The organism is Flavobacterium sp. SORGH_AS_0622 (assembly GCF_030818825.1).
Lineage (GTDB): Bacteria > Bacteroidota > Bacteroidia > Flavobacteriales > Flavobacteriaceae > Flavobacterium.
Genome location: NZ_JAUTAX010000001.1, coordinates 922,744 through 1,153,429, shown reverse-complemented (window position 1 = coordinate 1,153,429; position 230,686 = coordinate 922,744). Strand labels below are relative to the sequence as shown.

The following is a 230,686-nucleotide window of genomic DNA, read 5'->3' as shown; positions in this document are numbered from 1 at the left end:
TCTTAAAAGAAAAGAGATTGACGGAAAAAATATTGCAATAAGTGTCATAATCCTTTGATTTTTATATTGGTCGTAGTTAATAAAATTTGTTACTTAATACTTTTAGAAAATCTTAAAAATCAATTTAATAAGTGTTTATTTTTTTTATGATTTTCTGTAGCGTCTCTACCGCTATATCCTTATCACGGTCTTCAGCGTTATAGGATTTACTTCGGACGGATTTATATGAAAGCTCTTTCTTAAAAGGTGTGGATAAGTATGGGATAATCATCCTGAAGAAATAATTCATTGATCGGGCTTTAACAATCCTTGACTCATCCGCCGCTCTCAGAATTAATGCGAGCTGATCGGCTGACAGGTCGCATTCAATTTTAGAATCCTTGTCCGCATTTTGAGTGTCTTCACTGATACCATGAACATCTGCTTTTATTAATAATTCAAGTTTTCTCTCCAGAAAATAAATTTCCAGCTCGAACCATTTTCCTACCTCAGCTTTTATGTTATTCCTGCTGGGATCAAAGGACATATTTTCGTTTGAATAAATCTGCACAAACTCCTTCTGATAGAAAAGAAGCCTAGTAATTCTGTATGGAATCGACTGTTCGTCATCAATCTCATTATTTATATGCTCGATGATGTAATTGGCATATTCTGAGCTGTTAAAATTCTTTTCAATAAGAAGTTTATCAATATTTGAAAAGATATTTATATCAGTACTCTTATCGATATTTTTAATAGCGGTTAAAAGTTCCTTTTGATACAACAGCTGGCGATATGTAATCTTTCTTCCAGAGAATCTTTCAAGGAGTTGAGATAGATTTTTGACAACAATTTCTAATACTCTACCATGTAATCCTGTATAAGCATTTGCTGAAAGTTTTTTTAGCTTTAATTCCAATTCACTTCTTGAAAGCATCAAATAAGTAATCGGCACCCTTTCATCAAGTCCTAGAAAATCTGAAAACCGGCTTTCAATAACTAAAAGCAATTCTTCCAGCTTGGCCTGGAATATTTGATAAAGAGAGGATGCTTGTGAGTTATCTATAATATTCGATTTTTGATATTCTATTATGATGTCTAATAAATATATCACCGTCGAATGATACTTTCTTACCTGCAGCCTTACTTCTCTTTTTCTTCGAAGTAGAAATATTTCTCGTTTCAAATAGTTTTGAATGTTCTTTGATTCTTTTTCAATATGCTCGGACAGTATTGTAAAGTCCTGCTTAGACAAACTTTCAGCTATCTGATTTTCAGGAGCTAATTTCTGTGAAATGATTAGATCAAACCATTCTAAAGGATATATTTTGTTCATTGTATTACTGTTTTAGTTAACAAATAATCCAACAAATACTAGTGTGTTTTGAATTTTTCCGCTGCATTTAAACGATACTGTGATGGGGAGATAGAGGAATGTTTCTTAAAAAAAACACTGAAACTGTTGGCGCTAGGAAACTCTAATTCATCCGCAATTTCTGCAATTGTTATAGTTAGATCATCGAGTAAAATTTCCGCTTCCGTAATTATAGTTTGAACAATTAGTCTTTTTATCGATTTACCTGTTATTTGTTTTACAACTTTATTTAAATGGCCGGGCGTTACATAGAGCGCGCCAGCGTAGAATTTTGCATCATGCTGCTTTTTATAATGAATTGACAATATAGTAAAAAAGCGCATAATTAAATTTTCCTTTTGGGTAATTTGCTGGATATGTTCTGGTGTGTATTTATTGTATATAAGCCGAAGTTCATATAGTAAAAGGGTAAAACCAATTTTCTGAAGATCCAAATCCTGAGAGCCATTCTGCGCATCTTTGTTTACAAAATAAATCAGCTTGAAGATCAGTGATAGAACTAAAAATTCTTTCTCCTCAAGTCCAATCTTAACAGCTTTTAATCCTATAACGAAATAAAAAGATTCTATTAGCTCTTTTTTCATTCCGTTTCTAATTGCATAATCAGTGCTGAAAGAAATAAGATACAACTGTACTTTACCATGAACTTCTATCAAACTACAATACGAGTTGCGCGGTATTACCAGCAAATCTCTCTCTTTCATTTCTTGCGTTATATCTTCTAGTTGAATATTAAATTTTCCAGATTTTAGGAGAAGTAGCGAGAAGTTAGGTACGATGAATGCTTCCGAAATGTTTGTCATCACTTCATATTTTTTTATAAAGTGAATCGCCAATCCTGAAATTGGAAGCTTATCAAGATCTAGGTTTATCAAATCTCTAATCATAACTTAAGTTTGAAAAGTTCTATAAAATCAAATTTGTATTCATGATCTATCATCAAAAATCATTTCCATTATCGTAAATGCTATGAAGTATAGATTTGAAAGACTTGTTATAAAAAACAAATAAGCCAGCAATCTTGGATCCGTGGTTCTGTTTTCTCCATCGAATACATAGCCCACTATTTCATCATAACTAAAAAGTGTCATGATGAAATAAAGGCTAACTATATTTAAAAGAATGAGGCCTGTATAAAACATTTTTCTGCGTTTCACTTTCTTGAATCGATTAGATAAAATAATTAGTTCACTATATTTTGCAATTGTGCAATTATGGAAACGATTGTACTGACGTAGCCAGAAACTGGAGCTGTCTTTTTGTGTCCAACCGAAGTCTCCCAATCCCTATCCTTACGCTCTGCTTCAGCATACAAAGCATAACTTGTAATGGTTGAAACTGTAAGGATCGTTTCTTTTTCTTCATCGTTTATCACTGTGCTCGAAATAATTGTTGAGTCAAATGCAAGTATATAGTCGCGAATTTCTGTATACTCAAGATTTTGCTGTTCAATTAAGTATTCAATAAATGAAATAAGCTGCGATTTGCTCTGGGAAGTGATTAGGCTATTGTTTACTATTTCAAGCAGCTTAATCGACGGATTACTCAGAATTGCAGCAATTTCTTCCGTAGTGTAGCCGAGATCCTGTGATTTATGCGACAACTTATTTTTATTGAAGTCAGTCAAAAAAGAAATAAGGGTGTGTATTTCATCAATAGATTGAGGCTTTTGGTTATCTACGTAAAATTCCTGCATGGCCTCGTAATACCTTTTCCCTTTTTGATCATAAGGATTTTTAGGATTTAAAGGAAAAGCAATATCCTCAACAGAGTTACCTTGTTCATATTTAGTAGTGCCCGATACTGTTAAATCTGATTCATTTGAACAGGCAGATAAAATCAATAATAATAAACTGCATAATAATAAATTTTTCATGATATGAGTGTTTGAACGTGAATGAGAATTTTTATTTCTCAGTTCATTTCATCCGGATAAGCAGAACTTTTATCTGGCACCTTGCCTGATATTTTGCTTGTGAATTCGAAGCAAATCTATTGGCATAAAAATTATCCGACAACACAATGCTTGTGGCTTTTCCGAAAATAGCCTATGGATTTTCGGAAAATCCATAGGCTATTTTATAAAACAGAACATTGTTTATCAGTGCATTATGTAAAATTTATATTACTTTTATGTCAATCTATCGTAAAGTGATCATGTCTCTTGTTATAGTTTGAAATAAGGGTAGAGCATAGAGCATTTTATCTCAAAACCCAAATCTCATGAATTACAAAACTTCCTTTTTACTATTGCTTTGTTCTTTAAATTTGCTTTACTCCCAAAGAAAAATATTTAAAATCCCGGATTCCCTTAAACATAAATCCTACAGCTATCTTGATGACAGAATTTATGAACTTCGAGGAGACAGTTCTAGTGCATCAGTATATTTATATAGTTATTTAGCTAAGGCAAAAAGAGAAAATAATTGGAAAGAAATTTTAAATGGATACCAAAGCATATTGCATGAGTCCCCATCAAAATTGCGCTTAATTTACGCAGATAGTATGATTTATGCAGCTAAGATTTCAAAACAAAATGACTTAATTGGTTCGGCATATCTTTCAAAAGGGATTGCATATTATTGGAAAAATGATATTCAGCATGCATTAGACAACTTTATTACTGCTAACCAATACATATCCCAAACTAATGATAGTTACCTAATTTATAAAGTAAAATATAACATTGCCAACATCAAGGTATATTTAGGTTTCTATGACGAGGCAATATCCCTGCTTTCCGAAACGACCGCTCATTTTAAAAATCAAGACGAAAGACCTTATTTAAACTCCCTGCATTTATTAGGTTTATGTTATAATAGGATTGGCAACTATGGTCATTGTACTGAAACAAATAATCTGGGCATAGCTGAAAGTGAACGATTGCAAAAGTTGGAAATGAAACCTTACTTCATACATTCCGAAGGAGTAAATCATTTTTTTGAGAATAATTATCATATCGCTATTGAAAATCTTAAAGAAGCCTTGAAGATTATTGGAAAGAGCACAGACTCCGGAACAATTGCCATAGCGAATTTCTATATAGGAAAAAGTTTCTGGCAACTAAAGAAATATGATCAGGCGGTTGGATTCTTTAAAAATGTAGACAGTATATATAATAAAACCGGGTACATTGACCCATATCTACGCGAGACATACGAATTATTAATTAAATATTACAAGACTAAAAATGATTTAAATGCACAACTATATTCGATAGATCAGTTGCTGAAAGCAGACAATTATCTAAATGAAAGTTATAAATACCTTGTCACAAGGATACATAAAGAATACGACACAAGCGAACTAATACATCAAAAGGATGAAATTAATGCTCAGTTCATGCGGGAGAAACAGCATGTTACTATGTTCATAGTTGCGGTGGTAATTCTATTTACAACATCGTTTGTTTTAACTTATAAATATTTTCGAAATCGCCGGTTTTATAAAAAGAAGTTCGATGAACTAATGGTTCAGCTAAATAATGATCATTCAAATATATCAAAAAATAAAACGAACAAAGAACCGATTTTAGACATAAGCCCTGAAACTGCAGCGACGATTCTCAGGCAGCTTGAAAAATTTGAAAAGGACAGGAAGTTTTTAGAAAAAGACTTAACATTGTCTAAGATTGCGGGTATGTTCAATTCTAATCCAAAGTATTTATCAACCATTATAAGTTACTATAGAGAAAAAACTTTTAGCAAATACATTAATGATCTTAAGATCGATTACTTAATTTCATTATTAAAAACAGATAAAAAAATTCGGAAATATTCCAATGGAGCTTTAGCTGATATTGCTGGATTTAGCAGTACACAAAGATTTGCTCATGCCTTTCTAGCTAGAACAGAAATGCCAACTTCTTTTTTTATCGAGGAAATCAAAAAGAATAATTAGCGAAAACATTCTACTTTGATTTATAAATTTAGACAAATTAATATATTTGCCAACTTAATTTAAAAATTGTAGTATGAAAGATTTAGTAGCGAAGATACACGCAGAGATTGAAAATTTTAAAACAGAATCTGAATCGTTATCAGAAAAAGGAGTAAAAGCAGCTGGAGCAAGAGCTCGAAAATCTTCATTGGAAATTGAAAAACTTTTAAAAGAGTTTAGAAAAGTTTCTATCGAGGAGTCTAAGAAATAAATAAACAATTTGAATCCCATTAAATTAATGGGATTTTTTATTTTTTAGTCTTTTTAATAAAATCGTCATTTATCCTTCCTGCATACTTACTTTCGATTGATGTAAAAAATTCTGATAATTTTATTTTTTTATAAAAACACATTATTGCTAAAGTTGACATTGGTATACGGTAACCGTCGTTTTCTCTAATCTTTCTTAAAACATGTGGGTGAATACCAAGCTCTTGGCTTTGGGACAAATTTGATTTGTCTTCTAAAATCCATTCGTCATTAATAAAATTGCATACTAACTTATCTAGCAAAAAAACTTTTGCTAGCTCTTCTTTCGTAGTTGAATTGCTATTTATACTTGACTTCTCCGACATATTAACAAATAAAAAAATTATTCTTCATTTTTATTAGCACGATAGTGCCAGTTTTACTTTTTTTTGTTATATTTGTAACTGAATCCATATATTTGCGATACTTCATTAAAATATTTGAAGCATTCGCTTTGAATCCCGACTTATAAAACTGGTAATTTTTGCACACGGGATGATAAGTAAGATGCTCACGTCATTGGCGTGGGCTCACTTATTTCGTGTGCGGGTATACCAGTACCTTTAAGTCGATTTAAGCTGAGTTCCATGCCATTTTTTTACCAAACTCAGTAATTCATAGCACTTCTTTCAAATTTTGAGTTAGTTCGCCATTGTATAATTTTAAACAAAAACTAACAAACTATTGAGAAAACAACACTTCATTTATGTCATTAAGTTAGTTACTTAATGCATAAAAAATGGTTCCCTGCTGCAGCGACCAAACTAGAGCAGAGAACCTTAGCTAATCAAACTTCTATTTAACTAACCAATCCAATATTATGAATTATTTTTCATTTTACAAGGATGGAAAAGCACTTTATTGCCTAATTTTTACGGCAATTCTGTTCACTTTTTCGTCTTCGTTTGCCGTAAATTCTTCACGGCATTTTACTCTTATTTGTCAACAACATCGCGTACAAGGAATAGTAACGGACGGAAATTTTCCACTTCCGGGAGTTACAATTGTCGTAAAAGGCAATAAAAATGGCGCCATTACCGATTACAATGGACAATTCAATATTTCGGCTAGTCCCGATGATACTCTTTTCGTATCTCTTATAGGATTCAAAACTAAGGTAGTACCTGTAAATAATAGAGTTGAAATCAACATTAAACTGGAGTATGATACTACAACATTACAGGAGGTCCGGGTAAATGCTGGTTATTATTCCGTAAAGGAAAGAGACCGAACGGGGAGTATTGCCCGGATTACCTCAAAGGATATAGAAACCCAGCCTGTTGCAAACGTTCTGGGAACAATGCAGGGACGGATGGCAGGAGTAAACATCACCCAGAACACAGGAATGCCGGGCGGCGGGTTTTCAATTCAAATTAGGGGACAAAACAGTCTTAGATACGATGGCAATGACCCCCTTTATATTATTGACGGAGTGCCCTACTCTTCCCAAAGTGTCGGCAGCGGCTACACGTCCACAAACATGCCATCCCAAAACAGTCCGCTGAACAGCATCAATCCATCGGATATAGAATCCATAGAAGTATTGAAGGATGCAGATGCCACTTCAATTTATGGCTCGCGTGGCGCCAACGGAGTTGTATTAATTACAACCAAAAAAGGAAAATCCGGCCGGACATCCTTTTCTGCCCAATACGATTATGGTCTTGGACGTGTCACCAGATATAAAGATGTGCTTTCTACACCTGATTATCTCGCCATGCGTAGAGAAGCTTTCGCAAATGACTATGTGACCAGCTATCCTGCCTGGGCTTATGATGTAAACGGAGCTTGGGACCAGAACAGAGATACAGACTGGCAGAAAGAACTTATTGGAGGAACCTCCGAGTATACCCACATACAGACATCACTTTCCGGTGGTTCGCAGCAGACCCGATTTCTTTTAGGAGGAAATTATCATAGAGAAACGACAGTATTCCCGGGAAGTTTTGATTACGTGAAGTCAGGCGGCCATCTCAGCCTTAATCACGAATCACAGGATAAAAAATTCAGCCTTGCATTCTCGGCGCTTTATAGTGTGCAGTTTAGTACGCTTCCTTCCTCCGATTTAAGCACGACCGCAGCTATGCTTCCTCCCAATGCTCCTGCCCTGTATGATGCATCAGGAAACCTCAACTGGGAAAACAATACCTTTGACAATCCGCTGGCCACACTTGAGGGAAAGACCAAAGGAGACACTAATGATATAATAGTAAATGCACTGCTTTCCTATGACATAGCCGCAGGATTCAGCATTAGGAGCAGTTTTGGATATACAAATCTGAATCAGCAGCAGCATAACCTCCAACCATCTACATTGTATAATCCCGCATACGGACTGACTAGTAGCTTCTCTTCTGTTTTTACCAACAATATAAACAGGAATTCATGGATTGCAGAGCCACAGTTGGTATGGAAGAACAATTTTGGAAAAGCTGCGTTGGAAGCCCTAGTGGGAACTACTTTCCAGCAGCTGAAAGGTGATAATCTAGTGAGCTATGCGATGGGATTTTCTAACAACCATCTTTTGGAAAATGCCGCATCCGCCTCAAGAACAGGAGTATTAAACAGCGATGAAAACCTCTATAGATATAATTCTATTTTTACAAGGATAAACTTTAACTGGGAAGGCAAATATATAGTTAACATCACTGGCAGACGCGATGGCTCCAGCCGTTTTGGTCCGGGCAGACAGTTTGCCGACTTTGGTGCCGCTGGAATGGCATGGGTATTTAGTGAGGAAGAAACCATTAAGGAAAAACTTTCTTTTCTAAGCTTTGGAAAATTCCGCGCCAGTTATGGCACAAGCGGCAGTGATCAAATTGGCGACTACCAGTATCTGGATAGCTATGGATCATCGGGTTATAATTATCAGGGAATTTCAGGCATTCAGCCTAACAGACTTTTTAACCCCAATTTTGGGTGGGAGGTAAACAAAAAACTTGAAGCAGCAATTGAAACCGGCTTTTTTAAAGATAGACTTTTTCTGACAGCCATATGGTTTAGGAATCGTTCTTCAAACCAATTGATAGGAATACCGCTTCCCGGCACAACCGGTTTTCAGTCGATACAAGCTAATCTCAATGCTGTGGTACAGAATCAAGGGTTTGAAATTACCCTGAGAACTCTAAATTTCAAAAACAGTGTATTTAGTTGGATTACAAATTTCAACTTTACCAGTGCCAGAAATCAATTGATATCTTTTCCCGGACTTGAAGGTTCAACCTACACAAACCAGTATGTTATTGGACAGCCTCTGAATATTCAAAAAGTTTACCATTATACAGGTCTTGATCCATTAACGGGAGTTTACCAATTTGAAGATGTAAACGGCGACGATGTACTGAATCCCGCAGATGATAAACAAACCATAAAAAATCTGAATCCGAAATTTTATGGCGGACTCCAGAATACATTTCAGTACAGAAATCTTGAGTTTGATTTTCTGTTTCAGTTTGTCAGACAGGAAAACTTTAATGAGAATTCAGGAAATCCAATGCCGGGCACAATGTATAACCAGCCCTCAGGAGTCCTCTCCCATTGGGAGAATCCCGGAGATGCAGGCCCGTATCAGGGGTACAGCGACAGTAATGGCAACCGAAGCGTGGCCAACAGCAGATTACTACAGAGTGATGCCGCAATTAGCGATGCTTCTTTTGTTCGTTTAAAAAACATTTCGCTCTCTTACAGCCTTCCCAATGAATGGACAAAAAAACTGACCTGCAGGCTGAGCCTGCAGGGGCAGAATGTGCTCACTTTTACCAAATACAAAGGAATAGATCCTGAATTTAAGAATACAGGATACCTGCCACCTCTGCGTATTTACACAACTAGTATTCAGATAACTTTTTAATCCTACCCAAGATGAAAACAATAAATTCAAAAAAAATCCGTCTTGTAATGGTTGCTGCCTATGCAGGTCTGATTGTATCATGCACTAACTTCACAGACATAGATCTTCCGAAGTCTCAGCTTTCCTCTGAATCGGTATTTGAAGATAAAGGAACAGCTGATGCGGCCATGACAAATATTTATTCACAAATAAGAGAAAACGGACTGCTAACAGGGAACAGGGCCGGACTCTCTGCTCTGCTGGGACTGTACACCGATGAACAGCAATTTTACGGGCTTTCGGGCACGCCTCAGTCCAATTTTTATAATAACACGCTCTTTGCGTCCGGTACAGAGATTGCGGACCTATGGAACAGCAGTTATAATCAGATTTATGGTGCCAATGCAGTCCTTGAAGGAGTTGCCGGATCAGCATCTTTAAGCGCTACTGATAAGAGACAGCTTACCGGCGAAGCACTTTTTGTTAGGGCAATAATTCATTTTTATCTAGTGAACTCTTTTGGACCTGTACCCTTTATAAACAGTACAAATTACAAAACAAACAGCATCGTTTCACGAATGCCTGAAACCGAGGTTTATGGTCTGATAAAAAAAGATCTTGAGGACGCTGTCGGACTTCTTACTGCTGACTACATCGGTAGCGACCGGGTGCGCCCCAATAAATTTGCCGCTAAGGCGCTACTGTCAAGGATATGCCTTTACATGGAACTTTGGGAGGAATCGTCAGATAATGCTTCCGCTGTCATAAACCAGTCCGATTTGTACAAATGGCCTCAGTCAAATGAAGGCATTTTTTTAAAAGAAAGCGCCTCAACAATATGGCAGCTGATGCCGTCCTCGGCAGGTTCCAACACTTACGAAGGGAATAACTTTATTTTCCTTCAGGGTCCGCCTCCCAACGCGGCTGTTACATCGGAATTGATAAACGCATTTAGTGATGCTGATCTTCGTAAAAAGAATTGGCTTAAATCAGTCACAGACGGAACCTCAACATGGTATCATGCCAATAAATATAAACAGCAATCTGCTACCCCATCATCTGTAGAATACTCAATAGTGCTTAGGACGGCAGAACAATACCTGATCAGGGCTGAAAGCCGTGCGCATTCCGGCGACCTTATCGGTGCAAAAGAAGATCTGAATAAAATCAGAAATCTTGCCGGACTTGCAAATACTTCTGCGGAAACGGCGCAGCAATTAATTGACGCCGTACTGGAGGAACGCCGTCTTGAATTATTTTCAGAATTCGGTCATCGCTTTTTTGACCTTAAAAGAACTGGCAGGCTCGATGGCGTTCTTTCTCAGAAAAAACCTAAGTGGAAAACTAGCTGCAGAGTACTACCTCTTCCTCAATCTGAACTATTGCTAAATCCAAATCTTACCCAGAATGACGAATATTAATATCTTAAATAAAATTTGCTTTTGCAGGATTGCCTGTTTCATTTTTTGGTTAGTAATCTGTCCCCGTGCAACGGGGCAGGCTAACCAAAAACGTATGATTACATTTGATGATTACAAATTATGGAGTTTTCTTACTACTGATAAAATATCGGAATTTGGTAACTGGACAAGTTACAGATTGCGATATGGCTATCAGCAGACCGATACGCTTTTTGTACAGCACACTTTGAATCATAAAAAAAAAGCCTTTCCGCTCGGCAGAGAAGGCAGTTTTAACGGAGAACTTGATTTTGCCTGTATTTCTAAGGATACACTAAGGCTGATGGATCTTAAAACTCAGAAAATTTTAAAGAGAGATATGGCCGTTAGCTTTAAGTTTTCAAAAAATCAGAAATTTGTTGCTATCATTTTTAAGTCCTCTGATCAGAAATTTTCTCTGGAGGTCTTAGACAGAACAGGTAAAAGTCTCTTTACTGGATCACAAATCACTAGCTATGTTTTTGATCCTTCCTTAAATGGGGTTTTTTATGCAACTGAAGATAATAACAAATATGGCATTTCGATGCTTCTTTTTAAGGAATCTGTTGTCTGTAAACAGATTACTAAAAATCATTCAAATTCTTTTCAGAACCTGATATGGAAGGAAGAGTCTGTTGCATTTATTGAAAACAAGCCCGAAAATCCTTTGCTTTACAATTTCGAAATAAAAAAAGATAGGCTCAGCAGACTAGATCCCGATAGTACGCAAGGTTTTCCTGCCGGCATGAAAATTTCCAGTGAAATATACAGAAACCCTATCCCATCTCTGGATGGATCAAAGGTGTTCTTCTGGCTCAAAGAACCCCTTGCTGAGTCTCAGGAAAACAACTCAAATGGAGTGCAGATTTGGAATGCAAAAGATAAGCTTCTTACTGATTTTAAAAAATATATGCCATTTCCCAAGTGGGTGGACAAAATGGCGGTGTGGGATGTTAAAAACAGCAGCGTACGCCAAATAACCACACAGGAACTATCTGGCGGTTTTCTGAGCGCCGATTACAAGAATGTTTTTATTTATGACCCTTTTGCATATGAACCGCAGACCAGACAGAACTGTCCGTATGATTTATACGCCTTGGATCTAAAAGATGGAAAAAAGGAGCTTGTTACTGCGCATTATTTTCCAGACACTGCACCCGAAGGGTCACCTGACGGGAAGCACCTGTGCTATGCAAAAGAAGGACAGTGGTGGATTTACGATGTAGTCCGAAAAAAGAGTACATGTCTGACCTCTAGCTTATCAAGTTCATTCTTTATAGAAGACCTTGATATGCCCGCAGAAGAAGCTTATCATGGTCTTGCAGGCTGGACAAAAAATAATGAAGTGATACTGTACGACAGATTTGATATCTGGCTCATTTCGTTTGACGGTAAAGTAACTACGAGGCTGACTAAAGGAAGAGAAATGCAGAAGAAATACAGAATTAAAACTTTTGATGATAAAATGTATTACGATAGCACACATTACAGAAAATATCTGTTTGATCTCAGTCAAGGATTTCTAATTACATCGTCCAATGGAGAGACTGGGGAAACAGGTCTGGCCTACTGGGATCAGCAGTCAGGTCTTAAAGAATATGTGTGGGTCAACCGAAAGATTACGCAGGTTATTAAAGCTGAAAAGAAAAACGTATATATATATATCGACCAAAATTTTGTAAACGCTCCCAGACTAATGCTTTATAACAGAAAAGCCAAAGAAATATTTCAAAGCAACTCCCAGCAGAAGCATTTTTTATGGGGCAGAAATGAACGTATAGATTATACAGTCTACGACAAAAAAGTAAAAGGTATTTTGTTCTACCCCGCAGGGTATGAAAAAGGAAAAAAATATCCTATGGTCCTTCATGTTTATGAAAGCCAGTATTCATTTCTAAATGACTATCAAAATCCGTCTTTATTATTAGGGGCAGGATTCAATGTCACAAATTATAACGCTCAGGGTTACTTTGTTTTGCTACCAGACATTGTTTATAATTTTGGAGACTTACGCAAATCTGTCACAAAAAGCGTACTCTCTGCGGTAGATGCCGCAGTTGCAAAGGGAGATATTGAATCTGATAAAATAGGAATTGTCGGACATTCCTTCGGAGGCTATGAAACCAATCTCATAATTACACAAACTGGTAGATTTGCCGCAGCTGTTGCGGGTGCCGCATGTAGTGATCTGGTAAGTACTTATCTATATGTCGGCCCTTCATTCAGAAGACCTGATTTCTTTAGAACTGAAAATCATCAGCTGAGAATAGGCAAATCATTGTACCAAGATATGTCTGCTTATCTGCACAACTCTCCGGTACTAATGGCAGAAAAAATAACAACGCCACTTTTAGGATGGACTGGTGAAGAAGATAAGACGGTTTTTTCTATGCAAAGCATGGAATTTTATCTTGCGATGAGACGACTCAATAAGGAACACACTCTGTTGGTTTATCCTCAGGAAGGACATGAATTATATGGCAAAGAAAACCAGATCGATTTGAATGTCCGCATCATGCAGTGGTTCGATTACTACCTGAAAAACGGCAGAAAACAAGAGTGGATGCAGAGCGATTTTAATCGTTGATCAGATTAAATATACCGCCGCCTATCAATATAGGCGGCGGCACTATTTTTCCGCTTCGTTAATTCGGAGTATTTCTTTTAAGCGGAACATTACAACTTGCACCATCAGAATATAATTGCGTTACTCCATCTGGGGCTTTACAATCATAACCTTGTAACTCATTACAGTTCTGTACAGCAATACATTGAAAAGGATTGTTAATACGCTTATAACCCATCTGAGTTACAGATTTCGAACTTTTACCTAACGAACTAGTGCTGGCGGCACTTGCAAGTCCAAAGGCGATTACTGCTATCGGCAGTACGGTTTTTAAAACATTTGATTTCATAATAATAGTATTTAATAATTAGTGATCTACTCTTTTTTACAGGTTTTCGATCAAAACCCTGCTACTGGCCAGTAGATTGTCTGTATGTGTTGTTTTTATATTTGGAGATAATCTGCGAATCGATCTTATAACAGTCTATTTTATTGCCAATCAAAACATAAATCTTATCGTTATAAACTATAAAACTTTTCATTTTATGGCCTTCAAAATTCTGAATTGTGAAACTTAGTAGATAGCTTTTCGCCTCGAAGTCATAAACATCTATAATACTAGACCGCTTCCACATTCTGTCATCTTCATATTTGCCGGGAACTGCAGAGTTTACAAAGAGTAAATTTTTATATACACTAGAGCTTTTATTTACAAACTGCGGTGGACTTGAAAACTGTCTCTGCTGGTGTTTTGTATCTTTAGCAATATTTAATTTAGCCTGCGTTATAGTATCGATTGTAGTGCCTCTTGATGTAATTTTTAAATTTCTATCCGCAATGGTAAATTGATTTCGATACGCATACAGATAGATTATTTTATCAATCCCTTCACTATAAAGAAGCTGTCCATCCGTATCAAATACACCGTCAAATTGCTTTTGAAGGATTTCTGGGTTTAAGATGGTTCTACCTTGCTTCCCAATACTTATTACACCTAGGATTTTGTCACCTGTCGTTTTACTATAAGTCTCCACTGCGATTGCTGCCGAATCTAGGGCTAATGCAGTTCCAAAATATTCACCATTACTGTGGATAAGTACAGCTTTCCAGTCGCTGGTTTTTCCCCTGAAAACACATGGAACAGTACCATCGGTCACAAAAAAAAACGGACTTCGTACGCTTATTTTAACACCTCTGAACGGAAGATCTTTGCGATTTAAATCTATCATTTTTGAATTGATATTAATTAAATCTGTATTTAATGTCGTTACCATTAGAGGTGCTGTTATATTTCCCAAGTATATATGTAAACTGTCGACTCCCGCAAAGTAGAAAGAGTTCAATTTTAGATCTAAAGACGTTTCCTTACTAACGGGAGAATGCGGAAAACGTCTGGTGAGTTTATTATAGTAATGAATAACATTTTCAGAAAGCATAAACAATACTGATACTACGCAAAAACTGCTTATTGTTATGAGAGATAATAATCTAATGAGCCTTCTTTTTTTCATAAAATGAAATTTCATTTTGATACTTTCATTGTAAAGCAGAACTCCCAAAAATCCAAGAATTACAAATACCAGATTAAAAATCAGATGCGATTTCCAGTCAAGCTTTTCCAGAACACCGCCACAGGAACAGGGCACAAATGAGGTATAATGTAGAATTATAAAAATATACGCAGTAAACATTACCATTATTCCATAGGCCAAGAAAAGACCTATTTGCCTGTACTTTGGAACTACCAACAGAATGCAAATTATAAATTCTACTAAAGGAACCATCACAGCGAACCAATCTGCAAAAGCACTTAACAGAGGGGACTGTCCCAATTCGATTCTGAAATGTTGAAAATCCAGCAGCTTACTTGTAGCCGCATATACAAACAGCAACACAAAAAGCATACAAATAGATTCGATGATGATATTCCGTATTTGAGGTTTGATATACATAATAATTAAATAAGATGAAACAAAAACGATCACAAAATCTAAACAAATGTAAATCAGAAATTTCATGCGCAACATGTCAAAAACAAGCCAATAAGTTTCCAAAACGGGCAATTTTATCTAAGAACGTTTTTATAATAGAAATGCTTTATAAATGCATAGCATCCATAAAGCATTTTCACATTCTTATTAATAAAATTATTCTCAACCTGGCTGGCTGAAACTTAAAAGTTTGTTATTTAGTTCCACCAGACCGGCTTTCTGTAGACATTCCTGTGACAAGTTTTTAAGCTCTTCAAATCCTTCTGCTGTAATGTTTCCAAGAAGGCTCGATTCTTCCTTTTCAACCAATAGTCCCTTCTCGATTAAATGACTCAACAGTAATACATTTTTACGTGAAATCTTCAAATCCATTCTCACCATTTCATTCATGCCAGGGATACTTAGGATAGTATCAAATACCATGGCTGCAACATTTTTCTCACTCATAATTTCACCGTTTTAAATTAATAATCAACATGATAAAGATAGAAATACACCTTCAGAGTTTGATAAGTATAATATACTTGTCATAGGCTTATTCCAATCTTGTTAGTTAACTTCGTTTAGGTTTACCAGTTTTTTTTAAATGTTTACCAGAATTCAAAAGTGGATTTTATCATTAAACGTTTTGAAAACTTTCAAAAAAGCTGAAAGCCTGCTGTTTTATTTGCAGTCGGCCAGATGTCCGGTTGTATCACAACCGATATCTGGCTGCCCATTCGCTCGGAACTCGCTGGCAGAGATTTTTTAGGATTTGAAACTGTGTTAGAAATGAAAAGGATACAAAATGAAAGAGAAAAACACCAACCGGACCAGATGGATTCATCTGCGTTTGACACCTGATGAAATGAAACTATTACAAACTGAATTTGAAAAATCCCTCTGCCCAAAACTAAGTGATTATGCCCGAAAAAATCTGCTTGGAAAACCTATTGTTTTAAAGTATCGTAATCAGTCCGTCGATGATTTGGTCTTAGAAATATCAAGGCTGAGAACAGAACTCAATGCCATTGGAAATAATTATAACCAGTCAGTAAAAAAACTTCACTCACTGCAGCAAAATTCTGAATTTCAAAACTGGATTCTGTCATCACTGGAAGATAAAAACAAGTTGTTTGAATCCATTGAATCCATCAAAATATCCATGCTCAAACTCATTGAAAAATGGTTGCCGTAATTAATACAGGACAGTCAGTACGCCGCGTTTTTCATTATAATGAAAGCAAGGTGTCTGAAGGTGCAGCACAATGTATCGGTGCTGAAAATTATCCCGCCGACCATGATAAAATGACCTCAGCATTTAAAGTAAATCAACTGGTCAGTCAGCTTGAATTAAACGAAAACGTGAAACGGGGAAGTGTGCATATTTCGCTCAATTTTCATCCTTCGGAAAAAGACCTGAACGCTCAAAAATTAATGGATATTGCCCAAAATTATATGTCCGAAATCGGATTTGGAGAGCAGCCTTATTTAGTATATCAGCATTTCGATGCGGCACATCCGCACATTCACATAGTTACAATAAAAGTAAAGTCGGACGGTAAAAGAATTGATATGCAGAATATCGGCAGAAATCAGTCTGAAGCAGCAAGGATAAAAATTGAAAAAGATTTTAATCTTATAAAGGCGCAGGGCAGAGAAAAAGAAATATACAATGAGCTCAAACCTATTGATACAGTTGGCATACAATATGGTAAAATACAGTCAAAAAAAGCTGTTTCAAGGGTGCTTGATTTTGTACTGGACAATTATCAGTTTAAAAGTCTTGCACAGCTCAATGCGGTGCTTAATCTTTATAATGTTTCTGCTGGTCGAGGTTCGGAAAAATCAAGAACATTTAAAGCAGGCGGACTTATTTACCGGATATTGAACAGCGATGGAAAATATACTGGGGTACCGATTAAAGCAAGTGATTTTTACAACGAACCCACGCTTAAATTTCTGGAGAAAAAGTTTGAAGAAAATAAACTAAAAAATTCCAGACCCGGTACCCGTATTAAAAATGTCATCAGGAATATTTTCCATGATAATAAACCTGACCTGTCCCAGCTGGAATCTGAATTGGATAAGATGGGGATCTCTATGGTAAAACGCCTCTCAGCCGAAGGATTTTTATACGGTCTTACCTATGTTGACCATATTACAAAACATGTCTGCAACGGAAGTGAGCTTGGAAAAGAATTCTCTGCTGCAGCAATCTCAAAGAATTGCAGTGTTACAGAAAATGAAATTAAAAACAAATCGCTTTCTCCCGAAATAAAAACACTTTTGGAAATACAGGAAATACTCGACTTAAAGAAAATTTCTGGAACTGATCTGCAGGAGCTCATACAAATACTCACTGAAAAAGAATTTTACTCCGGTCATATCCCGAAAGAATTCAAAAGAAAAAAGAAAAACAGAAAAAGGAAAGGTCTTTCCAATAATTAATCAATTAAATTTTACAGTTATGAACACAGGGGAAAATGAACAGGCACTGAGAAAAATTTTAGACATGACGCGCCTAATCGGCATCATACTTTTAGGAATTCATTTTTATTATTACGGCTATCAGGTTTGTAGGCAGATTGGTCTTGTGTCACAATTCAGCGATAAAATCCTTGAAAATATTTATAAAGCGGGATTATTCAGTTTTTTTCACAAATCAAAGCTGCTAGCACTCCTATTTGTTTTTATATCTCTGTTGGGGGCAAAAGGAAGAAAAGACGAAAAACTAAAACTGAAAACGGCCCTGATATTTCTCATTGCAGGAATGTTTTTTTATTTTGCCAGCTGGTTTATTTTGCAGGTCCAGTACAATTTACAAATTGTTTTTCTGCTCTATGTAGTAACAACATCTTTGGGATTGCTTTTTATCATTACTGCAGGCACATTATTGACAAGAATTATAAGGAGAAGTTTAAACTCGCGTGATATCTTCAACAAGGAAAATGAGACCTTTCCTCAGGAGGAAAGACTTCTTGAGAATGAGTATTCCGTTAATCTTCCTGCCCGATATTATCTTCGCGATAAGATCCGAAAAAACTGGATTAATATCATAAATCCTTTTAGGGGAATTCTGGTCTGCGGGTCACCTGGATCGGGGAAATCTTATTTTGTTATACGTCACATCATTACCCAGCATATCGCTAAGGGCTTTAGTATGTTTGTTTATGATTTTAAGTATGATGACCTGACCAAAATCGTGTACAATACCTATCTAAAATACCGACATTTGTATAAAATAATGCCGCAGTTTTATGTCATTAATTTTGACGATCTAACCCGCACCCACAGGTGCAATCCGCTCGACCCCACTTCCATGACAGACATTACCGATGCAGCAGAATCTGCCCGGACAATTCTCCTGGGGCTTAACCGAGAATGGATCAAAAAACAGGGCGACTTTTTCGTTGAGTCCCCAATTAATTTTCTCACTGCAGTAATCTGGTATCTCAGAAAATTCAACGAGGGTGAATTCTGTACCCTGCCCCATGTAATTGAACTCATGCAGCTGGATTATAAAATTCTTTTTACTTTACTGCGTTCTGAAAAAGAAATTGAAGTGCTGATCAATCCATTTGTCAGTGCATTTTTAAATAATGCATCAGAGCAGCTTGAGGGACAGATCGCATCTGCTAAAATTTCAATGGCAAGGCTTTCTTCTCCCCAGCTCTATTATGTGCTTTCCGGAAATGATTTTACCCTTGACATAAACAATCCTGATGCTCCTAAAATTGTCTGCATGGGAAATAATCCGCAGAAAATCCAAACCTACGGGGCAGTCCTTTCACTCTATATCAGCAGGCTTATAAAGCTGGCAAATCGGAAAGATAAGCTTAAAAGCAGTCTTATTTTTGATGAATTTCCGACTGTTTATTTAAACAATATCGACAGTCTTATTGCTACTGCCCGGAGCAATAAGGTAAGTACAACTTTAGGTATACAGGACCTAAGCCAGCTCAAAAAGGATTACGGCCGTGAGCAGGCAGACGTGATTATGAACATTACTGGAAATATTGTCTCAGGACAGGTTACCGGAGATACTGCTAAACAGCTCTCCGAGCGTTTCGGAAAAATAATGCAGGACCGCGAAAGTCTTTCTATTAACAGTTCCGATACCTCGATAAGCCGTTCCAGACAATTGGAATCCGCAGTGCCGGCATCAAAAATAGCATCACTGAGTTCAGGGGAATTTGTAGGCATGACTGCCGATAATCCTGACTGTAAAATTGAGCTTAAGACATTCCACTGCGAGGTTTTAAACGACCATAATGCTCTTAGGCAGGAAATGGACAACTACAAGGAAATTGAACCAATCCGTAATCTGGACAATGCACAGGTGAACAGGAATTATACCATGATCAGAGAGGAAATCCATGAACTTTCTGAATGTGAAATGGACCGTATTTCCGAGAGCCGCCATCTGAAACATCTCATTATTAAGAAGAAAAATTAAACAGCTTACACGTAGTATTTTGATTTCCTTTTTAAATATCTGGACTGTCGGAAGAAGTTTTTTTTTATTGAAGTCCAAGGATTTCAATAGTTCTATCATCCCTTTCTCCATCATAGTATTTCTTAAGCACATGTAAAAAACAGGGAGATGCATTGGGCAGAAGGCTGAATAAAGTCATACAGGATCTCAGTTTTCTTTCGTCCGGTCTTCCCATAATTGCAAGTGCGCTTTTGTTATCGATCTCTAGCAGTGCATTTGTAATCTCAACAAGCCTTTTTCCCAGCACGGGATGATCGTAATACTGCTGTGCTTCATGAAGGTTCTCAATACCATAAAATATATTGTAATCCGTAAAACCCAGCCCTTTTATCTGCGGAAATATAAACCACATCCAATGTGACTGTTTGTTACCATTCTGGATTTCTTTAAGCGCATCATCATACGTTTTATTCTGGGCTTCAATGAATCGGTTAAGGTCGTACATAATTCATAAAAATTTTAAATGTTAAGAGATTTTTTAGTCCATATAAATTTACATCAATTAATTCAAAAATTACTTTTTAGCAGCAAAGCAATTTTTTAAAGTATCATGTTCTTCTATTGCTGAAACTTTGCTCAAAAAATGATTTTAAATTAATTTTGCCTTATGAATCCGGAAGAAATTAAACGATACTTTGAAAGCAGTCCCCCGCCTTTGCAGGTTGACTGGAAGCCATGGGCCAAAATCACAGACTCGCAGCTTTTCCTAAAAAGCTGTTACACAGGAATACGCACCTTTAATGGGCCGCTAGACATGTGCCCGGCATGGTGGCATCTGAGAGACTTTTATATCCTTATGAAAAAAACAGCCCAGCAGGATGCCGTGCAGAAAACAGAAGAAGCTGCCGCCGGACAGTCTGCTGAAAAAGCTCCTGCACAAACTGAATCACCTCATAAGCTATAAGTATTTTACTCAAAAAAAAAAGCCCTGCAAATATGATGCACGGCTTTTTTTGAATTCTAAATTTATTTTTATTTCAAGTAAGGAAAAACTGCTTTTTATTCCAGGAGGCATTCCACTCCAATGTGAGGATTTCTGCAAGAAGACTTTTAAGTCCATGAAATGTACTGGGCTTAACGGCGTAAAAATCGGCTCCTAATTCAAAAGAGAGCTCAACATTTTCAATATTGCTGCTTGTTGAAAGCATAATTATTTTCATCTGTTTCAAAGGATCTTCTGCATTTCGTATTTCTTCAAGACATTCAAAACCGCTTTTACCGGGCATATTAATATCAAGAAATACAATTTCTGGAATTTCTAACTGGGGACTGTACAGGCAGTCTAAAAGCTTCTGCCCGTCTTCGGACTGTTGCACTTTAATGGGCAGATTGAGCTCAGTGACCGCATCCATAAAAAGCATTCTGTCGTCCTCATCATCATCTGCGTGAAAAATAATCTTATGAGAATTCTTTTGTTGTAACATAGCTTAGAAATTTATGCAGTTACAGAAGACTAGAATCTAAAAATCTGCAAAAGCTTTTTATAAATATACAAGCACTTGAAAATCGATAAACAATCGAATTATATCCGTGGAGCAATTGATAGCTTACAAATATACGCAAATTACTTACAAGATAGTCATTAATTTTATATTTAACATAAATATGACAAAAGGATAAGTGAATTTAACTGCGGAATTTTCACTCCTTATAAACATATACTGACTTCACTCTTTTCAAAAAAAATCTCATTTAAATTGACGATGCGTAAATTCTGAATAATCATTTTTGGCTGTAAAAAAATGCTTTTCAAATCCCCTGCAAAATAAGGATTTTAGAATTTTGTTACTATTTATAACATTATATATTTTAAAAATGTTATTATCTGTTACTAATTTTGATGGGTATAAACGGGTAGAAATTATGACAAGGGCAATTGTACACATCGACATGAACACGTTTTTCGTTTCCTGCGAAAGACTCACCAATTCTGAACTTAACGGTATTCCGCTGATCATAGGCGGTGGAGAAAGAGGGGTTGTGGCTTCGTGTTCCTACGAGGCCAGAAAATTCGGCGTGCGGTCCGCCATGCCCATTCACATGGCCATGAAATTGTGCCCGCAGGCCAAAATCATGAAAGGCGACATGGAATTGTATTCCAGGCTTTCCCACGACATTACTGAGATAATCCAGGAAAAAGCGCCCGTAGTAGAAAAGGCTAGTATTGACGAGTTTTATCTCGACATCACCGGAATGGACAAATTTTACGGCAGCTACAAATGGACCAATGAGCTGGCGCAGCGTATCACAAAAGAAACAGGACTGCCCCTCACCTTTGCACTTTCAATAAACAAAACGGTATCCAAAATAGGGACAGGTGAAGGAAAGCAGAAACAGAACCTTGAAATCCCGGAGCATCTGGTGCAGTCTTTTTTAAATCCGCTTTCGATCCGCAAAATCCCGATGGTCGGCGAACAGACCTTCCAGCTGCTCTCAAGGATTGGGATCCGCACCATCCGCACACTTGCAGAAATGCCCGCTGACGTGCTGATGCAGATGATCGGAAAAAACGGAATTGAACTCTGGAAAAAGGCTAACGGCATTGACAACAATCCCGTTGAACCTTACACGGAGCGGAAATCCATTTCCACCGAACATACTTTCTCCCAAGATACCATTGACATCCCTAAACTCAACAGGGTGCTTTTGGGAATGGTTGAAAAACTCGCTTTTCAGCTGCGTTCGGAAGAGTGGCTGACCTCAACGGTCACGGTTAAAATCAGGTATGCCAACTTTGATACCGAAACCAAACAGTGCCGGGTACAGTACACCTCAGCGGATCACATACTGACTAAGACAGTTCAGGAACTCTTTGATAAACTCTACCAGCGCCGAATGCGCCTGCGCCTTATCGGTATACGTTTCAGCGGACTGGTCAGGGGCACCTATCAGATTGATCTTTTTCAGGATACAGAAGAAATGCTTGCCCTCTATCAGGCAATGGACCGCATGAAAAGCCGGTACGGCTTTGATGCGGTAATGCGGTGCGCAGGCGCATCTTTCAAGCCCAACACTAAAAATGAAATCCTAAAACGTAAACCCTGAGAAGCCATGTATCTCAACTGCCACTCTTTTCATTCCCTGCGTTATGGAACCATACCGCTGGACGAGCTCGTGCCCCAGGCTGCAGCCTGCGGGGTCACCGCGATGGCACTTACCGATATTAACACGGTAACAGGAATTTACGATTTTATTAAGCAGTGCAGCAAGGCAGGCATCAAACCTATTGTAGGGATGGAATTCCGCTCGGAATTTCAGCTTCGCTATATAGGGCTTGCCCAAAACGCCACCGGGCTCGCCCAGATGAACCGATTTTTGACAGCACATAATTTTGAAAAGAAACCGCTTCCTGAAACGGCGCCTTTTTTTTCGGATGTTTTCGTAATCTACCCTATGGAGAATGCGCCTGATGAGCTGCGCCATAATGAATACATAGGAATCCGTCCCGACCAGCTGCAGAAGCTGGTGCTCTCCCAATGGAGAAAGCGCACTGCAGATATGGTTATCCTTCAGCCGGTTACTTTCCGTACCAAAAAGGAATACAACCTTCATCGCATCCTGCGCGCTATTGACCGTAATGTAATCCTCTCCCGACTGGAAACCGGGGATACCTGCAGCACTTGCGATAAGATGATGCCGCTTGATGAGCTTTTGGAATTTTACAAAGAATATCCACAGATCATCCAAAATACGCAGAAAATTATTGATTCCTGTAATTTTAGCTATGATTTCCAGACACCCAAAAATAAAAAATACTACACCAATAACAGAAAAAGCGATATCGACCTTCTTACCTCTCTGGCTAAACAGGGACTTGTATGGCGCTACGGTGTAAAAAACATTCGGGCAAGGGAGAGAATGGAAAAAGAACTCAAGGTAATAAGCCAGCTGGAATTCAGCGGCTACTTTCTGATTACGTGGGATATCATCCGTTTCAGCAACAGCCAGGGTTTTCTGCATATCGGCAGGGGAAGCGGCGCCAACAGCATTGTGGCCTACTGTCTGGGCATAACAGATATCTGTCCTTTGGAACTGGATTTATATTTTGAACGTTTTTTAAATGAAAACCGCAAAAGCCCGCCCGATTTTGATATCGACTGGAGCTGGAAGGAACGCGATGTTATTCTGGAATATATCTTTAACCGTTATACTTATGAACATGTGGCCTTTTGCGGCACCAATGTCGAATTCAAATACCGTTCTATTTTCAGGGAAGTCGGAAAAGTATTCGGCCTTCCTAAAGAGGAACTCGATATGCTTGCTAAAAATCCGATGAAATTCCATGAGTCAAATTCAATTGTAAAATTCGTGCAGGAATACGGTATGATGCTGGAGAAATATCCCAACCAGAGAAGCATGCATTCCTGCGGCATTTTGATTTCTGAAGAGCCTATCACTAATTACACGCCCCTTGAAATGCCTCCAAAGGGATTTCCAATTGCGCTCTTTGACATGCACGTGGCAGAAGATATCGGCTTTGAAAAATTTGACATTTTGAGCCAGCGCGGCATCGGACATATCGATGAGAGCGTAAAACTGATCGAAAAAAACAGGGGGATACGTATCAACATTCGTGATACTTCATTATCAAAAAATGAAGCTGCCGCTAATTCCTATCTGGCACAGGGAAAAACAATTGGCTGTTTCTACATTGAGAGCCCTGCCATGCGCGGACTGCTCAGAAGGTTAAAATGCGACAACTATAAAACTCTTGTTGCGGCCTCCTCTATAATTCGCCCTGGTGTGGCACAGTCCGGTATGATGAAGGAATACATATTCCGCCATAATCATCCGTCAAAATTTGAATACTTCCACCCGGTGTTTCAGCAGCAGCTTGGGGAGACCTACGGCATTATGGTTTATCAGGAGGATGTCATTAAAATTGCCCTTCACTACGGCGGGCTTCCAGCTGCAGACGGCGACATTCTCCGCCGTGCTATGTCAGGAAAAGGGAGATCTAAAGCTGCACTGCAGAAAGTGAAAGAGAATTTCTTTGCCTGCTGTGAAAAGAAAGGACATCCGCGCCAGCTCAGCGAGGAAATATACCGCCAGATAGAATCCTTTGCCGGTTACTCCTTCTGTAAGGCGCACTCTGCTTCCTATGCGGTTGAAAGCTACCAGAGCCTTTACTTAAAGGTCCACTACCCTATAGAATTCATGGTGGCGGTAATCAACAACCAAGGAGGTTTTTACAGGCTGGAAATATATGTGCATGAGGCAAGGATGGCAGGGGCGGTAATCCATAATCCATGCGTGAACAAAAGTACTTTTGAGACCACCCTTTATGGAAATGATGTATATCTTGGTTTTATGCACCTGATGAGCCTGGACTCAAAAATGGCACAGTTTATAGAATCTGAACGCAGCAGAAATGGGGATTTTATCTCCCTGGAAGACTTTATTAACCGAATTCCCATGGGAATTGAAAGCGTAAAGATCCTGATTTTCATCGGTGCATTCCGCTTTACCGGAAAAACTAAAAACCAGCTGCTGGTAATTGCAAGCCTGCTTTTAAATAATTTCAAGCCGGAGAACAGGACACCGATGCTGCTGCAGGAACCGGTAAAAGAATATAAACTCCCTACACTTGAAAGGTCATTATTTGAAGATGCATTTGATGAAATCGAGCTTCTGAGCTTCCCTATTTCCTGTACGGTCTTTGATCTGCTCCAAACAAAACACCGCGGGGATGTAAAAGTACGCGACCTTCCGTCCTGCCATAAAAAACAGGTTCGGATGCTCGCCTATTTGATTTCCACCAAACAGGTCCCGACAAAAAAAGGCAATATGTATTTCGGCACCTGGATCGATAATGAGGGGGCATATTTTGACACGGCTCATTTTCCTGACTCGCTTGTGCAGTACCCATTTAAAGGCGGAGGCTGTTACCTGCTGCTTGGGACAGTGGAAATTGATTACCATTTTCCAACCATTACCATTCATAAAATGGCAAAAATGCCGTTTATTCCCGATCCCCGCTATATGGATTCCAAAGACCAGTACAGGACACAGGAGCTTATCCGCGAAGATGTCAGCACGACCGAAAGGCTTCCCTATCCTCAGGAGCATGAAATCAATCTGCCAAGACATAAAATGAAGATATGATAACTTTATAACATTTACAGCCTGCTGCAATATAGCGCTTTAACTTATATTTTCTTAAATTTGATGGAAAGGCGCAGAAGCACAGCTTAAAAAAGCTGCCTATTTTAAAACCGAACATCTTACAGAACTAAATTATATCTTATGTGTTATTATACCCAGCAGATGTCAACGATAGACCAGGTAAAAAAAAGATTTCATATCGAAATTGATAACGAGGAAACTTTCCTGCAGACAGATTTCATAAATGGTTTTGCCTATCCCAACCTGCCCGTGATACTGGATATCAGGCCAGATCTTGTCACCACGAACTATACTTGGGGATTTCTTCCCTCATGGGCTAAAGATAAGGACTTTCGAAAAAACACGCTCAACGCAAGGATTGAGACTATTGATGAGAAAGCTTCCTTTAAGGACAGCACCGAGAAACGCTGCCTGATAATTGCAACTGCCTATTACGAGTGGCGCTGGCATGATGAGAAGGGAAAATCCAAACAGAAGTACCAGATCAATTCGCAGGACGAGGAAATCTTTACTTTTGCCGGCCTTTACAATACATGGACGGAACCCTCGACCGGTCAGGAATTCAATACCTACACCATGCTTACTACAGAAGCAAACGAGGTAATGCAGTATGTGCATAACCATAAAAAAAGGATGCCGATCCTTCTGAACAAAAATGACGAAGCATCCTGGCTTGACCATTCAGTGGCTGTCTCTGAATTTGCCTATCCTTATGAGGCTAAAATAATTGCATTGGAATCAAATTAAGCATATATGCAGCACGATATAGATTATTTCAAAGGACTTAGCAATCAGGAAATCCACGAGCGGTTTAAAAAAGAGCTGTACTCGAAAACCGAATTTTTACAATACAATGATCCGGATGATTTTTTCGATCCCGAGCAGGAATACGGCGATCATATAACACGGTGCATTGAAAATGAAAAACAGTTTATAAAAGAAATAATCAGCAATTCAGCCGCCCAAAACGGCGTGATACTGAGCAGAGAAGAAATTGAAACAATCAGCAGGATTAAAAGAGAGCAGCTATACAGTGAAGCCGGAACATTGATTGATGATTATATAGAGCAGGTCTCAGTAACTTATATTGATCCTGTGCGCGAATGCGATCACAAATATCTGCTGCAGCGCTGGCTGTGCAAAGGCCTGAAATATATGCGCTCGCTGATCAGATAATACCGCTTTAATTCGCAGTCTGAATATTGGGCATCTTTATCAAAAATCATGAAAGCTCTGCCTCAAACATTTAATATTTTAGATAATTTTTTTAGATTTTCTCCCTGTCATCTTATAAGTATATTGTAATGTCTTTTTCGTCTCTTCGGATTTCAGCACGGCATTCTGTAAGCATATTCAAAGCAAGCGTCTCCACCTGCAATTCGTCCAGCCCTTCATATACAATGGGATGTTCCGTATCGAAATGGATATCTATAAAGGTAAGGCCTCGGCTGACTGCTTCCATATCGTCGCTTATGATATCACAGTGATTGTCGATTTCCCGCCCAAAATATTCTAACTGCGTCAGCCCACGGTTGAAATAAGTGCGGCAACAAAATCACTTGAAATACTTTCGGGCAGTACAGTTTTCGCTGCCGATAAAACCATAGTATGCTGTTCCATGAGATTGTTTTTTTTTGTTCAACACTCTAATTTACAAATTATTAAATAAATTTTCTAGAAAACTTTAAGCCAATTTCATTTTAAAAGCAATCACCTTCTTTTTATTAGCGATGTGATTATTCCGGCGCATGATAATTAAATAACATCTTAAAATAGTCCTGTAAGCACATTGCACCTTATCTGCTTAATTTTAAGATGATTAATTATAAAATACTAACATCATGGAAAATAGAAATAATTTCAGTGCTGAAGAACTGCAGAAGTGCCCATATCATCAAATGCTCAGCGCACAGCAGAAGGAGGGCGAAAATCAGAATGAAAATACAGGGGACTGGGGAGATATCGATGAAAGCGACCAGGATGGCACCAGCCCTCACCGCAATGAAAAAAACAGCGGTAATCCATCAGATGCAGGCTCGGGCAAAAACACAAACACCTGACCGGTGATGAAATAAATTATTAATTCTAAAATCAAATGACCATGAGCGACGATTTAAACAAAAAAGGACAGCAGGACCGGTCACGCATTAATATGAACGAGGATCACGAGATAGCCTACTGGACAGAAAAATTCAATGTCAGCAGGGAAGAACTGCAGAGAGCAGTTGACCAGGCAGGAAATTCTGCCGATGCTGTTGCGCAGGTGCTGCGCTCGAAATAGCACAAGCCTGTACTTTATACAAATCCCCGTCATATGCCACATATGCAACGGGGATTTTTTGTCTTTTGCTTCCAATGAGCGGCAGCGTTACATATCGCAGCTGGCTTCACATTTTATTTATTATTCAAAACAATGAAAATGGCAAAGAAAAAAACTTCAAATGGCAGTCAGGAACTGAAAGCACTTCTGCAGGCCGGCACGCCCGCTGCAATGCTCGCAGGTATAAAGCCCATGCTGGCCACACTGGTAAATGAGCCCTTCGATGATCCCCTTTGGATTTATGAGGTAAAATGGGACGGATACCGCTCGATCGCCTATATCAATAAGGGAGAGGTTTCACTTTCCTCCCGCAACAATAAACCTTTTACCGACAAATATTATCCAGTCACAAACGCATTACAGCACTGGAAAAAAAATGCTGTACTGGATGGGGAAATTCTGGTAATCCAGGAGGACGGAAAAGCAGATTTCAGCGCGCTTCAGAACTGGCGCAGCGAAGCGGACGGGCACCTGGTTTTTTACGTTTTTGATATTCTGTGGTACAACGGAATCAACCTTATGGATTTGGAACTCTCCCAGCGCCAGCTTATCCTAAAACAGATAATCCCAAGTGTTGACGACAGGATCCGCCTGAGCCAGCCTTTCAGCGGCGGGATAGACTTCTTTGAGACTGCCTCAAAAATGGGGCTTGAAGGCATTATGGCCAAAAGGAAAGATTCCCTCTACAGCCCTGACAGCCGAAACAAACAGTGGCTTAAAATCAAGGCAAACAAAAGACAGGAAGTCGTTATTGCAGGATATACCAAAAATGATTCTTCTTCCAAGCTTTTCAGTTCGCTCCTCCTGGGTGTTTATCAAAATGGACAGCTGGTCTATACGGGCAAAGTCGGGACCGGATTTACCGATAAAATGCAGCGTGAAATGATGGATCAGTTCAAACCGCTTGTAACCAAAACAATTCCCTTCGCATCAGAGCCGGATATAAACAAGCCGTCACGTTTCCGTCCCAACCCTCCGCATGCCCAGGCAGTCTGGCTCAAGCCCGTTTTGGTCTGCGAGGTCAGCTTTGCAGAAATCACCTCTGACGGGGTTTTCCGCCACCCTTCTTTTGAAGGCATGCGAAGCGATAAAAAAGCAGGTGATGTCGTACTTGAAAAAGAAGACTCGGCTTCATCCATCGTTAAAGATGCTAAAACCGGCAGGAAGAAGTCCGTCTCCTCGCCTCTTACGGCGCCCGGGAAATCCGCGCGCGGCACTCTGCTGAATCCGTCAGAGGAAACGCAGACCAAGAAAATTAAAGGCCATAATCTCACCTTTTCCCACTTAAGCAAAATCTATTGGCCAGAGGACGGTTTCACCAAACGTGACATGTTCAACTATTATTATCAGGCCGCAGAATTCATCCTGCCCTATCTCAAAGACCGTCCTTTGTCGCTGAACCGCTTTCCCGGCGGTATCCACGGCAAAAGTTTCTACCAGAAAGATGTCAAAGGAAAAGCTCCCGAATGGGCAGATACTTTTCCCTACACCACAAGTGACGGGGAAAGCAAGGAATTCCTTGTCGGGGACGATGAAAAGACACTTTTGTATATGGCATCGCTCGGCTGCATTGAAATGAACCCATGGTTCAGCCGCGTGCAGCATCCCGACAATCCTGATTACTGCGTCATTGACCTTGATCCGGACCAAAATACTTTCGAACAGGTCATCGAAGCTGCCTGCGAGGTTAAAAATGTACTCGATGCGCTGGAAATCACTGGCTATGTGAAGACATCCGGCTCAACGGGAATTCACATTTATATCCCGCTGGGCGCCAAATACAGCTACGACCAGTCGCAGATGTTCGGCAAAATGATCGTATCGATCGTTCATTCACAGCTTGCGGATTTCACAAGCCTGGAACGCCAGATTAAAAACCGCAACGGAAAGATGTACCTTGATTTTCTGCAGAACCGTCCGGGTGCCACTATCGCATGCCCCTATTCGCTTCGTCCTAAACCGGGAGCCACGGTATCCATGCCCCTGCACTGGGAAGAGGTTAAAAATGGACTGGCAATGAAAGATTTCACCATCGAGAATTCCATCGCCCGCATGAGATCCGAAGGCGACATTTTCAAAGGATCGCTCAAAAAAGGAATTGATATGAAAAAAGCGGTGGCAAAAGCCCAGAGCATCTTTTTTTGAATTTTCGTATTTTGAAATTCAAACAGATAAAAATGCATTTTAATAAATAAAAAATTTAATTATGACCACAGCCTATTTTCTTACCGGATCATTTAATGGCCATGACAATGATTTTGAGCTCAAAGTTACCGTTGCAAAATTGGAATCCTCGGGACAGCCGGATACGTATCAGGCTGTGCTGACCGATCTTGCTGACACCAGTAAATATCTCTGGGCCACTTCGCAGCCAACATTTTTAAAGTGCCTTGATGCAATGGAAGAATTTTTTGCCGACAATTTTATAGTACTTTACAGCAAGATACTCACCTCGGCAGAACGTGACCCGCTGATCGACAAGGAACTGGAAGGGTTTATTTTAAACCATCTGGAATATTAGCAGCTTAGTGGCGACCGACCATTTCCCGCAGCTGGCTGTTCACTATTCAAATTTTTAAGCCGGTTGGATGTAAAATATAATCTTCCGGTTCAACAGGTCCGTGGAAATTTAAGGTCATGAACTAACTCCTGCAAAATAATAAATCAGTCCAGTATGCCTTTTCCAAATATCTTCTCTATTTGGAATATATAGCTGTTCAATATCGGCGTTGACAGGAAAAATCGGCTCACTGCCGCAGCTTTTGCATCGGTTTTTTGATTGTCAAATGACCGTTCCAGCAGCGCCGTGTAATCCCGAAGCTGGTCTTCATCCAATATGCTGCGCAGCTCCCTTTCGGTATTCACATAGGATTTGAGCATCGGAAAATCATTGTTATTGTCCTCTTCATATCGGTCAAGACCTGCTTTTACTGCATCAAATTCACTTCTGAACAGCAGCAGAACCTCAGCCATATTATGCCCGTAAAAGATATTGGGTACCAGTCCTGCTTTATAATTTGCATAATGCTCCTGAGAGGACATCGGATTCTCGAGATACTGTTCAAAGGTCTGTATTCGAAATATATAATCTGTTTCAAAGATATTGCGGTCCTGATAATCAATATTCATATGCTTGGCATTTAATGTTATATATAAAAATAGCGAATTTTTTATTTGCATTCAACTATTAATTTCGTTCCTTTCAACTTGCAGTTGGCGGTAAAAAATCGCTGTAGTTTCTTAAGATTTAATGCTTAAATTTGTGTAAGCGGCGCAAAGTGCATTGAGGCTTGATGCTAAATATTTTTGATTATGACTGATCCTATTTTAGAAAATTTAAACCCAAAACAGCTTCAGGCGGTTAAAACCACTGAAGGGTACGTACGCGTTATTGCAGGTGCAGGATCCGGAAAAACAAAAGCCCTTACCTCGCGCTTTGCCTATATTGTGGACAGGCTCGGCATCAATTCTTCCAATATCCTGTGCGTGACCTTTACCAACAAGGCTGCGCAGGAGATGAAAAAACGTGTAAAGGCACTTATCGGCGATCTTTACGATGTGAGTTTCATCACGACCTATCACGGTTTTTGCGTGAGATTTCTGCGTGAGGAAATTAACAAGATTCATTACCCGAAAAATTTTATCATACTAGATGCCGAAGATCAGAAGACCATCTTGAGGGATGTGTTCACCGAACTTGACATCAATTCCAAAAACCTGACTTTCAAGCAGGTCCTGCGTTTTATCTCCAAACAGAAAAGCACCTCGGATTATCTTGGATATATGATTGAAAATAAAACTTTTGTTCCCGATGAAAAGGACTCGCTTTCCAGTCAGGTGTATCAAAAGTACCTCGACAAACAAAAACGCAATTATGCGCTGGACTTCGATGATCTCATCCATTTCACAGCATTCATTTTGGATAGCAATCCTGACGTTCTTTTAAAATGGCAGGAAATGCTGCATTATATACAGGTCGATGAGGCGCAGGACAGTTCCGACAGCCAGTTCCATTTGGTTGAAATGCTGTCTCGAGTGCACCAGAATCTTTTCCTTGTCGGGGATCCCGACCAGACAATCTATGAGTGGCGCGGTGCAAAACCCGAGTATCTTGTAGAATTTGACCAGATGTTTCCGGAAGCCCAGACGATAATTATGAACCAGAATTACCGATCCACGCCCAACATCCTGAAAGTCGGCAACCACATCATTAAAAATAATAAGATCAGGGTGGATAAGGATATGGTGACTGAAAATCCCGAAGGGGTTGAAGTGGTCCATTTCCATGGTAAAAATGATTTTGAGGAAACCCTTTGGGTGGCAGCGGAGATTAAGGAAATATTAAAATCTGAAGATGCCTCCTATTCAGATATTACGATACTTTACCGTTCGAACCATCTTTCCCGAAATATAGAACAGGCGCTGATTAAGGATAGCATTCCCTATATAATCTTTGGGGGCGTTCGCTTTTTTGAACGTAAAGAAATCAAGGATGTTCTCTCTTTCCTAAGGCTTATTGTGCAGGGAGATAATTTTTCGTTCCTGCGTATGTTCAACCATCCTACGAGAGGACTTGGAAAAAAATTTCTCGAAAGGCTCAGCCTTTTGGCAGGCGAACAGAACCTGTCCCTGCTTCAGGCACTGGAAAACAATCTACAGGATAAAGAACTCAATAAAAAAGGCGCTGTAGATTTTCTAAGTCTTGTTGCCGAACTGAAAAAAAGATGCTGAAAATAATTCTATCTCCGACCTTGTTAAAATTATACTCGATAAGAGCGGACTCTCAGAGCTTTACCGAAGAGACGGGGATGAAGATAGGCTTGAAAATATAAAAGAGCTGGTCAGCTCAATGCTTCTTCTGGAAAAGGAAAACAATGGGCCTGTAAATATTATCGAATACCTGCAGGAAGTATCGCTCTATACTGATCTTGACAAGGATACCGAGAATCAGGATAAGGTACGCCTGATGACCATTCATATCTCCAAGGGACTCGAATTCCCTTATGTATTCCTGTGCGGCTTTACCGAAGGGGTTCTGCCAAGCGCACTTTCGATCAAAGAAAGAAGAAAACGCGCCATTGAGGAAGAAAGAAGGCTGATGTATGTGGCGGTAACACGTGCGGAGAAAAGATTTTACATTACCGACTCCGAAGGCTTTAATTTCACAACAGGCCTGAACAAATACCCGTCAAGGTTTCTATTTGAAATCAAAGAGGAATTTTATGTCCGTAAAGGGAAACTCTCAGCCGAGATCATGCAGACCGCAAAATCTGCCGCAGCGGCAAAAACCTCAGAAGATACTGCTTTCACAGTCGGAGATCTGGTCATGCACCCCGTATGGAATAAAGGAAAGATACAGAATGTGGACAAGGAAAAAAACCAGTATATGGTCCACTTTTTTGAAATGGGAAAAGAAAAGCCGATTGATTTTGCTTTTCGTTTTCTGACAGCTGGCTCTGAGGAGCAGGAGGATTCTTCACCTGCAGAAATTGTAAGCCTGCAGGAAAGCCTGAAAACGGCTCCGGATCCTTTTAAGGATGAGCAGCAATCCAGCGCTGAACCAGATGATGTCTTCAAAAACCAAGAGCGTCCTGACATATTTGATGAAGACAACGAAAAAACCAATTCAGAAAAAAAATGGTATAAGCCGTGGAAATAAGCACCCGCTTTTTCCACTAACTATTTTCCTTGGGGATCATTATCATTTTTCAGAATCCGCCTGGTTCTCCATACCGTCTATAATTTTGCCCACCTCGGTCTCGGTAGCCTTAAGTCTGCCCTGGCAGAAAGCGATAAGCTCCGATGCCCTTTTTACTTTAGCGGCCAGTTCATCAACTGAAATGGTTTCATTTTCTATTTCTTTGGAAATCGCCGTGAGCTCATTCCATGCGTTTTCATAGGTCAGTGTCTCTTCCATCGTAGGATCTTTTATTTGTAACAGTCGTTTTGAGTATGCTGTCGTAAAGGATGACTTCTATTTGATCTCCTTCTTTTATCTGTTCTGTACTGCTGGTAATTTTCCCTTTGGCTTTCACAACAGCATAACCTTTTCTAAGGATATTCTGCGGTGACATCATTCTGATGCTTTTCTGCATATGATTCAGATTCAGGGTACTGGTTTTCAGGTATCCGGCTGTAAAGACTTTGAGGTTTGCTGCCATAAAAAACATTTCATTACGGCGGCGCTCAATAAGGTTTTGTGAAAGGCTCGCGTTTCTCTGCCAAGTTAAGGCAAGCTGCTGTTTCTTCTCATGAAGGATGTCTTTCACGTAACCCGCCAGTCTTTGCCTCATATCATAAAGTTGGTCTTTGTGCTGTGCCAGCAGCGCAGTTGAATTGCGTGAAATATTCTTTTTAAGCAATTCCAGCTCTTTGTATTGGTTTAAGAACAGCTGTTGTGACTTAATCACGATATGCTGCTGGAGCGAAAGCAGAGCCAGTTCAAATTTCCTGTTATGGGCAATAATAAATTCAGCTGCCTTAGTTGGTGTTTTGGTGTTTGTGTGCGCCATCATATCTGTAATGCTTACATTTTTCTGGTGCCCAATCCCGGTGATAACAGGAATTGGAAACTTAGCTACCGCCCTTCCAATACTGTAATTGTCAAAAATCAGAAAGTCGGACTGCGCCCCGCCTCCCCTTGTAATGACCACGGCATCGTACTTAATGCCGCTGTTATAAACTTCGATGAGTTTATTCAAAAAAAGTTTCGCATTGTTGTCTCCCTGCACTATGGTATAATAATCATCAATCTGAAAGACATAACCAAAATCATTGTGCTGCAGGGTATGGCGAAAATCCTCATTTCCCGCCGAATTGCTTGCTGATATAACGGCAACCCTTTGGATCACAACCGGGAGTTTCAGTCGGCTGTTCAGGGTGGAATATCCCTCAGAGGTCTTAATGATAAAATCATTTTCAGCCTCCAGTCTTTTAAGAGTTGCATTGCGCTGCTGTTCCAATATACCGAGAGTGAAATTAACGTCTATGTCCAGCACATTAACAGAGAGTCCATACAGCGGATGGTAGTCCACACTGACCTTTACAAGCACATGCAGGTTGTTGGTAAAACGCTGTCCTGTCTTCTTTTCAAAATCTGACAGATGAATTGCTCCCTCGCCCCAGGCTTTGCCCATAATTTTAGCTGTTATGGCACTGTTCTTTTCTCCTTTCTCCACCAGCTCAAAGTAATGGATTTTTTTATCTGTCTTAAAGCTGTGACTGGTCACATCGGCCACCACCCAAAAGGTTTGTCCCTTGAAACGGTCACTTATTGCCTGATGTATCTGATAGTTAAGCTGAGAGAGTGTGATAAAATTTTCCGGTCCCATAGTCATCCGCAGCGGGCAGCTGCTCTTCTGAAATTTTTCTTGAAAAGCTAAGATACGATTTTCCCTGATAAAATAATAAATTTCCTGATTACCGATTCTCGTTGACTATTTTACCACTTGCATTATATAATTCCGCATAACCTTGGCTGTCAACCCCACAGAACTGCAGATCGCTGAGACTCAATTTTAATTTTCATTCGAAACGGGCTAAAAGGGCAGCCAAGATAGTGTCCCCCGGACGCTGCATGCGCATAACGGCTTTGTTTCCCTCCGCCGCCCTTCGGGACTTATAGCACTCCGCATCCTCAAGCGGTCCACTTGATTCTTGCTTTCTTTTTTCCCGTTTTTTCTTTTGAAAATAATTTTTGGGAGAGGGAGAAAGAGACTTGAAAATTTTACTCACTTAAATTTTAGAATCATGGAAATCATTGGACGACTTACTAAAGATGCCGTAGTGGCAAAAGTAAACACAGAAAAACAGGTGGTTAATTTCTCAATCGCCGTAAACGACAGCTACAAGCCTAAAAACAGTACCGAGATCAAAAAAATTGTAACCTACATCGACTGCTCGTACTGGCTTTCTACAGGCGTGGCGCAGTATCTTAAAAAAGGAACTGCCGTGGAGCTGTTCGGACGAATCGGTCTGAATGTCTACATCGGTAATGACTCGCAGGCGCACGGAAGCCTGACTTTTCACACCTCAAACATCAAGATTATAGCCTTTGTCAGCGATAATGCCTCAGCACCTGCGCAGGATAAAGCAGTTTCAAAACAGGATGAAAAAGGCCCCGACGACCTGCCGTTCTAAACTCGGAATTTAAATGTATAAGCCTAAAAAATTATTAGTTATGCACGCCTTTTCAAAATCAATATACGCCGAATATCCTGTAAGCAGGGTATTCAATGAAATCATTCTTTCAGATTTAGAATCTTATGACGGGACTAAAAAGCAGCAGCTCAAATCCTTTTTGGAGGATTTGCAGAGGATGGGCTGCATCAGCGGAATGATTGGAGATTTTATCTATCACGCCGACTGTAAAAATTTCTATATCAGACATCTTGATGATTTGGAAAATATCAGAGAAGAAATAGAGGAATCACTTGGCGAAGCGGTTAAAAACCGCCACCGTCTGCCCCATTACACTTTTGTGTGCTGGTTATGCTTCGAGGAATACTGTTTTGACATCTACAGAAGCACTTTTGAGAAATAGCTATAACCTTAAAACATCCATTATGAAAGGTTCAGAAAAATTCAAAACAAGGATAGAGGACTTCCTGAAAGAGAAATCCCAGTCGGATACCGCTTTTGCAACCATGCTTTTAAAGGCTTCAAAAAATTTGGAAAACTGCCTTAAATACATCATCTCCGAAGTAATGAAAACAGGCGAATGCGCCTTTGACGACAGCGAGATTTTCGACATGGCAGTCGCCTATTACACCGATGATACTATCGGAAATATCCCTGAAATCAAATGCAGAGTGACAACAAATCAGCCTAAGAGGCTGATTTGTTCTCCGCTCCCGCCCCTATTGCAGAAAATGCCAGACAGGTTATTCCCGATGCACCTGTTCCTGTAAAAGACATTTCGTTGCAAAAGACCGCTAAACAGGCACAGACAACCCTAACGCTTTTTGACCTATGACACCTAAAACAATCATCGAAAAACAGATTACAGCACTGAGTGCTTCACTTGCACCCGTGCCTGTCCAAGTTGCTGCATGGGCGGAAAAATCCATTTTTTTAAAATGGGGCGTATTGTCAAGGGGTAAATTTCACTGTCTTGACTGCTGTCACGCGTGGAAGCCTCAATGCACTACACCTGAATGTCAGGACTATATCAAATGCTCGGCTTGCCGTGGAAAACTTAAGATGCAGCCTTACAACAAAACGCATTTCACGGAAATTGAATACTCAGCGGTTTTGGACACGGCAGGAGATTTTCAGCTTGTGCGCATCATCTGTTCCCACAAGCAGATGAAGAAAGGTTTTGCACCGACCTATTTTCATAAGGAGGTTATGCAGCATTGGATTAATCCCAAAGGAGAAGTGCGCACAATGTCGCTTTCTGTCAATGTTTTTTCTCAGGCTTACGACCAGTGGAAATATTATTCTCCCCTTGAGATACGCCCAAAGGATTTTCAGAAGTGTGCTAAATACCGCATTGCCCCTTACAGGGTTTATCCAAAACTTAAAATTATCAGCTCCCTTAGACGAAACGGATTTAAAACATCACTGCACAATATCGCACCGCAGATGCTTTTTTCTGCACTATTGAAAGATTCCCTAGCGGAAACCCTCTTGAAATCTTCACAGATTTCAATGCTGACCTACTATCTGACTTCTTCTGAGCAGCATCTAAAACAGAATTGGCAGGCTGTAAAAACCTGCCTTAAAAACAAATATATCATTTCAGATTATAAGATTTGGGAGGATTATATCAGCCTTTTAAGATGGTTTAAAAAAGACCTCAGCTGTGCTTTATACGTCTGTCCCGACAATCTGCGCGAAACTCATGACAGGCTTGTTGTTAAAAAAAGAGCCATTCAGCGCCGAAAATACCTGATTGAGATGCGCTCGGAAATACTCGAAGCTCAGAGCGTTTATGCCGAGGAAAAAAAGGACTTTTTAGGACTTTGTTTTTCTGAAAAAAACCTGACTGTCTCTGTAATTGAAACTGTGCAGGATTTTATAGAAGAGGGAGATAACCTGCATCACTGCGTGTTTACAAACGAGTATTACAAGAAGAAAAACTCGCTTATACTTTCAGCTAAAGTAGACAGCCAGTCCGTTGAAACTATTGAGCTGTCTCTTAAAAACATGGAAATTATACAGTGCAGAGGACTTAAAAATAATGCTTCCAAGCACCATAAGCAGATACTCAATCTGATGAGCAGAAACTTGTATCAGATTAAGGAACGGATTAAGAAAAGAACAGTTAGTTAATTCTTTGAAGCCGGCTCTAAGCCGGCTTTATATTTTTGGCCGAGCAGACACCTATAGGCAAGTGAAGTTGTTTATGATTATTAGCTTTTTCACTGTAATTTCAAAAAGTAGGATAGTTTAAAACAAGCCTGCAAAGCAGTGAGGATGTATATATCTGATAAAATATCAAACAAGAATATTTTTTTCATATATTTAGCTATATAAAAATTAGTATACTATATGCCTGAGAAATCTACTGACTTTTTCAATTTAATCTTAAGAATTTTGTCTGAAAACCATGCTGGAAGTTTTTCATTAGAAGAACTAACAAAGCAAGTTTTCGCCAATTTAGGAAATTATCGTAATATAGATATTGAAGAAAATTTCGACGAACGTCAGAAGCAATCCTTAATTTTAGATCATTTAATAAAACTGGATGACCTTGGTCTGGTGTTTTTAAATCCCGAAACTGACAAAAGTTCTATAAGCAACAGGACAAATTAAAGCCGCTGCAGCGCAGCGCAATAGTATATTTTAATGACCTTGTCCATAAGAACCTCGCGCTTTCAGATTGGGAATAATTTTTCCGTCTCCAAAATTTATTCAGTACTATATTCAAAGGTGCCTTACTGATAGATTAAAAATGCTGACACTTAAAAATCTCACCCGGCACAAATAAATTTAAAGTACACTTTTTTGAAGTTATTAATTCAACAATTAGAGATTACCTAGTATTTGCAAGTTCTTCAAAAAAATACTAGGCGGAACCATTGTATCCGCTATTAAAAAAATGAAAATTAAAACCAATATAAAAAATAATCATTGTTTGATTTTACTTCGAAAAGACTTAAAAAATACAGGCGCACACTATTATTATTGACAAGTATTAGCAATTGGATAAGCAACAGACTATAAAAATTTAAATAGCAGTAGATAACTTTTTTCTAGAATCAGACTGTAATTCCCTTGGGAGAGCTAGCTCGATTATTGCAAAATTTTGACAGCTTATAGTTAATAAATTATAAAGTAATATGAATTAATCAGAGTCTTGCAACGGCATACGGAAATAATTCAATTCTTTTACCTTCCTCAATTGGTTTAACTTTGCTTACAAGCTTGCCTTCCAGTTTTTTTGCAAATTCCTGATTTAAAGTATTGTTCTCAATTTTAGGACGTTTTCCATTTGTTAATTTCGAAAACTCATCAATTTTTCCGACAATCTCTCTTAGGTTGCCGTCGCCAATAACATTGAAATATCGACTGGCTAGCTCAACCTGTAGTTGAACAGTGCTTGAATTTGTAATCACTCCCTTTAGAACTGGATAACTTATTATGTCGACTTTATTAACCACAAGAAAATTACTGAGCTTGGAGAGTAATACCACATCTGACATTAACAGCTCTTCTCGGGTTTTTTTAAATATTTTTGTTTTCTGCGAGCCAGTGAATGATTTAGAATCTAATATTTGGGCAATAAGTCCGCTGTCTATTGAATAATTCTCAAAGTCTTTTACCCATTGAGCAGCATGAACTTCCAAAAGTAAAATTAGAAGATCGTTAAATTTTTCTTTTATAAATAGATAATTCTGTTGTGTTAATCTCAAGCGCTCAGCTTTTATCATTGATTTCATCTTATTGTTGCCTATTTGCTCAAAAATTAGGGCATTTCCGTAGTTATAAGGAAGACTCGCTGATAACTTATTAAAACTCTCATCAGAAATACTGCTTTTTATTAAGTCCCTTTGAAAATTAGCCCTAAGAGTTTCATCTGAATATCTAAAATGACCCTGTTGAGATAAGACGACGCAGTTTTCCTTCATATTTAAGTAGTCACCTAGAGTCTCATCTATTGCTTTAGAATTTTTATAATAAGCCAGCACGTTTTTCCATAAAATAGCAGTTTTTCCATAATGAAGTAAAGACGCCTGTACATCAGGATCTGTAATTCGAGAAAGATCATCAATCACAAATCTACCGAATTCTATAAGACTAAAACGTGCGTCATTATTTTCCTTATTTAGCAGGGTGCATAAACTATCCTGGGATTCATTGGAATTATTTTCTAATTTTAAAAATACGTTTTCAATATACAGGTCTAGATTCTGTTCTATATACTTTATCAGCGCAGATCTGCCGGAGCTCTTCACTGACGTATAATTCTCAGTCCGCAGTTTTCCAGTATCAATGCCGTTCTGGTTAAAATTTGCAATAAAAAACTCAATCATTTCAATATTCACAGCATAGAGGCTGTTATCGTATATAAATTCAAGCAGCTCCTTGTGCTGTTCTGCGTATTTTAAATTTTCAAATCTGATCTTATTTTTTTTTATATATTCTTTAAATGGTTCCATAACAGCTCCATCACTGTAAAAGCAACTTAAATGCTCCATTGATGCAATATACAGCTGCAGGCTTCCATCTTTATCAATTGCAGTGATCAAGGACTGATCAAGATATTGAAAAATACGCCCCAAATACAATTCGATTTTCTCAGGGGAAGAATTAGACTTGACAGCGATATAATTCCACATACTGTCCCAGCGCTCAGCTATGGACCTGAAAAAAGCCGTTTTATTTTCGTCATCCGCGTGGTTCATATACTCATCCATAAAGACTTCCGACTCGGAACCTTCTTTACTAATGATCCCGATAACCTGATTAAGCCTTCCTAATTTTTTATTCTCAATTAAATAATCGGTCAGCGATAAATTTAAAATTGCCGCATTGCTGAAGTTTTCGGGCTTTATTCTCTTAAATAAACTTTTTACTTCTTTTAGTGCATGGCCGTACGGGAGTGCCTTTTCACTTGGAAGAAGACTCAGTAAAAAATCATTATCTTCCTTGGCAATGCTGCCCGGATGGAAATGGGAGATGTAATGATTGTAATCTTCGTTTATATAGCCGCCCCTAAGCAGGTAATTTACGAGTTTTATATTGTTCAAATGTTCGTATCCTGCTGAATGCTTTGCAAAATACGCTGCCGAATTGCCGGCATCCAAAACTTCAAACAGCTTTTTCGTATTAAGCTCCCTGTGTTTGGATTTAGTTTCCTCAAGCTCAGCTCTTAAGCTACTTTGAATTTCCGTCTGCTGGTTTAAAATAATCTGCAGTCTGGTTTTATAAGTTAGCCGCCCGACTGCTTTTTCAATATCGGTAAAGGATATGGAAGCATTTGTAACTCCGGAATATGCAGTATAGTAATACTGTATATTATTCTGCTGCCTGAAGCGCTCAAAAGGCTCCTCTTTCAGAACCTCTTTAAAATCCACCTTCTTATGGTCGAGATGAAATGCGAAAACAGCCTGTTCGTTCTTAGAGATATTGAGCTCGCAGAACTTTAAAACATAAACCATCCGCAGCTCGCTGATATCTTTTATTTTTTCGGTTTTAGCCTTTTCAATTGTAGCGGTGAGATCGCTGATCTTTTTATCAAAATCCTGAATCTTTTCAGTGGTTAGTTCCTTGGCATTTTCAATTACATTGTAGACATATCCGTCGTTTTGGTTGAGCTTTTCAAAATCTGTGGGTTCAATATTTTTGTAGATCATCATCGCCAGCAGATTATTGTAATTTTCAAGCTGGCCTCCTATAATGCTTTTATAAATCTGGAACTCATTAAATATTGATTTGATTGTACGGTAATCATTTAAATATAGGCTCACATCATCAATAAAATCCTTTGACAGCTTTTTGCCCAATAAGTCTATTTTCAATTTCGCGAGTAATTTCGAACTCGAACTTGTATAATTGATAACCGGTATGACCGGAATGATGAAATCAAAAAACTTAGCTCTCTCATTTTCCTTAAAAATGTCATCGCAGACTGCGTAGATAAAAGTTACTTTTCTTCTTTTCTTAATAGGTTCATAATTATTGATTAGACTATTAATTTCTCTCAGCTTGATAAAAATTTCTGTTTTATTGAAACGGTCAAGGTCTTGGAAAAAAATAATTTCAACAGGGTTTCTTTCAAAAAAATATAAAATCTCGTCAATTTCATTTTCAAAATTGACCGTCTTGCTGTCCTGATTATTGTCAAAATCCACATCCTTAATCTTAAATTTAGACAGCTTGAAATTCAAAATAAAACTCATCAACCTGTAGATCAGCACAAAACTGTAAGACGCGAAATAAAGTCCGTACAGGGTGCTCAAAATGGCAGAATGATAATCCAGATGTAGTGTCTCTTTCAGGACGTCAAAAATATCGATTTTTATAAAGTACGCCGCTGAGCAGAGCCACAATACAAAAAATAATGTCTTTAGCTTAATGCCTTTTAGGTTTTCAATTCTTTTAAATCTGGATTCGGGAATCCGGCTGTGCTCCACACTGTAAAACAGTTGTTTTAGGATATTGTGCTCAATTTTTTCAGTATCAAGTGTTTTCTCATCAAATGTTGCCAGTGAGATATTCAGGCACTTGAATTGCCTGTATTTGTTTTCAAAAGTTTTAAGAATGGTGCTTTTTCCGCTGCCCATCGGACCTGTTAGTGCCAGATTTAATATCACGGGATTGTCAATTGCATATTTGATCCTTACGCTGTGCTTGTCCTCATCCGCTGTTAAAACGACCGGGCCGAAATCCTCAAGCTGGTCGGGATTATCGATCACGGCTTTTCCATTAATCATCGATAGTTCCCGTGAAAGGTACCTGATAATACCCAGAAGGATATTATTTAAGATTTCAGCCGCTTTCAATTTAATTTTTTCCTTTATTTTAAATTTCTTTTTTTCCAGAGTAGTTTGATCCATAACAATCATAATTCCAATTAAAATTCTTTTTAAACCTCTAATATCTATCCCAATATTTTTTCACAAGCCGCCTTCTACCTGCTTCTAATTTACTTTCAGATTACCTCATCTCTAAATGCACGTTCTCCAGCTACATGATTCGTACAGCGGTACCTCCCTCATTTTCTTCTGCCTGATAGCTGCGCTGCTATAGGCCGAATTTTTATTTCCAAAGCGCAATGATTAAATGCTGCATTTTATTTTTCTTTCCATGTCTGTCCAATCAGACGGATGTCTTCAAAAGCCGTATTTGAAGTATTAGATTCAGATTCTGTACCATCGTAGACGAAATCATCCGCTGTTAAAATTTCTTCCAAATTAGCCTCTTCACTGTCAGCAATGTCAAATCCATCAAATTCATAATCATCACCGCTGTCATCTTGGAAATTAAAACTGCTGATATTAAAACTTTCTTTTCTTGGCGGCCCCAGATTTCTTCTTCCCTGAAGCGATACGCCTTTCTTTTATGATTGGATTTAACGTTTAAACGATAAATGCTGAAGTTCTTTCTCCTGATCTGGGCCTTCCAGAATTCTTTCGATCCAGGACTGGAATGCACGCTGTCCGATAATACTCTGTAATCTAATTCATAAATTAAAATCTCAAACAAATAGGTGAGATAACCTCTGTGTCCAATTTTTGAATAGGTGCCCGTAATTTCAAAATACTCACTTTCATTATAACTCGTAAAAACGCCATTAACGCATGAAAGAAGGTCTCTCTGGTTCTTGTCCACCAGTTTAAGCGACAGCCCATCGGTAGAGATTCTTACCTCCTCGTAGGTACGCTAATGTATTTTTTTGGTACGTAGTCATCAAAAAATTTACCATGAGACTGCTGCTGAATATAATCAATTTCAATATCTTCTGCTTTTGTAATTGCCGGCATCGATTCTCCTAGTCTTTAAAAAGATTTAACTAATTATATTCTGGCTTTAATAGACTGCTTTATAATTCCTACAATACTACGAAAAAATAAAATAACCGGCCATCACATAATCTGATTTATTGAAGCGAAAATAGCATAGCCTTTTTATTTACAGTGGTAAAAGAATGCCGCCTTAAGACCTAGAGAAAAACATCATTAAGTTATCCAACATCAACACTTCTCGACATGGCCTGCACTGTTTTCTGTAAAGACACCCTCCAAAAAAAAATCCCGAGTGTGATCTTCGTGGTTCGGGATTCAGATGCCGATATTTGACTTAGTGAGGCTGCCGAAGACGTATAAAACGCAGCAGTTCGACCTAGGATACCGTCTGTACAGCGATATTTTGGAAACGGAAAGATCACTTAGAAAATATGAACAAAACTATATTCAAGCATTTTATGATCATCTGGCTGCAAATATCAGCTATCAGAAAGCAATTGGCAATTTTGATGTAAATGGTATAAGCGTCGATAACAATTAGGCAGGAGAAATTCGATGGAAAAAACTTTAGACATTATTATCTAAAGTTTTTTCAATTTAGTTACCTGTGAACAGATAACTCTTCAATAAAAATTAATGATAATAAGTTTTTTGCATACTTACTTTTTTACAGCTGGCACTTTAACGCTGTTTACAAAAGAATACTTTATTAACGATGCCGTATCCCCCCCTTTATCATTCCAGACACATTGATCAGACTGCCAATATAAAAAATGAATCTTAGCTAACCCATTTTGAGTCTTCTTTGTAAAGTACTCACCTTTTCCTGTGCATAACGCCACCCAGTCATCTTTTTCAACTTCGATATCTGGAAAGATAAAAATGTGACGAAACTCATTTGAAACCTTTTCGGCCGAATCGAATGTTCGATCTACTACTGCATAGCCTTTAAGAGAAGTTTTCGCCCCAACCATAAGCCACACAAATTCTTCCTGCGGTTTTATACCATTTGCTACGCTGTGTAAAAGTATACTCATATTATAAGTTTTAAAGTTACTACTAGAATAAACTATCAAATATCCAACTCTACTCCAAATATTATCCAAGTACTTTTACGTGATTTTCTGTCTAAGTAAAAAACAGGTTCAATCCATCAAATTATTAAATGTTCAAAATCATAAATTTCGCACACATTTACATTTTTGATCCATGTAATTTTTTAATTTTATGTTTTTTAAACAAATGAGAGAAATAAACTGGAATATATTTAAGACGAAATTTAACGAACGTGAATCCACAGCTTTCGAAAGTCTCTCGTATCAACTATTTTGTGATGAACATGATCAGCCATGCGGAATATTTAGATTTAAAAATCAGACAGGAATTGAAACAGAACCTATTGCTTCAAAAGGTAAAATAATTGGCTTTCAAGCAAAATACTATGACGTCAGATTAGCAGATAAAAAGGCAGATATTATAGACTCCTTAAAAAAGGCAAAAGGAAAAAACAAAGAACTTAGTATTCTTTATATTTATTTAAACAAAGAATTTTCAGAGAGTTCTGATCCTGCTCAGAAGGATCCAAAGTATAAAATAGAGATCGAAGCTGAAGCTGCCAAAATACAGGTGTCAATCATCTGGAAGGTACCAAGTCATTTTGAAATACAGCTTGCAGATATTAAGAATCAGCATATTGCTGATTATTATTTTTCCAATGGCCCGACGATTTTTAATTTTTTAAACGGAATTTCCAGCCACACGGAAACCATTTTGTTTGCTATTCAAAACGACATAAAATTCAACAATGAAAAAATTCATATTGACAGAACTTCACTAATCAATGAAATAAAAAGTCTTCAGAAAGATATAATCATAATTAATGGTGAAGGAGGCTGCGGAAAAACGGCACTTGTTAAAGATATCTATACACAATTAAAGGATCATACTCCATTTTATGTTTTTAAAGCTGTAGAATTTGATGTCCCGAATATCCAAAATATTTTTAGTCAGTACGGAGGTAACACATTTGATGAGTTTCTGCAAATTCACAAAAATGACCTTCACAAAATAATTGTAATAGATTCCGCCGAAGGTCTTTCTGATATTAATAATCGTGAAATTTTCAAACAGTTTCTGTCAGCTCTGCTTAAGGATTCGTGGCAGATTATATTCACAACTCGAAATAATTATCTTGAGGACCTAAGATTCCAGTTTATTGACGTCTACAGAGTACCTTTTCAGTCGTTTATTATTGAAAAACCAACTGTTGTAGAACTAACGGATCTATCCGAAAAGTATCATTTTAAATTACCGGACGATCATTCACTGCGTGAGCTATTAAGAAATCTTTTCTACTTGGATGAATACTTAACCAATTATGAACAATTTAATTCATCGACAAATTTACAGCGTTTCAAAAACATTCTCTGGAATAAAAAGATTCAGAACTCAGCTTTTAAAAGCGGCAATACTCATATAAGAAGAGAAAATTGCTTTATAGAAATTGCCAGAGAAAGAGTCAGCAAAGGGAAGTTTTTTGTGCAGCTGGAACACTCTTCGGAAGAAATCCTTGCTCTTTTGCAGCAGGACGAAATAATTAAATATGACAGTAATAATTACGGCTATTTCATAACTCATGATATATATGAAGAATGGGCTTTGGAAGTTTACATCGACAGAGCATTTAACAGTTGCGAAAAATATGCTGATTTTTTTACTGCAATCGGCAGTTCACTGGCTATCCGAAGATCATTCAGACGATGGCTTCAAAATAAAATACTTGAAAGCAGTACTGAAATAGAACAATTTATAAATCAAGCTCTTGCCAGTTCCGATATTGATTCTTACTGGAAAGACGAAGTCTTTATTGCTCTTCTTCTTTCGGAAGATACTGATTTTTTTTTCGAAAAAGTACGGGACATGCTTTTTGAACACAATTTTTTCTACTTAAAGAGAATCGTATTTCTTCTGCGAATTGCTTGCAAAGAGCTTGACGAAACCCACAACAAACTATATGAAAATGAAGACATCAAATATGTTTTCACAAAACCAAAAGGTAGCGGCTGGGAGAGTATAGTATCACTGATTTTCAAAAATCTGTCATGTTTTAACGAAGAAAATGTAAAATTCTTTATCCCTATTCTAAAAGAATGGAGCAGTAAAAATCCTATTGGCAAAACAACTAGGATAGCGGGATTAATTTCGATTGAAATCTATCGAAAAATTGAAACTGATGAAGAATTTAAGCACACCAATCTAGAGAAAGATCTTGTCAGCATAATTCTTAACACTTCATTGGAAATTAGAGAAGAACTTGAAACGATTATTGTAGAGATCTTAGGTTCCGACACTACAAAAAGAGATGCCCCTTACTATGAACTTGTTAATTCAGTATTAAACGCACAGTATGAAAACTTCATTTTTGTTAGAAGTCTTCCTAAAGAGGTAATAAGTCTAGCCCGAAAATTTTGGATTGATGAAAACAAAGCCAACGCCGCGTATCCCTATCACAGCCCGATTGGAGATGAAGAGTATTTTGGACTAAACCGCACCCTGCAGATACAATATAGTCCTGCCAGCGCATTCCAAACACCTATATTATATCTTTTGGAACGGGATTTCGGAGCAACTTTAGATTTTATTATTGAACTAATGAACAAAGTAACTTCTTACTATGAAAAATCAAAATTCAAAGAGAATCTTACAGAAATTCTTCTGCCTATTTCAGAAAATAAACATCAGGCACAGCTAATAAGCAGTGACTTTTGGGGAATGCTTAGCGGTTCAGGTCATTCACCCGAAGTATTACAATCTGTGCATATGGCTCTTGAAAAGTTTCTCTTGGAAAAAACACCAGATACGGAAGAATCTGTAATTGAAAGCTGGCTGCTTTACATTTTGGAGAAGTCTCGATCTGCTTCCCTAACTGCAGTAGTGGCGAGCATAATAAAAGCAAACACAGATAAGTTTTTTAATATTGCAAAGATTCTATTCTCCTCGCCAGAAATCTTAATGCATGATCGTATTGCCAGCTCTGAGTATCAACGCGCTAATTTTGGTCTATTCGGAAAAGGCTGGAATAATGAGTATAAGTATTACGAGGATGAACGAGATCAGGCTGCAAAGCAACCCCATAGAAAAACTACACTTGAATGGATGATGATCAATTACCAATTTTTCCGCTATTCCAGTACACCGAGTGAAGTAGCTGATGAACGACTGAAAGCAATTCAGGAAATTATAGATGATTTATACGATAGATATCCCGAAAAAGCCAATTCTTCGAGTTATTACATGTCGTTGAGATTGCTGATTGCCCAGCTTGACAGGAGAAAAATGTCTCCTATTATTGAGGAAAAAGAGGATAAACTTTTAATTAATTTTAATCCTGAAATTGCTTCTGATTTGAAAGAGCACAGTGAGGAAGCTTTAAGTTCCATAGAAGATTTTTCAAGATATATTGGTTTAAAATTATGGGCAAACAACAAATTTGATAAACGCACGAATGTTTCCAACCCTGAGAAATACAACAATTCTCCCGGCTTGGCTTTAACAGAAGTTAAAGAGCTAATAAATAATCTAAATGCAGATCCTGAGAAAAGACTAATATCTTTCAACCACGAAGTGCCCGCTTTTGTTTGTGCCGCACTTCTAAAAGATTTTTCTGAGCAGTTCGAGGAAGATGACCTCATGTTTTGCGCTGATGTAGTTTTGCAGTATGGCACTCAACATTTTAATCCTGATTATGATTATCAGATTTCTGATGGGGTTGAAGTTGCCATCAGCGCCCTTCCCGCACTTGCAAAACTCTTTCCCGATAGACTTCCATCTGTCAAGGTAATTCTACTTCTTACATTATTTGACAGTAATTCGATTGGAGCATACAAAAGAATTTGTGATTATGCCATCGAAACAATTTATGCAGGAATGCTTACATATCATGGCGAAACCAACGAAGAATTTATAAAGGCCTTTTTAAAATTTAAACCGCTTTTTGAGGAACTTAAAGAAAAGAGCCCGAAGAACTGGAATACACGCGATAACACAATTGAAAAATTTCATAAAAAATATGAAAAGCAATTGATGGACTTTGGAGAAGGAATAGAAACTGCTGAAAAAATTAAAATAGAAGAAGATTCTTTAGAAAATCTGGAAATAGTTTTTAAGCTAATTCCAGTTGATACCAAAAATATGGTTCTCATTGAAATGGGAAAAAATATATTGAGTTTAGCAGCAAAAACGCTTCTTGTAAAGAATAGAGATTACGACTTTAATTACTCATTTAGACATAATTTCTTAAGAAGATGCGCTTATTTTTTGCTTTATAGAGAAGTACAAGCAATTAAAGAATTCGCCGAACCCTTTGTAAAAAATTTAAATGACAGCCAGGAATCAGTGTATTTTCTGGAGGAAATAATCATTGTCCAGGATCAGATCAATAAATATGAAGAATTTTGGAAGCTATGGCTGCTGTTTTACGACGTAATTATTAATTTTTATCGAAATGGTCGCGGCCACTATCGTGAAGAATTAATCCGAACATATATGCTTGCCGGAAATAATTGGAATAATGTAAAGGAATGGCATAGCTTAAAAGAACGTAATAAGCAGTTCTATCAAAAATTAACAGTTGATATAGGGAGTTCAAGTGCCGCACTGTATTCAATTTCCAAAATTTTAAATGGAATTGCAAGCAATTTCCTGGATGAAGGCATTCAATGGGTTAGTGAAATTATTGCACAGCAAAAGACAGAGTATGATTCCCGATATGGCAGCAATACGGTTTTTTATTTAGAAAATCTTGTAAGGATTTTTGTATACTTAAATCGAGAAAAAGTAAAGAAAGATATTAAAATAAAGAAACAGATACTTACAATTCTTAACTATTTAATTGAGAGGACATCAGTAAATGCCTATTTAATCAGAGAAGACATTCTTTAAGAAACTTAAAAAAACTTAAAATGAGAGCCTTTCAGATCAATACGAAAGGCTCTCTTGTAAAAATAAATAAATAATGATAATAATATACCCAGGTTACCACTTTAATTCTTAAGACAGTAATGCCTATCAATAAAAAGACTTTACTGCAACTACTGAAACCAGAACAATAAAAATTCTTTTTTTCGTGTTTTGAGGATGTATATTTGCCTAAGAAATGATTTCTGCTATTGATTATTGTTTAATTATATATAAAAACTATAACTTTAAACAAAGATATCATGAAAACACTTTCAAATAACATTCAAGAAAGTTTTAATCCTGTCCAAGAAGAATAACAAACAGTTATAGAGAATCAAATTGACAACGTAGAAGAAGTTGTGAATGAAGATGAATTTGTAGAAAAATAAAAACCATCTGAATAAGTTTACTCGTAAAACATTCTTAAGGATGTGTTTATTAACCGAACAATGATGTTAAGATATTTGTCGACAGTTTTAATTAATTTACAGATTAACCTAAATTTGTTCATTCTTTAAGAGTAAAATTCTAATGTTCATTTCTTTAGATTAATTAAAAAGTAAGAAAAATCTTCAAGTATTATTACCTTTTAACATTTCTCAGCAATTAATAATTATACTAGGATTTTAATCAGACAAGTAAATCATTAAAATTTTAAAAATAGTACTGTTAGTGAAACTTAAATTAAATTTAAGCCTTATTTTAATGATTCGATTTGAATTTATAAAAATTCCATTTAATCAAAAGATGGATATTATGTAAAATTTTATAGAAATTTTATGTAAGTAGTGTGCACATACATTATATATTTGTACTTAAAATGTACGATAACAAGTTAGTAATGTCATTTGCTTATGATAAATATATTTATATATTTGACGAATCATTTATAAATGGTTTAGAAAATATTGAGTAAAATTACCATAATTCTTATATGACGACTAACCAAAGACCTACTAGCAAGCCTAAGGTCCCTGTCAAAAATCCCCCAAGCCGAATTTCAAATTGGTCGGGTGCTTTTAGGGATGTTTTGGTTGCATCATTAAATAAAGGACAATTTCCAGTAGCGTTTGTTTTAATTATTCTCGGAATAATATTCTGGCGTATGCCCGAAAAGGAATTGTCAGTTTTTGTTTTTAATTTATTAGATAGATTTGAAAATAATTACATTCTTGGCTGGTTCTTTTTCTTAGTATCACTTTTCGGATGGTACTTTCACAATCGATATGTAGTAAAAGTTCATCGTATTGAAATGGAGAGGAATACAAGTGAGAAAGTTGATCTCCAAAACAAGCTTTTAGAAATAGCAAAAAAATAAAAATTATGGAAACAATTGTATTTATAGTCCTAACTATTGTGAGTTTACATTTTTTATACGAGTCTGTCATATTACCATCCTTAACTCTTAAAATTAAATATAAATTTAGTAAATTAAAGGATGAAGTTATAATGATGGCAATTGACAAAAAAATTAGCCAAGAAGAAGCCAATTATGTTTTGCATCGAATAGATATATCATCCAGAAATATGCAATACATGACTTTGTCAACTTTACTTCATACTCAAAGTTTTATTAGTAAAAATCCAGATTTTAAAAAACACGGGGCTTCGCAAAATAAAATTAAAAATGAGCGTTTAAAAAATATTAAAGTTATCTGTGCAAAATATTTGTTTAAGGCACTTATATATAATTCTTTAATGTGGGCAATTTATATAATTCCAATATGTATAGTATTTTTTGCTTATGGAAGAATTAAAAGAACATCTAAAAGTCTAATAGAAAGATTAAATACAACTCCAGAAAAAGACTTTGATAGAGTAATACACGGTGGAGAATATTGTCCAATCTAAAAGATTAGAAAGCATTAAATTAAATACATTTTGTAATTATATATAAATGGGAATACTAACAAAAAACGAATTAGGAAAAATTCCAACTCGTGAATTTTTACGAATCAAAGGAAGGAAATTAACCATTAAAGCTACTGTTATTAGTGGTAAAGATGGCGAACATTTCATTTCAATAATTCCTTCACTAATGATTAGTGGATATGGTAGTACTGAAGAAGAAGCGGATTGCTCACTTGATGAAAATGTAGAAACTTTTTGTGAAGATTTCTTAAAATTAGATAGAATAAATCAAGAAGCAGAATTAAGAAAACTAGGTTTTTCGCAATTTAAGTATCAAAGGAAAAACTTTTCAAAATTATATGTAGATGAAAATGGATTATTACAAGGTCTTGAAAATCCAGTAATCAAGCAATATGAAGTTGCTTGTTAATTTTCAAGTTATAGATGGGTAATAATAGACCGGTAAAAACCAAACATTGGGTAGCATTTTTAAAAGCTCACGGATGCAATTATATAAGAACGAAAGCTTCACATGACCAATACAGATGCCCAAACTGTATTAGAACAATAACTCATCGAGAAAAAGATAAAGAAATTCCTGCCCTGCATTTACATACAAATCTCTTCACTATGGGACTATCTATGGATTATATGTATAATTGGATAGAAGAGAATTGTTAAGTCTAAAATAAAAATCCCGCTCTAGTAAGCGGGATTTTTATTTTAATAGCTCTTACTTGTACTACTATTAAATGACGAGAGTTTATAAGATTTTGTGACCTCTGTAGTTGATACCTTATCATTATAATATTCCAAAAAATCACGTTTATCTTCCAAGATCAGGGCGCTCTATAAGCGCCCTATTTTTTTTAAAAAAAATATCCTTTCGCAATATCGGTCTTTTATTTTTTTTTTACTACTTTTACAGCACGCTGACATCGGAAGCGTGCCGCCCATTACTGCAAAGCTGTATCAGCACCGAATACTTTTAAAATCATTGCGAAACTAACTACCCGTTTCTAAGGATGGTTGATGGGCGACATTTTTTGGCGGGACTTAATTTCACAATGAAAAAGAATGTCACAGGCCATACAGACAAGCACTTGAAACGTCAGGCTAAAAAAATCAAAAAAGAACAGAATATTACCCACACGCAGGCTTTGGAAATCGCAGCCAGCGAAGCCGGATTTACCAATTTCAAAAATTTTCAGAACAGTCTGAAGAAGAACAGCTTTTCAAAAAAAGGAAAAGAATCCGCCGGCCAGACTTCGCATGAGATATCTCGGCCTTCGTTTTCAAAAATGTTGGACCCGTATCGAAATCTTCTGGTAGCTGGAGTAAATCATCTCCTTCAAACAAAGCTGATTACATTGGAGGATTCCAGTTCACATGGTAAGAGGGATAATGAGGGACACGTGTTTACCGAAATTTTCGGATTTCCATCAGTTGTAAGATGGCGTGATGCCGGCTTTGGGGAACTTGAAATTTCTGTATGGTGGAAATACGACCACAGCAGACATCCGCATGCAGAGCTCGAAGGTAATAGCCGTGAGAATTTCAACACCACTACTCCTCTTGCGCGTAAAGAACTTTATAAAAATTTTGTCGGAGTAACAGTCAGCGGCTGGCTGGAGAGAAAAGAAGGAAAACACATAATGGGAAAAGACAGAGAAAAACTTGTTGGAATCTATACACGTAAGGGAGAAAAAGCAGCACTGGATAGAATGCCGTCTCAGCTTCCTCTAGGATTTGAAGCACAGGGAAAATTTTATATTTAAAAATTCCCATTGAAAACTATATAAAAAGCCTGCATTTTGCTGGCTTTTAAATTATCTGCATATGCAAACATATTGTGGACTTCGAGAAAAGGATATTAACCTCACTTAAAATTAAGGTTTTATTCGCATATCAAAGCTTTTGATAATCGCGGAAAATTCTAATAAATCGCAAACTAAAAAATTTGAAATAGATTCAAATCTAACAGCTATGGCTGCTCAAAAGCACTCATCGTAACACTTTCAGCAAAAGCTCAAAATGAATCAATCCATAGAAAAACATCGATAAATAGGTTTCGAACAATCTAAATTTGAAAATTGCAATTTCTACCGATTTTAAAAAATGTTTGTGTAAAGAAATTGATTAAAATTTCGAAGTACACTTTTTTTTTGTACCTGCTCTTATATAACATATGAAGTGCAGTATTTATTAGGAGTCGTAATAATTAAAAGCAGAACCTCTTCATCCGCAACAAATAAATTTTAAATATATCGAAATTGCTAAAAAATGAACGCTGAGACTTTCGTGCGACAAATATGGCACATCATTTTGTAGACTTCATACCTTATTTCACACAAAATGCTAAGACGAATTTTAAAAATCCTCACTAATCTGAAATTTAGATTTTAAAAAAAATAATTAAGGGTGCAAAAAATGCACCCTCATCTTTGTCTCCATTTTTCGTTAGCATATCCACCATGCAGAATACTGTACACTCAAGAGTAGATTTTTCAATATTATCCGTAATGAAAGCAAACCAATATTATTTTTACCAGAGTCGATTGGCTCAAAACATTTTTAATAATTTTTCTTGAATTCTTTAATCAAAAAAGTATCTGACAGAAAACCCAAAAACTTATTAAAATATAAGCTAAAATCTGTAATCTAATTTTAAGAGAATATATCTGGGTAGAATCCTGTACTCTGTTTTTGATACAAACACATCACTTATGTACGACTGCCTGAATACCTTTGTATCAAGTAAGTTATTTGCAGATAAGGAAAAAACAGCTTTATTTCCGCTTAACTTATAATTGGCTTTAATATCTATAAAATAATACCTGCTATTCTGAGCTGATAAATTCCCAAAATAGTATCTCTCTGCTTGAAAATCGGCATTAAATTTTTTCGAAAAACTAAAGAGAATATCGCAGAATGAAAGATTATCTTTAGTTTTATTAACAATTGACGTCGTAATTTCGTTGACGGTCCATTTGGTTCCCAAATGATAATTTAAAAATCCCTTAAAATTAGACCGCAATTCAATTCCGGGAACGAGGACTTTTGACTTTACCTCTCTTAATTCACTCCCGTTAACTATGTTTTTATAATTACTGACAGAGTAATTTGCATCAATTTTTAAATTTGAGGAAATACTGTTAAAAAAATAACTTAAATCAGCATCAGCCCTTACCATTGACCTATCATTTATAATGATTTTTTCCAGTTTAGAATATGAAGGCTGAATTAAAGCGTTTGTAGAATAGAAATCAAAGTTTTTATAATAATATAAAGAGGCGTTTGAAGAGAATCTGCTTTCCCAATTTCCCAATCCGTATTTTACATACAGAACATTGGAATCAAGTTGATTGAAATTACCCGTTCCTTTTTGAAAGGTTTTAAAATTGGTGAGCACATATCCGTCATAAACATCCAAAATTTTTGCATTTGTGGTGTTATATGAATAGGAAGCACTGATTTTATTATTCTTATCAATCTGCCAGCTTACAATCAATGAGGGATTCAGGTAAAATCGGTCGCTTTTTTTAGAATCATACGTACCCGCTAAACCAGCGAATATCTGGTGCAACTCTAACTTTCCTTCGATACTAAGCCTTTTAAAAAAATAGTTATATTTCGATTTCAAATACAGATCCTGCACCCCGTACTTTATATCATTAGAATAGCCTTCAGGGGAAACTATAGTGGTGTTATCCTCTAAAAACTGCAAAGCCGAATTGAAATAATCAATCCTGTTTTCATATCCTACTTTAAATTCAGCCAAATTGCCTCTTTCTTTTTTATCAAATATATGAGCATCGAAACCAAAATACTTCATTTTATCGTTGCTATCCTGAGTTAAATTATTTGCCGAAACACCATCCGGAAGCAAGTCCTGAAAAAGAAATACATTATTGAAATAATCTTGAGGAGTCTTTTCAGATATATACCTGCCGGTAAAAATTAAAACTTTATTATTTCTAAATTTATTAGTGTAAACAGTTTTTAAATCACTGAGATTCCTATTTTCATCAAGTGTTTCTTTTGATTTCTCGTCATTAAAAGTCAAATTTGTTTTTGTATTTGCAACTTCAGAGCTGTATTTCGCTACAAGTTCAAATGACTCATTGTTTGAGATATCATAATTAAAATTGATTTTCCCAAAACCAACGTTAATCTTCTTTCTTAAAAAGTAATCTTCAAAATTGATAAAGTTGGTTTCACCAAAATGATAGTGGTCTATGGTACTTCTATAAAAATTATTCTCATCTGAATTGAAAAAACCAATTACCTTTAATTTTATTTTCGGTGAAATGGTGAATATGGAATTTAATGATGCTAATTCAGCATTATTAAAATTTGTTCTCTCGCTTCTTAAATTAGGTTTTGAGGAATTCAGCGTAAGTAATGATTCCGAATTCTCATAATCGCCGATACTGCTGATATCATCAGTACTGGAAGGGCGTATAATATGGTTTATATCTCCTACGGCATCTACCCCAACATTATTAAGATTGCCTATTAAATAGAACTTCGCTTTTTTACCAAATGACATCACATTGGTTCTAACATCATATCTGTTTTCAGAGACCACGCCATAACCTAAGCTCATATTACCAAACCATTGAGCTTTTATGTCATCCTTTAAGGTAAGATTTAAAGCTACTTTATCACTATTCTCTATATTTTTCAGCAGCCTGTTATTAGAATATCTTTTGTAAATCTCGATCTTATCAACTGCTGAAGCATTCATGTTTTTGGTAAGCATTTTATAGCCATGCTCAAAAAAATCATCACCTTCTATCATTACCTTTTCAACTTCTTTATTGCCGACTTTAATGGTTCCGTTTTCTGATATATTAAGCCCCGGTATCTTTCTTAGTAGATCTTCCACCACTGTTTCATTACCCTGTGCGAATGCTTTGGCATTGATTGTAATGGTATCACTTTTGACTCCAATTGCTTTTTCAGATTTAATTACAACTTCATCCAGAAAGGTTGTTTCATCGTACAGAATTGCATTTTGAGTATATTTTTCTCCAGCACTGATTGACAATTTAAACAAGGTTGCTTTATACGAAATTGCTGTGAAGTTTATTTCATATATGCCTGACTGTTGAACATCTAAAACATAACGTCCATCCTTACGAGTATGGGTAAACGCAGCAATAGAATTGCCACCCTGTAATTTAATAAATACATTGGCAAATGAAATCGGTAGCGAATCTTTATCTCGTACTATTCCCGATATCGAGGTTTGAGAATTTAGAAAATTAATTGTCAAAATATTAAACAACAACAAAAATCTAAAAATGCTGCATTTTATATTCAAGCTGTCTATTTATTTTTCTTTTCGGTTTCCCAGTCATACACTAACTCTACGCTGGTTCTAATATCTGTTCCCTTCTCCATAGTTGATCCGCGGGGCATTACTTTCATAATTCGCGCGTACATGATCTGCTTTTGATTTTCAATCTCCTCAACAAATCCTTTCAGAGTTATATCTTTAGCATTCTGTTTTTCTAAAACATTTAAATCCACACCAGTCGCAGAAGGGTAAGAAATTTTTGACACAGTCCAATGATAATTATTTGCTGTATCACTTATTTCAAGAATAAGCCCCGGAAGGCCGTAGAATTTCCAAGGACCAAAAGGTACAGCAATAAAAGGTGCATACCAAGCGACATAGCTACGCCCTCTGAAGTTTAAAAGTGCTTTGCTGCAAATAAATGCATCTATTTTCTTGACCTCGCCATCATTTGAAAGTTTCCACTTCATTTCAGGAAGCTGCTCTGTTATTTTATAATTTTTATTTTTTATATTATCGATTGATATCACTTTGTCGTTAACCAGATCTACTGATTCATACGTGTCAAGTTCCTTTTCGGTAATATTAATTGAATTAGTGTTTTCATCTGTCTGAATCCCAGCTTTAGAATTGTTTGCTAAAGTTCTTGAAATGGATAAACTCTTTGTACAAACCGTCAATACTTTCTTTTGAATAAAGTTTCCTGTAGAGACATTTAAAGTGTATTCAACTGCTATATTTTTAACCTGTCCTTTTACTGACAGTACAAAAAACAAAAATATTGCAAAACCTAAATTTTTCATCTATTTATTTTTTTAAATACGATTTAGCAGTACTTCTAAATCGTATTTTTTTGTTCCACCTAATAATTCTCTAAAGCTTAAGGGTTAGTCTCTTCTTCTGTAAAGCGAACAGGTGGTTCTCCATTAGGATCCTCAGGGAAAGCTGGAAGTTCAACCACTTCTGTTGCTTGCAAAACATCTAAAAGCTCTTGCAGCATTTGCTGGCAGCCACTTAGAGTGTTAACATTAGGAAAGCTCCAAGTATTAGAATAGCTTCCGTGACTGTCGTGCCAAGCGATGTAAACCGTACATCCATAAGTGATGGCATAACCATTTTCAAAATACTGAATTTCAGAACTATTAGCATCAGATATCTTTCTGTTCCCCAAAGATTCATTGGCAAAAAGACCAGTAGCTAACATTGATAGTGACAATGTAAATAATAATTTTTTCATAAAAAAGGTTCTAATTAATAAATAGAAAATTTCGACTCTTCAAATACATTCAACAGCGCTATTGAACATTTCTGAGTCAGAAATTACAGACCAAATAAACAATAATTTCTTTTTTCATAAAATGTGCAAATCACATATCCATAAAAAAATTAACAAAAATTATATCACATAAGTGAGTATATAAATGAGTTACTGTCCTCTATAGTTTTATACAGCATTTCGGCTAAGATTTAATTTAAACTATTACACTATTTGATAATATGAAATTGAATAAAATGATAAAGTTGCTCAGGTTGGAAAAAAAATTATCTCAAAGTTTTATTGCACACGAGTTAGGAGTGGAACAATCGCAGTATTGCAGAAGAGAAAAAGGCGAAATCAACTTCTCGCCTGAAGAAATAAAAAAAATTGCCAAAATTTTGGAGACAAATATTGCAGTTTTATTTAACGAGGGCCTAAATTATAGTGGGGAAATATCATCAGACAATATTTTAAGATTCGTTACTGTTCCTGAAAAACTTATTCATGAATATGAAAAAATCATTAAACAGAAAGATGATTTAATAAAAGAACTAAGACAGAAAAATAAAGGTTCTGTCGCATCTAGTATTTAATTCAAAGGGAAATCAACGATCTCAAAATTATGCAGCCAATTTACAAAATGATTTAAACATGCTTATCCCTGGCTTAAGCATCTGATTTTTTCTCAACATATGTACAACTTCCATTCCACCCAAGGTTCTCTTGGCAGATTCAAAACTTTTGAATCCCAAACTATTTTGTATTCTCCACTTAATAAAACGATGATCCTGTTCAACTATATTGTTGAGATATTTACATTGTCGAATCTTTATATTCGAAAAGGAGCGTTTGTTATAAACTCTTATTGCACTGGTGTTCGAGCCACTTTTGTCTATATTTATTACCCTTGGCCGGCAGTTATTATGGATCGCCTTAATTAGAAAAGACTGAGCACTCATCCTCTGCCTTCTTCTGGTCAGAAGAAAATCTACTGTGTTACCTGATTTATCAACAGCCCGATATAAATAACACCAAATACCTTTAACTTTTATATAGGTTTCATCCATCCTCCAGCTCACTCCTACTCTATTCTTTCTCTTTTTCATCTCAGACTCAATCATGGGAGTAAATTTAAATACCCAGCGCTGAATTGTCGAATGATCCACTTGTATCCCACGCATTTTCATTATTTCCTCGACATCCCTATAACTCAATGTAAATCTCAATTTGAAATAGACTGCCTGAAGAATGATAGCTTTGGGGTAACAATAACGTTTGGTATTCATTTAAAAGTTTTTTTAATCCAAAGATAAAAAGTTATATTTTACATGCGACAGAATCTTTTTATGTTATTTATTAAAAGTAAACGTTTTTTTAATACGCAAAAAGCTATTGCTTATCTTGAATTAAAGTGAATCATTAAAGCAATTTATATCTAATCTGCATTTTTCTATTTATATTTTTCGGGTCTACATCACAACGTAAATAAAAAATAGATAAAACAGGCTGTAAAAAACATACGAATTTTCCTAAATTATCATTTACTGTAATTTCTAATGGACGCAGTTTAAAGTATAACAGATTTCCTCAATTAAAAAAGGCTATTACGACAGAACGTATATTATCTAATCGACGGCCAGATGAATGAAACTTACAAAAAAACTAAAGAATTGAGAAGTTCAGAAAGTTTTTAAAAGTAACGGCGTCCGTTTCATAATACTTTTTACCTTTCTGACTTTCATCATCTTCATATTCCATGTCCATACTATAAGAATTGGCATCGTATAGGTAAAATTGTACAAGGTTTTTTGCTTTAAAATAATAGATGTTCAAACCTAATTTATGTTCAAAAAAATCTCGATGATTTGAATTCTCTTTAATATTAGAAGCAAGATCTTTTGATATAGTTCTGTCGTTAAAAGTTTGGGTATTGATAAACATCAGAATTCCCTCGTATAATATCCTAACTGTTGTTTTATTAAGATAATCAGGAGTTAACTTGTATGCTTTAGCTAGTTCTGCCTTAGATACCACATAGTATTTACAACTAACTTTATTATTCCAGCCTTTTTGAATTGAACTATAGGTGTAAAAGCCATCTCTGTATTTTTTAATTATAATCGCGTATGTGCTATCAACTATTTTTACATCTTTTATCTCAATTGAAATAAAATTATCAGTACCTAAACCGTACGACTCATAGTTACCTAAAAGCTTCTGATTCTCACCTAGATCCTGTGGTATTTTATTTTTTCCACTTATCCATTGTCCAGAAGAGTTTTTTAACCAACCGGTAGCTAATATTAATGCGCTACTTTTTTTTGTTATTATTGGCAACGCGTCATCCATTCGATTTTGAGCATTGATGGTTACTACAACTAATGTAAAAATTAAAAATAGATTTAGTTTCATAAGATACTTCTGGGTATTATAAATTTGTTGTTATTAAAAAAGATAGGTAATTATTTTGTCGAAGTGCGGGTTTTAATAAGATTAAAAAAATATATCGGTTGCGAACCAATCTGAATTAGAATTATTGACTGTTATTACTGTCGACGTCAATTCACAAGCAAAATACGGAAAAATTATTATCGGTCAATTACGGAAAACCATAAGAAACAAATTAATGATTATTATAATTATTTCGAGCACGTATTTATACTGAATTTCACATTTCAAAAATCTATCTAACAAAACTGTAGGTCGATTTATAAAAACCGGGCTTAATTCTTTCCTCACACAAAAAACTAAAGTGAATTTGCGATGTTTCTCAAGTTTCTGTTTCGTGTCAAAATCGTCGTACAGAACTTTTTGCAAAATTAAGAACTCAGCAAAATCAGTACTGTCAAGATTAGTTTCGAATCTTGAGCGATCACAACCTCATATAATTTTTTATATTATTTTGTATCTTTGTAGTTAAATGCGATCAAAGAAAACCTGTATAAACTTTCAATTATTTCCTCTCCGTCCGCATCTGAAACATCTGCAAATCCTTCGCATTTTCTAAATTCCTCTAAAGTTAATCTAACATTACCCACAGTAATTTCTGCTTTGGGGTAAACCGTCTTTTGCAATTTTGACATTTCATTTTTCTTGTTAGATTTCATATGTTAATGCATTTTAAATTTCTATATAAATATTCTTTTTACCATCCTAAACAATCAATAGCAACTTCCCAATAGAACTTTTTTAAGGCAGAATCATTTTATATTTTCCATATTGTCGATTTGTTTAATCGCTGTTGCTGAAATAATATTTCAAAAAATTGTATTATTGTATTAAATAGGATTTTATGAAAAAACAATTACCAATCGTATTTTTTCTATTATTATCAGCAATCTGCAGCGCAGAGGAAAATAAAGGTATTAACCCAAATAAAACAATTTCACATTCTGCCGCTCCAGATACTAAAAGAGATACAATTAGTGCTGCTATTAAAACAGCCCCACTGCTTGCTACGCATAATCCAAAGAAAACCACTGAAATAATACTGCTCAAAGAGCCAGCAAATGGGACAGATTGGGCCAAGTATATTTTACCTATTGTCACTCTCTTTTTAGGAATTGCAATTAACAGATTAATCGACTGGATAAACAAGAGAAGTGCCACTATAAGAAGTGGTGAACGATGGGTTGTTGAACTTAGGATTACAGAAGTTCTTATAAAGCAGCAAATGACAGATCTAATTGAATTTAAAGACCGTTTAAGCCTTACAGAGCTATCCATGCCTGAAATAAAGGCAATGACAAATGTGAAAGGCGACGTCTTTAAATCATTAGACAAAAATGAACTTACAAAATTTATTGAAATAAATAACTCAAAACCACAATACAAACGAATATTCTTTAGTAAGGCAGAAAAAGAAAAAGCCTACGGCGACGTGATAAACATATCAAATTATACCCATGGCCATATTGCAATAATGGAGCATCAATTTAATCTGATTGGTGAAAAATTCAATTCATATACGAAAAGCACATCGGAACATGTTCAGTCTTTCAATCAGCATCTGCAGGAATTTCTGGCAGAATATGGAATGTATAATCTTAATTACGAAAAGGAAGGTGTAAATATTTTTACAGATGAAAGGACAGGTCCATTAGGTGTTCTATATGCTTCGCAAATTGCTCCTTACATGAAGGCCGGCAGATATAATCCATTTAAGTTACGAGATGATTTTTTTGTACCGGCTATAACGCACCTGGCACATTTTCGATTCGAACAAAGCACTCTTCCACTTGCCAAGTGCATTACTGCCTGCTTAAATGATATTGCTGGTATTGAAATCGCAGTTGTTCACATGACTAAAAATATAAATGTTATTTTGGAGCGCTATACAGAATTATTAGACTCCTTACCTAAATTAATCACTGAAATAGTTGGAAATAAAAAGTAGTATGAAAAAAAAAATGAAAAAGTTTAGATTAAATGTTATTATATCCTATCCTAAAGATGTAAACATCTATAGCTATCGGAACCCAATACATGATATATTGACGAACTTTGCATGGCTCTATAATCTTGAATACAGCATTGATCCCAGCACTAAATTATTTACTCATCTAATTGAGGCAGATTCATATTATGCGGATCCGGATATCATATATTTTCGTTCTACAGGGGAATCAGCTATTGAGTTAAAAGCTTTTCAAAAATTAATTAAGGATGTATTTACATACAATCCAAAAATGGGAGGAGTTGAAGTAGGCTACCAGCTGCAAAAGGTTCTAAAAAACTATCCATTTCCCCTTAGTTATATAAAACCTTTAAATTACCCTTATTTAGAAGTATTTGAGAACGGCAGAGGAAATATTATGATACCTGAAGCAGAATTGCATCAGCTCATTGATCTAACAGAAGAAAAGAGTACAAATTGCTGATTTATCATAATTTTGATTAATATCATTGTCCAAACCGCCAATCTACACCACAGGAAATGTTGTGTTGACTTATCGTGCTTTGGCTATATATTTTTTTCGCAAAAAAAACGAAATGCACTAGAATTTCGCAATTATGACTTTCATGTCAGAATCAATGGAAATCATTTTCTGCAAAAGTAAAAACTCAGCAAAATCAAGCATTGCCGAAATAAGTATCAAATAATTAAATTGGAAAATTTTAAAATACCCAAACTTTTATAAAGTTTAAAAGATTTTATTTTATCTGCACTGTAAATCAGGTATAAATACGTATTTGCAAAAATTATTTTTACAATATATTGTGCCAAATAACCTAAACTTAGAAAAATGAAAGGCAAAGTATCTTTTTTTAATACCCAAAAAGGATTTGGCAAAATTAATACCACAGAAGAACCCAGCAGAGAGGTATTCATACATTTTTCTCAGATTCATAGTGAAGCTAAAATCTTGTTAGAAAATGAAGTTGTTGAATTTGAAATCGAAAAAAGCTCCAAAGGTGTTTCAGCGAAAAATTTTAATTAGACTTAATGACAGACGCATTGGCACAATCGAACAATTTGATTTGGGATATGGTTTCATAAAGACCACAACAAATGATGAGAAATACTTCATCCATCATAGTGATGTTTTAGGCACCGGCTTTAAGAAAATAGAGATTGGCTTTGAGGTTGAATTTCTGCCAAGTATTTCAGATAAAGGGCTGCAAGCGAAGGAAATTGTATTAAGAGACACTCGAACAGCATTTCAAAAATTTGCAACTTTTGAAGATTGGGCATCTTCCATTAATGACCTCGCGACAATTCACGCCCAGCAAGAGGACGGCAACTGGGATTACATAAATAACAAGACTGGTGAATTTCCTGTTTTAGAAAGTTACATAACTTATACATTTTTAAGACTTCAGAAAGAAGGTAAAATAAAATACGCATCTAAGAATGAAAAAGGTATCGAGTTAAAATTTGCCTGCATAAATACAGGATTAGCGACAATTAAGCAGGAAGAAATTTTTGCATATTTCGAACACAAAGATAATTTTACCAATATCAGACAAAATGATGGGTACCTAAAACAGCCTTCATGGATTTTTAAATGTTTTGATAGGGAAAGTAATCGTCTAATGAATAATTTTGCTCAAAAGCCTGAATTGGCTAATTATTTTCAGAATGCGGCGGAATTAATATATGATTCAGCCAAAAGATTAATCCCTGATTATGAACATATAATTGACGACAGAGAGAAAAGATTTCCAAAAGAGTTCCGTGACCTAAGTAAACCTCAGCAGGTAGAAAGGGTAAAAAGTTCAATAGAATCTGCTTTGACAAGAATTAGAAGAAATTACAAAACTGCGATACCTCAATATTATTCTGATTCGATACAGCTTTTACTTCCATTATGTATTACGACTGCAGAAAATGCAGATGTTGCGCTTGTAGTTGCTAACGAAGGAGAAGTATATAGGGCTAATACTATTTTGCCCTTAGATTGGGCTTATAATAATGCCCGATTACTTGCAAAACCTGATAGAGAGTGGCTAAATCCATAATTAATAATTAAAAATTCTTTGCCAGCCATCTTAATTTAAAATGCTAAAATATATTTTTAAATAAAACAATGTGGTTGCCTGGTAAAATCCGGCGAAATTAATGTTATTATAGACCACTGGGATGACAGGATATTGCTCAAAGTCATTTTTTATGCCTTAAAATTGAAAAGCAAAATTACATTTCATAGACGCTGCTGGAGCTAGGTTTGAGTTTACTGCTCTACACAGACACAGCATTTAAATTTGCGTCGTACCACTATAATTTGCTTATAACTGTTTTATAATTTTAATGAAGTATTAATATTTATCCAATATGTAACTGCTGTCTTTTTTACTCCGTCGTTTGGCGTTTTAAATGGGTTTGGAATAGGCCAGACTTTTGGAGATTTCGTTGTTACATCATAAACCATGTATATGTAATAATTTTCACTTACCTCTGCCACTTGCAGCTCATTTGAAGAAAGGAAAAAGTTAGCATCACCCTTCTCGCCTGTAGTGGCTTTAACTTCAATGTACCTTTTTCTTCCATCAAGTTCGTAGGAAAGAATATCGTAGCCATAAGAATCGGATTTTAAAGATACTCTGTCAATTAGCTCAACTAAATCCATCCTGCCGCCCTCCCTCAATCTTTTAGCCTCTAAATCCATTACAATCTTTTCACCTCGATCACCCAGCTTTCTAAGTCTTCTCCCCTCTGCTTCATAATTTTTCTTCCCTTTTATCTTTACTTTTTTCCCAGGTGCAATTGGCAGAGAGAAATTCGATGGCATTATTCCCAATTCAATAAAGGATGCTTCTGGATTTGAAGGAAATTGAGGGTCAAGATAGTCTTGAAGTATTGCTGAATCTTCATTTTCATTAGTTTTAGTAAAAGGTCGGCCTGGATATTCAGTGTATAAAAAATCTGCAAAAATATCAACTGGCCAATGACGCATTATTAAATCTTTATTTTTAAACTCAAGTAATGCATTACGCTTAAAAACTGCGTCTTGCTTAATTAGCAGTTTATTATCCAAATCCAGTTTAATTAAAAAGTAATTCAAGTGTTCCGGCGAAAAAACATTAAGGTAAATATCTGGAAAGTAAGTGCTGAGAATCTTACCTTTAAACATAGGCGAAAGATGATTTCTAGCAATTGCGTTAAAATCCTGAACAGCACCAGAATCCAGAAGTTCCAAAATCTTTGTACGAACATTTTCAAACGCGGCTGCATGGTTATTTCCATATTTTTTTGCAAAACGATATTTAATTTCACTATCAGATTTTATCTTTCCATAATAAACCCCAAATTTAAAGGCATTAGCACCGATTATACGTCCAAGACCGTCCAGCTCTCTCTCAATGGTGTAGCAGAAATTATAACTTCCCGGTACGGGAGGCCTGCCAAGGACAAACTCATCTATCTGCATAGCATGGATACGGCTGTACTTAAAATACTTGATAAATTGAGATCGAATTTTATGGAGATTTTCTCTTTCCTCAATTATTCGGTCGATTCTTTTTAAATATCTTACCTGGGCTTGTCTTAAATCATCTAAATTCATCGATTGATCTTTATGGTTTTTACAAACTTACAATTTTTGGACTTCATGGTTCTCTTCGCAAAAATTTTAATAGGAATTTGCAAAAAATCTTTCTGGCTGAACTCTGGAACACTACTTTTTAAATAACCAAAAATTAAGCAAAATCAAAATCTGCAGATTTAGGTCCGAATGTTATGGATAGAACTGCAAAATATGTTAGCTGCCCTGTTGATCTACCCGTTTAGATTATAATCTTATGTTGAACACCCCATTGCTCTGCTTGAGCATTTTTCTCAAATCCGCATAATGAATTTCTTTTATTTCATTTAATTGAAGCCGAAAACTCTCTGCCAAATCCGGTTCGATAGGCTTCATATAATTGATCCATCCTTCCAAATAATTTTCCAAGTGGCTAATTAGTGAGTTAGTGCTGCTTTTCTCTATATCTTCGCTAAAACCATTTAATCTGCAGATATGTGAATGAAATCCAAACTTCTTTATGTAATAAAGGTGCTGCCTGATTCGCTTCTTTACTGCTTTGGGAATTCGCGGGTATGATTGATCACTTATGGAAAGTCCGGTGACATACAGATTTTGTCCGCGCTTGAACCTTTGTGTTTTCTTAGTGTTAAGCTTAAAATTGTAATTATTTAAAATTGAAGAAATTTCATGAACAGGTGGCAGAATGCCGTTTCCTGAAATACTTATGTCATCGGCATATCTTGTATAAGCGGCATCATAGTGCGAACATAGTTTTTGAATTTCAATATCCATTGCATCACATACAATATTGGCAACAACTGGGCTTGTTGGAAATCCTTGAACAACCTTATCATCTAAAGTACAGATTTTTGCAAGGTCTGCCGCAATAGACTCCATAAAGCCAAGAGATAAAAATGCCTCCTCAACAGAATCTATTTCTATAGATTCGAAAAAGTTCTTAATGTCCAGCTTCAATAAAAATTGGTTTCCCAGATGTGCAGATGCGTTGGATCTTGTATTTCTCCCATTTATAAATCCGTGAACATATTCATTTGGGGTATAAATTAATTTAAGATTGAAATTCAGTACTTTAAGAATATCTTTTGTGAACTGCTGAAAGGACTTGTAAATAATTCTATAACCTAATTTTTTATTCTTTTTCGGTATATAGAATCTCTGGAAATCTGTTCTGTTTTGATCTTCCGAAAATTTAGGAATAGCATTAAGAGAACCAAGGTCACTGAAATCAATTACGTAGCGAGCACCATGGACAAACTTGCTGAGATTCTCTGGTGTAGTTCTTAGATAGGAACTCAGCATTTCAAAATTTTCTATTTCTGATGGATTATACATATAAAGAGTTGCTCTGTTTAGTAAGGTGAACTAGTGATCTAATTTTAAGCGAATACGACTCGTACTCAAGTAATTTACTGTTGCGAGCAACTCAATATTTGTAAACATCAATTCGTTTGTTTTTATCAAAAAAATGATCTTTATCCATTTTATATATTAATGCAATTTTAGGCTCTATAATTGTAAAATTATCTAAAATTCGAGCCTGCAGGTTTTCTTTTTCGAAAATCTGGACAAAGATATGATTAATATAATCGATCACTGAGAGATTTACATCAGATTTATCATGGACATCTACAGTGCATTTGATATTTGATGCAAACTTTTCATCAATCCTCCTGCAGATATCTTTTACAACACCTTCAACATTTGCAAGCCATTTTTTAGGTTTACCGCCGTATTCTTCAAAAATAATTATGTTGTTGTCATTTCTAGTCTTGGTTAATCTGTCACAAAGCAATTTAGAAATGCAGGCATTGTAAATTTCTGTAGAGGACATGTTTTCTTTCATTTTTCTAAATAAATCTGAATCCTTTTTCAGCATTAGTACGTAGCATCTGATATTCAGCACTGCAACTAGGTTATAAAATCTAGATTTTATGTCCGGATGATTAACACATGCATGAAATCCTTTCTGCTTAATGAGCTCTCTGCGCTCAATTGCGAAAATTGGAGCATTTAGAATATCTTTATACAATTTTTCTACAGCAGATCTGACCTCTTCAGGGGTGTCGGTTTTGTAACAGCTCAATATAAAAAATTTGGAATTGTTATCAATTGCTCCCGATTCATCTATATAATAATATGAAGTGCTGATCATATTTCCGAAATAATAAATTGCAGTGCAATTAAGTAAATTAAAAATTTACATCCTACAGGTATTAATACTCTTTATTTTAAAAATTATAGATCAAATCCTAACAATGATAATTTTTAAGAAGTACTGCTTTAAAAACAGTAAAATATTCGTCTTATATTTTTTGATGCAAAATCTTTACAGGCCTGATGATTTTATTCATTGATTTTAAAAATCACTGATGCATCTGTTTGATCAGAATTACATGGAAAAGTCTTCACAAGTTTAAACTTTCATCTTCATCAGAATAAACTATTTTTTCTCGTAAAAGTATAATAAAGAAAGACCTGGAGGCAGTCAGGAGATTATCTATTAATATTTTGTCAGCAATGACAAATGAAATATGGTCATTGGAATTTAAAGAACGGGCTTCCACTTCAAGCGACGGACAGCTCCTTATAAAATTAACTAAACTATGATCGCTTATTTTTACCCTTCCCTCCTGATGGACAATTTTATTTCTGAGACCTTTACAATGCTTTATGTACTGCCAATGCACGTTTAGGTCGTCAAAACTTACAGCAGCAATTCTCTTTAAATAATCTTTACATTTTTCCAGATCATCTGTCCCTTTCATATCATCAATTCTAAAGAGCTGTCTTTTATGATTGCCAAAATGATCGCATATCTTCTTGAGCTCCGATTCAATGACAGAGATTGTCTGAGTTAAAAAAGATGCCCTAAAATTATGGGGAAACAATCGTGCAATTTCATGATGCCTCTCCGAATAAAAATCTATTAAATGCAGATAATATGCATCTGAATTTTCGTCGGCCTTTTTGGATTCAGCCTCAATGTCTGATTCATTAAAATCTTTTTCAACCTGCTGCTTCTGTTTTTCTAAAAAGCTTTCTATCAGATTCTGATAATTGTTTAAGTCATTGAAAATCATGTCAATTCCAAACAAGTGCAGTTCATTATAATTTAAACCTTTCATCCACAGACTATTTTGATATAATTTCTTTTAACATTAAGTGTTTCATCTGCTCGACTTCAATGTCAACATCAGCAATATTAAAAATTTCAAATACTGTCCCGCCTCTGCTTGAAACATACTCCTTGAACAGGTTTATCTGCTGAAATAGGGATTCCATCCATGCTGGATCAGCAATAGAATCGTAGTATTTTCGTCCAAGGACGCCCGATTCTTCCCTAAAAACAAGTTCACTTTCAAGCATGTATCTGTTAAATACTTTATAAATCGACAAGTCAATATTGACAAGCTTGGTAAACTCCATACGGCTGTTTTCGCTTAACCTCTCGCGCAATTTGTCTATCGAATGCCCGATACTTTTAATCTCTTTATAGGTTGTTTTACTGTCCAGATTACTTTCTAAAAAAATTAAAGATTTTAGAGAGCATTCCAGCGCAAAAAGAAGATCAACCAGCAATTTGCTTCTTAATCCGGTGTGGCTCGCACTTTCTTTTAAGTTCTGATATCGGTTCAAATAATCAGCTGCATCATTTAAAAATAGATCTGACAAACGGTTATTTAAATTCATTTTTTGTACTGTTAGATGGTTATACATTAGGTAAAAAATAGAAACAGCAGTGAATTTTAAAAAACTTCAAGATTAAACTTTACATCCTATTGCTTTTTCCTGCCTTTCGTATTCCAAAGATAGCATTGCCACTGCGCAGTAATTCTGCGCAGATAAAATATATCTGTCATCCATATTTCTGCTGCTCTTCGCAGCCCTTGAATTTGCCGCTTTTCTTAAATAATTACGCCGGCTGAAACTTTTTTATGCCAGGATCAGGTTTATTTTTTCCAAAAGCATTGGGAACCTTTCGTCGACTACATATCGGCTAATGTGCATGGACAGCAATTCATCACTCTGTTTATGATTAATTAGTTTTGTCAGCTCTTCTCTCAAAAAATCCCTTACTTCCGCATCCGACTCTGATATTTCCTGAACTATGGTAGTTCTGTTGTCCAGAAAATAGATTATATCTTCAAAATCAGGACTGGCATAGTAATCCTCGTGTCCGCGATCATTGAATGCTTCAAATTTAGTTGCCAGAAAATATGGAGGCGGCAGGATTCTTATTTCCAATCCATTTTCCAGTACTACTTCCTGAAGATTTTTAAAACCTGGCCTGTACCAGCGGTTTGACGGCCCCATCGCACTGTCATCTGCAGGCATTATGTCAATAGCAATTCCCTTATACTGATAGCTGACGATAGATTTGCCCTGAGGATCCGGATAAAATTCCAAGTCGGATAATCTTTCCTGCATGGCTGCCCATTCGCTGAAATTGGCTAAATTTATAGTCATATCGATATCTTTGGTAGGTCTTACTTCGTCCGCTGCGGGATCATCCGTATATAAACTGATAACAGCCCCGCCAATAAATACCACCCGTTCCCTTAATTCCTGTAGTCCTGCAGCTACCTCTCCAACCACTCCTAAATTGATCTGCTTGTTTATCATAAAATTCTTTTTCTTAATTCTTCTTTTGCTATTTCCCTTTCTCTTGTCCTTCCCACCCGCAGACTGTCCACTAAAGAGGCTAATTCGTAGAAAGCAAAATCCCTTAGAGCAGCGTCCACTACTGTCGGATACAGAGGCTCAATTGCCTGTCCCCTTATGTTGCCTCTTGCATAAGGCCAGACATAAACCTCATCTGCATTGATATGTTCGTTTATGGGAGCTGCGGAATGTGCAGTTGCAATCCCCCTTACAACGGGTCCCGGTTGCTGAGGAAAAACGTACCTCAATCCGTAAAATAAAAATTCGGTAAAAGCCATTCTGTTCACTTTTTTCTTTGAGCTGTCAATAAGCAGGGCATACTTACACCTGTTTAATGACTGGCTGATTTCCGATTGGCTCATATATAGCTCGAGAGCTAATGTGTCCTGAAACCATTCTCTGTTTTCTAAAGCTATTATCTTTAGTAATATTACTATATCCTGAGGCTTTAAATTAGTTTTTGTTGTTGACATATTTAAAAATATTTCATATCGCAATATGCAATATTACAAATTTGTCCACTAAAAAACAATAATTTACAGCAACAATTACTTAATATATTTCATATCGCAATATGCGATATGAAATATATTTATTCTGTAATTCAACAGAAGTTGAGCTAGAATTAAAGCAGGATGCTTACGACAGTAAGAGGCAGAAAAATCCCCGCAGAACAGTAAGATACCATCTTAAGCTATTCAAAATACAGATATAGAAGTTTTGTAGCAAAATCATGGCACATCATTTTTTTAAAAAGAAAAACTCAGCAAATTAAGGCTTGTGGAGTTTAGGTTCGAATGGTATGTAGGTTTTAATTCAAATGCCTATAATCATTAGGTGTACCCCCAACTTTCAATTTAAATAACCTTGTAAAATGTTGTGGATACTTAAAACCCAGTTCCGTCGCCATGTCATTTATCGTCTGGATATACAAACATTTACTGGAGAATCAGAAAAGAATATTATAATAAATTGAAATCTATTTTTTTGTTTAACAAAATATTTTGCATTCACAAAGAATTCCCATGAATCATAAAATAAAAATTTTGAAATAGATTGAAATCATCAAAACTCTAATTACGCAAAACCCCCATAATAATGTTCTAAAGATACCTTCAAAATACATCAATTGACAAATAAATATCAATTTCAAATTTTGAAAGCTCTGGAAATTCCATAATTTTTTTGTATATTTATGCTGTTTTTAACCTATATTTGACTTGAGAAATTGGTTAAGATTTCGAGGTACACTTTTTTACTGTGCCGACTCTTAAATAGCATACGAAGCCTAGTATTTACTAGGGGTTTAATACATCGAGGAGGAACCTCTTTCTCCGCCAGATGGAGTTTCAGAAGAAATTCTAAAAGTCAAATCCTTTAAATCTTACGATTTAAAGGATTTTTTTTATTGCTTTTAATAGAAAATATACTGTTTTCACAGAACCGACAAAACTTTTACAAAGGCAACCTAAGAAGCTTTAAAACAACTGTAAAATAAAAACGGATGAGTAATTGACTCATCCGTTTTTATTTTTAATCACAAAGAAAACTGACTGCTCCTAATAAGGCTGCAACTTCATTGTCATTTGAAATGGAAACCTCAATTTTAAAACCAGATTCCTGAATTATTTTATTAAAGGAATGCAAAAACAAATCGCTTGCATTGGCTATTTTTCCACCAATAATAATATGATCTGCTGTAAAGTTGGCAATCCATGGAATTGCGACTGTTGCTAAGTCCTCTCCCATTCTTTCAAATACTTGAATTGCCTGCTTATCTCCATTTTTCGCTAGATTGTAAAGTTCTAAACCATTATTAAGATCGCTACCACTTAATGATTTGTAATGTGATAAAAGACCTCTAACTGAAACATAATCTTCTGCAATTCCATCTTTATAAGATAGATTGTATATTTCGCCATCAGCGGGAACAGAATTACCCGAACTTATTGATGCTCCTTTGTCAATAAAACAAGCTCCTAATCCTGTGCCTAATGTTACAGCCATTACTTTTTTAGAAAGATTTTCCTGTTGTTTAAAAACTTCTCCTTTTCCAAAACAAACAGCGTCATTTTCAAAAAGAATTGGAAAATCTGCAGGAAAATCTAGAGTTTTTAAAAGCAATTCTCGAATGTTTAATCCGTAAAAATGTTCGTATTTAGACTGATCTTTAATCCAGCAAATTCCATTTTTATAATCAAATGGTCCAGGCATGCAAATTGCAATTCCGATAATATTTTTAATCTTAGAATTTTCTATTGCAGTGCTAATTACTTTTTTCCAGATACCCATAACCTCATCTGCAGGTCTATTCGAATCAAAAGATTCTTTACAGAGCGAAAAATCAAGAACTTTCATTTCTGCTTTATCAATAACCGCAGCTGTAATGTGCGTTCCTCCTATATCCAGCCCAATGGCGTATGATGTATTCATTTTTAATTCTTTAGCTTTAGTACTAGATATTTTTGTCTTTTAAAATTTGAGGGTAATGAATACTGGTATGTACAATCATTTCGCCAAATAATGTATTCGCCCAAGCAAACCATTTACGAGTAAACTTGTTTACATCGTCTTTATGAAATGATTCGTGCATAAATCCAGTATCGGCATTTGTTTGTATTAAATTGCTGATGCAGTTTTTTATTTCTTTTTCGTCTACACTTGTAATGGCTCTCAAAACAATACTCATTGGCCAAATCGTATCTACTCCTGTGTGCGGACCACCAATACCTTCTCCTGCTTTTCCTTTATAAAAAAATGGATTATTCTCAGACAGTACTACTTTTCTTGTATTCAGATATAAAGGATCATTTGGAGCAATAGCACCTAAATACGGCAATGATAATAATGACGGTACATTGGCATCGTCCATCATGTGGAAACTGCCGTATCCGTTTACTTCAAAAGCTATAATTTTTCCGAATTTTGGGTGATTGATAATTCCGTGTTCATTAAGACCCTTCTGAACCTCATCTCTTAATTTTGTGACTTTCGCAACTAAATCATTATCCTTTAAGGCTGGAAGAGAGAAAATTTCAATTAGATAGCCCAATATTTCAATCGCAAACATATTACTCGGAATCAGATAACCGAATAAAGTAGAATCGTCGCTTGGCCTGAAAGTTGAAACTATTAATCCGCAAGGTTTTACAGGATAACCATAACCTCCTAACGGAACGCCGTCTGTTGCCCACGCCGTCTGACGCTGAAAACTATAAGGTCCGCCTTTGCCATCCATTCGCTGCTGTTCTTTAAAAGTCTGCAGGATTAAAAGCATCGCTTCTTTCCATTTTGCATCAAACAAACTGATGTCTCCTGTTGCTTTCCAATATCCATGCGCTAATCGAACGGGATAACACAAACTGTCAATTTCCCATTTTCTTTCATGAATTCCGGGCTGCATTTTAGTAAGGTCATTTTTCCACTCGCTTTCTTTTGTAAAATCTTTATAAAAGGCATTTGCATACGGATCCAAAAGAATGCATTTCGCTTGACGATTAATTACTCCTTTTACCAGTTCTGCCAGTTTTGGATCTTCTTTTACAAACGGAATATACGGCCAGATCTGCGCTGTACTGTCTCTTAACCACATGGCATCAATATCTCCTGTAATTACGTAGGTATCTGGCTTTCCATCGATAATTTCAAAATCGACAGTAGTATCTAAAGTGTTTGGAAAACAGTTTTCAAATATCCATGCCAGTTCTGGATTGGCAATTTGTTTTTTAATGCGCACGATAGCGGCTTCAATTGCTTTACTCGTAAATTTTCTTTCGGCAACGGGAGGCCTTTTTGAAACAAAATCTTTTAGTGGAAACTGAAAAGTATCTGAATTAAATCCGAAAGCTTCTGTCTGAAGTGCCAGTAATCCTGCTGAAAAAATGCCTGCATTTCTTATAAATTTTCTACGTGACTGCATATATTTTTATTTTGAAGTTGAATAAGAATATGGGAATGCTTCTTTTGTTGTACCTCTTTTAAAATTTGGAGAATTGATCATATCAAAATTTAATTCTCCTCCTTTTAATACATCAAAATGATTGATATAATTTTTAAAATAAAGAGCATTATTCCATTTTAATTCGTTTACATATTTGTTAGTTTCTGAATTATTAGGCGCATTGATAATAAACTGCTTTCCGTTTTCTAACTGTAAAGTTGTTTTCTTAAACAAAGGCGCTCCCAAAACATATTCTTCTGTTCCTGGACAAACTGGATAGAATCCCATGGCTGAGAAAATATACCAAGCAGAAGTTTGTCCGTTATCTTCATCTCCGCAATAACCATCTGGAGTAGGCTTGTATAAACGATTCATGACTTCTCTTGACCAATATTGTGTTTTCCAAGGCTCTCCTGCATAATTGTACAAATAAATCATGTGCTGAATTGGCTGGTTTCCATGAGCATATTGTCCCATATTCATAATTTGCATTTCGCGAATTTCATGAATAACGGCTCCATAATAACTGTCATCAAAAACGGGAGGCATTGTAAATACTGCATCTAATTTCGCTGTGAAATTTTTCTCTCCTCCCATTAAATCAATCAAGCCCTGAATATCATGAAAAACACTCCAACTGTAATGCCAGCTGTTTCCTTCAGTAAAGGCATCTCCCCATTTAAACGGATTAAAATTACGGGGGAAACTTCCGTCTTTATTTCGTCCGCTCATTAATCCAATTTCCGAATTGTAGAGTTTTTTATAATTCAGCATTCGTTTTTCAAAAATGCTGATTTCCTTTTTCGGGCGATTTAATGCTTTTGCCAATTTCCAAATCGCAAAATCATCATAGGCATATTCAAGTGTTCTAGCCGCATTTTCATTAATCTTCACGTCATACGGAACATACCCAAGAGTATTGTAATATTGAACTCCTTTTCTGCCCACAGCATCCATTGGCCCTTCATTATTGGCTCCGTGCAGCAAAGCTTCGTATAAAGTATTGATATCATAGCCGCGTAATCCTTTCATGTAAGCATCTGAAACTACAGAAGCAGAATTATTTCCTACCATTACATTTCTAAAACCTGGGCTTGACCATTCTGGAAGAAATCCGCCTTCTTTATAATCGTTTATTAAACCTTCCTGCATTTCTTTGTTTATAGAAGGATAAACGAGATTTAACAGAGGATATAAAGCACGGAAAGTATCCCAAAATCCCGTTCCCGCATACATATAGCCTTGCAACACTTTTCCGTTGTATGGACTGTAGTGCACAATTTTTCCGTCTTTATCAATTTCATATTGTTTTTGAGGAAAACAAACTGTACGGTATAAACAAGAATAAAAAGTCTTTAACTGATCGGTATTATTATCTTCTACAGCAATTTTCCCTAGAACTTTATTCCATTCGGCCTTAGATTGCGAAACTGTTTCTTCAAAAGTCGATGTACCTAATTCGTTTTTTAGGTTCAATTCTGCCTGTTCTGGACTTATAAAAGAAGATGCTATTCTAACATTTACTTTTTCTCCTTTATTAGTTTTAAATCCGATAACTGCTCCTACATGATTTCCTTGAGCTTCTATTTTATCAGCGGTTAAATCTTTATCCAACCAAGTCAAATTACTTTCAAACTTTTTATCAAATTCTAATACAAAATAGTTCTTGAAATTTTGTGGAACCCCACCGCTATTTCGTGTTGTATAACCTATTATTTTATTCTCTGATGGAATTATTTTGATATAAGACCCCTTATCAAATGCATCGATCACAATAGAAGATTTTTCATTTTCGGGAAATGTAATCTGAAAATGTGCTGCTCTTTCTGTTGTTGTAATTTCGGTCGTAACGTCATGATCGGCCAAATAAACGCTGTAATAATACGGTTTTGAAACCTCAGCTTTATGGCTAAACCAGCTTGCTCTTTCGTCTTCGGCGAAAGCCAATTTACCCGTAACTGGCATAATCGAAAACTGACCGTAATCGTTCATCCAAGGCGAAGGCTGATGCGTCTGTTTAAATCCTCTAATTTTTTCTGCTGTATATGTATAAGCCCATCCATCGCCCATTTTGCCCGTTTGAGGAGTCCAGAAATTCATTCCCCACGGCCTGCAGATGGCGGGATACGTATTTCCGTTCGAAAGATTATGTAATGATTGTGTTCCCATTAATGGGTTTACATATTCTACAGGATCTAAAGCTTTTACCTGCGCGTTTAAAAAAAGACAGGATTGTAATATTCCTAAAAAAATTAAACTCTTTATTTTCATTTTTTTTTTTGCTTTATGCTTTAAGCCATAAGCTTTAAGCTTTTAATCTTTGTCTAAATACCTGCAAGGTTTTGAAAATCTCGCAGGAGCGTTGCTGAAAAATCTAAAATCTAAAATCAGAAATCTTAAATTATTGAGGCCTATCTTCTTTCTTAATCCCAAAAGTTGATGACGGTTTACTTCCCATAAATAATCTCAATTCTCCTCCCTTTACGATCATCTCTTGTGTGATATATGATTTTGTATATGGTTTTCCGTTATATTCTGCTTTTTGGATGTAGATGTTTGAAACACTGTTATTAACCGCATTTATTGTAAATGAAATGCCTTTTTTATGATGAATTACAGCACTGTTTACTAACGGACTTCCCAGAACATAAATTCCGTTTGCAGGATTAACCGAATAGAATCCCATAGAAGATAAAATATACCAAGCCGACATTTGTCCTAAATCTTCGTTCCCACACAATCCGTCTGGTTTTACAGAATAAAATTTATCGTCGATTTCACGAATTAATTTCGCTGTTTTCCAAGGCTGTCCAGCATAAGCGTACAAATACGGAATATGATGATTTGGTTCATTTCCATGAGCATACTGACCTATTAAACCGCTAATATCCGGCGAAACATCCTCACCTTCTACTTTATCTGTCAGTAAGAAAAGTGAATCTAGTTTTGCAATAAATTTATCTTCACTGCCAAATAAATCAATTAAACCGTACGGATCTTGCGGAACCAGCCAAGTGTACTGCCACGCATTTCCTTCGACATAATCGTCTTTTCGATGTGCTGAAGAAAGCGGATTAAACGGTGTCCTCCAATTTCCATTGCTCAATTTACCGCGCATAAAAGTGGTTTCTTTATCAAAATACAGTTTGTATAAATTGGCTCTTTTGGTAAAATAAGTATAATCGTCTGTTTTGTTTAAAGCTTTTGCCATCAAAGCAATACAATAATCATCGATAGCATATTCTAAAGCATTCCCTACAGATTCCAGCATTTTATCGGCAGGAATATATTCTAATCTCTGAACATAATCCATTCCGTCACGCGTTTGCATTGCCGTTTTTTTGATGGCTTCATAGGCTAAATTGACATCGTAATCTCGATATCCTTTTAAATAAGCATCGACGATAACGGCAATAGAATGATTTCCATTCATTGTATTGGTTTCGTTACCCATTAAATGCCAGACTGGCAATCTGCCCTGCTGTTGATAAATCGCTAAAAACGACTTTACAATATCATTGATTTTTTCAGGCTGTGTAATGGTGTATAATGGATGCAGTCCACGGTAAGTATCCCAAAGTGAAAAAGTGGTGTAGTTGGTAAAATTGGCTTTTTCATATACTTTTTTGTCTGTTCCTCTATAATCTCCATTAGCATCGTTAAAAATACAAGGGGCAAACATGGTGTGGTACAATGAAGTATAAAAAACTTTCATTGTTTTCTCGTCTCCTTTTATCTGAATTTTATTAAGTTCCTTGTTCCATTTTGAATCTGCCAGTTTTACAATAGCTTCAAAATCCCAATCAGGAATTTCTGCTTTTATATTGGCAGATGCATTTTCTGCACTTACTGGAGAAATTCCGACTTTTACCAGAATTTGTTTGTTTTTTAAAGTTTTAAAATCTAAAACCGCTTTTATTTTTAAGCCTTCTCCTTGCGTTCCTCTTATCACAGCTGTACTGTCATAAACCATCATATTGGTGATTGGTTCAGAAAATTCCATTGCAAAATAAATACGCTGATCTGAAGCCCAGCCTGCAGAATAGCGATATCCTTCAATTTTGGTTTCGCTTATTTTTTTGATGAAAGTTTTTACGGGTCTGTCCCAGCCAATTCCGTCCGCCAGATCAATTAAAATATGTGAATCGTTTGTGTTTTCGAAAGTATATTTATGAAAACCAACTCTTTCGCTGGCTGTTAATTCGGCCTTGACCTTATATTTATCCAATAAAACGCTGTAATATCCTGGTTTAGTCACTTCGTTTTTATGAGAGAAATAAGAGCCGTAACCGTTTATCATATCTTCTTTTGTCCCTTTTGTCAAACCTACTTTTCCGCTGACAGGAAGCACCAAAATATCATTTAAATCGCCAATTCCAGTTCCGCTTAAATGCGTGTGTGTGAAACCCAAAATGGTATTACTGGCATAATTGTAACCGCTGCACCAGTCCCATCCTTCAAAAATATTTACCGGACCTAACTGCACCGCTCCAAAAGGAACATTTGCACCTACAAATACGTGACCATGACCCGCCGAACCAATAAGCGGATCTACATATTTTGTATAATTTATATCGGTTTGTTTTCCTTTTTTTTGCTGTGAAATTGCCGGATTAGCAAAAAATAAATTTAATGCCAAGACACCGCTTAATAGTATTCTCATATTTTATTTTTTAATTCTGTGTGTTAGACGCAATACAGTGCGTCTCTACGAAACCTTTGTCCCTTTGTCCCTTTGTATCTCTGAACCTTTGAACCTCTATTTATATCTTTCCAAAACCTCAAACAAAGAATAAATTTTAATTTCTGGTTTTGTTATTTTCCCTTCAAACGAAATTGTTTTTTTCTTCTCCTGATTTTAAATCAAAATAATTATCGCTCCATTTTCCATTATATCCTTTCATCGAAATGCAAACGTATTTTGCCATTTTCTGAGCTTTTATGATTATGTTATTTCCTTTTATTTCCCAGCTGATTTTTGGATCTTCCAGTTGCAAATCTTTCGGATGTGTAAAATCAGTTTCTGGTTTTATGTCATCTCTGTACGCTTCCTTAATAGCATACCAGGCTGCTTTTGGCTGTCGGTTATTATAATCAGTAATACTCCAGCTTGCTACTGGCCAGCAATCATTTAACTGCCAAACTAAAGTTCCCATATTGTAAGGCGCTTTCGAACGATGAATTCCAACAATATTTTTGATTGAATAATAATGCAGACACTGACTCAAATAGGCATAATCTTCCAAGTTCATCTTTTTTATTTTAGTGGCATCGATGAAATATTTACCTAAATAGGAATCTAATTTCTCAAAACCTTTGCCCGCTTTTAAATGTACTTTTAGTATATCTGAATATAAATGAAGGTCTTCTGGAGAAGTAAAACTTTCAATTGAAGCATAATTCGGTAAAGACAGCATTCCGTATTCGCTCACAAAACGTCCTGTTTTTTTCTGAACGGCTTCAATATCCTCCAATCCCCACCAAATTCCCCAATAGTGGCTGTCTCCTTCGGTTACACTTTTTGCTTTTGACCAATGATGTAAAGGCGACGAACTTAAATACGGACGTTTACCATCGACTTCTTTTACCCATTTCGGAATACTGTCATGAAATAAACGTGTATAATCTTTCCACAAACGGATTGAATCTTGTTTTGAAATTTTGAAACTTTTCATCCAGCCCCAATTTTTAAAGGCTTCATCAGATTCGTTGTTACCGCACCATAAAACGATGCTAGGATGATGGCGAAGTCGTTTTACCTGATACTGAACTTCTTTTTTTACATTATCAAAAAAGGCGTCATCTCCAGGAACCATTGTACCAGCGAACATAAAATCCTGCCAGACATTTATTCCGTATTTATCGCATAAATCGTAGAAGTAATCGTCTTCATAAATGCCTCCGCCCCAAACGCGAAGCATGTTCATATTGGCTTCTTTGGCAGATAAAACTATTTTTTCATATTCTTTTTTATTTACTCTAGAAAGAAAAGCGTCTGATGGAATATAATTGGCTCCTTTCATGTAAACTGGCTTTCCATCAATTTTAAAATAGAAAGATCTACCCAAACTATCTGGCTCTTGTATTAATTCAATCTTTCGATTTAAAACATAAGGTTTCTCAGGATTTTTTTTGTCATAAGATTCCAATCTTGGCGTTTTCCAGATTCCGCAAGTTGTAAATTTTGGTCCCCAATCCCAGCCAAAATGGTATTGTGCTTTGCGAATATAAGCACGCGGATTGTCTGGAATTACAAATGGATAATCTTTTTTAGCCAGCGAATCAACCACATTTTGTGCCGATTGAAATACGATTCGTAAGTCGTTACTTCCTGATTTCAAGACTTTTTTAACGTCAACTCGCCATTGACGAAACATATTATCCGCTTTTAAAACCAGCTGATTGTTTACATAAACAGATGCATAAGTATCTAATCCGTCAAAAACTAAATCTGTGTTTTTCTTTTTCAGCATATTTGCTGTGACCTGAAAAGTGGTTTCGTATTCCCAGTTTTTGCGTTCTATCCATTGCAGTTTTTTTTCGTTATCTCTGTAAAACGGATCTGGTATTAATTTACTGTTAAGCAAATCTGTATGAATTTCTCCTGGCACATGGGCTGGATACCATTTTTGTGTTTTTTCTTCACGGTATTTCCAATTATTTTTTAGATCAATATGCTGCGCAAAGGCAATTGATGTAAAAACTGCCATACACGAACACAATAGCCAATGAAGTCTTTTTTGATAGTTCATTTTACTGAGTAATATTTTATACCTTCTAAAATTACTAAAAAAGGTAAGTAATCTGGTTTTTTTGGCAGTTTTAGAGAAGGAAAGAACTGACCGCAGCATTCCTTCTCTTTAGAATTTATTCTTTGTTAGTAACTCTAAAATACAACTAGAAATATCTTCTTTACCACTGCCTTATACTATATTTTTGATTTTGATATGGTTCGTTTTTAAATTCAAAAAACTGAAATACACTTTAGGTATAGTTTTGAAATTTTTTAAAAACAGAAACTAAATCCATCTTTTTCAGCATAAACTATATTTGTTGTATGCGAAAAAAAAGCATTTGAATCTGTAAAATAACTTTTCAATACTTACACTTTCAGACGAATCAATTTTGATGATTTAAAAATAAGCCGGGCATGCTCAGTACCCGACTTATCTTAACTAACCAACCTAATTTAAAAATTATTTATCCCACCAGATTCTTGTGGTCATTAAATCTAAACCTTGACGTTGAATTGCTTCTTTATAATTAGCCTCGTTTGTAATAAGTTCTGACTGATCATAAATTAATCTTCTTGGAATTGTCCCTTTTGTTTCTCCAGTTGGATCATTAACAGGAACTAATACAGGATAACCCGTTCTTCTGTATTCTGAAAATGCTTCAAAACCATTAAACAGTAAAACAATCCATTTTTGAGTGATAATCTGTTCGATTTTTTCTGCTTCTGTTCCTGAAGCTTTAAAAGGATATGTCGTAATGTAAGTATTGTATTCTGCTGGTGAAACTGCTGGTACCTTATCTCCAAAAATGGTTAAGATATTCATAGCCGCTCTCACTCCATTTTCGTAATAAGTTTGAGCCGATCCGCCAACGTTCCATCCTTTTACCGCAGCTTCAGCCAATAAAAACTGAACCTCAGCATAAGACATAATCAATGTTGGAGCATCTAAACGCAATACTGTTGAAGTATTTGGATCTGAGAAAAGTTTTTTATCTCCTCCCGGAAATTCTTTTGCATCATTTGCCAAACCTTGCTGACTTGCAGGATTATTATCTCCTGTAGCTTCTAGTTTTGCATAAATTCTTAAACGAGGATCGTTTGTATTTTTCAATAAATCGATGAATGTTTTACTGAATTTAATGTTCGATTCTCCTCCGTTCAAATCGTTTCTCACCCAAGAAGAGGTGATTGGATTGGTTTTAACTCCAGCAGGACCTGCATCGTGTTTTAGAACCAAACTGTCATCATTTGAAGTAAAAACGCCTTTAGAATACGCTTTTTCTACAAATTCTTTTGCTTTTGCAGGATTTACTTTAGACAAACGCATTGCTACTCTTAACATTAAAGAGTTTGCCAATTTCTTCCATCTTGCAACATCACTTTGGTAATACAAATCGGCATTTCCAACAAAAGGTTTTCCAGCATCTAATGCAGTTCCAGCTTCATCTAATTCTTTTAAAAGATCGTTGTAAATAGCTTCTTGTGTATCATATTTCGGAGAAAAAACGTTTCCGTTGTATCCTTTTCCTGCTTCAAAATAAGGAACTTCACCGTAAGTATCTGTTAGTTTTTGGAACAAGAAAACTTTCATAATTCTACAGGCCTGAATCATATTTGAATTCTCTGGCGTGTTCTCGACTACAGATAATAACTGGAAAATCTGATTTAATCCTTTTCCGTAAGTTTCACCAAAAAGAGCAGCCGAATATTCCGAAGAATACGTGTATTTTGAGCCTGGCCCTCCAAGTGAAGAAAATTGCTGTACAATTTGTGCTGCGTACAAGTTATTTCCTCTTGTGTTAGAGAAATCTTGTCCGTCTACATAAATCTCTGCAAGTGTAAACATTGATTTTACCGCTGGATCTGTTAAAGCATTTGGATTCTTATTCATTTCTTCGAATCCTTTATCGCATGAAGCTAATGTCATAGCACTAACAATTGCGACACAAAATATTTTGATATATCTATTTTTCATCTTTTTTAGTATTAGAATTTGACATTAAGGGCAAAACCATAGTTTCTTGTCAAAGGCATAGAAGCTCTCTCCATACCTTGAGCATTACTGTTTGAATAGTTTGACTCTGGATCGATATTTGGAACTTTGTCATAAATGGTCCATAAATTATGAGCTGAAAATGCTAAACTAACAGACTGGAATGGCGTTCTTTTTAAATATTCTTTTGGGAAATTATAAGCAAATGAAATTGCTCTAAGCTTCACAAAGTCAGCATCGTAAACAAAGTTTGATGTTACATCACTATAGCTTCTCCAGTAATCGTATGCCGAAACCGTGGTGTTTACAGGGTTTCCGTTAACATCTGTTCCGCTTACTGCAACTCCAGTTTCACGACCAGGAAGTGTAATTTCAGATAATCCGTAACGTGTTCCTAACTGATTGGTAGCAGAATAGATTTCTCCTCCAAATTTAGCATCAACAAAAACAGAAAGAGTAAAATTTTTATATGAAAAATCATTTGAAAGTCCCATAGATGTTGGCGCAACACCTTGTCCCGCAATGATTAAATTTCCTCTTAAGAATTTTCCATTTGTATCTAACACAATGTTACCATTTGCATCTCTTAAATAATCGTACGCTTTAATAACTCCAAAAGGCTGTCCTTTTTCTAAAACTACATTAGCTCTTCCGTCTCTGTTTCCTTCTAATGTTTTGGTTGTGATTTTATCAGAGAGATTTAAAACTTCACTATCGTTGTAAGCAAAATTATAACCTACGTTCCAAGAGAAATTTTCAGTCTTAACTGCTTTTACATTAATAGCAAACTCCACCCCTTTGTTTAGAATTTCTCCAACATTAATTTTTGTAGTTCTATATCCTGAAGCTTGAGAAACATCGGCATCTGTAATATCATTTGTTGTTTTCTTGCTGTAGAATGTTAAGTCTGTACTTACTCTGTTGTTGAAAAACGTGTTTTCAAAACCAAATTCGATTGTACTTACGTTATACGGTTTTAAAGTTCTATTCGGAATTGTTTCTCCATTTACACCCAAAATTGGCTGACCTAATGAATCTGTTTGTCCGTCTGGCGTAGTATAAGTCAATGCCAAAGCGTAAGCATCTGGTAATGCTCCTCCAACGTTACCCCAGCCTGCTCTAATTTTACCATACGAAATCCACTCAGGAAGACCTATAACTTCAGAATAAATAAAACTTGAACTTACAGAAGGATAAAAAGTGCTGTTATTTGCAGGATCTAAAGTGGAGAACCAATCCTCACGGCCTGTTAAACTTAAGAATAAGAAATCTTTGTATCCAATATCTGCTGAATAGAAAAGAGAGTTTACTTCACTTTCAGAAAATAATTTTTCAGTTTTATCTGGCTGTGTATTTCCGTAGAAATATTTGAACGGAACAATAAAGTTATTTCCTTTCATTTTAATACCGCTGTATCTATTATGCTGACGGTTTGCACCAATAAAGGCATCCAATGAAAGGTCTTTAGCAATATCTCCTTTGTAGCCTAAAAAACCAGAAGCATTTACTTCAGAACGCGTTTCAATTCTGTTTTCAATAGATCCTCCTGGGTTGTAATTTATTCCAGTAGGCTCAATTTCAGTATATTCATAATTGATATCATCAATACCAATAACAGCTTTAGCATAAATTTTATCTGTAATGTTATAATTTACTTTTGCAGAACCAATAAAACGCTTTCTAAGATCGTCATTTAAAGGAGATTTCGTAGCAAAATATGGGTTTGTATGATATACATTGGCTCCTAAAAAGTCTTCTTCACCACCGTTTGCATCATAAGGATTGCTTATCCATCTGATATCTGTTCCTGGAGTCATGAAAGTCGTTGGGAAAGATGGGTTTCTTGGTGAATCATTTAAGTATGGACGATTATGACTTTTCTCCGAAATATACTGAGCATTACTCTCTATGCTTATTTTTTTATTTGGAGCCGAATTTAAACTCAAAGCCACGTTGTTTCTTCCAAAAGTAGTTTCTGGCAAAATAGATTCGTCTTTAGTATTTCCAAAAGATAATCTAAAGTTTGTTGATTCATTTCCTCCAGAAATTGCTAAAGTATTACTGAAAGAATATCCTGTTCTGTAGAAATTCTCCACATTATCTTTTCCGTAAGCTTGATAAGGTCTAGTTTTACCGTCAAGAGATAATGAAGGTGTTCCGTCATATTTATCTCCCCATGCAAAATAGTACGAATCTCTAAGTTCTTGTAAATTGGTAAATCTAGTTGGAACACCGCTTGCATTTGGAGCTCCGGCACCATATTGATCTTGCCATTTTAAAAGGCTAGCAGGTGTATTGAAAGTAGAATTTGTACTGAAGTCTACACCAATTCCTGATCCGTTTTTACCTTTTTTAGTTGTAATTAAGATAACACCATTTGATCCTCTGTACCCATAAAGCGCAGAAGCGGCACTACCTTTTAAGACAGACATCGAAGCAATATCATCTGGATTGAAAGAAGACATACCATCACCTTTATCGGCACCACCCCACATTCCAGCATTTCCCTGCTGAGTATTGTCAATCGGAATTCCATCTACAACATATAAAGGCTGGTTAAGTCCAGACGCAGAAGTTGCTCCACGAATTACAACACGGCTCGAACCAGAAGGTCCTGTAACTGGTGCAGAAACGTTTACTCCGGCAATTTTACCTTGAAGTGCATTTCCTAAGTTAATTTCTTTATTTTTTGTCAGGTCCTCGCCTTTTAATTCTCCTACGGCATAACCTAGACTTTTCTTTTGTTTTTTAACTCCGAATGAAGTTACTACAACATCTTTTAATTCCTGTGTGTTTTCAATTAATACAACAGAAACTCTGCTTTCGTTTTCCTGAAGTACCACCTGTTTTGACTGAAATCCCATCGAGGATACATTAAGAGTAACTTTCCCTTCAGGAACATTCATTTTAAAACGCCCTTCGGCATCTGTAACAGCACTAAATGGCTTTCCTTGAACTTCAATTGACGCAGCAACAACTCCCTTGTTTTCTGCATCTGTAACTATGCCGGTTATTAATCGATTTTGCGCGGCAGCACTTAAACTGCTAAGCAATATCACTCCTAACACTGCTAATATTCGTCTCATAAGCTTTTTGTTTTGGTTATTGGTTTTGACTCGTTTTGTTGATTTGTGTTTGTTTTTAAATAATTAATAAAAAATTGTACTCTGTTTGCAATATCATAATAAACAGCTGTTTAAGGCTGCAGTTGATTTTTAGTTTTTTACTAAATCGTTTTAGCAAAATGATTAAAAAAAAGTCCTCACCTTTTTTTAAATTTTTTAAACCGATTCTCTTACGATCAAAGTTCCTTTCTCGAGAACCTTTTCTATTTTGAAATCATCAAAGTTTGTCATCTGATTCATTAAGAGCTGAATTGATTTTACCGCTATATCCTCTATTGGCTGCGCAATAACAGTTATTGTTGGTGTATGAAGTTTGAAACTGTCGTGATCATCGAAACTGATAACCGAAATGTCTTCTGGAATTTTGTATTTTAAAAGCCTAAAAGCCTGAAGTCCTGCTAGTCCGAGGTAATTTGCTAAAAACAGAACTGCATCTATCTCTTTATTTTTATTAAAAAAGTCTATGATTGCTTCAATTCTGCTTTGTTCACTAGCATGGTAATCTAGATGCAGCGTATAATTCTCGTTGTAAATACCTTCTTCTTTTAACGCTTCAACATATCCCTTTTCTCTCAGCTTCATCTGGATCATACCAGATTTATTATTAACGACAGCTATATTTTTGCGTCCCTTGTTCATCAAGAATTTAGCAGCCGAGTAAGATCCTTCGTAGTTATCCATTACAACATGACTTACTTTTTGATTGGCAAAATACCTATCAATTAGTACAACTGGTTTCTGTAATTTTAAAAGATGACTGATTGTTTTCTCTAAATTTCGGGTTGGAGTAATAATAAACCCTTCTACATTGGCTTGCAAAAGACTTTCTATCAATTCTTCCGAACGATTATTATCATCTCCTGTACTGCAGTAAAAAACCCTGTAATCAATATTTTTGGCTTCGTCTTCAATAACTCTTGCCAGATCTGCAAAAAACTGGTTCGATATATCTTCAACAATAAGTCCGATTGATCTTGTTTTTCCTGTTCGCAAACTGCTGGCGATCATGCTTGGTTTGTAGTGCAGTTTTTGCGCCACATCCTGAACTTTTTTGATTACAGTGGGGCTGATAGCCATTTTTTCGCCTTTGCCGTTGATAACAAAAGACACAGTAGAAATCGAAACTTCTGCCTGTTTCGCAATATCTCTAATTGTAATCTTTTTCATCGGGTAATAGATTTATATTTGAATATTTTAGTACATCGCAAATATATGTAAGCAAAACTTACAAAAACGTTTTAGTAAAATTTTTTTTCAACAAATCTCTTTTTTAAGCTTAAAATTAAATAGAATATTCAGTAAATACTATATTTTACCAAGTTATTGTCATTCTGACTTTTAATGTAGATTTTATGAATTTTATACAGATTTAATCTAATTTGGATAAGATTGTTGTCCATTTTTAAACTTAAATATTCTAAAAAAAAAGGCTCAAAATTTCTAAAATATGAAGAGTATTTCATTTTTAGAAAAAGCAAACTTCAAAAGAAAAGCCTTTGAACATTATTTTAGTTCAAAGGCTTTTTTTCATTTATAATCAAAACTTACATCATGGTATTAATCCTAATACTTGCTTTTATAAGTGCCAATGCAGAGATTTTAGAAATATGAATATCTTTAGGCTGGTGATGGGAATTCTGACTTACCAATTTTACAAAATCAGATCCTTGTTCTGATTTTTGAACATATTTTACAGTAATATATTCTTCCCAATCATTCAGCTTTACACTTAAAAGATACATTTCTCCAAAAAAGATATTTTCAAATTCAGTTTCTTTATACAAAATAATATCACCAGACTTCAATAAAGGATACATACTATCTCCAGTTACAGAAATTGCTCCGTCACATTTTGGAAGATTCGGAATTTTTATGGTATCCAGAATTCTTTGCGGTTCACCACTGCTAAACAATTCCCTTAAACCCGCTACTGCTTCCAAATCATATAATGGTATCTCCTGACTAACATGCGTGGGATCAACTGTTTTTCTATCATTATTCATAATCATTACACTTGTATTTTCTTCCTTAATCATTGGCCCATTCCCTGTTAAAAGCCACTCAGAATTAATCTCTGGATAGTAGTGTAATATTTTACACGCTTTGTCAGTTCCCATATTACTGCTATTATCCAAAAACTTATTGGAAAACCCTAAATCATTACAAAATTTATACTTACTAATCCCTTTATAATCAAGATATTCTCTCATTCTTTCCGTTGAACCCATAAAAAGATGTATTTTTTTACGTTAAAAATTTGGTTTAATGTATTATTTTACATTATATTTGCAAAGTAAAGAAAAATAAATTTTAAAAACAACAGAAACGTTAACAAATTTACATTTCAAATAATACACAAACAAACCTTAAATACTAAATAAATAACTGATTAATAATAAATTACAATACAGTTAAATAGTTCAAAAACAGCACACAAACCACTACGGGCAATAGGAATAAAACTACGAATTAAATGTATTATTAATCACTAATTAAAAAATAAATATTAATTTTTTACTCAAATCAATAAAAATGGAAACAAATCAAATCAAGGAAAAAATTCAAGAGCTGGAGCATTGGCTGATTGAAAATCCGAACAGCTCCGAGAGAGCTTTAATAGAATCTGACATTAAAAAATTACGAACCTTATTAGAAAAAAATCATGAGTAGAAATCAAATCGAAGCAAGAATTGCACAATTGTATCTGGCACTTCAATATTGTTCAGAGCGAAACAAAACTTTCACGGCAGGTGAAAGAATATGTATTAATCAAGAACGTTTTCAATGGATGCATATTCTAGATAATGAAGCAGCTTCTCCCCGCCCAGTTTCACGAACCATTGAAAATAAACTAAAAGAGGTTTGGAGACTTTGTGCTCTCTATAATTTTAAACCTTATTACAGCGATCCTTTTCAAGAAGAAATTTTATTACAAAACTAAAAGTCAATTTATTATGAACACTCCTTCTACAAACACTATCAGCCAGACTATGGACTTAACTCAATTTTCAGCACAAGAACTAAAAGAAGCCTTAAATAGAATCGAAAATAAAAAAAATGAAGAGAGAGATGCTTATAAAAAACTGGTTGCCGAAACGATTCCAAAAGCACTTTCCAGATTACAGGAAACTTCTGAAATGATGCAAAATGCTAAAACTGAAACTTTCAGGCTGTTTGAAACTATTTTGGATTTAAAGAATCAGGTTTATGGTTTTAAAGAAAAACAAATGTCTCATACCTTCTCAAATGATAAAGAAGAAATTACGATTGGGTATCGCATTAACGAAGGCTGGGATGATACTGTAACTATTGGAATTGAAAAAGTACAGAATTACATTTCATCGCTTTCTACTAGCAAAGAAACAGCATCATTAGTAAAAATTGTTTTTAACCTCTTAAAAAAGGATGCTAAAGGAAATCTAAAAGGTTCACGAGTTCTGGAACTTCAGAAACTAACAAAAGAATTTAATAATGAAGAATTTACAGATGGTGTTGAAATTATCGCTTCGTCTTTTAAGCCTGTTCGTTCAAGCTGGTTTATTGAGGCAAGCCGAATTGACGAAAATGGCGTAAGAACGAATATTCCGCTATCGATGTCTTCTGTAGATTTTTTACAAGGCTATGCTTTTGATTTCTTTAACCAGCAAAACAACCAAAACCATGCAGCTTAATCACGACATTTATCTATCACTGCTATTAACTATCCTGTTAATTCTAACCAACTTAAAACCTATACTTTTATTTAGAGAATGGTTTTATTTCAAATTAAAAACAACTTTTAAACAATACATGAATGAGCGTAAAAATAAAGCCAATTACAGATCACGAAAGCTACAAAGTAAACGAACATACGATCTTTAAAGACGGACTCGGAAACTGGAATTGCAATAATGACTTATCAAAAAAAGAACGTCTGGCTTTTAATAAGTACGAAAGTATTCTAATCAAAAATCCGAGATTCAAAAAACACACAACAGCCACTTATAAAGGCTAAAACGATCTTCAAACCTGCAGCCGAAAAAAGCAGGTAAATAAAAATGGTTCCTGTTTCTTCTTCTTTCTGAAGAGAACCAGGAACCGACAAACGGGCGATTTCTGCCCTTATAATAAACAGCCAAAACGCATTCTTTCTATTGGAATCCAAACCTAAAAAGGTTTTGGAAACAGGATTGTCATGCGAAGTTTGCTGACCTAAATTGTTAAATAAATCTTTAACAAATACAACCTCAGAACGAGGTTCAATATAAAATGGCATCGGGAAGTAAAAACCATTTACTGAATAGGATCAAATGGTTTGGCTGTCTTAAATATGATGTCTTTATAATTCAAACTATTAACTCTTTTAAACTTCGTTCTTCTTATAACTTTTTCTTTTTTCTATCATTCAAAATACTATCTCTCATGCCTATATCCTCAAACAGAAGTCTCGGAATTCAAAAAAATAAATTAATGCGTTACAAACTCATTAAAGAACTGTATCAAAAACACAAAACGGAAGATATTCCAACTACTGTTGTGTGGCGTAAATACGTCTATCCAGTTTATCCAATTTCCAGAACTACTTTGTACGAAATTCTCTGTACACCTATCACTTCTGAACTAAAAAAAATCGAAGAACTTATGAGCAATCAGGAAAGGTCTTCTTAATTCATATTAAAGAAAAAAATCATTCTTTATTTATCTTCAAAAGCATCCTTATTGTGATGCAAAGATGAAGCATTTACTTCATCTAAAACGACTTCTGTTCGCTTTCCTTACAACTCTGTAAAGCCCTAGAATACAAATGTTCGCAGACCTTGCATTTGTTTTTTTCAGGGCTTTTTTCACCCAATCTTTGCAATCTCAAAAGGAAACAACCGCGCTCAAAAACTAGAAAAATTTCTAGTTAAGCTTCCTCTCTAAAACAACGCTAAAGTTGTTTTTGAACAAATCATTTTTAAACCCAACATTCAACATCAAATGGAACAGTTTCTATACCCCTCGCTAACGGCTTTTTTTGCCGCTTTTATTACCTGGTTTTTCTCTATGCGAAAATCACTGGCACAAGATCGTGCCGCCGAACTCGACAACGCCGTAAGTGCCGTAAAATATTACCGTGATCTTCTCGACGACATTACTGCGAGACTTACAGCCGCAACAGAAACCATTAAAAAAATGGAAATACAGCACAAAGAACTAATGCTCATAAACCAGCAACTGGTTGACGAATTACAAAAATTTAAACAGCTTAACGGAAAAACATCATGACACTTGCCCAAAAAACTTTAGAAATCGCCACCGCTCAAATTGGTGTCGAAGAAATGCCAAGAAACAGTAACGCAGGCCCCGAGGTCGAAATTTATTTAAGAAGCGTCGGACTTGGTAAAGGATATGCCTGGTGCATGGCTTTTATCTACTGGTGCGCACAGAAAGCTTCTCTTCAGATTAACGAAAAAAATCCTTTAAAGAAAACGGGAGGCGTCTTGGATCAATACAATTCGAGACCTCTTTTGATAAAAAAGACACCTCAGCCCGGAGACGTATTTATCATGGATTTTAATAATGGTACTGGCCACGCCGGATTTGTCGAAAAGATTGCTGGAAATACAATTTATACCATTGAAGGAAACACCAACGATTCTGGCGGAAGAGAAGGCTATAAAGTAGCCAGAAGAAAACGCGATATAAAAAGTATTAAAGGCTTTTTACGAATCTAAAAACAAAATTTTTAAACCAATCTTAATTATGAATAAAAAACCACAATGTCTTGTTTTTTCTCTTTTCATCATTCTTCTCATGATTTCATGCCGAAGCCCGAAGCCTGTTCAAAATGAAAATAAAATTCAGACGATAACGATTACTGAAACCTTTCATGATACTGTTTTTAAAATTGCAAAAGACAGCAGTTCTTACAACGCATTACTGGAATGTCTTAACGGAAAAGTAGTTCTTAAAAATGTTATTCAAGCCGAACCAGGGCGTACATTAAAAAGCCCAAAGGTTCGCCTTGATAACAATAAACTCCAAGTCGACTGCAACCTTAAAGAACAGGAACTCTATGCACATTGGAAATCGAAGCAAGTAAAAGATGTCCAAGAGAAAACGATCACCATTACCAAGTTTACCAATCATCTCACTTTTTGGCAGAAAGCCCAGATTTGGCTAGGGAGATTACTGCTTCTTGTACTGCTTTTTTTGATTGGAAGATTCATCTCCAAAATTTACAAACCTGAATGGTTTAAATAAAAACTTTTAAAACTATACGCAAAATATGTCCGCACAATCTCATTTTTTTATAGAGTCAGGAGGATTTCCGCAGCAACAGGAGGCTCAAGGCTTTGGGCCAAAGTCTGAAACTGTTTTCAACCTGACTTCTCGATTTACTTTAGGAGCTCCCAAAAAAGCCTTTTCAATCTGTAAAGGAGTTGTTTTAGTTCAGCCTCAAAGTGGCAATAATGAAAAAGTAAATCTTATTCTCCGCCCTTACAAACAACCATTCCCAGGATTAAACATTAAATATTTTGTCTATAGAGGTTTGAGAAAAAGTGATTTTTTCACTTCTGGTAATCAGCCATTAGTTATTAGTAATGATGGAGCAGTTTCAGATTTAATTTATAATATCAATATCAATTTTAAAGCATTCTATGATGGAAATGCTTCAATTGAAAAACCTTCTTTTAAAGCTGAGTTTATTGGTTATGAGGAACCTCTAACCGATCTCGATCAAAATGATCTTACTCTACTATTATCAACTCCATTATCTGATTTCTTTTTTAAAGAATCGAAATTTGAAACGAAAAATAATACTCAAGAAGAACAGCATCCATTCGAACTTCCACTAATTGATAGTGGTAAAACGTTAGGTAATTTTGCTGAAGGCGAATGCGGAATTGATGTCGTCTTAAATTATGGCGATTACAAACATGATTTCGACAATTCTGAGTTTGATTTCGATTTGGAATACGCGCGTAAACCTTTTGCAGAAATTGTCACAAACGGTTCTACCGATTTTGAGAAAAAACTTCAGCGCGAGCAAAGTACTCAATTTATTGATATTGCTGCTTTTTATGGTTTACATACAGCCGATGGCACTGTAACAGTAGATAATTCTGGAACCAAAACAAAGAAAACAGGAAATGCCATTTACAACGATGTTATTAACAAGTTTGCAACCAAAAACAATTGGTACATCTACATTCAAAGTGATCGTACGCGCAGCTATGATTTTTACGGAAACTATAAAATTGGTGAAGGTCTAGAAAACCTAAAAACAGGATTATTAGAAAATCCTGTAACTAAAGAAGTTCCTATGGCAGCCGTAACGTATGGCAAATTAGGCTGGCCAGTTTTGGTTAACACCCAACAACAAGCCAATACAATTACCACAAATAATTTATATCTGCAATTTCCAACAGATAACAATAACAACACCGCTTTTTATGGGCAAATTGCCAATATAGCCAATACTCAAAAAGACACTTTTATTAATGCTGACGGATTAAAATTACCTCCTGATGAAGAAGGCAATTACGCAGATTTTACCTCAACCTTTCAAATGACAACTCCTGCTGTGGCAGGCAAAAATATTGCTTCGCTTAGCATTTTAATTTATCAAGGAAAAGTAAATATGTATACTGATCCGCAAGTAGTACCAGATGAAGAAGGGGCTCCTATAATTACATATCGAAAGGCAAACTTTTTTGATAATGTTTTTAATTTGATAAATGCCAGCCCATTATTGAATTTAGAAGGTGATAACAGTTATTCTAGAATGACTTCTGAAAAGCTCAATCTTATCAATGAGTTTTACGATAAAAAACAACAGGGAATTTCGATTGTACAAACTCTTACAGTAAATGATGTTATTGAAACTGGAATTGAAGAGATACCTCCTCTTGAACGTGTAACGTATATTACAGAAGCTGTAGATGTCATGAACAATGCTGTTTCTGCAACCGGAAGCACAACTTCAACAACTTATACATCTTCTTCAGCTGGTGGTGCTGTTGGCAAAAGCAAAACATACCAACTGCCAGATCCTTACTATTACAGTTTAAAACTATTTACAGATAGCACTGAAACTATTACGGGACTAGAACTAAAAACTTTGGATGACTCTACTCCTAACAAAATTATTCTGGGACTAACTAAAGATGAAAATGCATCAATAAAAGCTCTAATTACCGAAGGCAAAAAGAATCCTCGCTTGTTTTTAATGGATCTTTTTGAAGATGAGAATGAGTTCATTTCTCCAGAAAATATCGAATATCAGAAATATAAAGTTGCTATTGTGTCTGAAGATGCTGATGGGAATAATAAGCTGGAAGAACCTGTTAATTCTGTTTTTGTTTATTCCATTGATAGGAGATATCATTTTAGTAAGGAGTATAGTAAATATGTAAAAGAAGATTTAAGAAAAGAATTAATGTTAGACCTTGATTTATCTTTATGATGGAAGAAGCAGCAATATTAAAATCGGGAGAAGTTGTCAAATTAACCGGATTAATTAACCCAAAATTCACCATTTATGGCTTTTTAAATTCATTTGAAACTGTCATTAATGGAGTAACAAAAAAATTTAAAGAAACAGTAAAAGAAGACTTTAGAGATGATGATCTTTTCGGTCAAATAGATAAAGATGTAATTGGTGGATTTTATGAAGAAGATTTTTTTCTGGAATATCTTATAGATAAAAATAAGCTTAGCAAATTAAAAGATCATAAATATCCTTTTAAAGCAGCGTCAACTGACGACCAAATAATTGTAAAAAAATTAAAAGTTTCAAGTCCATATACTGATTTCTGTAAAATCGAAACTTATAAATGGGCTTATCAACCAAATGTTCCAATTGTAGATTACGGAACTTGGCAGATTAAAATTCCAAACGGGATTGCACCAGATCCTCTAGAAGGAGTAAATGTTCAATTATTGAGTACTGCGATGCAATTTTATTCTGACAAAATCAGAAGGTTTGTAACACCAGTGAATACAAATAATAAACAAGAAAAAGCACTTTTAATTGCCAAAATTGCAATTCTTATTAATTCTATAATAAAAGATTTATTTTCACAATTTTTAACCGAACCTGAATTTCAAACATATCTAAGTCATCAATCTCTTGAGTGGACCGATAGTCCAATATTTGTCAATCCTACTGTAGAAGTATTAGAAGATTATTTAGGGAACTTACGTTCTTATTACAAAAGTTTTTATGCAAACCAAATTTTAGTTAAAAATGCTTCTACAAAAGATAAGCTTTATTGGTTAGCAACAGTATTATCTGCCGAAGCTTTAGCTACTGTTCCTGCTATTGATAAATTTGATTTGCTCTATAATTTAAGTAAACAAAATGTCAAATTAACAGAACGTAATAATGGTGAGTCATTAGTGTTAAAAATTATTGAATCATTTACTTTTCAATCCGTTTCTTCAGCTGATAGAAACGACTTATTAAAGGATTTGGTTAATTTTCATAACTACATTACATTACAAGGAGGTAAAGGTCCAAGATCTGTAGAGTCTAAAACCACACTCTTTGAAATACTCTATAGAGATATTGACGATGATAGATATTCCAGATATACATTTGGATTATGGAATTCATATAATAATAGAATGAAATTTATCATACTATTATACAAAATATGGTTTAGTTCAACATATAACCCTATATATCCCGATCCTTCTTACACTAAACAACGCAATGCTTGTGGCGTATATGAAGAATCTGAATATATGAAATTAAAAAATAATCCAGACCCAACTAACAGTATAAAAGTTCCTAAATACTATAATGATACTACTACTCCACCTTTTATTATTTATGAAAGTGTTACAGGTTATCGCAATGGGGCAAAAATTGAAACTGTAACCAATTATAGCTATAAAATGGTTGGCAAATCAATTGAAGTATATGAATCTAAAATTGAATCAAGAAAAGGATATCAAGATCATTATTCAGATCCAATACTTTATGGAACTTACGAATTTCTACAACCCATAACAGTTATGGGGGTCAAACCTGATTTAGATTTAGTTGAAACGTTAGCAGATTATAAGGACGGTGAAAGCTTAGGAGATCAAAAAATTCACACAATACCAGCATTCCTATTATTTTATCTGGAAGATTACAGCAGCTTAAAAAAAATCGATTTTGGTGTAATGCTTGCGGCCGAAATTTCTTTAAATCTAATAGGTGTGGGTGCTTTAGCTGATTTACGTTATTTAGGATATCTTTCTAAAATGAGATCTTTGTGGACAGCAGAATCTGTTGTAGCATCAGATGTGGTTTTAAGCTGGAAAGCAGTAAGCGGAGTAGTAAATGCATTTGAATTTTCAGCCATTAATGCAATAGCTTTAAACAATTATGTAATCCATACAACTAACGATTCTTTGACAAAAGAAATTGCGGAGAAAGCTAATACCTATCTTATTTGGGCAACGATTGGTTCTATGATAGCAAGACCCTTTATACAATCAAAAGTTATTGACTCAGCTTTTGAACTAAATGGTGTTGTAAAACAATTTAATGATAATGGCATTTCTATTTACAGACCTGAAATGACATCTGCCCAAATTAATGAATTAGATCAGGCTCTTCTTATTGTTAAAAACGTAGCTGGTGATAGAGAATTAGTTATAAACAATATAATAAATACATTAACAGAACAAGGATCTGAATATGAAAACTTTTTACAGAAATTTAATCAAATAGAAAGCGAGGCAGAAAAATATGCTTTTTACCTAGATTATGGGACATTAAAAGATTCTAAAATAAGACAACTATTAAACGCAAATAACAGTAAAGCTTTTGATAATTGGAGGCTTTTTTATTCCAACAATGTAATTGTAGATAGAAAATATATTGAAATATTAACTGATCAGACTTACATAAATGACCTATTTCGATATTATAATGAAGACTCTTTACGAAAAATTATTGAACCATCAAGCCTTAATATCAGATTAAAATTTATACGAAAATATGGAAAATTAGATCCTATTGCGTTTGATAATTTGATACATACTCCAAACGGCATTATTTTATTGCATGAATCCCCTTCTCTTAGAAGCATGCCCGATCTATTAACTTCTGACGATGTTATAGAATTTTTGAAAACAGGTCCAACCAAAAATGATATTGGAGTTCGAATTGAGACACAAAGATTGAATTGGAGTACTTCAATGAGAATGTATCAAGAAAACATTTCATTTAAAGGAATGTCTATTCAAGAACTTTCAGATTTTCATAATCTTTTTAAAGATTATTTTAGAAGTGATAAAGAGAAACTTAATAGTTATCTTAAAAGTAATAGAGCGAGAATTAAAATTAACTGTTATAACAATTCCGAATTAATTGAACCAACAATTGTAGAGTTTTATATTTCAGGAACCCCTGAATCATTTGTAGAATTAATTAAAGATGTCCCTGATGAGATCAGTGAAATGTTTATTCAAACTTCAAATGCAGAAGGCTACAATGCTTTTTCTAAAAATGCCTTTGATTTCGATGGAAGATTTAGATCAAACGATACCGAAGTAAAATTTTTATATAATTTTTTTCAAAATCATTTCCATAAAGGTAATAAATTTGTGATTGAAATAGAATCAGCATTATATACTTGTACATCTTGCCAAAAATATTTACAGGCAGCACAAAATTATGCAAAAACTGAAGGAAAAATATTAGAAATTAAATTTATTGCCCATCCAAAAGCTGATAGTTCAAAAGAAGTATTCAAATTAGTAAAGTCATTAAAAAAGTAAATCATGGACATAAAATTTTTAGAACAATTAAAGAATTATCCATCTAAATATCCAAATGATACAGATTATCAAGGAACAATTGAACCCATTTCTTTACAAGAAATAGAAACTTTAGAACAATTATATAATAATGGTAATACTTTTCCAAAGGCATTACGCGAATTACTCTTTTTGGCAGGTAACTATTGTTATGTTTTGGATTATGGTTGGAATGAAACAGAGGAAGAAATACAGAATGAATTACAAATTTCTGCTAGGAAATGGCTACTTAAATATAATAAAAATATATCTAGGCCTTTCTTTGTTATTGATGTTTATAACGGACCCGAACAATTTCTATATGTTTATTTAGATGAAGGAAATAACCCTTTTGTTTATCAGGCTTTTCTTCCTGAGCAAAATAATATTAAACATTTCGCAAGTTTAAATAAAAGCCTCTCTGAATATATAAACAGTCTTATTGATAGAGTAAAACAAGGTTATAATCCATTTTAATAAAATTTGCATTAATCCGGTCGCGCAGATTTAGCTCCGCAAACCCTATCGCGCGGATTTATCTCCACAATGATAGCGCGGATTTGTAATTCGTTGCACACGAATATATTGAAGCCAAATTAATGGAAAAAGGATTAAGTTATAAATCTTTTAATGTTTATAATGAGACTAACCCGATAGCGCAGATCTATCTCCGCAACGATAGCGCGGATTTGCAATCCGTGCCCGCAAAGATTAGTTTTCTTTGTAAGTGTAAAAAAGCGCATTAATTTGCGTGACTTTTGTTTTAATGATTTGTTTTGTGTATTACTGTTGCGGGTGCGGATTGCAATCCGTGCCGGCAAAGTAATTCCTTCAATATCCAAAAAAAATAAAAAGTACAGTTTTACATTTTACTTTTTATTTTTATAGGAAAAAAGACAGTGTCAACAAAATATAAAGCAACAACGACTGAGGAAGCCTATTTTATAACTATAACAGTTGTAGGATGGATAGATATCTTTACAAGACTAAGCCAGAAAAACGTTTTAATAAATGCTTTAAAATATTGTCAGCAAAATAAAGGTTTAGAAATTTATGCTTATTGTATTATGAGCAGTCATATTCATCTGCTCTGCAAAGGAACTAATGGTTTCATATTATCTGATATTATTAGGGATTTTAAAAAATTTACATCAAAAAAAATAATACAAACCATAATGGGCGAACCTGAAAGCAGAAGAGAATGGATGTTGGAATATTTTCAAAAGTCATGCGAGCATCTAAAGAAGGAACAAACCTATAAAGTCTGGCAAAATGGTTACCATGCAGAACATATTTACAGCAATAAATTTATTAAGCAAAAAATTGATTATATCCACAACAATCCCATAAAAGATAAAACTGTCAGTTCGGCTGAAGATTATTATTTTAGTTCGGCAAGGAATTACGCAGACTTAGAAAATGATTTAGATGTTGTTTTGTTAGATCTGTTTTGAAAAAAATCTATAGCCTTTCAAAAAACATCAACGAAAATTAATTTTTTTTGAGTTGCATTGCGTCCAACCAATCTTTGCGGGCACGGATTGCAAATCCGCGCTAACGATCGAGGGTAAATCTGCGCGATCGGGGTTTATACAACGAACTTATGATTTAGATCCAGTAACAGGAGCACTACAGGTAAATCATTTATCTTTGATGACAATTGTTAAGCAGTATAATCCTTAAAACAATAATAATATGAAGAAACAAGAAGAGCTAAATTTAAAATTTTACAAGAAAATGGGAGCTTTTAATGAATTAGGATACATTTTAGATTCAAGCAATGCAAGTGGCAATTATACAAGGCTAAATATTATTCAATTTTTACCTAAAGCTGTTATTAGTTATTTAATAGAAACACTTCAGTTAATACAAAATAATCAGCTTTACGATCCATCATTTCTTGATAGTGCGGAAGAATTATCAGTCTTTGATGTCAATTTTATCACTCCTTACTTTTGGATTGACGGGCATAAAACAATCCACATGGATGACTTAAAATTATTATTGATTGAATGGCTTGAATTTAGATCATCTTAAAGGCACATTCACTGCTGGCGCGGATTTTGTAAACGGAAGCGGAAGCAGTATTGCTAACAAAAAGGGAGAAAACGTATATTTTCCTGTCAGCTATTCTACAGAACGAATAAATGAGGAAATGGCTTATGTACTTTCTAAAATTGACAGATTAAAACCTAATAAAGTTGAACGTAACTCTCTTGGTCAATATTCATTTACTTATGTTTCAAAAGCAAGTGATAATCATAAATTAGAAATTGTATATTTAAGTAATAATTCAAATCCTTTATTAGGAAAACTACAAAGTATATATCCTCAACACTTTTAAAATTAAAAAAAATCAATATGAGCACATCAACCTTAAGAAATTATGGAATCAAATTTTACAAACAAATCGATGGAGAAATTAAAATAACTTGTAGTTCATTGAATTTAGCAATTTACTTAAATAGATTTGTAAATCAAAAACAAATGCTACAGAATTTTCTTATAGTTTTAAACTTAGCCTTAAAAGGAAATTTACTTCCTGATGAAGATAAAGAATGGAGTGTAGAACTAGGCTTACAACAATATACAGGGATAATTAAAAGCAACATGACTTTTGACCTATTTTTAGAAGAGTATTATGATGAAACTTTAGAAAATTTTCCTCTAACCGATATTAAAGAAATTTTACAATCATTACTAAATTTTATGAAATAATGCCCGATCGCGCAGATATATTTCCGCAACGATAGCGCGGATTTGCAATCCGTGCCCGCAAAGTAATTCCTTCAATATCCAAAAAAATAAAAAGTAAAGTTTTATATTTTACTTTTTATTTTTGTAGGAAAAAAAGACAATGTCAACAAAATACAAAGCAACAACTACTGAAGACGCCTATTTTATAACTATAACCGTTGTAGGATGGATAGATATCTTTACAAGACTAAGCCAGAAAAACGTTTTAATAAATGCTTTAAAAATATTGTCTGATATTATTAGGGATTTTAAAAAATTTACATCAAAAAAAATAATACAAACCATAATAGGCGAACCTGAAAGCAGAAGAGAATGGATATTGGAATATTTTCAAAAATCATGCGAGCATCTAAAGAAGGAACAAACCTATAAAATCTGGCAAAATGGTTACCATGCAGAACATATTTACAGCAATAAATTTATTAAGCAAAAAATTGATTATATCCACAACAATCCCATAAAAGATAAAACTGTCAGTTCGGCTGAAGATTATTATTTTAGTTCGGCAAGGAATTATACTGGCTTAGAAAATGATTTAGATGTTGTTTTGTTAAATCTGTTTTGAAAAAAATCTATAGCCTTCCAAAAAAAACATCAACGAAAATTAATTTTTTTTGAGTTGCATTGCGTCCAACCAATCTTTGCGAGCACGGATTGCAAATCCGCGCTAACGATCGAGGGTAAATCTGCGCGATCGGGTTTAAGATATTTAGATAATGACCCTATAATTAAGAATTTAATTTTAAACAAATTAAATGATCCTAATTATTTTTATAAAAACTTAAGGAATACCCCAAATTATTTTATACTAATTAACGAATAAAACTATAATAATGAGTGAAGTACTAATAAAGAGAAAAGACAAATCTTTTTGGATTAATCCAAATTTTATTCAATTGGTAAGTCAATATGTCTGCCAAGTTTTTGAAGCAAACGGACTACATAAATATTCTCAAGAAGTTCAAGACATGTATATTGATTTTGATTTAAATAGAACAGGAGAATGTTTAAGTTTTGTAAGTATAGTATTTGATGATATAACCAACGATACAGATAAAGCAACAATTATTGAAATATTTAACCAAACTAAAACATTAATTCAATCTTTAGGAAATGAAATTTCAGTTACTAGTCTTAATGAATTTGAAAATGCTAAAAAAGATCCGTCATTTAAATTGATGAATTGGTCCATCCCTGTAAAAACAACAAGTTTAGTAAATCTATTAAACTTATTTATTGATTTATTAAACGATACCTATCCAAATGTATTAGGAAATGTAAATTTCGTTGGCTATCAACTCGTTTCAAATCCAAATATCGAAATTATATAACAACGATAGCGCGGATTTGTAATCCGTACCCGCAAAGATTGGTTTGTTTTCTTTGTAAGTGTAAAAAAGCGCATTAATTTGTGTGACTTTTATTTTAATGATTTGTTTTGTGTATAACTGTTGCGGGCACGGATTGCAAATCCGCGCGAACGATTGAGAGTAAATCTGCGCGAACGGGTAATAAATTTGTTATTGAAATAGAATCTACACTATATACTTGTACATCATGTCAAAAATTTTTACAGGCGGCAAAAATATATGCCAATTCAGAAAATAAGATTTTAGAAATTAAATTTATTGCTCATCGAGACGCAATTAGAATGGACAATGTTAAAAATATGATAAACGAATAATCATGAATATAGAAAAACTCACTTATTTAAGAGATAATCCCATACATTACGGAAAAACATTTAATTTTCCAATAAAACCAATTTCTATTGAAGAAATAGAAGATTTAGAACAACTTTATAATAATGGTAATCTATTCCCACAAGCACTTAGAGAATTATTGTATCTTGCGGGTAACGATTGTTATGTCTTAGACTATGCAGGTAATAATCAAGAAGAGTTACAAACAGAAGTTAGAGAATGGCTATCAAATTATAATAAAAGCATAACAAGACCATTTTTTGCTATTGATGCTCACAATCCTGGTGAACAATTTTTATATGTTTATTTAGATGAAGGTGATAACCCTATAGTTTACCAAGCTCATTTACCAACCAGAAATGATATTTTGCCTTTTACAAGTCTAAAAAGGACTTTATCTGATTTCATCAAGGTACATGTTGATATGGTAAAAAAAGGATACAATCCCTTCTAAATAAAACCCGACCCGATAGCGCAGATCTATCTGCGCAACGATAGCGCGGATTTGCAATCCGTGCCGGCAAAGTAATTCCTTCAATATCCAAAAAAAATAAAAAGTACAGTTTTACATTTTACTTTTTATTTTTATAGGAAAAAAGACAGTGTCAACAAAATATAAAGCAACAACGACTGAGGAAGCCTATTTTATAACTATAACAGTTGTAGGATGGATAGATATCTTTACAAGACTAAGCCAGAAAAACGTTTTAATAAATGCTTTAAAATATTGTCAGCAAAATAAAGGTTTAGAAATTTATGCTTATTGTATTATGAGCAGTCATATTCATCTGCTCTGCAAAGGAACTAATGGTTTCATATTATCTGATATTATTAGGGATTTTAAAAAATTTACATCAAAAAAAATAATACAAACCATAATGGGCGAACCTGAAAGCAGAAGAGAATGGATGTTGGAATATTTTCAAAAGTCATGCGAGCATCTAAAGAAGGAACAAACCTATAAAGTCTGGCAAAATGGTTACCATGCAGAACATATTTACAGCAATAAATTTATTAAGCAAAAAATTGATTATATCCACAACAATCCCATAAAAGATAAAACTGTCAGTTCGGCTGAAGATTATTATTTTAGTTCGGCAAGGAATTACGCAGACTTAGAAAATGATTTAGATGTTGTTTTGTTAGATCTGTTTTGAAAAAAATCTATAGCCTTTCAAAAAACATCAACGAAAATTAATTTTTTTTGAGTTGCATTGCGTCCAACCAATCTTTGCGGGCACGGATTGCAAATCCGCGCTAACGATCGAGGGTAAATCTGCGCGATCGGGTAGTCAGAACTTTAAAAAAGAAATAATGAATATAGACATTCTAACCTATTTACAGGATAATCCTGTTAAACATGGCAAATCAATGAATTTTGAGATAAGAGGTATTTCACTCAATGAAATACAACAATTGGAGCAATCATATAACAATGGAGAAGCATTCCCAAAGGCCCTAACAGAGCTACTGTATTTAGGTGGCGATTTTTGCTATGTTCTAACAAAAGGCCAGTATGATACTCAACAAGAAATGCAAGAAATCTCAAGAGAAAAATTACTTGAATTCAATAAAAAAATAATAAGACCCTTCTTTGTTATTGATGTTTATAACTCCTCTGAACAATTTTTATTTGTGTATTTGGATGAAGGTGATAATCCATATGTTTATCAAGCGTATCTACCAACATTAGATTATCTTCCTCCTATTACAAATTTAGACAAGAAATTATCTGAATATATTAATTTTCTAATTGATAAAGTAAAAAAAGGATTTAATCCTTTCTAAGGATTTAGAACCCGATCGCTCCGCAACGATAGCGCAGATTTGCCCATGCTGGCGCGAGCGTCCCGCTCGTGAACGTAAAGTATTTCTTGTTCTGGACAAAAGTTTGAATACTTGCCTGAAAATGTTTTTTGAATTGATATGAATTGATCTTCTGCATGTGCACGAGCGGGACGCTCGCGCCAGCAGGGGATATTTTAAATCAACTAATAGATTTTTATAACTAGAATAAACTTATGGAAAATTTTCAAGACAAACTCGAAGAATTTAAAAAGCAAATAACAGGACGAAAAACAGAATCAGATACATCTGGAATATTATTATTTAAAGATTTCTTATCAAAAATGGAGGAATGGAATCTCACTGTAGGCGTTACTGAAAATTGGATAAATAAAATTAACAGACAACATAATCTATTAAATATTGTTGAAATAATAGCGCCAGATTTATTGAAAAATGTAATTTCTTTAAATGATTTTAGAAAAAATATTCCTCAAATTGATGATACTTTTAATTTGTCAAGTGCCAGAAGTCTTGATGCTGGTTTAATTCACGCATTATTTTGTTGGGACCTGTTTAATGACAATTCTGCCTTTGATAAATTTAAAAAATTACCAAATCCTTATGATTCTATAAAAACATTATATATTACAGGACATTATGTAGATCAATCAGAACCAACTAAAATTACAATAGATTCTAAATCTGATGTTAAGAAGCAAACAGATTTTAGATTACCATCATTAGATTATGATTTTTTAGATTATATCGATTCTGTATGTGAAAGAAATGGAGGAAGTGGAGGAATTCCTAATCAAGAAAGAACAAATCAATTGTGGGAAGAATTTAAAATAAAAAAAGGTTATTAATTCCTCGACCGCCACGCTAGCGCGAGCGTCCCGCTCGTGAACGTAACGTATTTCTTGTTCTAGACAAAAGTTTGAATACTTGCCTGAAAATGTTTTTTGAATTGATATGAATTGATCTTCTTGTCTTGTCCTAAAATATATTTACAAAAAAATAAAACGACTTAAAGCTAAAAATCTTTAAGTTGTTTTTAAATCAAAAGAGAAAACCAAATCTCTTAAACTCCCGATAGCGCAGATTTGCAATCTGTGCCCGCAAAGTAATTCCTTCAAGATCTAAAAAAATAAAAAGTACAGATTTTATGCTTTACTTTTTAGTAGTTCGACAAGGAATTATGCAGGAAATGATTTAGATGTTGTTTTGTTGTATTTATTTTGGAAATGCTCAACTTTTACCCATACTCATCTTTGCGGGCACGGATTGCAAATCCGCGCTAACGATCGAGTTTAAATCTGCGCGATCGGGTATTTCTGGATATATTAGAAGATTACATATACGGAATTTAACTGCAAAAAACATTGAATTGTTTGAAAAAAACAGAGCGATTATAATTAAGCAATTAAATAAAAGAAGAAGATTTAATGATCTTGAAGAAATTGAGAAAGCACTTTATCATGCAAATACAAAAGATCAAATAAACGCTTTCGCTCTTCTAAGAATAGATAGTGAAGGAAATATTTATACATTAGCAGAAGATATTTCTAATATGACGAACAAACCAAATACACCAAAATCCACAGATTTTAATGTATTTGACATCACTAAAACAGATAGAAGACTACAACCGGATTTAACAATAAAAACAAAATAATTATGGTAGTATTATATAAGAATTTTTTTAACGAATCTATTTCAGAAATTCAAGCTCTAAAAATGAATGGCTATAAAAAAGAATTTCATGACAATAATGTAGTAAAAAAAATTGAAAACAAATATGCAAATGGAAATTTTCATGTAACTTATTACAAAGACAACAATGAAAGTAATGTTTTAGAAAATTTATCTAAAGAATATCCTAATACAAATGTTTTTAGAATTAGAACTAGACAAAATTCAGGCAATTATACTATAGAAAATGAAGATTATATTGAAGATGGGATTCTAGAATTAAAAAACAGCCTGATAAGAGATAGTAAAGGAAGAATAATTGCATACAATCAAATTGATATTATCAACAATCAACCTTTACATGACGGTTCTGTTAAGTATTTCTATAGTGAAGATATTTACAATAACTATTGTTTACCAAATTTAGAAGATGGTACTATTCTGGATAAAGATTTTAAGGTTTTTAGAGCAAAATACGATGAGATTGGAAATTTAATTGAAATTCTTTTGAATTCACAAAGCACTTATGATAAAGAATATTTTTTTCCTAATCAGCCAGCTCCATTAGATCTTGAAACATGCAGACAAATTTGTAATCTAACTAATGAACAAATGAATTATTTCCTCACAGACGAGTTATTACCAATTCCTAATTTTTAGGTATTCGCCCTCCGCTGGCGCGAGCGTCCTGCTCGTGAACGTAACGTATTTCTTATATTAGCTCAAAAATAATAAATGAGCAGAAAATACAAGTTTGGAAATAAAACTGGAACTTACTTTATAAGTTTTGTTGCTATTTACTAAATAAAAAAACAACTCAAAGACAAGAATCTTTGAGTTGTTTTTAAAATTAAAGATCTTCTAAGAAAACCCAAAAATTACATTTTAAAAACCAATTTGGAAACTTAAAACTTTAGGTTTCCCTACTCTTCTATTGTCTTTATTTTTAAGCTAATACCCAAACCTTATTCTTTGTTTACATTCCTGTAAAACAAAAATCTATTGTGACGCCACTAACACAATTTTTAAACAATAATTTTTCAAGTTGCATTGTACATTATAAAAGATTATCAAAAAGTCTTTTTGAAGTATACTTCAGCTTGAATTAATTACGGTTACCCCTAAAATAACTGAATACAAGCCTGTAATTTTTAAAACCCGTAAATAATTAATTAAAAATGAGTACAAATCACAACAGAATTAGAGTGGCAGATTTAGAAACAAATCAGCGTAACAAAATTTTAAAGACCAATGAAAAAGGTGAATTAGAGTTTAGCGATCTAAACAATCTCCAAACAGAAAATTATAATGCTTTAGATTGTACAACCGAAGGAAAAGCATTAGATGCCAGACAAGGAAAAGTATTAAAAGATTTGGTAGAGCAATCAGATAGCAACAACATGAAATTATCTGGAAATCAGACATTTTCGGGTGTAAAAACTGCAACAAATACTTCTTATCCACAAAATGCCGGAATTGTAATTAATAATACTTCTGACAATAACGATTCAAAAAACATTGCTCTATCATCAAGTTCAGGAACGAGTTTGTTTTGTGACAACACAAAAGGGAAAGGTATCCTATCTCAAACCAATTCGGGTTATGCCGGGCATTTTTACTGTTACGGTAATGGAGTTGCTTTATATGTAAACTCTCCTAATTCAGCTAATAAAACTGTCTTAATTACAGGTAATACAAAAAATGACAATGTTAATATTTCAAACGCTGGAACAGGAGCAAATATTAAATCAGTTTCCACAGGAACGGGTCTAGTCTTTGCAGGTAGTAACGGAACCGATACTACTTCTACAATTAGCAAAGAGGGAAATATTACTGCAAAAACACTTGAACTTAGTGCTGGAACAATTGACAAACCTGCATTAGTGATTCCTAATGGTACTTTCACTACAACACCACAAAATGGAGCTATTGAGCGTGATGCTTACGGAAAACTTTGGACTACTAGAAATGGCATAAGATATATGCTTACAGAAGATGACAATAGCTACATTAAGATTCTATTAAATGGAGAACAAAAAATTATTGATACACCATCTCCATACATTAGTACTAATACTACACAAGATACATTGCTAGGTTCCTTTAATTCAGGAACTTTATCTAATAGTTTTCTTGGTAGATTAACTATGATAGCTAATGTAGACAACACTATTTTCGGTAGCGGAAACATTCCTCCAGAAATCAGTAAATTTCAAATAGTGATAAAATTTAAAAATGCTTTACTTTCTCCAAATCATTATGGAGAAGGGTACCTTAATGAATTAATTTTGATTGATAGTATTAACAAAACAGACACTACAGCAACTTTAGCAGCAAGTCACACAGGATGGGATCAAAATTTAGGAATGTTTAATGAATATTACGTTTATGACAGTATAAACAAATCAAGTTTTAAAAACCTTGCTGATGTGTCAGTAGAAATAGTTTGCAGAAATTTAATAGAATTTAAAGATTCCACCAATGCTAATCTTAAAAATCAAGCAATAAGGTCTTATATCAAAATTACTTCAACTTTAATTGAAAGAATTAGAAAATAATTCATAAATAAAAAGACAATATATTTTAGATGTTTTTTCAATCTCGATAGCTCAGATATTCTAATGTAAGATCATTATAAAAAATTACATAATTTATTATATCTGGGCAATCTTGATTTGCTTCCCAAAAACAGAATCGCTTCTGTTAATTCCTAATTCAAACCGCAAGACTCATCCACTTCCTTTACAACTCTGTAAAGCCTCAGAACATCCATGTTAAACCACTATGCATCTGCTTTTTAAACCCCAATTTTAGACAGATCTTTACACTGTAATAAAGAAAAACACTTCAAAAACAATTCAAATCAGGCTGTTTTTTGAAACATCTTTTTGAACTCAAAAAACATAAAACTGAACAAAAACTAATGAACGTTTTAATCATTTGCAAACCCTGTTTGTTTTATACTCCCAACTTAATCATGCCGAAACACGAACCAAAATAAAGTCAAAAACAAATTAGAATATGCCAACTAATCCTATTCCTGCACATCCAATTCCTGCAGCAAGATATTATCCTCGATTATCGGAGGTTATTACTGTAGACGACTTACCCGAATTTCTATCATTTGTTGAAAATGGTCTAAATTCTATTTTCGATAAAATACATTATAAAAATTTACAATATTCAAAAGGATATCGAGGTGATTCTGCTTTTTACAGTCTTGATATTGTAACCAGCAGTCAACTAGCGCTTCCGCTGCCATTTGATCTTAAACTTGTCCTTAATCCAGATTTAAAAGACGGAGATCAGTCTATTTCATCGTTTCCAATTACACTGGAATATCAATGGGAAATTTTAGCTTTTTTAAAAACATTTAGCTCCAGCAGTTTTTCTTTCTCTATACAGGATTTTTATTCTGTAGGTCTTCAGGTTTTCCGCATCAGCGAAGAACAAGTGATTGCCCACATGATGAATATTTTTGTTGAAGCCGAAGAAGGAAAAACCAAATACGAACAGCTTTTAGCAGATATTAACTCTTTAGATGAACTAAAAGAAGATCCAACTTTTGAAGAATTAGGATTTGGAGAAGATGTTGAGCAATCAATTGATAGTATTATCACATTAATCAACAATAATAATGCAATTACAAAATCGATTCCGTTATTATTATTTGGTGTTTATATTGCTAAATCAGGTTTCACTGTAAACGAAATCAAGCAAAAATTACAAGATTTCTACAATATTGTAGCTCCAGACGGAATCGAAGCTCATATTAAGAGAATCATTACTCCAAAGGCCAAAGCCACATTAGAATTAAGTGCTGGTATCGAATTCCCACAAAGCATTCTAAAGCCTGTTGAACCAGACGGCTCTGCTTTTCCAAATCCAGCAACAAAGTCCACCTTCGTATTTGCCAAAGCGCAATTGTATGCAGATACAGAAGCTGGTATTGGTTACCAGGCAGAATTAGGAGGTACATTAACGCCTGCAAATGCCATGATTGGTAATACAGGTTTAATACTGGAATTAGATACTTTAAAAGTCGATTTAAGCAAGAAAACCAATATTCCAGAAGCTGATGCAGACGGACGACCAAATGATTTCGTTGGAGTTTATGCCCGCGCCGCTTCTGTTAAACTGCCTTCAAAGTGGTTTTATTCTAAAGACGATCCAGACAATCCTTCAACATTAAAAATTGGGGCTTCAGATTTGTTAGTGGGTTCTGGCGGTCTTTCTGGAAATATTTATCTGGAAAGTGTCCCAGCTCCAAAAAGTGGTTCATTTAATTATTTTAATGAAAAATTCGATTTCTACTACCCCATTACAATGTTTGAAAAAGACGAAGTAAATGGCGTTGTAAATGAAAAAGAAATTGCTGACTACCCTGCTTTGCTTGTTTATTTGCAAAAGTTATACGCAGCCAAATTACCTTACGTTTTTAAATTTCCATTAGCATTAAAAACAAAAGCTGGATTACAATCTTCAGTAATAAATGCGAATACAGATTATTCTTTTAGCAGCGCTATGGATTATCAGGCATTTTTGCTGGAAATAGAAGATAATACTCTTTGGAAAACTATTGGTTCTTCTGAAAAAGGTTTCAAAGTAGGTTTCAATAAATTTGATATAACTTTCAAACAAAACAAAGTTGTCAGCTCTAATATTAAAGGAGCTTTAGAAATTCCTAAACTTAAGGGAGAAGATAATAATGCATTAAAGGTTGGCCTCGAAGGTCACTTATACGATGATGGAGATTTCAATCTTACAGCTTCATTTGCTAAAGATAATAAGCCAAGAGCAAATCTATTTGATCTTGTAAACATAGATTTTAACAGTTTCGAGCTTGGTAAACAAGACGATGATTACTATTTAGGCACATCTTGTTCTGTTTCTTTTCCTAAAGAAACTTTAATGGGCAGTTTATTAAAAGGAAAAGGCTTTGAAGTTGAAAAACTTCGTGTTTACAGCGATGGAAACATTGAAGTCGAAGGAGGATCAATTCCTATTCCGATTAGTCTTTCTGTTAATTTGGGTCCTGTTCAAATGGCAGTTACCAATATTAACTTTGGTTCGACTCAAATTAACGGCCGTAAATATAATTTCTGGGGATTTGATGGTGCCATTAGTATCAATCCGCTTGGAGTAGATGCACGTGGTGAAGGTGTTAAATATTATTATGCTGTTGATGGAGGTTCAAAAGATTCATTTATCAGAATTCAAACTATTGAAGTTGATTTAATTATTCCAGGAACTGCTACAGAAGCTTCTGCTATGGCTATTATCCACGGTATGATTACGCTTCCTGAGCCTGGTAAATCTAAGGAGTTTATTGGTGAGGTTGGATTAAAACTTCCTAAAGCAAAAATTTCAGGAAGTGTTGGAATGCGTTTTATGCCCAAATATCCAGCTTTTTTAATCGATGCTAATATTGATCTACCTGTTCCTATTCCACTTGGATTCCTGGCTATTAATGCTTTTAGAGGATTATTAGGATTTAGATATGTTGCCACCAAACAAGCCGCAGGATTAACAAAAGACGATTCTTGGTATGACTTCTATAAACATCCAAAGCCGGGTATTAACATTAAAAAATTCAGCGGACCGCCAGATTCGATGGAATATGACACTCCATTTTCTATTGGAGCCGGAGCTACTTTCGGTACAGTTGCAGATGGCGGTCATGTACTCTCTTTGAGAGCAATGCTGCTGCTGTCTCTGCCTACTTTGTTTTATATTGAAGCAGGGCTTAATGTTATTTCGGGACGTTTAGGACTTATTGAAACAGATCCTAGTAATCCGCCATTTTTTGCGATGGTTGCCTTTGGTGATGATTCGTTAGAATTGGCAGCTGGAGCAGATTTCAGCATTCCAAAAGACAGTGGTCAAATTATTAAACTTCATGCACTATTAGAAGCTGGGTTCTTCTTTAAGAATCAAAAGCCTTGGTATGTAAATCTCGGAAGCAAAAAAGACCCAATCACAGCAGAAGTCTTAACCTTATTTACAGCAAAATCTTTTATTATGATTTCTGCTCAGGGAATTGAAGCCGGCGCAAGATTAGATTTCAAATTGCAGCAGAGTTTTGGTCCTGCCAAAGTTAAACTTTGGGCCTATCTAGAACTAGGAGGCAAAATTTCGTTTAAACGTCCTCAAATGGGTGGTTACATTACTGCCGGCGGAGGAATCCAAATCAAACTTTTGATTATTAATGTAGAAATTGCTTTGGATACAATATTCTCTGTAGAGTCCTTTAAGCCATTTTTAATTTATGCAAAACTGGAATTAAGTGTCCGAGTAAGAATTGGTTTTGTAAGAGTTCGTAAAAACTTTAAAGTTGAACTTCAGTGGGACATTAACCGAATTGTAGATCGTACGCCATATAGTCCGCTGCCAAAAGGAACAGTTGGAGATGGTGAGGACGACAGAACTTTAGAGAACGTAAAAGGAGTTCATATGTTAACCAATCAGGCATTTGCTCTTGATTATTTTAAATCTATTGGAGATAAAAATTACGATAAAGATAAAGTCTTTGCGAATGGTACTCCAAGACCCGAGTTTATATCCGCAGTAATTCCTTTAGATACTTATATCGATATTAAAATGGCTAAAGGTGTATTGCCTAATCCTGAGTTATCTAAAAAAATTGGAGGATATACCGCTGATGCTAAAAATTATACAGATAAGATGCCTCCTGAAGAGACATCGAAAGCGGGTAGAAAATTGCGTCAGGTGAAACATGAATACGGAATTAAATCAATCAATTTAAAATCTTGGAATGGTTCTGCATGGGTAGATTATAATCCTTTTGAAGCAGTTGTATTAGAGAAAGAAAGAACCAATGATTTGAAGAGTTTACCTTGGGCACATTGGCAGAAAGCAATTGACCAATATGATTCTATTCGTGTATTAGCAACCAATCCGTTTTCTTTTTTAAGCGCAGGAGAGCCTGGATGGCATATTCCAGAACAATTAGGAATTACACCATCAAGATTATTTTGTGCCTCTTTTGAAATCGAAAAGCAACATACAGATTTCCTTAACAAGCAAATAGGGAAACGTTATTATGTGCCGATGCAGTATGAAGCAGATAAAATCAATGGATTATTCTTCAAACTTCTTGGTGAACTTCCTGAAATTACAGCAAATAATACTCTTGAAGGCGGAGATTTCATGAGTATTACAAGCGATCGAAATCCTTTTGGCTACAATAGATCTTTGTCATTTAGAAATGATAACGAATTAGAAATTATTTTCCCTGAATCAGCAATTGATCCTACAATTAAGCTAACAACTCAGGCAAAAGAAGTCGTAATTTCTGCTTACCAGTCTGTAATTGAAGATGGCGAAAAACTAACATCTTATATCCCTGTTCGTTTTAGAAAAACCGGAACTGAGCTTTCAGAACAACAAACGTATACCAAAGCAGAATTTTTAAATGAGATAACTTTATATAGTGAAGAGGTTGATGACCAGAAGAAAAAAATCGATAAAATTGTAATTAGTCCTCTTTCTGCAAATGCAAAACGTATTAAAGAAATTAGAAATGAAATTGCAGCATTATTTGATGAAACTTCTTATGATCTAATCGGAGAAACTGAAATTAAATTGACTGATCCAGAAAAGATTGATAAATACAATTCTCTTTTAGCCGATTTAGAGATCTTAAAATTGAATGCCGGAAATGACAATGCTAATTCTGGAGGTAATCCAAATGCATTAACTTTTACGCATTATTACGGTTATAAAGGAAGAATTTCATACGTTTTTGATCAGGTAATTAAATTTAATGATTCTTATGTAATAACATTCCACCCTGAAACGAATTCAAAAACTACTATTCTGTTACAAGTTAATTCAGAAGGTAGTATTATTAGAGAGCGTTTGATTAACGGCATTGTTACTTCTTTACAAGTTGTAAATGGTAATTTATTAGTAACTCAGGCTTTAAATGCAGAACAATGCAAAGGAATCGGAGAAGCAACTGTTGATCTCGATTTTATTGTAGGGTGCCTTTCTCCTATTGCAGCAACGGCAATTGTTGAAATGGATGAAGAATTAAATCCAATCTTGGGAACGGAATATTTGAACACTTATTCTTTAGGATTTAACAAAGTATTGCCACTAACCGGAAATGATTTGCTTTGGATAACTACATTATCAAATGAAACTCAGATTTACTGGATTAAAGGAAGCGATCGAACAATTGTTTATCATTCTAATATAAACAACGAAGTAATTAAAGTTCTTCAGCATAATGATACCGAGTTTAGCCTGATCACGAAAGATAAAAAAATCATCCGTTTAGGTATTAACATCTCTTCAAAAGTTATTACAGTAACCGACACAAAGGTACTTTCAAATACTGAAATTGTTGAAATTGTTGATGCAATGACAACGAATAACAAAATTTTACTTTCGGTTAAATTATCGAACGATAAATTTGGTTTAGCGCAAATTGATGGTAATACTGTTTCACTGGTAAAAAATGATACCATTTTTGATTCAGCTGTTTATTTATCAAACAATGCATTAAATAATAATTCTATTGTCGCTTACAATGCACATTATTTGTTCGTATTTAATGAAACATTAGGTCTTACAAGATTAATTCAGAGAGAAAGCGACATTAAAAATGCTTCTATTATTCAGGTTCAAAATGAACCTTCTGTAAATGAGATCATGATGCTTTCTGCTAAATCAAACGAAAAAGGAATTTATTTTTCATTATTCAGTGATGCATTTGATAATTGTTCTTTATATCCTGCTGCTAATGTTACAGTGACAACATCAACAACTGCTTTAACAAACGGAAGTATTAACATAACCGCATTAAGCTCAGTTACCGGATTAGATTTTACAAGAAGTCTTAAAAATTCAAAAATAATTACGACTGATAATGTCATTTGTTCGAATACAGAAAGCTCCGAAGATCCTGAATTAGATTACACGACTTACATTCAAAGTGTAGAATGGCTGAGCAAAGAAGATTATTATCATAATAAAACTATTCTGGATATTCCGGCTGTAGCAGAGCAGTTTCAAGCAATGAAAGCAGCGGTCGAAAATACGGTACAGCCAATTTGGAGACCTAATACAACCTATTGTTTAGATTTTACATTAACTGATACTGTTGATGATAATAAAAAGAACCCAGCTGAATTTAAATATTATTATGGTTTTAAAACACTTGGACCAATCGGACATTATCCTGTTCCAGATCCTGTAACGCCAGAAAACCAAAATCCACCGGCAAAAAATGAATTGACAGAATTGTCTAAATCTCCATTAACATCATTAAGAAGTTATCTGGATTATAACCGTTCTTATCCAAATGCAGATGGAAGTTTACTGCAGTCTAAACCTTCGTTCTATGGAAATAAAGAATGTACTATTTCTTTATTCTTTAACAGTCCGTATACTTCTCACCTGTTTAAAAACTGGGCTGAATATGATAATGGCAGACCTGAAATTAAAGGAGCATTAAATCTTTTCATTAAAGATCCGCTGACTGATTTGTTGATCGAATTTCCAATGAAGGAAATAGTAGAAGGAGAAGAAGAAATTATTTATCCAAAACCAGAGGAAGTAGATGATGAAAGTGAAAAATGGACCGGCGATAACGATCCAAGAATTCCGGCAGGTATTCAAATATTAAACAATTTTATTAAAGATACTTCTACAATGAAGTGCAGCTTAGAGTTAGGAGATCCTTTAAAACCAAAATCATTAAAATACAAAACGAGTTTAACCAATTTAAAGCCTTCTAAACTTTACACGGTTTTAGTCAATAACTATTTTGATGGTGCTCAAATAGGAGTTACAAGTGAAAGCAAAAATATTCTGGTACATCAATTTGGATTCCAGACATCTCGCTACAAAGATTTCCAAGAACAGGTTCAGAGCTATTTCTTAGATGAAGAAAAAACGAAAGGTGCAATGTATGATGTGAAGGTCAACATGAATCAAGATCGTATTGATGCTTTGTATTATTTAATCGCTCCTAAAAGTGAAAACATTACAAATGCTTTAAGTGATTCTATTGCTGCCAAATATCAGCATTTGTTTGACCGTGCCATTGAAGGAATCTTAAAATTGTCTCCTCTTGATCCTGCTCAAAACACTGAGGTAAATAGAATTATTGATACGAATTCTGGAGAGACCATAGCGCTTTTAATTCGTAATCCTGAGCCATTTAATATTCCGAAAATGCCATTAGAAGAAATTCAAAATACAATTGCAGTACTCGATGGAGCTGAAAATCTAAAATCTGAATACAGCGTGCTGCATTCAAAAGATTACTCTCAGGCATTAATAATGCATAGAGACAAAACAATTCCAGCAGAAGAGCTGAAAATCAAATTTGAATACAAAATGTGGAATACTGAAGGAAATGGAACTTCTGTAACAAACATTCTTGACACACAAATACTGCCATTATAAAATATAAATCTTTAAAAAAATAAGACAAAAAATGAGTACTATAAATCCTCAAGAAAGTCAACTCTCGGGTTGTGAAACTTATGTAGCAATTGTAGTCGATGAATCGGGTTCAATCAATGGAAACGAAGCACAGCAGATTCGTTCAGGACTGACTTCATTTATCACTTCTCAGGCGCAAAGTAAAATCACCCTTTCATTAATTGGAATGTCTAACAGCGATACTGCTGTTAGACAAGATAATGTTATTCAGAAAAAAATTTCAAGCAATTATCAGGACTTTAAAGACTGGATTGATTTATATGGCAACGGAAGAGCTTACATACAATCTGATTACTGGGCATCTGGTTTAAATGCTGTTAAAAATCTGTCGGTTACTCCTGATATCGTTTTTGTAATTACAGACGGTATGCAGGTCAATAATTCTAATTTATTGAAAAGCCTATTTACTGATTTAAATCTTACTTCGAAAGTTTTTGTGTATGGAGTTACAAGCTCTGCTGAGAATATTGACGAGTTGACAACACCGCTCGCGAATTTTTTAGAAAGAACACCAATCTCTAAAAATGACAATATTTCTGCTATGAATTCTGATTATATCAGAGTTTCAGATTTTAGTACTTTAGGAATTGAATTAAATAAGCTTGCAGACGATTTATCTAAATTGCAAATAGGCTGTTTCCCTAATGTAACCATTGTTGATAACAAGTTGATTTATCCTTCTTTGAAGAAAGGCACACGAATTAGCCAACCATGTGGAACTTTGGTTCTTACTAATAAAAGCAGAGTTCCTCTGACTTTAAATGCAGGTACAAAAATTCATAGTGAAAACAATTTAAACGGACTTGTCTTTAAGCTTCAAAACTCGGTTACAATTCCTGGAACATCTCAAGTTGAAGTTCCAATTCAAATTGAAGGCCGACCTCTTGCTCTTGGTGTTTTTTCAGCGCTTGTAACTTTAAATAATGTCAAAAACCCTTCAGGAATTAGTATTAAATTTAATATTGGCAGAACGTCATCAATAATTGATATTTCATCAGAAAAAACAAATCTGCAGTCTACCTATTTACAAATTGCCACAGCCGGTTCGAGAGGAATTGACAGTACGAAAGGAATTCACCTTCGCTGGATTCTGGCAGGCAGATTAGGAGAAAATCATCTTCCAAAAGGAGAATTATTTAAAGGTGACAATTCTAGTTTAAGTTTTAATAAACCGAATGATTTTGTAAAAGTATACAGAGCACCTTACACAAAAGTCAGTCAAACCGTAAATCTAACCCAAAATCCTAATGTTGTCGACAACAAAAAGGCGCTTTGGATTTATAAAACAACAAATCCGCAGAGATCTGTTTATATTAATTTTCAAAATAAAACAAAATATAAAACCGTTAAACTTAGCATAGATCCACTAACAAATCCTACTGCTTTTATGCAGGCTTACGGAAACAATTTGATTGAAATTGAATCTAAAACAGATTTGTTTTTTGCTGCAGAATTGGATTTTTCCTCTTCAAATATTTCAAAAAATGTCAAGCTTGAAACTTTATCTGTAGCCGAAAATAAGATTATGGCTTCTAAAAGAGTTAGCAATCGTAAATCTTATTCTTCACAACAATTAAATAGTACTATTCGATTAGTTGCCGAAAATGGCCGAAGTATTCGCTTTAAAGCAAATAATTGTCTTTTAAATACAATTCAATTTGAGTTTTATTCTGATTTCATTACAAATGCTAATGCTAACGGAGATTGGAACTTAAAAGGGAATTATGCCTTAAGCACAGAAGACATGACCGTTTTTGGACAGCTAGAACCAAAACCAAATGCAGTTCATGGAAAATGGTTAAAATTTAATGATGGTGAATATGTAAATATTAAAAATTACAAAGACAAGTGGAATAAGCCTACTAACGAAAATGATATTACTGATGAAAACATCAAATGTATTGTATCTAAATACATTGATTTAAGTAAGGAAGGAGATAATCCAACGGCAGAAAAAGATATTCCTTTTGGGGATCGTATTCCTATAAACGAACCAAAAGAAGGAGAAGAACAACAATATGCTGAAAACTTAACTAAAATATCTTATCTGGATCTTTTAAACATTGCTGCAAACGACTACCATGTTGCACGTATGCTAGGATTGGGCTGTATTGATCTTGATGATGAAGTTTTATCTGGAGAATATATTTATTTAACTGAATATACCACTTTTGGAAGTTTGGAAGAAGGTATTGAAGGAACTGAAGTACAACATCTTTCGATGAGTATTCCGACTTCAATAAATACAGAACGAATGCCTCTTCCTGTTCAATTAAGTAAGATTGTTCCTGGATTAAATGTGGACTCAGAAGAAAACCCAAATGCCAGGATTACAGATTCTGAAGGTTATAGTTTTGATGGAAAGAAGAGATATGTCAGCTTATTTATGGATGATGTTTTAGATTATGATATCAGTAAAGATAATAGTGATTTCTTTAAATCTTCAGCAGAGTACGATGGAAGTGCATTTACATTTCCCATTTATTTAGGAATTGATCATAAAACTGAAACAGAATCAAAATGGAAAAGTCCGGAATTATCGCATGATATCGAATACAAAAGTGTTAATCAAAATTTCAAAGAATCGGAATATGAAACCGTTCCGATTATTATTCCTGATGCTGGAAAATCAATTTTAAATGCAGTTCAGGAACAAACAGGAGAACACACTTATATCTATCAGGGATATGGAATTAATATTTTCTCAAGAGCAACATCTGGACGCCAAATCAGCATTAAATCTAATATTAAACCTGCCAATAATTTAATGCCTCCGAGCAACATTAACACACTTCTTGTTACAGAAGAAAAACCGTTAATGTTTACCTCCTTGTCTGAACAGGAATTATTGGGTAAAATTACTGGAGAAGATAAAACATTAGTTAGAATTTTGTTTGATTATTATTCAGCTCAGGAATTATTGAGTTATCCTGTTCCTAGTGAAATTTCTGTTGAAGAAGCTAAAACTAACAAGGAATCTATTTTTCCTGATGATAAGGAAATACTTGCTGACCATTTTAGACTGTATTATAAAGACGGGCTTCCTGAAGTTGAGTACGGTCAAATTGAAAGTATTGAAAACAAATCTATAAATAATCTTACCTCTTTTGTTAAAATAAGAGAGTATAAGATTATCAGCAGCGGGCAAGAGGTTAAAATTGGATTAGACAACTCTAATAAATCACGATTTGACGGAGGAATATTAACGATTGGAGATCAAAATTATGTTATCCAGAATGTTGAAGTTGTACTTAAAAAAGATGCTCAAAATAACGATGTTTTTGATTATGCATTAGTTGAAGTATTAAAAAAAGAAGTAACTGACAAACTTCATGCTGATGGCGATGCAACAATAGATTCTGAACAGATCCAAAACATTCAAATACCAGAGAGTAGATTGTGTACACTGGTTCAGAACATGCAAACAGATTCTAACTGGCATCAGCCTCAAATTGCTTTTAAAGTTGAATATCCTGAGAGTTTGAATGTCATTCATAGAGAGGTTATTGAACATACAAGTGAAAACGGAACTGATTTACAGCTACAAAAAACAAGAGGACTCTGGAAAAATGCAGTAATAGAAAGGCATTTTGAAGTTTCTTATGAAATGAATTCAGACGGAACGTATAAATTGGATAAAGATGATAATCCAATTGAACTAGCTGAGAAAAAGCATTTAGGATTATACAAAATCATTTTCCCAAATTTTAATTTGCCTCAACATCCTCAATTTAAATCAGAAAACCAAAACTCTGTAGAATGGTCTAATGGTATTGTACGATTGTTTACAAAAAGTGCAGTACAGGAAGGAAGTTCTGTTCCTGTAAAATCGAGAAAGGAGTTTAAAGTTTTTAAAACAGAAAATATTGGTACTACTGGAGATCTGGTCTTATATATCGATGATCCTGATTTTAAACTTGGCAATTATTCAACACAAACAATGGCGGATAATTATGATGAAATTATTGGTGCAATAGACGGCCCGCTTAAAGAAGATGACGTACGAAATTATGATGATAATGATGTATCTCAAACTGTAAACTATTATCCGAGCTATAAAGTTTATTTATACGCTGATGCAGTTTCCGGAATTACACAAGAAAATGTTCAGCCAAGAGAAAATGAAAGTACCCACTACTCTATCTTCGGAATTAGTACACATGCAAAAACTGGTATTGACTACAAATCGAAGATTAGTATTCCGAGTCCGATGTACGCTGTTAAAATTGAGAAACCGGAAAAACCTGAAGAAATTACAGGTGGTAGTTTGTATGCAACCCGTCCTGATTTTTACAACCGATCATCTTATACTTTTATTACTAAATACAGTCAAAAACGCAAGCCTTACGGATTATTACATTACAGAGCCAATGATGAAGACCTTTTAAACATTTTGTACCAACCTGAAACAGTGAGTACTATTCGTGAAGAATTAAACAAATTGGGTGGAAATGATGAAATCAGCTTTAATGAAAGATGGAAAGACTTTTTGGATTTTAATGGCCTTGCTTTGAGTGGGCATTATAAAACTTTGCCAGAAAATGAATCTGAAGAAAATTACCGATTTCCATTGCCTGACAACGAAGATTTTATAAAACTGATTAATGATTTTATTGAATGGCACAATAAAGCGCAAGGTACACAAGAAAATACGATAACATCTATTACATCATTAAATAAGGTTCTAATTTCACAGGGAGTTCAAGATCCTTTATTAGTAGTTCATTTTGTAGAACAAGCTATTCATGCGGCTTTCGTTCCCTTAACCGAAGTACCAGTTGTTTATGAGTATATTAAAGGTAATGACTATGTCCCTGTTAACAAGAAACAAACCATTAAAGATAAAAATGGAAACGCTCTAAAACCTACTGATAATGATTTTGAGATCGCACCAATGATGAAAATCATTAATGAAAGTGAAAACATAGCACAGTTTACCGACTTTAATCTCGATGGAAATTCACAAAACATCTATTTCTACGCTGTTCGCGAAATGGATATTAAGATGAATTTTGGAGAGTTTAGTGATCTTATTGGGCCTGTAAAACTAGTTGCTTCTACTCCGCCAAAAACACCAGAAATTAAGCGAATTATGCCAATTCTGGAAAATCAGGTTTTAGGAATTAAACCAGCAGTTCAAATTGAATTAAATGCTTATCAGCCAGAATATAAAATTAGAAAAATCAATGTTTATCGCGCAAACACAATGCTTGATGCGCAATCGATAAGAACAATGAAATTGGTGAAAGAAGTTTTAATTAATGAAGAAACTTTGTCTGCAGATTTTGAGAATGTATGGAATGTTTATGATGATTTTGAAGATTTAGAAAATGTACCATTTGGTGATGGATTGTTTTACAGGATTACCGTTTCAAAACAAATTGAATATGCAGATTCAGATTCGACAATTGATAATCCTATCATAAGCATCGATTATGCACCATCACAACCGTCAAAAATTACAGCTGTCGTTATTGTGGATAATGTTTCGCCAGAATCTCCGGACTTAGAAGTTTCGGGAGTGCCAACAGGAACAAATGGAGAAATCTTAAAACCAATAGTTTTCAATTGGGAGAAAACAGTTCATAATGGTAAATATCATTTATATAAAATGAATAATCAGGGGAATTGGGAAAAAATTCATGAACTCAAGTCAAACTTAAACGAAGTTATTCTTCCTCTCAACGACATTGAAAAATTTACCGACGAATTAGTAATAAAAACAGAAGATGGAGACCGAATCTATCATCACTTTAAAGCGATTTCTGAAAATTCATCTGGTATGTACAGCAGTGATGAAAAAATCCTAACTCTTTAAAAAACTATTAAATACCAATGAATTACCTCATTGGTATTTAATATCGAGTCTTATCAAAAAACATTTAAAAGCAAAGAAATAAAACTATATAACATGGCAACAAGCAGAAATGACTTTCGCAACAAATTCAATGACGGAGATATTCCCTCACACATTGACTTCGTAGAGATTTTTGAAAATTTCGTTCATAGAGACGATGACAAAGCTAATTTTCAAATGGTCGAAACAGGTACAGATAATGAACATTATATAACTCCAGCACTTTTAAAAGTTGCTTTTCAAAATGCCGGAATTATTTCTGGTAATTGTTATGTCCCTTTCAAAGAATTTCAGGATAACTTTTCAGGATCATATATTCAGTTAAATCATACCCCTATTGAGGACAGTGTAAAGGTTTATAAAAATGGTCAGTTACTAAACGAAACTAACGATTACAATTTAAATGATAATGCCATCATTGTTTTTTCTGATCCCATAAGCAACCGCAATATCGAAGTAAATTACTGGGCTAAAAATATCGATACAGAACCAGATGATCCTAATTCTGATCCTATTCTTGGAAGTTTATCTGTTCCTTTCAAAGAAAATTTTGATCATGACACTTTTAATGATGATAAAATTACTTTAACAGAAATTCCTATTAAAGATAGTATTCGCATCTACAAAAATGGTCAGCTTCTTAGAGAGGGAACTGGTAAAGATTATATCGTAAACTACAACAATGGAATAATTACATTTTCTGCTGTAATAAGCGATCGTAATATCGAAGTAGATTACTGGTATAAAAGTTCTGTTTCATTATCAGATTTGGAACTAAATAACAAATACGTTGATTTAACAACAGCTCAAACTATTGCAGGAATTAAAACTTTTACTGAAGCAACAGAAAGTAAGAGTTTCATTAAAACCGGCGGAACTTCAAGTCAATTTTTAATGGCAGACGGCTCAGTTTCGACCTCTCCAGGTTCGGATTATGATGCTGGACATTCTATAGGTTTAATCCCTTTTACTGGAGGCTATCAAAAATTTAGCAACGGATTAATATTACAGTGGGCTCATTTAATGAGTAATGCCAATACGTATACTTTTCCTTTAACCTGGCCAAATGGTGCTTTGAGTGTTATCGTATCAACTTTAAGAACAAATTCGGGAAGCAGAGGATATAACCACGTGGGTAATATTACAAAGAATACTTATTATGCCCTTATCGATGCCAATGAAGGATATATGTTCTCAATTGGATATTAACAATAAACTTTAAAAAATGAAAAATACATATAAAGGAACTTACGACCAAAATGGAGAATACACAGGTTTTTATGTTGAAGGAATTCACGAAAACATTCCACAGCCTAATATCGAACTAACCGAAGAAGAATGGCAGCAGGCATTGTCAAAAAATTATAAAGTAATTAATGGAACTCACACTCACTTTCCTTTCATTCAAAGTCAGGAAGAACTTCTAGAAAATATTAGGGCTACTAGAAACACCTTATTAACCGAAAGCGACTGGACACAAGTAGAAGATTCACCACTTTCTGAAGAGAAAAAAAGCGCTTGGAAAAATTATAGACAAGAACTTAGAGAATTAACTGATATCGATGATTTAGCATCTATTGTCTGGCCAATACAGCCAGTTTAATCAAAGTAATTGTTTAATGTCTTTTTTAATGATTTAAGAAAGCAAATTATTAATGAATATATGGAAGAAAACACAACATATAAGCCTTTTTCGTATTTAGACAATTATATTCCTGTTGAAGGCGAAACTGTTTATTATAATACAGAAAAAACTTTAAATAAAACCAAAAATGATTGTGCTGCAGGAATGGGAAGTTCTGTTACACTGATTGCTCCAGCAAATAAATTTGTATCAAATTTGAGCATTAACGATGCAAATGAGCAAGCACAAGAATGGTTAAATACCAATAGTCAAGCGTATGCCAATAACGTAGGAACATGTTTAATTGATTCTACTCCACCAAGTAGTTTTTCTTTAAGTCAGACATCTATTACTGCAACTACAGTATTATTAACATGGACTCCTGCAATAGACAATATTGGAGTTGTTGCTTATGACATTTTCATCGACGATAGCTTTTTAGATTCTATTTCATCTAATGTGTTTAGCTATGCTGTCACAGAACTCTCATCATCAACCACATACAATTTTTATATAAAAGCAAAAGATGCTGCTGGCAATTCGACTAATAGTAATATTCTAGCTGTTACTACTCTGCCTATTACTTTAATTTTACCTGTAACTAAATCAGCAATATTTGAAAATAAAAATAGTAACTGGTCAATCTGTCACGATGCCGATGCAGCAACAACTTATTATGAAGGAAATGCTTACTTAGGAGCTGCAAAAGATGCATCAGGATTTTCCCTTAATAGATACAGAGGAGCAATTGATACCTCATCAATTACATCGAACCCTAAATCTGCTAAAATAAAATTTAAGTTCGCGACAAATGCAGTTGGTAACGCATTAACTTTTAATCTTTATACCTCTAACATTCGAATTCCTTACTTTAAAAATTTTGAACTTATTGATTGGAACGATTGGGATTCTAATAATTTTCTTGGCAGTGTAATAGTACCTAGTAACTCAACTGCATATGTAGAAATTACATTAAATCCTGCTCAATTCTATTTACTAACCCAACGAGAAGGTTTTAATTTTTTCCTAATCTCAAATGGGGACAAAGATATGAGCACACCAACTACAAATAATAGACCAATCCTCTCTACTACAACAGATACTGGTGAAATTTATTTGGAATGTGAGTTTTAGATTTATTTAATCTCAAAACTTAATAATAAAAACAAATTTAAATACCACAAAAAATGGATACAAATCACAATAGAATAAAAGTGGCTGATTTAGAAACAAATCAGCCAGATAAAATTTTAAAAACAAATGAAAATGGCGAATTAGAATTTAGTGATAATGTTACTGGTGGTTCTCAGGATTTACAATCAGTTCTAGAAAATGGAGCTTTTGCTGTATTTGATGGTCGAAAAGTGATTTCTCTTTTTTCAGATTTAGCACCAGAAGATATCCTTTTGAGGGCTTCAAATGAAGATAATAGTAACATGTGTGCTCTTGATATAAATAAGGATTTGGTAAATCTTTTTTTTTATAAAAATGGCGTGCAAGGAGGTTTAAGTATTCAAGATGGATTACTTAAATTAAATCAATCGACTGCTGGATCTGCAAATACTCCTAATACAAATACTTCATTAAGTTTTGAAGCACCTGTAGGAGATTTAAATGATGGTGGAACTGTTATAAAAATTCCCGCAAAGCCTTCCAGAAAAGATGAAAACAACAACCCAATTCCCTATAAATTAGCAACTTTAGATGATGTTTCTATTCCAGTTTCAGCAACAATTCCAGGAATTATAAACAACACATCTCTTCAAGAATTAGGGGGAGTAGATAAAACAATATATGGAGTTAGAATAGGTAGAGGAAATTACTCTGGAACAAATAGTAATACGGCTTTGGGCGGAAATACTCTTTCATCTAACATATCAGGTATACGTAACACTGCGGTAGGTAGATCGGTATTACCCGCTCTAACCACAGCAAGTGATAATACAGGTTTAGGTTCACTTACATTGAATAGTGTAACTACTGGAACTGGGAATACGGGATTAGGATCTTCTAATTTGTATTATACAAAGACAGGAGGTTATAATACAAGCGTTGGTTTTGCTACAATGCAGAATAATATAACTGGATCATATAATACAGCTTTAGGTGGAAATGCAGGATTTAGAATAAATTCAGATTTTAACATTGCTATTGGTTATAGAGCTTTTGGTAGTGATGTTTCGCTTCCAGCACCTTCTACAGGGCAATATAACACTGTTATTGGATTCCAAGCAGGTAGAGATTTGACAACAGGTTCGAATAATATTTTAATTGAAAATATTACAAACGCAAGTATAACATCAGGAAGCAATAATATTGTTTTAAATCCTCGACAAAAATCAGGAATAAATACAGGAAGCGGTAATACTATTATAGGAGGTTTTGATGGTGCATTTGCTCCTAATGATTCTGAACTAGTAGTTTTAGCTACTGGTACAGGTAAAATTGCTATAAGAAAAAATACCAATGATGAATTAATTGCACCAACATTAACAAAAGCCCTAATCGATTCAGGAGGTGCAAGATCTTTAATTACTAAAGAATATTTAGACGCTACTTTAGATATTATCGGTTTAATTAATAATTCTACAAATACGAGTTTAAACGCTGCAACATTAAATTCTACATATCCAAATGCAAGACAAGGATTAAGAGTTTATTGCCCTTCCATCTCTGGAGGAGCATTAATGTACGAAAAAACAGGAGACAACTGGATTCAATTTGCAGTTACAACCGTGCTTTAAGCATAAGTATATAGAAGAACAAAAAAAATACCACAAAAAATGGATACAAATCACAATAGAATAAAAGTGGCTGATTTAGAAATAAATCAGCCAGATAAAATTTTAAGCACAAACTCCAATGGCGAATTGGAGTTTAGTGATATTGATGCGATTAAAATTGATAGTTACAATGGTTTAGATTATACTGAAGAAGGAAAAGTTTTAGATGCTAGACAAGGGAAAGTTTTGAAAGATCTTATTGATAATATAAATACGATAATTGCGTCCGACAATATTAACTTAAATAGTCTTCAAGAAGTAGCGGATTCAATTGAATCAATAAAAATTTCGATTACTAATATATTAACTAATTATTCAAATAATAGGTCTTGGGCCTTAGGCATTGACAGTGTGTCAACACAAAACTATACTTTAACTTTCGATGATTATAAGAAAGTGAAAGTTTTTACAAATGCAAATCCAACAAACTTTATTATACCGATAAATTCGGTCATTCCAATTCCTATAGGATATGAATTTGAATTTACACAAAAAGGTGATGGAATTGTAACAATTGGAGGAAGTGGAATTACTTTTTTGACGAATATTTCTTTGGCAATGGTAAAAGGGGAAACAAGGATTTTACGAAAAATTGACACTGATACATGGACAATAAGAGGCTCAAAAAACGATATCTCACAGCTTAATGATTCAAATTTGTTATTAAGTCCAAAAATTTGGAACACGATTTTTGTAAACAATATTACAGGAAATGATTCTACTGCTCAATTCGAAAATCCAAATAAACCATTTGCAACTATGCAAAAAGCACTTGAATTCCAATCAAGTTTAGAAGGATATTTCCCCTTTGATATTAAAATAATAATTACAAGTGGTGGGACTTATAATATGGGACAAAAGATGTTGTCGAATGGACCAAACAGTGAAACCAATATTTTACTTTATAATGTGAACATTACTGGCATAAAGGGCACTCCAACACTTGTTTTTACTAATGGAATAGATGTTGGAAGCACAACATTAAATAATGTAAATATAATACATCAGCAATTGACAAATGTTCCAATTAGCGGCGGATTAAAATTTAACGCTGGTAATCCAAATAGCTTTATAAATATTAACTCTATTAGATTTAGTAACATTACTGGTTTAGGAAACGTTTTTAGTCCTGCTGGTTTATTTCAATATGTGAAAATAAATAATATAATTATTGATAGTACATGCACTAATTGCCAAATAGATTTGTCAAGAATTAACACTCTTACTTTTGCAAAAATTGACAATATAACAAACAATGCTAATTCTTTTTCGGCAAGTAGCTCGAATAGCATTTTTTCACCCCCTTTTCAAGATTTTGAATTCAGTTCTATTACCAACAACTCAACTGTACCAATTAGTTTATGGGGTGAATGGTCTTCAACAACAGCTACAATTAAAATTGGAAATATAAGCAGTCCCAATGCTTTAATGAGAATTCCCCTAGGAATAGCTGCGGGAGATTATGGTGTAAATACAAAACTTAAAATACATTTTAAGGACTCAATAATTAACAACTGCTGGCTTTCAGGAAATACTTTAAATAGTCAATGTTATGTATCAGGAAAAGCAAAATTTAATTATTCTCTGCAAACTCCATTCATGACCATTACCAGAAGCCGATTAAACACAGACTTTTCAAACAAGGATACTTGTGTTTTAAAAGATTTAGAATTAGTTATTGATTACTCTATTACACCAACAAATCCAATAATATCCATACCAAACGCTATTAACAATGGTTCTGCAGGAATGACAAACGGAGAAGCACAGGTGATTTTAGAAAATGTTAAAATTAGGACAAACTCACCAGTTGAAATATTTAGAATTCCAGCCCCGAGTAAATTGGACACACCGCGACTAATTGTTTTTCGAGGTTTTAATTCTTTTGACAATTCTAAAGAGCTGATTAATATAGCCGTAACACCAACGGAACCAAAATATATAATATCTCAAAAAGCAACTATTTATCATCCTTTTAATGTTCTTAGCAATAATCCTTCTTTAAGTATAACTCAGGAGCAATCTTATTAATTAAAAACCAAATGAGCACAAATCACAACAGAATAAAAGTCGCTGATTTAGAAATAAATCAGCCAGATAAAATCCTGACCACGAACTCCGAAGGGGAATTAGAATTTAATAATATCAGCAATATTAAAGTTGATAATTATAATGGATTAGATTACACTCAGGAAGGCAAGGTTTTAGATGCAAGACAAGGGAAAGTTTTAAAAGATTCTTTAGACAATCTAAATAATTCTCTAGATATAAAAGAAGACAAGTCTAACAAAGTACAAAATATTGAAGAAAACAAAAACTCAACATCTGCTTTTCCAAGTATTAAATCATTATATGATTGGAGCAAAAGTATTTTTAAAACATGGCTAACAGACATAGAGAATTTTTCGTCTACTGCATATACACTAAATATTGACAATATTAATAAGACAACAATTTTTTCATCATCAAGCCCAATTACAATTACCATTCCTTCTGATTCTGTAGTTTCATTACCTATTGGAACAAAAAAAGAATTTGTACAAAAAGGAACTGGTTTAGTCACAATTAACGGCTCAGGAATTTCTTTTATAGCAAATATTCCTTTAACAATGACAAGTGGAGAAACTCGAACATTAACAAAAATTGAGAATAATACTTGGATTGTAAATGGAAATAAACAATCTTCGCAAATAGTAAAAGGAGTTTACTTCGTTTCTTCGACCGGAAATAATTTAACTGCCGAACCAGAAAACCCAAACAAACCTTATCTAACATTAGATGCAGCGATAACATCCTTTTTTGCAGATCCTAATTCAACATACATACAGATTCTCTCGCCATCTGTTTTTTACATTAATGTTGCCATGAATAACGGAACTACAAAAAAATTTGACTTAAGAAGCGAATTCGAGTGTACAGTAAACGTGATGACAACTAATATTTATACTGTAGATAGGCAATATTTCAATGTAGAAATACCTATGGGAGGTATTAATTTCAATCCCAACACTTCATCAAGAAATGGTTTTAATAATTCATTTGTAGACATTAAATCTTCTTGGATTGAATTTTCAAGTACTTATCAAGCTGGTTCGGGAAACTCTTCCGAAGCTAACTTAGTCTGTAAAATTTTAAATGTAAAGATAACCAATCCTGATGGAATTTTTAGTGGTACTGGAGGATCTAGAAAAATAAACATAGAAGCTAATACTATAAATTTTAGAGGTGCAACATATCTAGTCGGGTCTTTTATGAATTTAACTTTAGACTTTGATAACTTAACTCATGATAGTTCATTTCTACTTTTAAACAGTGCTTTTACATCTGGTGATATTAACCATGGTAGTATTTCATCAGTGGTACCTTATGTAAATTCAACAAACTTTAGTTATTTGTATGGTAATAATGTCAACATTAAGTTTAAAGGAAATGCTCAAATAAATTCAAATATAAGCATAAATAGATTTAATTGTAATGGAAGTTGTATCATAACAGGTATCGCAAAATATACAAATTCTGATCAGTTTATTGCAGGCGGAAATAACTTCCCTGGTTTGATGTTTATTAATGCAAACATTACAGCTAAAAACTTAATAGCAGGACGAGATTTAACCAAATCAATATTATTTTCAAATTGTACATTTACTCTTTTAGGAGGCTGTTTAATTTCATATGTAGAAACACGTTCATCGCTAAACTATGATGAAATCACAGCTGAATTCGTTGGCAGCAATTATATTATTGTCCAAAATGATAATCAATATATTACTTATGATGAACCTTTTTGGCTATCTACTAATCAGCCAACATGGAATATTAAAAATGGTATTTTATTTACTAATGGAGTAATTTCAGCAGGAGTAAATATACAGCGTAGAAATTTGAATCAGTATAATTCAACAACAATTATCTTATAAAAAAGCTTCATATATTTATTCCATTATATTACTATTTAAAAATAGGATTTATTTTATTTAAATATAGCATTTAGAATTGTAATCAAAACAATTATAATGGAAATATTTTACAGAGGTAATTTTAAAACTCAAATAAAAACCCAACTCCAAAATCAGTTGATTTTGGAGTTGGGTTTTTAAAATTAAATACTAGAGCCATTCACTCCCTCTTTCTTACTTTCATATTCCAAAGATTATCCAAATTCAATTGAAATGGAATTACATATTTTCAGAAAATAAAAAAATAAGCATTTATTTATACTTTAAAGCTAAATCCAAATAAAAAAGAGCTGCTTGCCGACAGCTCTTAAAAGGTCTTTCATAGAAAATGGCTTACTAATTCAGATTCTAAAATGAAATAATGAAAGACGATTACTGATTGATGATTTTAGTCTCAGTTTACAGTCACAGTTTAGAGTTTAGGTTACTAACTGAAAGCTGTGACTGTAAACTGCCACTTAAAAAAAACTACTTCAACGGATTACCGTTTTGGTCAAGAGAACCAGATTTGATTATAATTATTTTATCCAGTTGGATGTATTTCTTAATCGCATCGTTTACCTGCTGTAAAGTTGCTTTTTGAATATCTTTTGGATATTGGTCAATATAGTTTGGCTCTAAACCTCTTTCTATAAAACTCAAAATTGTTCTTGCCATTCCGTTTGTCGTGGACATTCCAACTTTAAAACTGCCGATTAAGTTGGTTTTCTTGTTTTCTAATTCTTCTGCCGTAATTCCATTTTTTACCCATTTATCAACTTGAACCATCGTCGCGTCTAAACCTTTTTGAAATAACCCTGGGTTGAAAGAAGCATTTACAAACCAGTAACCACCTGTCTGAATATTTCCGCCAATTCCTGAAGAAATACTATAGGTCAAACCATCATTATCGCGAACTGTCTGCATTAAACGTCCTGCAAAACCGGCTCCCAAAGTATAATTAGCAATATAAAACGGAATATAATCTGCATCGGCTCTTTTTAAACCTGTAAACTGTCCTATAAATAATTCTGCACTTGGCTTTTCTGGAATTGTTACGACTTCTGTTTTTGCCGAAGATTTTGAAGCTTCTTCAAATTTTAAGTTTTCTGAAACTCCCCCATTCCAATTTTTAAATGATTTTTTTAATGAAGCATTTAAATTCGCTCCATCTGTGTCTCCTACAATTACCAGACGCATTGATGTTGTTCCGAAATATTTTTTGTGGAAAGCTTTAACTTCATCCAACGTTGCAATCTTAATATTCGAAATATTATCTTCAACGTTCAAGCTGTAATTTGGATTGTTTTTTGGATAAATGGCTTGAGATAAAGCAATGCTTCCTCTTTCGCCTGGATCGTTTAAACTTTGTTGTGTGTTTCCGATAAACTGTTGTTTTAGATTTTCAAACTCTTTTGTATCAAACAACGGATTTCTTAATTCTTCAGCCAATAAAGCAATTACTTGATCTAGATCTTTTTTCAAACATTTAAATCCAATATTTATTTTAAATGTTGATGCATTGACATTCAAGTTTACTCCTAGTTTTTGAAGCTTTTCTGAGAATTTAAATTTATCATTTAAAGTTGTTCCTTTAGACAACATAGAAGCAGTTAAAGCTGGAATAATCGGGTTTTTATGTTCTCCCGAATAATTTCCTAACGAAATGCTTGCTGCCACTGTCACAAAATCTTTAGCAGAAGTTTTAACCGAAACTACATCTATTCCAGAAACTTTTTCTCTTTTATAAACGGAGGCTGTTTTTTCAATATTTTCTTTTGAAATACTTACCTCTAAAATATTTTTTATTGGTGAATCAACAGACGAACTTTCTTCCTGTACATGTCCTTCCTCTGAATGTCTGTAATAAAATGGTCCGTTTTCTGGTAAAAAATTATTTGCCTGAGCTGTTTCTTTATTTTGAGAACCTGACTGTTTCGGAATGAAATATCCGGTTGTACTTTGATCTTCAACTAAATATTGCTGCGCTACGCGAATAACATCTGCCGGAGTAACTTTTTTCAAACGGTCAACTCCTGTAATGTAATCTGTCCAGTCTCCAGCTGCAATGGCTTCGTTTAATTCGGAAGCAATAACACCAGAACCGTCACGAGCTAAGATTGTTTGTGCGCTAATTTTTGCCACAACACGATTTACCTCATCCTGTGTCACGCCTTCTTTCTGAATTTTAGCTACAACTTCAGTGATTTTAGCATCGATATCTTCATGTTTTGATGTGGTTGGAAAACCAACACCAATGGTAAAAAGTCCGACTTCTTTAAAATTCGTTGCATTCGCATACGTATAAACTCCCATTCGGGTATCAACGAAAGTTTTGTTCAAAATAGCCGAAGGACCCGAACCAATGATTTCTCCCAAAATATTCAATGCCGGAAGATCTTCATGCAATGCACCTGGAATTTTATAGGCTTTATTTACAACGCCCAATTCTCCTGGTTTTCTAACCACAATTTTACGAGCTCCATACTGCTGAGGCTCTTCTGTATATGGCTGAGGCATGACGTGTGGCGCTTTCGTAATTTTTCCGAAATACTTTTCAATCAATTCAAAAACATTTTCTTTTTTGAAATCTCCGATAATTGTTAAAGTTGCATTATCTGGCCAATAATAGGAATTGTAAAAGTTTTTTAAGACTTCAATTGGCGCTTTTTCAATATCTGATTTCCATCCAATTGTTGAATGATGATATGGATGTGCAATATAAGCGGAAGCCCAGATTTCTTTATCTAATAAACTGTTCGGATCGTTTTCACCACGTTCAAATTCGTTTCGCACAACTGTCATTTCCGCTTCTTTATCTTCTTTTAATAATAAAGAATTTCGCATTCTGTCAGCTTCGATTTGAATCGCCAATTCGATTTTATCACTCGGAAGTGTTTCAAAATAATTGGTACGGTCGTACCAAGTTGTCGCATTTAACTGTGCTCCTGTATTTTGAAGAACATCAGTAATTGTATTTCCGTTTTTTTTGTTGAAAGTCGGAGTTCCTTTAAACATTAAATGTTCTAAAAGATGCGTTGATCCCGTGTTTCCTAAAACTTCATGTTTTGATCCTACGCGGTATACAATTTGTATCGTTGCAACTGGCGAAGCGTTGTCCTGTAAAAGCAAGACATTCATTCCGTTGGGCTGATATAAATATTCTTCGATTCCGCCGACTTCTTTAATTTTCTTAAAATTAACCGATTTATTCTGCGCAGAAACAAGCGTACAAAAAGCTAATGAGCAATAGCCCAGAAAGATGTATTTTTTCATTTTTTTGTGATGTTATTTTTTTAGTTTTCAGTCACAGTTTTCAGTCGCAGTTCCACTGGAAACTGAAAACTGTGACTGAAAACTAATTTAAGATTTACTGAAGATTTCTTTCAATTTTGATTGTAATTCAGCTTCTCTAAGATTTTTGGCAATGATTTTTCCGTCAGGTCCAATTAAGTAATTGGTTGGAACCATTTTTACACCGTATAAAACGGCAGCTTCGTTCTGCCAGCCTTTTAAATCAGAAACATGAGTCCACGTTAATCCGTCTCTTTCAATTGCTTTTTCCCAAAGTTTCTTTTTATCATCTAACGAAACTCCTAAAACATCAAAAATCCTTTATCATGGTACGTTTTGTAAGCCAAAACTACATTTGGATTTTCTTTTCTGCATGGACCGCACCAGCTTGCCCAGAAATCAACCAAAACATATTTTCCTTTATAATCGGCTAATTTCACAGCTTTTCCGTTTACGTCAGGTTGAGAAAATTCAGGTGCTTGAGAACCAACAGCTGTTTTATCATTAAGATCAATGGCTTCTTTTAACTGTTTTCCGTAAAATGATTTTTGTACTTCTGGAGACAAAACAGCAAAATACGTTTTTACTTGTGCTGGAGTTCCGTAAGAAACAATTCGATCATTAATTATTAAAGCAGCGGCTATTTTATCTTTATTTTTTCGGATAAACTTATCGGTTAAATCATCAGCGAAAGCGGCAAGATCTTTCCATTTTTTATCCATTGCAGTTTGCTGTTCTGCATTTAATTTTACTTTTCCCTTCTGAGTTAAAGAATCAGACAATTTGTAAATAGGACCAGCGATGTTTTGTATTTTTTTGAATTCGTTATCATAATACGACTTATAAATATCGTTTTGTGTCGCGCCGCTAACTTTAGCTTTAAAAATGGAATCTTTTTTAGCTTCTACTTTTATATCTTCATTATCCAAAAGAAAATAGGCACCGTATTCTTCTCCCTTTAGTTTAATAGTATGCAGCAATGGTTCTGAAACTTTTCCCGTAAAAGTAAAAGCTCCTTCTGGACTGATTTGTGCGGAATCGGTTATTTTCTTGTTTCCTTTTTCATCTGTGTTTTCCAGATAAACCGTTCCTTTATCTAATCCTGCGATTGTGCCATTGATCGTAAATCCTTCTTTTTTGGAACAAGAAGAAAGCGCGGTTATAAATGCCAAAGCAGTCAAACCTGATTTTAAGATTGTACTTTTCATGTTATTTTTTTGTTTTTATTTTTTATTTAAACACGTAGAATCATAGATGCTGTAAGCTTTAAAAAAGACATTTCATTTATTAAAACAAACATAGTTATAGTTCTTATCAAGTGTTTTTTAATTTTTAATTCTCAATTTTTAATTCCTAATAATTAAGATTTCAAAAGCTCTTTTAATTTTGCTTCCAATTCTGCACCTCTTAAATTATCGCTGATAATTACACCTTTACTATCTAATAAATAAGTGGCTGGAATTGTTTTTACGTTAAACGATTTACTTACCTTATCATCGTCTAAAAGATTGTGCCATGGCATTTTTTCTATTCCTAGTGCTTTCTGCCAGGCTTTTTCATCTTTATCAATTGAGATGCTTAAAATTTCAAATCCTTTATCGGCATACTCAGAATAAGCTGTTTTTAAGTTCGGAATTTCTTTTCTGCATGGACCGCACCACGAAGCCCAAAAATCAATTAAAATATATTTTTTTCCTGAAACGATTTCTTTAGCTGTATAAGCCTTTCCGTCTTTATCTTTTAATCCGAAATTAGCAACACTTGTTCCTATTAGAGATTTAGGATTCAAATCTTTGTCTACCAATTGTCCGTAATAACTTTTCTTTGCCGTTTCAGAAAATTGCTCAAAAAGCGGCTTTTGATCTGGCGTAAAATAACTGTATTGGGTCATCATGAAAAAAGGTCCCCACCAAGTTGTTTTATGTTTGGCGATAAGATCTGTTGTTGTTTTTTGTACTTTGGTAAAAAATGCTTTTTCATCTGCTTCGAATTTTTTCCATTCTGGAGAATTTCCGATAGAGTCTATCAGCTTTTTATTTCCAGACGTTCTGGCTTTCGAATATAGTTTTCCAAGTTCTTCTGTACCTTTATGATAGTCTTCGTAATCTTTATTTAATTCAGCTTTAAAAGCAGTTTCCTTTTTATAATAGTCGTTTGATTTAGAACCTGTAATAACTTCATTTTTAAAGTTAATTCGCTCGTCTTCACTTTTTGAAACTTCTCCATCTGCCGTAACTTTTATTTTAGAATTTTCAACGATTAAATGAATATATCCTTTATTCTTTCCAAAAACCAGATAAAAAAAACGCGGTTCATTTAATTTTCCTGTAAAGGTAAATTTACCCTCTTTCAAGGTTGTTTCAGCGACTGGCGATTCAGAAGAATGTGTTGCGCCCGGTGTTAATTGTACTGTTGTTCCGTCTGCAAGACCAGTAATATTTCCTTCAATGGAATAAGAAGCTGGTGCAAGCGCTATTGCTTTTTTCTTTTGTGCAATACCGTTATTTGAAATTACAAATAGGCATACACACAATCCTAATACTTTGTATTTAATTGTATTCATTTTTTTTGATTGATGTTTAATAAAGCTTCCCTTTCGGGATTCTTACTCAGGAAGCTTTGGGATTTTTACTTCGCTACATTTTGAGTTATCGTTCCGTTTCCTGGATTTTGCGTTGCTCCCTGTGGAAATGGCATTGTCCATAAATGAGAATCTGATGATAATGTGTACGTAGTTCCGTTTGCTGTTTTAGTATAACTTACTTTATAAACACCTTCTGCATTTAAACGGCGTGCGTCTGCAAAAGGAATCAATGTGTTCGTAAGTTCATTGTTTTTTGTTCTGAAAATAGCATTCAAAGCTGTTGTTTTATCTGTAGTCGAAATATCCTGATAAGAAGCAGGCAGAATACGAGTTTTACGAACTGTATTTAAAACGTTCAGCGCCTCACTAATTTGTCCTGCACGAGCCAGACATTCAGCTTTAATTAAATAAACTTCTACAGTTGTGATTCCGCCGAAGTTAAAAAAGCCAGACAAAGTTCTTCTGTAATAGGTTTCTGCACCAACAGTGTAAATTTTCCAACGAGAAATAAAACGGGCATCACCAGTTTCAAAACGCTGTGCGCGCTCTACTGGAATACTATTTTCTGTCGATAAATTATTTGTAATACCATGACGATAATTATAATTTTCTACATAGTTAAATCCCATAGGAGAAGTTGTTGCTGTATAAGAATTTGGAACATCAATAATTGCTTTATTGGTATTGTAATATCCAATCCAATCATACAATTTATTATTTTCTGCTAATGCTAAATCTGCATATTTTAACGCTTCTGTATAATTATTCATTTGCAGATAAACTCTTGAATAAAAGGCGTAACCCGCTCCTAAATTTGGATGTAAAGGCGTTTGAGAAACTTTCAACAAATAGGGTAAAGCTTCTTTAACATCATTCAAAATGAAATCATACATTTCCTGAATCGTTACTTGTTTGCTCGGTGCATTAATATTGGCACTTGTTATCAACGGAACTGATAATTTTGTTGAAGCTGATGAAGCTACATAAGTATCTGCATAAAAATTCACCAAATTAAAGTAATTCATGGCACGAAGTACTTTTGCTTCTGCCCATACTACTCTTTGTTCTGCTTCCGTTGCTTGAGTGGTACTTAATGCATTTTCAATAATTAAATTAAATGTCGAAATTCCAGCATAACTTGAGTAATACATCGTTTCATCGGACACTTTTAATGCAATACGGTCTGCATTTTCGTCCCACATATAATTGGCAGCAAACAACCTATTATTTGCTAAAGAGGCAACAGTTACATATTGGTCATTTAATAATTGTGAAGCTCCAGTAATATCAACTCTATGATTTGTGTATTCGTCACGTAAAAAAGCTTCATAATCTGCTAATGTTGTTGGTGATTTTGATCCTTTTGGAATGTCACTCAAATAATCTTCGCAAGATGCTAAAGTCAATCCTAAAGCCAATAAATACGCAATCTTTTTATATATATTTTTCATCGTCTAGTCTTTATAAATTAGAAATTAACGTTTACACCCAAAACAAAACTTGGAGATTGGAAACCATTTAAAAGATACTTTGCATCTCTGCTTTTAGCAAAAGTATATACGTTTTCTGCGTTTAAATTGAAACGTATACCGTCTAATTTTATTCTTTTTATAATGTCACTTGGCATTTGATAAGCCAATGAAATGTTGCTTAATCTTACATTCGATGCATCTAAAATATTAATATCTGCATAGGAATAAATAGTACGAGAATCTGAGCTAAATTCTGGATCATATTCGTATACTGCTCTCGGAATATTTGTGAAAGCTTCGTCTCCAGGCTGCTGCCAACGGTCTGCAATATGATTATTAACAACTGAAATATTGGTAATATAACCTCCCATTGCACCCGAATAAACATTATCTAACATTGGCAGAAACGTATTTCTAATTTTATGACCTAGTTCGTAAATGAAAAGTGCTGAAAGTGAGAAGTTTTTATAATTTGCAGAAGTATGGAAAGATCCACTGTGCGTAGGAACTGTTGAACCAAAATCCTGAATAGCATCTATTTGTCCCGGATTGTATTTTACTGCCGTTCCAGAAGCATCATAAACCTGAGGTATTCCTGTACTGCTTAAGCCAGCCCACTTGTAACCATAAATAGAATTAAAACTTGTTCCAACTCTAGGAAAAGCCTGTGGGTAATCTAATTGCAGGTAATAAACGGGCGCTTTTACATTTACGTAATCGACTTTGTTCTTGTTGTAAGCATATAGAACAGATGCATCCCAAGAGAATGAAGGCGTTTTTACAATAGTTCCTCTTAAAGTAACTTCGATACCTTTGTTCGTCATTTCTCCGTTGTTAAGCGTGTAAGTCGAATAACCCCATCCTTCTGTTGGAATTCCCTGGCTGCTCGCTAACAAATTTTCTCCTTTTTTATTATATAAATCTAGAGTTCCTCCTAATCTGCTCTTAAAAAATGAAAAGTCTAAACCAATATTAGTTGTCGTTGTTTTTTCCCAAGACAATTCTGGGTTTGGTCTCTTGCTTACAGTTCCCTGGTTTCCTCCAACATTGGAGTTAGAATTATAATATGCTGTTAAGTACGGCGCAGAATCTTTAGCGATATTTCCTCCAATACCATATGAAGCACGAAGTTTAAGCCCGTCTACCCATGCAGCATCAAAAAATGATTCTTTGTCAATATTCCATGCGGCTCCTGTTGACCAAGTTGGTTTGTTTTGGTATTCACTGTCTGTTCCCCAAAGGTTAGAACGATCCCAGCGAATACTTCCAGAAAGTGTATATCTTTTATCATAAGTATAACCTCCAGTTCCATAAACCGAAACGAAACGATTTTGTAATTCTTTTTCTAATGAAAACTCGTTTTGTGACATATAACCACTAAAAACAGTTCCGTACACTTTTAATAAATCAGCTTGATTGACTGGCGCAAAACCTAAAGTCTGCGAATCATATCCGTAACGTGTATTGTCTTTATATTCTTGTTTGGAATGGCGGATTTCCATACCTGCAATCGCAGAAAAATCATGCTTTTCGGCAAAAGTCTGATTGAAGTTTAATTGCTGACGGAAATTATAAGCATTAGAATACTGATTGGTTTCTTTTATAATATCTCCGTATGGTAAATTATAAACAGCTTTGTTATTGGCAATTGTCACCATTCCGTTCACCTTACTTCTTACATAATAAGAGTCTTTACCAAATAATTGATTAGCACGATCTGAACCAAACTCGTATTGAAACATTGCATTATATGTAAATGCGTTACTAAATTTCACATTAAACTTTGCATACGTCCTGTTTAAGAAATTTTTGCTTTCAATTAAATTTCTCCCCAACTCATCCATCGGAGTGATGTTCATATCATAAAGACCATAATTCTTTATAGAATTAAGTGTAAAACTATTGTAGCGGGATTCTGGTGTAGATACAAAATTAGTTCCATCATTATTAACTAATTGATTGTATGGCTGATGTTTATAACCCGCATTAAGGGTACTGGAAGACGAATTAATAGGATTGTAACTCTGCGTATCTCCTTTTCCGAAATTAACATAAGTCCCTAAGTCTAAAGATAACCAGCTGTTAATTTGAGTTGAGTTTTTTAAATTAAGACCAACAGTTTCATTTTCAGAATAAATATCTTCAAGCTGATTATTTTTATAGGTTAAAGAAGCATTGAAAGTATTCGTTTCTGTCGCTTTTCCTAGACTTAGATTATGCTGCAAAAAATATTGATCGCGTTTTGCATATCGCGCTACATCATCATAATATTTATAACCTTGAGAACCAAGTGCATCTAAACGACTGTTCATTTCTGCCATTGAAGTTTTTCCTGCATAACCATTTAAAATAGTCTGCATTCCTAAACTTGTAAATACGGCATTGTTTAGCAATGATTGTGCATACGTACTTGCATTAGCCGTTTTTAAATTAGGATTTCCGTCTGCCCATCCTTTTTCTAAACCAATAATATCAGCAGAACTCGTAAGGTTTCCGGTATAATTTCTATAAGGAGTAACCGTTAAATTACTTGAAAATGAAATAGTTGTTTTTCCTGCTTTTGCTTTTTTAGTTGTAATAACGACAACTCCATTTGCGGCACGCGCACCATAAATAGACGAAGCCGCAGCATCTTTTAGAACCGTTATCGTTTCAATATCTTCTAAGTTCAGACTTGGAAGATTTTCTTCTAGTGTACTATAAGGAGTTAGCCTAGTGTTTTCAACAGGAAACCCGTCAATAACATACAAAGGCGCTGTTGACCCAGTCATTGAAGTCGTTCCACGAATTTTACCATCCTGATATCCTACGATACGTCCTTCTAAAATTTTATCTATACTACTTAAACGTTGTTCTTTAAAATCTGCAGCTTTTAAATTTGAAAAAGATCCTGTAGCCTTTTCCGCATCAATATTTTGATATCCAGTTTTTAATACTAAACCTTCTAGTTCTAGTACATCTTCTTTCAATACAACATTAATAACACTTCTTCCTTCAACTTTAATTTCTTGTCTTACATATCCTAAATAAGCAAATGCTAAAGTAGTTTCGCTGCTTACCGCTATAATTTGATATTCTCCATTAAAATCTGTCTGAACGCCTCTACCCGAACCATTATCAGAAATTGCGGCGCCAACTAGAGGCATACCTTTTTCATCGGTTACACGTCCTTTTACGATAAAGTCTGCTTCGGCTTTTACTGTTCTTTCTTCAGGAGCTTTTTTAGCCATTAAAACGATATGATTTCCAGAAACTTTATAGTCAGTTCCTGTATCTCCAAAAATGGTATTTAAGAGTGTCTCAATAGCAACATTACTTTCATTAATAGTAATAATTCTATTTAAATCGACAGATCTTACATTGTAAACAAATCTGTAATTGGTTGTGTATTCGAGCTTTTCAATAGCTTTAGCAACAGTCATATTATTAGCACTAAAAGAGATTTTAGCTTTTTGCGAATAAGTAGTTCCGGCGTGCATTATTGTTAAGGCGGTGAATAAAAATAATGTGGTCAATTTCATCTTCAAATCAAATTTCAAAAAAGGCTTGTCGAACCTGATTTTGTTCAATACTTTTTTCATACTTTTAAAATGTTTTTTTAATGTTGGTTGGTTAATTAACTGACCGCATTTACTCTACCGGGAAATGTTGGCGCATTTTCCGGTTTTTTTTATAAATAACGATCCATTTCATTTTTGGACTTTTGTTACATAGGCGCTTTATTTATTTTAGATTGGTGATTTTAGATTTTAGATTGCAGATTTTAGAGTATTAACATTCAAACTAACAACTAACAACTAACAACTAATAACTAATAACTAACAACTTACTTAATCGTGATTTTATCCCTGTCAATGATATAATCTATTGCGTAACTATCACTAAAATATTTCAAAACCACTTCGATGGGTTCGTTATCAAAACGAGCATTGAAAATTTCTTTTCCGAGCATTTTATTTCGGTTTATAAACGTGACATTATAATGACGTTCCAGCTTCTTGATAATATCATTAAACGAAGCATTTTTAAACACTAAACTTCCTTTTACCCAAGCCGTATAATAGTCTGTATTAACTTGTTCTATTTTAATTTCTGAACGACTTTTTATAGTCGATCCTTTTTCACCAGGTTTTAAGTAAACAGGATTTTCTTTTGCTTTCTGATCTTTATAAAGCGATACTTTTCCTTCGACCAAAACCACATCAGTACTTATATTTTCAGTATATGTATCTACGTTAAATTTGGTTCCCAAAACCTCAACGTTTACATTTTGTGTATTAATCATAAACGGATGCTGCTTGTCTTTTTCTACTTCAAAATAGCCTTCTCCAAGAAGATAAACTTGTCGGTTTTGATTTTTTACAAATTGCACTGGATATCGAAATGAAGTCCCAGCGTTTAAATGCACCAATGTGCCGTCTGATAATTGCACTTCAAACTTTTTACCATATGGAATTCTAAGGACATTATAAACCAGCTCTCCTTCAGAATAAGCTTTGTTATAAACCAATCTATTTTTTTCTTGTTTACCAATGATGTTTCCATTTTTGTCGGTTACATTTCTGGCTTCATTAGGATCAAGAGTTTGCGATTCATTTCCTAGCTGCAGTACAATTTCATCTTCTCTCGGAATCACTACATTTTGCTTTGAAGGTGAAGATTCTGAATTTTTATAAAGATAAAATCCTCCCAGAGCCACAATCAAAATAGCTGCATATTTATAATAAGATGAAAATCTTCTTTTTGCAAAAACATTATTTTCGTTTTGAATTCTTTGAGAAAGCTGTTTTCTTACTTCGGTAGAATCAAAATTGTTCATAGCAGTATCTATTGCGTAATTGGTTTTCACAAAATCCTTAAACACAATTTGGTTTTCATCTTCTTTTAACCATTCTGTCAGCTTCTCAATTTCTTCCTGACTTGCCTGATTTGTGATAAATTTAACGATTAACCGCTCTGATTTTTTCACTGTCATTTTTGTTGTTTTTAATATTATTACGAAGCAAAAAAACAAAACCCTAACAATTTGATAAAGTTTTTTTCATTTTGCTGATTTTTTTTCTTTTCGCAAGTTTTTTCTTTCAACAAACACTACTAATTTGATAGAAATAAAAGGGTAAATGTTTTTACTTTTGCATTTTTTGCTCCTTTTATTTGTAATAATTTTCAAATAGAAAATCAAAAAATCGGGAAAATTGAACCAAATACAGTCTAATTTAAGCCCAAAAACCTATTAATTTATATATTTGTTTCTATGAAAACTGATGATTACAACGATAATGATAAACTGATTGAGTCTCTCAGAAATGGAGATGAAACGGCGTATACTTATTTAATCGATACTTATCATCATCAACTTTGCGTTTACGCCAACAGTTTAGTCAAAAATGTGTACAGTGCCGAAGACATTGTGCAAAATGTTTTTATTAAAGTTTGGGAACATCGTACACGATTAAAATCGGATCATGCCTTGAAAAGTTTTCTTTACAAACTGACTTACAATGAGTTTATAGATTTGTACAGAAAAAATCAATCTTTATTTTCTTTAGAAAAATCATATTATGATGCTTTGAACGGAATCGTTCAGGAAGATAATTCAGAAGCTTTTCAGAGAGTTTTAAATGCGGTAAATAAAGAGATTCAAAATCTTCCTCCAAAATGTAAAGAGGTTTTTATTTTGAGTAAAAAAGAAGGTTTGACTAATATTGAAATTGCAGAACATTTAGACGTTTCTATAAAAACGGTTGAAGCTCAGATTACTAAAGCTTTTTCTATTCTCCGTTCTTCTTTAGAAGAAAAAGTAAGGAGTGTATTGTTTTTGTTATTTTCAGCTAAAAAAAAATTCAGACTAAATAATTTAATCTGAATTTTCCTTTTATTGTTTTAAAGCATAAATAAATCCTGTTCCCTTTTTTCCGTTTTCGAGTTCATATTCCGTTTGAATTCGCATATAACCGTCGCCTTCAAATTCGTCAAGATAATCCCAATTTGCTGTTAGATCATTAGAAAAAAGCACATAACAATTGATAGTTTCTGCCTCTTCTGCATTGACAGGAATAAAACCATGATATCCTAGAGATGATCCCCAGCCTCCTTCCTGCAATTTCCCTTTTATAGCTGCTTTCTGCCATTCTCCCTTAATAGGATTCATAACAGAATGATTGGATTCGCCCGGTGCCAGCGAACCGTAAATAATTAATGCAGGCATTGATTGTAAATCTTTCATTTATGATACGTATTCCATTTTTTGTTCAAAAAATTCCAGAACTGGCATTTTCATATCGTGGTAAAAAAGCACTTTCCAGTTTTCGTCTTTTGCCTGCTGTTCCCATTTTTTTCGTGATTCCATAGCGCGTTTTCCATCAAAGTCAGTTTTGTAAGCAACGTGCATTGACCAGTATATTTTTTGAGGCAAATCGTCTGCGCCGTAAAAAACAATTTCATCATCGGCTTTGATCCAGAAAACTTGATGATATTTGGTATGTCCGGCTGAAACTTCGTAGAAAATTTCATCAGTAATCTGCCCGCTGTCATTATGCATTAATTCTACATTAGGCAGTTTTTTCAGCTCATTTAAAATCTCAAAAACATAAGACGGATTATTGATTTGCTCTAAAGCAAAATCTATCTCCCGTTCCTGAATGTAAATCTTAGCATTTGGAAAATTACAAACGAAATTTCCATTCTCAAAATAACCAATTCCTTCGATATGATCTTTATGCAGATGTGAAACTAAAACTTTTGTTATTTGGTCTGGTGTAATATTATTCTTTTTCAGCATTTCATGAATAAACGGAATTCCATCATTCATAAATCCTAAACCCAAATCTAATAATATGACATCATTATCTGTAATGACCAAAAAAGGTTGTATTGCCATTTTAAGACCTTTATCGGTTGTTTCTTTTGTAATCAGCTTAAACTCTTTTTTAGAATTAGCTATATAATTTCCTTCTTGTAAAGCTATAATTTTCATTTTTGTTCTGCTTTAATTTTGCGACAATACAAAGTTCTTAAGATTTTTTATATTTGTAAAACCTTATTTTTCGATAAAATCAATCGATAAAACCGATTTAGAAATGGAACTTCGACAACTTAAATATTTTCTGAAAGCAAAAGAATTACTGAATTTTACAGAAGCCGCAACTGCGCTTCATATCAGTCAAAGCACTTTATCACAGCAAATTAAACAATTGGAAGATGAATTGCAAGTACCTCTTTTTAATAGAATTGGAAAACGAATTACACTTACAGAAGCAGGAGATTTATTTTCGGTCTACGCACAGCAGTCTGTCAACAAAGCAACTGACGGATTTGAACTTTTAAAAGATTTGAATAATCTTGAAAATGGAAAAGTAGCGATTGGTGTGACATACGCACTTCGTCATGTGGTTACAAAAGCTTTGATTTTATTTAGTTCAGAGTATCCTAAAATTCAATTCGAAATCGTCTTTGGAACTTCGCAGGAACTGATACAAAAACTAAATCTTTTTGAGCTTGATGTGATTCTCACTTTTGAAGAAATTGCTTCTGAAGCACATTTTAAATACAGGGAATTATTTACATCTCCAATGGCTTTGGTTACCTCAACCGAAACATCATTTAGCACTAAAAAAAGTATTTCTTTGAGTGAAGTCAGTTCTCTGCCGCTCGCACTTCCTTCAAGTGGTTTCAGTACTACACAGTTTATAAATAAAGCTTTTAAAAAAGACAATCTCAATCCGGAAGTTACGATTGAAATTAATGATATTCCCACTTTACTTGAATTAATCAAAACGGGAAAATGGCATACCATTTTAACTAAAACAACAATCGAAAACGAAAAAGATTTGCATGCGATACCCATAAAAGGAGAAAACATGACCAGAACTGCGATGCTTATTTCTTTGAAAGAAGTGTATGAGAAAAAAGCGGTGATTGCGTTTTTGAAAACGTTGATGGAGAATTTGAAATAAGTTTTTACATCATTATTTTAAAATTTGTTATTGATAAAATTCTCTGCATCACTTAAAAAAAAAGCCCTTTTCAGTGCGAAAAGGGCTTAGGTCCATGCTGTATTTAGAGTTTAGAGATTCATTTTTTTAGCATCTTCAACAAATTGTTTCAAACCAATATCTGTTAGCGGATGTTTCAACAAACCTTTAATTGCCGAAAGAGGTCCAGTCATTACATCTGAGCCTACTTTTGCACAATTTACAATATGCATAGTATGTCGTACTGAGGCTGATAATATTTGAGTTTGGTAATTGTAATTATCGTAGATTTCTCTGATTTCTTCAATTAAATGCATTCCATCTGTAGAAACATCATCTAATCTTCCTAAAAATGGAGAAACATAAGTTGCGCCGGCTTTCGCAGCTAATAAAGCCTGACCTGCAGAAAACACTAAAGTTACATTGGTTTTAATTTCTTTTGATGAAAAGTATTTACAGGCTTTTATACCATCGCCGATCATAGGCAGTTTTACCACAATCTGCGGATGAAGCGCAGCAAGCTCCTCTCCTTCTCTTACCATTCCTTCATAATCGGTTGAGATTACCTCAGCAGAAACATCGCCATCTACAATGTTACAAATGTCAAGATAATGTTTAAGGATATTTTCTTTTCCGGTTATGCCTTCTTTTGCCATTAAAGACGGATTGGTTGTTACGCCGTCTAAGACACCCAAAGATTGTGCTTCTCGAATATCTTCTAGATTCGCAGTATCAATAAAAAATTTCATAGTTTTTTGGTTAAAAAATTTGATTAAATAGTGGTTTATTTTGAGTATAACCTTGTAATTTGTCGTTTTGATTCCAAGGATTCGGAATCGAAATGACAAGATTGTGTATAAACTTTAGTGAGAACAAATGTGCATTTCGATGATTCTGCTCTTCAAAAAACCTTCAATAAAATGCTTTCTTATTATTTTATTAAACTGACTTATTTTCCTCGTTTTCATTATAAAAAATAGTAACTAAACCTTCGAGCTATTTTTATCAAATTTCAATCTAAAAAAAAGTCATAATCTTAATACACATTTCTCAAATTTCATCTTAAAAAAATATTTAAAATAGTTTCAAAAGAACTTACCGTTATTTGACTATCTCTTTAAATTTCAGATATGCTGTCTCACTAAATATTATTTGTAGAAACCTAACAGGCTCTGAAAACCTGTTAGGTTTGATATGAAGATCTAAACCAATTAAATATATTGGTTGATGATATTTTCAAACAATTCTTGTTTACCGCTTTGAAGTGTTAATTCTCCATTTTGGTTCGCGATATCATATAAATCTTTAAGGTTTAATTTTCCGTCAGCAAAATCTTTTCCTTTTCCAGAATCGAAAGAGCTGTATCTTTCTTTTCTTAATTTTTCATAAGGAGAAGAAGTGATAATTTTATCTGCAGTCAATAAAGCTCTTGCAAAAGTATCAGCACCACCAATATGAGCTAAGAAAACATCTTCTAAATCTGTAGAATTTCTTCTAATTTTAGCATCAAAGTTAACTCCTCCGCCTTGTAATCCGCCAGCTTTTAAGAAAACCAACATTGCTTCAGTCGTTTCCTGAATATTATTTGGGAACTGATCTGTGTCCCATCCGTTTTGATAATCACCTCTGTTCGCATCGATACTTCCTAACATTCCAGCTTTTGCAGCCACTTCTAATTCATGTTGAAAAGTATGCTGTGCCAAGGTAGCGTGGTTAACCTCAATATTGATTTTGAAATCTTTATCTAAACCGTATTCTTTTAAGAATCCAATTGCAGTTGCCGAGTCAAAATCATATTGGTGTTTTGATGGCTCCATTGGTTTTGGTTCGATGAAGAAAGTTCCTTTAAAACCTTGTGATCTTGCATAGTCTCTAGACATTGCTAAGAATTGCGCCATGTGGTCTAATTCTCTACCCATATCTGTGTTTAGTAAAGACATATAACCTTCTCTACCTCCCCAGAACACATAATTTTCTCCACCTAAAGCAATTGTCGCATCCAAAGCCAATTTTACTTGTCCTCCAGCTCTCGCTACAACATTAAAATCAGGATTTGTAGCTGCTCCGTTCATAAATCTTGGATTTGAGAAACAGTTTGAAGTTCCCCAAAGTAATTTAATTCCAGATTCTGCTTTTTTCTGTTTTAAATAATCTGTAATGAATGCCAAACGTTTTTCAGATTCTGCGAAAGTTGAACCTTCAGCAATTAAATCGTAATCGTGGAAACAGAAGTAATCGAATCCCATTTTGCTGATAAATTCAAAAGCAGCATCTGCTTTATCTTTAGCCGCCTGATATGGATCTGAAGATTGGTCCCAAGCAAATTGCTGTGTTCCAGGTCCGAATGGATCACTTCCTTGTCCGCAGAAAGTATGCCAGTAAGCGATAGCAAATTTAAAGTGCTCGCGCATTGTTTTCCCAGCTACGACTTGGTCTGGATTGTAATATTTAAATGCCAACGGATTATCAGATTCTTTACCTTCAAATTTAATTTGGCCAATACCTTTGTAGTATTCTTTATCTCCTAAAACTATCATTTGATTTTTTTATTTATTTGTTAATATTAATTCTAATTCTTTTTTCCATTTTTGATAAGCAGTCTCATATGGTTCTTTGTTGTGAAGTGGTAAAAATGTCATTACATGATCATTGTCACTCACATTAGCTCCAAATTTGCTATAATCACCATCTTTTAAACCAACCGCTCTTGCAGCACCAACTGCTCCTGTTGTATTGTAAATTTCAATTTCGTGGCCAATTAAAGTTGCCACAGTATTAGAGAAAATTTCAGAACGGAACAAATTATCGTTTCCAGCTCTAATGACATTAATCGTCGCATTATCATCTTTCAGACATTCCATTCCGTATACAAATGAAAAGGCAATTCCTTCTAAAGAAGCTCTAAACAAATGCGCGCTGTTGTGAATATTCAGGTTTAGATTTAAAAAATGTGTTCCGATATTTTTGTTGTTGAACATACGCTCTGCACCATTTCCAAACGGAATTACCACAACACCTTCTGATCCTACTTCAACATTTGAAGCTTTTTCATTCATTACTTCGTAACTTTCATTCCCCATATTATTACGAAGCCATCTGTACTGAATTCCTGCTCCATTAATATTTAAAAGTTTACCAACTCTCGGCGTTTCCAATTCGTAATTTACGTGAACGAAATTGTTTACTCGAGTGCTTTTTCCAGAAGACATTTCGCTTACTGCATAAAAAACTCCAGATGTTCCGCCTGTTGCCGCTACTTCTCCCGGATTCAAAACATTTAATGACAAAGCATTATTCGGCTGATCCCCGGCCCTGTAAACAATCGGAATTCCTGCTGGAAGACCCGATGCTGCCGAAGCTTCTTCCGTAACAACTCCTTGATTTGTAAAGTTCTCTACAATTTTTGGCGTCAAAGACTGATCTATTCCGTAGTAATCCAAAAGCCAGTCGGCTACTTTATTTTCTTTATAATCCCAAAGCATTCCTTCAGATAAACCGTTTTTGGTTGTCGTTACTTCGCCTGTCAATTTCAAAGCGATGTAATCTCCCGGAAGCATGTATTTATCAATTTTCTTATAAACTTCAGGCTCGTTTTCTTTTACCCATTTCAGTTTCGAAGCTGTAAAATTCCCTGGCGAATTCAATAAATGCGACATGCATTTTTCTTCTCCAATTTCGGTGAAAGCCTTATTTCCAATTTCTACCGCACGGCTGTCACACCAAATAATCGAATTTCGAAGTGCCTTTTTTTCTTTATCCACGATCACCAATCCATGCATTTGGTAAGAAATTCCAATTCCCTGAATTTTCGATGCATCGATATTTGATTCTTTAATTGCTCTTTTTGTCGCAGTACAAATGTGCTGCCACCAGATTTCAGGATCCTGCTCTGCCCAATCTGGGTGAATAGAAAGGATTTCCATTTCGTTCTGCGGTTCATTCAAAACGATTACTTTTTTACCCGTTTCTGCTTCCACCAAGGCTGCCTTGACAGAAGAACTTCCAATATCATATCCGATATAATACATAATTTACAATGATTCTCTTAATATTAAATTTGTCGGCACATAACACTGAGTATCTTCGTCATGCGTAATAAATGCCGCTGCTTTGGTTCCTATTTCTTTAAAATCAGTTGACACAACCGAAATTCCTTTGTATATAAATTTCTTCATTGGCGTTTCGTTATAAGACAAAAATCCAACGTCTTTTCCAGGTTCTAAATCTTTCTCTTTGCACTGCTCCAAAAAATATCCTAGAATCCTGTCACTTACACTGATATAAGCAATTTCTTTTTCGATATTGAACTTTTTAGGATCTGTAATAATTTCATATTCAAAATTAAAATCAGCACAAAACTTCTTAAAAAACTCAACCGTTTCCCAAGGATGATTCGTAAAATCGGGATAAACAAAATCTATTTTTTTATACTTTTTAAACAAATCAACCGCTTGTGTCAATGAATCGTAAAATGCTCTACCAAAATCCTGAAAAACATAATTACTAGCTTTACCAGCCTGAATATTCCAGTCAATTAAAAGCAGTTTATCGTTTGAAATCGCAGACAAAGCTGGAGCAATAGCTGCGTGGTCAAAATTCATCACTACATATTTATAATACTTTCCGATTCCGTTGTTGATAATCGTTTTAAAAACATCAATATTATAATGATGAAACTGCACATCGATAATCACATTGTCTGGCAGATTATTCACAACCGAATGGTATAAAACCTCCTTATATGCTTTAAAAGTGTCTAAAACCAAAAGCACTTTTCTCGTTTCGCCTGCCACATAATAGCCCTTATTCGGAACCGAATCAATTACATTCTGCTCTTTCAAAATCGAATAAGCCTTAAAAACTGTATCTCTCGAAAGCTGGTACGTTTTACAAATCACATTTACAGACGGAAGTAAATCTCCCTTTTGCAAAATATTCTCAGCAATCGAATTTGTGATTCCGTCAACCAGTTGCTGGTACTTCGGGATATCACTATCATGATTGATTATAAATTCAAATTTTTCTTCTTCTTTTAGCATACCGTTCTGTTCCGTTCTGTTATGCTAAAGTAGATAAAAATCTTTTATAAAAAATTCTTTTTGACATTAAAATTGTTAATTTTTAAATCAAAATAATTTTGGGCGTGTCCTTCGGCCGGGCTATCCGCTTCAAGTCCTCGCTCTTCCTTCGTCAGGCTGTGGGCTTTCCACTACTATCCCTCACGCAGACGGTTTTCAAAAAAAAAGCTAGATATTCTTTTCTATATAATTTTAATAGCTTCGGAGGGAGCGAAATATTTTCCAGATATATTTCGCTCGTTTGGAGTTCCTTACAAATACAATAAATGTTTCTATAAATTTTCGCCCCGCTGGGAATACTAGAATTATTTATAAATCAATTTCTCTAAAGCTCCAGAAGACATCCATCGTCACAAAGCTCTAGCTGAGCGACCTATTATTATATTATTTCATTTCAAACTTCAAATTTCATTTCAAACTTCAAACAACACAACCGATTGTGATTTTTGTGAAATTTTTTTATACTAAAAAATCCTAATCAAACAATCTCCTTATCCCATAAGGATCAATCGTCACTATCGAACCATCTTCAAGATAATCGATTTTGGTAACTTTCATGCTTCTTAAATGCGTCACACCTTTTGACAAACTCGAATCGTGATAAAACAAATACCATTCACCTTCAACTTCACAAATTGAATGATGCGACGTCCATCCTACAACCGGATTCAAGATTCTTCCCTGATACGTAAATGGTCCATAAGGATTATCGCCAATAGCATAACAAATAAAATGCGTGTCACCTGTAGAATACGAGAAATAATATTTTCCGTTGTACTTATGAACCCATGAAGCTTCAAAGAAACGACGGTCGTTATCCCCTGCTAAAAGATCTTTTCCGTTTTCATCCAGAATTTTAATTTCTCTTGGATCTTCTGCAAACTCAAGCATATCATCACGAAGCAAAGCTACGATTGGTCCTAAAGCAGGTTCATTTCCAGAAGGCTCTTCGTTATTTTGATTGTATTTGTTATTTCTATATTTCTGTAATTGCCCGCCCCAAATACCGCCAAAATATATATAATGCTTTCCGTCTTCGTCTTCAAAAACCGCAGGATCAATGCTGTAACTTCCTTTTATGGCGTCTGGCTGAGGTAAAAAAGGCCCAATTGGAGAATCACTTACAGCAACTCCAATCTGAAAAATTCCGTTGGCACGTTTGGCAGGGAAATACAAATAATATTTTCCGTTTTTATGCGCAGCATCTGGCGCCCACATTTGTTTTTCGGCCCATCGAACATCATTCACATGAAGTGCAACACCATTATCAACGGCTTTTGATGAAATGTCATCCATCGAGAAAACATGATAATCTTCCATTCCGAAATGATCTCCATTATCGTTAAAAGGAATTCCCGCATCAATATCATGCGACGGATAAATATAAATTTTACCATTAAATACATGCGCAGACGGATCTGCAGTATAAATATGAGATACTAAAGGCTTTGAAATTGCCAGTTTATTAATTTCTTCGAAATTAATTTGTTCAATACTATCTTCAGGCATAGTGATATCTTTGTTTAATAATTAAGTTCTTCTTTCTTTTAATTCTGTTTCAATCTGCACTTCCATCTGTTTATTTATTTTATAGAAAAACAATAATCCAGCTCCAATTAAAAATGGAATTGCAGGAAAGATGCTGACCAATAATTTGATTCCGTTAATGGCAGTTTCTGTCTGTACAGCCGAATTTGGAGCGTAATGAAAATAACCTAGAAACAATGTTGTTAAGGCTCCGCCAATACTCAATCCTGCTTTTAAACCTACCATCATTGCAGAGAAAATAATTGCAGTTGCTCGGCGGTTGTTCAGCCATTCTGAATAATCAGCTACATCAGCAATCATCGCCCAAAGAATTGGAATCGTGATTCCGTAGAAAAATCCATGTAAAATTTGGGAGAAAAACATCAATCTGACTGATGTTGGAGGGTAGAAATAGAATGCGATAATAAATAAGGTTGAAATAAATAAAAACAATCTGAATACATTTCGCTTTCCGTATTTATCTGCCAGGTTTTTAGATAATGTAATTCCGACGATCATAAATATAATTCCGCCGGCATTAAACAATCCAAATCCTGCAGAAACGGGATCATTTCCAAAATGATTCAACCCTATATTTGATAAAGTATCCAAAATAGGCTGAATAAAAACTGCCAACTGCTCTTTATCTACATAGTTTTCAAAATAATAAACATACGAACCGCCTTTCATCGCCAAGGTAATGAAAACCAAAGTAGTAAGAGAAAGCATAATTACCCAAGGTCTGTTTTTGACTAGGTCGCCTAAATCTTCTTTTACACTCGATTTTTGTTCTGGTTTTGGAATAATCCTTTCTTTGGTAGTCAAAAATGTAATTAAAAGCATGATGGTTCCAATAACTGCTAGAACTGTCATTACTTTTTCAATGCCAATTGCCTTGTCTCCGTTTCCTGCACTTTTTATAATTCCAAGCATAAAAACCTGAACAAAAAACTGAGCAAACATAACCGCTACAAAACGATAGGAAGACATACTGTTTCTTTCGGACATATCGCCTGTTATAACGCCGCTCAAAGCAGAATAAGGCAGATTATTTCCTGCATAAAAAAGTAGTAATAAAGTATAAGTTACTACTGCGTAAATTACTTTTCCTTTATAAGAGAAATCTGGAGTTGAAAAGGCTAATAATGCTACTACTCCAAGCGGAATTGCAGTTGCTAAAATCCACGGTCTGAATTTTCCCCATTTTGTACTGGTTCTATCTGCTAAAACTCCAATAATTGGATTAAAAATAAAAGCGGCAACTAACCCAACGACGAGCATTATAATAGATGAATCTGTTGGCGATAAGCCGTAAATATCAGTGTAGAAATAAGCCAGATATGTCATCAAAGTCTGAAAAACTAAATTGGCAGCTAGGTCTCCCAAGCTGTACCCAATTTTTTCTTTGATAGATAATTTTTGTGAAATGTTAGTCATTAGTGGTTTTGTGATTAGTTAGCTTCTCTCCTGCAAGTTTTCAAAACGTTGTAGGTCTTAGTTCGAACTGCTTTTTTAGTCATTACTGCAAGGTTTTCTAACCTTACAGAAATAAAATCTTTATTAAAACAATCGGTTGTGTAAAATTAGATAAAAAAACATATTATGCAAATTTAGTTTACTTTATTTCAATAATATTTTAAAAAACAACCGCTTGTTAGTAATTTTCTAATAGAAACAATATTTAACTAATTATTCTTCAGCATTTTTTAACTTCAAAATACTATCGTAAGCAGGTTTGTGTTTTAAATTAACATCAAAGGGCAGCGGATAATTGGTTCTGCCTTTAATTGGCCAGTCATTTAACCAGGATTGCCCATCGTAAACACCCCAAAAAGTAACTCGGCTAATTTTGTCTTTGTGTTTTAAAAATAATTTAAAAATAGATGCATAGCGTTCTGCTAATTTTGTTTGAATAGAATCTGGCAACTTTTCAGAATACGGATTCATTTTTGGATTTCCCTCAAATTTCTGATTGACATCTGCTCCTTTTAAATCCCACGGATTTGGTAAAACCGTAATATCCAATTCTGTAAAAGCAACTTTAATTCCCAATGCAGAATATTCTAAAATACTTTTCTCGATTTCTTCAATCGATGGACTTTGCAGCCTCCAATGTCCTTGAATCCCAACACCATCAACTTTTCCGCCTTCGGCTTTTATTCTTTTTATTAAAGCAATCGCTCCAGCTCGTTTTGCAGGTTCTTCGATATTATAATCGTTGTAATATAACTCTGCTTTTGGATCTGCCTTTTCTGCCAGTTTAAAAGCATCAACTAAATATTTTTCGCCCAGTGCTTTCAAAAAAACAGACTGTCTCAAAGTACCGTCATCGTTTAAAGCTTCATTTACAACATCCCAAGAATTGATTCTTCCTTTGTACTTAGAAACAATAGTTTTGATATGATCTTTCATAAAAGCTTTCATTTCTGTGCTGTCTGTAATTTTCTCCATCCACGGCGCTAATTGACTGTGCCAAATCAAAGTGTGCCCATGAATAAACATTTTGTTTTTCTCGCCATATTCCACAAATTTATCTGATAAAACAAAATCATATTTATCTTTCTGCGGATGCGTGAACATTGATTTCATGATATTTTCTGCTGTAATTGCATTAAATTCTTTTTTAATCAACGAATCTACTTTGGCATCTTTTTGTTCGATTTGATCTGCACTTAAAGCTGTTCCTATGTAAAAATCATTCTTGTAAACATCTTTTAGTGAAGCGGTTTCTTTTTGAGATGTACAGCTTACAGTCAGTAAAGTTGTGACGGCAAATAAATAAGGTTTAATAAATTTCATATATTTGGTTTAATAGTTAATAGTTTTTATCTAATCTACGATCACAGTTTTATCATTTCGAAGTAAGGAGAAATTGCACTCAGGATTTGACAAGATTAGCGATATTCTATGCAGAGTTTCTCGTGCGATTCCGCGTTCCTCGGAATGACAAATAGATCACTTATCTCTTCTAAACCGTAAGTTTATTTTATTTCAATTTATAAGCAATTCCCATTTCTAATCCTCTTAACTCAGCAAGACCTTTTAGTCTTCCTACCAAAGAATATCCAGGATAGGTTTCTTTCGTTTCATCTGCTGAATGCAGAAATCCGTGATCGGGACGCATTGGCAAGCTTATTTTTGTTTTATCCATCAGCATCAATAATTTTTCTACAATAGCTTCCATATTCGCATCACCATTTAAATGTTCTGATTCCCTGAAAATAGTTTCGCTTTCGCGGATGGTATTTCGAAGATGCAAAAAGTGAATCCTGTCTCCAAAATCGTCTATCATTTTCTCCAGGTTATTATTAGGATTTGCACCCAGAGAGCCTGTGCAATAACATAGTCCGTTTGCATTTAACGGAACAGCTTCTAAAATGGCTTTAATATCTTGTTCTGTAGAAACAATCCGCGGCAATCCTAAAACAGAAAACGGCGGATCATCGGGATGAATCGCTAATTTTGCGCCAATTTCTTCCGCAATGGGAGCAACTTCTGATAAAAAATAAATCAAGTTTTCTCTCAATTTTTCATTATCAATATTGGCATAATTATCTAATAAAGATAAAATCTGTTCTGCCGTAAAATTGACCTTACTTCCCGGCAATCCCAACAAAACATTTTTAAATAATAATGCTTTTTCATCTTCTGAAAGTTTATTCCCAAAGTTTAAGGCATTGTGTTTTTGAACCTCAGAATAATCGTTTTCAGCATTTGGTCTTTTTAAAAGAAAAACATCAAAATAAGTAAAAGCATCCTGATTATAAAGTAAGGCTTTACTTCCATCTCCGTTGATAAAATTATGATTTGTTCTAACCCAGTCCAAAATCGGCATAAAATTATAGGTGATAATTTTGATACCGCATTCTGCCAGATTTCTTAAACTAATTTTATAATTTTCGATGTATTGCAGATAATTTCCTGAGGCTCTTTTTATTTCTTCATGCACAGGCAGACTTTCAACCACAGTCCATTCTAATCCATAATTCCGAATGATTTCTTGTCTTTCCTTTATTGCTTCAATCGTCCAGATATTACCAACCGGAATTTGATGCAAAGCGGTTACAATTCCCGTTGCTCCAGCTTGCTTAATATCAGTCAAACTTACATTGTCATTAGGACCGAACCATCTCATGGTTTGCTGCATTTTTATCATACTTCTTTTTTTTACGCCACGAAGGCACTAAGTCACAAAGTTTTTCCCTTCCAAATATTTTAAAATACAACTTTGTGACTTAGCGACTTTGTGACATTTTCACAATTAAAACCCAATACTATTTCCTCCATCAACTGGCAAAATCGTTCCTGTTGTATATTTTGACTCGTTTAAAGCAAAATAATAAACAGCATCAGCAATATCTGAAGGTTCTCCTAAAAAGCCCATTGGAGTTCTTCCCAATACTTTATTTTTTCTTTCTGGATCATTATCCAAAGCTGCCGCTGACATTTTAGTTTTAATAAATCCTGGAGCAATACAGTTTACGCGAATGCCGGACGGAGCCAATTCTGTAGCCATTGCGCGTGTCATAGATTCAATTGCGCCTTTACTTGCAGAATATGCAATTACTTTTGGAATCCCGTATTGCGATGCCATTGAACTGATATTAACGATACTTCCTCCGCCATTTTCTTTCATGTTTTTAATCACTTCTCTACTTACTGTAAAAACACTCAAAAGATTGGTGTGAATTACCGAAAGAAAATCTTCGTCCGTCACGTCTGGAATTTCTTTTTTAAGATTGATTCCTGCATTATTTACCAAAATATCTATTGAACCATGTTTTGTAAGACTTTCAATCATTGCAGGAATTCCAGCCAAATCATTCAAATCAAAAATCACTGGAATTGCATTTTCACCAATTTCACGACAAGCATCTTCGGTCTTCTCTTTCGATCGGCCAATAATATACGTTTTGATTCCGTTATCACACAGTTTTTTTGCTGTGGCATAACCTAAACCTGAATTTCCTCCTGTAACAATTGCAGTTTTTTTACTCATAATTTATTATGTAATTTAATTTCCCGGCGCAAATGGGAATTTTAATGATTTAAAATATTCTAATGTTTGTGTTGGTTTTTCAACTCCTTCAGGAAGTTCTTTTCCAGAAAACTGCTGAAAATATAATAAGCAGGCATCGCGCCACCATTTTGCTTCTTTTTGTTGGATTTCTAATAACATTTTAACTTCGTTAAAGCGTTCGTAGTCAATATATTTTTCTGTTTTATTCCAAACATTTTGCATCTCTGTAACCTGATTTACACCTTCCTGATATTTAAGCGAAAGTCCGTTCCAAAGTGTCTGACCGTTTTTCAGTTTATAATCCCACGAAATATGATGAAACCATAATAAATCTTTCTCAGGACAGGTTTCTATATTATCAAAAAGCTTTTCTAGTTCTGGCGCGTATTGGGAAGTGGCATTTGTTCCCGACTTTGACCTGTCGAAACCAATTCCATTTTTGTCCGCTTTATGATAGTAAGTAGGATTCCATTCTGGACGTGATAAATCTGAAACCCAAGGTCCCGGTCCGTAGTGATGACCTGTATCCATAATATGATGAAGCCCAAGCGGTGTCATATAATTTACAACCGCTTCACGCGAATAGATCATCATCTTTTTAACTGGTTTTATAAAATTTTCATCGTTTGAAAAAGTACATCTCAACCACTCATCGGCAATCGTTTCTGAATCCAAATACGGATTCCAAGCCAGTCTTCCGAAACCATACCAATTTGCCTGTGCAAAAGGATGCCCAGTCCAGTTCAAATCGTTGCCGATATTGGCAACACCAGCAATTCCAGTTAGTTTATTTTCATATAAAGTACCATCTATAACTTTGGCAACGGTTGAACCTTTTCCTTTTTGATACGTATCTGATTCTAAAACTTCCTGAAATAATTTGGGCAGAAAAACCAAATGCGTGCTAAACCCTAAATATTCCTGCGTGATTTGAAATTCCATCATTAAAGGCGTTTTCGGCATAGCACCAAATAAAGGATGAAATGGTTCTCTAGGCTGAAAATCAATTGCTCCATTTTTTACCTGAACAATTACGTTTTTTTTGAATTTTCCATCATACGGCTGAAATTCGGCATAAGCCTGTTTTGCACGATCATTTGCGTCGTGTTCTGAATATACAAAGGCTCTCCACATAATTACACCTCCAAAAGGAGCAACTGCATCTGCAAGCATATTGGCGCCATCAACATGATCCCTTCCGTAATTTTGAGGCCCAGGCTGACCTTCTGAATTGGCTTTCACCAAAAACCCGCCAAAATCAGGAATTCGTTTGTAAATTTCCTTTGCTTTATTTTTCCACCAATTCATCACTTCAGGATCTTTGGGGTCGGCAGATTTTAGTTTTCCAATTTCAATTGGTGCCGAAAATCTTGCAGTTAAATATACTTTAATTCCATAAGGCCTGAAAACATTCGCTAAAGCTTCAACTTTTTCTAAATATTGTGGGGTCAGGATTAAAGCATTTGCATTCACATTATTTAAAACAGTTCCATTAATTCCAATTGAAGCATTCATTCTTGCATAATCGATATAACGCTGATCGATAAAATCAGGAAGTTTCTGCCAATTCCATAAAGAAAATCCAGCATAACCTCTTTCAATTGTACGGTCGAGATTATCCCAATGATTTAAGATGCGGATATTTGTTTTTGGAGAATCAACAATATTTAAATTCTGGATTGATTTATTGGTTTGCAATATTCTCAGGAAATTAAAAACTCCGTACAAAACTGCAATGTCATTTTTACCCGTAATAATGATTTGTTTTTTGCTTTTAAGGGAAATAGATTTAATAATAAAACCTTCTGTATTTATTTTATCAAAATCAGACTGTACTTCTTTTTTAACTTCAGCATTTAAACTCGATTGTGAACCAATTATTAAATTGTTCTCTCCTTTTATATCCGAATTAATTTCAAGAATATTTCCGAACAAATCTAAAAATCCTATTTTGAGTTCCTTTTCAGCAATTTTTATGGTTTCGGAATTTCCTAAGACTACAATTTTTTTAAGATTGTTTTTATATTCTGAAGCAATTGCAGAATTGCTCACAACATTGTACTGAAGCCACAATTTATAATCCTTTTGGGCCCAAGCTGAAAAGGAAATCAAAATAAACAAGAAAACAAATCTTAATGAAGTCATTGGTTTTAATTTATTCTTTACAATTATATTTCAAAAAATCAATATTTAATAGTTCAATAAAGTATTTGACAAAATTTTAATTTAAAAAATACATTATATGAAATAAAATACTGATTGCAATCGGTTGCGTAAAAATATAAGATTGTTATTTAAGAAAAAAATTTTAGCTGTCTTTTTTTCAAAAAATAATTAGTATAAACAAATAAAAGCAGGATAATTATAAAAACTATCCTGCTTTAACTGGGTTGGATTTGTATAAAATCCTGTTTTAACTTTTCTGCGAAGATTCTCTAGCTAATACTTCTGTATTTAAAAAGGTAATTTCCTTGGCATCGTCATTTTTAGATGATTTCAGGTTTTTGATAATAATGTCAGCTGCTGCCTTTCCCATTTTCTCAGCGGGATGTGTAATTGTAGATAAATTAGGATCTATAATCTGTGAAATTGGATCATTATTAAAACCAATTACCTTGAATTCTTCTGGCACTTTAACACCTCGTTTCTTTGCAGTCTGTACAGCACTTACCGCCAGGATATCTCCAGGTGCAAATAAACCGTCTGGAATTGGATTTAAATCAAACAATGCATTGCTGGCTTTTACACCATCTTCGTAAGTAACCGAATTCAAGTTAATAATCAATTCTTCTTCAACTTCTATATTATGATCTTTCAAAGCTTCGATATAACCTCTTTTTCTTTCGTTGTACAAATTACCTAATTCTGAACCAGCCGTTAAATGACCAATGCGAATACATCCTTGTTCTATAAGATGTTTTGTAGCTTTGTACCCTGCTGTATAATTATCAATAACAACCCTAAAAGTGTTATAATCTTTAGGAACCCTGTCCACAAATACCAACGGAATATTATTATTTGAAAACTGATGAAAATGAGCTGTATCTCTGGTTTCCATTGCAAGAGAGCAAATCACACCACTTACACGATTGCTGTATAATGATTTGGCCATATTGACTTCTTCTTCGTAAGAATCATGCGACTGCATAATAATTACGGTATAATCCGACTTTTGAGCTGTAATTTCTATACCGCTAATTAGTGATGACAAAAATGGCTGAGTAACAGTCGGAATCAAAACACCAATAGTTCTGGTTTTATTGCCTCGCAAACCTGCTGCTAAAGTATTAGGAACAAATCCCATTTCTTCAGCAGTTTTTTTCACTTTCTTTATTGTTTTATCACTTATGGTATGATGATCTTTTAAGGCCCGTGAAATGGTCGATGTAGCCAAATTTAATCGTTCAGCAATATCGTAAATCGTTACATGTTTATTTTCTTCCATGAAATAAAAAATAGAAATGTAAATATAAACTATTTTCTCCCAAGATTATCTTTACTGAAATGGTTCAAAATAAAAATGTCCATCTAAAATAAGTCCTTCTTTTAATTTGAAGATTTACTTAGATGAACATAGCATAGTAAATATCAATTTTATTTTTCTTTTATGCCATTTTTTTTGTCTTTAAGGATTTTACCTTCTTTAGTGAATTCCAAATCAATATCATTTGTTAAATCCACATCCAAATCTTTATGCCCATAATCAATATGAGTAATTTTTTCATTCGGATAATTTTTTGACACATACTCTTTAATATTATCTGGAATAAAAGCAGTTGGAATTGGTTTGTCTCCGCCGTCTACTTCTCTATATGATCCATCCTTCCAGAATTCTACTTCTGTTCCGTCTTGCAATTTTACTTCAAAACCTTTCTCACCGTGTTCTGCATCTTTCTTAGCACTTGTAACTGTCGTTTCGCTAAAATGTTTTTTCAAAAATTCCTGAGCTGGTTTTGGCAATTCTGATACTTCGATCTTCTTCTGTGCGCTGACCGAAATTGTTAAGCTTAACAATCCTATGGCTAAAAATATTTTCGTTTTCATAATGATTTATTTAAGTATAGTATTACTAATTTACTACAAGAAAATTTTTATTCAAATCTATTTAAGATTTTTTTAGTGTTTTAAAATGCAATATATCCAACTGATTACAAGATTAATACATTGCAATTTCACCAAAAAAAAGAAAAAAAATCGATATGGAAAATAATTTGTAAATTAGTTTAAACTACTAAATTTTAAACCCATGCGTTATATCCTGATCTTTGGAGTTTTTTTACTAACAGCATCCTGTAAAAAAGAAAACCAATCGAATGAACTTACTAATTATTTCAGCTACAATCAAGGTAATGTAGAATCTGCAGGAGTAAAAATGATCCCAATAAAGACTCCACTTGGCGAATTTAAAGTTTGGACAAAACGTTTTGGAAATAATTCAAAAATCAAAATACTTCTATTACACGGCGGTCCTGCAATGACGCATGAATATATGGAGTGTTTTGAAACATTCTTTCAACGAGAAGGCTTCGAATTTTATGAATACGATCAGTTGGGATCTTATTACAGCGATCAGCCTAAAGATAGTAGTTTATGGACAATTGAACGATTTGTCGGTGAGGTAGAACAAGTACGTAAAGCAATAAATGCAGATAAAGATAATTTTTATGTTCTGGGAAACTCATGGGGAGGAATTCTTGCAATGGAGTACGCCTTGAAATATCAAAAAAATATGAAAGGATTATTAGTTTCTAACATGATGGCAAGTGCTCCAGATTACGGAAAATATGCTGATGAGGTTTTAGCAAAACAAATGAACCCAGAAATTCTTAGAGAAATAAGATCTTTAGAAGCTAAAAAAGATTTCAATAATCCAAAATATATGGAATTACTAATATCCAATTTCTATAAAAAGCATTTGTGCCGATTAAAAGAATGGCCAGACGGATTAAATCGTGCCAGCAAACATATAAATGGAGAAATTTATAGCTTAATGCAAGGTCCAAGTGAATTTGGCATCAGCGGGAGATTAGCAAAATGGGATATTAAGAGTAGATTACATGAAATCACAATTCCAACCTTAATGATAGGAGCCAAATACGACACAATGGATCCAAAAGCTATGGAAGAACAAAGTAAATTAGTTCAAAATGGACGATACTTATATTGTCCAAATGGCAGCCACTTAGCAATGTGGGATGATCAAAAAATCTTTATGAATGGAGTAATTAAATTTATAAATGAGGTTAATGACAAGAAAATCTAATGGCATAAGCATAAATCAGGATTTAGATTCAAAATCAATAAATACAATCCGAAATTACATTAAACTAAAAACCAATAAAAACGAAAAAACCCTGTTTCGATTAGAAACAGGGTTTTTGAAAAAAAGGCGGCGACATACTCTCCCACAATGCTGCAGTACCATCTGCGCAGGCGGGCTTAACTACTCTGTTCGGGATGGGAAGAGGTGAGCCCCGCCGCAATAACCACCTTAAGGTTTTTAGTTATGGTTTTTGGATTTTGGTTCAGAGTTTATTGTTTTTCAACTCCTCACTTATAACCCAGGACTCATAACTGCCCGCGACGGGCAAATATTTTAACATACTGAGATAAAGAAAAGTAAATATATTTTAGAAAGTTTCTTCCCTCCCGTCTTGCGGCGCGGAGAGAAAAGGGTGTACATAAGCTTACGGATTATTAGTACTACTCGACTATGACATTACTGCCTTTACATCTATAGCCTATCAACGTGGTCATCTTCCACGATCCTTAAAAGAAATCTCATCTTGTGGTGGGTTTCGCGCTTATATGCTTTCAGCGCTTATCCCTTCCAAACGTAGCTACTCTGCGGTGCCCCTGGCGGGACAACAGATACACTAGAGGTTTGTCCAATTCGGTCCTCTCGTACTAGAATCAGATCCACTCAAATTTCTAACGCCCGCAGTAGATAGAGACCGAACTGTCTCACGACGTTCTGAACCCAGCTCGCGTGCCACTTTAATGGGCGAACAGCCCAACCCTTGGGACCTTCTCCAGCCCCAGGATGTGACGAGCCGACATCGAGGTGCCAAACCCCCCCGTCGATATGAGCTCTTGGGGGAGATCAGCCTGTTATCCCCGGCGTACCTTTTATCCTTTGAGCGATGGCCCTTCCATGCGGAACCACCGGATCACTATGCTCTACTTTCGTACCTGATCGACCTGTATGTCTCTCAGTCAAGCTCCCTTATGCCATTGCACTCTACGCACGGTTACCAAGCGTACTGAGGGAACCTTTAGAAGCCTCCGTTACTCTTTTGGAGGCGACCACCCCAGTCAAACTACCCACCAAGCAATGTCCCCCGCTTTTGCGGGGTTAGGCCTCAGATAAACAAAGGGTTGTATTTCAACAATGACTCCAAAGCGCCTGGCGACGCCCCTTCAAAGTCTCCAACCTATCCTACACATCATTTATCCAAGGTCAATACTAAGCTATAGTAAAGGTGCACAGGGTCTTTTCGTCCCACTGCGGGTAAACGGCATCTTCACCGTTACTACAATTTCACCGAGCTCATGGCTGAGACAGTGTCCAGATCGTTACACCATTCGTGCAGGTCGGAACTTACCCGACAAGGAATTTCGCTACCTTAGGACCGTTATAGTTACGGCCGCCGTTTACTGGGGCTTCAATTCAATGCTTCTCCGAAGATAACATCTCCTCTTAACCTTCCAGCACCGGGCAGGTGTCAGGCCCTATACTTCATCTTACGATTTTGCAGAGCCCTGTGTTTTTGATAAACAGTCGCCTGGACCTCTTCACTGCGGCCCCGATTGCTCGGGGCGACCTTTCTCCCGAAGTTACAGGTCTATTTTGCCTAATTCCTTAGCCATGAATCTCTCGAGCACCTTAGGATTCTCTCCTCAACTACCTGTGTCGGTTTACGGTACTGGTGCTTATTACCTGAAGTTTAGAGGTTTTTCTTGGAAGCCCTTAGGCGCACTATCTCTTTGTCCGAAGACTCCGAGTACTATCGTATTTCACCATTCTCTGCGGATTTGCCTGCAGAGAATATAGCTAGGTACTTTAACGAACTATTCCGTCAGTCCGCGGCGCTTTCATCACTCCGTCACCCCATCACAGTAATAAGCAGTACGGGAATATTAACCCGTTGGCCATCGACTGTCCCTTTCGGGTTCGCCTTAGGACCAGACTAACCCACAGCTGATTAGCATAGCTGTGGAAACCTTAGTTTTTCGGTGTGCGGGTTTCTCGCCCGCATTATCGTTACTTATGCCTACATTTTCTTTTCTGACCGGTCCAGCATACCTTACGATACACCTTCTGCCCTGTCAGAATGCTCCCCTACCACTTACAGTAAACTGTAAATCCATAGCTTCGGTAATATGCTTATGCCCGATTATTATCCATGCTCGTCCGCTCGACTAGTGAGCTGTTACGCACTCTTTAAATGAATGGCTGCTTCCAAGCCAACATCCTAGCTGTCTGGGCAGACAAACCTCGTTCTTTCAACTTAGCATATATTTGGGGACCTTAGCTGATGGTCTGGGTTCTTTCCCTCTCGGACTTGGACCTTAGCACCCAAGCCCTCACTGTTATCAATCATTATACAGCATTCGGAGTTTGTCAGGAATTGGTAGGCGGTGAAGCCCCCGCATCCAATCAGTAGCTCTACCTCTGTATAACTAAAATAACGCTGCACCTAAATGCATTTCGGGGAGTACGAGCTATTTCCGAGTTTGATTGGCCTTTCACCCCTACCCACAGGTCATCCGAAGACTTTTCAACGTCAACCGGTTCGGTCCTCCACTGTGTGTTACCACAGCTTCAACCTGCCCATGGGTAGATCACACGGTTTCGCGTCTAACACTACTGACTAAAGCGCCCTATTCAGACTCGCTTTCGCTGCGGATCCATGTCTTAAACACTTATCCTTGCCAGCAACGTTAACTCGTAGGCTCATTATGCAAAAGGCACGCCGTCACCCCACGAAAGGGCTCCGACCGCTTGTAAGCGTATGGTTTCAGGATCTATTTCACTCCGTTATTCACGGTTCTTTTCACCTTTCCCTCACGGTACTGGTTCACTATCGGTCTCTCAGGAGTATTTAGCCTTAGCGGATGGTCCCGCCAAATTCAGACAGGGTTTCACGTGCCCCGCCCTACTCAGGATACCGCTATCTATTATACTCGTTGCCCGTACGGGACTGTCACCCTCTATGGTGCCCCTTTCCAGAAGCTTCCGGTTCCTTGTACATAAAATACCGCGGTCCTACAACCCCGGCACTGCCGTAACAGCACCGGTTTGGGCTAATCCGCGTTCGCTCGCCACTACTTACGGAATCACTTTTGTTTTCTTCTCCTCCGCCTACTTAGATGTTTCAGTTCAGCGGGTTTGCCCACCTATCGGTGTGCTATGCCTTCAGCATAGCGGGTTGCCCCATTCAGGTATCTGCGGATCAGTCGGTGTGTGCCCGTCCCCGCAGCTTTTCGCAGCTTATCACGCCTTTCATCGCCTCTGAGAGCCTAGGCATCCCCCATACGCCCTTATTTTGCTTATTGTACCAGTCTTAAAATCAATTATGACCGTTTTTTTTTGTTTTTTGTTACTAATAACAAAAAACGCTTTCTACTTTCTTATTATTTTCTTATCTCAATATGTCAATGAACTTTTGTCCTTTCGGACCTGTGGAGAATAACGGAGTCGAACCGTTGACCTCCTGCGTGCAAGGCAGGCGCTCTAGCCAGCTGAGCTAATCCCCCATTTTCTTAGTGATGAGTTATTAGTTATGAGTTATGAATTAGTTCTCATAAGGCCTCAACCCCTAAAATTTCCTTTTAATCAAGCTTACAGTCTTTTTTTATTCCGTCTTTTGTAATTTATAATTCATAATTTACAATTAACAATCTTAAAAAAGTAGTCCCGGGCAGACTCGAACTGCCGACCCCTACATTATCAGTGTAGTACTCTAACCAGCTGAGCTACGAGACTCTGTTTTACTTAATTTTCATTTCTTTTAAATTAACAGCAAGAGTAATACAATCTCCAATTCAGATACCTGCAGATAACCATCTTTTTTCCTCATCGTGCCTTTCAGCTAACAATTGAGGCTCTAGAAAGGAGGTGTTCCAGCCGCACCTTCCGGTACGGCTACCTTGTTACGACTTAGCCCTAGTTACCAGTTTTACCCTAGGCAGCTCCTTGCGGTCACCGACTTCAGGCACCCCCAGCTTCCATGGCTTGACGGGCGGTGTGTACAAGGCCCGGGAACGTATTCACCGGATCATGGCTGATATCCGATTACTAGCGATTCCAGCTTCACGGAGTCGAGTTGCAGACTCCGATCCGAACTGTGACCGGCTTTATAGATTCGCTCCTGGTCGCCCAGTGGCTGCTCTCTGTACCGGCCATTGTAGCACGTGTGTAGCCCAAGGCGTAAGGGCCGTGATGATTTGACGTCATCCCCACCTTCCTCACAGTTTGCACTGGCAGTCTTGTTAGAGTTCCCGACATGACTCGCTGGCAACTAACAACAGGGGTTGCGCTCGTTATAGGACTTAACCTGACACCTCACGGCACGAGCTGACGACAACCATGCAGCACCTTGTAAATTGTCTTGCGAAAGTTCTGTTTCCAAAACGGTCAATCTACATTTAAGCCTTGGTAAGGTTCCTCGCGTATCATCGAATTAAACCACATGCTCCACCGCTTGTGCGGGCCCCCGTCAATTCCTTTGAGTTTCATTCTTGCGAACGTACTCCCCAGGTGGGATACTTATCACTTTCGCTTAGCCACTGAAATTGCTTCCAACAGCTAGTATCCATCGTTTACGGCGTGGACTACCAGGGTATCTAATCCTGTTCGCTACCCACGCTTTCGTCCATCAGCGTCAATCCATTAGTAGTAACCTGCCTTCGCAATTGGTATTCCATGTAATCTCTAAGCATTTCACCGCTACACTACATATTCTAGTTACTTCCTAATAATTCAAGTCCAGCAGTATCAATGGCCGTTCCACCGTTGAGCGATGGGCTTTCACCACTGACTTACAAGACCGCCTACAGACCCTTTAAACCCAATGATTCCGGATAACGCTTGGATCCTCCGTATTACCGCGGCTGCTGGCACGGAGTTAGCCGATCCTTATTCTTACGATACCGTCAGGCTGATTCACGAATCAGTGTTTCTTCTCGTACAAAAGCAGTTTACAATCCATAGGACCGTCATCCTGCACGCGGCATGGCTGGATCAGGCTTGCGCCCATTGTCCAATATTCCTCACTGCTGCCTCCCGTAGGAGTCTGGTCCGTGTCTCAGTACCAGTGTGGGGGATCTCCCTCTCAGGACCCCTACCCATCGTTGCCTTGGTAAGCCGTTACCTTACCAACTAGCTAATGGGACGCATGCTCATCTTTCACCGTTGTGACTTTAATTACATCCCGATGCCGGGTCGTAATACTATGAGGTATTAATCCAAATTTCTCTGGGCTATCCCTCTGTGAAAGGCAGATTGCATACGCGTTACGCACCCGTGCGCCGGTCTCTAAATCCGAAGACTTATACCCCTCGACTTGCATGTGTTAAGCCTGCCGCTAGCGTTCATCCTGAGCCAGGATCAAACTCTTCATCGTATATTGTAATATTATATCGCGATGATCATCTATCGGTTCTTTTCGAATCTTACAATTCTATTACTCTTATTCTTTTGTTCTAACATCTCTGTTAAAACGGCTGTCAATTCAATATGTCTACGAACGTGTCTTCTTTATTATTCCGCCTGTGTTTCAAAGCGGGTGCAAAACTAAAAATTCTTTTTGTTTCCTGCAAGAAAAAATTAAAGTTTTTTTTTTGAAATTTTTAAATCTCTTTTTCTCTAATTCTTCTCTCAGTATCTCAAGGAACTTCCCGTATTTGCGGGGTGCAAATGTAATATCCGTTTTCCATTCCCACAAGCTTTTTCTAATCTTTTTTGAAAATTTATTTTCGCATTTAATTACTTTTTCCTGCCAGTCTGTCTGTGAACATTGCGTTGTTGCGGGTGCAAAAGTACCACCTTTATTTACATCTGCAAGACTTTTTTTTATATAATTTCAATCTTTTTTATAAACAGCTGGTTTTGTGTTTTTTACATAGCAAAGTTTTTCGGTCTTTTTTCCAAGGTGGGTGCTTTGCGACGATTTTACGGCAAAAAAACAAAGTTCTCTTTTGGAAATTGGATGCGCAAAGTTCTCAAAACTGTGTTTTATTCTTATTTTGCCGTATGCACAAAGAACGCCAAGCTTGGATTTTATACTTCTTTTTAATCGCGCAAAGTCGCAAAGGCGCTAAATTTTAGTTTGCTTTTGCAATTTTATTCCAGATCTTTTCTTGAAAACTGCTGCCCTAGCCCCGATAGTCCCGAGGATTCGGGAGGAAATCCTTTTTGGGACGGGGTTCGCCTCAAAAAGATTGAAGCGGATAGCGGGAATAGCTCCTGATTAAAAAACAAATTCTAAATTCTAATTTTTAAATTCCAAATTCCAAATCATAGCATTGGGCTTCGACTCCGCTCAGCCTGACACTTGACACTTAAATTAAATTATAGTTCTCCTTATATATTTAGAAAAAAAAACAAACCCGGCAGGTTTTTAAAACTGTCGGGTTGGGTGAATGAAATCTAATCTTACATATAGTATACTTATATATGTATACTTTCATTTAAACTGCCGATCGCTTCTTTTGTGATTTGAATACTTTTTAGTTTTGCCTGATGATCGAAGATCGGGCTTGTTACCATGAGTTCGTCAATTCTTGCGTAGTCGATGAACTTTTTTAAATCGGTAACTAATTGTTCTTTGTTTCCCGTGAAGGTTCCTGCTGTCATTTGATTGACATGGAAACGTTCTTGTTCGTTCATAATGTCATCTAATGATGGAACTGGAGGTTGTAAACCTTTACGATCGTTTCTAATTAAGTTCAAAAACATTTGATACAAACTTGTAGATAATAACTCTGCTTCTTCATTTGTATCTGCAGCAATTATATTGACACAAGCCATTGTTTGGGGTTTTTCTAAATATTCTGATGGCTGGAAATTTTCGCGATAGAATTCAAATGCCTGAATCATCAGTTTTGGCGCAAAGTGTCCTGCGAAAGCATAAGGCAATCCGTAAGCTGCTGCCAAAGCTGCACTATCCATGCTTGAACCCAGAATCCAAATTGGAACTTTTAATCCTTCTGCTGGGAATGCACGCACTTTTCCTGTTTCATTTTCGGAAGAAAAATACTCTTGAAGCTTGCTTACATTTTGCGGAAAACGCTGTGCCTGCTCAAAAAAGTCTTTTCGAATTGCTTCGGCAGTTGGCTGATCTGTTCCAGGCGCTCTTCCTAAACCTAAATCGATTCGGTTTGGGTAAAGCGTTTCTAAGGTACCAAATTGTTCGGCAACTACTAAAGGAGAATGATTCGGCAACATGATTCCGCCAGAACCTACACGAATATTTTTTGTCTGACTTGCTACATAACCAATTAAAACTACAGTTGCTGTACTTGCAACGTGTGCCATGTTATGATGTTCTGCGAGCCAAAATCGCTTGTATCCTAAATTATCTGCTAATTGCGCTATGTCTTTTGTTTTTTGAAATGTTTCTGTGGCGTTGCTATCCTGAGTGATGATAGCGAGGTCTAATAATGAGACTGAAATTGGGTTTTTCATATAAAAAATGCTAGTATACAAAATTAACTCATTTATCTGGATGCCTTTTGTTTTCTAATGTTAATAGAATTATAATATTCACAAAAGTCAAAAGATGGGCTATTTTTAATAATTAATTATTGTTTTACGATAATTAATTATACATTTGCAATATCAATTTAACTTTTAATATATGAAGACAACTCATATTGTATCTCGAATATTATTTTACTTTACCCGATTTTTGTCCGTTGTTTATTTCTTTTTGGCGGCATATTCTGTTTTTACTTTGATGACGGGATTGTTTTTGACCTTTAAAGATAACGGAAAGTATTTTCAGGTTTGTTATCCTTTTACTTCTCATCCTTTAATGTTAGGAGATTATAATATTCCGTATATTCTTTTTGATTTTTTAGCACCGCTAAGTCTATACGGTCTTTTCTTTTTATTGAGCAGTAATGTTTTTAAGGTCTTTTATCAGCCAAAATTGTTTACTGCAAATGGAATTTCTCATTTAAGGCGTTTCTATTTATCGAATTTATTAATTCCGAGTATTGTACTATTTGTAGCTTTCTTTTTTGTTCCGCTGGATAATGAAGTTTGGCTTTTTATTATACTGCACGGAATGCTTGGTACTTTTGCTTACTTTTTAGCTGCCATTTTTAAACAAGGTTTAAACCTTCAGAACGAACAAGACTTATTTATATAACTATGCCAATAATTGTAAATGTTGATGTAATGCTTGCCAAACGCAAGATGCAGAGTAAAGAGTTGGCAGAAAAACTAGATATTACGCCTGCCAATTTATCGATTCTAAAAACTGGAAAAGCAAAAGGAATTCGGTTTGATACTCTCGAAGCTATCTGTAAAATTCTGGATTGCCAGCCTGGCGATATTTTAGAATACGTAGCAGAATAGCTTTCTTTTAAATTTTAATTTCTAAACATAATAAATCGGTTTTTGAAGCCGACAGGTATTCTATTGCCTAAATTTTTCAAATCATAATATCATTTAATCATCAAAATCAATCAAAAAATGAACAGTTTATCAATTAAGAATCTCAGCAAAACGTATGAGAACGGCACGAAAGCGATTGACCAATTATCGCTTGAAATTACAAACGGCATGTTTGGTTTACTTGGCCCAAACGGCGCCGGAAAGTCTAGTTTAATGCGAACTATTGCCGCTTTACAAGAACCCACTTCTGGAATTATTGAATTTAACGGAATTAATATTCTAGAAAACCCAATGTTTATAAGGCAAAATCTGGGTTATCTTCCGCAGGAATTTGGCGTTTATCCTAAAATTTCTGCCTATCGCCTGCTCGATCATTTGGCAGTTTTGAAAGGGATTATCAACAAAAAGGAACGTCACGATCAAATTGTGTATTTATTACAGCAGACTAATTTATTACAACATAAAGACAAAGCGGTTCATTCTTTTTCCGGCGGGATGCGTCAGCGATTTGGAATTGCTCAGGCTTTGCTTGGAAATCCGAAGATTATTATTGTGGATGAACCAACGGCTGGACTTGATCCGGAGGAAAGAAACCGATTTAATAATTTACTGAGTGAAATTGGCGAAAGCATTATCGTGGTTTTATCAACTCATATTGTAGAAGACGTTCGAGATTTGTGTCCTAAAATGGCAATTATCTCCAACGGAAAATTGATTTTGGAAGGAAAACCAAATGACGCAATCGATTCTTTGAAAGATAAAATCTGGATGAAAGCGATTCAAAAAACAGAATTGAAGGATCATCAATCGAATTTCAACATCATTTCATCACACTTAAATTCGGGAAAAATTAATATTCATGTCTTCTCAAACGAGCGCCCAGATTCTGGTTTCGAATTGATTTCTACAGATTTAAGCGATGTTTATTTTAGTGTTTTAGGTCAAAATCAACTTCAAAATTAAAGTTATGTTTTCTAAATTAATTCAATTTGAATGGCATAACAATACCAGAAGCTGGACTTTTTATGCCACATTTATTATTTATCTGATTCTTGGATTTTTTGTCAGCGCTTTTGCGAACTTCTCTTTTTCGGGCGCATACAAAAATAGTCCGTATGTTTTAACCTATGCGATTGGTCTCATTTCGTTAATGACGATATTCTCGATTACGCTTCAGGCGGCGCAGAGTTTTTTAAAGGAATATGAAACGAAATTCGATTCGATTATTTTCTCCTCTCCTATTTCTAAATTTCATTATTTGGCTAGCAAATTTGTTACAGCTTTTGCTATTGCTATAGTTTCTTTTGGAATGTTTATCGTTGGAATGATCGTTGGACACCAAATGTCATGGCTTCAAAAAAGCGAAATTGGTCCTTTTGAAATTATAAATTATTTGTGGCCGTATTTGGTCATTGTGATTCCGAATATTTTTTTGTGCCTTTCTATCTTAACTGCTTTGGCGTGGCTTACACGAAGTAAACTCTTCATATATGTTGGCGGATTATTAATTTACATCTTATATATAGCAGGTTCGATTTTTTCGAATTCGCCCCTATTTGCAAATGCTTCTCCATCTTCGGCGAAAGCCATGTCTTTAGCAGCAAAAATAGATCCGTTTGGTTTGGCCGCATTTCTGGAACAAACGAGATATTGGACTTCAATTGAAAAAAATAGCCAGCTGGTTTCACTTTCTGGCAACTTTTTATTCAATCGAATACTTTGGATTTCTGTTTCTCTCCTTTTACTTTTTGTTTCGTATCGATTATTTTCATTCCGAAAAACCAAAACTAAAAAGGTAAAAACATCTAAAGTTATTCAAAAAGAAACAAAAGTATTTTCGGCAGCAATTCCGAATAACATCGAAATAAAATCTTTCTCACATAATTTAGCTGTTTTTAAAAGCAATATAAAACTTGATATTTATTTAATTCTGAAAGGAATTCCATTTTTACTGATTGTTCTTTTATTTTCTGGATTATTAATGATTGAGATTTCAGATGAAATTGACGGCGGAATCCGCTTGGCTGAAAAAATTACTGATACTGCTTTAATGATTTCCACAATAATGGATCGCCTGCCTTTTATTTTGATCCTGATTCTCCTTTTTTACAGCAGTGAATTATTAAACCGAAGTGAAAATTCGAGATTTGAAATGCTTGAAAACACTGCGCCATATTCTCAGTTTGTTGTTTTACTGGCAAAATTAACGGCACTTTTTATCATTCCAATTATTATAATTGCGATAAATATTTTAATTGGATGCGGATTTCAAATTATGAATGCGAATGCCCCAATCGAAATTGGTCTTTATCTTTCTTTGTTTTATTACATTGGATTTCCGTTACTGCTAATTTCAATTTTGATCATTGCAATTCAGACTTTTATTAAAAATAAATATATCGGACTTGCGATTTCGGCTTTTGTCTGCCTTTTGTTTTGTACAGGAATTGGAGAGCAATTGGGAATTTCGCATCCTTTATTTCGTTTTGGAAATGCTTTTAAAACAGAATATTTTGATCTGAATGGTTTCGGAAAATATACAATTCCGTTTCATATTTCGATGTTGTACAATTTCGGATTGTCTTTACTGCTTCTGACTTTGACAGGAATTTTATGGAAAAGAAACGCTTCAATCCTAAAAACCTTTCGAAGAAATTCCTTCAATGCCGTTCAAAAAGCAACTTTTGCATTGGGAATTATTCTTTTTATTGGTTTTGGAAGTTATCTTTTTTATAAAACCAATATTGAATATCCTTATTTAACCGAAGACGATCAGAATAACTCGAGCGAGAAATATGAAAGTCAATTTAAAAAATATACAAATCTGGCTCAGCCCACAATTGTTTCTGTAAAAAGTAAAGTCGATTTATTTCCCGAAGAAAACCTTTATCAAGTAAAAGGCACTTATGAATTAATCAATAATTCTGAAAAACCAATTGATAGTTTACTCCTATATATAGATCGAAATTCGAAACTGACTTCTATTGATATTCCGAATTCTAAAAAATTAGACGATGTCGCTGCATTTCATCATTATTGGTTTCGATTAGAAAAACCTTTACAGCCACAGCAAAAACTGAAAATGAATTTTTCTTTTGAATCATCCTGGTCGCCTTTTAAAGGACATACGGCTTTTAATTCTATAATCGAAAATGGTTCTTTTATGCGAATAAGCCGTTACTTTCCACTTTTTGGTTATCAGGAATCGAATGAAATCAGCAGTAAAAAAGAGCGTGCAAAAAGGCATTTGAAACCTCAGACGCCTCTTAAAAAACTGGAAGACAAATCTAAAATCAAATATGACTTTGTTGATTATGATGCTGTGGTTTCGACTTCAAAAAATCAAACAGTCATTGGTGTTGGAGATTTAATTGGAAATTGGAAAAAAGACGATCGCAATTATTTTCATTATAAATCAAATGGAAAGATTCCGTTTCGATTTGCTTTTTCTTCTGCTGATTATCAAATTCAAAAAACGAAATATAAAGGAATTTCTATTGAAGTTTTTTATGATAAAAGACATTCCAGAAACGTTGAAAAACTAATTCAAGATGTAAAAAATACTTTAGATTACTGCCAGAGCAATTTTGGTAAATATCCATATAAAACGATTCGATACGCCGAAGTTTCTGCTTTCGCGGATGGATTTGCTGCAACTTCTTATCCGTCGACAGTTTTTATGAAAGAGAATTTCGGATTTTACAGCGATCTCAAAAACAAAGATAAAGAAGATGTCATCAATCAATTAACGGCTCATGAATTGTCGCATGAATGGTGGGGAAATTCACAAATAAGCCCAGAACAAAAAGAAGGAAGCTGGATTTTGACCGAAACTTTGGCTCAATACACAGAATTAATGCTTTATGAAAAAGAACATGGTTTAGAAAAAGCACTTGAAACATTAAAGATTCATCTTGATTTATACTTGAGCAGCAGAAGTTACGATCCAGAAACACCTTTATATAAAACCAATTACGACACGCCTCATTTACCTTATGATAAAGGAATGCTGGTTATGCATCAATTGCGAATATTAATTGGTGAAGAAAAAGTAAATCTGGCTTTGAAAAATTTTCTGAATCATTATAAATATCCAAATCCGTTTCCTGATTCTGAAGATTTATTAAAAGAAATTTATGCTGTAACGGATAAAAAACTATATCCAAAATTATATGAAATGTTTAAGCAGATTATTACTTATTCGTCTAAAATAGAATCGGTTTCAAGTAGTAAAAAGAATGGTTTTTATGAGGTTTCTTTTAAAGCGGTTTCTGAAAAATTCAAAGAAAGTGCGACGGGAGAACGAAAACAAATTCCAAACGACAATAAAATAGATATTGGGATTTATGATGAAAACGGAAAGTTATCGCGTTTTACATTTGCAATAAAAAACAATAAAATAGAGGGAAAAATAAAATCTAAAATAAAACCTCAACGAATTGTTGTAGACCCTTATTTAATGAATATTGATACTTTTATAAAGGATAACGAAAAGGAGATTGATTAGAAAGTTTTGCCACATATTAAAAAGATTAGAAGGATTATTTATTATGAAAGTAAAAAAATCATTAGAATCCTTTTAATCTGTGGCTATATTTTTTATTTCAGTTCAATGAAAATCTGTTTGTGAGTTGTTTTTCCGTCGTCTTTAATTTTTAAATCTTTACTTGATTCGATTTCAAATTTTGATGAAGTATCAACTATTAAAGAAATATCTCGATTTCTAAAGTTTTCTGGAATTTCAGGTAATTCAATCGTAACTTCTATTTCTTTATCTTTTTGTTTGTAATCGACTTTAATTCTGTCTCTTAACCAAATATATTCGTAAACTTCCTGCCACGGTGCCATCCAAATTGTATCACTTCCTTTTACGCCGTACTTATCTGCAAGGGTTGTCATATAATATTTAAAATCGCGAAAACGCATGCTTAAATTCCATAAATTTCCATTGCCTGTACCGTGTGTAAATTCGTTAAACCAAAGTGTATTTGGTTGTTTTACAATCGAATCTAGTGTCTTTAAATAACGATCCATTGTTTTGAAACTAGTTGAATCTTTTGAGCTCTGCACAAAAGTTCTGGCTGTAATCATTTTATCTAAATCGACTTTAGAATCAACATTTAAAATAGGTCCAACACCTTTGTGGGAAGCAACTGAAAGAAATCCGTTTGCTAATGCAGCTTTTTCATATTCATGATGATAATCTGGATCTCCTTCTCCGCCAGGAACCACAAAATGTGACATGGTAAAATCAAGATTTTGTTTTATCGAAGTAGTATTTTCAGTTACTTCTGTCAAATAATTTGTACCGTGTTTTGTAGCGTGATGAAAACCGTGATTCAAAACATCCCAGCCAGCATTATACATTTCTTGAATTTCTTGCCAAGAAAGATGTCCGCGATTTGCTGGCAAATCACGAATTGCACCACCGTTAATTGCCAAAGCCAATTTAAATGGGATTTTGTTTCCGAAACCGTCTGAATAAAAAAGACCATTTGAAGTTGTTCCGTCTCCGCCTTGATCGATTTTCCATTCGTTTTTATCAGGATTACTGATTTTTCCGCCATTCAATAATGGAAAGGCTGTTAAATAAGCAGATCGATATCCATCATCAAGCGTAAAACTATAGGCAAAATGTTTATTGAATTTTAAAGGAGCAGGTTTGATTTTAACCTCATCGGCGGATTTTAATTTGATTTTAAAAGAAATAGTTTTTGATTTTGAAGAATCTTTTTGAACAATTTCATTTGAGAAACCATTAAAACTTCCGAAGATTACGACAGCTATTAAAAGGAGAATTCGTTTTGACATAAATTTTAGTGGTTCTTTTTGGATCTAAAAATACACTTCTTTTCGATGAAAATATTTTAAAACTGATTACATACTTAAAAATAATTTATTCCGAATTAAAAAAGGAAAGTGATTTAAAACCTAAATTTGTACATCAAAATAACTTTCTTTCCTCAAATGACACACAAAATTTTAATTATAGACGACGAAGAAAAACTTAGAAGTCTGCTGGCGCGTATTATAAAATCGGAAGGTTTTGAAGTTTTCGAGGCAAAAGATTTAAAATCTGGTTTTAAGAAACTGGAACAAACCGAAATTGATGTCATTTTGTGTGATGTCAAATTACCTGATGGAAATGGCGTTGATTTTCTTCAGAACATAAAAGCAAGTTTCCCGCTTGTAGAAGTTATTTTGCTGACTGCTTTTGGAAATATCCCAGACGGAGTACAGGCAATGAAAAATGGTGCTTTTGATTATATTGTAAAAGGTGACGATAACGATAAAATTATTCCGCTTCTTTATAAAGCTTTAGAGAAAGTAGAATTGCAGAAAAAAGTACAGCAATTGGAAAAACGTATTGCAAGTAAATATTCTTTCGAGACTATAATTGGAAAATCGAAAGGAATTGAACAAGTTATTGATCTTGCCCAAAAAGTTGCCAAAACAGATTCAACCGTTTTATTGACTGGTGAAACCGGAACTGGGAAAGAAGTTTTTGCACAGGCCATTCATGAAAACAGCAATCGTGTTGGGAAATCTTTTGTGGCGCTAAACTGCAGTACTTTTAGTAAAGAAATTCTGGAAAGTGAACTTTTTGGTCATAAACAAGGCGCTTTTACCGGAGCTTTAAAAGATAAAAAAGGTTTTATAGAAGAAGCGAATGGCGGTACTTTATTTTTGGATGAAATTGGAGAAATGCCAATTGATCTTCAGGCAAAATTACTACGTGTTTTAGAAACTTCTGAATATATTCCGGTTGGCGATACAACTCCAAAAAAATCAAATTTCAGATTAATTGCGGCTACAAATAGAGATTTAAAAACAGAAAGCGACGAACATCGTTTTCGTTCTGATTTGTATTTCCGTTTGAATATCTTCGAAATCAAACTGCCTTCGTTGCGAGAAAGAATCAAGGATATTGGCGTTTTGACGCATTATTTCGTCAAACAATTTTCTGAAAAAACAAACAAAAAAACATTACATATTTCAGATGATTTTCTGCAGAAATTAGAAAATTATTCTTGGCCGGGAAATATTCGTGAACTTAAAAATATTATCGAACGATCGGTTATTTTGAGTAATGGCGATACTTTAACTTCAGATGTTCTTCCTTATGAAATGCAGCATCAAGCTGAAAAAAGCAAAAAATCAATGTCGGCTTTCTCTATGCAGAGTGTTGAAAAACTGCACATTCAGAAAGTTTTGAATTATACGAAAGGTAATAAAGCCGAAACAGCACGGTTATTAGAAATTGGAATTGCGACTTTGTATCGAAAATTGGAAGAATATGGGATTGAAAATTCCAAAATTTAAATTTCAAATTCCAACTGCAATAACAATGTCAACGACAAATTCAATTTTTAAAGCTTCGAAGAAGCGAAATATTTATAGAATTATTTATTGCCAATAATGTAAAGCTCCAGCGGAGCGACACCTACGCAATCCAAAAAAATATTTCACCCCGCTTGGGCTCTGATGGCTATGATTCATTATTTCTATAAATATTTCGCTCCTCCGGAGCTTGGCAATAACATATCAAAACGAGAAAAGCTTATCAAAATGATAGGCTTTTTTTATGCCTGATTTTTGGCATATAATCATATTTCTTTTATTGACAGCACTTTAGCAACATCTTGACTTTTTCGGAACATATTTTGGCATAAGGAGGAAGAACATAAAAATTCATTCTCATGAAAAATCAAGTCACCTCAATCTACAAACAAGCCGAACGCTTTGCCGAGATAACTAAAAAATCTATTATTTCTGGAAACATCGTTCGTGCAAAAAAATGCTTGGCTCTAGCTGAACGCTTATTTATTAGCGGAAGCATCGAAACTAAAAATGCCATTTCTAATGTGTATGTTTTTTCGGTTTCTTCTTTTATGGAAATGCGCCACTGCAATATTTCACATCTATTTCCTCAAACGCTTAAAGCAGAATATATCAAGCAGGTTAATGCCTCTGGTGTTTAATTGGTTAACTGTTTAATCGTTGAATCGCTCCAAAACAATTTAAAATCTGAACTCTAAAATCTAAAATAAATCTTATGATCACTTTTCTTTTACTCGCGCTGGCCGTTATGCTGTTTGCCATTTGTTTTCTCTCTGTTGAATTTTTTGAAAAAATCTAAATCATGACCGCACTATTTATTGTTTCAATTGCCGTTTTCGTGTATTTGGTTTACGTATTAATCAAACCCGAAAAATTTTAAATCATGTAAAAAGTGAAATGCATTAAGTGAAATGTAAACACAAATTTTATTCATCAACTCATTTTACAAATCACCTCTCACCTTTCACTAAAAAATATAAAAATTATGAACACAGAATTATTAGGCGTCATTGGTATTTTTATTCTAACCATTGTTTTAGCGATTCCTTTAGGAAAATATATTGCTAAAGTTTATTTGGGAGACAAAACACTTTTTGACCCAATTTTCAATCCAATTGAAAAATTTATTTTTAAAATCAGCGGTATAAATTCCACTGAAGAAATGAACTGGAAACAGCACTTAAAAGCACTTTTAAGCATAAACATGGTTTGGTTCTTTCTTTGCTTTTTTGTCTTATTGTTTCAGGGTTCTTTGCCTCTTAATCCAGACAACAATCCTTCAATGACGCCAGATTTGGCATTTAATACTGCTATTTCATTTTTGGTTAACTGCAACTTACAGCATTATTCAGGCGAAAGCGGGGTTTCTTATCTTTCACAAATCGTCTTGATGTTCCTTCAGTTTGTTTCTGCTGGTATCGGAATGGCTGCCGCCGCTATGATTTTTACAGCAATGAAAGAAAGAACTACAGAACAATTGGGTAATTTTTATAATTATTTCATCAAAAGCTGTACTCGTATTTTATTACCACTTTCAGCAATTGTGGCTGTTGCATTAGTTTTTAGCGGTACGCCAATGACTTTTGAAGGTAAAGATGCTATTACAACGCTACAGGGCGATCATGTAGAAGTTTCTCGCGGACCAGCTGCAGCCTTTATTGCTATTAAACATATTGGTACAAACGGTGGTGGATTCTTTGGAGCCAACTCAGCGCATCCATTAGAAAATCCCACTTATTTTACTAACGGAGTTGAGCTTTGGGCGCAGATGATTATTCCATTTGCGATGATTTTTGCACTTGGCTTTTTCTTAAACAAAAGAAAATTATCGAATATCATTTTTGGTGTAATGACCATTGGATTCTTACTTCTGGTTGTTCCAACAGTGATGAGCGAAATGAACGGAAATCCTGCTATTGAAAAAATGGGTATCGCACAAACAACTGGAGCGATGGAAGGAAAAGAAGTTCGGTTTGGCCCAGCAATTTCAGGATTTTGGAGTATTGCCACAACGGTAATTTCTACAGGTTCTGTAAACAGTATGCACGATAGTTCGATGCCGGTTTCTGGCGCAATGCAATTATTATCGATGATGGTAAATGCCTTTTACGGTGGATGTGGTGTTGGTATTTTGAACTACTACATTTTCATTATTCTGGCGGTATTCATCTCTGGATTAATGGTAGGTCGAACTCCTGAATTTTTAGGGAAGAAAATCGAAGCGCGGGAAGTTAAAATTGCTGCTTTTATTGCCATTCTGCATCCTTTATTAATATTATCAGGAACTGCTTTAGCATCTTATTTTGCGGCACATGATACCGCAATGGGATATTGGTTCAGCGGTAACGCAACAGGTTGGTTAAACAATCCAGGAAATCACGGGTTCTCTGAAATGTTATACGAATACACTTCGAGCGCGGCGAATAATGGTTCTGGTTTTGAAGGATTAGGAGATAATAATCCGTTTTGGAATATCACTACAGGAATTGTGTTATTGTTAAGCCGATTTATTCCAATCATTGGACCATTAGCAATTGCAGGTTTATTAGCAGGTAAAAAATACATTCCAGAGAGTGCAGGAACTTTAAAAACAGATACCTCAATTTTCGGAATAATGACTTTTGCTGTAATCGCAATTATCGCTGCATTATCATTCTTTCCTGCGCTAGCACTTGGACCTTTAGCCGAATACTTTACACTAAAATAATAACTCATTTTTCAATGCTGAAAATATTTTAAACACATAGAAACATAGAGTTATTATCTAAAAAGAGAAATTTAGAAAACTAGTTTTCACACATAGCTATGTGTTTGTATACGAGTGAAACGCCTTGCCCTCAAAGCTAAAATCTATGTCTCTATGTGTTTAAAAAAAACAGTTAAACAAAATAACATAAAAAATGACAACTAATAAATCCACATCATTGTTTGAAAGTAAGCAGGTAAAAGAAGCTTTAGTGCAGTCTTTTGTCAAGCTGAATCCAAAAATGATGATCAAAAATCCGGTAATGTTTACCGTAGAAATAGGAACTGCGATCATGTTTGCTGTTTGTATTTCCATATTAATGGGAGCAACAGATCAAGGCAGTTTCCTATATAATTTAATTGTATTTTTAATTTTACTAGCAACACTTTTATTTGCCAATTTCGCCGAAGCAATTGCCGAAGCAAGAGGAAAAGCACAAGCCGACAGTTTAAGAAAAACAAGAGAAGAAACTCCTGCAAGACAGATTCTGCCAAATGGAGAAATCCGAAACATCAGTTCATCAGCATTAAAAAAAGACGATATTTTCGTTTGCGAAGCAGGCGATTTAATTGCTGCCGATGGTGAAATTATCGAAGGTCTGGCTACAATCGACGAAAGTGCCATTACCGGAGAAAGTGCTCCTGTAATTCGGGAAGCAGGCGGTGATAAATCATCTGTAACCGGAGGAACAAAAGTATTATCAGATAAAATTAAAGTAAAAGTAACATCTGAACCTGGCGAAAGCTTTTTAGATAAAATGATTGCTTTAGTTGAAGGTGCAAGCCGTCAGAAAACACCAAACGAAATTGCCTTAACCATTTTATTAGCCGCATTTACGTTAATCTTCGTGATTGTGTGCGTTACGCTAAAACCGTTTGCCGACTATGCCAACGCACCCATCACGATTGCGGCTTTCATTGCTTTGTTTGTATGTTTAATTCCAACTACAATTGGAGGGCTTCTTTCTGCGATTGGTATTGCGGGAATGGACAGAGCTTTACGAGCTAACGTAATAACCAAATCTGGAAAAGCGGTTGAAACTGCGGGAGATATTGATGTACTGCTTTTGGATAAAACCGGAACCATCACAATTGGAAACAGAAAAGCAACTAATTTTTATCCAACCAAAGAAGTTTCTTTTGATGATTTTGTAAAATCGGCTGTTTTGAGTTCGCTTGCAGATGATACCCCAGAAGGGAAAAGTATTCTCGAGTTAGGTAAAATGTTAGATGTAAATAGTAAAATGCAATCAGACATTTCACTTCTTACAGAAAACATCTCACACAGTATAAAATTTACTGCCGAAACCAGAACTTCTGGTGTAATACTAAAAGATGGAACGAACATCAGAAAAGGAGCGCAAGATGCTGCAAAAAATATTGCACAGCAAGCCGGAAATGCTTTCCCTGAAGATACTGCACAGCAAGTTATTACAATTTCGTCTAACGGAGGAACACCATTGGTAGTAATTAAAAACAATGAAGTTCAAGGTGTTATCGAACTTCAGGATATTATAAAAACCGGAATGAAAGAGCGTTTTGAGCGTTTGCGCAGAATGGGGATCAAAACGGTTATGGTTACGGGAGACAATCCGCTTACGGCTAAATTTATTGCCGAAGCTGCCGGTGTTGATGATTTTATTGCCGAGGCTAAACCTGAGGATAAAATGAATTACATCAGAAAAGAACAGGCCGAAGGAAGATTGGTTGCCATGATGGGTGACGGAACAAACGATGCTCCTGCCCTAGCGCAAGCCAATGTTGGCGTTGCCATGAATAGTGGAACTCAAGCTGCAAAAGAAGCCGGAAACATGGTCGATCTTGACAATGATCCAACGAAATTAATCGAGATTGTTGAAATTGGAAAACAGCTTTTAATGACCCGAGGTACTTTAACTACTTTTTCTATTGCAAATGACGTTGCGAAATATTTTGCTATTGTTCCTGCTCTTTTTATTACTGCGATTCCTGCGCTGCAAGGCTTAAATATCATGCATTTGCACAGTCCTGAAAGTGCGATTTTATCTGCTGTAATTTTCAATGCGATTATCATTCCAATATTGATTCCGCTTGCGCTGAAAGGTGTTGATTACAGACCAATTGGAGCCAGTGCTATTTTGAAAAGAAATCTTTTGATTTATGGTTTAGGTGGTCTAATTGTTCCTTTTATCGGAATCAAAGTTATTGATTTACTAGTAGCTCTATTCATGTAAGGTTCTGAGATGCTAAGACTCTAAGATGCTAAGTTTTTTTCTTAGAGTCATAAAACCCAAGAACTTTTAAAAACTCAATTAAAAACACAGACTTTAGATTACTAAGCTTCCTAGAAAAAAACTTAGAGCCTTAGCAACTTAGTCTCTTAGAATCTCAAAAAAATGAAAACTATATTTTCACTCTTAAAACTTACCGTATTTACTTTGATTTTATTTGCGGTTATTTATCCTCTTGCGATTTACGGAATCGCACAATTGGCTCCAAATCAAGGAAAAGGAGAAACTCTTTCGGTTAACGGAAAAGTGGTTGGTTATCAAAAAATCGGACAAAAGTTCGATAAATCGAATTATTTCTGGGGAAGACCTTCGGCTGTAGATTATAATGCTGCTGGAAGTGCCGGAAGCAATAAAGGTCCAAGCAATGCCGATTATTTGGCTTTGGTTCAAAAAAGAATTGATACGCTTTTATTGGTTCACCCCTATTTGAAGAAATCAGACATTCCAGCTGATATGGTTACGGCTTCTGGAAGTGGTTTAGATCCGAATGTTTCTCCGCAAGGCGCGTTGATTCAGGTAAAGCGAATTGCTAAAGAGCGAAAACTGGATGAAGCAAAAGTAAAAGCTTTGGTGGAGTCTAAAATTAATTCGGCTGTTGTTGGTCCTGAAACTGTGAATGTTCTGGAATTGAATGTGGGGTTGGATGAGCTTTCTAAAAAAGGTTCTGAGGTTCTGAGTCGCTAAGGTTCTAAGGTTTTCTCCTGCAAGGTTTTCAAAACCTTGTAGGTATGAAAATCGACATCAACTATTATCATGGAGTAACCGTGTAGTTTGTCATCCTGAGGAACGAAGGATCACACGAGAAACTCCGTCTGCATGATCGCCAATCTTTGTCGAGCTACTAATGTGATCCTTCGTTCCTCAGGATGACAAACCAAGTGATAAAAACCAAAACTTTAAAATTAATACCTACAAGGTTTTAAAAACCTTGCAGGAAACGAAAATGCCTTTTTTACCCCAAATGCCCTAGCCCCGATAGAAACGAAAATCCTTTTGTGTCTCGTTTCTTTAACGAGACACAAAAGATTGTAGTGGATAGCGGGATTAGCTCCTAAAAAAATCTACTAATAAATAATTGAATACCACAAAAAATGAAAAAAATAATACTTACTGCTTTAATCGCTTTTGGTTATAGCAATTTACAAGCACAAGAAGAATCGAAAAGTCCGTTGACATTTTCAGGATATGTAGATGCTTATTACAGTTATGATTTTGGGAAACCTGAAAATCATACGCGGCCAAACTTTTTTTACAGTTACAATAAAAGCAACGAGGTAAACCTGAATTTGGGTATGGCGAAAGTGAATTATTCGAAAGAAAATATTCGGGGGAATTTTGCCTTGATGGCAGGAACTTATGCCGAATATAATATGGCTGCCGAACAGGGCCTATTGAAAAATGTTTATGAAGCAAATGTGGGTGTAAAGATTTCGAAAAACCACAATTTATGGATTGATGCCGGAATTATGCCTTCTCATATTGGTTTTGAGAGTGCCATTGGAAAAGACTGCCAGACTTTAACAAGAAGTATTATGGCTGAGAATTCTCCTTATTATGAAACTGGAGTTAAAATTGGTTATACTTCTGAATCTGGAGAATGGTATTTGGCGGGAATGTACTTAAATGGCTGGCAGAGAATTGAGAAAGTTGAAGGCAATCAAACGCCTGCTTTTGGAACTCAGATTACCTACAAACCATCTGATAAAGTGGCTTTGAACTGGAGCACTTATGTTGGAAATGAACAACCGGATATTGACAAAAAATGGCGCTATTTTAATAATTTCTACGGACAATTTAAAGTAACAGAAAAAACAAACATTACAGCTGGTTTTGATATTGGATCACAGCAAGCGGCTAAGAACAGTAATAAATACGACACTTGGTTTTCGCCAGTTTTAATTCTGCAATACAAACCAACAGAGAAAATTCAGCTTGCAGCAAGAGGCGAATATTATAGTGATGAAAAAGGCGTAATTATCGCAACTGAAACGCCAAATGGTTTTAAAACTTACGGTTTTTCAGCTAACTTTGATTACTTAGTAACTGATAATGTTATGTTTAGAATTGAAGCCAGAAATCTTTCGAGCAAAGATGAAATCTTCACCAATAAAGATAATCTCCCAACGGATAAAAATACGTTTGTAACGACTTCGCTGGCGATTTCATTTTAGCTTTAAGCTATAGGCTTTAAGCAGTAAGCTTTTTAAAAGTTGTACTGCCTAAAGCCTAAAGCTTATTGCTTAAAGCATATTTTTATGGAACAGAAAAATAATAACGCACAGCACTTTCTCGATTTAATTCAGAAATCACGAAAAGGAAAGTTTAAAATCTACATTGGAATGAGCGCTGGTGTGGGCAAAACTTTTCGTATGCTTCAGGAAGCGCATTCGTTATTGAAAAACGGAATCGATGTGAAGATTGGCTACATCGAAACGCACATGCGAAAGGAAACGCATGAATTACTTTCTGGCCTTCCGATTATTCCGAGGCGGACTATTTTTTATAAAGGAAAAGAACTCGAAGAACTCGATGTTCAGGCAATCATCAACCTTAGACCAGAAGTGGTTATTGTTGATGAATTGGCACATACCAATGTTGAAGGAAGCAAAAATGAAAAACGTTGGCAGGATGTTTTAGAAATTCTGGAAGCTGGAATTAATGTGATTTCGGCTGTTAATATTCAGCATATTGAGAGTTTAAATGAGGATGTAAAACGTATTACAAACATTGATGTTCAGGAACGCATTCCAGATAATGTTTTGCGATTGGCAGATGAAGTGGTCAATATCGATTTGACTTCGGAAGATTTGATTGCGCGTTTGAAAGAAGGAAAAATTTATACGGCTGACAAAATTCAGACTGCTTTAACGAACTTTTTTAAATCGGAACAGATTTTACAACTTCGTGAATTGGCTTTGAAAGAAGTAGCGAGTCAAGTCGTTCGAAAAGTTGAAAATGAAGTTCCGAATCTTCATGCTTTGCGGCATGAAAAATTGTTAGCGTGCATTAGCAGTAATGACAAAACAGCAAAAATTGTAATTAGAAAAGCAGCACGATTAGCAAGTTATTACAACGGATCGTGGTATGTTTTGTATGTAGAAACACCGCAGGAAAGCAGTACTAAAATTGCGTTAGACAAACAAAGGCATTTAATTAATAACTTTAAACTGGCAGTTCAATTAGGGGCCGAAGTTATTAAATTGGAAAATTCAAATATTGCCAATGCGATTTTAGCAACTGTTGAAGAAAAACAAATTACAACTGTGTGCATCGGAAAACCGCATTTGAATTTATTTAAAGTAATTTTGTCTACAACAATTTTCAGGCGTTTGCTAAACAAACTGTCTTTATCAAATGTTGATCTTGTTATACTGTCTTGAAAAATTTTTAAAACCATATAAGTTATATAAGTTCATTTAATTAGGATGTTTCTTTTTTTGCCACGAAGGCACTAAGGCACAAAGTTTTTTTAATTTAATCTTTGTTGCTTTACGAAACCTTGCGGTTAAAAAGACACAAAGTATTTCCTATACATCTTCTAATATTTTCTTATATCACTTATATGGTTCAAAAAAAAAATTAAATGTTTTATACAATGAGAATTAAAACCAAATTAAATCTGGGTGTTGGATTATTATTTTTAATGATCATTATACTTTCGCTTGTAAGCGGTTATTCTGTTTTTTTGATAAAAGCAGACACAGAGAATATTCTAAAAGCGAATTATAATACATTGGAATATTCGCGAAATATGATTTTGTCTTTGGATGAAATTAAAGCAAATCCAGATAATGAGATTAAGACTTTTAAAGAATATCTGGAAAAACAAACTCAAAATGTAACCGAACCTGGAGAAAAAGAAGCAACCGCAAACCTAGAGAAAAGCTTTGCTCTTTTAGAAAAAAATGGAGCAAATGAAGTTCTGAAAACACAAATCAGGCAGGATATTTTTGCTATTATGAAACTCAATCTGGATGCTATAAAACAGAAAAGTGACATTGCTAAACTTACTGCCGAAAATGCTAATTTATGGATTGCCATTGTTGGAAGTTTATGCTTTTTAATCGCTTTTAATCTACTCGTTAATTTACCTAATAATATTGCAAACCCAATAAAGGAATTAACGCTGAGTATTAAAGAAATAGCCAATAAAAATTATTCAGAACGAGTACATTTTACAAGTCATAGCGAATTTGGCGATCTTGCAAAGTCGTTTAATACGATGGCGCAGAAACTTCAGGAATATAATGATAGTAATTTGTACAAATTATTCTTCGAAAAAAAACGTCTGGAAACCCTTATCAATAATATGCACGATCCTATTATTGGTCTGGACAATGAAGGAATTGTTTTGTTTGCGAATGATGAAGCGCTGAAAATTGTTGGTTTGAAATTGGAAGATGTTATCGGGAAATCGGCTTCTACTCTAGCATTGTCAAATGATTTGATTCGGTCGTTGATTTTAAAAGAAGATACTGATGCTCCTAAAAAACAACCGCTTAAAATTTATGCGCACGGAAAAGAAAGTTATTTTGAAAAAGAAATTCTGAATATTACCATAATTCCGACTGGTGAAGAAAAAGAAATCAATATTGGTGATGTAATTATTTTGAGAAACATTACTCTTTTTAAAGAATTGGATTTTGCCAAAACCAATTTTATTGCGACCGTTTCGCACGAATTAAAAACGCCGATTGCCTCTATAAAACTAAGTCTTCAATTGCTTGAAAATGCCAAAACGGGCGACATGAACGACGACCAGAAACAATTGGTTGAAAGTATAAAAGATGATAGTCAAAGATTGTTGAAAATTACAGGCGAATTACTCAATTTATCACAATTGGAAACTGGAAATATTCAACTAAATATTGAAAAAAGTAATCCGCACGAAATTGTAAATTATGCTGTTGAAGCCGTAAAAGTTCAGGCGGATCAAAAACAGATTAAATTGGTTATTAATGCAGATGAAAATCTTGAAGACGTAAAAGCTGACAGCGAAAAAACAGGCTGGGTTTTAATTAATTATTTGTCGAATGCTATTCGGTATTCTTCTGAAAAAAGTACCATTTTTATCAAATTAAAAAAAGAAAACAATCAAATCGTATTTCAGGTCATCGATACCGGAAAAGGAATAGATACAAGATACAAAGACAAAGTTTTCGATAAATATTTTCAAGTACCTGGAAGTCAAAAATCTGGAACAGGATTGGGTTTAGCGATAAGCAAAGAATTTATAGAAGCCCAAAACGGAAGTGTTGGGGTCGAGAGTAATTTAGGATTGGGAAGTACGTTTTGGTTTTCGTTGAAGGTTTAAAAAGATTCGAACCATTTTCTAGAACTAATGACACTTAAAAAGAGATAATATTTAGTCAATCTTAATCAAACCATTCTATTTAAAACCAACAAATTAATATCCGCTTAAGGTTCAATTAAGACAAAAATAGTTAGATCATACATTCGTTATTATTGCAAATTATAATAATAACGAAAGATGTTTTACAAAGCTATTTCTCTGGTATTTCTATTTGGATTATTTTCTGCGAATGCACAGCAAAATGATTCGATTACAAAAATTGACAGTACTTCGCATCATTTAAAATTCAATTACAAACAATTAATTATTCCAAGTGTATTAATTGGATATGGTGTTATTGGACTTGAAAGCGATCAGCTGCTGAGTTTCAATTCGCAAATCAAAAAAGAAGTTACTGAAGATATTGACGAGAAAATTACAATTGATGATTTCTCGCAATATGCGCCTGCGGCCTCTGTTTATGCTTTGAATGCTTTTGGTGTAAAAGGCAAAAACAATATGCGTGACCGTTCTGTTATATTTGTGACTTCGTATGTTATAATGGCTTCAACAGTTTTGGGTTTAAAATCGATTGTACACGAAGAAAGACCTGACGGAAGTTCGAACAACTCCTTCCCCTCCGGACATACTGCAACTGCGTTTATGGGTGCCGAATTTTTATATCAAGAATACAAAGACAAATCAATTTGGTACGGAATTGCTGGTTATGCCGTTGCAACTGGAACGGGATTATTTAGAATTTACAACAATCGCCATTGGTTAACTGATGTTGCCGCTGGAGCGGGAATCGGTATTTTAAGCACCAAAATTGCGTATTGGATCAATCCATACATTACTAAAAAATTATTCAAATCATCAGCCGAAAACAAATCGACTTCTATGATTATGCCTTTTTACAACGGGCAACAATATGGTTTGGGATTTGCGAAGATTTTTTAAGTTTTTTTTGCCACAAAGGCACTAAGTCGCAAAAGTTTTTTTTAAGCTAAAGATCGCACAGATTAAAATGATTTTTGAAGGGCTTTGTGTAAATTTATTAGCCACGAATTGACGAGTTATTTTAAATCAAAATTCGTGAATTCGTGGCATTTTTTTTCTTCGAAATCATAGATTTATTTCCATAATCGGCATAAATCTATTTTTTATTGAAGTTTCAAATTCACCAATTTTTGTAAATCCGATTTTCTGGTAAAATTGTTCGGCATTGGGTTCTGAATCTAAAATGATTTTTTGACATTTTTCATTTCGCATTCTTTCCACAAAATCATTCATTAAAAAAGAACCAAATCCTTTTCCGATATATTCAGGTAAAATAAATAAGTTGTCCAATTTTACCTGATTGTTTTCTAATCTTAAATAAGAATAATAGCCAATAATCTGATTTTCATCAACCAAATTAAAAACAGAATTTGTTTCTATATACTCTATCGTGATCGTAAGATTATTACTCCATTTCTCCATTTGCTCATCCGAATATCCCCAATAGGCTTTTGACTTTTTGGTGATTTCCGTTAAACGGATATGGTCTTCGATTTTGGCTTTTTGGATATTCATTTTATTTTAAATCAAAATTCGTGAATTCGTGGCGAAAAAAAATTAAGCATTCGAAGTATTATTCTTAATCTCTCGAACTTCTCTTTTCAATTCTAAAAGCAAATCTTTCATTGCTCCAGTTTCCGTCATTTCTTGTTTTTTATCCGAACGGCCGATATTACATTCGTATTCCCAAATCTCCAAAATATCAGAAGCTTTCACTTCATAATTCGGATAAAAGCTGTTGTCGGATTCTAAAACCAAAGCGTTCTTTTTGTTTTTATTGAGACGCTTATACACCATTCCTTCATTCTTAGTAATCAAAATATAGGTTTTGCCATCCATCACCTCTCCCAGTTTTTCTACATAACGACCAATAATGATAGAGCCATCTTCGTGTGGAGGCATTGAGTCGCCTTCAACTGGAAATCCGCGGTGTTTTCCAGGACCTAAAAACGGAAGTGTAATTTGCTGTAAACTTTCGATATATTCTGGATCAGCATATCCATTGAGGTAACCTGCTTTTGCTTTTTGAGATACAATTTCAATAAAATTCTCTCCAAAACTATCCACTTGAATGGGTAAAATAAGTCGGTTGCCTTCCAGTTTTATCAAATTTTGCACATCAATCTTACGAATATCGACCGATAATATCAAGTCAATACTCATATGAAAATATAGCGCAATCTTCTTTAGAATATCATACGGTGCTTCCGAAGTTCCATCTTCGTATTTCACGTATCTTCCTCTGGTAATGCTAAGGTTTTCAGCTAATTTCTCCTGTGATATTTTATGCTTAACCCTTAACGCTCTGATGTTGTCTGAAAATAAGGACATAATAAATTTGTTATAATTTGGAACAGCAAATATACAAAAAAATGTTACCACCTGTGCTAATTTTGTTTCATACAAAAACAAAAAGGAAAAATGGCACGGGCAATTGTACATATGGATTTGGATACCTTTTTTGTATCCTGCGAACGACTAACCAACTCAGAATTAAGAGACAAACCTCTTATTATTGGTGGAGGTGATCGTGGCGTTGTAGCCTCTTGTTCTTATGAAGCCCGCAAATTTGGGGTGCGTTCTGCAATGCCTATTCAAATGGCGCTGAAACTTTGTCCAGATGCAAAAGTTATGAAAGGGGACATGGAATTGTATTCACAATTATCGCACGATGTTACTCAAATTCTTCAGGAAAAAGCACCCGTTTTAGAAAAAGCTAGTATCGATGAATTTTATCTGGATATTACTGGAATGGATAAATTTCACGGAAGTTATAAATGGACAGATGAATTGGCAAAATCTGTAATAAAAGAAACTGGACTGCCTATTAGTTTTTCGCTATCTATTAATAAAACTGTTTCTAAAATTGCAACTGGCGAAGGCAAACCTGTAGGGAATCTCGAAATTCCTGAGCAGGGAGTACAGGCTTTTTTAAATCCATTATCGATTCAAAAAATCCCGATGGTTGGAAATGTCACGTTCCAGCTTTTATCCCGAATTGGTGTTCGTAAAATTCAGACTCTAGCAGAAATGCCTCCTGAGGTTTTACAGCAGATGATTGGAAAAAATGGTTTGGACATCTGGAAAAAAGCCAACGGAATCGACCATACGCCTGTAGAACCTTACAGTGAAAGAAAATCAATTTCTACCGAACATACTTTTGCTCAAGATACAATTGATATTGCCAAACTAAAAAGAGTACTTTTAGGAATGGTCGAAAAACTGGCTTTTCAGCTTCGGTCGGAACAATGGTTAACCTCAACAGTTACGGTTAAAATACGTTATGCCAATTTTGATACAGAAACCAAACAATACAGAGTAGCTTATACATCAGCAGATCACGTTTTGACCAAAAATGTAATGGAACTTTTTGAAAAATTGTATCAGCGTCGTATGCGTTTACGTTTGATTGGTGTTCGCTTTAGCGGATTAGTTCGCGGTACCTATCAAATTGATCTTTTTGAAGATACTCAGGAAATGCTTTCACTTTATGCTGCTATGGATAAAATGAAAAACCGTTATGGCTTTGACGCCGTAATGCGCTGTGCCGGTGCTTCTTTTAAACCCAATAACAAAGACGAAATTTTAAAACGCAGCAAATAATGTATCTCAATTGTCATTCATATCATTCATTACGTTACGGCACAATTCCTCTTGATAAACTTATCGAGGAGGCCGTTTCTTATGGTGTTAAAGCAATGGCACTTACTGATATTAATACAGTAACGGGAATTTATGATTTTATAAAAGCATGTATTGAAAAAGAGATTAAACCATTGGTCGGAATGGAGTTTCGATGCAGTCATGAGTTTCGATATATCGGTTTGGCTCAAAATGCTGAAGGTTTGGCTGAAATGAATCGTTTTTTAACGAATCATAATTTCAGCGGAGAAAAACTGCCATTAACTGCACCCGAATTCAAATCGGTTTTTGTAATTTATACTTTAGAAAATGCTCCGAAAGTTCTTCGTGAAAATGAATTTATCGGCATTCGTCCCGAAGAAGTTTCAAGACTTTTCACATCAGAACATAAAGATAAAATTTCTAAAATGGTTGTACTGCAATCGGTAACTTTTAGAAATAAAAAAGAATTTAATCTGCATAAAATTCTGCGTGCAATTGATACGAATATTATCTTATCAAAATTAACAGAAGCTGATTATTGCAGAACTTCTGAAAAAATGCTGCCTGTAGAATCGCTGTTACCTTTTTATGAAAAGTATCCTGAAATTATAATTAACACAGAAAAAATTATTAATTCCTGCAATTTTGAATATGATTTTTCTACTCCAAAAAACAAAAAATTCTTTACTACAAGTCGTCAGGAAGATTTAAAAATGCTTACCGACTTGGCTATGAAAGGATTAAAAAGACGTTATGGAAACGAGAATCTAGAAGCAAAAAAGCGTATAGAAAAGGAACTAAAAGTGATCGATGAATTAGAATTCAGCGGTTATTTTTTAATTACTTGGGATATTGTACGCTACAGCAATAGTCAGGGTTTTATGCATATTGGCCGAGGCAGCGGTGCCAATAGTATTATAGCCTATTGTTTAGGCATTACAGATATTTGCCCATTAGAATTGGATTTGTATTTTGAGCGATTTTTAAATTTAAATCGTAAAAGTCCGCCCGATTTTGACATCGATTGGAGCTGGAAAGAGCGTAATATAATTTTAGAATATATTTTTGATAAATATGGCCGCGATCATGTTGCTTTTTGCGGTACCAATGTAGAATTCAAACACCGTTCTATTTTCAGGGAAGTCGGGAAAGTTTTTGGTCTTCCAAAAGAAGAATTAGATATGCTGGCCAAAAATCCAATGGCATTGCAAGAAACTAATTCTATTGTACAGCTGGTTCAGTATTATAGTCTTATGATGAATAAATACCCCAATCAGCGCAGTATGCATGCCTGCGGTATTATTATTTCTGAAGAACCAATCACCAATTATACGCCGTTGGAAATGCCTCCAAAAGGTTTCCCTATCGTACTTTTTGATATGCATATTGCCGAAGAAATTGGTTTCGAAAAATTCGATATTCTAAGTCAGCGCGGCATTGGGCATATCGATGACAGCGTAAAACTAATCGAAAAAAACCGAGGCATAAAAGTAGATATTCGTGACACTTCTATATCTAAAGATGAAGCTGTATGCAATGTTCATTTGGCACAAGGAAAAACCATTGGCTGTTTCTATATCGAAAGTCCCGCAATGCGTGGATTATTGCGCCGTTTAAATTGCGATAATTACAGGATTCTTGTAGCAGCTTCTTCAATTATTCGTCCCGGCGTTGCACAATCTGGAATGATGAAAGAATATATTTTTCGTCATAATAATCCAGATCAATTTCAATATTTTCATGAGGTTTTCAAAGAACATCTTGGCGAAACCTATGGTATTATGGTCTATCAGGAAGATGTGATCAAAATTGCCCAGCATTACGGAGGCGTTCCTGCTGCAGACGGCGATATTCTTCGTCGTGCTATGTCTGGAAAAGGGCGTTCTAAAGAAGCGCTTCAAAAAGTAAAAGATAATTTCTTTGCTTCCTGTGCCCAAAAAGGACATCCTGAAGGTCTTAGTCAGGAAATTTATCGCCAGATTGAATCGTTTGCAGGATTTTCATTTTGTAAAGCGCACTCCGCTTCTTATGCTGTAGAAAGTTACCAAAGTTTGTATCTTAAAATCAATTATCCTGTAGAATTTATGGCAGCGGTTATTAATAATCAAGGCGGATTTTACAGAACAGAAGTTTATGTACACGAAGCACGCATGTCTGGAGCAACAATCCTTAATCCGTGTGTGAATAAAAGCGAATATCAAACTACTGTTTACGGAAACGATATTTATCTGGGCTTTATGCATTTGCAGGGTTTAGAATCAAAAACAGCAAATTTAATAGAAGCAGATAGAGACAAAAATGGTGATTTTCTTTCTTTGGAAGATTTTATCAATCGGATTCCAATTGGAATTGAAAGTATTAAAATTTTGATTTTTATAGATGCATTTCGTTTCACAGGAAAAACCAAAAATCAGCTTCTGGTTATTGCCAGTTTGCTTCTGAATAATTTTAAACCAGAAAACAGAAGTTTGATGCTTTTACAAGAACCCGTTAAAGAATATAAGCTTCCAACTTTAGATCGTTCTCTTTTTGAAGATGCTTTTGATGAAATCGAGCTTTTGAGTTTTCCTGTATCCTGTACCGTTTTTGATTTATTACAAACCAAATACCGCGGCGATGTTATGGCAAAAGATCTTGTCTCGCATCATAAAAAACAGGTTCGAATGCTGGCTTATTTAATTGCCCGAAAACAGGTTCCTACCAAAAAAGGAAATATGTATTTTGGAACTTGGATTGATCATGAAGGCTCTTATTTTGACACGGCGCATTTTCCTGATAGTCTCGCGCAGCATCCTTTTCAGGGCGGAGGCTGTTATTTGCTTTTAGGAAATGTAGAAGTCGATTATCACTTTCCAACCATAACGATCCTCAAAATGGCCAAGATGCCTTTTATCCCCGATCCTCGTTATATGGATGCAAAAGATCAGTTTAAAACACAGCGATTAATTAAGGAGGATGTTAGTCCTACGCATCGCGAACCTTATCCGCAGGGACATGAAATTAATCTGCCGAGACATCGAATGAAATTTTAGCATTAAAATAACAAATGAAGAAATAGATTTTACGTTATATAAAGATGAGAAATACGGAATATGCCATAGTCGATATTGAAACCACAGGCGGGAATGCCAGTGGCAGCCGCATTACAGAAATTGCCATTATTATTCATGATGGTAAAAATGTAATTGACCGTTATGAAACGCTTGTAAACCCCGAAAAAGAAATACCACTTTCTATTTTTGGTTTAACAGGGATTAATAACGAAATGGTGGCCAATGCACCTATTTTTGATGATATTTCGGAGAAAGTACTTGAAATGCTTACCGATCGTATTTTCGTCGCGCATAACGTCAACTTCGATTATTCATTTGTTCGTCATCAATTGGAACAAGCTGGTTTTAAATGGACTGCCAGAAAATTGTGCACCGTTCGCGCAGCACGAAAAATTAAACCAGGATTGGGATCATATAGTTTGGGAAATCTCTGCAACTCCTTAAATATATGTTTAGAAAACAGGCACCGCGCCGGCGGAGATGCAGATGCTACTGCTATATTATTTTCTTTATTATTGGAATGGGATGATGCTGGCGAGATCAACAAAATGATCAAAAAAACATCTGAAGACCAGCGTTTGCCACCAAATTTACCTCCAGAAGATTTTAGTAATTTACCCGAAAAGCCAGGAGTTTATTATTTTTATAATCAGCAGAAAAAAGTGATTTATGTTGGAAAAGCGATTAACTTAAAAAAGCGCGTCGCTTCTCATTTCAGCGGGCATAAAATTAATTCCCAAAGACAGCATTTTCTGCGTGATATTCACGGAATTTCGTTTGAAGTCTGCGCAACCGAATTAATGGCTTTGTTATTAGAATGTACCGAAATCAAAAAACTCTGGCCAACTTACAACCGAGCATTAAAACGCTTTGAAGCAAAATTTGGAATTTATCAGTATGAAGCAAGAAACGGATATAAATATTTAGCCGTTGGAAAACTAACCAAATTTCAGACTTGCATTCATGAATTTAATAGTTTGTATAACGCTATAAATTTACTGAGAGAGCTCTCTGAACAATTTGAAATTGATCAAAGATTCTGCAAATATTCCAGACCTGAAGATGGGGAGCTTTTTCATCATAATGATATGAAAAGTCTGCCTGATGCCTTGCTTCATAATCAGCAAGTTGATAATGCAATTGATTTTCTGTTAAACAACCGTCCCACTTTTGCCATTATTGATAAAGGGAGAACCAAAGACGAACGCAGCTGTATTTGGATTGAAAATGGCCATTTTTATGGTATGGGACATATTCCAACAGATGTTTCGATTACAGATCCATCAGAAGTAAAAAACTATGTTACGCCCTATAAAAGCAATCAATACATTGTGCATTTGATTTTTGCTTACGCAGAAAAATATCCAGGTAAAGTATTCTTTAAGAAACAGTTCCTTAACCAAGAATAGAATTAAATGCTTAATTATCAGTAAATTTAATATTACAACTAATTAAATGAAACATGAAAATAGCAACCTATAATGTAAACGGAGTTAACGGACGCTTAAATGTATTACTGCGCTGGCTTGAAGAAGCTGCTCCAGATATTGTCTGCCTTCAGGAATTAAAAGCACCACAGGATAAATTTCCGCTTAAAGCGATAAATGATGCGGGTTACAATGCTATTTGGCATGGACAAAAACAATGGAACGGCGTGGCAATTCTTGCCCGTAACATGGAGATTGAAGAAATAACCCGTATTCTTCCAGGTGATGAAGAAGATATCCAAAGTCGTTATGTCGAAGCTTTAATTAACGGAATTGTAATTGCCTGTCTTTATCTCCCAAACGGAAACCCTGCGCCAGGACCAAAACTTGAATATAAACTGAAATGGTTTGATCGCTTGGCCGAGCGTGCAGAAACCCTATTGAAGTTAAAAATTCCCGTAATACTTGTTGGCGACTATAATGTTATGCCAACAGAATTGGATGTTTATAAACCTGAAAAATGGGTAAAAGATGCGCTTTTCCTGCCTGAAGTCAGAAAAGCTTTTGCAACTATTGTTTCGCAGGGATGGACAGATGCTATTCGGAAATTATATCCTGATGAGAAGATTTATACTTTTTGGGATTATTTTAGAAATGCTTATGAACGTGATGCAGGATTGAGAATTGATCATTTTTTACTGAGTCCGCAAATTGCAAAAGAATTGCGCTCTGGCGGTGTTGACCGTCATGTGCGAGGCTGGGAAAAAACAAGCGATCATGCTCCTGTATGGATTGAAATTGATAAAAAATGAATGCAACAATGACATTATTTAACGACACCGAATTATTTACCCCAGGTTTGGCAGGAAAAAAAGTATTTGACATTCCTGATTCTGAATTGATTTTGATCGATAATTTTTTCACCAAAGAAGAATCTGATCGCTTTTATGAAAGACTGCTCCGTAAAACCAAATGGAGAGAATACGAAATGGAAATTTACGATAAAATCTACACCGTTCCCAGAATGATTGCCTGGTATGAAGACAAGGATAATCCAGGAGCAGATCCAAAAGGTCCCGACTGGAATTACGAATTATTGACTATTAGAGGCCGCGTAGAGAAAGAAACACAGCTTGATTTTAATACCGTTCTGCTTAATTTATACCGAGATGGAAATGACGGTGTGGGCTGGCATAGCGACAAAGAACACAATACTGGACCTAACCCGATTATTGCATCGGTTACTTTTGGTGAAACTAGAATGTTCAGGCTTCGTCATAAATTCAACAAAGACATTCCGCAGGTTGAAATTCCGCTGCATCATGGCTCTTTTTTATTGATGGCCGGAACAACAAATAGCTTTTGGCAGCACCAAGTTCCGAAAACCGCGCGAGATGTTTTACCAAGAATCAATTTAACATTTAGGCAAACCCGCCGAAATGTGTAAGTTATTAGTAACTAAAAATGAGCCAGTTTTTTGGCTCAATAACGAAGAGGAAAATTCTGTCGAAAAAAGTTAAATTACTGATTGTATGAACGTTTTATTAGGCAGACCCTATCTTTTTTAGTATTTTTGCAACCTTTTTTTAAATACAATACCGTAATGGCATATTCAAACAATGATTTAGCGCGCTTCTTAGATGCGCAAAACAAACTTTATCTTACCGCTCTTTCTGAAATCAGTAAAGGGAAAAAAGAAACACACTGGATGTGGTTTATTTTTCCCCAAATTAAAGGTTTAGGAAAAAGCGATACTGCAATTCTTTACGCCATTAATGATTTAAAAGAAGCATCTGATTATTTAGAACATCCAATTCTAGGAAAACATTTAATCGAGATTTCAGAGCTTTTATTAACCTTCAAAAGAAAATCTGCAGACGGAATTTTTGGCGATTTAGACGCTCGAAAATTACGTTCTTGCATGACTTTGTTTTCTTTAGTAGAAAATACAAATCCGATATTTAACGAAATTCTGGATGCTTTTTTCTCTGGAGAATGCGACCCACTGACTTTGTCTATTATTAATTCAACTATAAAATCATCTACTGAGCCTTCTGTTGTATAATTTACAATATTCATAGATTTTTTACATTTTAAAGACACTACAATTTCGTAGTGTCTTTTTTATTTTAAAGCCAAAAAATATCAAGAAGTAAAGTTTTATATTTGATAGCCTTTTAAGTTTTATCTTGCATTATCCTAAAATTCAATATCATGAACGAGAAAATTAAAACTTTACAAGTTATTCATCTTGCTATTTGTGCCGGAACAGTTCTTGCTTATTACTTTTTAGGAGAGCTTTCAATTGAAAAATTAGACATTCCAACAATAGATTCAACATCTCTAGTTTATGTATCTATACCTGTCCTCGCTTTCGTTTTTAGCAGTTTTTTATTCAAATCACAATTAAAACAAATCGATCCAAAATTCAAAGCGGAAGAAAAAATGCGAATTTATCAAGCAGCATCTATTATGCGATGGGCAGTTTTAGAAGGCGCAGCTTTTTTAATATTATTTTTAAAACCAGATTTTGTATTATTCGGAATACTTATTATTATATATCTAATTTTCCTGAGACCAACAGAAGAAAGAATTAACAACGATCTATCAGATTCTTAAATAGAATTTACTCAAAAAAGAACGCCTTGTGTACTTAACAAGGCGTTCTTTTTTATATTGGTTTTTATAACTTGAACTAACTATTCTTTCGGCTTTGTTAAATAATAAACTGGAATACCCGTCAGCATAATTAAAACTCCCCAGCCGCAGGTAGAGAATTTTGTGATTAGCAAAGAGATACAAATTGCTGCTGCTGTAATAATATACAACATTGGCAAAAACGGATATCCAAAAGCTTTGTAAGGTCTTTCAACATCTGGCATTTTTTTGCGTAAAATGAAGATTCCGTAGATTGTTAAAATGTAAAAAATCAAAACAATGATGATTACAAAATCTAGTAAATCACCATATTTACCTGTCAAACATAAAGCCGAAGCCCAAACACACTGCGCCCAAAGTGCCCAAGCTGGAACACTAGAACTATTTAAAATAGCCGCTTTTTTAAAGAACAATCCATCGTTTGCCATTGTGTAATAAACCCTTGCTCCTGCCATAATTAATCCGTTGTTACAGGCAAAAGTCGAAATCATAATCATGATTGCAATAATCAGTGTTCCAATGTTCCCGAAAATATATTGTGATGCTACAACCGCTACACGATCAGATTTTGCTGTTGCAATTTCGTCTAATGGAATCACTGCCAAATACATAATATTTGTTAAAACATAAATAATCGTTACAATAAAAGTTCCTAAAAACAAACTGAAACCCACATTACGTTTAGGATTTTTAATTTCACCAGCAATAAAAGTTACACCGTTCCAGGCATCGCTAGAAAATAACGATCCAACCATTGCTGCAGAAATTCCTGTTATTAAAGCTGACCCTCCAATTGGAAGCCATGATCCAGTTTCTTTATCAAATGCACGAGTATTCCATCCATCTGCCCAGTTTGCATCCCAAACAGAAGCTTTTGCTGCAAGCGTTAATCCAAAAACTATTAATCCCAGCAATGATAAAATCTTAATAATCGTTAAAACTGTTTGCAGAATTTTTCCGTTTTTGACACCTCGGCTGTTGATGTAACTCAATAAAACTATTGTAAAAATAGAAACTAACTGCGCAGCATTAAGTTTAAAAGAACCTAACTCATAAAGAATATTTTCATCACTAAAGGGCTCATACAAATAAGCAGCAAATTTCGAAAAAGCTACTCCCACCGCTGCAATTGTTCCAGTTTGAATCACAGCAAAAAAACTCCAGCCGTACAAAAAGGCAATTAATTTATTATAAGCTTCTTTTAAGTATACATATTGGCCTCCCGCTTTTGGGAACATTGCACTTAATTCGCCATAACTTACGGCAGCAATAATGGTAATCAATCCAGAGATCAGCCAAATTAAAGTCAGCCATCCAGCAGATCCTACTTGTCTGGCGATATCGGCACTTACAATGAATATCCCAGATCCGATCATAGAACCCACAACAAGCATGGTTCCGTCTAATAATCCGAGTTCTCTTTTAAAATGTTCTTGGTCGTTTTCTTGCATTTTTATTGGTTTAGGGTTGGTTAAAGATATACTTTTTTTAGAAATTTTAGATTTTAGAAAATAAATCGCAAATACGTTTTGCATTCTAAAAGAAAAATAAAATTACAACAAAATATTTTTTGTAGTATTTTTACGTATTATTTATAAAAATTTAAAGTATGAATTTATTTAGTAATTCTGTTATACTCTTAACAGGAGCTGACGGTGACATAGGAAAAGCTTTCATAGAAGAGTTATTAAATCAAAATGTAAGGAAAATATATATTACAGGAATAAATATAGAAAAACTATCTGCTCTTGCATCTCTACATCCTAACAATTTATTTCCATTTCTCTTAGATGTAACAGATAGTAATCAAATCAAAGATTTTTGCTCTAACCACACAGATATTAACATATTAATTAATAATGCTGGAATAGAGTTGAAATCTAATTTTTTGAATTTAAAAGCTCATGAATATGCTAAACTAGAAATGAATATAAATTATATTGGAGTTGTAAATCTCACCAACGAATTAATCCCTACTCTAAAATCAAATTCAAATGCAGCTATAATTAATATTTTATCAATTGCAAGTCTTTATGTTATTAAAAGATTATCAACGTATTGTGCATCAAAAACGGCAGCACATATTTTTACGCAATCAATCAGAGAAGATTTAGCAGAAGATAATATTAAAGTATTTGGAATATATCCTGGTTATGTCGATTCAAAAATGTCTTCAGACGTAGAACATAATAAAATTTCACCTCAAGCATTAGTCAAAAATATCTGCAATGATATAAATTTAGATTTCTATGATGTATTTCCAGACCCAATGTCTATTGCATTTAAAAATAGTAATAAATTAACTATAGATTATATATAAGTATTTTGTAAATGGTTGTAGTCATTTTTGGCATGACCTTAAAGCTATTTCAAATTTATAAATTAAGACGAAAAATAACTTTTCCAATATTTCTCTAAACTGCAAGCTTCATAACTTGCAGTTTTTTTTATAAATAAATTTCCTCCTTACGCTTTCCCGTAAACATTTACGATTTCAAGTATTTATATTTGATCGACTAATCAAAATAAACCAAAATCTAAAAAATCAATTTATGGAAACCAGTGCAACAAGTTCATTAGAAATTTCAAGTCAGTTTTACAATTATGCTGCTGACTTAATGGTAAATCAAGAGAAATCTGCTTCTGAAACCAAAAATGCTTTGATCTCACAAGGTCTTACTCCAGAAAATGCAGTATTTGTTGTTGAAAATATCGAAGGTCAAATAGAAGAAGCAAAAAATGATAAAGCTAGAAAAGACATGATTTATGGAGCTTTATGGTTTGCCGGCGGTACTATTTTGACTCTTTCAAATATTGGCTTTATTTTTTGGGGAGCTATTTTATTTGGCGGTATTCAATTTTTTAGAGGATTGATAAATTTAAATTCTTAACTTTAATTCAGCATTTCAAAATTATTCTCTCATTTTTCAAAACTCAAAAAACATGAAAAAAATTACTTTTTTGCTTTTATTCTTTTTTGCTTCGTTAAGCACATTTGCCCAAGATATTACAGGTGACTGGAAGGGAGTTTTGAAAGTGCCTGGCGCAGAACTTAATCTTGTTTTGCATGTTACAAAAACTGAAAATGGTTTTAGCGCCACTTTAGACAGTCCAGATCAAAAAGCATTTGGACTTCCAGTGACAACAACAACATTCGCAAATTCAACCCTCAAATTTACTGTAGAAAATTTAGCGGTAGAATATGAAGGCGTTCTGGATAAAGATCAAGTTATAACTGGAACTTTCAAACAAATGGGACAAGCGATCCCATTAATTTTAAAACGTTAGCAATACTATATTTTAAATTAACCGATTATGACTTGGGATCCAAAAAAATACAACGAGTTCAAAGAAGAACGTTCGAAACCTTTTTTGGATCTTACAAGTCATATTGTTGATAAACCAAACCTAAAAGTTATCGATTTAGGATGCGGCACAGGCGAACTAACAAAAAAACTGTCCGAAAAACTTACTAATCCAATTGTATTAGGTATCGATAATTCTGCTGAAATGTTGGCAAAAGCTCCCTTAGGATCGCATCTTAACTTTGAAAAAAGAACAATTTTAGAACAGCTCGAAAATGAAACCAAATGGGATTTAATTTTTTCTAATGCGGCATTGCAGTGGATTGATAATCACAATGAACTTTTTAAAAAAATTATTTCTCGTATAAATCCAGGCGGTCAATTAGCTGTTCAAATGCCACAGCAAAACGAAAATATTCTTAACAAAATACTTTTAAACCTAGTTCAAGAAGAACCATTTTCATCTTACTTGAATAATTGGACACGTCCTTCTCCGGTATTAACTCTAGATGAATATGCTAAAATTCTTTTTCAAAATGGCGGCAAAGATTTGGTCCTTTACGAAAAAGTATATCCCTTAATTTCTGCTAATAAAAACGATTTTTTCGATTTTATTTCTGGCTCTGCATTAACAGTTTATCAGGAACGTTTAAAACCAAATGAATTTGAAGAATTGTCAAATGAATTTAAAAAAAGAATCGATACCTATTTTCCAGTTGTCCCTTCTATTTATGCTTTTAGACGATTGATTATATATGGTAAGTTTTAATTAAATTCTTGGATTCAAAAAGCATAATTTTTTCTCTATTTTTAATTTAACGATTATTCAAAAATCATTAAACAAAAAATCATTTACAATTGATTGCTCAAGGGTTTTAATATTCCCTTTGTAAACTCATTTTATCTTCTCAGAAAAACAATTCATTCTTATATGAAAATTAAATACAAAAACACAAAAACCTAGAAAACAAATAATTAAGCAAAAGCAAACCTTGATTTTATATTCTTTTGGACAGTTATTTTTTTTGTAAAAATAATAAGATAAATTTTATTATATTTGAGAAAAACATTCCAGATATTTTTTTCAATGACAAATAATTTTAACAAGTGTTTAATTTATATTAGCTGATAAGCTTTTCCCCATAAGTTTATTTCTAAGTCTAGAAAAGCACACAAAAGGCACTTTATATTAACCTATTAATTATAAGATTATGTCTAAGTTACAAGCATTAAAAAACTTTCGTTTTCCAAAAGTTTTCATTCTTATTTTAATAGTTTTTATCTCGTGTGCACTGCTAATCTGCATTAACTTTTTTACTATCAAAATTTTATCCGCTAATCGAGCTTATGTTAATGGTGAATCTCATTATTCGAAAGGACAAAAAGACGCATCAAGACATCTTATAACTTATCTATATACTAAAAATCCAAATCAGTGGAAATTGTATTTAGAAGAATTAAAAGTTCCTCAGGGCGATGGTATTGCTCGAATTACACTTTTAAAAGCCGGCGACAATAAAATTGCTCGTAACGGATTTTTAATTGGCCGAAATCATGAAGAAGATTTAGATGATATTATTTGGCTGTTTGACAATTTTAAACAGATTTCTTATCTATCAAAAGCAATAGATGAATGGGGAAAAGGTGACAAATTGATTTTCAAATTATTTGTTATCGGCCAGCAGATTAATGCTAAAATTGAACGGAATCTTTTGACGATTGAAGATCAGCAGCAATACTTAAAACAAATCAGCGCTATAAGTGATCAATTAACTATTAACGAACGGAATTTTTCTAATGTTTTAGGTGAAGGAACCCGAAAAATAAAGGATTTATTGATTATTTCGAATGTCTTTTTTATTCTAATAATAATCTGCAGTGTTTGTCTTTATTATTCTATCATGGTCAAAAGACTGCTTGTTTCCAAAAAAGAGACTGAGATAAAAAATGAAAATCTTATTATCGTAAATCGCGAATTAGACCGATTTGTATATAGTGCATCTCATGATTTAAGATCTCCTATAACTTCATTAAAAGGTCTTATAGAAATTACGGCATTAGAAGATGATGTAAATCAAGTTCGAAATTATCTTGAAATGATGCATCAGAGTCTCGCTCGACAAGATCAATTTATTAGCGATATCATTGATTATTCTAAAAACAAAAGAAAAGAAGTAATCATGGAGCCAGTAAGCTTGAAAGAATTGTTTAATGAAGCTATTTTACAATTAATGCATATTGAAAATGCAAGTAAAATCAAATTTACGCAGGAACTCGAAGTAGATCAGATTGAAAGTGATGGTCTTCGTTTAAAAATCATTATTAATAATCTGCTTTCAAATGCCATAAAATATGCTGACTGCAGCAAACAAGAAATGTTTATTACTATTAAAACATATTTTAGTGAAGGCTTAAATAAAATTGAAGTTGCAGATAATGGTATTGGAATTCACGATGATCATAAGGACAATATTTTTGATATGTATTTTGGAACAAACAAAAATAAAGGTTCTGGACTAGGTCTTTATATTGTAAAAGAAGCTGTAGAAAATATTAAAGGCGATATTTCTGTTTTTTCAGAAAGTACTGTTGGAAGTAAATTTATTGTAACGATACCTAATTCAAATGCAATTTAAACCGCAATTTCTAATTATAGAAGACAATTTAATTGACCAATTTATCATTAAAAAACTGCTAAAAAAAGGATTAGATATCAATCCTTTATTTATAGCTAATAATGGAAAAGAAGGAATAGATTGGCTTGTCCAAAATCCAGATCATAAATCGCTGATTATTCTTTTAGATATTCAGATGCCTATAATGAATGGATTTGAGTTCTTAGCAGAATTTGCCACTCTAGAAGAAAACTTAAAAGCTAAAATTGAGATTTTTGTTCTTTCATCAACTTTGGATATTGACGAAATTAAAAAGGTAAAAAACAATAAATATGTTTCAGATTTCTGGAACAAGCCTTTACGACTGGATTTACTTGAAAGTATTTCTCTCTAACTATTATTCTAAAACGCGATTTACTTGAGAAAATGCTCTAGTGTAGTACGGTTCTTTTGTAGAAGAAATCATAACACCTCCGTGAGTTGATGAATGAACAAATTTTATTTCACCATCGGCAACTTCAACGATCATTCCAACGTGATTAATGTGACGTCTCCCATTGGTTCTAAAGAAAATTAAATCTCCTTTTTGAGCTTCTTCTGTGTTCACTTTTGTACCAATACGAGATTGTTCTATTGAACTTCTTGGCAATTTAATATCAAAATTATTAAAAGTACAAATCATTAAACCAGAACAATCAAACCCTGCTTTTGTGGTCCCGCCCGATCTATAACGCACTCCAATGTTTTCTGTAGCATTTGCAATAAGCTGATCTATTAATTCTGAATGACTGCCAGTTGATAATCTAACAAATGTAGAATCTTTTTTAATTTCAGCAGTTTGTGCTATTTGCACTGGTGAAGATACTGCAGGATTTTGTGATTCTTTAATTGCAATAGCCGATTGAATCGCGTCTGCTTTTTCTTTTGGAACTCGAATTTTTAAAAGATATCCAACAGGTACTTTCCCTTTTATAGACGGATTCTGGCGCTCTAATTCTGCAACAGTAATTCCATATTCTTTAGAAATACCGTATTTCGTCTCTTTCGGTTTCACTTCTCTATAAAGCTCAACTTCTGTAGAGATAACTTCTGGTGCATTCTCACGTGGCTTTTCATTTGTGGATGCAACATCAGAAGAATTAGAAGGAATTGTTATCTGTTGTCCAATTTTCAATCCTTCCGTTTCCAAAAGCGGATTAGCTTTCTTTAAATCATCAACAGAGACGTTGTATTTTTTTGAAATTCCCCACAGCGTTTCTTTGGCTGCTACTTCGTGTGAATTTGGGCTAGTACTTATAACTACTTCAGATTTAGGCTCAGACTTAGTTTTAACGTTAGCATTATTTTTATTTGGAATTAAAAGGATCGAATTTAGTTTTAAGATTTTAGAAGAGTTTGGATTTGCATCGGAAATCTCTTTAACTTTTACTCCATATTTTTTAGCAATAACAGAAAGATTTTCTCCTTTTGAAATTTTGTGCTTAACAAAATTATCTTGTGCAAATACTCCAACACTGAAAAAAAACATTCCTATTATTAATCTAAAAATCATAAATTATTATTTAAGTTAGTACTTCTTTTTCTTAAGTTTAGTTACATAATTAAACTTAAAAATTATAAATATATTACCTCAAAGGCGAATTTAACTCTTAAAACCAGAAAAACCATAATTTTTAACAATTAATTTATTCCAAAATGTCAAATTTAAACTTGACTTAATATCAAAAAAAGCTTCATTATTGATTTTCAGATAATTAAAATTTAAGCTTATTTTTCTTATAAAATGATGTTCACAAAACAGTAATTAAAAAAATAAGTTTTTCCATTTAGCGATCTTAAATAAAAAACGCCCCGTTTTCACAGAGCGTTTTTTTTAATATATAAAGGTAAATCTTAAAGATTAAGCTTTTCCAGCAGCAATTAAGTTTAAAGCAGAGCCTGCAACAAACCAGCCAATTTGACCTGCGTTGTAAGTATGGTTCGCCAAGATTATATCTTTTGTACCATCTGCATGAACAAACTCTAATGTTAATGGTTTTCCTGGAGCAAATTCAGTTAAATCTAAGAAGTTGATTGTATCATCTTCCTGAATTTTATCGTAATCTGCTTCGTTAGCAAATGTCAATCCTAAAAGACCTTGTTTTTTAAGGTTTGTTTCATGGATACGAGCAAATGATTTTACTAATACTGCTTTAACTCCTAAGAAACGAGGCTCCATTGCAGCGTGCTCACGAGAAGAACCTTCGCCATAATTATGATCTCCAATTACTATAGACGGAACTCCCGCTGCCTTGTATGCACGAGCTACAGCAGGAACAGCATCGTAAGTACCTGTTAATTGATTTTTAACCGAATTTGTTTTTTGGTTGAATGCATTTACAGCGCCAATCAACATATTGTTAGAAATGTTATCTAAATGTCCACGGAAACGCAGCCATGGTCCAGCCATAGAAATGTGGTCAGTTGTACATTTTCCAAATGCTTTTATTAGCAATTTTGCACCTGTAATGTTTTTACCATCCCAAGCGTCAAAAGGAGCTAACAATTGTAAACGCTCAGATGTCGGGCTAACCACAACCTGAACTCCCGAACCGTCCTCAGCTGGAGCTTGAAATCCCGGATCTTCAGCATAGAAACCTTTAAGAGGAAGTTCGTCTCCAGTTGGAGCATCAAGCATTACTTCTTCTCCGTCTTCGTTTATTAATTTATCTGTTAATGGGTTAAATCCTAAATCTCCAGCAATGGCTAACGCAGTTACCAATTCTGGAGAACCTACAAATGCCAAAGTGTTTGGATTACCATCTGCACGTTTTGAGAAATTACGGTTGAAAGAGTGAACGATTGTGTTTCTTTCTTCTTTTTCTGCTCCTTCTCTATCCCACATACCAATACATGGTCCGCAGGCATTAGCAAATACAGTAGCGTTGATTTTATTAAAAGTTTCTATAAAACCATCTCTCTCTATTGTAGAACGCACCACTTCAGAACCTGGAGTAATAGTAAACTGAGCTTTAGTTTTTAAATTCTTAGCCGCAACTTGTTTTGCCAAAGATGCTGCACGAGATATATCTTCGTAAGATGAATTTGTACAAGAACCGATCAAACCAACTTGAATTTGTAATGGCCAGTTATTTTTGATTGCTTCCTCTTTCATTTTAGAAATTGGGGTAGCCAAATCTGGAGTAAAAGGACCATTTAAATGCGGTTCTAATTGCGATAGGTTAATTTCGATAACCTGATCAAAATATTTTTCTGGCTCTGCATAAACTTCTGGATCTCCAGTTAAATAAGTAGCTACTTTGTCTGCCGCATCGGCAACATCAGCTCTGTTTGTAGAACGCAGGTAACGACTCATAGAATCATCATAACCAAAAGTTGAAGTTGTAGCTCCAATTTCAGCACCCATATTACAAATAGTTCCTTTACCCGTACAAGACATTGCAGTTGCACCTTCTCCAAAATATTCAACGATAGCACCAGTACCACCTTTTACAGTAAGAATACCAGCCACTTTAAGAATAACATCTTTAGGAGCAGTCCAACCTGATAATTTACCAGTTAATTTAACTCCAATTAATTTAGGAAATTTAAGTTCCCAAGCCATCCCAGACATTACGTCTACAGCATCGGCTCCACCAACTCCAATTGCCACCATTCCTAAACCACCTGCATTTACAGTGTGAGAATCGGTACCAATCATCATTCCACCAGGGAAAGCATAATTTTCAAGTACTACTTGGTGAATAATTCCAGCTCCTGGTTTCCAGAAACCAATTCCGTATTTATTTGAAACTGACGACAAGAAATCGAAAACTTCATTACTTTGTGTTTTTGCTCTGGCCAAATCTGTTTTAGCATCTACCTTTGCTTGAATCAAGTGATCACAATGCACTGTTGTAGGAACTGCTACTTTAGATTTACCAGCATGCATAAATTGTAATAAAGCCATTTGAGCAGTTGCATCTTGACAAGCTACACGGTCTGGTGCAAAATCAACATAATCAACTCCTCTTCCAAACGCCTTTGTTGGATTTCCATCCCAAAGGTGATTGTATAAAATTTTCTCTGTTAAGGTAAGTGGACGACCAACAATCTCGCGTGCCTTGTCAACACGACTTGGCATGTTTTCGTACACTTTTTTAATCATTTCGATATCAAAAGCCATAAGTTTTATAATTATTTTTTTGTTTTTTTATTTTATTTTGAACATCACAAGTTACAAAAAATAGAGGAGCTATAAAAGAAAAAGCCCGAGTTTATCACTCGGGCTTTAATATATTAATAATCGAAGGATTACATTACTAATTGCTTGTTAGAAGGTGCAAATTTAGTTAAGTTGATTCCTTCAACTGCAGTTGTATATTCATCTAATGTTGGAGTTCTACCTAAAATTGTAGATAAAACTACAACTGGTGTAGAAGAAAGTAATGATTCTCCTTTTTTACCTTCAGAATCTTCTACGACTCTTCCTTGGAAAAGACGAGTAGAAGTTGCCATTACAGTATCTCCTTTTGCTGCTTTTTCTTGGTTACCCATACAAAGGTTACATCCTGGACGCTCTAAATACAACATGTTTTCATATTCTGTACGCGCTGCACCTTTTGGAGCATTATCGTCAAATTCGAAACCTGAATATTTTTGTAAAACTTCCCAGTCACCTTCAGCTTTAAGTTCATCGACAATGTTATAAGTAGGAGGCGCTACAACAAGCGGTGCCAAAAATTCTACTTTACCTTTTTGATCTTCAATATTCTTAAGCATTTGAGCAAGAATTTTCATATCTCCTTTGTGAACCATACAAGAACCAATAAATCCAAGATCTACTTTTTTCACTCCTCCGTAGAAAGAAAGAGGTCTAATTGTATCGTGAGTATATCTTTTAGAAACATCAACATTATTTACGTCTGGATCTGCAATCATTGGCTCAGCAATCTGATCCAAATCAACTACAACTTCAGCGTAATATTTAGCGTTTGCATCTGGAGTTAAAGCTGGTTTCTCAGCAGATTTAATTTCAGCGATTCTCTTATCAGCTTTATTAATTAACCCTTGAAGAACGTGTTTATCGTTATCCATACCTTTATCGATCATAATCTGGATTCTGCCTTTTGCAATTTCCAATGATTCGATTAAAGTATCATCTTCAGAAATACAGATAGAAGCTTTTGCTTTCATCTCTGCAGTCCAGTCAGTAAACGTAAATGCCTGGTCAGCAGTAAGAGTTCCAATGTGAACCTCAATAATTCTACCTTGGAATACGTTTTCTCCTCCAAACTGATGAAGCATTTGTGCTTGAGTAGCATGAACTACATCACGGAAGTCCATGTATCCTTTCATATCTCCTTTGAAAGTAACTTTTACAGATTCTGGAATTGGCATAGAAGCCTCACCTGTAGCCAATGCAAGAGCAACTGTTCCTGAGTCAGCTCCAAAAGCAACACCTTTTGACATTCTGGTGTGAGAGTCACCACCAATTATGATAGCCCACTCATCTATAGTGATATCGTTAAGTACTTTGTGAATTACGTCTGTCATTGAGTGATAAACACCTTTTGGATCACGAGCTGTAATTAAACCAAAATCGTTCATGAATTTCATCAACTTTGGAATATTCGCCTGAGCTTTTTTATCCCAAACAGAAGCAGTGTGACAACCTGATTGGTACGCACCGTCTACGATTGGAGAAATTACTGTAGCAGCCATAGATTCTAACTCCTGAGCAGTCATAAGTCCAGTTGTATCTTGAGAACCTACAATATTAACTTCTACACGAACATCAGAACCAGCGTGCAATACTTTACCAGCAGGTACACCAACAGCGTTTCTGTTAAAGATTTTTTCTACTGCTGTAAGACCTTGTCCTTCAATAGAAATTTCTTTTGATGGAGCAAATACAAGAGGAGCTTCAATACCTAAAACTTTCGCTGCTAATGTTTGAAGTTTTTTACCAAATACAATCGCGTATGAACCTCCAGCTTTAATAAATTCCATTTTCTGAGGTGTAAATGCCTTAGAAATGTCTATTAATTCCTGATCGCCGTTGTATAATTTTTTCTCTTTAATATTAATTGTAAGAACTGTTCCTGTTGCTACAGAATATGCCTGCTCTAGAATTGGTTCGTCATTTTCATTACGAACAACATTACCATTCTCATCAAGTTTTTTAACCCAGTTTTTTAGATCTAAACCAATACCACCAGTAACATCAACAGTGGTTAGGAAAATTGGAGAAATTCCGTTTGTTCCACCAACAATTGGAGCGATATTTACGAATGGAATATATGGACTTGCTTGTTTTCCTGTCCAAAGTGCCACGTTATTTACACCTGACATTCTTGAAGAACCTACACCCATTGTTCCTTTTTCTGCAATAAGCATAACGCTTTTATCAGGATGCTGTGCTTGCAGCATTTTGATTTCGTCTTGTGCTTGAGGAGTAATCATACATTTACCGTGAAGTTCACGATCTGAACGGGAGTGAGCTTGGTTACCTGGAGAAAGCAAGTCTGTAGAAATATCTCCTTCACCAGCAATATAAGTAACAACTTTAATTTCGTCAGCTACTTCTGGAAGTTTTGTAAAGAACTCAGCTTGAGCATAACTTTCAAGGATTTCTTTTGCAACTGCATTGTCATTTTTATATGCCTCTATTAAACGATCTGTATCCGCTTCATAAAGGAAAACTTGTGTTTTAAGAACTTTTGCCGCTTCTGCTGCAATAGCAGTATCATTTCCTAGAGCTAAATCTAGCAATACTCCAATTGAAGGACCACCCTTCATGTGAGATAATAATTCAAAAGCAAAAGTTGGAGTTATTTCTTTTACAACAGATTGACCAAGAATAATCTCTTTTAAAAACTTAGCTTTTTCACCAGCTGCACTAGTTGTCCCTGGCAATGTGTTGTAAATAAAAAATTTTAGAGAATCTTCTCTATATTCGTTATCTACATCTTTAATTTGCGAAATGATTTCGCTTAATAATTCTGCACCATCAATCGGCTTTGGATGAAGTCCTTGGCCTTTTCTTTCTTCAATTTCTTTAATGTAATCTTTGTAAGTATTCATAATATAGTAGAAGTATTTTTTTTTGTATGCAAATTTAAAAATTAAAGCCGAGAATTAAAAAGAATATAATAGATCTCGCCTTTTCAAAAATTATTATTGCTAAAAAACGATTTTCAATGTCTGTTTTTGCTAAAACAGCAATTTTGAATCAAAAAAATGAATTTTTGATATTTTAAAATCTTTTCATTAACAAAGTCGAAATTTAATGTTACGAAGTAAGTGGGATTTTACCTCTATTTTCACAAAGAACTGTTCTAAATAAGTAATTATAACGTTATAGTTGTCTTGAACGGATCAATTTATTATTTTTTAAAGACATCGAAATTCAATATTTTTTCTATTTTATTAACCACGTAAAATAAAAAAAGCCTGATAAAATTATCAGGCTTTTTTTTCAATTTCAATTGATATTTTACATCAGCTTTTTAATAATAACTTCTTCTGTTATTCCTTCGGCATCTGCTTTATAATTTTTAATAATTCTATGGCGTAAAATTCCAGTTGCAACAGCTTGGACATCTTCAATATCTGGTGAAAACTTTCCATTGAATGCTGCATGAGCTTTTGCTGCCAAAATTAAGTTTTGTGAAGCTCTCGGTCCTGCTCCCCAATCGAGATAATTTTTCACAAAATCATTTGTCAAAGCATTATCAGGACGAGTTTTGCTTACTAAAGTAACTGCATATTCTATAACATTATCAGCAACAGGAATTCTACGAATTAAATGCTGAAAATCTATAATTTCTTGAGCTGTAAATAGTGGATTTATTTCTGTCTTTACATCAGAAGTTGTGCGCTTTACAACTTGAACTTCTTCTTCAAAACTTGGATATTCTAATTTTATTGCAAACATAAAACGGTCTAACTGCGCTTCTGGCAGCGGATAAGTTCCCTCTTGTTCAATTGGGTTTTGAGTCGCTAAAACAAAATAGGGTAAATCTAATTTATGATGCTGTCCTGCAATAGTTACCGATCTTTCCTGCATAGCCTCAAGCAAGGCTGCTTGAGTTTTAGGCGGTGTTCTGTTAATCTCATCTGCCAAAATAATGTTAGAAAAAATTGGCCCTTTTATAAATTTGAAATTTCTATTTTCGTCTAGAATTTCACTTCCTAAAATATCAGAAGGCATTAAATCCGGCGTAAACTGAATTCTTTTAAAATCTAAACCTAAAGCTTGAGACAAAGTATTAATCATTAAGGTTTTTGCCAAACCCGGAACACCTATTAAAAGTGCGTGTCCTCCAGAAAATATACAAAGTAAAATTTGATCTACAACGGCGTCCTGCCCTACAATGATTTTCGCTATTTCTTTTTTTAATTCGTTTCTTTTTTGAACTAAATTGTGAATTGCTGTTACGTCAGACATTTATGAATATATTTTAAATTAAAAAGAGTTAGTTCTATGAATTCATAAAACTAACTCTTTTTATTTATTTAATAAAAATTATTTTTTCAACCAGTTGTTTGCGAAAGCACATTCTTTGTATTCTCCAATGATTTTGATATAAGTATCTTTAATCTTAGTATCAAACCATTTTGCGATTGCATTGATTTGTTTTTCTTTCAATGCTAATTCTTTGATTTTTGTATAATCCTTAGCATAATCTGCTGTATGCTCGTCAATTCTGTTTGTTACAGTAATCAATTTATACGTTTTTTTACCTTTATCATCTGTATTTAAAAGCGGCTGAGAAACTTCATCTCCTTTTAAATTAGAAACCTGACTGTATAATACCGGATCCATTTTCGTCAATTCGAAACGAGTATCTTGAGTTGTAGGATTTACTAAAGTCCCTCCATTTGCTCTTGTTTCTTTTTCATCAGATTCAGTTCTTGCAGCATCAGCAAAAGTGATTTCTTTATTGATTATCTTATTTCTGATGTTTGTAATTCTTTCTTTTGCTTCTTTTAAAGCAGCTTCTGAAACAGTTGGAGCAATCAAAATATGACGAAGTTCTACTTCTTGTCCTTTTATTTTCTCAACCATAATAATATGGAAACCAAAAGTTGTTTCAAATGGCTGTGAAATCTCACCTGCCTGTAAACTAAAAGCAACATCTTTAAATTCTTTTACAAAAGGAGTTTTTCTAGTCATTTTATAATAACCTCCATTTGGAGAAGATCCTGGATCTTGAGAATATAAAACGGCTTTTGTAGCAAAACTAGAACCATCTAAAACGTCTTGTCTTATCGAATTTAATCTGTCAATTACTTTTTGCTTATCTTCTTTAGAAACTTTTGGCTCTACAACAATTTGAGCTACTTCCATCTCAGCACCAAAAGTCGGCAGTTCATCTTTTGGGATTTTCTTAAAGAAATTACGAACTTCTTCTGGAGTAATTTCAACATCTTTAATGATTTTGTCTCTCATTTCTGAAGCAAGTTTCTGCTCTTTTAAGATGTCCGCAAAATATGTTTTAAATTCTTCTACAGAACTCTTTTTGTAATATTCAACAACTTTGCTAATATCTCCACCAACTTGCTGCGTCATATAATTTAGACGCTCTTCCATCATACTTCTAACTTCGGCATCACTAACAATGATACTATCCTGAATAGCTTGATGTGCATATAATTTATCTTCTAAAAGCTTACCAAGCATTTGGCATCTCGTAATATCTTTAGTAGAACCACCTTGAGCAGTAATTTCTAAAAATCCTTTATCAATGTCAGAATCCAAAACAATATAATCTCCTACTGTTGCAATAATTCCGTCGATTTTTAATTTTCCTCCTGAGTGAGTTTCAACAGGTTTTTCGGCTACAACATCAGGAATTATTTCTTGAGCTGTAATAATTGGAGCAAAAAAAAGAAAAAAACAAATTGCTAGTGCAAACTTGAAATCAATTGTTTTTAGCTGTAATTTTTTTAATGACATTATTTTAAATTTAATTTGAATGTAAGCCTGTTTTAGATAATCCGCCAAAATTATAGATGTTTTTTAAATACTCATCAAACATAAATAATTAGAGTATAGTTCTTTCGTAACTTATAACGAACAAAAATAACAATTCAATTACATAATACAACTATCCGCTATACTATTAACAAAAAATTATATGATGATTATATTCAGGTACTTTAAAGAGGTTAACTAGTTTCCTTTATATCAATCAAATAACTATTCCTTAAGCTAGCTTTAGAATCGAGGTTGCCTATTGCAAATAAATACCTTAAAGTAAGCCGAATAAAAAAAGTTCTCAACACTACAACGTTTTCGTAACAAACTATTTTCTTACAAATTAAAATTAATTCAAAAAATATATACTTTAGATGCGTAATTAGTAATTTATCACATATAAAAATAACAATATCTTCTTTTTATAGCCTTTAAATTAAATAATTGCAATAACTATTTAACTAAACCCTATCTATTATGAAAAAACCTTTTTTAAAGTTGTGCCTTATTACAGCTGTTACGGGATTGCTGTATTCCTGTTCACAAAATGAAACCAACGAAATTGATTCAAAGGCTGAAAGCCAGCAATTCAAAATTATTGATGTTACGCATCACGATGGAAAACCTTTTAGCACAGGAACTTCAAGTTCATCCACAGGTAAATATGTAGACAACCCAGGAGGCGGCGTAATGATGCAAGCCTTCTATTGGGATGTTCCTTCAGGCGGAAACTGGTGGAATACTGTAAGCTCAAAAGTAACCGCGTGGTCAAATGCCGGAATTGGTTCTATTTGGCTTCCACCTGCTTCTAAAGCTCAAAACGGAGCTTTTTCTATGGGTTATGATCCAACAGATTATTTTGACTTTGGAGATTACAATCAAAATGGAAGTACAGAAACTAGATTTGGATCCAAAACCGAATTGGTTAGTTTGATAACTGCTGCTCATACTGAAAACATGAAAGTATATGCCGATATTGTAATTAATCATAACAGTGGAGGCCAGTCAGAAGCTAATCCTTTTACTGGAACAAATACTTGGACCAACTTTACTGGAATTGCCTCTGGAAAATTCAAGCGTACATATAATGATTTTTATAAAAACAGTTACGGGAATAATGATGAAGGTGCCTTTGGAGGGTTTCCAGATTTATGTCACGCTGCACCAAATGTTCAAGACTGGCTTTGGCTGAGAGCTGATGGAGTTGGTAAATATTACAAGAACACTATGAAGTTTGACGGCTGGAGATTTGACTACGTTAAAGGATTTGGTCCTTGGGTTGTAAATGCTTGGAATGCAAATGTAGGCGGATTTTCTGTTGGTGAATATTGGGATTCTAATGTAAATACTCTTGAATGGTGGGCTAATAATGCGAATAGCTCTGTATTTGATTTTGCCTGCTATTACAAAATGAATGATGCCTTTGATGGAAATAATCTTGCGCTGCTAAATGATGATATGATGTGGAAACGTAATCCATACAAAGCTGTAACTTTTGTGACTAATCATGATACAGATGAAATATGGAGCAAATTATTGGCTTATTCTTATATATTAACACACGAAGGTTATCCAACAATTTTCTACAGAGATTATGAAGAATGGCTGGACAAAAACAAATTAAATAATTTGATTTGGATTCATAATAATAAAGCAACTGGAACAACGTCTATTTTATATTCTGATAATGATGAATATGTAGCGAGAAGAAATGGTTACAATGGAAATCCTGGATTGGTTGTTTATATTAATAATTCTGATGTCTGGCAGGAAAGATGGGTTCAGACCAATTGGGCCAATACACAAATTAAAGATTTCACCGGAAATTCGACTTGGTATCCAACAACCCAAGCCGATAAATGGGTAAAAATACAATGTCCTCCAAAAGGATATTCAATTTGGTCAATTAATCAGTAATTTAAAATGACTATTGTAAGGCTGTTTTATAACAGCCTTATTTTTTTCTTTTAGACTCGAAAGAGAAAAACTGTTCCAATTTAAGAAGTGAATATTTTTATTAAGCGGTAATTAATAGTATTTTTGCAACCTATTTATACGAAATATGAGCTTTTTAAAAGAAATACAACGCAGAAGAACATTTGGAATTATATCGCATCCCGATGCTGGTAAAACAACATTAACAGAAAAATTACTGTTATTTGGAGGTGCAATTCAGGAAGGCAGGAGCTGTAAAGAATAACAAAATAAAAAAAGGAGCAACGAGTGACTTTATGGAAATCGAACGCCAAAGAGGTATTTCGGTTTCGACTTCTGTACTTGCTTTTAATTATAAAGACAAAAAAATCAATATCCTTGATACGCCAGGACACAAGGATTTTGCCGAAGATACATTTAGAACTTTAACCGCAGTTGACAGCGTAATTGTGGTTATTGACGTTGCAAAAGGGGTTGAGGAACAAACAGAAAAATTAGTTGCTGTTTGTAGAATGCGTAACATTCCAATGATTGTTTTCATCAATAAATTAGATCGTGAAGGTAAAGATGCTTTTGATTTGATGGATGAAGTGGAGCAAAAATTGGGTTTGACTGTTACGCCTTTAAGTTTCCCTATCGGAATGGGTTATGATTTCCAAGGAATTTATAATTTATGGGAAGAAAACATCAATCTTTTTAGTGGAGACAGCCGAAAAAATATTGAAGAAACAATTGCTTTTTCTGATGTTCAAAATAATCCAGAACTAGATAAAATTGTTGGTCAAAAAGCTGCTGAAAAACTTCGTGAGGAATTAGAATTGATTGATGAAGTGTATCCAAAATTTGAGCGTCAGGATTATCTTGACGGAAAAATCCAGCCTGTATTTTTTGGATCTGCTTTGAATAATTTTGGAGTTCGTGAATTGCTGGATTGTTTCGTTACAATCGCTCCATCACCAAGACCAAAAGATTCAGAAACTCGCTTGGTTGATCCAACCGAAGAAAAAATGTCTGGTTTTGTATTTAAAATACATGCTAACATGGATCCTAAACACCGTGACCGTTTAGCTTTTATTAAAATTGTTTCCGGAACTTTCGAAAGAAACAAACCTTACTACCATGTCCGCCAGAAGAAAAATTTGAAATTCTCTAGTCCAAATGCCTTTTTTGCTGAGAAAAAAGAAATCGTTGATATTTCTTATCCAGGAGATATTGTTGGTTTACATGATACAGGAAACTTTAAAATTGGTGATACTTTGACAGAGGGCGAAGTGATGAGCTTTAAAGGAATTCCGAGTTTCTCTCCAGAGCACTTTAGATATATCAATAACGCTGATCCGATGAAAGCGAAACAATTGGACAAAGGTGTTGACCAATTAATGGACGAAGGTGTTGCTCAGTTATTTACTTTAGAAATGAATAACCGTAAAGTAATTGGAACTGTTGGAGCGCTTCAATATGAAGTTATTCAATATCGTCTAGAGCATGAATACGGTGCAAAATGTACTTATGAGAACTTCCCTGTTCATAAAGCGTGCTGGGTAAAGCCAGATGATGCAAAGAATGAAGAGTTCAAAGAATTTAAACGAATCAAACAAAAATTCCTTGCACATGATAAATATGGCCAATTGGTATTTTTAGCCGATTCAGACTTTACCATTCAAATGACTCAAAGTAAATATCCAAGTGTGAAATTATACTTTACATCAGAATTTGATTAATTCTATTGGAAAGAAAAAAATATAAAAGGCTGTCTAATAAATTTTAGACAGCCTTTTTTATTTGCAATAAAAAAAGCGCTAATATTAAAATTAGCGCTTTTCTTTAATTTGAATTAAATCAACCTTACTAAGTCATTATATTTCAAAAATAATCTTTCATACAAGCTACCAAATTACTCTAATACAATTATTTAAAGAAATTTAATCGACTAAAGGAGATTAAATCAGATAAAATGCATTTAATCCTATTTATAATAAAAAAGCCCCATTAAAAAATGGGGCTTTAAAATTTATGCTTGTCCCGCAGGACCAAAATTAAGCGGTATTGGTGCTTGTTCTGTCTCTTTGATTTCGCCATGGGCTGCTTCAAATCGATGGATGTTTTCACCTATTGCTCTTAATAATCTTTTAGCATGTTGTGGTGTCAAAACAATTCTTGACTTTACCTTGGCTTTAGGAATACCGGGCATAATGCTCACAAAATCTAAAACAAACTCTGACGATGAGTGATTAATAATCGCAAGATTAGAATAAATTCCTTCTGCAATAGTTTCGTCTAACTCAATATTAATTTGCTCTTGTTGTTGTTTCGGATTACTCATAGTTTCCTAATTAATAAATGTATTCTTCTTTATTAGCCATCATTTCGTTGTAATCGTCTTTAGATCCTACGATAGTGTTATCGTATTCTCTCATACCAGTTCCCGCAGGAATTCTGTGTCCAACAATTACATTTTCTTTTAATCCTTCTAAATCATCTACTTTACCAGCTACAGCAGCTTCGTTAAGTACTTTTGTTGTTTCTTGGAAAGAAGCAGCAGAGATGAATGATTTAGTTTGTAACGAAGCTCTTGTAATACCTTGAAGAACTGGCGTTGCAGTTGCAGTAATTACGTCTCTTGCTACAACAAGATTTCTATCATTTCGTTTCAACAATGAATTTTCATCACGTAATTCACGAGGTGTAATGATCTGACCTGGTTTCAATACTGAAGAATCTCCAGCATCTTCAACTACTTTCATACCATATAATTTATCGTTTTGAACGATGAAATCTTTAGTATGAATTAATTGATCCTCTAAGAATAAAGTATCACCTGGATCCTGAACTCTTACTTTACGCATCATTTGACGAATAACTACCTCAAAGTGCTTGTCATTAATTTTTACCCCTTGTAAACGGTATACCTCTTGAATTTCATTTACCAAGTACTGTTGAACAGCCGCTGGACCTTGAATTCTTAAGATGTCATCTGGTGTAATTGCACCATCAGACAATGGAACTCCCGCTCTTACGAAGTCATTTTCTTGTACTAAGATTTGGCTAGAAAGTTTAACTAAATACTTTTTAATTTCACCAAATTTAGACTCGATAACGATCTCACGGTTACCTCTTTTAATTTTTCCGAAAGATACAACACCATCAATTTCAGACACAACTGCTGGGTTTGAAGGGTTACGAGCCTCAAGCAACTCAGTAATTCTTGGTAAACCTCCCGTGATATCGCCTGCTTTAGAAGAACGACGAGGGATTTTTACTAATACTTTACCTGCTTTAATTTTCTCACCATTTTCAACCATTAAGTGTGCACCTACTGGTAAGTTGTAAGAACGAATCAATTCTCCTTCTTTACCGTAAACCAATAAAGTTGGGATTAATTTTTTATTTCTAGCCTCAGAAATTACTTTTTCTTGGAAACCAGTCTGCTCATCAATCTCAACCATGAACGATTGACCTTGTTCTAAATCTTCGTAAGCAATCTTACCAGTAAATTCAGAAACAATTACACCGTTATATGGATCCCATTTACAGATTACAGTTCCTTTTGCGACAGTATCACCATCATTTACAAAAATACTAGAACCGTAAGGAATATTATGTGTATTTAAAACTATTCCAGTTTTCTCATCAACTAATTTTAATTCAGTTGAACGTGAAACTACGATATCAACAGAGTTTCCTTCTCCGTCTTCTCCTTTAACTGTTTTTAAATCTTCAATTTCAAGTCTACCGTTAAATCTTGTAATAATACTAGATTCTTCAGAAATACCTCCAGCAACCCCTCCAACGTGGAACGTACGAAGTGTTAACTGTGTACCTGGCTCTCCAATAGACTGAGCTGCAATAACTCCGACAGCTTCACCTCTTTGTGTCATCTTACCAGTAGCTAAGTTTCTACCGTAACATTTAGCACAAATTCCTTTTAAAGCTTCACATGTTAATGGAGATCTAACTTCTACTTTTTCAATTGGAGAAGCTTCGATAGTTCTCATAATTGATTCCGTAATTTGCTCTCCAGATTTAACCATTACTTCATTAGTAAGAGGATTAATAACATCTTGCAATGCAACACGTCCTAAGATTCTCTCACCTAAAGATTCAACGATTTCCTCATTTTTCTTCAATGCAGCAACTTCAACACCTCTAAGAGTTCCACAATCTTCGATGTTAACAATAACATCTTGAGAAACGTCATGAAGCCTTCTTGTTAAGTAACCAGCATCGGCCGTTTTAAGAGCCGTATCCGCAAGACCTTTACGAGCACCGTGAGTAGAAATAAAATACTCAAGGATCGAAAGACCTTCCTTAAAGTTAGAAAGAATCGGGTTTTCAATAATCTCACCACCACCAGCAGTAGATTTTTTAGGCTTAGCCATCAAACCACGCATACCAGTTAACTGACGAATCTGTTCCTTAGAACCCCTCGCCCCAGAGTCAAGCATCATATATACAGAGTTGAAACCTTGCTGGTCTTCTCTAATATTTTTCATTGCTAATTCTGTTAACTGAGCATTTGCTGAAGTCCATACGTCAATAACTTGGTTGTAACGCTCGTTATTTGTAATAAGACCCATGTTATAGTTAGTTGAGATACCTTCAACTTGCTCTCTAGCATCTGCAATTAACTTAGTTTTTTGTTCTGGGATTCTAATATCACCTAAAGAGAATGATAAACCTCCTCTAAATGCGAATTTATAACCCATATCTTTCATATTATCCAAGAAAGCTGCTGTAGTAGGTACATCAGTCACACTTAAAATGTGTCCGATAATATCTCTAAGGTTTTTCTTAGTTAATACGTCATTGATATATCCAGCTGCTTCAGGTACTACTTCGTTAAATAATACACGTCCTGCAGTTGTTTGGATAATTTGGTACACTAATTCTCCAGCTTCATTAAAATCTTTTGCTCTAATTTTCACACGAGCATTCAATTCTAATCTTCCTTCGTTTAATGCAATGTTTACTTCTTCAGCAGAATAGAAAGTCAAATCTTGACCTAAAATTTTGTGATCTTCTGTAGAAATACGCTCTTTGGTCATATAATATAGACCCAAGACCATGTCCTGAGAAGGTACAGTAATAGGCGCACCATTTGCAGGGTTCAAGATATTATGAGAAGCCAACATTAATAATTGAGCCTCTAAAATAGCCTCTGGTCCTAATGGTAAGTGAACCGCCATCTGGTCACCATCGAAATCGGCGTTGAAAGCCGTACATACTAATGGGTGTAATTGGATCGCTTTTCCTTCAATCAATTTTGGCTGAAAAGCTTGAATACCAAGTCTGTGCAAAGTAGGAGCACGGTTAAGTAATACTGGGTGTCCTTTAATTACATTTTCAAGGATATCCCAAACTACTGGCTCTTTTTTGTCAATGATTTTCTTTGCAGATTTTACCGTTTTTACAATACCTCTTTCGATCAATTTACGGATAACGAAAGGCTTGTATAATTCAGATGCCATATCTTTTGGCAATCCGCACTCATATAATTTTAACTCTGGACCAACAACAATTACCGAACGAGCAGAATAATCCACACGCTTTCCTAAAAGGTTTTGACGGAAACGTCCTTGCTTACCTTTTAATGAGTCAGATAATGATTTTAGTGGTCTATTAGATTCTGTTTTAACAGCAGAAGCTTTACGTGTGTTGTCAAATAATGAATCTACAGATTCTTGTAACATACGTTTCTCGTTTCTTAAGATAACTTCTGGAGCTTTAATCTCCATTAATCTTTTCAAACGGTTGTTACGGATGATTACACGACGATATAAATCGTTCAAATCTGAAGTTGCAAAACGACCTCCATCAAGTGGCACAAGTGGACGTAATTCCGGCGGGATAACTGGAACCACTTTCATAATCATCCATTCTGGACGGTTTTCGCGGTTTTCGTTAGACTCACGGAAAGACTCAACAACTTGTAATCTTTTTAAAGCTTCAGTTTTACGTTGTTTAGATGTTTCGTTGTTAGCGCTGTGTCTTAATTCATAAGATAAAGCATCTAAATCAATACGAGCTAATAAATCCATGATACACTCTGCTCCCATTTTGGCAACAAATTTGTTTGGATCTAAATCATCTAAATATTGGTTTTCTTGTGGAAGAGTATCTAAAATATTTAAATATTCCTCTTCAGTTAAGAAATCTAATCTTTGTAAAGATTCTCCATCTGCATTTTTAGCAATACCAGCTTGGATTACTACGTATCTTTCGTAGTAAATGATCATGTCTAATTTCTTAGATGGAAGACCAAGGATATAACCAATTTTATTTGGAAGAGAACGGAAATACCAAATGTGAGCAATTGGCACAACAAGGTTGATGTGTCCTACTCTATCACGACGTACTTTTTTCTCAGTAACTTCAACACCACAACGGTCACAGATGATACCTTTGTAACGAATTCTTTTATATTTACCACAAGCACACTCAAAATCCTTAACAGGTCCGAAGATTCTTTCGCAGAAAAGTCCGTCACGCTCAGGCTTGTGCGTTCTATAGTTGATAGTTTCTGGCTTTAAAACCTCTCCTCTTGATTCTTTCAAGATAGATTCTGGTGAAGCCAATCCAATTGAGATTTTATTAAATCTTTTAACTGGATTTTTATCTTTATTGTTTCTGTTATTCATCATAGTTTTTACTATTGATTTATTTGCAATTAAAAAATTGATTTTAGATTTATAATCTACTCTTTTAGAAAAAAGAGTTAATCATTCAGCTACTACCTCGGGTTACTTCTCTAAACCTCAGAATTAAATTTGAAGTGCTAGTTATAAAATGCCTCGCATTTTTATAAAAAATCGGAACGGTTTACGGGTATAAATCTTTAAAAACTTTATAAATGAGTAATCAGTCCCATTAAAAAATGAGACTGATTACAAAACTTTTTTTTATTCTTCTAAACGAATGTCTAGTCCTAGACCTTTCAATTCGTGCATCAATACATTGAATGATTCTGGTAAACCTGGTTCTGGCATAGATTCTCCTTTAACGATAGCCTCGTAAGTTTTAGCTCTACCAATAACGTCATCAGACTTAACAGTTAAGATCTCACGTAATGTGCTTGAAGCTCCATAAGCCTCAAGTGCCCAAACCTCCATCTCTCCAAAACGCTGACCTCCAAATTGAGCCTTACCTCCAAGTGGCTGCTGCGTAATCAATGAGTATGGTCCGATAGAACGTGCGTGCATCTTATCATCAACCATGTGTCCTAATTTAAGCATGTAAATTACACCCACAGTTGCTTTTTGTGCAAAACGCTCTCCAGTTCCACCATCATAAAGGTATGTATGTCCAAAACGTGGTACGTTAGCCTCATCAGTCAAAGCATTGATTTCGTCAAGAGAAGCACCGTCAAAAATTGGAGTAGCAAATTTTCTACCCAAGTTCATACCAGCCCATCCAAGAACAGTTTCATAAATCTGACCAATGTTCATACGTGAAGGTACCCCAAGTGGATTCAATACGATATCTACCGGTGTTCCATCTTCTAAGAAAGGCATATCTTCATGACGAACGATTCTAGCAACAATACCTTTGTTACCGTGACGACCCGCCATTTTATCCCCTACTTTCAATTTACGTTTCTTAGCAATATAAATCTTAGCTAATTTCAAGATTCCAGATGGTAATTCGTCTCCAACTGTAATAGTGAATTTTTCTCTTCTTAAAGATCCTTGTAAGTCGTTCAGCTTAATTTTATAGTTATGAATTAAATCATTAACCATTTTATTTGTAGCGTCATCAGCAACCCATTGGCCTTTGCTTAAGTGAGCAAAATCTTCTACTGCGTAAAGCATTTTTTGAGTATATTTTTTACCTTTTGGTAAAACTTCTTCACCCAAATCATTCATTACACCTTGAGATGTTTTTCCGTTAACAATCAAGAATAATTTTTCAACTAATCTGTCTTTTAATTCAACAAATTTAGTTTCAAACTCCATTTCTAAAGCGCCTAAAGCATCTTTATCTTGAGTACGTTTACGTTTATCTTTTACGGCTCTTGCAAATAATTTTTTGTCAAGAACTACACCATGTAAAGATGGAGAAGCTTTTAATGAAGCATCTTTTACATCACCTGCTTTATCCCCGAAGATTGCACGAAGCAATTTCTCCTCTGGAGTAGGATCTGATTCTCCTTTTGGTGTAATTTTTCCGATAAGAATGTCGCCAGGTTTAACCTCTGCTCCAATTCTAATCATACCGTTTTCATCTAAATCTTTAGTAGCTTCTTCAGAAACGTTAGGAATATCGTTTGTTAACTCTTCGTTTCCTAACTTAGTATCTCTAACCTCTAATGAATAATCATCAACGTGGATAGAAGTAAAAATATCATCACGAACTACTTTTTCAGAAATTACAATCGCATCCTCGAAGTTATACCCTTTCCATGGCATGAACGCAACTTTTAAGTTTCTACCTAAAGCTAATTCTCCATTTTGAGTAGCATATCCTTCAGACAATACTTGTCCAGGAACAACTCTATCACCTTTTCTTACGATAGGTTTCAAGTTGATACTTGTACCTTGATTGGTTTTTCTAAATTTAATTAAGTTGTAAGTTTTCTCATCAGCATCAAAACTAACCATTCTCTCATCTTCAGTACGATCGTATTTAATAGTAATGATATTAGCATCAACATACTCAACAGTACCATGCCCTTCAGCATTGATTAATACTCTTGAATCTGAAGCTACTTGACGCTCTAAACCTGTACCAACAATCGGCGCTTCAGGACGGATCAAAGGAACTGCCTGACGCATCATGTTTGATCCCATCAACGCACGGTTAGCATCATCATGCTCCAAGAAAGGAATTAAAGATGCAGAAATCGATGCAATTTGGTTAGGAGCAACGTCTGTATAATGTACTGATGTTGGTTCAACAACTGGGAAGTCACCTTCCTCACGAGCAATAACATTGCTAGCTGTAATTTTACCAGAAGCATCCATTTCAATGTTTGCCTGAGCAATCATTTTTCCTTCTTCTTCTTCAGCACTTAAATAAATAGGTGTACTTTCTAAATCAACTACACCATCAGTAACTTTACGGTAAGGAGTCTCAATAAATCCCATTCCGTTTACTTTTGCATAAACACCAAGAGATGAAATCAAACCAATGTTTGGTCCCTCAGGAGTTTCAATCGGACATAAACGACCATAGTGAGTATAGTGAACGTCACGAACCTCGAAACCAGCTCTCTCTCTCGAAAGTCCACCTGGTCCAAGTGCAGAAAGTCTTCTTTTGTGTGTAATCTCAGCTAATGGATTCGTTTGATCCATAAATTGAGATAACTGGTTAGTACCAAAGAAAGAGTTGATAACTGATGATAATGTTTTAGCATTAATCAAATCAATTGGTGTAAACACCTCGTTATCTCTAACGTTCATTCTCTCACGAATAGTTCTAGCCATACGTGCTAAACCTACACCGAATTGTTGAGACAATTGTTCACCAACTGTTCTAACACGACGGTTTGATAAGTGATCGATATCATCAATCTCTGCTTTAGAGTTAATTAATTCGATCAAATATTTTACGATTGTAATGATATCTTCTTTAGTAAGCACTTGCTTATCCATTGGGATATCTAAATCTAATTTTTTGTTCATTCTGTAACGACCTACTTCACCTAAGTTGTAACGTTGGTCAGAGAAGAACAATTTATCTATAATACCACGAGCAGTTTCCTCATCAGGCGGTTCAGCGTTACGCAACTGACGGTAAATGTGCTCTACAGCTTCTTTTTCAGAGTTTGTTGGATCTTTTTGTAACGTATTGTGGATAATAGCATAATCTGCTTGGTTATTATCCTCCTTGTGTAACAAGATAGATTTAACGTTAGAATCGATGATCTCTTCTACATTATCTTTGTCGATAATAGTATCACGATCAAGGATGATTTCATTACGTTCGATAGAAACTACCTCTCCAGTATCTTCATCAACGAAATCCTCGTGCCATGTATTCAAAACACGCGCAGCAAGTCTTCTTCCAATATATTTTTTAATTCCTGTTTTAGAAACTTTAATTTCTTCAGCTAAGTCGAAAATTTCAAGGATATCCTTATCTCTTTCGAATCCAATTGCACGGAATAAAGTTGTTACAGGTAATTTTTTCTTTCTATCGATATAAGCGTACATTACACTATTGATATCTGTAGAAAATTCTATCCAAGAACCTTTAAAAGGAATTACTCTGGCAGAATATAGTTTTGTTCCATTTGCGTGGAATGATTGTCCAAAGAAAACCCCAGGAGAACGGTGTAATTGAGATACTACTACACGCTCGGCACCATTAATAACAAAGGTACCACTTGGAGTCATATAAGGAATTGTACCTAGATAAACATCTTGTACAATTGTTTCAAAATCTTCGTGTTCTGGGTCTGTACAGTATAGTTTCAACCTAGCTTTTAAAGGCACACTATAAGTAAGACCTCTCTCTATACATTCTTGAATTGTATAACGTGGTGGATCAACAAAATAATCTAGGAACTCCAATACAAAGTTGTTTCTTGTATCTGTGATTGGAAAGTTTTCCATGAAGGTGTTGTATAACCCTTCGTTGCCTCTTTCGTCAGATTTCGTTTCTAATTGAAAGAAATCTTTAAAAGATTTAACCTGAACATCTAAGAAATCTGGATAGTCAGGAATATTTTTTGTAGAGGCAAAATTCAATCTTTCAGTCTGATTTGTTATCATCAATGGACAAAATTTTGATTAAAAAAAAGTAATTTTTGTGTAAACACACACTGTTTAATCTATACTTTCTTATTATAATCAATACATCTTTAAAAATAAACTGTAAAAAAGAGTTCAATTTTTTGTCTTCGTATTGATCAAAAACTTTTTCGTATTTTAAACTATTTGATAATAAAACTTGATCTATTTTATTATACGAAAAATGGTTTAGACCCTTGGATGATTCCATCCAAGGTCTAAACCTAGTTCTAAACTGCGTTTTGTTATTTTAACTCAACAACAGCTCCAGCTTCTTCTAATGCTTTTTTAAGACCTTCAGCCTCTTCTTTAGAAACACCTTCTTTAACGTTACTTGGAGCACCGTCAACTACATCTTTAGCTTCTTTAAGACCTAAACCTGTAAGTTCTTTAACTAATTTTACAACAGCTAATTTAGAAGCTCCAGCTTCTTTTAATACAACTGTAAATTCAGTTTGTGCTTCTTCAGCAGCACCTTCTCCACCACCAGCAGCAACTACTACAGCTGCAGCAGCACGGCTCGATACCATACTCGTCTTTTAATATTGTTGCTAATTCGTTAACTTCTTTAACTGTTAAGTTAACTAATTGTTCTGCGAATTGTTTCAAATCTGCCATTTTTTCTATCGTTTAAAATGATTTGTAAAATTATATTTTGTTTATTGTGCGCTATTTAAGCTGTAAGAGAAATTCTCTTACAATAATTATTATGCTTCAGCTTCTTCTTCGCTACCAGCGAATTTGTTTTGTAAAGCAGAAATAATTCTTTGAGCTGGAGATTGTAACAATCCAATAAGCTCTCCAAGAAGTTCTTCTTTAGATTTAATAGTTGCTAATGCATCTAATTGATTATCTCCAATATAAACTTCATTATTGATGAAAGCACCTTTTAAGACTGGTTTATCAGATTTCTTACGGAAATCTTTGATGATTTTTCCAGGAGCATTAGCTACATCAGAAATGAATATAGCACTATTACCAGTCAATACTGAAGGTAAATCACCATAATCATTAGCAGAAGCTTCCATTGCTTTTGCAAGCAAAGTGTTCTTAACAACTTCTAATTTGATTCCTGCTTTAAAACAAGCTCTACGTAAGTTTGAAGTTGTTTCTGCGTTTAATCCAGAAATATCAGATACATAAATGATATTTGTACCAGCTAACTGCGCAGTTAAATTTTCAATCGCGATTGATTTTTCTTCTCTAGTCATACTAAAAATTTTTAACTACCAATTATACTGCTTTAGGATCCAATGCAATAGCTGGACTCATAGTGCTTGTAAGGTGAATACCTTTAATGTATGTACCTTTAGCAGCAGTTGGTTTAAGTTTTATTAATGTTTGAATAATTTCGTGTGCGTTGTCAACAATTTGCTCAGCTCCAAAAGAAACTTTACCAATTCCTGCGTGAACGATACCAGTTTTGTCAACTTTAAAGTCAATTTTACCAGCTTTAACCTCTTGAACAGCTTTAGCAACATCCATAGTTACTGTACCTGTTTTAGGGTTTGGCATTAAACCTCTAGGTCCTAAAATACGACCTAATGGACCTAATTTACCCATAACAGCAGGCATAGTAATGATCACATCAACATCTGTCCAACCGTCTTTAATTTTTTGTAAATAATCGTCAAGACCTACATAATCAGCCCCAGCTTCTTTAGCTTCCGCTTCTTTATCTGGAGTAACC

172 protein-coding genes, 2 tRNA genes, 3 rRNA genes and 3 pseudogenes (2 of these 180 running past the window's edge) are annotated in these 230,686 nt (G+C 34.7%); 98 read left to right on the top strand and 82 right to left on the bottom strand.

All coding sequences use genetic code 11. The annotated features are described in order from the left end of the window. From QE431_RS04940 to QE431_RS04925, 4 genes are all read right to left on the bottom strand, one after another. A protein-coding gene (locus QE431_RS04940; protein WP_307293241.1) for a YqaE/Pmp3 family membrane protein crosses the window boundary here: on the bottom strand, positions 1–48 show its 5' end (the start). 147 nt of this gene lie to the left of the window's left edge; only the first 48 of its 195 coding nucleotides appear in the window; the start codon lies at positions 46–48; its stop codon lies off the left edge, out of view. A 76-nt stretch (positions 49–124) separates the two neighbouring features. Further along, positions 125–1,315, bottom strand: coding sequence for a hypothetical protein (locus tag QE431_RS04935; protein ID WP_307293239.1), 1,191 nt, complete (start codon positions 1,313–1,315; stop codon positions 125–127). A gap of 38 nt (positions 1,316–1,353) precedes the next feature. After that, the gene (locus tag QE431_RS04930; protein WP_307293236.1) at positions 1,354–2,241 is read right to left on the bottom strand and encodes a helix-turn-helix domain-containing protein; all 888 of its coding nucleotides are present in this window, start codon (positions 2,239–2,241) and stop codon (positions 1,354–1,356) included. A 296-nt stretch (positions 2,242–2,537) separates the two neighbouring features. After that, complete coding sequence (locus tag QE431_RS04925; protein ID WP_307293234.1) at positions 2,538–3,230, bottom strand: hypothetical protein; 693 nt, start codon at positions 3,228–3,230, stop codon at positions 2,538–2,540. Between the two features lie 347 nt (positions 3,231–3,577). On the opposite strand from QE431_RS04925, the gene QE431_RS04920 reads away from it, so the two are divergent. Next, the gene (locus QE431_RS04920; protein ID WP_307293232.1) at positions 3,578–5,254 is read left to right on the top strand and encodes an AraC family transcriptional regulator; all 1,677 of its coding nucleotides are present in this window, start codon (positions 3,578–3,580) and stop codon (positions 5,252–5,254) included. Between the two features lie 73 nt (positions 5,255–5,327). Then, positions 5,328–5,504 carry a histone H1 gene (locus QE431_RS04915; RefSeq protein WP_307293229.1) on the top strand — a complete coding sequence of 59 codons (177 nt, stop codon included), beginning with the start codon at positions 5,328–5,330 and terminating at the stop codon, positions 5,502–5,504. A gap of 37 nt (positions 5,505–5,541) precedes the next feature. Here QE431_RS04915 and QE431_RS04910 read toward each other — a convergent pair whose 3' ends face one another. Continuing rightward, positions 5,542–5,868, bottom strand: coding sequence for a hypothetical protein (locus QE431_RS04910; protein ID WP_307293226.1), 327 nt, complete (start codon positions 5,866–5,868; stop codon positions 5,542–5,544). Positions 5,869–6,362: 494 nt separating this feature from the next. Between QE431_RS04910 and QE431_RS04905 the strand changes: the two genes are divergently transcribed. From QE431_RS04905 to QE431_RS04895, 3 genes are all read left to right on the top strand, one after another. Next, positions 6,363–9,392 (top strand): SusC/RagA family TonB-linked outer membrane protein, encoded by a 3,030-nt coding sequence (locus QE431_RS04905; protein ID WP_307293223.1) that lies wholly within the window; start codon positions 6,363–6,365, stop codon positions 9,390–9,392. A gap of 11 nt (positions 9,393–9,403) precedes the next feature. After that, positions 9,404–10,792, top strand: coding sequence for a RagB/SusD family nutrient uptake outer membrane protein (locus tag QE431_RS04900; protein WP_307293220.1), 1,389 nt, complete (start codon positions 9,404–9,406; stop codon positions 10,790–10,792). 94 nt (positions 10,793–10,886) lie between these two features. Then, positions 10,887–13,397, top strand: a complete 2,511-nt coding sequence (locus tag QE431_RS04895) for a prolyl oligopeptidase family serine peptidase (RefSeq protein WP_307293217.1) — start codon at positions 10,887–10,889, stop codon at positions 13,395–13,397. 58 nt (positions 13,398–13,455) lie between these two features. On the opposite strand, the gene QE431_RS04890 is transcribed toward QE431_RS04895, so the two are convergent. From QE431_RS04890 to QE431_RS04880, 3 genes are all read right to left on the bottom strand, one after another. Continuing rightward, positions 13,456–13,725, bottom strand: a complete 270-nt coding sequence (locus tag QE431_RS04890; RefSeq protein WP_307293214.1) for a DUF6520 family protein — start codon at positions 13,723–13,725, stop codon at positions 13,456–13,458. A gap of 61 nt (positions 13,726–13,786) precedes the next feature. Beyond that, positions 13,787–15,394, bottom strand: a complete 1,608-nt coding sequence (locus tag QE431_RS04885) for a DoxX family protein (protein WP_307293211.1) — start codon at positions 15,392–15,394, stop codon at positions 13,787–13,789. Between the two features lie 135 nt (positions 15,395–15,529). Then, positions 15,530–15,814 (bottom strand): hypothetical protein, encoded by a 285-nt coding sequence (locus QE431_RS04880; protein WP_307293208.1) that lies wholly within the window; start codon positions 15,812–15,814, stop codon positions 15,530–15,532. A gap of 340 nt (positions 15,815–16,154) precedes the next feature. Here QE431_RS04880 and QE431_RS04875 point away from each other — a divergent pair, with 340 nt between their 5' ends. The 3 genes from QE431_RS04875 to mobC are packed head-to-tail and all read left to right on the top strand — an operon-like array spanning position 16,155 to position 19,805. Continuing rightward, positions 16,155–16,544: a plasmid mobilization relaxosome protein MobC gene (locus QE431_RS04875; protein ID WP_307293205.1), complete on the top strand. Its 390-nt coding sequence runs from the start codon at positions 16,155–16,157 to the stop codon at positions 16,542–16,544. Beyond that, the gene (locus QE431_RS04870; protein WP_307293202.1) at positions 16,532–17,797 is read left to right on the top strand and encodes a relaxase/mobilization nuclease domain-containing protein; all 1,266 of its coding nucleotides are present in this window, start codon (positions 16,532–16,534) and stop codon (positions 17,795–17,797) included. Before QE431_RS04875 ends, QE431_RS04870 begins: the two co-directional genes overlap by 13 nt. A gap of 19 nt (positions 17,798–17,816) precedes the next feature. Then, positions 17,817–19,805, top strand: coding sequence for a conjugal transfer protein MobC (gene mobC, locus QE431_RS04865; protein ID WP_307293200.1), 1,989 nt, complete (start codon positions 17,817–17,819; stop codon positions 19,803–19,805). 64 nt (positions 19,806–19,869) lie between these two features. On the opposite strand, the gene QE431_RS04860 is transcribed toward mobC, so the two are convergent. Beyond that, complete coding sequence (locus QE431_RS04860; protein WP_307293196.1) at positions 19,870–20,289, bottom strand: DUF1810 domain-containing protein; 420 nt, start codon at positions 20,287–20,289, stop codon at positions 19,870–19,872. Between the two features lie 162 nt (positions 20,290–20,451). On the opposite strand from QE431_RS04860, the gene QE431_RS04855 reads away from it, so the two are divergent. Then, positions 20,452–20,748, top strand: a complete 297-nt coding sequence (locus QE431_RS04855) for a hypothetical protein (protein WP_307293193.1) — start codon at positions 20,452–20,454, stop codon at positions 20,746–20,748. A gap of 73 nt (positions 20,749–20,821) precedes the next feature. On the opposite strand, the gene QE431_RS04850 is transcribed toward QE431_RS04855, so the two are convergent. Next, positions 20,822–21,268, bottom strand: a complete 447-nt coding sequence (locus QE431_RS04850) for a response regulator (RefSeq protein WP_307293191.1) — start codon at positions 21,266–21,268, stop codon at positions 20,822–20,824. A gap of 439 nt (positions 21,269–21,707) precedes the next feature. On the opposite strand from QE431_RS04850, the gene dinB (QE431_RS04845) reads away from it, so the two are divergent. From dinB (QE431_RS04845) to QE431_RS04830, 4 genes are all read left to right on the top strand, one after another. Then, on the top strand, positions 21,708–22,889 hold the full coding sequence (gene dinB, locus QE431_RS04845) for a DNA polymerase IV (RefSeq protein ID WP_307300510.1): 1,182 nt from the start codon (positions 21,708–21,710) through the stop codon (positions 22,887–22,889). A gap of 6 nt (positions 22,890–22,895) precedes the next feature. After that, a complete protein-coding gene (locus QE431_RS04840; RefSeq protein WP_307293188.1) occupies positions 22,896–25,949 on the top strand; it encodes a DNA polymerase III subunit alpha in 3,054 nt (1,017 codons plus the stop codon). Positions 25,950–26,090: 141 nt separating this feature from the next. After that, the gene (locus tag QE431_RS04835; RefSeq protein ID WP_307293186.1) at positions 26,091–26,717 is read left to right on the top strand and encodes an SOS response-associated peptidase; all 627 of its coding nucleotides are present in this window, start codon (positions 26,091–26,093) and stop codon (positions 26,715–26,717) included. A 6-nt stretch (positions 26,718–26,723) separates the two neighbouring features. Beyond that, positions 26,724–27,146 carry a hypothetical protein gene (locus QE431_RS04830; protein ID WP_307293184.1) on the top strand — a complete coding sequence of 141 codons (423 nt, stop codon included), beginning with the start codon at positions 26,724–26,726 and terminating at the stop codon, positions 27,144–27,146. Positions 27,147–27,258: 112 nt separating this feature from the next. On the opposite strand, the gene QE431_RS04825 is transcribed toward QE431_RS04830, so the two are convergent. Then, the gene (locus QE431_RS04825) at positions 27,259–27,432 is read right to left on the bottom strand and encodes a hypothetical protein (protein ID WP_307293183.1); all 174 of its coding nucleotides are present in this window, start codon (positions 27,430–27,432) and stop codon (positions 27,259–27,261) included. A gap of 379 nt (positions 27,433–27,811) precedes the next feature. Here QE431_RS04825 and QE431_RS04820 point away from each other — a divergent pair, with 379 nt between their 5' ends. The 4 genes from QE431_RS04820 to QE431_RS04805 all read left to right on the top strand — a co-directional run bounded on the left by QE431_RS04820 (position 27,812) and on the right by QE431_RS04805 (position 30,811). Then, entirely contained in the window at positions 27,812–28,030 is a 219-nt protein-coding gene (locus QE431_RS04820) for a hypothetical protein (protein ID WP_307293181.1), read from the top strand. 41 nt (positions 28,031–28,071) lie between these two features. Continuing rightward, complete coding sequence (locus QE431_RS04815) at positions 28,072–28,251, top strand: DUF3606 domain-containing protein (protein ID WP_307293179.1); 180 nt, start codon at positions 28,072–28,074, stop codon at positions 28,249–28,251. Positions 28,252–28,389: 138 nt separating this feature from the next. Continuing rightward, positions 28,390–30,435: a DNA ligase D gene (gene ligD, locus QE431_RS04810; RefSeq protein WP_307293177.1), complete on the top strand. Its 2,046-nt coding sequence runs from the start codon at positions 28,390–28,392 to the stop codon at positions 30,433–30,435. Positions 30,436–30,496: 61 nt separating this feature from the next. After that, the gene (locus QE431_RS04805) at positions 30,497–30,811 is read left to right on the top strand and encodes a hypothetical protein (protein ID WP_307293176.1); all 315 of its coding nucleotides are present in this window, start codon (positions 30,497–30,499) and stop codon (positions 30,809–30,811) included. A gap of 143 nt (positions 30,812–30,954) precedes the next feature. Here the strand turns inward: QE431_RS04805 and QE431_RS04800 are convergent, their stop codons facing one another. After that, positions 30,955–31,419 (bottom strand): hypothetical protein, encoded by a 465-nt coding sequence (locus QE431_RS04800; protein ID WP_307293173.1) that lies wholly within the window; start codon positions 31,417–31,419, stop codon positions 30,955–30,957. A gap of 183 nt (positions 31,420–31,602) precedes the next feature. On the opposite strand from QE431_RS04800, the gene QE431_RS04795 reads away from it, so the two are divergent. After that, entirely contained in the window at positions 31,603–33,021 is a 1,419-nt protein-coding gene (locus QE431_RS04795) for an ATP-dependent helicase (RefSeq protein WP_307293170.1), read from the top strand. Between the two features lie 10 nt (positions 33,022–33,031). Further along, positions 33,032–33,949 (top strand): ATP-dependent helicase, encoded by a 918-nt coding sequence (locus tag QE431_RS04790; protein ID WP_307300506.1) that lies wholly within the window; start codon positions 33,032–33,034, stop codon positions 33,947–33,949. Positions 33,950–33,991: 42 nt separating this feature from the next. Here QE431_RS04790 and xseB read toward each other — a convergent pair whose 3' ends face one another. Together xseB and xseA are read right to left on the bottom strand one after the other, a co-directional pair. After that, on the bottom strand, positions 33,992–34,207 hold the full coding sequence (xseB, locus tag QE431_RS04785) for an exodeoxyribonuclease VII small subunit (RefSeq protein WP_307293168.1): 216 nt from the start codon (positions 34,205–34,207) through the stop codon (positions 33,992–33,994). Further along, positions 34,185–35,621: an exodeoxyribonuclease VII large subunit gene (gene xseA, locus QE431_RS04780; RefSeq protein WP_307293165.1), complete on the bottom strand. Its 1,437-nt coding sequence runs from the start codon at positions 35,619–35,621 to the stop codon at positions 34,185–34,187. Before xseA ends, xseB begins: the two co-directional genes overlap by 23 nt. A gap of 418 nt (positions 35,622–36,039) precedes the next feature. On the opposite strand from xseA, the gene QE431_RS04775 reads away from it, so the two are divergent. The 5 genes from QE431_RS04775 (at position 36,040) to QE431_RS04755 (ending at position 39,048) form a co-directional block, all read left to right on the top strand. Then, on the top strand, positions 36,040–36,429 hold the full coding sequence (locus QE431_RS04775; protein ID WP_307293163.1) for a single-stranded DNA-binding protein: 390 nt from the start codon (positions 36,040–36,042) through the stop codon (positions 36,427–36,429). Between the two features lie 13 nt (positions 36,430–36,442). Continuing rightward, positions 36,443–36,832: a hypothetical protein gene (locus tag QE431_RS04770; protein WP_307293161.1), complete on the top strand. Its 390-nt coding sequence runs from the start codon at positions 36,443–36,445 to the stop codon at positions 36,830–36,832. Positions 36,833–36,854: 22 nt separating this feature from the next. Next, positions 36,855–37,199 (top strand): Cas9 inhibitor AcrIIA9 family protein, encoded by a 345-nt coding sequence (locus QE431_RS04765; RefSeq protein WP_307293158.1) that lies wholly within the window; start codon positions 36,855–36,857, stop codon positions 37,197–37,199. A gap of 61 nt (positions 37,200–37,260) precedes the next feature. Further along, the gene (locus QE431_RS04760; protein WP_307293156.1) at positions 37,261–38,565 is read left to right on the top strand and encodes a PcfJ domain-containing protein; all 1,305 of its coding nucleotides are present in this window, start codon (positions 37,261–37,263) and stop codon (positions 38,563–38,565) included. Positions 38,566–38,784: 219 nt separating this feature from the next. Beyond that, the gene (locus tag QE431_RS04755; RefSeq protein WP_307293152.1) at positions 38,785–39,048 is read left to right on the top strand and encodes a hypothetical protein; all 264 of its coding nucleotides are present in this window, start codon (positions 38,785–38,787) and stop codon (positions 39,046–39,048) included. Positions 39,049–39,584: 536 nt separating this feature from the next. On the opposite strand, the gene QE431_RS04750 is transcribed toward QE431_RS04755, so the two are convergent. The 3 genes from QE431_RS04750 to QE431_RS04740 form a co-directional block, all read right to left on the bottom strand. Further along, complete coding sequence (locus QE431_RS04750) at positions 39,585–43,172, bottom strand: hypothetical protein (RefSeq protein WP_307293148.1); 3,588 nt, start codon at positions 43,170–43,172, stop codon at positions 39,585–39,587. A gap of 463 nt (positions 43,173–43,635) precedes the next feature. Further along, positions 43,636–44,070 carry a hypothetical protein gene (locus tag QE431_RS04745; protein WP_307293147.1) on the bottom strand — a complete coding sequence of 145 codons (435 nt, stop codon included), beginning with the start codon at positions 44,068–44,070 and terminating at the stop codon, positions 43,636–43,638. Positions 44,071–44,863: 793 nt separating this feature from the next. Next, on the bottom strand, positions 44,864–45,241 hold the full coding sequence (locus tag QE431_RS04740; RefSeq protein WP_307293145.1) for a hypothetical protein: 378 nt from the start codon (positions 45,239–45,241) through the stop codon (positions 44,864–44,866). A gap of 205 nt (positions 45,242–45,446) precedes the next feature. Here QE431_RS04740 and avs4 point away from each other — a divergent pair, with 205 nt between their 5' ends. The 5 genes from avs4 to QE431_RS04715 all read left to right on the top strand — a co-directional run bounded on the left by avs4 (position 45,447) and on the right by QE431_RS04715 (position 53,791). Next, positions 45,447–50,144, top strand: a complete 4,698-nt coding sequence (gene avs4 / locus QE431_RS04735) for an AVAST type 4 anti-phage nuclease Avs4 (protein ID WP_307293143.1) — start codon at positions 45,447–45,449, stop codon at positions 50,142–50,144. Between the two features lie 952 nt (positions 50,145–51,096). Then, entirely contained in the window at positions 51,097–51,480 is a 384-nt protein-coding gene (locus QE431_RS04730; RefSeq protein WP_307293140.1) for a hypothetical protein, read from the top strand. Between the two features lie 5 nt (positions 51,481–51,485). Beyond that, positions 51,486–52,013, top strand: coding sequence for a hypothetical protein (locus QE431_RS04725; protein ID WP_307293138.1), 528 nt, complete (start codon positions 51,486–51,488; stop codon positions 52,011–52,013). 46 nt (positions 52,014–52,059) lie between these two features. Further along, positions 52,060–52,443, top strand: coding sequence for a hypothetical protein (locus QE431_RS04720; RefSeq protein WP_307293137.1), 384 nt, complete (start codon positions 52,060–52,062; stop codon positions 52,441–52,443). 637 nt (positions 52,444–53,080) lie between these two features. Then, positions 53,081–53,791 (top strand): hypothetical protein, encoded by a 711-nt coding sequence (locus tag QE431_RS04715; protein ID WP_307293136.1) that lies wholly within the window; start codon positions 53,081–53,083, stop codon positions 53,789–53,791. Positions 53,792–54,660: 869 nt separating this feature from the next. On the opposite strand, the gene QE431_RS04710 is transcribed toward QE431_RS04715, so the two are convergent. The 3 genes from QE431_RS04710 to QE431_RS04700 all read right to left on the bottom strand — a co-directional run bounded on the left by QE431_RS04710 (position 54,661) and on the right by QE431_RS04700 (position 58,534). Beyond that, on the bottom strand, positions 54,661–57,294 hold the full coding sequence (locus QE431_RS04710; protein WP_307293133.1) for a carboxypeptidase regulatory-like domain-containing protein: 2,634 nt from the start codon (positions 57,292–57,294) through the stop codon (positions 54,661–54,663). Between the two features lie 53 nt (positions 57,295–57,347). After that, positions 57,348–58,121, bottom strand: a complete 774-nt coding sequence (locus QE431_RS04705; protein WP_307293131.1) for a GLPGLI family protein — start codon at positions 58,119–58,121, stop codon at positions 57,348–57,350. A gap of 77 nt (positions 58,122–58,198) precedes the next feature. Next, positions 58,199–58,534, bottom strand: a complete 336-nt coding sequence (locus QE431_RS04700) for a hypothetical protein (protein WP_307293125.1) — start codon at positions 58,532–58,534, stop codon at positions 58,199–58,201. Positions 58,535–58,815: 281 nt separating this feature from the next. On the opposite strand from QE431_RS04700, the gene QE431_RS04695 reads away from it, so the two are divergent. Beyond that, positions 58,816–59,169 carry a helix-turn-helix transcriptional regulator gene (locus tag QE431_RS04695; RefSeq protein ID WP_307293124.1) on the top strand — a complete coding sequence of 118 codons (354 nt, stop codon included), beginning with the start codon at positions 58,816–58,818 and terminating at the stop codon, positions 59,167–59,169. Positions 59,170–59,196: 27 nt separating this feature from the next. Here the strand turns inward: QE431_RS04695 and QE431_RS04690 are convergent, their stop codons facing one another. From QE431_RS04690 to QE431_RS04680, 3 genes are all read right to left on the bottom strand, one after another. Continuing rightward, on the bottom strand, positions 59,197–59,862 hold the full coding sequence (locus QE431_RS04690) for an IS6 family transposase (protein ID WP_307293121.1): 666 nt from the start codon (positions 59,860–59,862) through the stop codon (positions 59,197–59,199). Between the two features lie 376 nt (positions 59,863–60,238). After that, on the bottom strand, positions 60,239–60,988 hold the full coding sequence (locus QE431_RS04685) for a hypothetical protein (protein ID WP_307293119.1): 750 nt from the start codon (positions 60,986–60,988) through the stop codon (positions 60,239–60,241). A gap of 485 nt (positions 60,989–61,473) precedes the next feature. Beyond that, positions 61,474–61,683 carry a hypothetical protein gene (locus tag QE431_RS04680; protein ID WP_307293118.1) on the bottom strand — a complete coding sequence of 70 codons (210 nt, stop codon included), beginning with the start codon at positions 61,681–61,683 and terminating at the stop codon, positions 61,474–61,476. A 185-nt stretch (positions 61,684–61,868) separates the two neighbouring features. Between QE431_RS04680 and QE431_RS04675 the strand changes: the two genes are divergently transcribed. The 4 genes from QE431_RS04675 (at position 61,869) to QE431_RS04660 (ending at position 65,038) form a co-directional block, all read left to right on the top strand. Next, complete coding sequence (locus tag QE431_RS04675) at positions 61,869–62,972, top strand: hypothetical protein (RefSeq protein WP_307293116.1); 1,104 nt, start codon at positions 61,869–61,871, stop codon at positions 62,970–62,972. Position 62,973: 1 nt separating this feature from the next. Further along, positions 62,974–63,456 (top strand): hypothetical protein, encoded by a 483-nt coding sequence (locus QE431_RS04670; RefSeq protein WP_307293114.1) that lies wholly within the window; start codon positions 62,974–62,976, stop codon positions 63,454–63,456. Positions 63,457–63,822: 366 nt separating this feature from the next. Beyond that, a complete protein-coding gene (locus QE431_RS04665; RefSeq protein WP_307293112.1) occupies positions 63,823–64,017 on the top strand; it encodes a cold-shock protein in 195 nt (64 codons plus the stop codon). Continuing rightward, the gene (locus QE431_RS04660; RefSeq protein ID WP_307293110.1) at positions 63,992–65,038 is read left to right on the top strand and encodes a DUF3825 domain-containing protein; all 1,047 of its coding nucleotides are present in this window, start codon (positions 63,992–63,994) and stop codon (positions 65,036–65,038) included. Before QE431_RS04665 ends, QE431_RS04660 begins: the two co-directional genes overlap by 26 nt. A 278-nt stretch (positions 65,039–65,316) precedes the next feature. Here the strand turns inward: QE431_RS04660 and QE431_RS04655 are convergent, their stop codons facing one another. The 17 genes from QE431_RS04655 to QE431_RS04575 form a co-directional block, all read right to left on the bottom strand. Beyond that, positions 65,317–66,582: a DUF3883 domain-containing protein gene (locus tag QE431_RS04655; RefSeq protein WP_307293108.1), complete on the bottom strand. Its 1,266-nt coding sequence runs from the start codon at positions 66,580–66,582 to the stop codon at positions 65,317–65,319. 225 nt (positions 66,583–66,807) lie between these two features. Beyond that, positions 66,808–67,896: a reverse transcriptase family protein gene (locus tag QE431_RS04650; RefSeq protein ID WP_307293107.1), complete on the bottom strand. Its 1,089-nt coding sequence runs from the start codon at positions 67,894–67,896 to the stop codon at positions 66,808–66,810. Positions 67,897–67,987: 91 nt separating this feature from the next. Then, a complete protein-coding gene (locus QE431_RS04645; protein ID WP_307293106.1) occupies positions 67,988–68,716 on the bottom strand; it encodes a DUF3800 domain-containing protein in 729 nt (242 codons plus the stop codon). A gap of 253 nt (positions 68,717–68,969) precedes the next feature. Further along, positions 68,970–69,689 carry a hypothetical protein gene (locus QE431_RS04640; protein ID WP_307293103.1) on the bottom strand — a complete coding sequence of 240 codons (720 nt, stop codon included), beginning with the start codon at positions 69,687–69,689 and terminating at the stop codon, positions 68,970–68,972. 7 nt (positions 69,690–69,696) lie between these two features. Then, positions 69,697–70,254 (bottom strand): hypothetical protein, encoded by a 558-nt coding sequence (locus tag QE431_RS04635; protein WP_307293100.1) that lies wholly within the window; start codon positions 70,252–70,254, stop codon positions 69,697–69,699. A 243-nt stretch (positions 70,255–70,497) separates the two neighbouring features. Further along, positions 70,498–71,187 carry a nucleotidyl transferase AbiEii/AbiGii toxin family protein gene (locus tag QE431_RS04630; protein ID WP_307293098.1) on the bottom strand — a complete coding sequence of 230 codons (690 nt, stop codon included), beginning with the start codon at positions 71,185–71,187 and terminating at the stop codon, positions 70,498–70,500. Then, positions 71,184–71,699 (bottom strand): hypothetical protein, encoded by a 516-nt coding sequence (locus tag QE431_RS04625; RefSeq protein WP_307293096.1) that lies wholly within the window; start codon positions 71,697–71,699, stop codon positions 71,184–71,186. The genes QE431_RS04630 and QE431_RS04625 overlap by 4 nt, the downstream gene beginning before the upstream one ends. Before the next feature lie 338 nt (positions 71,700–72,037). Beyond that, positions 72,038–72,136, bottom strand: a complete 99-nt coding sequence (locus tag QE431_RS04620; RefSeq protein ID WP_307293095.1) for an AraC family transcriptional regulator — start codon at positions 72,134–72,136, stop codon at positions 72,038–72,040. Positions 72,137–72,759: 623 nt separating this feature from the next. Then, entirely contained in the window at positions 72,760–73,659 is a 900-nt protein-coding gene (locus tag QE431_RS04615; RefSeq protein ID WP_307293092.1) for an ROK family protein, read from the bottom strand. Between the two features lie 22 nt (positions 73,660–73,681). After that, positions 73,682–75,145, bottom strand: a complete 1,464-nt coding sequence (locus QE431_RS04610) for a glycoside hydrolase family 125 protein (RefSeq protein ID WP_307293090.1) — start codon at positions 75,143–75,145, stop codon at positions 73,682–73,684. A 6-nt stretch (positions 75,146–75,151) separates the two neighbouring features. Further along, positions 75,152–77,437 carry a GH92 family glycosyl hydrolase gene (locus QE431_RS04605; RefSeq protein ID WP_307293088.1) on the bottom strand — a complete coding sequence of 762 codons (2,286 nt, stop codon included), beginning with the start codon at positions 77,435–77,437 and terminating at the stop codon, positions 75,152–75,154. A gap of 130 nt (positions 77,438–77,567) precedes the next feature. Next, positions 77,568–79,829, bottom strand: coding sequence for a GH92 family glycosyl hydrolase (locus QE431_RS04600; protein WP_307293084.1), 2,262 nt, complete (start codon positions 79,827–79,829; stop codon positions 77,568–77,570). A 163-nt stretch (positions 79,830–79,992) separates the two neighbouring features. Continuing rightward, on the bottom strand, positions 79,993–81,918 hold the full coding sequence (locus QE431_RS04595) for a glycoside hydrolase family 2 protein (protein WP_307293081.1): 1,926 nt from the start codon (positions 81,916–81,918) through the stop codon (positions 79,993–79,995). A gap of 444 nt (positions 81,919–82,362) precedes the next feature. Beyond that, positions 82,363–83,877 (bottom strand): SusD/RagB family nutrient-binding outer membrane lipoprotein, encoded by a 1,515-nt coding sequence (locus tag QE431_RS04590; RefSeq protein WP_281867631.1) that lies wholly within the window; start codon positions 83,875–83,877, stop codon positions 82,363–82,365. 11 nt (positions 83,878–83,888) lie between these two features. After that, positions 83,889–86,981, bottom strand: coding sequence for a SusC/RagA family TonB-linked outer membrane protein (locus tag QE431_RS04585; protein ID WP_307293077.1), 3,093 nt, complete (start codon positions 86,979–86,981; stop codon positions 83,889–83,891). Positions 86,982–87,176: 195 nt separating this feature from the next. Then, positions 87,177–88,187 (bottom strand): LacI family DNA-binding transcriptional regulator, encoded by a 1,011-nt coding sequence (locus tag QE431_RS04580; protein ID WP_307293075.1) that lies wholly within the window; start codon positions 88,185–88,187, stop codon positions 87,177–87,179. 377 nt (positions 88,188–88,564) lie between these two features. Further along, positions 88,565–89,248 (bottom strand): S24 family peptidase, encoded by a 684-nt coding sequence (locus QE431_RS04575; RefSeq protein WP_241774405.1) that lies wholly within the window; start codon positions 89,246–89,248, stop codon positions 88,565–88,567. Positions 89,249–89,552: 304 nt separating this feature from the next. Between QE431_RS04575 and QE431_RS04570 the strand changes: the two genes are divergently transcribed. From QE431_RS04570 to QE431_RS04415, 32 genes are all read left to right on the top strand, one after another. Next, the gene (locus QE431_RS04570) at positions 89,553–89,690 is read left to right on the top strand and encodes a hypothetical protein (protein ID WP_281867628.1); all 138 of its coding nucleotides are present in this window, start codon (positions 89,553–89,555) and stop codon (positions 89,688–89,690) included. Further along, entirely contained in the window at positions 89,683–89,961 is a 279-nt protein-coding gene (locus QE431_RS04565; RefSeq protein ID WP_057119673.1) for a hypothetical protein, read from the top strand. Before QE431_RS04570 ends, QE431_RS04565 begins: the two co-directional genes overlap by 8 nt. Positions 89,962–89,974: 13 nt before the next feature. Beyond that, the gene (locus QE431_RS04560) at positions 89,975–90,691 is read left to right on the top strand and encodes a DUF3164 family protein (protein WP_057119675.1); all 717 of its coding nucleotides are present in this window, start codon (positions 89,975–89,977) and stop codon (positions 90,689–90,691) included. 122 nt (positions 90,692–90,813) lie between these two features. After that, positions 90,814–91,014: a hypothetical protein gene (locus QE431_RS04555; protein WP_307293070.1), complete on the top strand. Its 201-nt coding sequence runs from the start codon at positions 90,814–90,816 to the stop codon at positions 91,012–91,014. 407 nt (positions 91,015–91,421) lie between these two features. Beyond that, on the top strand, positions 91,422–91,667 hold the full coding sequence (locus QE431_RS04550) for a hypothetical protein (protein WP_057119678.1): 246 nt from the start codon (positions 91,422–91,424) through the stop codon (positions 91,665–91,667). Positions 91,668–91,979: 312 nt separating this feature from the next. Next, complete coding sequence (locus QE431_RS04545) at positions 91,980–92,267, top strand: methyl-accepting chemotaxis protein (protein ID WP_057119681.1); 288 nt, start codon at positions 91,980–91,982, stop codon at positions 92,265–92,267. Further along, the gene (locus QE431_RS04540) at positions 92,264–92,716 is read left to right on the top strand and encodes a CHAP domain-containing protein (protein WP_307293061.1); all 453 of its coding nucleotides are present in this window, start codon (positions 92,264–92,266) and stop codon (positions 92,714–92,716) included. Before QE431_RS04545 ends, QE431_RS04540 begins: the two co-directional genes overlap by 4 nt. 28 nt (positions 92,717–92,744) lie before the next feature. Then, complete coding sequence (locus tag QE431_RS04535) at positions 92,745–93,245, top strand: hypothetical protein (RefSeq protein WP_307293059.1); 501 nt, start codon at positions 92,745–92,747, stop codon at positions 93,243–93,245. 25 nt (positions 93,246–93,270) lie between these two features. Beyond that, complete coding sequence (locus QE431_RS04530; RefSeq protein ID WP_307293056.1) at positions 93,271–95,451, top strand: hypothetical protein; 2,181 nt, start codon at positions 93,271–93,273, stop codon at positions 95,449–95,451. Next, complete coding sequence (locus QE431_RS04525; protein ID WP_307293055.1) at positions 95,448–98,765, top strand: hypothetical protein; 3,318 nt, start codon at positions 95,448–95,450, stop codon at positions 98,763–98,765. Before QE431_RS04530 ends, QE431_RS04525 begins: the two co-directional genes overlap by 4 nt. A gap of 3 nt (positions 98,766–98,768) precedes the next feature. Next, positions 98,769–99,260: a hypothetical protein gene (locus QE431_RS04520; RefSeq protein WP_307293052.1), complete on the top strand. Its 492-nt coding sequence runs from the start codon at positions 98,769–98,771 to the stop codon at positions 99,258–99,260. Between the two features lie 422 nt (positions 99,261–99,682). Then, positions 99,683–100,237 carry a transposase gene (locus tag QE431_RS04515; protein ID WP_307293037.1) on the top strand — a complete coding sequence of 185 codons (555 nt, stop codon included), beginning with the start codon at positions 99,683–99,685 and terminating at the stop codon, positions 100,235–100,237. A gap of 241 nt (positions 100,238–100,478) precedes the next feature. Beyond that, positions 100,479–100,820: a hypothetical protein gene (locus QE431_RS04510; protein WP_057119910.1), complete on the top strand. Its 342-nt coding sequence runs from the start codon at positions 100,479–100,481 to the stop codon at positions 100,818–100,820. Beyond that, the gene (locus QE431_RS04505) at positions 100,792–101,127 is read left to right on the top strand and encodes a hypothetical protein (protein WP_128415018.1); all 336 of its coding nucleotides are present in this window, start codon (positions 100,792–100,794) and stop codon (positions 101,125–101,127) included. The genes QE431_RS04510 and QE431_RS04505 overlap by 29 nt, the downstream gene beginning before the upstream one ends. 17 nt (positions 101,128–101,144) lie before the next feature. Then, complete coding sequence (locus tag QE431_RS04500; protein WP_307293043.1) at positions 101,145–101,501, top strand: hypothetical protein; 357 nt, start codon at positions 101,145–101,147, stop codon at positions 101,499–101,501. 139 nt (positions 101,502–101,640) lie between these two features. Then, positions 101,641–102,105, top strand: a complete 465-nt coding sequence (locus QE431_RS04495) for a transposase (protein ID WP_307293041.1) — start codon at positions 101,641–101,643, stop codon at positions 102,103–102,105. A 268-nt stretch (positions 102,106–102,373) separates the two neighbouring features. After that, positions 102,374–102,871, top strand: coding sequence for a hypothetical protein (locus QE431_RS04490; protein ID WP_057115048.1), 498 nt, complete (start codon positions 102,374–102,376; stop codon positions 102,869–102,871). A 355-nt stretch (positions 102,872–103,226) separates the two neighbouring features. After that, a complete protein-coding gene (locus QE431_RS04485; protein ID WP_057115046.1) occupies positions 103,227–103,697 on the top strand; it encodes a hypothetical protein in 471 nt (156 codons plus the stop codon). 148 nt (positions 103,698–103,845) lie between these two features. Continuing rightward, on the top strand, positions 103,846–104,400 hold the full coding sequence (locus QE431_RS04480; protein ID WP_307293037.1) for a transposase: 555 nt from the start codon (positions 103,846–103,848) through the stop codon (positions 104,398–104,400). Positions 104,401–104,557: 157 nt separating this feature from the next. Further along, a complete protein-coding gene (locus QE431_RS04475; RefSeq protein WP_307293035.1) occupies positions 104,558–105,031 on the top strand; it encodes a hypothetical protein in 474 nt (157 codons plus the stop codon). Between the two features lie 233 nt (positions 105,032–105,264). Continuing rightward, positions 105,265–105,897 carry a hypothetical protein gene (locus QE431_RS04470; RefSeq protein WP_307293033.1) on the top strand — a complete coding sequence of 211 codons (633 nt, stop codon included), beginning with the start codon at positions 105,265–105,267 and terminating at the stop codon, positions 105,895–105,897. A gap of 521 nt (positions 105,898–106,418) precedes the next feature. Continuing rightward, a complete protein-coding gene (locus tag QE431_RS04465; protein ID WP_307293031.1) occupies positions 106,419–106,706 on the top strand; it encodes a hypothetical protein in 288 nt (95 codons plus the stop codon). 2 nt (positions 106,707–106,708) lie between these two features. Further along, positions 106,709–107,383: a hypothetical protein gene (locus QE431_RS04460; protein WP_281867623.1), complete on the top strand. Its 675-nt coding sequence runs from the start codon at positions 106,709–106,711 to the stop codon at positions 107,381–107,383. A 518-nt stretch (positions 107,384–107,901) separates the two neighbouring features. Further along, positions 107,902–109,281 carry a hypothetical protein gene (locus QE431_RS04455; RefSeq protein ID WP_307293028.1) on the top strand — a complete coding sequence of 460 codons (1,380 nt, stop codon included), beginning with the start codon at positions 107,902–107,904 and terminating at the stop codon, positions 109,279–109,281. A gap of 463 nt (positions 109,282–109,744) precedes the next feature. Further along, positions 109,745–117,163 carry a hypothetical protein gene (locus tag QE431_RS04450; RefSeq protein WP_307293027.1) on the top strand — a complete coding sequence of 2,473 codons (7,419 nt, stop codon included), beginning with the start codon at positions 109,745–109,747 and terminating at the stop codon, positions 117,161–117,163. Positions 117,164–117,194: 31 nt separating this feature from the next. Continuing rightward, positions 117,195–123,020, top strand: a complete 5,826-nt coding sequence (locus QE431_RS04445; protein WP_307293024.1) for a hypothetical protein — start codon at positions 117,195–117,197, stop codon at positions 123,018–123,020. Between the two features lie 93 nt (positions 123,021–123,113). Further along, positions 123,114–124,268, top strand: coding sequence for a hypothetical protein (locus QE431_RS04440; RefSeq protein ID WP_307293023.1), 1,155 nt, complete (start codon positions 123,114–123,116; stop codon positions 124,266–124,268). A 16-nt stretch (positions 124,269–124,284) separates the two neighbouring features. Further along, a complete protein-coding gene (locus tag QE431_RS04435; protein WP_281867617.1) occupies positions 124,285–124,662 on the top strand; it encodes a tail fiber assembly protein in 378 nt (125 codons plus the stop codon). Positions 124,663–124,722: 60 nt separating this feature from the next. Continuing rightward, a complete protein-coding gene (locus QE431_RS04430; RefSeq protein WP_307293020.1) occupies positions 124,723–125,817 on the top strand; it encodes a DUF5977 domain-containing protein in 1,095 nt (364 codons plus the stop codon). Positions 125,818–125,870: 53 nt separating this feature from the next. Further along, the gene (locus tag QE431_RS04425) at positions 125,871–127,427 is read left to right on the top strand and encodes a hypothetical protein (protein ID WP_307293018.1); all 1,557 of its coding nucleotides are present in this window, start codon (positions 125,871–125,873) and stop codon (positions 127,425–127,427) included. Between the two features lie 39 nt (positions 127,428–127,466). Continuing rightward, the gene (locus tag QE431_RS04420) at positions 127,467–129,497 is read left to right on the top strand and encodes a hypothetical protein (protein WP_057119713.1); all 2,031 of its coding nucleotides are present in this window, start codon (positions 127,467–127,469) and stop codon (positions 129,495–129,497) included. A gap of 11 nt (positions 129,498–129,508) precedes the next feature. Continuing rightward, positions 129,509–131,383 (top strand): hypothetical protein, encoded by a 1,875-nt coding sequence (locus QE431_RS04415; protein WP_307293015.1) that lies wholly within the window; start codon positions 129,509–129,511, stop codon positions 131,381–131,383. A 507-nt stretch (positions 131,384–131,890) separates the two neighbouring features. On the opposite strand, the gene QE431_RS04410 is transcribed toward QE431_RS04415, so the two are convergent. The 7 genes and pseudogenes from QE431_RS04410 to QE431_RS04385 form a co-directional block, all read right to left on the bottom strand. Beyond that, positions 131,891–134,677, bottom strand: a complete 2,787-nt coding sequence (locus QE431_RS04410) for a pitrilysin family protein (RefSeq protein ID WP_307293012.1) — start codon at positions 134,675–134,677, stop codon at positions 131,891–131,893. Between the two features lie 213 nt (positions 134,678–134,890). Next, a pseudogene (locus tag QE431_RS22500) lies at positions 134,891–134,956 on the bottom strand (hypothetical protein); the annotation flags it as partial. A 41-nt stretch (positions 134,957–134,997) separates the two neighbouring features. Continuing rightward, positions 134,998–135,903, bottom strand: a complete 906-nt coding sequence (locus QE431_RS04405) for a TlpA disulfide reductase family protein (protein WP_307293010.1) — start codon at positions 135,901–135,903, stop codon at positions 134,998–135,000. A 152-nt stretch (positions 135,904–136,055) separates the two neighbouring features. Then, a complete protein-coding gene (locus QE431_RS04400) occupies positions 136,056–137,258 on the bottom strand; it encodes a TlpA disulfide reductase family protein (protein ID WP_307293008.1) in 1,203 nt (400 codons plus the stop codon). A 65-nt stretch (positions 137,259–137,323) separates the two neighbouring features. Beyond that, the gene (locus QE431_RS04395; protein ID WP_307293006.1) at positions 137,324–138,730 is read right to left on the bottom strand and encodes a RagB/SusD family nutrient uptake outer membrane protein; all 1,407 of its coding nucleotides are present in this window, start codon (positions 138,728–138,730) and stop codon (positions 137,324–137,326) included. A 17-nt stretch (positions 138,731–138,747) separates the two neighbouring features. Then, entirely contained in the window at positions 138,748–142,332 is a 3,585-nt protein-coding gene (locus QE431_RS04390; RefSeq protein ID WP_307293004.1) for a SusC/RagA family TonB-linked outer membrane protein, read from the bottom strand. A gap of 245 nt (positions 142,333–142,577) precedes the next feature. Beyond that, positions 142,578–143,726, bottom strand: a complete 1,149-nt coding sequence (locus tag QE431_RS04385; RefSeq protein ID WP_134140411.1) for a FecR family protein — start codon at positions 143,724–143,726, stop codon at positions 142,578–142,580. 279 nt (positions 143,727–144,005) lie between these two features. Here QE431_RS04385 and QE431_RS04380 point away from each other — a divergent pair, with 279 nt between their 5' ends. Continuing rightward, positions 144,006–144,617, top strand: coding sequence for an RNA polymerase sigma factor (locus QE431_RS04380; RefSeq protein ID WP_134140408.1), 612 nt, complete (start codon positions 144,006–144,008; stop codon positions 144,615–144,617). Between the two features lie 9 nt (positions 144,618–144,626). On the opposite strand, the gene QE431_RS04375 is transcribed toward QE431_RS04380, so the two are convergent. Both QE431_RS04375 and QE431_RS04370 read right to left on the bottom strand, forming a co-directional pair. Then, on the bottom strand, positions 144,627–144,977 hold the full coding sequence (locus QE431_RS04375) for a gamma-glutamylcyclotransferase family protein (protein WP_134140406.1): 351 nt from the start codon (positions 144,975–144,977) through the stop codon (positions 144,627–144,629). Then, the gene (locus tag QE431_RS04370; protein WP_307292999.1) at positions 144,978–145,727 is read right to left on the bottom strand and encodes an MBL fold metallo-hydrolase; all 750 of its coding nucleotides are present in this window, start codon (positions 145,725–145,727) and stop codon (positions 144,978–144,980) included. 103 nt (positions 145,728–145,830) lie between these two features. Between QE431_RS04370 and QE431_RS04365 the strand changes: the two genes are divergently transcribed. Next, a complete protein-coding gene (locus QE431_RS04365) occupies positions 145,831–146,706 on the top strand; it encodes a LysR substrate-binding domain-containing protein (protein ID WP_057119740.1) in 876 nt (291 codons plus the stop codon). 110 nt (positions 146,707–146,816) lie between these two features. Here QE431_RS04365 and fsa read toward each other — a convergent pair whose 3' ends face one another. The 12 genes from fsa to QE431_RS04305 all read right to left on the bottom strand — a co-directional run bounded on the left by fsa (position 146,817) and on the right by QE431_RS04305 (position 162,393). Further along, positions 146,817–147,473 carry a fructose-6-phosphate aldolase gene (gene fsa / locus QE431_RS04360; protein ID WP_057119742.1) on the bottom strand — a complete coding sequence of 219 codons (657 nt, stop codon included), beginning with the start codon at positions 147,471–147,473 and terminating at the stop codon, positions 146,817–146,819. Between the two features lie 462 nt (positions 147,474–147,935). Beyond that, a complete protein-coding gene (gene xylA, locus QE431_RS04355; protein WP_134140400.1) occupies positions 147,936–149,261 on the bottom strand; it encodes a xylose isomerase in 1,326 nt (441 codons plus the stop codon). A 9-nt stretch (positions 149,262–149,270) separates the two neighbouring features. After that, a complete protein-coding gene (locus tag QE431_RS04350) occupies positions 149,271–150,752 on the bottom strand; it encodes a xylulokinase (RefSeq protein WP_307292993.1) in 1,482 nt (493 codons plus the stop codon). A 3-nt stretch (positions 150,753–150,755) separates the two neighbouring features. Further along, positions 150,756–151,763 (bottom strand): GntR family transcriptional regulator, encoded by a 1,008-nt coding sequence (locus QE431_RS04345; protein WP_281867598.1) that lies wholly within the window; start codon positions 151,761–151,763, stop codon positions 150,756–150,758. Positions 151,764–152,276: 513 nt separating this feature from the next. Further along, on the bottom strand, positions 152,277–153,311 hold the full coding sequence (locus tag QE431_RS04340; RefSeq protein WP_307292991.1) for a glycoside hydrolase family 43 protein: 1,035 nt from the start codon (positions 153,309–153,311) through the stop codon (positions 152,277–152,279). Positions 153,312–153,332: 21 nt separating this feature from the next. After that, positions 153,333–154,766 carry an MFS transporter gene (locus tag QE431_RS04335; protein WP_281867595.1) on the bottom strand — a complete coding sequence of 478 codons (1,434 nt, stop codon included), beginning with the start codon at positions 154,764–154,766 and terminating at the stop codon, positions 153,333–153,335. Between the two features lie 252 nt (positions 154,767–155,018). Further along, entirely contained in the window at positions 155,019–156,128 is a 1,110-nt protein-coding gene (locus QE431_RS04330; RefSeq protein WP_307292985.1) for an endo-1,4-beta-xylanase, read from the bottom strand. Between the two features lie 187 nt (positions 156,129–156,315). Continuing rightward, positions 156,316–157,476: a mannonate dehydratase gene (gene uxuA / locus QE431_RS04325; RefSeq protein ID WP_307300504.1), complete on the bottom strand. Its 1,161-nt coding sequence runs from the start codon at positions 157,474–157,476 to the stop codon at positions 156,316–156,318. Positions 157,477–157,590: 114 nt separating this feature from the next. After that, positions 157,591–158,328 (bottom strand): SDR family NAD(P)-dependent oxidoreductase, encoded by a 738-nt coding sequence (locus QE431_RS04320; protein ID WP_057119757.1) that lies wholly within the window; start codon positions 158,326–158,328, stop codon positions 157,591–157,593. Positions 158,329–158,343: 15 nt separating this feature from the next. Next, the gene (locus tag QE431_RS04315; protein ID WP_307292978.1) at positions 158,344–160,494 is read right to left on the bottom strand and encodes an alpha-glucuronidase family glycosyl hydrolase; all 2,151 of its coding nucleotides are present in this window, start codon (positions 160,492–160,494) and stop codon (positions 158,344–158,346) included. Positions 160,495–160,762: 268 nt separating this feature from the next. After that, complete coding sequence (locus QE431_RS04310; protein WP_307292975.1) at positions 160,763–161,794, bottom strand: LacI family DNA-binding transcriptional regulator; 1,032 nt, start codon at positions 161,792–161,794, stop codon at positions 160,763–160,765. A 149-nt stretch (positions 161,795–161,943) separates the two neighbouring features. Next, positions 161,944–162,393 carry a PepSY-like domain-containing protein gene (locus tag QE431_RS04305; RefSeq protein WP_307292973.1) on the bottom strand — a complete coding sequence of 150 codons (450 nt, stop codon included), beginning with the start codon at positions 162,391–162,393 and terminating at the stop codon, positions 161,944–161,946. A gap of 202 nt (positions 162,394–162,595) precedes the next feature. On the opposite strand from QE431_RS04305, the gene QE431_RS04300 reads away from it, so the two are divergent. Further along, the gene (locus QE431_RS04300) at positions 162,596–163,612 is read left to right on the top strand and encodes a proline iminopeptidase-family hydrolase (protein WP_307292970.1); all 1,017 of its coding nucleotides are present in this window, start codon (positions 162,596–162,598) and stop codon (positions 163,610–163,612) included. A 121-nt stretch (positions 163,613–163,733) separates the two neighbouring features. Here the strand turns inward: QE431_RS04300 and rrf are convergent. The 6 genes from rrf to QE431_RS04270 all read right to left on the bottom strand — a co-directional run bounded on the left by rrf (position 163,734) and on the right by QE431_RS04270 (position 171,040). Continuing rightward, positions 163,734–163,843: ribosomal RNA gene (gene rrf / locus QE431_RS04295) — 5S ribosomal RNA — on the bottom strand. 183 nt (positions 163,844–164,026) lie between these two features. Continuing rightward, positions 164,027–166,908: ribosomal RNA gene (locus QE431_RS04290) — 23S ribosomal RNA — on the bottom strand. A 127-nt stretch (positions 166,909–167,035) separates the two neighbouring features. Further along, positions 167,036–167,109 (bottom strand) — tRNA-Ala (locus tag QE431_RS04285). Positions 167,110–167,264: 155 nt separating this feature from the next. After that, a tRNA-Ile gene (locus QE431_RS04280) sits at positions 167,265–167,338 on the bottom strand. A gap of 125 nt (positions 167,339–167,463) precedes the next feature. Continuing rightward, positions 167,464–168,977, bottom strand: a 16S ribosomal RNA gene (locus QE431_RS04275). Together the 16S, 23S and 5S rRNA genes with 2 tRNA genes alongside form the textbook arrangement of a ribosomal RNA operon. Before the next feature lie 1,046 nt (positions 168,978–170,023). Then, complete coding sequence (locus QE431_RS04270; RefSeq protein WP_307292967.1) at positions 170,024–171,040, bottom strand: LLM class flavin-dependent oxidoreductase; 1,017 nt, start codon at positions 171,038–171,040, stop codon at positions 170,024–170,026. Positions 171,041–171,212: 172 nt separating this feature from the next. On the opposite strand from QE431_RS04270, the gene QE431_RS04265 reads away from it, so the two are divergent. From QE431_RS04265 to QE431_RS04250, 4 genes are all read left to right on the top strand, one after another. Next, positions 171,213–171,728 (top strand): DUF2975 domain-containing protein, encoded by a 516-nt coding sequence (locus QE431_RS04265; protein ID WP_281867584.1) that lies wholly within the window; start codon positions 171,213–171,215, stop codon positions 171,726–171,728. 2 nt (positions 171,729–171,730) lie between these two features. Next, entirely contained in the window at positions 171,731–171,937 is a 207-nt protein-coding gene (locus tag QE431_RS04260) for a helix-turn-helix transcriptional regulator (protein ID WP_012024053.1), read from the top strand. Positions 171,938–172,054: 117 nt separating this feature from the next. Beyond that, complete coding sequence (locus QE431_RS04255; RefSeq protein ID WP_307292953.1) at positions 172,055–172,939, top strand: ABC transporter ATP-binding protein; 885 nt, start codon at positions 172,055–172,057, stop codon at positions 172,937–172,939. A 4-nt stretch (positions 172,940–172,943) separates the two neighbouring features. After that, complete coding sequence (locus tag QE431_RS04250; RefSeq protein WP_307292951.1) at positions 172,944–176,483, top strand: M1 family aminopeptidase; 3,540 nt, start codon at positions 172,944–172,946, stop codon at positions 176,481–176,483. A 92-nt stretch (positions 176,484–176,575) separates the two neighbouring features. Here QE431_RS04250 and QE431_RS04245 read toward each other — a convergent pair whose 3' ends face one another. Then, positions 176,576–177,787 (bottom strand): polysaccharide deacetylase family protein, encoded by a 1,212-nt coding sequence (locus QE431_RS04245; protein ID WP_307292948.1) that lies wholly within the window; start codon positions 177,785–177,787, stop codon positions 176,576–176,578. A 156-nt stretch (positions 177,788–177,943) separates the two neighbouring features. Here QE431_RS04245 and QE431_RS04240 point away from each other — a divergent pair, with 156 nt between their 5' ends. The 10 genes from QE431_RS04240 (at position 177,944) to QE431_RS04195 (ending at position 190,585) form a co-directional block, all read left to right on the top strand. Next, positions 177,944–179,299: a sigma-54 dependent transcriptional regulator gene (locus tag QE431_RS04240; RefSeq protein WP_307292945.1), complete on the top strand. Its 1,356-nt coding sequence runs from the start codon at positions 177,944–177,946 to the stop codon at positions 179,297–179,299. A gap of 377 nt (positions 179,300–179,676) precedes the next feature. Further along, on the top strand, positions 179,677–179,958 hold the full coding sequence (locus tag QE431_RS04235) for a hypothetical protein (protein WP_113677797.1): 282 nt from the start codon (positions 179,677–179,679) through the stop codon (positions 179,956–179,958). Positions 179,959–180,119: 161 nt separating this feature from the next. After that, positions 180,120–180,197: a K(+)-transporting ATPase subunit F gene (gene kdpF, locus QE431_RS04230; protein WP_073489533.1), complete on the top strand. Its 78-nt coding sequence runs from the start codon at positions 180,120–180,122 to the stop codon at positions 180,195–180,197. Between the two features lie 105 nt (positions 180,198–180,302). Beyond that, on the top strand, positions 180,303–182,024 hold the full coding sequence (gene kdpA, locus QE431_RS04225) for a potassium-transporting ATPase subunit KdpA (protein WP_307292943.1): 1,722 nt from the start codon (positions 180,303–180,305) through the stop codon (positions 182,022–182,024). Positions 182,025–182,217: 193 nt separating this feature from the next. After that, complete coding sequence (kdpB, locus tag QE431_RS04220) at positions 182,218–184,275, top strand: potassium-transporting ATPase subunit KdpB (protein WP_307292940.1); 2,058 nt, start codon at positions 182,218–182,220, stop codon at positions 184,273–184,275. A gap of 162 nt (positions 184,276–184,437) precedes the next feature. Next, a complete protein-coding gene (locus tag QE431_RS04215; protein WP_307292937.1) occupies positions 184,438–185,016 on the top strand; it encodes a K(+)-transporting ATPase subunit C in 579 nt (192 codons plus the stop codon). Positions 185,017–185,423: 407 nt separating this feature from the next. Beyond that, entirely contained in the window at positions 185,424–186,503 is a 1,080-nt protein-coding gene (locus QE431_RS04210) for a porin (protein ID WP_307292935.1), read from the top strand. Positions 186,504–186,587: 84 nt separating this feature from the next. Further along, positions 186,588–187,712: a sensor protein KdpD gene (locus QE431_RS04205; RefSeq protein WP_307292933.1), complete on the top strand. Its 1,125-nt coding sequence runs from the start codon at positions 186,588–186,590 to the stop codon at positions 187,710–187,712. A gap of 215 nt (positions 187,713–187,927) precedes the next feature. Continuing rightward, complete coding sequence (locus QE431_RS04200; protein WP_307292930.1) at positions 187,928–189,646, top strand: ATP-binding protein; 1,719 nt, start codon at positions 187,928–187,930, stop codon at positions 189,644–189,646. 177 nt (positions 189,647–189,823) lie between these two features. Beyond that, positions 189,824–190,585 carry a phosphatase PAP2 family protein gene (locus QE431_RS04195; protein WP_307292928.1) on the top strand — a complete coding sequence of 254 codons (762 nt, stop codon included), beginning with the start codon at positions 189,824–189,826 and terminating at the stop codon, positions 190,583–190,585. A 165-nt stretch (positions 190,586–190,750) separates the two neighbouring features. Here the strand turns inward: QE431_RS04195 and QE431_RS04190 are convergent, their stop codons facing one another. Both QE431_RS04190 and QE431_RS04185 read right to left on the bottom strand, forming a co-directional pair. After that, a complete protein-coding gene (locus QE431_RS04190) occupies positions 190,751–191,200 on the bottom strand; it encodes a GNAT family N-acetyltransferase (protein ID WP_307292925.1) in 450 nt (149 codons plus the stop codon). A gap of 42 nt (positions 191,201–191,242) precedes the next feature. After that, the gene (locus QE431_RS04185; RefSeq protein WP_307292924.1) at positions 191,243–192,016 is read right to left on the bottom strand and encodes a LexA family transcriptional regulator; all 774 of its coding nucleotides are present in this window, start codon (positions 192,014–192,016) and stop codon (positions 191,243–191,245) included. 90 nt (positions 192,017–192,106) lie between these two features. On the opposite strand from QE431_RS04185, the gene dinB (QE431_RS04180) reads away from it, so the two are divergent. From dinB (QE431_RS04180) to QE431_RS04150, 7 genes are all read left to right on the top strand, one after another. Continuing rightward, a complete protein-coding gene (dinB, locus tag QE431_RS04180) occupies positions 192,107–193,288 on the top strand; it encodes a DNA polymerase IV (protein ID WP_307292921.1) in 1,182 nt (393 codons plus the stop codon). Then, complete coding sequence (locus QE431_RS04175; protein ID WP_307292918.1) at positions 193,288–196,341, top strand: DNA polymerase III subunit alpha; 3,054 nt, start codon at positions 193,288–193,290, stop codon at positions 196,339–196,341. Before dinB (QE431_RS04180) ends, QE431_RS04175 begins: the two co-directional genes overlap by 1 nt. A 44-nt stretch (positions 196,342–196,385) precedes the next feature. Next, entirely contained in the window at positions 196,386–197,771 is a 1,386-nt protein-coding gene (locus QE431_RS04170) for an exonuclease domain-containing protein (protein WP_057117035.1), read from the top strand. Between the two features lie 53 nt (positions 197,772–197,824). Continuing rightward, positions 197,825–198,601, top strand: a complete 777-nt coding sequence (gene xth / locus QE431_RS04165) for an exodeoxyribonuclease III (protein ID WP_307292913.1) — start codon at positions 197,825–197,827, stop codon at positions 198,599–198,601. An 8-nt stretch (positions 198,602–198,609) separates the two neighbouring features. Further along, positions 198,610–199,236 carry an alpha-ketoglutarate-dependent dioxygenase AlkB gene (locus tag QE431_RS04160; protein ID WP_057117652.1) on the top strand — a complete coding sequence of 209 codons (627 nt, stop codon included), beginning with the start codon at positions 198,610–198,612 and terminating at the stop codon, positions 199,234–199,236. Between the two features lie 156 nt (positions 199,237–199,392). Beyond that, complete coding sequence (locus QE431_RS04155; protein WP_307292911.1) at positions 199,393–199,854, top strand: DUF1810 domain-containing protein; 462 nt, start codon at positions 199,393–199,395, stop codon at positions 199,852–199,854. Between the two features lie 149 nt (positions 199,855–200,003). Then, complete coding sequence (locus QE431_RS04150) at positions 200,004–200,408, top strand: MFS transporter (RefSeq protein ID WP_307292909.1); 405 nt, start codon at positions 200,004–200,006, stop codon at positions 200,406–200,408. 80 nt (positions 200,409–200,488) lie between these two features. Here QE431_RS04150 and QE431_RS04145 read toward each other — a convergent pair whose 3' ends face one another. Next, on the bottom strand, positions 200,489–201,898 hold the full coding sequence (locus tag QE431_RS04145) for an APC family permease (protein ID WP_307292906.1): 1,410 nt from the start codon (positions 201,896–201,898) through the stop codon (positions 200,489–200,491). A gap of 158 nt (positions 201,899–202,056) precedes the next feature. Here QE431_RS04145 and QE431_RS04140 point away from each other — a divergent pair, with 158 nt between their 5' ends. The 6 genes from QE431_RS04140 (at position 202,057) to QE431_RS04115 (ending at position 206,761) form a co-directional block, all read left to right on the top strand. Continuing rightward, entirely contained in the window at positions 202,057–202,767 is a 711-nt protein-coding gene (locus QE431_RS04140; RefSeq protein ID WP_307292901.1) for an SDR family NAD(P)-dependent oxidoreductase, read from the top strand. Between the two features lie 232 nt (positions 202,768–202,999). Then, the gene (locus QE431_RS04135; protein WP_307292898.1) at positions 203,000–203,338 is read left to right on the top strand and encodes a hypothetical protein; all 339 of its coding nucleotides are present in this window, start codon (positions 203,000–203,002) and stop codon (positions 203,336–203,338) included. 52 nt (positions 203,339–203,390) lie between these two features. Continuing rightward, positions 203,391–203,735, top strand: coding sequence for a hypothetical protein (locus tag QE431_RS04130; RefSeq protein ID WP_057117041.1), 345 nt, complete (start codon positions 203,391–203,393; stop codon positions 203,733–203,735). A gap of 27 nt (positions 203,736–203,762) precedes the next feature. Next, positions 203,763–204,521, top strand: a complete 759-nt coding sequence (locus QE431_RS04125) for a methyltransferase domain-containing protein (protein WP_307292892.1) — start codon at positions 203,763–203,765, stop codon at positions 204,519–204,521. A 673-nt stretch (positions 204,522–205,194) separates the two neighbouring features. After that, a complete protein-coding gene (locus QE431_RS04120; RefSeq protein ID WP_241774358.1) occupies positions 205,195–206,388 on the top strand; it encodes a HAMP domain-containing sensor histidine kinase in 1,194 nt (397 codons plus the stop codon). Next, positions 206,378–206,761 carry a response regulator gene (locus QE431_RS04115; RefSeq protein ID WP_057117044.1) on the top strand — a complete coding sequence of 128 codons (384 nt, stop codon included), beginning with the start codon at positions 206,378–206,380 and terminating at the stop codon, positions 206,759–206,761. The genes QE431_RS04120 and QE431_RS04115 overlap by 11 nt, the downstream gene beginning before the upstream one ends. A gap of 3 nt (positions 206,762–206,764) precedes the next feature. Here the strand turns inward: QE431_RS04115 and QE431_RS04110 are convergent, their stop codons facing one another. The 5 genes from QE431_RS04110 to QE431_RS04090 form a co-directional block, all read right to left on the bottom strand. Then, positions 206,765–207,919, bottom strand: coding sequence for a peptidoglycan endopeptidase (locus QE431_RS04110; RefSeq protein ID WP_307292885.1), 1,155 nt, complete (start codon positions 207,917–207,919; stop codon positions 206,765–206,767). A gap of 348 nt (positions 207,920–208,267) precedes the next feature. Then, positions 208,268–210,532: an aconitate hydratase gene (locus QE431_RS04105; protein ID WP_307292883.1), complete on the bottom strand. Its 2,265-nt coding sequence runs from the start codon at positions 210,530–210,532 to the stop codon at positions 208,268–208,270. Between the two features lie 128 nt (positions 210,533–210,660). Continuing rightward, complete coding sequence (locus QE431_RS04100) at positions 210,661–213,432, bottom strand: bifunctional aconitate hydratase 2/2-methylisocitrate dehydratase (protein ID WP_307292880.1); 2,772 nt, start codon at positions 213,430–213,432, stop codon at positions 210,661–210,663. Positions 213,433–213,844: 412 nt separating this feature from the next. Further along, positions 213,845–214,798, bottom strand: coding sequence for a MoxR family ATPase (locus tag QE431_RS04095; protein WP_057117048.1), 954 nt, complete (start codon positions 214,796–214,798; stop codon positions 213,845–213,847). Positions 214,799–214,876: 78 nt separating this feature from the next. Then, positions 214,877–216,310: a peptidylprolyl isomerase gene (locus QE431_RS04090; protein WP_281867554.1), complete on the bottom strand. Its 1,434-nt coding sequence runs from the start codon at positions 216,308–216,310 to the stop codon at positions 214,877–214,879. 498 nt (positions 216,311–216,808) lie between these two features. Between QE431_RS04090 and QE431_RS04085 the strand changes: the two genes are divergently transcribed. Both QE431_RS04085 and QE431_RS04080 read left to right on the top strand, forming a co-directional pair. Beyond that, positions 216,809–218,248 (top strand): alpha-amylase, encoded by a 1,440-nt coding sequence (locus tag QE431_RS04085; protein WP_307292874.1) that lies wholly within the window; start codon positions 216,809–216,811, stop codon positions 218,246–218,248. A gap of 145 nt (positions 218,249–218,393) precedes the next feature. Then, positions 218,394–219,987: pseudogene (locus QE431_RS04080) on the top strand (peptide chain release factor 3). A gap of 290 nt (positions 219,988–220,277) precedes the next feature. On the opposite strand, the gene QE431_RS04075 reads toward QE431_RS04080, so the two are convergent. The 6 genes and pseudogenes from QE431_RS04075 to rplA form a co-directional block, all read right to left on the bottom strand. Continuing rightward, on the bottom strand, positions 220,278–220,589 hold the full coding sequence (locus QE431_RS04075) for a DUF3467 domain-containing protein (protein WP_012024017.1): 312 nt from the start codon (positions 220,587–220,589) through the stop codon (positions 220,278–220,280). A 10-nt stretch (positions 220,590–220,599) separates the two neighbouring features. Then, positions 220,600–224,907 carry a DNA-directed RNA polymerase subunit beta' gene (rpoC, locus tag QE431_RS04070; protein ID WP_057117051.1) on the bottom strand — a complete coding sequence of 1,436 codons (4,308 nt, stop codon included), beginning with the start codon at positions 224,905–224,907 and terminating at the stop codon, positions 220,600–220,602. 258 nt (positions 224,908–225,165) lie between these two features. Then, positions 225,166–228,978, bottom strand: coding sequence for a DNA-directed RNA polymerase subunit beta (gene rpoB, locus QE431_RS04065; protein ID WP_057117052.1), 3,813 nt, complete (start codon positions 228,976–228,978; stop codon positions 225,166–225,168). Between the two features lie 263 nt (positions 228,979–229,241). Further along, a pseudogene (gene rplL / locus QE431_RS04060) lies at positions 229,242–229,614 on the bottom strand (50S ribosomal protein L7/L12). Between the two features lie 89 nt (positions 229,615–229,703). Then, entirely contained in the window at positions 229,704–230,207 is a 504-nt protein-coding gene (rplJ, locus tag QE431_RS04055) for a 50S ribosomal protein L10 (RefSeq protein WP_057117054.1), read from the bottom strand. Positions 230,208–230,229: 22 nt separating this feature from the next. After that, positions 230,230–230,686 carry the 3' portion of a 50S ribosomal protein L1 gene (gene rplA / locus QE431_RS04050; protein WP_057117055.1) on the bottom strand. Its footprint extends 233 nt past the window's final position, so 457 of the gene's 690 nt are visible here — the last part of the coding sequence; its start codon lies beyond the right edge, outside the window; it ends in the stop codon at positions 230,230–230,232.

Bases quoted from the DNA above. Each gene is read 5' to 3' on its own strand.
- QE431_RS04935 (WP_307293239.1), bottom strand. From the start codon at position 1,315: ATGAACAAAATATATCCTTTAGAATGGTTTGATCTAATCATTTCACAG.
- QE431_RS04930 (WP_307293236.1), bottom strand. From the start codon at position 2,241: ATGATTAGAGATTTGATAAACCTAGATCTTGATAAGCTTCCAATTTCA.
- QE431_RS04925 (WP_307293234.1), bottom strand. From the start codon at position 3,230: ATGAAAAATTTATTATTATGCAGTTTATTATTATTGATTTTATCTGCC.
- QE431_RS04920 (WP_307293232.1), top strand. From the start codon at position 3,578: ATGAATTACAAAACTTCCTTTTTACTATTGCTTTGTTCTTTAAATTTG.
- QE431_RS04915 (WP_307293229.1), top strand. From the start codon at position 5,328: ATGAAAGATTTAGTAGCGAAGATACACGCAGAGATTGAAAATTTTAAA.
- QE431_RS04910 (WP_307293226.1), bottom strand. From the start codon at position 5,868: ATGTCGGAGAAGTCAAGTATAAATAGCAATTCAACTACGAAAGAAGAG.
- QE431_RS04905 (WP_307293223.1), top strand. From the start codon at position 6,363: ATGAATTATTTTTCATTTTACAAGGATGGAAAAGCACTTTATTGCCTA.
- QE431_RS04900 (WP_307293220.1), top strand. From the start codon at position 9,404: ATGAAAACAATAAATTCAAAAAAAATCCGTCTTGTAATGGTTGCTGCC.
- QE431_RS04895 (WP_307293217.1), top strand. From the start codon at position 10,887: ATGATTACATTTGATGATTACAAATTATGGAGTTTTCTTACTACTGAT.
- QE431_RS04890 (WP_307293214.1), bottom strand. From the start codon at position 13,725: ATGAAATCAAATGTTTTAAAAACCGTACTGCCGATAGCAGTAATCGCC.
- QE431_RS04885 (WP_307293211.1), bottom strand. From the start codon at position 15,394: ATGAAATTTCTGATTTACATTTGTTTAGATTTTGTGATCGTTTTTGTT.
- QE431_RS04880 (WP_307293208.1), bottom strand. From the start codon at position 15,814: ATGAGTGAGAAAAATGTTGCAGCCATGGTATTTGATACTATCCTAAGT.
- QE431_RS04875 (WP_307293205.1), top strand. From the start codon at position 16,155: ATGAAAGAGAAAAACACCAACCGGACCAGATGGATTCATCTGCGTTTG.
- QE431_RS04870 (WP_307293202.1), top strand. From the start codon at position 16,532: ATGGTTGCCGTAATTAATACAGGACAGTCAGTACGCCGCGTTTTTCAT.
- mobC (WP_307293200.1), top strand. From the start codon at position 17,817: ATGAACACAGGGGAAAATGAACAGGCACTGAGAAAAATTTTAGACATG.
- QE431_RS04860 (WP_307293196.1), bottom strand. From the start codon at position 20,289: ATGTACGACCTTAACCGATTCATTGAAGCCCAGAATAAAACGTATGAT.
- QE431_RS04855 (WP_307293193.1), top strand. From the start codon at position 20,452: ATGAATCCGGAAGAAATTAAACGATACTTTGAAAGCAGTCCCCCGCCT.
- QE431_RS04850 (WP_307293191.1), bottom strand. From the start codon at position 21,268: ATGTTACAACAAAAGAATTCTCATAAGATTATTTTTCACGCAGATGAT.
- dinB (WP_307300510.1), top strand. From the start codon at position 21,708: ATGACAAGGGCAATTGTACACATCGACATGAACACGTTTTTCGTTTCC.
- QE431_RS04840 (WP_307293188.1), top strand. From the start codon at position 22,896: ATGTATCTCAACTGCCACTCTTTTCATTCCCTGCGTTATGGAACCATA.
- QE431_RS04835 (WP_307293186.1), top strand. From the start codon at position 26,091: ATGTGTTATTATACCCAGCAGATGTCAACGATAGACCAGGTAAAAAAA.
- QE431_RS04830 (WP_307293184.1), top strand. From the start codon at position 26,724: ATGCAGCACGATATAGATTATTTCAAAGGACTTAGCAATCAGGAAATC.
- QE431_RS04825 (WP_307293183.1), bottom strand. From the start codon at position 27,432: ATGGAAGCAGTCAGCCGAGGCCTTACCTTTATAGATATCCATTTCGAT.
- QE431_RS04820 (WP_307293181.1), top strand. From the start codon at position 27,812: ATGGAAAATAGAAATAATTTCAGTGCTGAAGAACTGCAGAAGTGCCCA.
- QE431_RS04815 (WP_307293179.1), top strand. From the start codon at position 28,072: ATGAGCGACGATTTAAACAAAAAAGGACAGCAGGACCGGTCACGCATT.
- ligD (WP_307293177.1), top strand. From the start codon at position 28,390: ATGGCAAAGAAAAAAACTTCAAATGGCAGTCAGGAACTGAAAGCACTT.
- QE431_RS04805 (WP_307293176.1), top strand. From the start codon at position 30,497: ATGACCACAGCCTATTTTCTTACCGGATCATTTAATGGCCATGACAAT.
- QE431_RS04800 (WP_307293173.1), bottom strand. From the start codon at position 31,419: ATGAATATTGATTATCAGGACCGCAATATCTTTGAAACAGATTATATA.
- QE431_RS04795 (WP_307293170.1), top strand. From the start codon at position 31,603: ATGACTGATCCTATTTTAGAAAATTTAAACCCAAAACAGCTTCAGGCG.
- xseB (WP_307293168.1), bottom strand. From the start codon at position 34,207: ATGGAAGAGACACTGACCTATGAAAACGCATGGAATGAGCTCACGGCG.
- xseA (WP_307293165.1), bottom strand. From the start codon at position 35,621: ATGGGACCGGAAAATTTTATCACACTCTCTCAGCTTAACTATCAGATA.
- QE431_RS04775 (WP_307293163.1), top strand. From the start codon at position 36,040: ATGGAAATCATTGGACGACTTACTAAAGATGCCGTAGTGGCAAAAGTA.
- QE431_RS04770 (WP_307293161.1), top strand. From the start codon at position 36,443: ATGTATAAGCCTAAAAAATTATTAGTTATGCACGCCTTTTCAAAATCA.
- QE431_RS04765 (WP_307293158.1), top strand. From the start codon at position 36,855: ATGAAAGGTTCAGAAAAATTCAAAACAAGGATAGAGGACTTCCTGAAA.
- QE431_RS04760 (WP_307293156.1), top strand. From the start codon at position 37,261: ATGACACCTAAAACAATCATCGAAAAACAGATTACAGCACTGAGTGCT.
- QE431_RS04755 (WP_307293152.1), top strand. From the start codon at position 38,785: ATGCCTGAGAAATCTACTGACTTTTTCAATTTAATCTTAAGAATTTTG.
- QE431_RS04750 (WP_307293148.1), bottom strand. From the start codon at position 43,172: ATGATTAATGGAAAAGCCGTGATCGATAATCCCGACCAGCTTGAGGAT.
- QE431_RS04740 (WP_307293145.1), bottom strand. From the start codon at position 45,241: ATGAGTATACTTTTACACAGCGTAGCAAATGGTATAAAACCGCAGGAA.
- avs4 (WP_307293143.1), top strand. From the start codon at position 45,447: ATGAGAGAAATAAACTGGAATATATTTAAGACGAAATTTAACGAACGT.
- QE431_RS04730 (WP_307293140.1), top strand. From the start codon at position 51,097: ATGACGACTAACCAAAGACCTACTAGCAAGCCTAAGGTCCCTGTCAAA.
- QE431_RS04725 (WP_307293138.1), top strand. From the start codon at position 51,486: ATGGAAACAATTGTATTTATAGTCCTAACTATTGTGAGTTTACATTTT.
- QE431_RS04720 (WP_307293137.1), top strand. From the start codon at position 52,060: ATGGGAATACTAACAAAAAACGAATTAGGAAAAATTCCAACTCGTGAA.
- QE431_RS04715 (WP_307293136.1), top strand. From the start codon at position 53,081: ATGAAAAAGAATGTCACAGGCCATACAGACAAGCACTTGAAACGTCAG.
- QE431_RS04705 (WP_307293131.1), bottom strand. From the start codon at position 58,121: ATGAAAAATTTAGGTTTTGCAATATTTTTGTTTTTTGTACTGTCAGTA.
- QE431_RS04695 (WP_307293124.1), top strand. From the start codon at position 58,816: ATGAAATTGAATAAAATGATAAAGTTGCTCAGGTTGGAAAAAAAATTA.
- QE431_RS04690 (WP_307293121.1), bottom strand. From the start codon at position 59,862: ATGAATACCAAACGTTATTGTTACCCCAAAGCTATCATTCTTCAGGCA.
- QE431_RS04685 (WP_307293119.1), bottom strand. From the start codon at position 60,988: ATGAAACTAAATCTATTTTTAATTTTTACATTAGTTGTAGTAACCATC.
- QE431_RS04680 (WP_307293118.1), bottom strand. From the start codon at position 61,683: ATGAAATCTAACAAGAAAAATGAAATGTCAAAATTGCAAAAGACGGTT.
- QE431_RS04675 (WP_307293116.1), top strand. From the start codon at position 61,869: ATGAAAAAACAATTACCAATCGTATTTTTTCTATTATTATCAGCAATC.
- QE431_RS04670 (WP_307293114.1), top strand. From the start codon at position 62,974: ATGAAAAAAAAAATGAAAAAGTTTAGATTAAATGTTATTATATCCTAT.
- QE431_RS04665 (WP_307293112.1), top strand. From the start codon at position 63,823: ATGAAAGGCAAAGTATCTTTTTTTAATACCCAAAAAGGATTTGGCAAA.
- QE431_RS04655 (WP_307293108.1), bottom strand. From the start codon at position 66,582: ATGAATTTAGATGATTTAAGACAAGCCCAGGTAAGATATTTAAAAAGA.
- QE431_RS04650 (WP_307293107.1), bottom strand. From the start codon at position 67,896: ATGTATAATCCATCAGAAATAGAAAATTTTGAAATGCTGAGTTCCTAT.
- QE431_RS04645 (WP_307293106.1), bottom strand. From the start codon at position 68,716: ATGATCAGCACTTCATATTATTATATAGATGAATCGGGAGCAATTGAT.
- QE431_RS04640 (WP_307293103.1), bottom strand. From the start codon at position 69,689: ATGAAAGGTTTAAATTATAATGAACTGCACTTGTTTGGAATTGACATG.
- QE431_RS04635 (WP_307293100.1), bottom strand. From the start codon at position 70,254: ATGAATTTAAATAACCGTTTGTCAGATCTATTTTTAAATGATGCAGCT.
- QE431_RS04630 (WP_307293098.1), bottom strand. From the start codon at position 71,187: ATGATAAACAAGCAGATCAATTTAGGAGTGGTTGGAGAGGTAGCTGCA.
- QE431_RS04625 (WP_307293096.1), bottom strand. From the start codon at position 71,699: ATGTCAACAACAAAAACTAATTTAAAGCCTCAGGATATAGTAATATTA.
- QE431_RS04620 (WP_307293095.1), bottom strand. From the start codon at position 72,136: ATGGCGACGGAACTGGGTTTTAAGTATCCACAACATTTTACAAGGTTA.
- QE431_RS04615 (WP_307293092.1), bottom strand. From the start codon at position 73,659: ATGAATACATCATACGCCATTGGGCTGGATATAGGAGGAACGCACATT.
- QE431_RS04610 (WP_307293090.1), bottom strand. From the start codon at position 75,145: ATGCAGTCACGTAGAAAATTTATAAGAAATGCAGGCATTTTTTCAGCA.
- QE431_RS04605 (WP_307293088.1), bottom strand. From the start codon at position 77,437: ATGAAAATAAAGAGTTTAATTTTTTTAGGAATATTACAATCCTGTCTT.
- QE431_RS04600 (WP_307293084.1), bottom strand. From the start codon at position 79,829: ATGAGAATACTATTAAGCGGTGTCTTGGCATTAAATTTATTTTTTGCT.
- QE431_RS04595 (WP_307293081.1), bottom strand. From the start codon at position 81,918: ATGAACTATCAAAAAAGACTTCATTGGCTATTGTGTTCGTGTATGGCA.
- QE431_RS04590 (WP_281867631.1), bottom strand. From the start codon at position 83,877: ATGAAAAATAGATATATCAAAATATTTTGTGTCGCAATTGTTAGTGCT.
- QE431_RS04585 (WP_307293077.1), bottom strand. From the start codon at position 86,981: ATGAGACGAATATTAGCAGTGTTAGGAGTGATATTGCTTAGCAGTTTA.
- QE431_RS04580 (WP_307293075.1), bottom strand. From the start codon at position 88,187: ATGAAAAAGATTACAATTAGAGATATTGCGAAACAGGCAGAAGTTTCG.
- QE431_RS04575 (WP_241774405.1), bottom strand. From the start codon at position 89,248: ATGGGTTCAACGGAAAGAATGAGAGAATATCTTGATTATAAAGGGATT.
- QE431_RS04570 (WP_281867628.1), top strand. From the start codon at position 89,553: ATGGAAACAAATCAAATCAAGGAAAAAATTCAAGAGCTGGAGCATTGG.
- QE431_RS04565 (WP_057119673.1), top strand. From the start codon at position 89,683: ATGAGTAGAAATCAAATCGAAGCAAGAATTGCACAATTGTATCTGGCA.
- QE431_RS04560 (WP_057119675.1), top strand. From the start codon at position 89,975: ATGAACACTCCTTCTACAAACACTATCAGCCAGACTATGGACTTAACT.
- QE431_RS04555 (WP_307293070.1), top strand. From the start codon at position 90,814: ATGAGCGTAAAAATAAAGCCAATTACAGATCACGAAAGCTACAAAGTA.
- QE431_RS04550 (WP_057119678.1), top strand. From the start codon at position 91,422: ATGCCTATATCCTCAAACAGAAGTCTCGGAATTCAAAAAAATAAATTA.
- QE431_RS04545 (WP_057119681.1), top strand. From the start codon at position 91,980: ATGGAACAGTTTCTATACCCCTCGCTAACGGCTTTTTTTGCCGCTTTT.
- QE431_RS04540 (WP_307293061.1), top strand. From the start codon at position 92,264: ATGACACTTGCCCAAAAAACTTTAGAAATCGCCACCGCTCAAATTGGT.
- QE431_RS04535 (WP_307293059.1), top strand. From the start codon at position 92,745: ATGAATAAAAAACCACAATGTCTTGTTTTTTCTCTTTTCATCATTCTT.
- QE431_RS04530 (WP_307293056.1), top strand. From the start codon at position 93,271: ATGTCCGCACAATCTCATTTTTTTATAGAGTCAGGAGGATTTCCGCAG.
- QE431_RS04525 (WP_307293055.1), top strand. From the start codon at position 95,448: ATGATGGAAGAAGCAGCAATATTAAAATCGGGAGAAGTTGTCAAATTA.
- QE431_RS04520 (WP_307293052.1), top strand. From the start codon at position 98,769: ATGGACATAAAATTTTTAGAACAATTAAAGAATTATCCATCTAAATAT.
- QE431_RS04510 (WP_057119910.1), top strand. From the start codon at position 100,479: ATGAAGAAACAAGAAGAGCTAAATTTAAAATTTTACAAGAAAATGGGA.
- QE431_RS04500 (WP_307293043.1), top strand. From the start codon at position 101,145: ATGAGCACATCAACCTTAAGAAATTATGGAATCAAATTTTACAAACAA.
- QE431_RS04495 (WP_307293041.1), top strand. From the start codon at position 101,641: ATGTCAACAAAATACAAAGCAACAACTACTGAAGACGCCTATTTTATA.
- QE431_RS04490 (WP_057115048.1), top strand. From the start codon at position 102,374: ATGAGTGAAGTACTAATAAAGAGAAAAGACAAATCTTTTTGGATTAAT.
- QE431_RS04485 (WP_057115046.1), top strand. From the start codon at position 103,227: ATGAATATAGAAAAACTCACTTATTTAAGAGATAATCCCATACATTAC.
- QE431_RS04475 (WP_307293035.1), top strand. From the start codon at position 104,558: ATGAATATAGACATTCTAACCTATTTACAGGATAATCCTGTTAAACAT.
- QE431_RS04470 (WP_307293033.1), top strand. From the start codon at position 105,265: ATGGAAAATTTTCAAGACAAACTCGAAGAATTTAAAAAGCAAATAACA.
- QE431_RS04460 (WP_281867623.1), top strand. From the start codon at position 106,709: ATGGTAGTATTATATAAGAATTTTTTTAACGAATCTATTTCAGAAATT.
- QE431_RS04455 (WP_307293028.1), top strand. From the start codon at position 107,902: ATGAGTACAAATCACAACAGAATTAGAGTGGCAGATTTAGAAACAAAT.
- QE431_RS04450 (WP_307293027.1), top strand. From the start codon at position 109,745: ATGCCAACTAATCCTATTCCTGCACATCCAATTCCTGCAGCAAGATAT.
- QE431_RS04445 (WP_307293024.1), top strand. From the start codon at position 117,195: ATGAGTACTATAAATCCTCAAGAAAGTCAACTCTCGGGTTGTGAAACT.
- QE431_RS04440 (WP_307293023.1), top strand. From the start codon at position 123,114: ATGGCAACAAGCAGAAATGACTTTCGCAACAAATTCAATGACGGAGAT.
- QE431_RS04435 (WP_281867617.1), top strand. From the start codon at position 124,285: ATGAAAAATACATATAAAGGAACTTACGACCAAAATGGAGAATACACA.
- QE431_RS04430 (WP_307293020.1), top strand. From the start codon at position 124,723: ATGGAAGAAAACACAACATATAAGCCTTTTTCGTATTTAGACAATTAT.
- QE431_RS04425 (WP_307293018.1), top strand. From the start codon at position 125,871: ATGGATACAAATCACAATAGAATAAAAGTGGCTGATTTAGAAACAAAT.
- QE431_RS04420 (WP_057119713.1), top strand. From the start codon at position 127,467: ATGGATACAAATCACAATAGAATAAAAGTGGCTGATTTAGAAATAAAT.
- QE431_RS04415 (WP_307293015.1), top strand. From the start codon at position 129,509: ATGAGCACAAATCACAACAGAATAAAAGTCGCTGATTTAGAAATAAAT.
- QE431_RS04410 (WP_307293012.1), bottom strand. From the start codon at position 134,677: ATGAAAAAATACATCTTTCTGGGCTATTGCTCATTAGCTTTTTGTACG.
- QE431_RS04405 (WP_307293010.1), bottom strand. From the start codon at position 135,903: ATGAAAAGTACAATCTTAAAATCAGGTTTGACTGCTTTGGCATTTATA.
- QE431_RS04400 (WP_307293008.1), bottom strand. From the start codon at position 137,258: ATGAATACAATTAAATACAAAGTATTAGGATTGTGTGTATGCCTATTT.
- QE431_RS04395 (WP_307293006.1), bottom strand. From the start codon at position 138,730: ATGAAAAATATATATAAAAAGATTGCGTATTTATTGGCTTTAGGATTG.
- QE431_RS04390 (WP_307293004.1), bottom strand. From the start codon at position 142,332: ATGAAAAAAGTATTGAACAAAATCAGGTTCGACAAGCCTTTTTTGAAA.
- QE431_RS04385 (WP_134140411.1), bottom strand. From the start codon at position 143,726: ATGACAGTGAAAAAATCAGAGCGGTTAATCGTTAAATTTATCACAAAT.
- QE431_RS04380 (WP_134140408.1), top strand. From the start codon at position 144,006: ATGAAAACTGATGATTACAACGATAATGATAAACTGATTGAGTCTCTC.
- QE431_RS04375 (WP_134140406.1), bottom strand. From the start codon at position 144,977: ATGAAAGATTTACAATCAATGCCTGCATTAATTATTTACGGTTCGCTG.
- QE431_RS04370 (WP_307292999.1), bottom strand. From the start codon at position 145,727: ATGAAAATTATAGCTTTACAAGAAGGAAATTATATAGCTAATTCTAAA.
- QE431_RS04365 (WP_057119740.1), top strand. From the start codon at position 145,831: ATGGAACTTCGACAACTTAAATATTTTCTGAAAGCAAAAGAATTACTG.
- fsa (WP_057119742.1), bottom strand. From the start codon at position 147,473: ATGAAATTTTTTATTGATACTGCGAATCTAGAAGATATTCGAGAAGCA.
- xylA (WP_134140400.1), bottom strand. From the start codon at position 149,261: ATGATAGTTTTAGGAGATAAAGAATACTACAAAGGTATTGGCCAAATT.
- QE431_RS04350 (WP_307292993.1), bottom strand. From the start codon at position 150,752: ATGTATTATATCGGATATGATATTGGAAGTTCTTCTGTCAAGGCAGCC.
- QE431_RS04345 (WP_281867598.1), bottom strand. From the start codon at position 151,763: ATGCTAAAAGAAGAAGAAAAATTTGAATTTATAATCAATCATGATAGT.
- QE431_RS04340 (WP_307292991.1), bottom strand. From the start codon at position 153,311: ATGCCTGAAGATAGTATTGAACAAATTAATTTCGAAGAAATTAATAAA.
- QE431_RS04335 (WP_281867595.1), bottom strand. From the start codon at position 154,766: ATGACTAACATTTCACAAAAATTATCTATCAAAGAAAAAATTGGGTAC.
- QE431_RS04330 (WP_307292985.1), bottom strand. From the start codon at position 156,128: ATGAAATTTATTAAACCTTATTTATTTGCCGTCACAACTTTACTGACT.
- uxuA (WP_307300504.1), bottom strand. From the start codon at position 157,476: ATGCAGCAAACCATGAGATGGTTCGGTCCTAATGACAATGTAAGTTTG.
- QE431_RS04320 (WP_057119757.1), bottom strand. From the start codon at position 158,328: ATGAGTAAAAAAACTGCAATTGTTACAGGAGGAAATTCAGGTTTAGGT.
- QE431_RS04315 (WP_307292978.1), bottom strand. From the start codon at position 160,494: ATGACTTCATTAAGATTTGTTTTCTTGTTTATTTTGATTTCCTTTTCA.
- QE431_RS04310 (WP_307292975.1), bottom strand. From the start codon at position 161,794: ATGGAAGAAAATAAACATGTAACGATTTACGATATTGCTGAACGATTA.
- QE431_RS04305 (WP_307292973.1), bottom strand. From the start codon at position 162,393: ATGAAAACGAAAATATTTTTAGCCATAGGATTGTTAAGCTTAACAATT.
- QE431_RS04300 (WP_307292970.1), top strand. From the start codon at position 162,596: ATGCGTTATATCCTGATCTTTGGAGTTTTTTTACTAACAGCATCCTGT.
- QE431_RS04270 (WP_307292967.1), bottom strand. From the start codon at position 171,040: ATGAAAAACCCAATTTCAGTCTCATTATTAGACCTCGCTATCATCACT.
- QE431_RS04265 (WP_281867584.1), top strand. From the start codon at position 171,213: ATGAAGACAACTCATATTGTATCTCGAATATTATTTTACTTTACCCGA.
- QE431_RS04260 (WP_012024053.1), top strand. From the start codon at position 171,731: ATGCCAATAATTGTAAATGTTGATGTAATGCTTGCCAAACGCAAGATG.
- QE431_RS04255 (WP_307292953.1), top strand. From the start codon at position 172,055: ATGAACAGTTTATCAATTAAGAATCTCAGCAAAACGTATGAGAACGGC.
- QE431_RS04250 (WP_307292951.1), top strand. From the start codon at position 172,944: ATGTTTTCTAAATTAATTCAATTTGAATGGCATAACAATACCAGAAGC.
- QE431_RS04245 (WP_307292948.1), bottom strand. From the start codon at position 177,787: ATGTCAAAACGAATTCTCCTTTTAATAGCTGTCGTAATCTTCGGAAGT.
- QE431_RS04240 (WP_307292945.1), top strand. From the start codon at position 177,944: ATGACACACAAAATTTTAATTATAGACGACGAAGAAAAACTTAGAAGT.
- QE431_RS04235 (WP_113677797.1), top strand. From the start codon at position 179,677: ATGAAAAATCAAGTCACCTCAATCTACAAACAAGCCGAACGCTTTGCC.
- kdpF (WP_073489533.1), top strand. From the start codon at position 180,120: ATGACCGCACTATTTATTGTTTCAATTGCCGTTTTCGTGTATTTGGTT.
- kdpA (WP_307292943.1), top strand. From the start codon at position 180,303: ATGAACACAGAATTATTAGGCGTCATTGGTATTTTTATTCTAACCATT.
- kdpB (WP_307292940.1), top strand. From the start codon at position 182,218: ATGACAACTAATAAATCCACATCATTGTTTGAAAGTAAGCAGGTAAAA.
- QE431_RS04215 (WP_307292937.1), top strand. From the start codon at position 184,438: ATGAAAACTATATTTTCACTCTTAAAACTTACCGTATTTACTTTGATT.
- QE431_RS04210 (WP_307292935.1), top strand. From the start codon at position 185,424: ATGAAAAAAATAATACTTACTGCTTTAATCGCTTTTGGTTATAGCAAT.
- QE431_RS04205 (WP_307292933.1), top strand. From the start codon at position 186,588: ATGGAACAGAAAAATAATAACGCACAGCACTTTCTCGATTTAATTCAG.
- QE431_RS04200 (WP_307292930.1), top strand. From the start codon at position 187,928: ATGAGAATTAAAACCAAATTAAATCTGGGTGTTGGATTATTATTTTTA.
- QE431_RS04195 (WP_307292928.1), top strand. From the start codon at position 189,824: ATGTTTTACAAAGCTATTTCTCTGGTATTTCTATTTGGATTATTTTCT.
- QE431_RS04190 (WP_307292925.1), bottom strand. From the start codon at position 191,200: ATGAATATCCAAAAAGCCAAAATCGAAGACCATATCCGTTTAACGGAA.
- QE431_RS04185 (WP_307292924.1), bottom strand. From the start codon at position 192,016: ATGTCCTTATTTTCAGACAACATCAGAGCGTTAAGGGTTAAGCATAAA.
- dinB (WP_307292921.1), top strand. From the start codon at position 192,107: ATGGCACGGGCAATTGTACATATGGATTTGGATACCTTTTTTGTATCC.
- QE431_RS04175 (WP_307292918.1), top strand. From the start codon at position 193,288: ATGTATCTCAATTGTCATTCATATCATTCATTACGTTACGGCACAATT.
- QE431_RS04170 (WP_057117035.1), top strand. From the start codon at position 196,386: ATGAGAAATACGGAATATGCCATAGTCGATATTGAAACCACAGGCGGG.
- xth (WP_307292913.1), top strand. From the start codon at position 197,825: ATGAAAATAGCAACCTATAATGTAAACGGAGTTAACGGACGCTTAAAT.
- QE431_RS04160 (WP_057117652.1), top strand. From the start codon at position 198,610: ATGACATTATTTAACGACACCGAATTATTTACCCCAGGTTTGGCAGGA.
- QE431_RS04155 (WP_307292911.1), top strand. From the start codon at position 199,393: ATGGCATATTCAAACAATGATTTAGCGCGCTTCTTAGATGCGCAAAAC.
- QE431_RS04150 (WP_307292909.1), top strand. From the start codon at position 200,004: ATGAACGAGAAAATTAAAACTTTACAAGTTATTCATCTTGCTATTTGT.
- QE431_RS04145 (WP_307292906.1), bottom strand. From the start codon at position 201,898: ATGCAAGAAAACGACCAAGAACATTTTAAAAGAGAACTCGGATTATTA.
- QE431_RS04140 (WP_307292901.1), top strand. From the start codon at position 202,057: ATGAATTTATTTAGTAATTCTGTTATACTCTTAACAGGAGCTGACGGT.
- QE431_RS04135 (WP_307292898.1), top strand. From the start codon at position 203,000: ATGGAAACCAGTGCAACAAGTTCATTAGAAATTTCAAGTCAGTTTTAC.
- QE431_RS04130 (WP_057117041.1), top strand. From the start codon at position 203,391: ATGAAAAAAATTACTTTTTTGCTTTTATTCTTTTTTGCTTCGTTAAGC.
- QE431_RS04125 (WP_307292892.1), top strand. From the start codon at position 203,763: ATGACTTGGGATCCAAAAAAATACAACGAGTTCAAAGAAGAACGTTCG.
- QE431_RS04115 (WP_057117044.1), top strand. From the start codon at position 206,378: ATGCAATTTAAACCGCAATTTCTAATTATAGAAGACAATTTAATTGAC.
- QE431_RS04110 (WP_307292885.1), bottom strand. From the start codon at position 207,919: ATGATTTTTAGATTAATAATAGGAATGTTTTTTTTCAGTGTTGGAGTA.
- QE431_RS04105 (WP_307292883.1), bottom strand. From the start codon at position 210,532: ATGGCTTTTGATATCGAAATGATTAAAAAAGTGTACGAAAACATGCCA.
- QE431_RS04100 (WP_307292880.1), bottom strand. From the start codon at position 213,432: ATGAATACTTACAAAGATTACATTAAAGAAATTGAAGAAAGAAAAGGC.
- QE431_RS04095 (WP_057117048.1), bottom strand. From the start codon at position 214,798: ATGTCTGACGTAACAGCAATTCACAATTTAGTTCAAAAAAGAAACGAA.
- QE431_RS04090 (WP_281867554.1), bottom strand. From the start codon at position 216,310: ATGTCATTAAAAAAATTACAGCTAAAAACAATTGATTTCAAGTTTGCA.
- QE431_RS04085 (WP_307292874.1), top strand. From the start codon at position 216,809: ATGAAAAAACCTTTTTTAAAGTTGTGCCTTATTACAGCTGTTACGGGA.
- QE431_RS04075 (WP_012024017.1), bottom strand. From the start codon at position 220,589: ATGAGTAATCCGAAACAACAACAAGAGCAAATTAATATTGAGTTAGAC.
- rpoC (WP_057117051.1), bottom strand. From the start codon at position 224,907: ATGATGAATAACAGAAACAATAAAGATAAAAATCCAGTTAAAAGATTT.
- rpoB (WP_057117052.1), bottom strand. From the start codon at position 228,978: ATGATAACAAATCAGACTGAAAGATTGAATTTTGCCTCTACAAAAAAT.
- rplJ (WP_057117054.1), bottom strand. From the start codon at position 230,207: ATGACTAGAGAAGAAAAATCAATCGCGATTGAAAATTTAACTGCGCAG.